The following is a 227,103-nucleotide window of genomic DNA, read 5'->3' as shown; positions in this document are numbered from 1 at the left end:
TCGACGGCGTGCCCGACCTCGACGTCACGGACTGCCACGTCGACGGCCTGGCCCGGTTCGTCCAACCCGGCCTCGTGGTGGTGCACCAGCCCGTCCCCGGCAGCGACCCGGCCTGGGAGCGGGTCACCCACCAGGCGCTGGAGGTCCTGGCCGGGGCCACCGACGCGCGCGGCCGGCGTCTGCGGGTGGTGACGCTGCCCGAGCCCACCTCGGTCCGGGTGACCGATCCCGCGCTGTTGGCGCACTTCGTCGCCGGCTACGTCAACTACTACGTCGCCAACGACGCGGTGGTCATGCCGCGCTTCGGCGACCGGGCGAGCGATGACCGGGCCGCCGGCATCCTCGGAGACCTCTACCCCGGCCGGCGGGTCGTCGCCGTGGACCTCGACACCCTGCTGTCCGGTGGCGGCGGCATCCACTGCGTGACCCGGGACCAGCCACGGCCCGCACCCCCGGCACCGCGCTGACGCCCGCGGTCGGATAGCACGCCTCCGCCATACGCGCCAGCGCTTTTTGCTGTTTCCGCTCGCTTTGTTCTGGGCTCCCGGCACTCCCCCGTATGGTTGCCGCTGCAAGATCCACTCTGGGGAGAAGTGCATGAGATTGTTCAGACGGTCACGGCTGGCCGCGGTGTCGTTGGCGGCCGCGTTCACCGTGCTCGGGGGGACCGCCGTGGCGACCGGCGCCACCAGCGCCGACAGCGGTGACGCGGCCAGCCGCCGGCTCGCCGAGCAGATCAGACAGGCGATCGTCGCCCAGAACTTCAAGGACGTGTTGGACACGACGCCGCCGGACCTGGCGGCGTCGTCCCGCGCGTTCCGCGCCGGGGCGCCGGAGAAGTACGACTCGCCGCCCGCCGAGCTGTCGACGCGGGCGCGGGTGAACGCCGCGGCCGCGCCGAAGCCGCTGCACCAGACGCCCAACATGGACGTCGCGGTCATCGAGCTCGACTCGATGGGCCGCCCCACGGCGATGGCCGACGTGCTGCTCAGCCCGCAGCACCCCGAGGGCGTCGTCGTGCCGCTGAAGCGGAAGGGCCTGTCCACCGACCAGGTGCGCTACCGGTGGTGGGACGACACCGAGTGGGACGTCAACGGCGGCCGGGGCAGCCGGGACGTGCTCGCCGGCCGGGAGAAGGCGCCCATCGACTTCTCCTCGCCCTACCCGGCCTCGGTGCTCAAGCTCATGGTCGGCTTCGGTGTCCTGCGGCTGGTCGACCAGGGCCGGGTGTCGCTGGACGCCGAGTACGCCTACCAGCCGGTGACGCCCAACGTGGCCTGCGGCGGCCCGTCCACCAAGCCGGTGCGGCAGTACTTCGACGAGATGATCACCATGTCGGCGAACGAGTCCACCTGCGCGGTGATCAAGATGGTGCACGACCTCAACGCGTGGGACGAGGTCAACCGCACGTTCGTCGACCTGGGGATGCCCACCCTCATGGTGACCGGCACCAACCCGGGCAACGGCGGTCGCTGGATCGGCTCGAACATGAGCGGCGTCGACACCGCCAAGCTGCTGTTGCTGCTCAACGGCGGCCCCGGCACGCTGTGGACCACCGACGCCGGCCGGCGGATCACCAGGGACGAGCTCAGCGGCGGCTCGCGGCGCCTGTTCCTCAAGGCGCTGGGCGAGCAGGGCCACAACGAGATGCTGTCCACCACCAACTGGTGCGGCCGGGCCTACCCGGCGCCGGGCATCCCCCAGGTCACCCCGCAGCGCTGGATCAACCCCGCCGACGGCACCGTGACCGTCGGCGGCGCGGTCTACGGCCAGGACGTCCGGCCGTGCAACGCCCGCGCCGAGGTGACCTACGCCCACAAGAACGGCTGGGTCGACACCACCGGCAGTGACGCGGGCATCGTCCACTCGCTGCCCGGCAAGGCCAAGCGCAACTACGTCGTCGCGGTGTTCAGCAACCTGGGCACCGACTACATCGACGTCAACCGCCCGGCGGACCCGGCCGGCGTCTACCCGGTGCCCTACACCGAGAAGTACGGCAAGCTCGGCCTGGCCATCGACAAGATCGTCACCAGCCTGCGCCGCTGAGCCGTCGCCGGCCGCGCCCGCGTCGGCCAGCGAGGTCGAGGCGTCCCCGGCGCCGACGCGATCTCCAATCCTGACCCGGCCCGGTTCCCGGGTGGCAGAGCAGCTGCCACCCGGGAACCGGGCCTCGCGCTGTGCGGCGCCGGGGGAACCGGAACCGCACCTGGTCGCTAGTCCTCATCCGCCATGCGGAAGGCGCCCTCCTCCAGGCGTCGGATCAGCCGGTGGGTCCACTCCGCGCGGCTCCGCGCGGTGTGCAGCCACAGCTCGACGACCTCGCCGATCGGCCCCCACGTCGACAGGTCGGCGCCCGGCGGCAGGTGTTCGACGATGCTCGCGGTCCACTGGTCCATCGCCTCCGCGCGCCGCCGCAGCAGGTCGGTCGCCTGGTCGCGGGGCAGGTCCTCGATCAGGCCCACCGCGGCGGCGAGCAGGTCCAGCCGGGGGTCGCGGCTCGACAACGCCTCCCGCAGGAGGGCGAGGTACGCCCGCTCGCCCTCCCGCGTGAGCTCGTACTCCATGCGCGGCGGCCCGCCCGCCGCACTCGGCGTGGTCTCGTGCACGAGCAACAGGCCCTGTCCGGTCATGGCCTTCAGCGCGTGGTAGACCGAGCCCGAGGTGGCGCTGGACCACTCGTGGGCGGCCCAGGACTCCAGGTCGGCCCGCACCTGGTAACCGTGTGCCCGTCCGCGCCGTCGCACCGCGCCGAGGACGAGCAGGCGTACCGCCGACATGCTCCCCGCCCCGCTCAGGCCGCGGCCGCGCCGCGGGGCCGCTCGGTGCTCAGCCACCACAGCGTGCCGAACGGGTCGACGAAGCCGCCCATCCGGCTGCCGTCCTCCTGGGTGGTGATCTCCTGGACCGGCGTGGCGCCGGCGGAGACCGCCCGCGCGAGCACCGCGGCCGGGTCCGGCACGGTGGCCCACAGCTGGACGTGGACCGGCTCCGAGGGTGAGCGCAGGCACCGCTTACCGTGCGCGCCGGAGTCGGCGAAGAACACGACCCCGGTCCCGATGCGCGCCTCGGCGTGCATCCTCCGCTCCGGGTCCGAGGGCAGCGGAAGCACGTTGGACACCTCCGCGTCGAAGGTGCTCCGGAGGAAATCCTCGTAGGCGCGGGCGTTGTCCACCATCACGTAGGGCGTCACCGACGACATTCCTGCCTCCTCACTAGCCAAATTCGGCTACCGGGACCGAGGGTATCGCCGGCTAGCCAAATTCGGCTAGTGGTTTCCCGGGGCGCGGGCCCCGCCTCGTCCGAACCTCTCCTGGCCCGCCGCCGGCTCAGGCCGGGAGAACGGGCTCGGGACCGCGGTCGCGCCAGACGACGCCCCGACGCTCGTAGTCGAACAGCCGCTCCACGGAGTGGGCGACCTTCGGGCCGACCTCCCGCTCCAGCAGGTGCAGGGCCACGTCCAGGCCGGAGGTGACCGCCCCGCCGGTGACCAGGTCCCCGTCGTCGACGACGCGCGCGGCGACCACGTGGGCTCCGGACTCCGCCAGCGCGCGCAGGCCCAGGTGGTGGGTTGTCGCGTGTCGCCCGGTGATCAGCCCGGCGGCCGCGAGCAGGAGGGAGCCGCCGCAGACGGTGGCCACCGTCAACCCCGGCCGCTGGCACGCCTCGCGCAACAGCGGCGACAGGTTGGTGGCCAACGCCTTCTCGAAGACCGCGGGGATGTTCGCGATCCCGTCCTCGGGGGTGCCGGCCGCGCCCGGCACGACCACCAGGTCGGCGCGCTGCGGCTCCAGCCGCGCCGTCGCGCGCAACGACAGCGCGCCGACGCCGCTGGGCACCTCGCGCTCCCCCTCGGCGGAGACCAGCTCGACGGTCATCACCCCCGATGCGGCCAGCACCTCGTAGGGGGCGACGACGTCCAGCGGATCGAAACCATCGAACAGCACCAACTGGGCAAGCATCCGAAACCCGTTCCCTTCCCTGCGCGGGCCGCTCCGCAGCAGCCCCACCGCCGACGCTAGGCACGCGGCGCCCGCACAGGAATCGGCTGGAACGCCAGCTTCCAACGGATTCTCGCCAACCGACTCCGACTGACCCTCACCTGCGAGGAAAGCCGCGACGGCAGCCCTGCCGAGGCGGTGGCGTCGTTGGCCGGAATCCGGTCCCTGTCTACGGTATGGCCATGCACACCGTGGCCGTCCTCGCGCTGGACAAGGTCATCGCCTTCGACCTGTCCACCCCGATCGAGGTGTTCACCCGCACCCGGCTGCCCGACGGCCGGCCCGCCTACCGGGTCCGGATCTGCGCCCCGACCCCCGAGGTCGACGCCGGGATGTTCACGCTGCGCGCGCCCTGGGGGCTGGACGCGCTCGCCGAGGCCGACACGGTCATCGTGCCCGGCTGCGCCGAGACCGACACCCCGGTCCCGGCCGAGGTCGTCGAGGCGATCCGCGGCGCGGCCGCGCGGGGCACGCGCATCGCGTCGATCTGCAGCGGCGCGTTCGTCCTCGCGGCCACCGGGCTCCTGGACGGGCTGCGCGCCACCACCCACTGGCTCGCCGCCCCGCTGCTCGCCGCCCGCCACCCCGAGATCCGGGTGGACCCCGACGTCCTCTACGTGGACAACGGCCAGATCCTGACCTCGGCGGGCGCGGCGGCCGGGCTCGACCTGTGCCTGCACCTGATCCGCCGGGACCACGGCTCCGCCGTGGCCGCCGACGCCGCCCGGCTGTCGGTGATGCCCCTGGAACGCGAGGGCGGCCAGGCCCAGTTCATCGTGCATGACCACCCGCCCGCTCCCCGCGGCGCGACCCTGGAGCCGCTGCTGGAGTGGCTGGAGGACAACGCCGACCAGAACCTCACGCTGGAGGACATCGCCCGCCGCGCCGGCATGAGCACCAGGACGTTGAGCCGGCGTTTCCGGGAGCAGACCGGCACCAGCCCGGTGCAGTGGCTGCACCGCGCCCGCATCCGGCAGGCCCAGTACCTGCTGGAGGCCACCAGCCACCCGGTGGACCGGATCGCGTTCCAGGTCGGCTTCGGCTCGCCCACCGCGTTCCGCGACCGGTTCCGCCGCGTCGTCGGCACCAGCCCCCACGCCTACCGCAGCGCCTTCCGCCGCCCGGACGTCGACTGAGCCGGGCCCGACCACCTCCGGCGCGCACTCGGCGAGCCAGAACCGCCGCCGCGGACCGGGATCTCAGGCGGGGTTGACGACCGGACCGCAGGTCACCGGCGGACCTCGCGGAGCCTGGCGCGGCCGAGCCACGGTGACCAACACCGCTGGGACGGCCCTCGCGACTGGGCGTCGCGGCCGCACCCGCGAGGTAGCGTCGGCCGGGTGCTGGAACGGCTGGAGATCGAGAGTTTCCTGATCCTCGCGGACGAGTTGCACTTCGGGCGCACCGCCGAGCGGTTGCGGGTCTCCCGGGCCCGGATCAGCCAGACGATCCAGCGCCTGGAGCGGCGCATCGGCGCACCGCTGTTCGACCGCACCAGCCGCCGGGTGCGCCTCACCCCGCTGGGGCGACGACTCTACGAGGACGTGGAACCGGGCTACCGCCGCATCGAGCAGGGCGTGGCACGGGCGCGGTCGGCGGCCAGGGGCGTGGAGGGCGTGCTGCCGGTCGGCTACCTGGGCACCTCGGCGGGCGAGTTCGTCATGGACGTGCTCCGCGCGTTCGCCCGCCGGCACCCCGCCACCGAGGTGCGCATCCACGAGACCCAGGTCAGGGACATGTTCGGGCCGCTGCGCTCCGGCCAGGTCGACCTGCTGGTCACCCAGTTCCCCGTGGTCGAGCCCGACCTCGTGTGCGGCCCGGTCGTGCTGCGGGCTCCTCGCGTGCTCGCCGTGCCCGCCAACCACGCCCTCGCCCGGCAGGAGACGGCGTCGGTGGAGGACCTGGCGCGGCACCGGGTCTTCGCCTGCGCCGGCGACGTGCCGGTGTACTGGCAGGAGCACATGACTCCCTCGCGCACCCCGGGCGGTCGGGCGGTCACCCGGGGGCCCGCGGCGGGCACGCTGCAGGAGACCCTCGCCCTGGTCGGCGCCGGTCACGGCATCTCTCCGGTGGGGGCGGACGTCGCGCGGTACTACACGCCCCGAGGCGTCGTCTACGTGCCCTTCCGCGACGCCGAGCCGCTGGAGCACGGGCTGGTCTGGCGCTGCGACAACGAGACCGCCCGGGTCCGGGCGTTCGTCGCGGTCGCCACGGAGATCGCCGAGGCCGGGGCCGGGGCCGGGGCCGGGGCCGGGGCCGATCGGTAAGCCGGGCTTACCGATCGTTGCGGAGACAGCGGCTGACCAGGGCGTGCCCGGACGCGAACCTGGACGGCGTGATCCACGATGTTTCGGCTCCGCACGAACAACCGCGCGAACTCCACCACCCACCGGCTCCGCCACGTCGCGGCGGGGTCGCCGCCCTGGTCGCCCTCGCCCTGGGGACCTTCGCCGTCGGCACCACCGAGGTCGTCATCGCCGGGCTGCTGCCCGAGGTGGCCGCCGACTTCGCCGTGTCCCTGCCCACCGCCGGCCTGCTGGTGTCGGGCTTCGCGCTGGGCATCGTGGTCGGCGCCCCGCTGCTGACCATCCTGGGCGCCCGGGTGCCGCGCAAGCGGATGCTGCTGGCGCTGGTGGCGCTGTTCGTCGTGGCCAGCCTGCTCACCGCGGTCGCCACGAGCTACGCCGTGCTGCTGGTGGGCCGGGTGCTCTCGGCGTTGGTCGGCGGCGCCTACGCCGGCATCGCCACGGTGGTCGCCGCCGGGATCGTCGCCCCGGAGCGGAAGGCCAGCGCGATCGCGACGGTGTTCATGGGGTTGAGCCTGGCCAACGTGCTCGGCGTTCCGGCGGGCACCGCGCTGGGGCAGGCGTTCGGCTGGCGGGCGACGTTCTGGGCCGTGACCGCGGTCGGGGTCGTGCTGCTGCTGGCCGTCGCCGCGCTCGTCCCGGAGGTGCCCCGCGAGGAGGGGACGAACCTGCGGCGCGAGCTGGCGGTGTTCCGCCGCGGCCGGGTGTGGTTGGCGTTGGCGGCCACGGCCCTGGGCTGGGCCCCGTTCCTGACCGTCGTCACCTACATCGCGCCCCTGCTCACCGAGGTCACCGGGTTCGACCCGGGCACCGTCCCCCTCGTGCTGGTGCTGGTCGGTGTCGGGATGGTCGTGGGCACGCCCCTGGCGGGACGGCTCGCCGACCGGGCGCTGCTGCCGACCCTGTACGGGGCGCTGGCCGCCTTCGCCGCCGTGTTGGCGTTGCTGCTGGCCGTGGTGCACAGCAAGCCCGGCGTCGTCGTCGGCTTCCTGCTGTTCGGCATGATCGGCGCCGCGGTCATCCCCCCGATGCAGACCCGGGTGCTGGCCACCGCCGAGGGGGCCGACAACCTCGCCTCGTCGGCCAACATCTCCGCCTTCAACATCGGCAACGCCGGGGGACCGCTGCTCGGGGGTCTCGCGCTGTCGCTGGGCAGCGCCTACTCGGACCTGCTGTGGATCGCCCTCCTGCTGTCCGTGGCCGGGCTGCTCCTGGTCCTCGCCGGGCGCGACCGCCGCACCACCTGATCGGGGGAGGGGGGACGGAGGGACGGTGTGGTCGGGTCGGGAGGATGCCCGACCACACCGTCCGCTGTGGAGCGTGCCGGGCGTCGACCCGGGTCAGCTCGCCTCCAACAGGGCGGCGATCTCCTCGTGCAGGTCCAGCGGCAGCGTGACGCGCCACCGGTCGGCGGCCTCGGCCGCCAGGTCCCGGCTCCACCGCCAGCTCTGCTGCGCCGCCACCCGCACCTCCCACTCCCGGGCGGTGGCGGTGGTCGCGACGTAGCGGCCGCGGTCGGCCACCGACAGGTCCTGCTCCAGGGCCCGGCTGGGCGTCAGCCAGTGCGCGGTGGAGCCCCGCAGGAGCCGGCACAGCTGGAGCTGCTGCGGCGCGACGACGGTGTGCAGCAGGGCGTGGCCGCGGGCGATCTCACCCCGGGCCAGCACGTGCGCGAGCATGAGCGTCCAGTTGGCCAGCTCGTCGGTGAGCTGCTGGGCGGTGGCGGCCGGGTCCGGCGGGCGGAACTCGGCGAGCTGGCGGGCCGCCGGGGTCAGCCGGCCGGAGCGGTCGAGCAGGACGGCGGCCTCGGGGTCGGGCAGGTGCACCGCGCCCCGCCAGGACGCGATCGCCGCGATGCCCGGCCCGGCCGCCTCGACGTGGAACTCGCCGCGCATCAGGTCGTCGAAGATCACGGCGAGGATGCCGAACATGTTGGTGTAGGCCAGCTTCAGCGGGGCCAGCCGTTCGACGAACTCCCGGCCGTCGAAGCCGTCGACGTCGGCGTCCCGCACGTAGAGGTAGGCCTCGATGTCGGAGTGGGCGTCGGCCTCGCCGACGGTCCACGACCCGTACAGCAACACGCCCTCCAGCCGGGGATCGGCCTCGGCGAGGGCGCGCAGCGCCTGGACGCGGCGGTCGAGAGCGTGGGCGGACGTGCGGAGGTACATGGGCGGTTCCTCGGGCGTGGGACAGGGACGGGGAGAACCCGAGGGCGGACCGTCGGGTCGGGGTCCCGGGGGATCAGGTCCGCCTGCTCAGGAGGTCACGCACATGCCCGACATGGTACGGATCTCGGCCCATGGCCGGCTCCGGCGGAAAGTCGGGTCGCGGCGCGGCTCAGCGGCCCCGTGCCGTCACCCGGCCTGCCGTACTGAGGAGTGACGGCACGGCACGCGTGCCCGGGCGGAACGAGTGACGCCCTCGGCGGCCGGGTGGTGGCGCGTCCCGAACCGTGGGAGTTCCGCGTGCGGTGGACGCGGTGGACCACCCTGGTGGAATACCGGTGCGCGGTTCCGAGTTGCCAGCGGACGTGAAAGATCAACTCGTGGTGGTGATCGGCGGCAGCTCGGGGATCGGCTTCGAGGTGGCGCGCCGGGTGGTGGCGGACGGCGGTGAGGTCGTCCTCGGCGGCCGCGACCGCGAGCGGTTGGACCAGGCCGTGGCCGCGCTCGGCCCGGCGGCCAGCAGCCGGGTCGTGGACGTGACCGACAAGTCCTCGATCGCCGCGTTCTTCGACCCGCTGACCCGCGTCGACCACCTGTTCACCCCGGGCTCGTCCTACGGGCGCGGCCGGCTCACCGAGATCAGCGACGAGCTGGCCGAGAGCCCCTTCCGGTCGAAGTTCTGGGGCCAGTACTACGCGGTCAAGAACGCCGTGCCCAAGCTCGCCGACACCGGCTCCGTCGTGCTGATGGCCGGCGCCTACAGCGTGCGCCCACCGGTCGACGGCGCGGCGTACGCGGCGTGCAACGGCGCGCTGGAGAGCCTGGGCCGCGCGCTGGCCCTGGAGCTGAGCCCGATCCGGGTCAACGTGGTCTCGCCCGGCATGATCGACAGCGACCTGTGGGCCCGGCTGCCCCAGGACGTGCGGGAGCGCAACGCCGCCGCCTTCAGCCGCGACACGCTGGTGGGCCGGCCGGGCACGGTCGCCGAGGCGGCGCAGGCCGTGCTGTACCTGATGACCAACACCTACACGACGGGGTCGGTGCTCTACCCCGACGGTGGCTTCTCCCTGCGCTGAGTATGGAGCAGGGGTGGCCCCGGTCTCCCCGGGGCCACCCCTCGGGGGTCAGCAGCAGCCCGCCGCCCGCGACAGGTCCGGCTGCGGCATGCCGGCCGCGGCGGCCTCCACCTCGGCCAGCATCTCCGCCCGCCGCTCCGGGGTGATCAGGTGGCCGGCGACGACGACCGCGTGGATCCGGCTGGTGTTGCGGATGTCGGCCAGCGGGTCGGCCTCCAGCACCACCAGGTCGGCGTGCTTGCCCTCCTCGACGGTGCCCGCGACGTCCGCCACGCCGAGGAACCGGGCCGGCTCCAGGGTGGCGGTCTGCAGCGCCCGCATCGGGGAGAGCCCGGCGGTGACGAACAGGTCCAGCTCGGTGTGCAGGTCGAAACCGTGGTAGCCGAACAGGGTGGGGGCGTCGGTGCCGGCCAGCAGCCGCACCCCGGCCTCGTCCATCGCCCTGGTGACCTGGAGTCGCCGCTGGAACAGCACCGCGCGCTGGGCGGCCTCCTCCACCGTGCGCCCCCGGGTGTACATCTCGTCGTGCACCCACTCCCAGACGCCTCGCACCGACGCCGGCAGGTACCGGAGCCGGTCGTCGACCAACGAGCCCAGGTAGGGCATGTCGAGCATCCGGTGCATGGTCAACGTCGGGGTGAAGGCGGTGCCGTGGGCGACCAGGCGCTCGAACACCGCGGCCGCCCGGAACGGGCTGTAGGCGTGCGCCGACTCCCACTCCACCTGGTTGATCTGGTGGAACCAGCTGCTGTAGGCGTCCGCGCCGCGGACGTCGATGCCCGCCAGCGCCCGCAGGTGCTCGGTGTCGTGCCGGGAGGTGGCCGGGAACAACGCGTGCACGTGCTCGAAGCTGGCCTGCCCCGCGGCGGCGGCCTCGGTGACCGGCACCTCGTCGGGGATGTGGCCGGCGAAGGGGATGCCCAGCCGGTCGGCCTCGTCGGCCAGCGCGAGGTAGACCTCCCGCGGCAACCGCGAGTAGACCTTGACGAAGTCGGCGCCCTCCGCCGCGGCCTCCCGCACGGCCCGCCGGGCCTCGGCCTCGTCGGCGACCTTGACCACCGGCGAGCCCTGCACCGGGTCCCAGTTGGCGTCGGGGAAGGAGTCCCACAGGGACGGCCGGCCGTCGACGATCCGGCTGCCGATCACCAGGCGCGGCCCGAGCAACTCGCCGTCGACGATCCGCCGCCGCCACTCGTGGTGGTGCCGCTGCCCCGACATCTGGCGCAGCGTCGTGACGCCGTTGGCCAGGTACAGCGGCAGGTAGACCTGCTCGACCGCGTCGGTGTGGATGTGCATGTCGGCCAGGCCGGGGATGAGGAACCGGCCGGTCAGGTCCACCACGGTCGCGTCCTCGGGGACGGGGACCTCGCTGGAGCGGCCGACGACCGCGATGGTCCCGTCCCGGACGACCACGGTGGAGTCCGGTCGGGCCGGAGCGCCGGTGGCGTCGATGACGGTGACGTGGGTGAGCGCGAGAGGTGTTGACACGATTGCACTTCTTCCTGGTCGGTGACGAACACGATCTGTGACGGACGCTGCCGTCGGTGAACCCCGACTGGGGGCTGGGCGAGGTTCAGGGGCGCGGGGAGTCGCCGGGGACGCGCCGGAGCAGCACGGTGGCCACGACCGCGGTGGCGGCGAAGGCGACCAGGCAGGCGAGCATCACCACGCGCATGCCGGAGACGAACGCCGTGGTGGCGGCCTCCCGCAGCGCGGGGCCGGCTCCCCCGGACAGCCGCGCGGCCACCGCGAGCGCGGAGCCGAGGGTTTCCCGCGCGGCGGCCACGGCGTCGGCGGGGGCCTCCGGGGGCGCGGCGGCGTCGACGCCCGCCCGGTACAGCACGGCGTGCAGGGCGCCCAGGACCGCCGCCCCCGAGGCGGACCCGAGCTTCTCGCTGGTCTCGACCACGCCGCCGGCCGCTCCGGCGTGCCGGGGCGGCGCGCTGGCGATGATCAGTCCCGCGGTGACCGACAGCGTCATCGTCAGCCCCACGCCCAGCAGCGCGGTGCCGAGCACGACCGGCCACACCGCGGCGTCGACGGACACCAGCGCCAGCGCCCCGAACCCCGCCGCGGCCAGCGCGAGTCCCGACCCGATCGCCACCGCCGGGCGCGACCGCCGCGCCAGGACCGAGGCCAACGCCGCCCCGGACACGGCCGCGACCGCGCCCGGCAGCAGCCACAGCCCGGCTGCCAACGGGCTCTCCCCCGCCACCAACTGCAGGTACTGGCCGGCGAACAACGCGGAGCCGACCATGCCGAAGGAGGCGAGCACGTTCGTGCCGACCGAGACCCGCGATGCCGGCGCCGCGACCACCGCGGGATCGATCATCGGCTCGGCGAGTCGTCGTTGCCTGAGTGCGAACGACACGCCGAACGCCGCACCGGCCGTCAGCGTCAGGAACGGGTGCCACGCCTCGCCGCCACCGGTGGCCAGGGCCTTGATCGCGGAGATCGCCAGGAGCACCGCGGCCAGGGACAACCCCGCGCTGAGCAGGTCGATCCGGCGGGCCCCCTCGCCCCGGTCACCCGGCAGCAGCCGCCCCAACACCAGGAACAGGGCCATCAGCGGCACGTTCACCAGGAACACCGAGCCCCACCAGAAGCGCGCCAGCAGCGCCCCGCCCACCAGCGGGCCCAGCGCCGCGCCCACGGCGAACCCCGCCGTGACGACCGCGATCGCGCTGGCCCGCTGCCGGGCGTCGGGGAACAGGTGGCGGACCAGGGCCAACGCGGACGGCATCAGGGTCGCGCCCGCGATCCCCAGCAGGGCCCTGGCCGCGATCAGCATCCCGGGCGTGGTCGAGCACGCGGCCAGCAGCGAGGCGGCCCCGAACCCGGCCGCCCCGACCAGCAGCAGCCGGCGTCGCCCGATCCGGTCGCCGACCGCGCCCATCGTGATCAGCAGGCCGGCGAGCAGGAACGGGTAGACGTCGACGATCCACAGCAGCTCGGTGGCACTGGGGCGCAGGGCCGCGCTCACCGCCGGCAGGGCGAGGTACAGCACCGTCACGTCCAGGGAGATCACCAGGACGGGGAGCACGAGCACGGCCAGGCCGGCCCACGCGCGGCGTCGTGCCGTGGCGCCGCCGGTGTTCGCGATCATGAAGTCGACGCTAACAGCCGTTTCAAACAGCTGTTAGAAACAGTGGTTTGAAACACACGTCAGCCCGCGTGCTACGGTGATCACGTGGGTATCCGGGAACAGCTGCTCGACGGCGCGAAGCGCTGCCTGGCCGAACGGGGCTACGCGCGCACCACGGTGCGCGACATCGTCGCGGTGACGGGCACCAACCTGGCGGCCATCAACTACCACTTCGGCACCAAGGACGCGCTGCTCAACCAGGCGTTGATGGAGACAGCGGCCGAAGCCGTCGACGAGATCCTGCGGCGGGTGGGCCCGGTCGGCGACCCCGCCCAGCGCCTCCACGACTTCCTCGCCTCGCTGACCAGCTCGTTCACCGACAACCGGGCGACGTGGGTCACCAACGTCGAGGCGTTCACCCAGGCCACGCACGCGCCGGAGCTCCGAGCCCAGCTCGCCGCCGGCCAGGTCGAGGCCCGCACCGAGCTCTCGAACATGCTGCCCACCAGCGACCAGGACTCCGCCGCCACCCGCGAGGCCCTCGGCGCGCTCCACATGACCCTGCTGTGCGGCCTGCTCGTGCAGTGGATGATCGACCCGGACCGCGCGCCCGGCGCCGACCAGATCATGGCCGGCCTGCGCGCCGTCGCCGACACCGTCCAGCCACCCCAGGGCTGACGCGCCGGCCGGCTGTCCCGCCCCACGCCCCCGCCCTGGCCAGCGGGCGTCCTGTGATCAGGCGTGGTCCAGCAGCGAGGCCAGGGGAAACGCGGTCACGTCCGGCGCGGGGCGGGACAGGTGCAGCGCGGCGTGGAAGTACCCGTCGGACTCCCTGCCCTCGGGGTCCTCGCCGACGGCCGTGACCGCCTCCACGGCGTACTGCCGCTCCTGGTCGTCCGTGAAACGCCGCTGCGGAAAAGTGCGGTTCCTGTCGACCTCGGTGACCAGGCCGAAGGACGCCAGGGCCTCGGCGAGGGACTGGTAGGAGCCGCTGCGCAGGACGAACGCGGCGACCCACACGGGCCCGCGGACGGCGGCGAGCAGCGGTTGGAAGGTGCGGGGCGACAGGAAACTGATCCCGCCGGTGACCGTGATCAGGCACGCGTCCCGCACCGCGCGCAGCAACGCCTCGCTCGGCGGCGCGGTCTCCAGGTTCTCGGCGAACCCCTGCTCCAGCAGACCGACGGCGCGGGCGTAGCCGACGGCGTTCCGGGCCGCGTCCAGCCCCACGACGCGGACCGCGTCGGGGCGCCGACGGGTGGCGTAGAAGGCGCGGTCCCGTTCGACCAGCTCAGCGGTGGAGAGCGCGGCCACCTCCGCGGACCCGTAGTGCTCGTACAGGTCGGCCATGGTCAGGTCGTGGTTGAGCAGGGCCGCGTTGATGCCGTAGGAGCAGCAGAGATCCACGACGGTGACGGGCTCAGCGGCGTGAGCGGCCTGCTCGCGCGCCGCCACCATCCGCCGGAAGATCGCCTGGGCGTGGTGGGGAGTCTGGTACTCCCAGGCTCCCAAGGTCCGGAAGAAGGCGCGCGGGTCGGGTTGGTCGTAGATCTCGTCGAAGTCGGTTCTGGCCCTGCCGCCGGAGCTCGCCGTGGCCGGCGCCTCCGGCGACGTCTCCTCCGTGGCCCGTCGAGATCGAGGCGTCACGGCCTCCCCTTCCCACTCCGCGTGAGCCAACGTCCAGCCGTCGTCGGGGGATTCTCCACCAGCGCGCGACGTGACGGCGTCGGACAACGGAACCGGGACGGATCTCTGCGGGATCGGGTGAGCGCGTTCACCTGGTCGGCGGGGGTGCGGATCGCCCAGGAGGTCCTCGCGGGGCACGAAGCGGTCCACCAGGAGCGCGAGGCGATCGGCGACCCGCTCGGCGGAGAGGCGCCGGGCGCGGGTGAGGGTGACCAGTCCGTGCAACGCGGCCCAGAACGTCTCGGCGGTCTCCTCGGCGCAGGGGAAACCGTTGTCGAGGCTGAACATCGCGTCGTACAAGGCGGGACTGCGCGCGGCGAACTCCCGGCCGGTGGGCCCTCGCGCGGCCGCGGCGCGCGATGCGTCCGTCAGCTCGGCGAACCCTCCAGCGCGACCACGCCCACGATGGCGCTCTTGCCGCGGAAGTGGCTGGAGAGCACGGGCTGGCTGTACTCGATCTGCTCGGCGAGTTCGCGGGCCGTGGCGACGATCAGCCGGTGGCGGGCGGCCCGCTCGCGTTCCTGGGTCGCACTGGCGTGGTGCTGCTCGTGCTGAGCGTGGTGATGTCGGCCCTGCTCCTCGTGCCGATCAACTCGCGGGTCGCGACCTGGTCGCGTGAGGGGGCGCCCGCGGACTGGAAGCGGCAGGTGCGGCGGTGAGACCCGGTTCCGCCATGTCCGCGTGGGTGTCATCACGCTCGCCTGACCAGGTCGACGGGAGTTGTTGTTCGTGCGTCCGCCGAGATCCTTCGCGGCACCCGAAAACGACGTGAACGGGAGACCTCGCACCTGAAAGGGTGACCTGTTCCAGGTCGGACCCGAAGGGAGCACCCATGACGCGTGCCGTCACGCTGATCCGTTCCACCCGCCTGTCCACCGTCGCCGAGTACGCCTACGCCGCCACGGCGCCGGCCGACGCCCGGCTGATCTTCCTGGCCGGGGCCTGCCCGCTGAACGAGGACGGGACCACGGCGGCGGTCGGGGACTACGCCGGGCAGGCGGCCAAGGCCGTCGAGAACATGCGCATCGCCCTCGACGATGCCGGCGCGACCCTGCGGGACGTCATCAGCACCCGGGTGCTGGTCGCGTCCACCCGGCAGGAGGACCTGGTGACGGCGTGGGAGGTGGTGCGGGACGCCTTCGGCGATCACGACGTGCCGAGCACGTTGATGGGCGTGACCGTGCTCGGCTACGACGACCAGCTGGTGGAGATCGAGGCTGTGGCCGCCGTGCTCGACTCCTGACGCACGATGGACGCGCGATCAGGAAATCCCGTGGTGGTCGTGCCGCCAGCTTCTCCGGTGGCGCGACCACCACGGGTGGCTCGGCGCTCGACGACCCCAGCCGAACCTGGTCGCCGAGCTCGTCCTCAGCGTCAGCGCGTCTCGCCCGGCGCCGCGCCGCGAACCTCGCCGTTGTCGGGTCGCGTCGCGCGAAGGCGTTCCAGGTCCGCCAGGAGGCGGTCCCACTCCCGTTCGGCGCGCTCCGCCCGCGCCAGGGTCTGGGCCCTGGCCTCGTCCAGCGCGGCGATCCGCTCGGCGGCCACCTGCTTGGCCTCCGCGAGCGCCTCCGCCGCGCCCTCCCGCTGTCGCGCCAGGTCCTCCCGCAGTCGCGTCGTCTCCGTCGAGCTGACCCGGCGGAACTCCGCGAACTCCGTCCGGAGCTGCCGCAGCTCCTCCCGGGCCTGGTCGAGCTCGCCCCGGGCGTCGACCCTGAGCCGCTCGGCCTGCTGCGCCGCCAACTCGGCTCGCTCCGCGCGCCGCAGCGCCTCGTCGCGCTCGGTCCGCGCGGCCTCGACGTCCCTGGCCGCCTGGCGGCGGGTCTGTTCGACCTGGGCGACCGCGTCGTCCTCGGCCTGCCGCACCCGCGTGTCGGCCTGTCGTTGGGCGGCGAGGACCGCGACCTCGGCCTCGTTCCGGGCGGCTTCGGCCTCCTCCCGAGCCTGTCGCATCACCTGTTCGGCTTCGGCGAGGGCGGCGTCGCGCGCCTCGGTGGCCGCCGTCGCCTCCCGCTCGGCCGTCTCGGCGGCAGCCACCGCGTCGGTCGCGGCCTCCTCCGCCGCGCGCCGGGCGGCCTCGGCGTCCCTGCTCTGGTGCTCGGCGGCGACCGCGCGGGCCTCCGCCTCGGCCACCCGCCGGGCCGCGTCCGCCTGAACCGCCTGGACCTGGGCCTCGGCGACGCTGGGGTCGGCCAACGTGGACAGCTCGCCGACGGCGGCGGCGAGCGTGTCGCCGAGCTGGGCCGCCAGCGACCGGAACTGGCCGAGGAGGTCGTCCGCCCTGGTCCGCGCGCTTGTCACCGGCCCGTCCAGTTTCGTCACCGTGACAGAATCGCCCTGGGGTGACTGGATCTCCTGTTGGAGTCGCTGTCGCTCCTTCCAGGCGCGCCACCGGGTGTGGTCGGGGTGGTCGCAGTACTCCGGCGGGCGGCCCGGCTTCGTGCTTCGGGCCACCGGTCGGGAGCAGCCAGGGAACTTGCAGGCCGTCCCGGCGCTCCCCGACAGCTCCCCCGCGTCGGCCACGCCACCATTCTCAAGATCATCCACCCGGCCACCGTAACACGTTTCGTTGCAAACGTTTCCAACGCAACGCAATACCCTCGGCAGGGATCTACCACCCTGCGTGAGATTCCCGGCTAACCCGTGATAAGTGAACCTTATCGCGGGTCAGAACTGACGCCCGCCGCTCCGCCCTATCCCCCAATTCCGTTTCGTTTAGTTTCAAGTGACGAAACGAAACTAGGGAACGGCAACGAGACAAAAGTGGGCCGGTCGCCTGAGCACCGCCTGACAGGCCCTTCCCCCAGGCCTTCTCGTCATTCGTCACGTGACACAAGCAAGCCGGGGTTCCTGGCCTGGGCATGCGCAAGCCGGGAGCTCTGTCCGCCGGCCTCCTCCGGGCGGATCCCGGGCCGTCGGTCAGGGCGGGGCGTGCAGGGCGATGCCGGCGAGGCGGAGGTTGCCGGGCAGGCCGGGCGGTACGACCAGTCGGATCTCGGCCGCGGTGACCTGTCGTCCCCCGGGGAGCGGGTAGGTGCGGGCGGCGGCGTGGGAGACGAGCCTGGCGACTGGTTTCCAGACGTCGCCGGGTGTGGCGCGGATGTCCAGCCGGAGGTCGCGGAGCCAGGACTCCGGGTGCGCGGGGTCGTCCCACAGGGTGAGGCTGCCGAAGGTGACCGTCGCCTTGGGTTCCCGCAGGAGGACGTGGAGATAGCCGAGGGGAAACGCCTCCGAGAGGAACTCGACCAGGGGATCCGACAGGTGGGGCCGATCCGGTGGCTCCGGGTGCGGGGCGAACTGTTTCTCGGCTGGCAGGGCGACCGGTCGTTTGCTGTCGAACCCGACGAAGCTGAGTCCGGCTGTGTCCGGGGTGAGCAGATTGGCTTGTCCGGTGGGTGGCACTCCGTTGCCGGTGACGGTGATCCTCGCTGTTGGGGCTTTTTCGGGCGCGAGCAGGGTGCTTCGCATGTTCTGCGCGGTCGACCGCAGGGTTGTGGACCACAGGGGTTGGTAGGTGGCGCCGTGCAGTCGGGTGGCCTGCCCGAGCCAGGTCGCCACCAGGAGGTCGCCTCCGGGGAGCCAGCGTGGTACCGGGATGCCGGTGACGTCGGTGACGAGGGCTGGTTCGAGGTCGGCGGTCAGCACGACCAGGTTGCCCTGTTCGTCGCCGCAGGCGATCCGGCCGTCGGCGGCCACCGCGAGGTGGTGCAGCACGTCGGCGCCCGGATAGGAGGCGTGCGGCGCCCACGTCGCCCCGCTGAGCCGGTGTTGGTCCAGTCGAGTGTCGTGCAGCGTGACCAGGGACGTGCCGTCGGGGCCCCATGCCACCTCGTCGGCTCTGATCGGCAGCTTCGCCTTGACGGCGCCGTCGGTGCTGGCCAGCAGGAACACGCGACCGGAGTCGGCTGTGGAGCTGACCGCCACGGTGGCGCCGTCCGGGCTGAGGGTCGCGGCCGTGGCCTGGCCGCCGACGGCTGTGACCAGCGCGTCCAGGTCCTGACGCCACTTCGGGGTCAGGGTGTTCACCTGGTACGCCGTCGCGATCCCGCGCGTGATGACCAGCAGGGTGTTCTCGTCCAACGCGGCCAGCAGCGCGTCGCTGGCAGCGCCGGGCCGGTCCGACAGCGGCGCCTGCTCCCACCAGTCCCGGCGTCCCAGCAGTGTGCCGTCCCGTCGCCAGAGGGCCAGGCCGAGGTTGCCCGCGGTGGCCACCCACGCGCCGCTGGGCGAGGTGGCGAACGCCGGGGGCTGTCCGTCCGGCATGGCGGCGCTGAACCGGTAGAACCAGCTGGGCTGGGTGCCGTGCAGGTCGAAGCGGCGTTCGACGGCGCCGTTGGCGGTGTTCACCAGGTGCAGCCCGTAGCCGTGGGGAGCGTCCAGGACCATGCCCTGCACCGCGACGCCGCCGAAGAATCGTCGCAGGCCGTGGGTGAACTGGTGGCCGATCCTGGTCTGCCAGCGCTGGGCGCCGGTGGCCAGGTCGAGGGCGAACAGGTTGGTGTCCCAGTTCGCGGCCGCGAGCACCGCGCCGCCGTCGTCGGTCAGCACGATGTCCCGCACGTGCGCGCCGAGCCGTTCCACGGCGGGACGCCAGTCGGCGACCGGCGCGGAGGCTGGTGCGGAGGCCGTGGGTTCGGCGGCCGGGCGTTGCCCGACTCCACCGCCCGCGCCGGTGAGCAGGTCCAGCGGGCCGTCGTCGGCGCGGACGCCGGAATCGGTGGTCGCGGACTGTCCGGTGAGCAGTTCGAGCGCCTCGACCCGGATCGAGCCGTGCGCGTTGACCGGCACCTGGTAGCGCCCGGAGGCCGGCGCGGTCGTGTACTGCTGCCACAGCAGGGCGCCGGCGGCGTCACGGATCCGGACCCGCACCGGCAACGGCAGGTCCGGGTCGGCGCCCGATCCGCCGGACACCCGGATCCACCACCCGACCTCACCGGGTTGGCTGGCGGACGCTGTCACGGTGACGCCGGTGACCGGAGCGGGCAGCAGCGCGTAGATCGCCACCGGCCAGTGCCGGAAGTCGACCGGCAGCCGGCCCTGCGGGGTCGGCGTGACCCGCCTGCCCGCCAGCACGTCGTACACCACCGGGGCGGCGGGCAGCGTCAGCGTCGTGGTCAGCGGCGCGGTGACCGCCGCGAAGTTCCCTGCCCGCCGGAAGAACACGTTGTCCACAGCGAACAGGGAGTTGTTCACCGCCACCACGATGCGTGCCGCGCCCTTGCGGCGCTCGCTCACCAGCACCTGCGGATCGTCCGCGGTCGCCCGATCGCCGCCGACGACGGGGCCCAGGGCTGCCCGCATGGCCGCGGCGTTGCTGAGCGAGATCTGGTGCCAGCTCTTCGGCCCCACCTTCGTGTTCGGGTCCTCCACGGACACGTTCGGGTTGGAGCTCTGGAAACTGCAGTCGTGGCCGACCGCGGGGAACTTCTCGTACTCGGACTGGTCGAACCGGTGGCCCAGCGACGTGCTCCCCGCCGCCGCGGTCACGATGTCCGCGCAGGTGTCGGTGTGGAACACCCGCCTGGCCGTTCTCAGCGCCGCCAGCACCGCCGGCTCGGGTTCCACCCGCTCGTCCACGAGCAACACCGCGGCGTAGTCGGAGAGGGGGCGCACGCCGGGAACCGCGAGGTCCTCGACGAACACCAGGCTCGCCGGGATCTGCGCGTAGAGCAACGCGAGGTAGGCCTCGTGGAGCAGTCTGAAGTGGACTGTCATGTCACCGCGGTAGCGGTCGACGCCGAACTGGCGGCGGGACACCAGGATCGCGACCCGGTCGGCGTTGTCGAACGTGCCGATCCACTCGCCGTACTCGTGCAGCAGGTCGGCCAGCACCCGGAACACCGAGGGCGTCCCCGCGACGAGGGACCGGGGATCCGGCAGCAGGGTGCGTTGCCGGAACCGGGGCACCGTGTCGGCGTGCCCGCTGGTCTTCGCGCCGCGCAGCAGCGCGGCGAACGCCTGGCCGAGGATCTGGTCACCGGTGCCGCTGTCGTTCAGGTTCTCCTGGTGCAGGGTGCTCGGCTTGCCCGGCCGCGGGTAGAAGTCGACACCGAAGGCCGTGTGCAGCATCAGCGGGAACTGCTCCCACTGCGCCTGCAGGTCGACCTCGTCGACGTCGGTGAAGGTCTCGGGCGGATAGCACAGGATGTGGCGGAACGGGCCGGTGAACGACGTGACCAGATCGCCGCGGCCCATGCCGGCCGCGGCGCCGATGGCCAGGGCGCGCCGCAGGTGCCGTTGTGCCTCCGGTCCGTGGCTGAGGCCGTACTCCTGCATCGCGGCCAGCAACGGACGCCACTTGCCGTCCTTCCTCGTCGCTTCCAACTCGACGACGTACGGGCCGGTGTGCGGCTTCATCGGTCCGTACGGGAGGTCGTCCGGGGAGCCCTCGTTGGCCCACCAGTTGCCGGCCCACTGCCAGCCCTCGAACGCGCGGTAGGCCGAGAACACGGCGTTCGTCCGGAACAGGTTGAAGTACCGGTCGATGGGCCTGGTGCTGTCGTTGTTGGTCTCGGCCGAGGTGTCGATCTGGTTGAGCCAGGGCAGCGTGGCGTCGTTGTCCAACAGGGTCGCGCGTTGTCGGATGCCGAGCATGCCGAAACCGCTGACGGCCTCCAGCAGCGTGGACAGCCGCCGGAGCTTGATCGAGTCGACGGCTGTCGGGTCGGCGTCCAGGCGCGACTTGGTGGGGCCGATCACCGGCAGGCCCGCGTCCCAGTCGGGGTGTCCGAGCGCGAAGGAGGCGCTCTGGCGGGCCAGCCGGTCGACGACGATCGTCCAGCCCTGGCGGCGCACCCGCTCCAGGTACGCGGCGGCGATGTCGGCGTCATCCCAGTGGGTGCCGCTGAACGGCGAGTTCACCGGCTCGTCCGCGGTCGGCCACAGCTCCGTGTGGTCGCCGAACCAGACCCGGCGGTAGCCGCTGATCGGGTGCCCCGTTCCGATCGCGATCGGCTGGGTGGCGACGGTCATCCCCGGCGCGTCCGCGGTGAGCAGGTAGTCCCCGGGGCGCAGTCGCCGGGTCACCGCGGCCGGCACCGTGACCGTCACCTGGGGCGGCTTGTCCGTCGGGACGCGCACGGTGGCCCGTGCCGCGGTCGTCCCGGTCGCGTCGGCCAGCCGCACCACGAGGTCCCGCGCGGTCGAGGGGGTCGGCCGCACCGACACGCTGAAGGTGATGGGCTCGCCGGCCGCGTACCGGGCGCGGTTCAGCGTCCCCCGGTAACCGCTGGCGTGCTCGTTGTTGGGGCCGATCACCGCGCCGGTGATGGTGGCCAGGCTCACCGAGCCCGTGGCGCCGGCCGGGCGCACTTCCACGATGCGCCGCAGCCGGTGATGGGGAGCGGCCCCGATCCGGTACGGGCCTGTGGTCGGCGCCAGCGTGAGTTGCCGCAGTCCGCTGATGTCGGCCGGGACCGTGAGCCGGAACAGGGTGGGGTCGCCGCTGTCGGGCACGAGGTCGATCCTGCGGTGGTCCTGGCCGCCGACGGAGCGCAGCCACGCTCGCCAGCCCGCCACAGGGAGGCGCTCGCGCTGACCGTCGAGAACGCGGTCGACGGTCAGCGCGATCCGCACGGTGCTCCCCGCCGTCCACGCGGTTTCGGTGGGCTCATCCAGGAACCGCGCCCGCACGTGGTCGTGCTGGGCGGAGACACTCCGCCGGAACACCACGTTCCTGTCCGAAGTGGAGGGATCGGGGAGGTCGAACACCGAGTACAGCTCGCGGTCCTGCCGGCGCTGCAGGAGCACCTGGTTCTGCCGCACCCGGAGCTCCCGGTAGGGCGCTCCGACCGGCGGGGGGAAATCGCCGGTGAGGGTCAGCCGGGTGGGTTCGAGGGTCGCGTTGTCGGGGTGGTAGCGGTGCACCAGGTAGCTGTCCCGGACGGCGTGCTGCGGCTCGACGACGTACACGTGGCCGGCGGCGTCGACGTCGAACCCGCACCCTCCCTCGGTCCTTGCCGGCGAGAGCTGTTGGATGACCGGGTCGGTGCGCTTCCACAGGACGGTCCCGGTCTGGTCGATCTTCGCCAGGTACCGGGTCCGCTCCTGCCTGAGCTGGTACAGCACGTAGAAGACCGGGGCGAAGTCCGGTGCGGCGCCGGTCTCGCGCACCCGGAAGTCCACCAGGATCCGCGGATCGGCCGGCGGGAACGACAACGGGTACCTGGCCAGGGCGGTGATCGGCTCCGGCGGGCTGCCGACGGCGACGATGTGCGGTGTCGGGTCGGCCAGCTTGCCGGGCTCCCCCGGCGCCGACAGCCCGTCCTGGGCCAACGCGTAGAACCGGCCGCTGACCGCTCCCGCCTCCACCCGTCGCGGCGCATCGTAGTTCACGGCGTTGTAGCAGCCCACCCACCGCCCGAGCGGCTCGGGGTCGAGGTCCGGGCCCAACACCCGGACCGCCCCGGCGAAGTGCGCGTCGGACGTGGCCACGTAGCCGGCCTTGTTCGCGGTGGCCGACGTCAGCGTGTCCGCCCCGGCCAGGTACCCCAGACCGCGCCGGGCGCTCCCGTCGGGCGCCATGCGGAGGAGGTAGTTGACCCTGTTCTGCCCGTTCGACTGGGAATCGACCAGGTAGACCCGGCCGTCCGCGCCGACGCTCATCAGGGCCGCCGAAGGCACGAACACCCGGTCTTCCCAGTTGACGGTTTGCTCGAGCGTGAACACAGGACCCCCAGGTCGGCACGCGACGATCCAGCGCATCAGTCGATCAGGGGCCGAACAGCGCCAACAACGACCAATGGGACGCACTTGTGGTTGAGCCGGGCAGCGGTGTCCTCCACCGTTGCCCGGCTCGCTCAGCGCGTGGTCCTCCCCTGTGCGGTCCCGGTTCTCTCAGCGGCCGGTGGGGTTTCCTGCCCAGACGGTGGGGGTTCGGGTCGACCATGGGCTTGCCTGTTCGAGTTGTCCGGCGAGGCGGAAGAGGCGGTCTTCGAGGCCGTAGCCGGCGGCGAAGTGCATGCCGATCGGGAGTCCGGTCTCGGGGTCGGCCGTCACGGGCACGGACATGGCGGGGGTGCCCGCCACGTTGAACACCGCGGTGAACGGCGAGTGGTCGAAGAGGCGGCGGAGCCAGCCCAGGCCGTCCAGCGTCTCCGCGCCCTCGGCGTGGGTGCCCAGGGGCACGGGAAGGTCCGGCACGGTCGGGGTGAGCAGCATGTCGTGCGCGTCGAAGTAGCGGGCCAGGCTGCGCGCGACCCGGTTCCGGATCGCGAGCGCGGTGACGAACTCGGCGCCGCTGACCCGCTGCCCGTAGTGGTAGCTGGCGAGGGTGGGCGGTTCGAGGGTGGAGGAGTCGACGGGCCGGCCGAGGGCGGCGGCCAGCTCGTCGACCGAGGCCGTGAGGTTGGCCGTCCACTGGCGGGCGTTGGCCAGGACGAACTCCTCCCAGTCGACGCCGAGGTCGACCTCGACCTCCGCCACCCGGTGGCCGAGGGATTCGAGCAGGCGCACGGTGCGGGAGAGGGCCTCGGCCACGGGTGGGGTGGGGCGGTGTCCGCCCCACGACTGGGCGAGGACACCGATCCGCAGCGAGCCCGGGTGGCGGGCGACTTCCTCCAGGTACGGGCGGGGCGGCTCCGGGGCGACGTAGGGGTCACCCGGTTCCGGGCCGCGGATCGCGTCGAGCAGTGCCGCGCTGTCGCGCACGGTGCGGCTGACGCTGCCGTGCACGGCCAGGCCGTTGAAGATCTCGTCGAAGTGGGGGCCCACGGAGACCCGGCCGCGGGTGGGTTTCAGACCAAAGAGGCCGTTGTAGGCGGCGGGGACGCGGATGGAGCCGGCGGCGTCGGTGGCGTGGGCGATCGGGACCACCCCGGCCGCGACGGCCGCGCCGGCGCCGCCACTGGATCCGCCCGCGCTCCGCTCCAGGTCCCACGGGTTGCGGGTGGCGCCGTACAGCACGGGTTCCGTCGTGTTGCTGTAGGCCATCTCCGGTGTCGTGGTGCGGCCGAAGGTCACGAGGCCGGCTCGGCGGAAGCGGCGCATCAGGGAGGAGTCGGCGCCGGCGACGTGGCCGGCCGCGAGCCGGCTGCCCAGCTCCATCCGCTTCCCCGCCATCGCGACCGCGATGTCCTTGATCAGGAACGGGACCCCGGCCAGCGGTGCGCTGCCCGGGGTGGGCTCGTCGTCGGCCGGCCACGTCTCGACGATGGCGTTGATCCGCGGGTTGACCGCCCGCGCCGCCTCGCGTGCGGCCGTCTCCAGTTCGGCGGGGGTCACCTCGCCGTGGGCCACCAGCTCCGCGAGTCCGACCGCGTCGAACCCCACGTACTCGCTCACTCTCACTGCCACTCCCGGAGGACGAAGCGATACCACCGAGTATCGGACGATACCGAGCGGTATCACATGGGACGGGCTGGTACCATAGCAGCGGGCAAGGGGCCCCACAACCGACCGGACGTCACGGAGCAGTCATGGCATCGACCGCCAGCAGGCCGAGCAGGGTGGCGACACTGCCGCCCCGTGAGCGCATCCTCGACGCGGCGGAGGAGCTCTTCCACCACGAGGGGATCCGGCGGGTCGGCCTCCAGGCGATCGCCGAGCGGGCCGGGACCACCAAGATGGCGATCTACCGGCACTTCGAGACCAAGGACGCGCTGGTGGCGGAGTGGCTGCGGATCGTCGCCGCCGACTACCAGGCGGCCTTCGACCGGGTCGAGGCCGAACACCCCGGCCGGCCCGCGGAGCAGATCCTGGGCCTGGCCCGCTTCATCGCCGAGGGCCTACCCAGGCTCTCGCACCGGGGCTGCCCGTTCATCAACTCCCTCGCCGAGCTGCCCGACCGGTCCCACCCCGCCCGCCAGGTGATCGAGCAGCACAAGGCCCGCCAGACCCGCCGGCTGGTCGGTATGTGCGCGCAGGCCGGGCTGCCCGACCCCGAGCAGGCCGCCGCCGAGATCACCTTCGCGCTCGAGGGCGCGCAGGTCAGCACGCAGAACGGAAGCATCGACCAGGTGGGAGATCGACTGATGAGGGTCGTCGAGGGAATCCTGGATCGGCACCGCTCCCCCTCCGGCGCGTCCCGGTCGACCACCGACTGACCCGTCGGGTTCAGTCCTCGGACGGCTCGTCGAGCTCGCCTGCGAGGGCCGAGGCGATGAGGGCGACAGCCCGGTCGTCGTCGTGGGCCAACCGCCGCAGGACGCCCCGTGCGAGGGGCGCCGGCATCTCGGCGAGGGCCTGGGTCAGGCGTATCCGCACCGCGGAGTCCGCGGTGTGCGCGGCGAGCTCGTCGACCAGCGCACTCATGATCCGGTCCGCGCACGCGGGGTCCAGCGCCAGTGTTCCCAGGACCTCGGCCGCCTCGACGTCGTTCGTGCCCTCGACCACCATGCCGACGAGGGCCGGCACGGCGGCGGTCGCGCCGCGCCGGCCCAGGGTCAGAGCGGCGTGCCCGCGCACCGTCGGGTCCGAGTCCCCGAGGGCGTCCGCGAGCACCGCGTTCGCCTCGTCGCCGGGCATCTCGGCGATCGCCAGGACGGCCCGCCGCCGGATGGCGGGGTCCGCCGAGTGCACGCCGGGCGCCACGCTCGCCACACCGTCGCCGCCCGCCCGCGCGAGGGCCCACCGCAGGGCGCCGGCGACGTGGGGATCGGACTCGGCGAGGACCGCCCTGGCCAGCACCTCGGTGGGGACCGGCGCGTCGTCGGCCGGGGCCAGGACGGCCTGCTGGCGGTGCGCGGCGCTGGGCGAGTTGAGCCCGTGCAGGAGTTCGACGATGCGCAGGACGTCCTGCCAGCCGGAGGGCGCCGAGGCGTCGACCGCGCGGAGCCGCTCCAGAAGCTCCCGCTCCCGCCTCAGCCGGTCCTCGGTCCGTCGGATGAGGTCGCCGACCAGGGCGGACGGCGCGAAGGCGGGGTCCGCCAGCGCGCGTCCGACCTGGCGCAGCGACAGGCCCAGGGACCGCAGGATCTCCACGTGGAAGATCCGGCGGATGTCCTCGGCGGAGTACTCGCGGTAGCCGCCCACGGTGCGGCCGGTCGGCCGCACCAGCCCGAGGGAGTCGTAGTGCCGGAGCATCCGGGTGCTCACCCCCGAGCGGCGCGCCACCTCGCCGATCAGCACGCTGTTCCCTCGACCCGCTCCGGGCCGAGCGCGACGATGCGCTTCGCCTCCTCGATGACCGAGTCGACGTTGGCCTCGGGGTTGCGGAGGAGCAGCTCCGTGGCGTGGGCGTGCGTGCGCACCGTCGGGTCGGCGTTGGCCATCGCCGTCCGCAGGGCCGGCTCGATCAGGTCGCCGAGCGCGACGAGCGCCCGGCTGAGGCTCAGTCGCACGTGCCGGTCGCCGCGACCGAGTTGCGCGGCCAGGTCCGCGGCCAGCCCCTTCTTCTCCCCGGCCGGCACGAGGATGACCGCGGCACGCCACGCGCTTCGCGCGACCTCGTCGTCGGCGTCGTGCAGCAACGACCGGGTGATCGCGGGCCACACACTTCCGTCGCCGATCTTGGACAGCGTGTGCAACGCCTGGCTTCGGGCCTGGGCGCGCTCGGAACCGAGCTCCGCGCGGAGCCGGGGCACCGTGATCTCCGCCGGCAGGCGGGTCAACGCCCAGGTGAGCATGTCGCGCACGAAGAAGTCCGGCTCGACCGCGCACCGCTCCACGAGCGCCTCAAGCAGGGCGGGGTCGGGGCTCGTGCCCGCCGCCAGGGCCGCCTGGAGCCGCGTCGACGAGTTGTCGGCGCCCAGCGCGTCGAGCAGGCGCGGGTTGGGGGAATCGCTCGGGGTCGAGTTGATGGGAACCACCTCCGGCACCCAGTGAAGACCTTGTCACAGTGTCAACGTCAAGCGGGTTAACGCGGGTTGACGCCGGGCGAGCGGAAGCTCGGCCCGGAACGCCCCGGTGGGACACGTCCCGTCCGTCCGGTTCTTCGGCGAGCACCGCAGGCCCCCTCCTGGCGGCCCGCCACGGGCCGAACACGCTGTGTTAGGCTGCGCCCCGACTTCTCACCGTTGGGCTTTCCGCCTCGCCAACCAGCTTCACCCGGGTCCCGATGACGTGGGGAAGGTGGAAGTCGCTCACCACATCCTGGAAAAGGGTGTTCTGTGGTGGTGGCGACGCGCGTCCAGCCCTCCGCTTCCTTCCGCGTTCCCGGGCACCTGCCGGGGGCCGTGTTCCGGCGTGAGCGCCGTTCTGGCGGCGACGGCCCGGTCGGTGTTGACCTGGTCGGTGCTGGCCTGGTCAAGGTCGCCTCCCCGCGGAACCGGTTTCCCTGGGAGGTCTCCGGAGTGCCGGAAGTCAACACCGCCGAGCGACCGGTCACGCGGCGTCCGTGGCTGGTCCTCGCGATCATGTGCATGGGTTTCTTCATGGCGTTGCTCGACGGGTCCGTCGTCAACGTCGCCATCCCGACGCTGATCCACAGCGTCCACGCCTCCTACGACCAGGTGCTGTGGATCGTCGACGGCTACCTGCTCGTCTTCTCGGTGCTGCTGGTCACCACCGGGCGGCTGGGGGACGTCTTCGGCCACCGCCGGCTCTACGTGGTCGGCGTCGGCGCCTTCACCGTCGCCTCGGCGCTGTGCGGGCTGGCCGACTCGCCGGGCCAGTTGCTGGTCGCCCGTCTGCTACAGGGGCTGGGCGGGGCGTTGCTGTTCCCGCAGGTCATCTCGACGATCCTGACGATCTTCCCGCCGCGGTTGCGCGGCCGCGCGTTCGGCCTGTTCGGCGCGATCGTCGGCTTCGCCCCGATCCTCGGCCCGGTCGTCGGCGGCGTCCTGCTCGCCCACCTCGGCTGGCGCTGGATCTTCTTCGTCAACGTCCCGGTCGGGATCGTCACCGTCGGGCTCGCGCTGGCCTTCGTGCCGCCCCTCCGCTCGGGCCGCGCCCACCGGCTCGACCTGGTCGGCGTCGCGCTGGCCACCGCCGGGTTGAGCGGCGTCGTGTTCGGACTGATCGAGGGCGAACGCTACGGCTGGGGCGCGATCGCCGGGCCGGTCAGCATCCCCTCGGTCATCGTGGCGGGCCTCGCGCTGCTGGTGGTGTTCGTCCTGTGGCAGCACCGGCAACGGGGCGAGCCCCTGATGCCGCTCTCCCTGTTCCGCGCCCGCGACTTCGCGGTCGGCAACTGGGTCGGGTTCGTCTTCCAGCTCGGCATGATCGGCATCATGTTCGTGCTGGTGCTGTACCTGCAGATGGCGCGCGGGTACTCGGCGCTGGAGACCGCCATGGTGGTGCTGCCCAACGCCGTGCTCACCGCGGTCGGCTCGGCCTACGCCGGGCGGCTGTCGGACAGGTTCGGCGGCAAGCGCGTCCTCATGGTCGGGCTGACGTTGCTGGCTGTCGGCCTGCTGGTGCTCGTGGCCACGACCGGCCCCACCAGCAGCGCGTGGAGCCTGCTGCCCGGCCTGACCGTCATCGGGATCGCCAGCGGCGCCACGTTCGCACCGCTGCAGCAGGCCACCATGGACGGTGTCGACCCACGACTGGCCGGGGCGGCCTCCGGCGTCTCCAGCACCGTTCGGCAGGTCGGCGGCGTCCTCGGCACCGCGGTGGTGGGCGCCCTGCTGTCGGCCCGCCTCTCCTCGGCCCTGCACAGCGAGGCGGAGAAACGCGCCGGGCAGCTACCGGAGAACCTGCGCGCGCAGTTCGTCGACAACAGCACCGCCGCCGCGCGGCACTACAGTCCGCCCACGCCGCCCGGTGACCTGAACCCCGCCACGACCAGCCTGTACGAACGCGTCGCCACCGACACGTTCGCCGCCGGCTTCGTCAACGCCATGCAGACCACCCTCGTGGCGTGCGCGGTGGTGCTGGTGGCCGCCGCCCTGTTCTGTCTCCTGTTCAGCCAGGGACAGCGGGCGAGGACCGCGCCGGTTCCGAAGGAACAAGCCGAAACGCGGGCCTGACGCGGAAAGGACGGTGGTCGCGGCCGGCCGGTCAGCCGGCCGCGACCACTCAGGTCGACGTGATGCGGCGGAGGTTGCGCCGGCCGAGCAGCGCGAGGGCCGGTTTGGCCAGGAGCCACTCCCCGGGGCGGTAGTCCCGCGCCCGGACGAGGCGGGCGGCGAGATCGGGGCGCTGTCGCCACAGGTAGGCGCGTGCCTTCTCGGCGTGCAGCGAATGCGAAACGATCTTGATGCGGTCCGCGTCCTCGATCAGCGGAATGACGTTCCTGATGTTCTCCCAGGTGGTGGTGCTCTCGGTTTCGACGCACAGCCGGCCGCGGTATCCGCGTCGCCGCCGCGCGTAGTCCGCCATCAGCTCGGCTTCCGGCCGCGCGCCGCCCACCGGTCCCCCGCTCAGGACGAGACGGGCCTGCGCGCCGTCGAGTGAGCGCAACCCGGCGCGGACGCGCCACCGGTTCACCGCGTTGATCCGGTTTCCCCGGTTGCGGTACCCGAGCACGACAACCACTTCGCTCGTCCCGTGCCCGCTCGCGGTGGTACCGAGTCGACGGCGGGAGGCGCGCCAGTGCTCCACTTCGCCCCACCCCAGTAACGCCAGAACCAGAGAGCCGGCGCTTGTCACGATCGTCCTCACGAGGAGCCACGCTAACGACCGTCCGGATCTCGAAGGTCAGCGCACTGTCCAAACCGGACAGTGCGGGTTCCGCGGCGGCGCTCCGCTGACGGACACGCGGTGTCGGGGATGCGGTGTCGGGGACGCGTTCGGCCCCTGCGGACAAGAGTGGGTGTGATGTCATCAACCAAGGGGTTGGCCGGCGCCGTCGCCGAGGTCGCCGACGGCAGGCCACCCGACGACGGGCGGCCACGGCTATCCGGGCGGGACCCGAAGGTCGTCTTCGCCGAGTTGTTCGACGCGCACGCCGGGGGACTGCGCGGGTACCTGGCAGGGCGGGTCGGGGAGCACCTGGCCGACGACCTGGTGTCGGAGACCTTCCTGATCGCCTTCCGCCGCCGCGACAGCTACGACCCGGAGCGGGAGCCGATCCGCGGGTGGCTGTACGGCATCGCCACCAACGTGCTGCGCAACCACCGGCGACAGGAGATCCGCGGGTTCCAGGCCACGGCGCGGGCCGCGACGCTCGGCCTGCCCGAGGAGCCGCACGAGACGCGGGTGGTGGCGCGGGTCGACGCCGAGCACCGGATGCGACAGCTGGCCGGCGCGGTGGCCGAGCTGACCGACGAGGAACGGGACGTGCTGTTCCTGACGTCGTGGGCCGGGTTGGAGCCGACAGAGGTGGCGGCGGCCCTGGATGTTCCGCCCAGCACGGTGCGCTCCCGGCTGCACCGGCTTCGCCGGAAGCTGCGTGCGGGCGGGCCCGCGGGGACGACAAGTGGAGGTGAGGGGCACGATGCGTGAGAACGACAACGACGCGGTGCGGCCGGCCGTGGACGGGGCCGAGGCCCGGACGTTGTGGAGCGAGGCGGAGCTGGACGAGGCGATCGGCCTGCTGCACGCCGAGGCGCGAGGTGCGGACCCGTCGGCGGATCTCCGTCGCCGGGTCCTCGCCGAGATCGGGCGTGCGGAGGCCGACCAGGCCGCGATCGCGGAGCCGGCGAGGCTCCCGCGTTCCGGCAAGCGGCGGTTTCGCCTGCCGTGGGTGTCGGTCGCGGCCGCGGCTGCGGCGGTGCTGACCATCGGGATCGCCGTCCTCCCGAACGACTCCTCGCCCGGTTCCGCGTCCCAGGCCGACTCGACGGCGGACGGGTCGGCGAAGCCGGGCGGGGTGGAGCTGGCGTCGGCCCAGCGGGCGCTGAGCTCGGCGGCGGACCTGCTGATCCGGACCGAGGACCAGCCGCTGCGCGCCGGCCAGTTCCGCTACATCAGCAAGCACGCGTGGTGGGCCTCCACCCACGGGCCCGGACAGGGCAAGGGGTACACCTACCTGCGGGAGCAGTTGATCGAGCGGTGGGCGCCGGCGGACTACCGCGACGAGTGGGTGGAGCGCCGCGCGCTCACGGGCCGCAAGAAGTGGGTCGGCGGCACCGAGCCGGAGTCGGTGATGGACCGGCCGGAGAGGGACGCCGACATCCAGAACGGCGAGCGCCGCGGTCGGTGCGCGGACTTCTTCCCCGAGGCCAAGCCCAAGAAGGTCTGCGGGAACCCGGACGATCCGGACTTCCCCGAGTACTACGCCAAACTGCCGCGGGACCCGGACCAGTTGCTGGCGTGGTGGCGGCAGCAGGCCGACGTGCGGGTCGACGTGAAGGGTGACTCCCCGCGCACGATCATGGGCCTGGCGCAGGAGGTGCTGGGCACCGGCCAGGCGCCGGCCGAGGTCCGCGCGGTGATCTACCGCGCGCTGGCCAAGCTCCCGGGCATCCAGATCACCGACCGGGCGGCGAACCTCGACGGCGTCGTCGGGGTCGCCATCGGTGTGGAGGACGGGAAGGGCCGTTACGAGTTGATCTTTGACCGGGAGACCGGGCAGTACATCGGCGACCGTGAGGTGGTGACCCGGCCCGACGAGCCGTGGGTCAAGCCCGGAACGGTCGTGGCCTACACCTCGCAGGAGATCAAGGTGGTTGACAGCCTCGGCGCGAAGTAGCGGCTGTCCGGGGAGGAGCGGCTCTCGGGGGGCCGCTCCTCCCCTCCTTGGCTGGTCCCGGCCCTTACCCGGCCGGTCCGGCCACTGGCCACCTGCCGCGATCACGGTCGTGATCAGTGGCCTTCCCCGGGAACTTCGAGTGATCTACGGCGACCCGACAGCCCGCCCGCCCTGGACCAGGTGAGCCGGTGACGGGTCGATCTCCCCGGCTTCGGTGGTCATCGCCACCGCTGCCGGCCAGGAGCAGCCGCCCACACCTCGGCAGAGGCAGAGCCGCTCGGCGCCCCGCCGAGAAGCCGCGCTCCTCATCGATTCGCCCGGTGTGGAGCGGAGCGTTCGCCCGGCGCGCCCACCAGCACCACTCCGCGGACCCGCCGCCCTGTCGGCAGTGCGACCTCGCGGTAGCCGAGGAAAGTGAAGTGCTCGTCGAACGGCCATCGCGGTCCCCTTCACCTCGGATCAGTCCGATCGGGCGGGGGCAGCGCGCCTCGGCGAGGCCGATTTCGAGGAGGATCGACGACTCCACGCGCGCCTCGTGCTCAACGCACCTCGCCTGGGGCACGCCGCGGCTGGCGCAGGCGAGGACAACGGCAGAGTTGGCCTGGAACGGCATGTCGTCGGTGACCACCTGGAGCACCGCGCCCGGTCCCCACTCGAAACCGGCGGCTTCAAACTCCAACTACACCCCCGATTGTGAAGAGCCTCCACAGCCCGTTCGTCCGCCTCGCTCAGACGGTCGATTCCGAGTCACCGGAGTGCAAGTCGGGGAGATTCCGCAGCGACCAGAAGGGCCCGGTCACCACGAAGGCGGCCGCGCACAGCTCGAAGAGGGCACCGATCCACAGCGTGGGAACGACACCGATCGAGGTGCCGAGCGTTCCGGCGACGAGCGCGGCGATCGGCATCACGCCCCACACCGCCCAGCGCACCGACGCGTTCATCCGGCCGAGCAGGCGCGCAGGTGTGATCCGCTGGCGAAACGTCACCTGCGTGATGTTGTAAAGAATCCCGGTGAACGCACCGACGAAGAACTGAGCCGCCAGCAGCGGGAACGCCATCCACGGCACGACTGCGGCGAACGGCATCAGCAGAGCGACGAAGCTGAAGCAGATCGCACTCACCGGGATCGTCCTCGCCTCGCCGATCCGGCTGACGATGTGTGGCGTCGCCACGGCACCGAGCAGTCCGCCGACCGCGCCCAGCGAGAGCACCAGCCCCATGGCCTGCGGTGTGAAGCCCAGTTCCCGAAGGAGGAACAGTGGCAGCAGCGTCATCGAGATCGTGCTCGCGAAGTTGGAGATGGCTGTAGTGCCGGCGATGCGGCGCAACAGCTTTTCGGTGAAGACGAACCGCAGCCCCTCCGCGATCTCGCGCAGGATCGGCCCGTGGTCCTCGTGCGGTCGCTTCTCTTCGTGATCGCGCGTGAAGATCAGAGCAACGGCTGACAGCAGATAGGTGCCGACAGTAGCGAGCACGGCGAGTGGCGCTGTGATCAAGCCGATGAGCCAGCCAGCGACCCCAGGACCCGCGATGTTCGCCACCTCGTAGGTCGACTGCAGCTTCCCGTTGGCCTGAGCGATCTGGCCGGGTCGTACGAGCGAGGGGACGATGCTCTGGTACGACACGTCGAAGCACACCGAAGCAATACCTATGACCGCGGCGACAACGATCAGGTGCCAGATCTGCAGGGCATCCAGCATCCAGAGGAGCGGGACGCACGCGAGCGCGGCGGCGCGCACGAGGTCGGCCGCGATCATCACGTGGCGTTTGCGCAGGCGATCGATCCATGCCCCGGCCGGCAACCCGATCAGCAGGAAGGCCGCCACGTTCGCCGCGTTCAGCACGCCCACCTCGAACTCACCGGCGCCGAGCAGGAGCACCGCGAGGACGGGAACCGCGAGTTCCGAGATCTGCACACCGAACTGCGCGAACGCCTGGCCGGTCCACATGGTGAGGAAGTTGCGGTCACGCCACAGCGACTCACTGGGTACCGCGGAGGGTTCGGCAGCGCCGGCCGGAGCGGACAAGTCGACCGCGGCCGTGCTGGCGCCCTGGTCGGGAGGACCGGGATCTGCTGATTGAGGCATGCCGACCATTGTGGGGCTTGGCGCGTGCATTTAAAGCCTAACGGCTACCAGGGCCGAGTGCGTCCGATACGCTGCCCGGTCCCGAACCACCAGTTTGCCGAGTGGGACTTTCGGTCAGGCGCCGAGACCAGGACCTCGTGCACGCGGTCGAGTTCGAGGCCGGTCAACTCCCCGAGGGGACTGGCGGCCGGCGCGCCGACCCAGCGGATCGGCGACGACGGCCACGGCGGGCCTGCCTCCGAGAACGTCTCCCCCGATCCGGCACCGGTGAAATCGCTGTTGCTCGTTGTCGGGTCCACGACGCGTACAGCCGGATCGTTCCGGTAGGGGTGTCGCTTCGGGGTCGGGCTCAGAAGATGACGCGGTCGGAGCTCGACAGCCGAGCCTCACGCGAGTTGCGGAGGTTGCGAGTGACGCAGATTCGCTTGAGCCAGCGGTCGTTGCCGTCGTAGCGGGCTGTGAACGGGTTGCGGCCGTGCACCGCCTTGTAGTTGTCCACGAAGCAGCAGTCACCCGGCTCGAGCACGACCGGCTCGAGCACCCGGTCGATGACGTCGATGAGGCCCCGAAGCGCTCCCCTGGCCGGCTCCTCGAGCTTGTCGACGTCCATGAAGTAGGGGTCGAGGCACATGTAGGGGGATCGGGCTGATCCCGAGAGGATCGGGCGCTTCTCGGCCTGGGTGTTCATCTCGATGATCCGGGCGTAGGCGGCGTCGAGGAGTTCCTGGGTCTCCGGAGGCACGTCGCGGACGGCCTGGTTCTTGGGCAGGTGGGACTCGTCAGGTCGGATGTGGAACAGCGGCTGGAAGAGGTGGTCGACGTCGACCTCGTTCCACGGGATCTTGTCCGCCATGGCGACCGTCGTCTCGACGCCATCGGGGTTGCGCAGACACAGAAGCCCGACGTAGTCGCCTCGGAACGGGTGGAAGGCGTCCTCGGTGTGCCACCAGAGCAGCTGTTTGCTGCCCGAGCCGAGCTGGTCGTCCTCATCGCCCTTGATCGGGAGCACGTCGTGCATGAGGTGGCCGTCCTGCTGCGTCGACCAGCCGAACACGTCCCCGAGGAGCGTGCCGCACAGGAAGAAGAAGACCTCCTCGAGCAGCGCGGATGAGACCGCTTCGCGGTCCCGCCAGTGGGCGGGCGTGCTGCCGATGCGCTCCTGGTCGATGGGGAGGCCGGAGATCACGGCGACGCCGCTCGGCTCGGTGAGGCGGAAGTCGTTGAGGAAGCTTCGAACGCGCCGGGGAAGCTCGTGCGCGAGGACGGGTGCATTGCGCAGAAACTCGGCGTTCTCGACGGTCGTGTACTTCTCGGTGATCTCACCGACCAGTCGATGGATGTCATCGATTTCCCGACCGTTCAACGTCATCCGGTACATACTTCTCCTCGCATTGGTTCCCGTGATGGTCTGCAGGCATTGAGACCCGGATGACTTAGGCCTCGGTGAGTTCGGCCCTAGGTGCAAAGCGGTTGGGTGATGCGTCAGACGTCGTCTGCGCACGGAGGCGGGTGACGATCAACATCGTCTTCCGGGCGTCGTCACCCGGCAACGATAAGCCGGGTCGAACAGACCTCGTGGCTGGCACTTGTCAGGGCGCAAGGGCCCGCTGGAAGACGCCGAGCCGGCACCGCCGACCCTTGCATCTGTCAGTGTTCGGCCACGTCGTGGCACACGATCCTGATGGTGAGAGAACTCGTCGGACCCTGAGAGCACCGACTCGATCCAGGGTATCCGGCTCCAGCGCGTGAAGGGGCCGGACGAGCACTAGACCAGGAGGCGCTGTGGCCCGGCAATTCGCATTTCTGTGCGACCGCACAGAAATGGACCGATGACAATGCTGGGTCAGGTTGCCGCGGCCGCGCTCGAGGACTGGTTCCGTGTGCGCTACTTCGACGCACACGTGGACATCAGCAGCAGCGGCGTCCACCCCTACACGCTGGGCGAAGTTCGTGACCTGACCGGGATGACCGCCGAGGAACTCGACGAGCTCACCTTCCGCGACTCCCCCTCGTCGGGACAGGACAGGCTGCGCGCGGCGCTGAGCGAGCGGTTCAAGCCCGGTCCGGGACACGAACCGCTGGTGTGCAACGGCTCCACGGAAGCCATCCTGCTCGCGGTGGCCGCCCTGGTCGGCGCCGGCGACGAGGTCGTGGTCACGACTGCGAGCTACCACGCGCTCACCGCCCTGGCCGCGTCAGCCGGCGCGACGCTGGTCAGGTGGCAGCTCGACCTGACGGGCGGCCGGCCTGACCTCGACGCGCTCCGCTCGCTGGTCGGTCCCCGCACCCGCGCGGTCATCGTCAACTTCCCGCACAACCCCACCGGGATCACCCTGACTCCCGCCGAGTACGACGAACTCCTCTCGATCGTCGACCGCAGCGACGCCTACCTGCTGTGGGACGCCGCCTTCGCCGAGCTGGTCCACGACGGCGAGCCCTTGCCGGATCCATCTCGCACCATCGAGCGGTGCGTCTCGTTCGGGACGTTCTCCAAGGCGTACGGCCTGCCCGGGCTGAGAGTGGGGTGGAGTTTCGCGCCGTCCGCGCTCGTCCCGGAGCTCATCCGGATGCGCGACTACGTCACCCTGAACACCTCACCCCTGCTGGAGGAGATCGCCGCCTGGGTGATCGAGAACGCGGATGCCGTGCTCGCGCCTCGGCTTGCGGAGGCCCGAGCGAACCGTGCCACCGTCGTGGACTGGTTGGAGACCAACCAAGACGTCGTGGCCGGCGTCGCCCCCGGCGGCGGTGTGACCGTCTTCCCGCAGATCCTCGGGGTCGAGGACACCAGGCCCTTGTGCGAGTTCCTCGCCGACGAGCACGGCATCCTCACCGTCCCCGGCGACTGCTTCGACCAACCGGAGCGCATCCGGCTGGGCTTCGGTGCCCCACCGCCCGACGTCACCACCGGGTTGGACGTACTTGCAAGCGTGGCAAAACAATGGAGACGGCGCTGATGCTGACGGACGACGGCCGCAAGGCCACACCCTCGCGGCCGGGCCCCTTCGCGCGGTCCGGAGACGCCGACGTCGACGAGGCCGTGCGCGCTGCGTGGCTCAAGTTCAACCAGGCCCCTGAGTCGTCCTGCGACCATCCACAGAGACTGCTGCAGTGGCTGGCGCAGACCGCCCAGGACCATCAAGACCGTCCCGCCGTGTCGGCCGATGGCCAGGTGCTCACCTAACGAAAAACGCCGCATCCGACACGCTCCTTCCGTGTCCTCCCCAGCGGGCCCTGTCCTGCTGAGGAGCTCCGTCAGCAGGGTCGGTTCCCCGGTGCGGCACGGCGTGTGCCCGAAACCCTGGCCCTGGCGCGAGCCCGCGCCGGGGGACAACGACGACGCCGTCGACGCGGACCCGAGCCCGCGTCGCCGGGCCGCTTCGGCATCGACCGGCGAACCGCCGGTCGCCGTCCGCAGAGCAGCGTCAGTGGCGGGCTGGGCCGCCGTGTCCGCGGACGGCGTGCTCGACGGCGTCGACGAAGGCCCGCGTGCGCGCGGTGGCGCCCGCGGTGCGCCACACCACCGCCACATCCGTGGGCGGAGCGTCGTCGAAGGGCACGAACACGACGTCGGGCCGCGGGTAGTAGCGGGTGACCGAGGCGGCCACCGGGGAGATCCCCTGCCCGGCGGCGACCAGCGCGAGCAGCTCCTGGAAGGTCGCCACGCCCTGTCCCCTGGGCACGGGTTTGCCGGAGGGGGTGGTCGGCGGCACGTGGAAGTCCCACCAGTAGTCGGGAGCCGGGCCGACGACCCCGAAGACGGTGTGGCGGGCCAGGTCCTCCAGCGAGACGCTCCGGCGGCGGGCGAGCGGGTGCCGGGCGGGCACGGCGAGCACGCGGGGCTCGGACAGCACCACCGGCCCCACCGTCAGGTCCGGCTCCTCGACCGGGAGCCGGGTGAGCAGGAGGTCGACCTCGCCCGCGCGCAGCGGTCCCAGCGGGTCGGCGAAGTGGGTCTCGCGCATCTGGATCTCGCAGCCGGGGTGCCGGGCGCGGAACGTCTCCAGGATCGTCGGGGTCAGCTCGCCCGCCCCGGCGCCCAGGAATCCCAGTCGCAGCACGCCGTCCACGCCGCGCGCGGCGGCCGTGGCCCGACCGATCGCCTCGCCCATCGCCCGGTGGAGCGGCGCGAGGTCCTCGCGCAGGCGCGCGCCGATCGGGGTGAGCGCCACGCGCCGGCTGGTGCGCTCGAACAGCGGCGCGCCGATGGCCCGCTCCAGCTTCCTGATCGTCTGGCTGACCCGGGCCTGGGACAGGCGCAGCCGCTCGGCGGTGCGCCCGAAGTGCAGTTCCTCGGCCAGCACGAGGAACGCCTCCAGTTCGTGCCGCTCCGGCAGCCGTGAATCCATAAGTTTGGATTATTGGTCCTTTGCCGCTTCGGCGTTGTTCCGGCCCCCGCGTTGATCGATCGTTTCTGCTGTTCCCCCCGCGATGACCTGGGAGTTGAGCAGCATGAGCGTGTCCGTCGAGACCCCGACCCGACGCCCGGCGCGGCCGGTGCCAGCGCCGCCGTCGGACTCCGCGCCGCCGGTCGGTGTGGAGCGGTTCTCCGGTCGGGGCCTGTGGACCCTCGTCGTGGTGCTGGCCGGCACGTTCATGGCGATCATGGACTCGTTCGTGGTGAACGTGGCGGTGCCCTCCATCCGCGAGGACCTGCGCGCGAGCTTCGCCCAGGTGGAGCTGTCGATCAGCGGTTACGTCCTGGTCTACGGGCTGCTGCTGGTGACCGGCGGCCGCCTCGGCGACCTGTTCGGCGCGCGCCGGCTGTTCCTGGCGGGCACCGCGGTCTTCACCCTCGCCTCGCTGGCCGCCGGTCTCGCCCCGGACCCCGTGTCGCTCGTGGTCTTCCGCGTGGCCCAGGCCGTGGGGGCCGCGTTGTTCTACCCGCAGGTGTTGGCCGTGTTGCAGACCGCGTTCACCGGGGCCGCCCGGGCCAGGGCGTACGCGGCGTTCGGCGCGACGATCGGGTTGGCGTCGGTCGCCGGGCAGGTGCTGGGCGGGCTGTTGATCCACCTCGACCTGTTCGGCCTGGGCTGGCGCACGGTGTTCCTGGTCAACGTTCCGGTCGGCCTGCTGACTTTGCTCGGCGCCCGCCGCACGCTGTCCCCGACCCGCGCCACCACGGCGGGGCGCGGCCTGGACGTGACCGGTGTCGGGCTGCTCAGCGGCGCGCTCCTGCTGCTGAGCGTGCCGCTGGTGGTCGGCCAGCAGGCCGGGTGGCCGACGTGGACGTGGATCTCGTTGGCCGCCTCGGTCCCGACCCTGGTCGCGTTCCTGGTCTGGGAGCGTCGACTGGCCGCGCGGGGCGGCAGCCCCCTGGTCGACCCGGCCCTGTTCCGGTCGCGGGTCTTCGCCGGGGGCAACGCGATCGCCCTGACCTTCTTCGCCGGCAACGCGGGGCTGTTCTTCGTCCTCACCCTCCAGCTGCAGAACGGCATGGGCTACTCGCCGCTGGCGGCCGGCCTCACCTTCGCCCCGCTCGCGGTGACCTTCTCGGTCGCCTCGCTGCTGGCGCCGCGGCTCCAGGCCCGCCTCGGCCGGCACACCCTCACCCTCGGCTACGCGGTCAACGCCCTGGGCACCCTCGCGCTGCTGGGCACCGCCTGGGCCGCCGGCGACGGCCTGACCGGCTGGCTGCTGATGCCCGCCCTGGCCGTCATCGGCCTCGGCGAGGGGCTCGGGGTGAGCCCGCTGATCAGCACCGCCCTGTCCGGGGTGCCGGCGCGCGTCGCCGGAGCGGCCGCCGGCGTGGTGGAGACGGCGGGTCAGGTGGGCATGTCGCTGGGCGTCACCGTCCTCGGGCTGGTCTTCTCCGCCGCCGTCGGCGGCGCCCAGCACACGGCGGAGCCGGCGGCGGTCAGCCAGGCCTTCACGATCACGCTGGTCGGCAACCTCGTGCTGGCACTGGCCGCCCTGGCGCTGCTCCCCCTGTTCCGCGCCGCGCCCACCGCGCCCACCGCGTCCACTGTGGACCGGAACTGAGCCACCCCCACGTCAACAGGTCGCGACCCCCTCCGAACGAGAGGGGGTCGCGACCACACGTCGTTCGAGGTCTGCGCGGGGGCCGCGGAGAGTGGCGAGGCCGGACTTGACCTTACCCTTAGGGGCAAGGTTTAGCGTTCTTCGAGGTGAGAGACATGCGGATCGGCGAGCTGGCCCGTCGGGCGGGCGTGACGACCAAAGCGGTGCGCTACTACGAGTCGCTGGGGTTGCTCACGCCCGAGCGGCTGGGCAACGGCTACCGGGACTACGACGAGCACGACGTGCGGCTGGCGCGGGAGATCCGGGCGCTCAACGCCCTCGGCATCCCCGTCGAGCGCACCAGGCCGTTCCTGGACTGCCTCGCGGCCGGTCATCGCCACGCCGACGACTGCCCGGCCTCGCTGGCCGGGTACCGGGACGCGATCGACGAGCTCACGCAGCGGATCGAGGGGCTCGCCGCCCGCCGGGCGGTGCTGCTCGCGCACCTGCGCGACGCCGCCCACCGCAACAGCGGTGTCTCACCCGCCGACGAGGAAGAGGACCTGATGACCGACTACACGACGCTGCCCGCCGACCTGCCCGTCCCCGAGGACGACGGCGAGGCCGCTCATCTGCCCGGCGCCACCCTGCCGCCGCTGGAACTCCACGACACCAGCGGCGCGCCGGTCCGCCTCGACGCGCTCGGCGCCGGCCGGACGGTGATCTACGTCTACCCGCTCACCGGCCGGCCGGGCACGGACCTGCCCGATGGCTGGGACGCGATCCCCGGGGCGCGCGGCTGCACCGCCCAGGCGTGCGGCTTCCGCGATCACCACCAGGAGCTGCTCGCGGCCGGCGCGGTCAGCGTGTTCGGCCTGTCCAGCCAGGACACCGACTACCAGCGCGAGGTCGTCGAGCGGCTCCACCTGCCGTTCCCGATGCTCTCCGACCCCGAGCGGAGCCTGGCCGGGGCGCTCGGCCTGCCCACGTTCGAGGCCGGCGGGCTGACGCTGTACAAGCGGCTGACCCTGATCGTCCGCGCCGGCGTGGTCGAGCACGTCTTCTACCCGATCTTCCCGCCGAACGAGCACGCCGAGCAGGTCCTCACCTGGCTCCGCGACAACCCGCTGTGAGGTCCTTGAGGTCCTGACCGGACTGTCGGGACCAGCGCGGGGTCTGCGCGAGGTCAGCGCGGAGGCGGCGTCCCGCTCGCGGCGTTCACTCCCAGGTCGCGGTCTCCGGATCGACGCCGTGGGCCCGCGCGTTCGCGAAGATCACGTCGCGCAGCCACCCGGTGAGCCCCGACTCAAGGCTGTCGTAGTACTGCGCGAAACCCGGATCCTCGACGAACATCCGCGCCATGCACGCGTGCATCGAGTGCGTGCAGTCGAAGTGCTGCGAGATCGAGGCGCGGTGCCGCTCGGCGAGCGCGTTCGCCTCGTCGGAGCCGGGCGCGACGCCGGCGCGCTTCGTGGCGGCCAGGGCGGCCTGCAACGCCTCCGCCTCCGCCGCGACCTCCTTCCAGTCCTCGGGCGTCCGGTCGGCGGCCCGCTCGGCGTACTGGGCCCACTGCGCGCTGTCGCCCCAGCGCTCCTCCGCCTCCCCGACCCAGGCGGGCTGCCAGTCGCTGCCGAAGATCTCGACCTGCTCCTCCGGGGTGAGCCGCATCCCGGTGCTCGACGCCTCCATCATGCGGTCGACCGCCTGGACCATCCCCTGGAGCCGGGTGATGCGGTCGACCAGGAGGGACCGCTGCCGGCGCAGGTGCTCCCGGGCGTTGACGTCCGGGTCGTCGAGCAGCCGGCCGATCCTGGCCAGCGGGAACCCCAGCTCCCGGTAGACGAGCACCCGGTGGACCCGGGCGATGTCCTGGGCCGAGTACACCCGGTACCCGGCCCAGGTGCGCCCGCTCGGGCGGACCAGGCCGATCTCGTCCCAGTGGTGCAGCGTCCGCACGCTGATCCCGACGAGCGCGGCCGCGCGGCCGACGGTGAGGCCGTCGGGTCCGACCGGTCCGACCGGATCGGCGGCCGTGCCGTCGACGACGCCGGCGGCACGGCCGTGCTCGTGGGAATCCGTGGTCATGGCCCCAGTCTCGCTCACCCCGGCCAGCCGCCCGCTGCCCGGGCGGGCGGGAACCCGCGGCCCGGGGGTCAGGTCAGGAGCCATCGCGCGGCCATGTCGTGGACCTCCGCGCGGGTCCGCGTCCCGTGGTCGGCGGCCAGGACGTGCTTGCCGACGGCGAGGGAGAAGGCGAGCATGCTGCGGATCTCCACCTCGTCCTCGTCGGCGCAGAAGGTGCGGAACAGCGAGCGCGCGTAGTCCATGCGGCGGTTGTCGACGCGGCGGAGGCGTTCGGCGACCGCCGCGTCGCGGCGGGCCCAGTCGCGGACGGCGAGGTCGACCGGCAGCAGCTCCGCGGAGAGGGTGAGCGCGCCCGCCCGGCGGACCTTGGTCCTGGCGTCCCCGCCCTCGGTCTCGACGCGCTCGATCACCTCGTCGGTGCTCGCGCGTTCCCAGGCGTCGAGCATCGCGTCGAGCAGGGCGCGTCGGTCCTGGAAGTGCCAGTAGAAACCGCCCCGGGTCACGCCGAGCGCCTTGGCCAGCGGCTCGACCCGGACGGCGTCGGGGCCGCCCGCGGCGAGGGCGCGCAACCCCTCCTCGATCCACTTCTCGCGCGGGGTGCGCGTCGGGGGCGCCATCGCGGTCTCCTCTCGTTTGGGTCCGGCTGCGTGGTTGACCCCATGATCGGCCACGGCTACCCTCACCATCCATACAGTCCTGTATGGATGGTGAGGGTCCGCCGACGAGACGCCCCGGGACCGCGCGCATCGCCCGTCCGGCGCGGCAGCTCACCGGCGACACCCGACACTCGTGAGGAGTGCTCATGGCTGATTCCGCCTCCCCCGCTCCGGCGTCGGACCGGGCGCGTGAGATCGCGGTGCCACCGGCGTTGCGGGAGCTCAGCCAGCTCCCGCGGATCGACTACGAGAACGCGGTCCTCGCCGACACCGACCTGGCGGGCGACCTGACCGCCGAGCAGTGGATGCGGGCCGTCCTGGACGACGCGCCCGCCGAGTACCGCGCCCTGCTCACCCGGGGCTGGACCAGCCTCGGCCTGCGGCTGGCCCCGGAGCCGTCCGACCAGGTCGTGCTCGGCTGGACCGTGCGCCACAGCACCCCGGACCACGTCGTGCTGGCCGTCCACTCCGACGACGGGCTGGCCGCCGAGCTGGTGATCGAACGCCGGCAGAACGCCGTGCTCTACGCCAGCTTCATCCACCACGGCAGCGACGAGGCGCGTGCGAGGTGGGCCGCCGTCGAGCACCAGCACACGCCCGCCATGTGCCAACTCCTCGACGAGGCCCTCGGCCGGGTGGCGAAGGCCTGAGAAGGGGGCTTCCGGCCTCGGGTGGAACCTGTGGTGGGGCTGCTGGCGGTGACGATCACCCGTGCAGCGGCACTCGGCGAGTTGGATGGCCGTTGCCGACCACGCCAGCGCTGGCCGCCACCGGAACAGCCGCACCCGCGACACGCCGCCGCCGTCGGTGACTTGTCAACGCGCGATGCGCGGCCGAGGCGGGGAGGTCCAGCGTCGAGCCCGAACGACGTGTGGTCGGGCAGGGCGACCGCCTGCCGGCCGCCGGGGACGACCGTGAACGGGGCGGGCGTGCCCCACGCCCGTCGCCAGGCCCCCTCCCAGATCCACAGCCGCTGCCCGACCCGGTCCGGGCGCACGTCCGGGTCGGCAGCGTCGACGACCTGGAAGACCGCGGGGCCACCAACCGGGGTCCGGACAGCGGCCTTCCTCTCCCACCGTTGCTCGGCTGGTCCATCGCCGCATCGCAGGCACGCACGGCCACTGTCTGGTGCATCAGTTCGATGCTCGACCAGCGCACGTCGACCGGACGCGCCGGTACCGCGCCCGCGTCGTGGACAGACGAGTTCCCCGTGGCCGCCGCCCTTCCGCACGTGCTGACCCCCGGCGGCGAGATCCACGAGTACCGGTGGCAGGAGAACGACGTGTCTGGCTGTCCGGGCGCCTCGGTCCGCCCGGACAGCCAGCCGCGTTCCCCTACCGGCTGGCGCTTCGCGCGAGTGCCGGCACCGCGACGCAGGTCAGCACCGCCAGTGCGGCCCCGGCGATCATCAGGGTGGACACCGCGAACGCGCCGGACAGCAACGTGACGGCGTACGGGGCGAACATGCCCAGGTAGGCGGCGGTCCAGAACAGGGACGTGACACGGGCCAGGTGGTGCGGCGGGGCGACCGCCGCGACCTCGGTCAGGCAGAACGCCAGGAGCAGGCCGTACCCGGCGCCGAACACCGCGGCCGCGACGAGCGAGAGCACCGGTCCGCCGTCCGCTGCGGCGGGGGCGGCCAGCAGGAACCCCAGTGCCACCACCGCGGGTCCGCTGGCCGCGGCGGTCAGCCGGTACCGGGTGGCCAGGTGGCGGGCCAGCGGCTGGATGAGTAGACCGGCGGCGGGCACGACGGCGGTGGCCACCCCCGCGTAGACGGTCCGCAGGTCACCGATCCCCCGCACCAGGCCCGGCAGCGTGACGAAACCGATGCTGGGCGCGGCGAAGACCCACGGCGCCAGCGGCAGCACCGCGCGGCGGAAGCGACGCCAGTCGGTGACGTGGGCCGGCCGCGCCGGGCCGGTGGGCCGGGCGGAGCGGGTCTCGGGCGCGGGGCGGGCCAGCACCAACGCCGCCCCCGCCAGCAGCAGGTGCGGCAGGTAGCCCGTCACCAGCGGGGACGGGGTCCACTGGGCGATCAGGGAGGCCACCAGACCGCCGGAGGCGAAGCCCGCCGAGACGAACAGCCCGGCCCGGCGCGCCGCGGTGCCCGGCCTGGCCTCCTCGGCGAACGGCGGCGCGGACAGCTCCTTGACCCAGGCGCTGCCGGCGGCCAGCAACGCGCCCGCGCCGATCCCGGTGAGCAGCCGCCCCGGCAGCAGCAACCAGGCCGCCGAGGACCCGAGCATCAGCACCGCGGTCGAGGCCAGGTTGATCGCCAGGGCGGCCAGCGCGACGGGGCGTCGACCGACGCGGTCCGCCAGCGGGCCACCGGCCAGCAGCCCCGGAACCAGCCCGAGGACGTACACCGCCACCAGGCCGGTGACCGTGGACTCGGTCAGGCCCAGCCCGGAGCGGTAGGTGTCGAGCAGGGCGGAGAACTGGTTCGCGCTCCACCCCGAGGCGGTCATCATCCAGGCCGCGCGCAGTCCGTGGCGGGCCGCTGGCGGTGCGACGGGAGGCGGGGCGTGGTGGACGGGTGTGCTCACGGCGGCCAGTTGTACGAGCCGGCAGGGCGTCGCCGCCTCCCCCGTTCACGAATCGTGAACGGGCCGCCGGCTCGCCCGCGCCGCGCCCGTAGGGTCGGCGGCATGGACCTCCGTCTGCTGTCCTCCTTCCTGGCCGTGGCCGAGGAGGGGCACTTCGGGCGGGCCGCCGCACGGCTCTTCCTCTCCCCGCCCGCCGTCACCCAGCACGTCCGCCGGCTGGAGACCGACCTCGGGACGCCGTTGTTCCACCGCAACCCCGTCTCCCTCACCCCGGCCGGGGAACGACTGGCCGTGCACGCGCGGATGTTGCTCGCCGCGGCCAACGCCGCGCTGGAGGACGTGACCCAGGCGGCCGAGGCGGCACGGGCGGTCACGCGGCCGTTGCGGGTGGGCATCATGGGGCACGGCTCGGCGGAGCTGACCCCGGCCGCGATCAACGCCTACCGGCGGGCCCGCCCCGAGGTGCCCGTGGAGATCCGGCAACTGGACTACACCGAGCACGTCAGCGCGCTGGTCGGCGACCGGGTCGACGTGGCGTTCGTCCGCCCGGCCCCGGACGACGAGCGGATCGTCAGCGACGTCCTGACCACCGAGCAGCGCATCGTCGTCGTCCCGGCCCGCTCCCCGCTGGCCGACGCGCGCCACACCGGCGCCTCGCTGAGCGACGTCGCCGACCTGCCGTTCTTCCAGCTCCCCGAGCACACGCCCCGCGTCTTCACCGAGTACCTGTACTTCGGCGGGCCGCCGCGGCGCGGAACGCCCACGGCGCTGACCCCGCAGGAGGTGCTCACCGGGGTCGTCACCGGTGGCGCGGCGGGCAGCGGGATCAAGTCCTTCGCCCGCTACTACGGCTGGCCCGGCGCGGTGTTCGTCCCGGTGCTGGACGCGCCGTGGGAGAGCACGCACCTCGCCGTCCGCGCCGACGACGCCAACCCCGAGATCCGCATCTTCCGCGCCCTCACCCAGGCCCTGGCCCGCAATCCCGTTTCCCGACCGGCCAACTGAGTGCGGAAAACGAAGTTCGGCAACGGCACGGGTCGTGGCGAGAATGGCCGGCATGACGACCAGAAAGGGCCATGCCGCGTAGGCGACCGACAGAATTCGGGGTCTGGTTCATATCCGGCCGGAAATTCCCGCTGAGCAGTGAGGCGCCGGTCAGCGGGGCTCGCCCCTGCGTGGTAGGTGGTGTGCCACCCCTCGGCGGCGGCCGAGCCGGTTGGGCTGCTGTCCCGACCTTGCGGAATGGTGTGGTCCGGGTGGACGCTCAGTCGTCTTTCTGCTGGTCATCCACCCGGTCCCGGGGTTTCAGCAACAACCCCTAACATGACTGCCCATGGCAAATCCGGACCTTCTCGCCGCCACCCGCGCGGCGTACGACGCCGTCGCCCCTCGCTATGCCGAGAAAATCCCCGAGCGCTACCACGCCAACCCGTTCAACCACGCGATGGTCCCCGTTTTCGCCGAACTGATCCAAGCCCACGGCGGCGGCTTGGTGTTGGACGTGGGATGCGGCCCCGGCCACGTCACCGCTCATCTGCACGCCCTCGGCGTGACCGCCTTCGGTGTGGACCTGTCGCCGGAGATGATCGGGCTCGCTCGGAGCCTGCATCCAGAACTGCGCTTCGAGGTCGGGGTGATGGATGCTCTCAAGGTCGAGGACGCCGCTCTGGCCGGTGTCCTCGCCAACCACTCCATCATCCACACCCCGCCCGAACGGCTCTCCGAAACGTTCGCCGAGTTCCACCGCGTGCTCGCGCCCGGGGGTTGTCTGCTGCTCGGCTTCCCGGCCTACGACGACGCCTCCAGGCTGGCCGAGCCATTCGACCACGTTGTGTCACTCGCTTACCGGTATTCGCCTGACCGCGTTGCCGAGCTGCTCCTGGGCACCGGGTTCACCGAGGTGGCAAGGCTCGTCATCTCCCCGAACGAGGATCCCAAGCGGGGCTTCCCGCAGGCACACCTTCTGGTCCGCCGGGCGATCGCGGCACACGGGGAATGACCAACATCCTGATCAACATCGTGTCGCGCGGCAGGAGCCGCCGACCAGCAGGCCGGTCCAGGACTGGCGTCACCCCCAAGCCGTGGCCCCTCTCCGGCAGCAGCCCCATGGGGGGTCTTGGCGGTGATGGTGGTCAGCGCGGCGGTGCACAGCATCGCCCTGCCGGCCGCCGCTCTGCTCGTTCCTCGCTCCAGACGCGGTCCAGGAAACCGGCGAGGAGCGGGGCGATTTCCGACAGGTGGGTTTCGAGGGCGAAGTGGCCGGTGTCGAACAGGTGCAGCTCGGCCTCGGGCAGGTCGCGCAGATAAGCGCGGGCGCCCGGCTCGGGGAAGAACGGGTCGTGCCTGCCCCAGGTGATGAGCGTGGGCGGGGTGTGCTCTCTCAGCCAGGACTGCCAGAGCGTGTAGCGCGCCACGTTGCTGTGGTAGTCGAAGGCCAGCGCGAGCTGGGCCCGGTCGCGGCCGGGCAGGTCGAGGAAGTGCTGGTCGAGCGTCCAGCCGTCCGGTGCGATCAGCGAGGTGTCGGCGACGCCGGTCTCGTACTGGCTCCGCGTGCCCTCCGGGGTGAGCAGTTCGCGGATCGTCTCCTCGGCGCCGGGGGTGTCCGGGCGTAGCGCGATGAAGTCGCGTGCGCCGTCCGAGAGTCCCTCGGCGTAGGCGTTGCCGTTCTGCACGACCAGGCCGGCGATCCGCTCGGGGTGCCGTCGCGCGAGGCGGAAGCCCACCGGGGCGCCGAAGTCGAAGACGTACAGGACGAAACGGGTCAGACCGAGCCCCCGCACGAAGCCCTCGATGACGTCGGCGAGAGCGTCGAAGGAGTAGGTGAAGCCGTCCGGCGCGTGGGTGTGGCCGAAGCCCGGGTAGTCGGGCGCGATGAGCCGGTACTGCCCGCCGAGCACGTCGATGAGACGGCGGAACTGGTGGGAAGCCGACGGAAAGCCGTGCAGCAGCAGCAGGACGGGCGCGTCCCGCCGCTCCGGGAGGGACTCGCGGTAGAAGACGCGGACCCCCTCGACGTCGACGTGCCGGTGAGCGGTGCGGGCGATCGGGAGGATGGTCATCACTGGCGCCCTTCAGCGGTGGACCGGGAAGTTGCTGCGGAAGAGGTTGTTCGGATCGTGGCGACGCTTGATGGCGCGCAGGCGATCCATGACGGCCGGGGTGAAGGCGTCGGCCGCGCTCTCGCCCGGGTTGAGGTAGGTGAAGGGCTTGCGGCCGCTGACGGGCAGGGCGCCGGCGAGAGCGGCCTGCTTGTCCTGGACGGCCTCGGCCGTGGCGGGGTCGGTGGGGATGCCGAACAGGTAGAGGGCGTACGGCTCCGTGAGGGGGCCGTGCGGGCTGTCGGACGGGCGGGTGAACGCGCCTCCCAGATGCCGGATCTGCAGGCTGAGCAGCGGGGCGATCGGGTCGGCCAGCAAGGTCTTGACCACGGTGTCACCGAGGTCGCTCAGCAGTTCGCCGCGGGAGAGGCCCGCGCCGGGATCGGTGGGTTCGGCCGTGATGCCGCCGACGTCGGAGACCGGCATGCTCCGCCTGCTGTCGGACAGGGGAACGGGCAGGCGGTCCAGGAGGCCGAGCAGGTCACGCGCCTCGCTCTCAGCGCCCAGGTAGGTGGTGTCGATGGCCACCACGGGGTCGGCGCCCGGGAAGTGCAGCAGGTCCAGCCAGACCGTCAGCTCGGGCGGGGCGTCGGCGGTGATCTGCCGGTAGGCGTCCATCACGTCCGGCGCGTGCTCGGCCGCCCACAGCATCCGGCCGCCGTAGAGGCGCGGGGCGGGATGCAGGGCCAGTTCGAGGGCGGTGACGACGGCGAAGTCGCCGCCTCCGCCGCGCAGCGCCCAGAACAGATCGGGGTCGGTGCCCGCGGTGACGTGCCGCTGGCGGCCCTCGCTGTCGACGATGTCGAAGGCGGTGACGCTGTCGGCGACCCAGCCGTACGCGCGGCCGAACCAGCTCAACCCGCCGCCGAGGGCGACGCCGGCGACGCTGACCACCGGAGAGCTGCCGGGCAGCCCGGTCAGCGCGTACGGCGCGGCGGCGGCCTGCACCCGGCCGGAAGGCACGCCGGCGCCGACGCGGGCCCGCCGCGCCGCCGGATCGACCTCCAGGGTCTCCAGACGGCCGGTGCGCAGCAGGACCGTCCCGTCGGTGCGGCCGGTCGCCCCGTGTCCGTTGGGCTGGGTCGCGATGGCCAGCCCGGCGGAACGGGCGTGCCGGACCAACACGGCGACGTCGTCGGCGTCGGCGGCCTCCACCACGGCCGCCACCGGCTGCTCGATCGCCAGGTTCCAGGGGCGGCGGGCGGCGTCGAAGCCGGGATCGCCGGGCAGCCAGACCCGGCCGCGGAGGAGGGAGTGCAGGGGGTTCAGCGCGTTCATGAATCTTCCTCGGGTGATGGGGGTGGCAGGCGGTCTGCGGCGCCTGCGGGAGGACCGATAACGGGACGCGACGTCCAGTATGGCTTGGCAGGAGGATGCGGGAGAGGTCCCGTCATTGTCAAACCAAACGTCTCGTCCCGGTATGCTGGCGGCATGAACGCCCGCCGCCGCTCCGACGACCGGACCGAAACGATCATGCGGACCGCGCTCGACCTGGCTCTCGAGGTCGGCTACGCCAAGCTGAGCATGGAGGCGGTCGCCGCCAGGGCCGGCGTCGGCAAGGACACCATCTACCGCCGGTGGCCTTCCAAGGCCCTGCTGTTCCTCGACGCGGTGCTCAGCTCAAGGAACACCGGCCTGGAGCACCCCGACACCGGCGACATCGTGGCCGATCTGCGCGAGGTCATGAGCCGGGCCGCCGACCTGCTGGCCCGGCCGCCGTGGGGACCGCTGTACCAGGACCTCATCGGCGAGGCGCAGCACAACCCCGATGTCGCCGCCGCGCTCAACCAGCGCTTCATCCAGCCGCAGACGGCCGACACCCTCGCTCGCCTCAAGGTCGCCAAGGAGCAGGGGCAACTCGCACCCGACTTCGACCTGGACCTGGCCTTCGAGATCCTGTCGGGCCCGTTGTACTTCCGATTGCTGATCACCCAGCAGCCGATCACACAGGCCTACATCGACCGCTTGCTCCGAGCGCTCTTCGCCGGGATGGCGCCCGAACCCCATCCCCGATAAGCGCGGCCCTGGCCACGTGCCGTCGCCAGGCCGGCGTGGCCAACGAAGCCGGAGGCCAGGACGAGGTCAACGTCGGGCTCAGCAGACGTGTGAGGACACGCGCCGACGATCAGTCGTAGGGCTGCGACGTCGCGACGGGTTGCGGACAGCGTCGCGGCGAACGTCCGCGCCGGGGACTGCCCACGTGCCGCAGGCCGGGCAGGGCCGCCCGGTCTCGTCCTTCCGCCGGCCACCACCGGCGGAACGCCCGCGAGCACGGGGACGTGCCCAATCCGCCGGTAGGCCTTCAACCACACCAGCAGCGCCAGCAGATGCTGATCGTCCTGCGGTGCGCCCCGCGCCCACTCCACCTCAGTCAGTTCCGGAGCGGGCACCGCCCGCTGACGCACCCACAGCCGTTCCTCGATCAGCCGGGCCTGCGGGTTGCCCCACTTGTCGGTGCCAACCGCGTAGACGTCGCGCCGCCGCAAGCCGTGTGCGGGGCCTCAGGATGCGGAAGGTGTCAGCGGGCCTGTCGATCAGGGGTGGGTCCAGCTTCGGGCCACCGAGCACCAGCCGCGGTCAGGAGCGGGCCACCAAGCCCCCGAACCCCTTGATGCGCGCGCGGCCCGGCTTGCGCGCGGCCATCAACCGGGCATGCGCCGCAGCGCGGCCAGGATCGGTGAGCCCGCTGCGGTGCATCCCCGCTGCGGCGACCGGGCGGTCAGCGTTCGCTGGCGGCGGCCCGCCACTCCGGGGCGAGCACCGACCAGACCTCGATGTCGTACCGCTCGCCGCGGTGCACGTAGCTTCCCCGCAGCACGCCGTCCCTGGTCATCCCGAGTCGGCGGGCCACGGCGACGCTGGCCGTGTTCGGGGCCGCCACCTGCCACTCGATTCGGTGCAGGCCCCGCTCCTCGAAGGCCCAGTCGATGATCACGCGCGCGGCCCTGGTCACCAGGCCCCTGCCCGCCGCCGCGGGCTCCAGCCAGCAGCCCGCCTCGGCGGTGCCGTGCGCGACGTCCATCGTCCGGAAGAGGACGCCGCCGACCAGCGTGCCCTCGGACCAGATGCCGTAGATCCGCCCGGTGTCCGTGGCGGCCTTGTCGGCGTAGGACTGGAGGTACGCACGGCTGGACATCAGGTTCGTGACCGCGTCCGGCAGCCCGATGTAGCGCCCGATGAACTCCCGCCCGCGTTCGATGTTGGCCAGGAACTCCTCGGCCTGCCACGGTTCGAGCGGGCGCAGCTCCGCGCCGTCGTCGCCCAGCGATACCCGGTACATAGTCACCCACCGTGATCAAAATCGGCTCAATGGACGGAAGGATCATCGCATGTGGGGGACGTTGCCCCGGTGAGAATTACCTTTCGTAACTGCGCTTCGCCGGTGTCGCGCCGGTCACGACCGCCGCGTCAGGGTTCGGGCGCGAGCACGCGCAACGCCAGGAACAGGTCGGTGCGGTCTCCGGTGTCGCTCAGGTCCCGGTCGGTGAGCTGCTCCAGCTTCGCCAGTCGGTTGCGCAGGGTGTTGACGTGCACGTGCAGGCGGGTCGCCGCCTCCGACCACCGACCCCCGCAGGCCAGGAAGGTCGCCAGGCTGTCCACCAGGCCGCTGCGGTGCTCCCGGTCGTAGTCCAGCGCCGGGCCGAGCACGGTCCGCGCGAAGTCCTGCCGCGCGCGCTCGTCCAGCGACGCCAGCACCATCCGGTAGGACCCGACCTCGTCGAAGGTCACCGCTCGGCGCTCGTGGCCCCGCACCCGCGCCATCCGGCACGCCTCGCGCGCCTGCACCAGGCTCTGCCGCAACACCTGGTGGTCGCGCGCGATCCGGCCGGCGCCCACGCACCAGTCCGCGCCGGGAACACGCCTGCGCAACGCCTCCACGAGCTGGGCGGCCAGGTCGGGCAGCCGTGCCGGCGCGGTGTGCAGGCCCACGATCGCGACGATCTCCTCCGCCGTCGTGGGCGCCACCGCCGGGAGGCCCCGCGAGACGAAGTGCTCCGCGACCACGTCGGCCGCCACCTCGGGTGGGCGCGCGTCGGTCGCGTCCCGCACCACGAACACCGCCATGGCGGCCTCGGCGGCCAGGCCGAACGAACGCAGGCGGGCGGCCAGCTCCTCGTCCCGCCGCGGTCCGGCCAGCACCAGGTCGACGATCTCGGTGGCGAACCGGGCCTCGATGGCGCGCACGGCCTGCCGTCGCCCCAGCTCCACGGTCACGAACCGGACCGTCTGGGTCAGCGCCGCCCGCTCGGACTCGGTGAGCGCGGCCGGGGCTCGTCCGTAGAGCAGCGCGAGGTCACCGCTGCCGAACCCGGTCACCGTGACGACCGTCGCCGGTTCGCCGCTGGCCAGCTCGACCTCGCCCTCGGACTGGCCGGCGTTGAGCACCGCGGCCGTCCGCGCGGCCTCGACGTTCGCGGGGACGGGGCCGACGTGGTCGAGGACCTGCCCGAGCCGGTCCACCACGGCTACCGCCACCGGCGTCTGTCGCGTCCCGGCCAGCACCCGCAGCACGCCCCGCAGGCCGTCGCCGCTCGACACCGCCGCGGTGAGCGCGTCGGTGCGCCGCACGGTGTCGAGCAGCATGCGTTGGCGTTCGGTGGCCGTGGCCGCCGCGACGGCCCGGGTGACGGCGGTGAACGGCACCTCGACCGGCAGGCTCGCCAGCGGCAGGCCCTGACGCCGACACGCCTCGACGACCGGGGGCGGCACCTCCGGCACCGTCGTGCGGAGCCCGAACACCAGCCCCACCGCGCCGGCCGCCGCGAGACGGCCGACGAACGCCTCGGCGTCCTCCTGCGCCAGCCACAACCCGTTGGTGAGCACCAGCTCCTCCGCGCCCACGTACGGCGTCGGGTCGGGTAACTCGGTGACGTGCGCCCACCGGATCTCCCGGTCCAGCCCGTCGCCGCCCACCAACACCACCAAGTCCAGGTCGGGGTCGTCGAGGAGCTGGCGCAGCCGCGGCACGATCAACAACCTATACAAGGAAACCGGTCGTCTACTGGAGTTTCGTCCACTGGTTGCCGACGGCCGTGGCCGTTCTGATGGGACGGTGCCCCGCTCCCCCGTCTCCACCGCCCGCGCCGGCTCCGTGTTCAGCCCCGCCATGGTGTTCCTGTTGCTGTGCACCTTCGGTGGCTTCGCCGGCTTCTACCTGCTGCTCTCGGTCGTCCCCCTCGCCGTGGCCTCCGGCAGCGCCGGCGCGGCGGGTGCGGGTCTGGTCACCGGCGCCCTGATGGTGGCCACCGTCGCCGTGCAGCCGCCGCTGCCCCGACTGCTGGCCCGGTTCGGGTACCGGACCGCGCTGCTGGCCGGCACCGTGGCGCTGGGCGCGCCCAGCGCGCTGCTCGTCCTGTCCACCGACCTGGGTCCGGTCGTCGGCGTCAGCCTGCTGCGCGGCGCGGGCTTCGGGATCTTCGTCGTCGCGTCCAGCGCGGCGGCGGCCGAACTGGTCCCCGACCACCTGCGCGGTCGCGGCACCGGCTGGTACGGGGTCGCCAACGGCGTCGGCGCGGTCCTGGGCCTGCCCTTCGGGGTGTTGTTGGGCGATGTTCTCGGCCGCGGGTGGGTGTTCGTCCTCGCCGCCGCGCTGCCGTTGGCCGGCGCGCTGGCCGCGATCGGGGTGCGCGCGCCCCGTCCCGCCCCGGTGCGGCGCGCCCGCGTTCTGTCCGGGCTGGCCGATCCGCCGACCCTGCGGCCGTTCGTGCTGCAGGCGGCGAGCACCGTGGCGTCCGGGGTGATCGTCACCTTCCTGCCCCTGGTCGTTCCGCACGCCCTGGCGTGGGTGGTGCCGGTCGCGCTGGCCCTGCAACAACTCGGCGTCACGGTGGCGCGCGGAGCCGCCGGAGCGCTCGGCGACCGGTACGGGCACGAGCGGCTGCTGGCGCCCGCCGTCCTGGCCACCGGCCTGGGCGTGCTGAGCGGGGTGTGGGCCGATCGCCCCTGGGCGGTGCTCGCCGGGTCCGTCCTGTTCGGCCTCGGACTCGGGGCGGTGCAGAACGCCACGCTCACCCTGATGCTCCAGCGCGCCGGCCGGGCCGGCTACGGCACCGCGAGCACCCAGTGGAACCTGGCTTTCGACGCGGGCACGGGACTGGGCGGCGCCGGCGTCGGACTGGTCGTCGAGCACCTGGGCCACGACGCCGGGTTCGTCACCGCCGCCGTCCTGCTGTTCGGACTCCTCGTGGTCGCCCGGCGCGACGCCGCCGCCAGTACCGGCGACACGGGGCCACTGTGCGAACCCACCGTCCACGCGGGCGGAACTGGAGAGCTGTCCACTGTGGGCGATCCGCCCCGACGTCCATGATCGAGACGTGTCTTCCGCGCCCTTCACCGTGAACGAAAGGCCCGCGATGAGCGCACCCACCCACACCGTCCCGGCCCGCTCCGGTCGCGCCGTCCCCCTGCCCGCCGGCGCGACCCTGGAGATCATCAACCCGACCGGGGACCAGGTGGTCGACACCTGGGCGCTGTGCCCGCCCGACCTCGACGAGCACCTGTCGATGGAGCACACCCGCACCGCCCTGGGCCGCCTGGTCCCCCGCGTGGGCGACACCCTGGTCAGCGACCGCCGCCGCCCCCTGCTGACCCTGGCGGCCGACACCAGCCCCGGCGTGCACGACACCCTCATCGCGGCCTGCGACGTCGCCCGCTACCGCCTCCTGGGCTGCGTCGACCACCACGACAACTGCCACGACAACTTCCACCACGCCCTGCGCGAGATCGACCTGGCGCCCCCGCCCGTGCTCCCCGCGCCGCTGAACCTGTTCATGAACGTGCCCTGGAGCGCCGACGGCGAACTGACGTTCGCGGCGCCCCCGGCCCGGCCGGGCGACCACGTCCAGCTCCGGGCCGAGGTGGACCTCGTCGTCGTGCTGTCCGCCTGCCCCCAGGACATCCTCCCGGTCAACGGCCGACACCTGACCCCCACCGAAATCCACTACCGCGTCACGACACCCTGACCCTGGTTCTGGAGATCACCGGCCGCCAGCTCGTGTGTCCGCTGTGGGATCTCCCGCTATGCCTGCCTCAGCCTCAGTCCCTGCCGGAGTTCGCCGAGGCGGCGGTGCACCCGGCGCGATGTCGTCGTCCGCGCCGCTGTCTCGGCGCGGTGGGCGAAGTGCCTCGCCGCGTCCAGATCTCCGCCGCGCAGGTGTGCCTCAGCCAGGGAAACCACGTCCAGAGTGGCATTGCGCGCGTATTCGGGGCCGCGTGACCCCAGGGCCATCACCAGACGACGCGCGGCTTCCCGCGCATGACGGGGCTCCCGCCGCGCCAACTCCACATAGGACGCCCCGGTCAGCGAGAACAACTCGGCGGGCGAGACGTGTCGCCGCTCCCGTTCCACCACGTCGTCACGCTGGTCGCCGACACGCGACATCTCCTCCTCCGCACGTCCGACGGCGCGGTGCACCTCCTGTGCCTCGCCGGACTGGGCCAGAGCCCACGCGCGCAGCATCAGCAGGTTCGACTTCTCGGCATGTGTGGGAGTGCCGACCCGCTCGGCGCTGTCCAGACACGTCAGCACCTCGCGCGGTTGCGTCAGTTCCAGGTACAGGCCCGCCAACCGGACCAGGAGGTACCGCGCGAGCACCGGGTCCTCCGCGCTGCGCGAGGCCTGCAACCCCAGCACGTAGAAGTGGTGTGCCCGCTCGACCTGGCCGCGGTCGCGGCTCGCGTACCCCGCGACACCAGCCGTATCGGCCAGCACGTCCAGCAACTCCGACCGCTGCCCCGGCCCGTTCACCTCGGACAGCAGCGCTGTGGTCCGGTCCAGCAACGCGGTCAGGCCGCGCTGCAGCTCCACAGTCGCCCCGTGCTGGTAGATCGCGGCGCGGTAGAGCTGGGCCGCTCGCCGGACGTGCTCGACCTCATCCAGCGTCACACGCCGGGTCTCTGCCAGCGCGCTCGGCGCCAGTGGCCACCCGGCGACCACGATGCCGGCCGTCCTCAGACACTTGAGCAGGTCACGCCGGTCCGTCTCGTCCTCCTCGGCCGCAGGGACAGCGAACGTGTCGAACGGAGGTCTTCGTCGCTCGGCACGCGACGACAGGTGTTGTCGGTAGGCGGCGAGCAGCTGTCCCTCGGCGCGGCACACGACGTCCGCCCGTGACCAGAACTCCTCGGGCGGGCGCTGGTCCCCACGCTCGACGTGGGCGATCGACGACCGCTCATAGCCCAGCCGCGCCGCCAGCGCCTTCTGTGACAGCCCTGCCCGAGTTCGCGCCGCACGGAGGGCAGCGCCCAGCCGCAGCGACCTCATGTCGGCCAAGGTAGACCGAGCGCGCTCTGACGCACGATCAGTCAAGCGAGCGTTTCCCGGCCCCGATCGGCTCATCGCCGTACTGGCCTCACCACGACACGGTGGTGAGAACGGGCGGCCGGTCAGGTTGTGACGCCCTCATCCTGGCGAACCAGGTCACGGTAGGGCAGAGCCACGACGGGATAGCCAGTGATCCCCAGGGCGGCCTCCACCTCCGCCAGCAGCACGGCCGCCTGGTCGGAGTCGGTGGCGGTGATCTCGACCTCGACGAATGTCCCCAGATTGGTGATGGTGTCCAGGGCGACGGTGATCTGATCCCGTTGGGGGTTCGTGTAGGCGGTCCGCGTCTTCTCCACGACGGCGACTTCGATCATGCCGACAGCGGCGAGGAGCTGGCGAGCTGCGTTGGCCTGGCGGGCGTCCGCCAGCAGGACGTTGGTCTCCTGTTTGACGATCATGTCACCGGCACGGTGGGTGTCGGTTGTGCTGGCCGGCTTGTAGGTGATCTCGGCAAAGCTGCCCCGCTGTCGGACCCGTAGGCATTCGACTGTGGTCAGGTAGTCCACGTCGGGCCGGGAGTAGTAGGTGTCGGTTTCGGTGTGCTGGGCGCGCTGGTGGTGGCCCAGTTCGAGCAGGCGGTCAGTCAGTGCCGCGGCCTCGGTCACGGAGGGAAGCCGGCGTTTGCGTTCGACCTCGAAGAGCGCCATGACGCGATCATCCTCGCGTGCACACCGCGGTGTGGATCCGGGCGAGGTTCGGCTTGCTGCACCAGGGCCGCACCGTTGCGAGGGCTTGGCGCAACGTGGTCGTGTCGGCACGCGGAACGTTGGCGAACAGCACCAGCTGTTTGGCGTCGAGCAGGGGGCTGATGAGACGTCGGCTGAGGAACCGGTTGTAGTGGTGCCGCTCCCGTCGTTCGATGTCGCTGGACTGAATGGGCATCAGCACGGTTTCGGCTTGGGCTTCGGCGGAGAGCACCGTGAAGGCCGTGAGCAGCTCGTCGAGACTGAAGTACGTGTAGGTTTCGTGTCCCTCTCGCGACATCCACGCCGACCACACCTCGGCGCACGCCCGGTCACCGCGCTCGACAGCGTTGAGGAACGCGTCGAGCACGACGTCGGTGACCTCGTCGAACAGATCCCCGTCAACGGTGAGGTGGTCGGCGTACGGTTCGCTGATCGAGCGCAGCATCGCCTTCTGGGAGAGGGGCAACCAGTCCAGGTCAGTCAGGGCGTAGTGCACACGCTTGTGGCCCGCGCCAAAGTCGATCCAGTCAGCGGCGAGCTGGCCGTCCAGGATCGGGGTGAAGCCGAGAGCTCCGGAGCGCCAGACGTGATCACGGGCGGTGAGGTAGTGGCGCTGCGTCTCGCGGAGCAGTCCGATCGGCGCGGTCACGAGCGCGCATGTGCTGGTGTCCAGTTCTGGGATCGTGATCGGGCGGGAGTTCTGGCGCACGAGGATCTGGTCGTCAGCGCGGTGGTAGGGATGCCGCCCCTCGGACAGGTACCGCGGCAGGAACAGCCGCAGGAACCGCAGCCACGACGGAATGTCGTAGCTGTGCGTGACCCGTTGGTGCAAGCAGGAGGCGTTGACGGCGTAGACGTCGCGATAGGCGAAGAAGCCACCCGAGGTCAACATCGCGGGCAGGGCCCGGATCAGCGAGTACAGCCCGGGATAGCCTCCGCTGTAGGAGTACACCTCGTGGAGCAGCGCCGAAGCGCTGATCACGTCTACTGGCCCGGGTAGCACGGCGTCCAACTCGGTGGCCAGCCCGGTCACCAGCCGGCAGGCGCCGACCTGGCCGAACTTCTCCATGGCCTGGACCAGGGACGCCGAGGTGACCCCGGGCGCCTCGACCAGGGTGAGCTCCACCCTCGGGGTGTCGGCTGGCTGGTCAGCGAGTGTGGCGGCCAACCACGCCACCGCGGCTCCACCTCCGGGACCGACCTCGACCACCTGCCGGCGCGTTCCGCCCAAGCGGTCCAGGGCCTGGCGCATCAGATGACCTTTCTCCGCGCCGTGGGCGTTCGCTGCCACATCGAGATAGCTGGGCGCGGACTTGGCCGCCGTCGCGAAGTTCCGCGGCGCGTAGCTGTTCATCGCGGTGACCACTTTCATCGCGTTCTCCTCCTCGTCGAAGGCCGTGGCACCAGAGACGGTCGGGGACCCGGGACGACCGCCGGGTTGGCTGTTCGCGTCTGTCACCCCTCACAGGGGTGTCTGCCGCCAAGTGCGCGTTCAGCACACGACATGTGGGCACGGGTGGGGCAGGGGTGTTCGGCGAACACTCACTCGGCCACCGCGAGGGTTGTGCAACACTTGATGTACAACGGGTGTTGCAGCTTCGGGGGGTGGGAATGGCTCGGTGGGATGTCGTTGTTGTCGGGGCGGGCTACGCGGGGCTGTCCGCCGCGTGCGCGCTCCAGGAGGCCGGGGCGAGCGTCACGGTGTTGGAGGCGCGGGACCGCGTCGGGGGTCGGGCGCACACCGAGCGGTCGGAGGGGCACCCGCTCGACCTGGGCGGGCAGTGGATCGGCCCCGGGCAGCACCGCATCCTGGGGCTCGCGGAGCGCCACGGGCTCGCCCGGTACGCGTCGCACACCGACGGGACGCACCTGTTGGCCGAGGACGACCGCGTCCACGAGATCGGCGGCGTTCCCCCGTGGTCGCTGGTTCCCGCGGCGCTCACGCTCGCGCCCGCCCTGCTGCGGCTCGCGTGGAGCGGGCGGGGGATCGACCCGGAGCGGCCCTGGCGCTCGCCGAGGGCGGCGGCGCTGGACGAGATCACCGTTGCCGCGTGGTTGCGCCGCACCGTGTTGTCGCGGCGGGCACGCCGGTGGGCGGACCTGGTGCTGCGGGAGCTGGTCTGCGTCGACCTGGCGGCGGTGTCGCTGTTGTCGCTGGTCAGCGGCGTGGCTGCCGCCGGAGGGCTGCGGTCGGTGCTCGGGTTCGACGGCGGCGCGCAGCAGGACCTCTTCGTCGAGGGGGCCGACCGGCTGGCCACGGTCATGGCGGCTGCGCTGGGCGTGCGGCTGGGCGCCCCGGTCCGGTCCGTCACGAGGGCGGGCGCCGGGTACGTCGTCGCCGCCGACGCCCAGGTGGTCCGGGCCCAGCACGTCGTGATCGCCGTTCCGCCCCCGCTGGCCGCGCGGATCGCGTTCGAGCCCCCGCTCCCGACCGTCTGCGAGGAGATCTTCCAGCGGATGCCGATGGGCCGGGTCGTGAAGATGTTCGCGGTGTACGACCAGCCGTTCTGGCGTGCGGACGGCAGGTCCGGGACCGCGCTGCTGCCGGACGGGCCGGCGTCCGTGGTCGCCGACGTGTCCCCACCGGACGGGCCCGGGCACCTGTGCGTGCTCGCCTGCGGCCAGGACGCGAGCGCGCTGGCCGCGCTCAACCCCGACACCCGCCGGGCTCGCGTGCTGGGCGCGCTCGAACGGCTCTTCGGGCCACGCGCGCGGCGGCCGCGCCGGTGGGTGGAGAAGGTTTGGGCGGACGATCCCTGGGCGTTGGGCGGGTACAGCGCCGTGCCCGTCCCCGGGGCGCTGACCGCGCTGGGCGACTCGGCGCGCGCCCCGGTCGACGGCGTCCACTGGGCCGGCACCGAGTTCGCGTCGTGTTGGCAGGGGTACTTCGAAGGCGCGCTGGAGTCTGGCGAGCGCGCCGCCCGTGAGATCACCACTCCGCCGCGCTGAATGCGACGCGTGTTGCGCAACGTCAGTTGTACAACGTGGCGAGGTGGTGTCAGGCTGGCCGCGTGCCCCGGGAGATCGACCATGCCGCGCGACGCGAGGCCCTCTGCGACGCCGTGGTGGAGATCGCGTGCCGCGAGGGCTTCCCCGCCGTGACCATCCGCGCGGTCGCGGCGGCGATGACCGCCTCGACCACGACGGTGACCCACTACTTCCGCAGCCGCGACGAGCTCGTCAGCGCGGCCGTGCGACGCGAGCTCGACCGGTTCCAGGGGTTCGTGGCCGCCGACGTCGGCGACCGCAGGGGCGCGGACGCGCTGCTCGCGCTCGTGGAGGCCGCGGTCGTGCGCGCCCCCGCCCGGACCAGGAACCTGTGGCTGAGCGTGATCGAGGGGGCGCGCAGGGACCCGGTGCTCGCCGGCGAACTCGCGGTGTTCAACCGGTTCTGGGACGAGCGGATCGCCCGGCACAGCGCCGAGCTGACCAGGGGACGACGGCGGCGGGCCGCGATCGCGGACACCGTCGACGTGGTCACCTCCGGGCTCGTCAGCCTCTCCTTCGAGGACGCGGAATGGGACGAGGACCGCCGGCGCGCCCTGATCGCCGGCCTACTGCGTCCGCTGCTGCGCACCCCGGCCGGGACGGGCGCGGGCGGCTGACCAGCGAAGTTCACGTTGCGGCACAAGAACTTTCAGATGATCTTGTCGTGCCGGGCCATTGTCGGCGACCACCGCGCCCGGCGACGCTGCCTCCCGTGACGACACTCCTGGACACCCTGGTCGACAAGGCGCTGCGTCGTGAGCACCCCACGCGCGAGGAGGCGCTGGCGGTGCTCTCCGGCGACGACGAACTGCTCGACATCGTCGCCGCCGGCTCCCGGGTCCGGCGGCACTTCTTCGGGCGTCGGGTCAAGCTCAACACGATCATCAACATGAAGAGCGGCATGTGCCCCGAGGACTGCACGTACTGCTCGCAACGCCTCGGCTCCGGCTCGGAGATCCTCAAGTACTCCTGGATCTCCCCCGAGGACGCCGCGCGCACCGCCGACCAGGCGGTGCGCGCCGGGGCGAAACGGGTGTGCCTGGTGGCCAGCGGCCGCGGCCCCGGCGAGCGCGACATCACCCGGATCGAGAACACCATCGCCGCCATCAGGGAGGACAACCCGCAGGTGGAGGTGTGCGTCTGCCTCGGCCTGCTGGGCGCCGGCCATGCCGAGCGGCTGGCCTCGGCGGGCGCGCACGCCTACAGCCACAACCTCAACACCAGCGAGGCCCGCTACTCCGAGATCTGCTCCACCCACACCTTCGCCGACCGGGTCGACACCCTGCGCCGCGCCACCGAGGCCGGCCTGTCGCCCTGCTCCGGCGCGATCTTCGGCATGGGCGAGTCCGACGAGGACGTCGTCGACCTCGCCCTCGCGCTGCGGGAGCTGGACCCGGACTCGGTGCCGGTCAACTTCCTCATCCCGTTCCAGGGCACCCCGCTGGAGGGCCGCTGGGAGCTGACTCCCGACCGCTGCCTGCGCATCCTCGCGGTGTTCCGGTTCTTCTTCCCCGACGTCGAGGTCCGGCTGGCCGGCGGCCGGGAGATCCACCTGCGCGGCATGCAGCCGCTGGCGCTGCACCTGGCCAACTCGATCTTCCTGGGCGACTACCTGACCAGCGAGGGCCAGCCGGGCGCGGACGACCGGCAGATGATCGCCGACGCCGGCTTCACCATCGAGGGCGTCGACGAGCCGACCCTGCCCGAGGCCCGCCACGACCTGGTGGCCATCCGGCGCCGTGGGGCGGGTACCGACCTGCCGGCCAACGCCTGACGGCGCCCGCGACGAGGAGCCCTCCCCCGTGACACGCGCCGACCTCACCCCCGAGCGACTGCTCGACCTGGACCGCGAGCACGTGTGGCACCCCTACGCCCCCATGCCCGGCACGGCCCGGCCGCTGCTGGTCGAGTCGGCCTCCGGCGTCCGGCTCCGGCTGGCCGAACCGGCGCACGGCCGGCGCGAGCTGGTCGACGGGATGTCGTCGTGGTGGGCGGCGATCCACGGCTACGCCCACCCGGTGCTCGACGCCGCGGTGCGCGAGCAGTTGGGGCGGATGAGCCACGTCATGTTCGGCGGGATCACGCACGAGCCCGCGATCCGGCTCGCGCGCACGCTCGTGGAGATCACGCCCGAGCCGCTGCGGCACGTCTTCCTCGCCGACTCCGGGTCGGTGTCGGTGGAGGTGGCGACGAAGATGTGCCTGCAGTACTGGCGGTCCCGCGGCCGGCCGGGGAAGCGGCGGCTGATGACCTGGCGCGGCGGGTACCACGGCGACACCTGGCAGCCGATGTCGGTGTGCGACCCGGAGGGCGGGATGCACCACCTGTGGCGCGGCGCGTTGCCCGAGCAGGTCTTCGCGGACGCGCCGCCGGCCGAGTTCGACCCCGGCTACGTCGACCACCTCGACGGCGTGCTGGCCCGGCACGCCGACGAGGTGGCGGCGGTGATCGTCGAACCCGTGGTGCAGAACGCCGGCGGCATGCGCTTCCACTCGCCGCGCTACCTGGCGGCGCTGCGGGAGCTCACCACGGCCCACGACGTGCTGCTGGTCTTCGACGAGATCGCCACCGGGTTCGGGCGCACCGGCGAGCTGTTCGCCGCCGACCACGCCGGTGTGAGCCCGGACGTGCTGTGCGTGGGCAAGGCGTTGACCGGCGGCTACCTCACGATGGCCGCGACGCTGTGCACCGGGCGGGTCGCCGCCGGGATCTCCTCCGGCGAGGTCCCCGTGCTCGCCCACGGCCCCACGTTCATGGGCAACCCGCTGGCGGCCGCCGTGGCGAACGCCTCGGTGGGGCTGCTGCTGGACGGCGCGTGGCGGCGGGACGTGCGGCGGATCGAGTCCCGACTCGCCGAGGGGCTCGCCCCGGCCCGGGATCTGCCGGGCGTGCGGGATGTCCGGGTGCTGGGCGCGATCGGCGTGGTCCAGCTCGACCACGAGGTCGACCTGGCGGCGGCGACCCGCGCGGCCGTGGCGCACGGGGTGTGGCTGCGCCCCTTCCGCGATCTCGTCTACACCATGCCGCCCTACGTGACCGGCGACGACGACCTCGCCCAGATCACCACCGCCGTGCTGGCCGCCGCGACAGCGGGCTGATCGCCGAATGTTCCGCTGGCGACGGCGGTTACGCTGACCGGCGATCAGCGAACGCACGATCAGCGAACGGAGCCAGCCACGCGAACCGTGGCCGCGACGAGGAGGGCTGACGGGTGGCGTATTTCCTGTTGGAGTACGTGGTGGTCGAGGACTACGTGCAGCGGAGGGCGGAGTACCGCGCCGAGCACCTGGCGCTGGCTCGCCGGGCCCACGAGCGCGACGGGCTGGTGCTCGCCGGCGCCCTCACCGATCCGGTCGACCGCGGGGTGCTCGTGTGGTCGGTCGAGGACCCGGCGGTGATCGAACGGTTCGTGGAGCAGGACCCGTACGTCCGCAACGGGCTGGTGACGTCGTGGGCGATCCGGCCCTGGACGGTCGTGGTGGGCGGCGACGCGACGACCTGACCAGCGTCAGCCCACTCGCTGTCGAGGGGTTGACGCGGTGATCGCGTGGTTTGGAGGTGGGGCCGCGAGTCGTCTCGACCCGCGGCCCCACCTACCCCCAGCGCAACGCACGTCTGGGATTTGAATACGCCGCGCGGACAACAGGTTTTTCGCCACGACCGCCGGACGGCCAGCGCCGTACGAGCTCGGGACGGCGAACGGCGACACAACCCGCCGCCGCCCTGCCGGCAGCGAGGACCGCCTTGATCACTCGCTGAACTGCCTCGTCGCCGGTGATCCCTGCGTCACCAGGAGGACCCGCGCCGCCCTCCTGGTGTCCCGGCTCCCTGTCGACCCACCGTCGGCCCCGTCGGTGGGCACCAGCTCCGACCCCCTGCACGAGTCGGCGGCGCCGCGGCCATCACCACGACGGTCTTCTCCACCCCGCGGGCCCCGCCCTGGTCGCGGAGTGGGCGCGCCGGCTCAGACCCCGTGGCTCTGGTCGCCGCGGACGGCCGCGGCGACCTGCTGCTCCATCGCGTTCGAGAACACCTCGCCCGCCTGGCGGTAGTCCTCGACCGCGCGGTCGACGTCCTGCTCCAGCAGGTACCCGTTGATCGCAATGGCGGAGACCGAGGCGGCGCCGGCCGCGGTGATCACCTGGGCGCGGGGGTCCACGACGTTGCCGGCCGCCCACACCCCGGGGACGCTGGTGCGGCCGGACGGGTCGGCCACGACCCAGCCGTTGTCGCCGACCTGGCAGCCCAGGCCGGTCAGCAGCTCGTGCCGGGGCACGAAGCGCGGGGCGACGAACACCGCCGACCTCGGCACGGCCTGGCCGTTGGCGAGCTCGACCGCGCGCAGCCGGTCCTCAGCGACGATCAGCCGCGCCACCTCGCCGTCGGCGATCCGGACGCCCCGGGCGACCAGCCGCTCCCGGTCCCGCGGCGCGAGGTCGATCCGGTTCGGGAAGAACACCACGTCGTCCGACCACTGCCGCAGCAGCAACGCCTGGTGCAGCGACATCTCCGGCACCTGCCCGCCCAGCACGCCGATCGGGGTGTCCCGGACCTCGTAGCCGTGGCAGTACGGGCAGTGCAGCACGTCCCGGGCCCACCGCTCGCGCACGCCGGGGATCTCCGGCAGCTCGTCGCGCAGCCCGGTGGCCACGAACACCGCGCGCGTGGTCAGCGCCCGGTCGGCCAGGCGCACGACGAAGCCGCCCTCGACGCGGTCGACGCCCCGCACCTGGTCCCGGACCACCTCGCCGCCGTACCCGAACACCTCGGCCCGGCCGGCCGCGAGCAGGTGCGTCGGGGACATCCCGTCCCGGGACAGGAAGCCGTGCATGTGCGCCGCCGGGGCGTTACGCGGCTCCTGGCCGTCGACCACCGCCACCCGGCGCCGGGCCCGGCCCAGCACCAGCGCGGCGGTCAGCCCCGCCGCCCCGCCGCCGACCACCACCACGTCGTACTCCATCGCGTTCATCGCGATCACCTCCTGCCACGAGACTGCGCCCGCCCCGGACAAACCAGCAACATTTGTTGCCGATTCCGGGAAAGGCGCGGGGGTGGTCCGGGCTGGAGGGGACCCGGGCTCGTGGCTGGGGACACGACCTGCCGCCGAGGGCGGGACCGGCGCGCGGCGCCCGTCATCCGGCGTCGCCGGACTCGCCCGATCGGCCCGGGGCCGGACTCCGGTCGGCCCCGCCATTCTGTCAGCCAGCCGACCCGGTGATCGTGGGGGTCGTGGCGACGGCGCCGCCACGACCCCCACCCGCCCGTGGCCTCGCTCAGGAGGTCGCGGTGAAGAGCTTGCGCGTCTTCCGCGCCATCCACTCCCCGGCGGTGACGCCCTCGATCTCGTCATCGGACCCCGGGGCGATCGGCGGCAGGACCGGCTCGGCCGGAGCGTCGTGGTTGGGCTGGTAGAAGAAGGGGATGGACAACCGGGAGGAGGTGTCGCCCTGTTCCGGGTTGACCACCCGGTGCATGGTCGACACCCACCGCCGCCCGGTCCACAACGACATCAGGTCGCCGATGTTGACCACGAAACTGCCCGGGATGGCCCGCACGTCCCGCCAGTCGTCCTCGCCCTGGAGGACCTGGAGGCCGCCGAGGTGGTCCTGCTGGTAGAGGACGGTCAGGCCGCCGAAGTCGGTGTGGGCGCCCCGCCGCAGTTGGCCGGGCAGGGGTTTCTCGACCTGTGGGTAGTAGTAGTTGGCCACCAGGGACGACACGTGCCGGTCGAACCGGTCGTCGAAGGCGGTCTCGGCCAACCCGAGCGCGAGCGCGAACAGGCGCATGACGTCGGCGGACAGCTCCGCCATGACGGCCATGTACCCGTGCCAGGTGTCGCGGAAGTCGGCGGGCTCGTCGGGCCAGATGTTGGCTAACTTCCAGGTCGCCCAGTAGTCGCCGAGCCCGTCCCGCTCCTGGTCGTCGAGTTCTCCGGTCACGTGCGCGCCGAAGGACTCGCAGAGGTCGGGCGGGGTCCGCTGGTCCAGGCTGCGCGCGGTGGTTCCCCCGGACCTGCGGAACCCGGAGACGCCGGGGCGGTGGGCGACCCGCTCCTTCTCCGCCTCGGGCAGCGTGAAGAAGCCGTTGGTCACCGTGTGCATGCGGTCGACGAGCTCCTGGGGCACTCCGTGGCCCACGATGACGAAGAAGCCCGAGGTTCGGCACGCGTGACCGATCACCTCCGCCAGCGCGGCGCGGCCCTTCGGGGTGTCCCGGGACGAGATGTCGATGACGGGCACGTAGCCGTCGACCAGGGTGATGGCGTTGCGGTTCATAACTCCCTTTCTTGTGCGACTTCTTGTGGACGGGCTCGGGTCAGCCGCGCGGCGACTGCGCCGAGGTCACCGAGGTGAGGGCGCCCGGCTCGGCGTGCGTGTCCGGGTCGGGGGTTCCGCGCTGGGCGCGGCGGACGGTCAGCGGCGCGGTGAGGCACGCGGCGGCGAGCAGGATGCAGAAGGCGACGGTCAGGGCCGTGGTGTAGCCGTGCACCGAGGCCGCGGTCGGCGTGGGGCGCTCGGCGCTGGCCAGGTGCGCGGCGGCGGCGCTGGTGGCGACGGTGTTGAGCAGCGCGGTGCCGAGCGCGGCCCCCAGTTGCTGGGCGGCGTTGTAGGCCGCCGACGCCGCTCCGACGTCCTGCGGCCGCACGCCCGCCGTCGCCAGGCTGGCGGTCGGCGACATGACGCAGCCGAGGCCGAGTCCGGTGAGCACCAGCGCGGGCACCAGGTAGAGCGGCAGGACGTCGGTGCTCTGGGGCGTCAGTCGGGTCAGGACGAGCATCCCGGCGGCCGCGGCGACCAGGCCCGGCACGATCAGCGCCGCCGGGGAGACCCGCCCGTGCAGCCGCCCGGCGAGGAACGTCGAGCCGAGCAGGGTGGCCACGGCGTTGACGATCAGCGTCAGCCCGGCCTGCACCGGCGTGTAGCCCAGGACGGTCTGCGTGTAGTAGCTCATGAACAGGTAGAAGCCGAACATCGCGACGAACATCAGGGCGATCGCCGTGATCGCGCCGCCCCGCCCGCGGTGCAGGAGCACGCGCATCGGCAGCAGCGGGTGCGCCGACCGCGTCTCCACGGCGACGAACGCCCCCAGCAGCAGAACACCGCCGCCCAGCAGGCCCAGCACCCGCGGCGCGGTCCACCCCAGCGACTCGGCCTCGTTGAAGGCGTAGACCACGGCGGCGAAGCCCGCCGCGCTGAGCAGCGCGCCCGCGACGTCGAGCCGTCCCCTGCCGGGGGCGCCCGGGCGGTCCCGGGGCACGAACACCGTGCCGGCCAGGGCGAGCGCCGCGACCGGGACGTTGATGTGGAGGCACCACCGCCAGTCGGCGTACTCGGTGAGCAGTCCGCCCACGACCAGGCCGACGGCCGAGCCGGCGGCGCCGACCGCCGCGAACACCCCGAACGCCCGGCCGCGCTCGCGGGGCTCGGTGAACGTGGTGGTCAACAACGACAGGCCCGCCGGCGCGAGCGCGGCCGCGAACACCCCCTGCAGGGCCCGGGCGGCGAACAACACCGCGGGGCTGGCGGCGATCCCGCCCAGGGCGGACGCGGCGGCGAAGCCGGCCAGGCCGACCGCGAAGGCGCGCCGGTGGCCGACCGCGCCGCTGATCCGGCCGCCGATCAGCAGCAGGCCGCCGAAGGCCAGCGCGTACGCGGTGACCACCCACTGCCGGCTCGCGTCGGACATGCCCAGCGCCTGCTGGGCCGACGGCAACGCGATGTTCACGATCGTGCCGTCCAGGACCACCAGGAGCTGGGCCGCGCTCACCACCGGCAACGTCCACCACCGCTGCCGACGGGAGGCCGGTCCCCCCGTGCTGTCCACCATCACTCCACCACCTGACTAACGTAGTTAGTTACTCTCGAACGCTGTTAGTTGCGGCGAACACGCTACTACACTGATCGCGACGGTCAGGGCGGTCGGGATCAGACGGGGTGGGAACGGCGACGTGGGCGAGGGACGCGACCAGCGCGACGGCACCGGAGTGCGCAGCATCTGGCTGCGGCCTCGCCGCGCGACCAAAGGGGAGCCGCCGCTGACCCGCGCGCGGATCGTCGAGGCCGCCGTCGCCCTGCTCGACGAGGAGGGCATCGACCGGCTCACCATGCGCCGGCTGGCCGAGCGGCTCGCCGTCGCCGCCCCCTCGCTGTACTGGCACGTGGACACCAAGGACGACGTGATCGACCTCGCCGTGGACGCGATCTTCGGAGAGATCTCCCCCGACCTGGTGCCCAGCTCACACTGGCGCGAGGACGTCACCTCGGTGCTGTCGGCGTGGCGGGCCACGTTGCTGCGCCACCCCTGGGCCGCGACCGTGCCGGCGCGGCGCCGCCCCACGATCGGCCCGAACTTCCTGGCGTGGATGGAGATCCTGCAGGCGACCCTGCTCGGCGCCGGGTTCACCGGGCGTCGCCTGGCCGCGGCGACCTGGGCGCTCTACAACCACGTCATGGGGTCGACGGCCTCGGAGACGGCCCTGCACATCACCGACGAGGAACGCCAGGTGGGTCAGGCGCAGCTGCGGGCCGAGCGGGACCGGTACCCGACGCTGGCCGCCAACGGCTATCTCTACGACGACGACTGGGACGGCAGCTACCGGGCGGGACTGGCCTACCTGCTCGACGGGCTGCAGGCGCAGCCCGACCGGCGCGAGTCGGGCGAGGCCTGAGCGTCAGCGGCGAGGCTCCAACGCCCGCCTTCTAACGTCGCGACCGCGATGACGAGCCGGCGCGGCCGCTCCTCCCCCGCGAGCGACGATCGCACCGCGCCGCCCGAGTTTCGTCACCGTGACGCTACGGCCCCGCCGTGTGGCCGCCTAGGAATTCGGCCGGGAATCGCGTTCCTCCGCCTCGGCTGACTCCAGCTCGGCGATCGTCTGCCGCAGCCACGCCCGGTCGGCCCGGCTGGTCGCCCCGGCGAGCGTGAGCATCCCCCTGCGGAACCGGTCGGTCATGTCGGCCGCGCGCAGGGGCCGCCCCCGGTCGTAGAAGTAGCTCGCGGGCTGCTCCATGAACTCCAGCCTGCGCCGCAGCACCCGAGCCTGGTCGGCCGGGTCGGGCAGGTGCCCCAGGAAGGCCAGCAGGATCAGGAACGAGTTCCGGTCGGTGACCTCGACCTCGGCCGGCTCCCGGAGGCGGCGCAGCAACTCGGCCCGGCCGCTGTCGGTCAGCCGCAGCACGTTCCTCGGCGTGGCCCCAGAACCCGCCTCGGCGTGCTTGGTGAGGTGCCCGGCGGCCTGGAGCCGGTTGAGCGCCGGGTACAGCGCCCCGTCGCTGACCGGGCGGATGTGCCCGCTCAGCCCGGAGATGCGCTGCCTGAGGTCGTAGGCGTGCAGCGGCTCCTCGTAGAGGAACCCGAGGATGCACAACGTCAGCACGGTCCCACCCTTCCTGTGTCTGCCGCCATAGTAGTGACTCGATTAGAGAGCCCTCGAATAGAGTGGCCGGCGCCGACGACGAGGGGAGCACGAGATGACCGCCGCCCAGAGCGCGAGGACCGGGTACCTGCGCATGCCGGAAGGCCACCAACTGGCCTATGTGGACACCGGCGGAAGCGGTCGTCCGGTCCTGGCGCTGCACGGCGCCTACGGCAGGGGACGGGTGTTCCTCGGCCTCGCCGAACGCCTCGGGCCGGACTACCGGGTGATCGCGGTGGACCAGCGGGGGCACGGCCGCTCCGACCACCCGGCGGACTACGGCCGGGAGGGGTTCCTGCGCGACGCCGCCTCGGTGATCGAGCAACTCGGTCTCGCACCGGCCGTCGTCCTCGGCCACTCCCTCGGCGGGATCAACGCCTACCAGTTGGCCGCGCGGCGGCCGGAGCTGGTGTCGGCGGCCGTCGTGGTGGACATCGGCGCGGAGATCTCGGTGCCCCAGGACACCGAGATCCTCGGCCTCCCGCGCCACTTCCCCACCCTGGCCGCGCTGCTCGCCGCGATCGGCCAGGCCGTACGGCTCGGGGTCGTCGAGCACTTCACCGAGAGCGCGGCCGAGGACGAGCACGGCTGGCACTTCCTGTGGGACGCCGAGGAGGTGGACCAGGTGAAGCGGAACGTCCGCGGCGCGTGGTGGGACGACTGGGCGGGCGGCGCGCAGCCGGTGCTGCTGGTGCGCGGCGGGGACAGTCCCCTGATCTCCCCGCAGCACGGCGCGGAGATGGTGCGCCGCCGGCCCGGCGCCGAACTGGTCACCGTCGAGGGCGCGGGGCACGACCTGTACCTCAGCCACGGCGACCAGTTCGCCGCGCTGGTCAGGACGTTCCTCGACCGCCTCCCCCGCCGGGCCGACCGGTAGCCCCGACGCTCGTGACGAGCACGGGACCGCGCCCCTCGGGCGTCGGCCCGAAAATGGAGTTGAGTCTCCAGTCGCTGGAAGGTCGAGGCTGAACCCGTGATCGACGACCACAGCGAGCTGTTCACCATCGGGCAGCTCGCCGAGCGCACCGGGCTTCCGGTGCGCACCATCCGCTTCTGGTCCGACAGCGACATCCTCCCGCCGACCGCCCGGTCGGCGGGCGGCTACCGGCTCTACGACACCGAGGCCGTCGCCCGTCTGGACCTGGCGCGCACGCTGCGCGAGCTGGGGTTGGGCCTGGACACCGTCCAGAAGGTCCTGGACGGGCAGCTCACGCTGGCCGACGTCGCCAGGGCGCACGTGCGCGCCCTCGACGCCGAGATCCGGACCCTCCAGTTGCGTCGCGCGGTGCTGCGGTCGGTCGCCGCACGGAAAAGCACCACCGAGGAGATGAGACTTATGCACAAACTGGCCCAGCTCTCCGCCCGGGAGCGGCAGCGCATCATCGACGAGTTCGTCGACCGCACCTTCGAGGGCGTCGACCCGGACGCTCCGGGCGCGCACATCGCGCACGCCATGCGCCAACTGCCCACCGAGCTTCCCGAGGACCCGACGCCCGAGCAGGTCGACGCGTGGGTGGAACTGGCCGAACTGGTCGACGATCCCGACTTCCAGCAGCGGGTTCGGCAGATGGCGGTGACCGGCGCGCGGAGCGAGGAACCTCAGCGCGCCGTCGACCCGGGGCCCGTGATGGAGCACGCGGGTGGCGCGGTGACCGCCGGCATCACGCCGGATTCGGCTGAGGGCAAGGAGATCCTCGACCGGATCGTCCCCGCCGACACCCCCGCCGAGGAGCGTCTCCGCATGGCCGACGACGTGGAGACCTTCACCGACCGGCGGGTGGAGCGGTACTGGCAGCTGCTGGGCGTGATCAACAACCGGCCGCCGTTCCCGCCCAGCGTCCCGGCGTTCGAGTGGCTCGTCGCCGCGCTGCGCGCCCACGCGTAGCCCGTCGAGGGTCGATCAACGCAGCACATCGAGGTCACCGGCGACGAGCGCGACTCCCACTGGCGCCACGGCCGACCAGCGCGGAGGACCGCAGAGGACACGTCGGAGCTGTTTTCCAGAACATGAGGTGCGGGGCTCGTCGCCACGCGACGAGCCCCGCACCTCATGGTTCCGCTCGGGGTCGCTCGCGGTAGAGGTCGGCGAGCAGCGCGACGGCGGCGTGGGTCGCCGGGTGCGGGTCGTGGCGACGCCAGACGAGCTGGACCGGGACCGGGGCGGCGTCGCGCAGGGGCCGGTAGGCGATGCCGTCCCGGCGGTACTGGGTGACGGTGGCGTGCGGGGTGATCCCCACGCAGCGGCCGGTGGCGATGGCGGCGAGGCAGTCGTCGATGTCCTGGGTGAACTCCAGGGCGGGGCGGGCGTCGGCGGGCCACAGGTCGACGGTGGTGGTGCCCGTGCGGCGGTCCACGATGAGGACGCGGTCGCGGATCTCCCCCAGGGTGAGGGACCGGCGGCGGGTCCAGGGGTCGTCGGCGGCCATGATGACGTAACGGCGTTCGTGGCCGACGACGGCGTGGGCGTAGCGGCGGGTGTCGACGGCGGTGCGCACCACGGCCAGGTCGCACCGCCCCTCGGCCAGCCCGCCGGTGGCGGTGTTGGTGCGGACCAGGTGGAGCTCGATGTCGGGATACCGGTCGGCCCAGCGGCGCAGGAACTCCGCGGTGTGGCGGCCCATCGCGGACCAGGCGTGGCCGATGCGCAGTCGGGTGTGGCCCGTGGTGGCCTCCCGGACCAGGTTCTCGGCCTCGGCCAGCAGGTGGCGGGCCCGGGCGAGGACCTGCACGCCGGCGGTGGTGGGGGTGACGGCGCGGCTGGTGCGGTGCAGCAGTCGCACGCCCAGCACCTGTTCCAGGGACCGCAGGGTGCGGGAGACCGCGGCCTGGGAGACGCCCAGCTCGACGGCGGCGTCGGTGAAGCCGCCGGTGTCCACGATCGCCACCAGGCAGCGCAGATGCCGCAACTCCAGATCCATGCGTTCACCGTATCGATGACGTGTCGGATGCATTTTGCGTATGCGCGGGGGCTGTCGAGCCTGGCCGCATGGCGACGCAGAGTCAGGAAACGCCGGCACCGTCCCCTGACGGGAACGCGGCCGGGAGCTCCGGTCGATGGGTGGGGACGGCGATGATGGTGGGCAGCGGACTGTCCAACCAGGTCGGCGCGGCCGTCGCGGCGCTGGCCTTCCCGGTGATCGGACCCGTGGGCGTGGTGGCGGTGCGCCAGTGGGTGGCCGGGGTGGTGCTGTTGGCGGTGGGACGGCCCCGCTGGCGCTCCTTCACCGCGCGTCAGTGGTGGCCGGTGCTGGCACTGGCCGCGGTGTTCGCCACCATGAACCTGTCGCTGTACTCGGCGATCCAGCGCATCGGGCTCGGTCTGGCCGTCACGCTGGAGTTCCTCGGCCCGCTCGCGGTGGCACTGGCCGGCTCCCGCCGGGGCGCCGACCTGGTGCGCGCGCTCGCCGCCGCCGGCGCGGTCGCGGTCCTCACCCGGCCCCAGCCCAGCACCGACTACCTCGGGATCGGCCTGGCCCTGCTGGCCGCGGTCTGCTGGGGGAGCTACATCCTGCTCAACCGCACCGTCGGCGCCCGGCTGCCCGGCGCCCAGGGTTCGGCGGCCGCCGCCGCGGTGTCGGCGGCGCTCTACCTGCCCGTCGGCGCGGTGGTGCTGTGGCACCACCCGCCGAGCGCCGGCGCCCTCGGCTGCGCGCTCGCCGCCGGCGTGCTGTCCTCCGCGGTCCCGTTCCTGGCCGACCTGCTCGCCCTGCGCCGGGTGCCGGCTGCCGCCTTCGGGATCTTCATGAGTGTGAACCCGGTGCTGGCCGCCCTGGTCGGCATGGTCGTGCTGGACCAGCGACTGGACTGGGCGGCGTGGGCGGCGATCGCGGTCATCGTCTCCGCCAACGCCACGGCCGTGGCCTCCACCGCGCGCCGCGCCCGTCGCCGGAAGAACGCCTGAACCCGGACGTGCGGGCGGCGCAGCCGGACTGGCGAACGCCCTCCCGGCGGCATGAGCGGACGTCGAGGAACGTGACGACAATTGCCCGTCGACAAACGATGTTCTGGGCAGGACCCAATGACGATCAGAAACACCAACGGTCAGCGGACAGGAATTGAGACGTCCGTCCTGTTGCACGACGCGGCCCCTCATGGCCTGCGCCGGTGGAATGTGCCCGCCATCGACGCTCTGACCTGCGATGGAGCACCTTCGATGGCGGAACGAGAGCGCGACTGCGCCGCTGGAGGTGGCCCGTTCGGCCTCCCTGTTGCACGACGCGGAATTTTATGGCCTCCGCGGCAGGCCCATAGCGTCGAATTCATGGAGTGGAGTTTTCGGTCGGCCGAAGAGATGATGGCCGCGTTGCGTGCCGGTGACGTGACCTCGGTGGAATTGACCGACGAGGCGATCGCCCGTGTCGAGCGGGACGACAAGGTGATCAACGCGATCTGTGTTCCGGACTTCGACCGCGCTCGGGCCGCCGCGCGCCGTGCCGACCAGGCGCGCGCCCGCGGAGAGGATCGGCCGCTGCTCGGTGTTCCGGTGACGGTCAAGGAGTCCTACAACATGGCCGGGCTGCCCACGACCTGGGGCATGCCGCCGCACCGGGACTACGTGCCGGCCGAGGACGCGGTGCAGGTGTCACGGCTCAGGGCCGCCGGCGCGGTGGTGCTCGGTAAGACCAATGTGCCCTTGGGGCTGCAGGACATCCAGAGCTTCAACGAGATCTACGGCACCACCAACAACCCGTGGGATCACGGTCGCACCTCGGGCGGATCCTCCGGCGGATCAGCCGCGGCCCTGGCGTGCGGATTCGGCGCGTTGTCCCTCGGCTCCGACATCGCCGGCTCGCTGCGCACCCCCGCGCACTTCTGCGGTGTCTACGCGCACAAGCCGACGCTCGGACTGGCGGCACCCCGGGGCATGGTCGCGCCGCCGGCACCAGCGTTGCCGGTCGACCTCGACCTCGCCGTCGTCGGTCCGATGGCGCGCACCGCCCGCGACCTCACGCTCCTGCTCGACGTCATGGCCGGACCGGACCCGCTGACGTTCGGCAAGGCGCACGACGTGACGCTGCCGCCCGCGCGCCACGAGCGGCTCGGCGACTTCCGGGTCCTGGTCCTCGACGAGCACCCGCTCATCCCGACCGGGTCCGCCGTGCGGGCGGGCGTGAACCGGGTGGCCGACGCGCTGGTCGACGGCGGCGCCCGCGTCGAACGGCACAGTCGGCTGCTGCCCGATCTGACCGAAGCCGCGACGCTCTACATGCAGTTGCTGATTTCGGGCTCCGTCGCGCGTTTTCCCATGGAGTCGTACGAGCGGCTGCGAACCCGCGTCGCCGGCCTGAGCGCGGACGACCAGAGCCTTGACGCCGTGCGGTTGCGCGCCATGGTGTTCAGCCACCGCGACTGGATGGAGGCGAACAACCGCCGCGAGCTCCACCGCCACGGCTGGCGGGAGCTGTTCGCCGAGTTCGACGTGGTGGTGTGCCCGATCACGCCGACGCCCGCGTTCCCGCACGACCACACGCCCAATCCGCTGGAACGCCGGATCGACATCGACGGCGTCGAGTACCCGTACTTCGACCAGCTCGTGTGGGCTGGTCTGGCCACCATGCCCGGCCTGCCCGCCACCGCCGTGCCAGCGGGCCGGTCCCCCGAGGGCCTGCCGGTCGGAGTGCAGCTCATCGGCCCGGCGTTCGAGGACCGCACCCCGCTGCGGCTGGCCGAACTGCTGGAACAGAGGATCGGCGGCTTCCAGGCGCCGAAGTAGGGCGCGCGCCTCCCATCGCGTGAGCCCCCGCCCGGTCACCCCCCTGCCGAACCCGGACGCGGGTTCGGCAGGGGGTCGGTTGCCGGTGCGCGGGCCTCAGTCGCGGTAGCGCTCGGTCAGGGCGGCGAGCTCGTCGAGTTTCCGCAGGGCGTCGGCCTCCGTCAGCCATCCGGAGTGGAAGGTCACGCGGTCCACCCCGGCCTCGATGTGGGCCTCCAGCGCCGCCGGGTCGTTCTGGGGGACGACGACGTTGAGCACGACGTCGGTGCGGCCGCGCTCGGCCAGCCACTCCCGCACCCCGGGGATCTTCTCCGGCGCGAGCTCGGTCGGGAACCAGCCGTCGCCGTGCGCGGCCACGCGCTCCCGCGCCGCGGCGCTGTTCCCACCGATGTAGATCGGCGGGTGCGGCCGCTGGACCGGCTTGGGCCACATGTGGATCGGGTCGAACCGCACGTGCTCGCCGTGGAACTCGGCCTCGTCCTGGGTCCAGATCACCTTCAGCGCCGCCAACTGCTCGTCCATCCGGCGGCCGCGGGTGTGGGGGTCGACGCCGTGGTTGCGAATCTCCCCCAGGTTCCAGCCCACGCCGACGGCGAAGATCACGCGGCCGCCGGAGAGCAGGTCGAGGGTGGCGACCTCCTTGGCGGTGTGGATGACGTCGCGCTGGGGCAGCAGCGCGATTCCGGTGCCCAGCAACAGGTTCGTGGTGCTGGTCGCGGCCGCGGTCAGGGCGACGAACGGGTCGAGCGTCCGGTAGTAGTCGCGCGTGAGCTCCTCGCCGCCGGGGAACGTCGACCCCCGGGGGATGTGGGAGTGCTCAGCCAGGAACACGGCGTCGAACCCGCGCTCCTCCAGCGCGCGGCCCAGCACGTCGGGGCGGATTCCCTCGTCGGTCACGAAAGTTGAGAAGCCGAACTTCATGTGCGGATCAACCCCGTCCGTCGTCCGCGCTATTCCGGCCGCGCCCGGGATGACTCGACCTGGCGGACAGCCCTGGTCCGGTCGGCGCGGGGCCGCCCGCTTCCTGTCCGTGCTGTTTTCCGGGTAACCCGGGCATTTCCGCGCCTGTCGGGTTCGCCGGCCCGGCGTGGGGGTTCAGGCGTCGGGGCTGGTGGCCGCCCACCCGCGTTCGAGCATGGTGAAGATCACCTCGACCGCCTCGGTCGGGTCGGGGTGCCGGTGCGCCAGCTCGACGGCCTCCAGCGCGAACCGGGCCAGGGCGGCGCAGGCCACGTCGCCCTCGGGGGCGTCGAGCTCGGCGGCGATGGCTTGGGCCAGCGCGGTCTCGTGGCGGAGCCACATGCGGCGGGCGTACTCGCGCAGCGCCGGGGTGTTCTCGATCATGCGGGTGAAGGCCGGGGCGTGGGGGTACCCGGCGACCACGGTCACCCGGTGCAGGATGTGCTCGCGCAGCGCCCCCAGGACGGGCTGGCCGGGGGCGCGGTCGCGCACGGCGGCCACGAGCGCCGCCTCGACCTCCTGGTCGATGTCGAAGACCAGCGCCTCCTTGCTCGGGAAGTACTTGAACAGGGTGGTCACCGACACGTCCGCCGCCTCGGCCACCTCCCTGACCCCGACGTCGTCGTAGCCGCGTTCGAGGAACAGCGCGAGCGCGGCGTCGGCCAGGGCCTTGCGGGTCTGGGCCTTCTTGCGTTCGCGCCGCCCGGTCGGCTCCGTCATGCCGCCACCCTACCCAGCAAAGGTGTAACGAACAAAAAGTTGAACCGTTGCACTTTTGGTCGATGGTGTGTTCTCCTGGGGACGCGCCCCGATCACCTCCGGCGCGATCCCATCCCCCTCGTCACGAAGGACCTCGCTGCCGTGAACGCTGTCCCCAGCCCTCGTATCGCGGTCGTCGGCGCCGGTATCGGCGGCCTCGCCTGCGCCCGCATCCTCCACCGGCACGGCCGCCGGGTGACCGTGTTCGAGCGCGAGGCCTCCGCGCACGCCCGTTGGCAGGGCGGCATGCTGGACCTGCACGTCGACACCGGCCAGGCCGCGCTGCGCGCCGCGGGCCTGTTCGAGGAGTTCCGCGCCCTGGCCCGCCCCGAAGGCCAGGAACTGCGGGGCCTGGACCCGATCACCGGCGCGCTGGTGCACCACGAGCGCCCCGCCGACGGCGCGAGCGGCGCGCCCGAGATCGACCGCGGCCAGCTCCGCGGCCTGTTGCTGGGCTCCCTGCCCCCTGGCACCGTCCACTGGGGACAGTCGGTTCGCGGGGTCGCCCCGCTCGACGACGGCACCGCGCGCCTGCGCTTCGGCGACGGCACGACCCAGGACTTCGACCTCGTCGTCGGCGCCGACGGCGCCTGGTCGCGGACCCGCCCCGCGCTGTCCGACGCGACCCCCACCTACACGGGCGACACCATCGTCGAAACCTTCCTCGACGACGTCGACACCCGCCACCCCGCGCTGGCGCGCCTGGTCGGCAACGGCACCCTGGCGGCGAAGTCCGGCCGCACCATGCTGTCGGCCCAACGCAACAGCGGTGGCCACCTCCGCGTCTACGCCGGACTCCACGTGCCGGCCGACTGGCACGTCGCCGCCGGCCTGGACCTCGACGACACCGCGGCCGTGCGCGAGCACCTCCTCGCGGTGTTCGACGGCTGGCACGACAGCCTGCTCGACCTGCTCCGCGAGTCCGACGGCGGGTTCGTCAACCGGCCCCTGCACGTCCTGCCCGTCGGGCACACCTGGGACCACGTCCCCGGCATCACCCTGCTCGGCGACGCGGCCCACCTCATGCCCCCGTACGGCATCGGCGCCAACCTCGCCCTGCTCGACGGCGCCGACCTGGCCACCGCGCTCGCCGCCCACGACGACCTCGACCAGGCCGTCCGCGCCTACGAGAACCTGATGCTGCCCCGCGCGGCGGCCGCCGCCCGTGCCTGCGCAGAGCTGACCGACACCCTCACCGCGGACACGGTCATCAACGTGGACGCCGCGCGCCACCACCTCAACGAACGGCTGCTCCACCACCAGACCGCGCGCTGAGCCCACCGCTCCAGTCGGCAGCGGGGTCGACTCCGGCGTTCGATTGGCCAACCGCACCCGGTCAACGGGAGGGCTCAGGCATCGGCGGCCGTACGGAGCAGTCGCCGATCGCTTGCGGCGAACGCCAGCATGCCCTGAGCGAACACCGCCCGGAACACCGGTGGCGGGCTCCTACCGTCGGTCGCGTTCGGCGTCAGACAACCAAGGCAGGCAACATGTCTCTTCACCTGGTGCCCGTGATGCGGGCCGCCGTCGCACCGTCGGCCAACGACTCGATCTACGAGCATCTCCTGCGGGACCGCATCGTCTTCCTCGGCTCGGAGGTCACCGACGAGGTGGCCAACCGGATCGTCGCGCAGCTGTTGCTGCTGGCCGCCGAGGACCCGGACAAGGACATCACCTTCTACATCAACTCGCCGGGCGGCTCGGTCACCGCGGGCATGGCCATCTACGACACGATGCGGCTCATCCAGCCGGACGTCTCGACCTGGGGCATGGGTTTCGTGGCCTCGATGGGCCAGTTCCTGCTGTCCTCCGGCACCCCGGGCAAGCGCTACCTGCTGCCCAACACGCGGATCGTGATGCACCAGCCCTCGGCCGGCATCAGCGGGGTGGCCAGCGACATCCGCATCCAGGCCGAGGTGTTCGGCAAGATGAAGCGGCGGATCGCCGAGATCACCGCGCAGCAGACCGGGCAGACCGTGGAGCGGATCACCGCCGACGCCGACCGGGACCGCTGGTTCGACGCCGAGGAGGCGCTGGCCTACGGCTTCGTCGACCACATCGTCGCCGGTGACCAGCGGGCCGCCACCGCCTGACCCCGTTGGTCGGCGCGGAGATTCCGGTCCGCGCCGACCAACCAACCTCGGCATCTGCCCGTTTCTGGTGCGTGGCATGGGTTTCCGCCGTGTTCGTGCGGGTTCTCCCAGACTCCGTGGCCTGTTCTAGGCTCGACGGGTGTCGGGGAAGATTCGGGTGGCAGTGGCGCAGAGCACGGTGCCGGAGGACCCTTCCGACTCCGGGGCCCTGCGGGCCAGCGGGCGGGAGATCCGCGCGCTGATGCGTCGGGCCAGCGCCGCCGGGGCGCGGCTGGTGCAGTTCCCCGAGGGCGCCATCACCTACCCCAGCAAGTACGCGCTGTCCTCCGCCGGCCCGGACCAGGTCGGCCCGGCGGACTGGAGCCGCGCGGCGTGGCCGGTGATGCGCGAGGAGGCCGAAGCGATCGCCGAGCTGGCGGGCGAACTGGGCATCTGGACCGTTTTCGGTTCCCCGCACCAGCTTTCCGGTGCGCGCCGGCCGCACAACAGCCTCTACGTCGTCTCCGACCAGGGCCAGCTCGTCGACCGCTACGACAAGCGTTTCCTGTCCCACACCGAACTCCAGTTCCTGTACACCCCGGGAACCCGGCCCCTGGTCTTCGAGGTCGACGGGTTCCGGTTCGGCTGCGCGGTGTGCGTCGAGGTCAGCTTCCCCGAGCTGTTCGCCGAGTACGAACGGCTGGACGTGGACTGCGTGCTGGTCTCGGTGATGGTCGACGACGCCGCCCGCGCGACGGTCGCCCAGGCGTACGCGACCCTCTACTGCTACTGGGTGGGCTACTCCCTTCCCGCCCAGTTCAGCGCGACCGTGCCCGCCGGCCTCGTCGCCCCGGGCGGCCAGTGGGCGGCCCGCTGCGCCGGCGACGGACAGCCCGGCGTCGTGGTGGCCGATCTCGACCGGCACACCGCCGACCCGACCATCGACGTCGCCCTCCGCCTCGCCCGCCCGTGGCGGCGCTCAGCCCGGTCCGGTCTGTACGACGCCCACGTCGCGCACGGCGACCCCCGAAGCGAGACCCACACCGCCTTCTGAGAGCACCCAATGTCCGTCCCAGCTGGCCACATCGTGAAGATTGGTGGTGTTGACGACCAGAAGGCCTAGGTTTTGCGGAGGTCGACCGGGCTGCAAGCCAGTGGACGGGAGGCTCCACCGCGGACCCGCGGGCCCCGTGCTCACTTCCCCGCAGTAGTGTCCATCGATCAGGCGGGCAAGCTGTTCATTGAGTTATAAGACAGTGCCTACTTGCCGGGTTTCGATGCTTCGAGGTTCGCCGCCTTGGTTCAGAGGCTTCCCCATCATCCTCGGCCCCTGGCCCGAATGGACGAGCGCCTCGCTGGTGTAGCCACTTGGCGCTAGTCATGGTGGGCCTACGAAGAGTTCTGCTCGCCAGCGGACATGCACTAGTAAACTACTCCGAATAGCTCAACATACATGAGCCTGAAAGAGGGCCAACCCAAGGCGGCACACCGCGAACTGAGTCTCGGCTGGTTCACGACTCGCCCAGATCTAGAACTTATCCGACCTGGCTGTTGACTGTCTGCTACCGTAGCGCCTTGATCGGGAGGTTTAAGAGTTACTGACCCGACAGGGGGCTTACCATCAGCATCAACGTCGACCCGTTGCGTCTGTCCAAGCCGCAGGACTCCAGCACGTACTTGGCCATCAAGACTGTGCAAGGCGGCCGGGCTGTCTACACCACCCGTGTCCCTCTCCTCGACCTTCCCACGATCTTGCCGATCCCTGACCCCAACAACGTTGACAAGGACAACCGCAAGGTTGACCGGCTGCACGCCAAGCAGTTCGGCCAGTACCTCGACAGCAAGCAGGACTGGGTCGCCCCCGCCCTTCTGGCGCGAGATAGCGGTGGCTGTTTGTTCGAGAAAGTTGACGAGCACGGGGCAGTCGGGTATCTCACCGTTCCGTGGGCGATCGGCGGCATCTCCTCCCTCCGAACGATCGACGGGCAGCACCGCGTCCTCGGAGTCTCCATCGAGAAGCAGCGCATTACCGATGCTATCGCGAATGTTGACCGCGAGATGGCGCGCAAGGTCAGCCCCGAGAAGGCCGCCAAGCTGCAGGCCGAGCGCGAGAAGCTCATCGGCCAGATGAATCGACTGAAGAACGAGTACGTCGGCCTGGACATCTACGTGGAGCCAGATCCGATCAAGGCTCAGCAGATGTTCGTCGATGTTGCAGACAATGCTAAAGGCATCAGCAGTGCCGTCCGTGCTCGATTCGATAACTACAAGGTTGCCAATCGGACCCTGTCCGACGTGATCGACCACCCCCTGCTCAAGGGGCGCGTCGACCCGGAACAGGACCGCATGACGACGAAGAACCCGAATCTCATGGGCGCAAAGCACGTCGCCGACATCACTCGGGCTGTCATTGCTGGAGCCGGTGGACGAATCAGCAAGAAGGCGGAGCAAACCCTTTCCGACGGGGAGGTGATCGAGCAGGTCAAGGACTTCCTCGACGTCATCTCCAACGCCTTCGCCAGCCTGGCTGCTATCACTGAGGATGATCCTGACGCGGTACGAAAGCCAGGAGAGTTGACTCTGGCCCAGGAACTGCGCCGCACTTCGCTGCTCGGCTCGGTTGGCATGTTGCGCGTCCTCGGGGGTGTGTTCCGCGAGCTGCGCGCGGGCGAGAACCCAGTGGAGCTTGATGATATCACTGCGTTTTTCAAGCGCTTGGACCCGCATATGACCGCGCCAGTTACGGAAACTAGCATCTGGCGCACGAGTGACGCGAGCGCCGATTTTGAGCCGAACGCCGCGGCGCCAATCATGCGCACCCAGAACATCGTGCATCTGGTTAGCGTGATTGCAGGCTGGTACAAGAAGGCTCCGGCTTCCTTGTAACAAGGGGAGCAACGGTGCGAACGGCGCGCCTCCTGTCGGAACGGCGCGCCGTTCGTCATAGACCCGTTGCAGTTGAGGCGGGATCTGGAAAGTCGTCTCGCTTCCGTCACTGTGACGGAAGCGAGACGACTGTGAGAAAAGGTGCCGGGGCGCCGGCGGTCACGCCGAGGGCGCGGTGGTGGTCCTGGCGTAGTGCTCGGCGATCTCGTCGCTGGTCGTCAGCCACACCCCGGGGTGGTTCACGACGTACTCCAGCGCCTGGTCCAGGTACTTGTGCCGGAACGGCTGGTTGATCACGAAGGGGTGCACGGCCAGCGCCATGACCCGGCCGCTGTCGGCGGAGTCGGCGTAGAGCTGGTCGAGCTGGTCCTTGACGATCTGGACGAAGTCCGGGCCGCTGAGGCTCTTGCCCACGAACAGGCTGATGTCGTTGAGCTCGATGCCGTAGGGCACGCTGAGCATGCCGGGCACGTTGAGCCGGTAGGGCTGGTCGTCGTTGCACCAGTCCAGAACGTAGTTCAGGCCGAGTTCGGCCAGCAGCGCCGGGGTCTGGAACGTCTCGGTGAGCGCCGGGCCCATCCAGCCCCGGGGTCGCCGGCCGGTGGCCTTCTCGATGGTCTCCACGACGTCGGTCAGGTAGGCGCGCTCCTCCTCGACGGTCATGTCCGCCTGGAAGGTGGAGTTGTCCCGGCCGTGGGCGATCCACGCCCAGTCCCTGGCCGTGCCCGCCTCGATGATCTGCGGGTTGTGGCGGGTCACCTCGGAGTTGAGCAGCACGCTGGCGCGCAGGCCGTGCCGGTCCAGGGTGTCGATCAGCCGCCAGATGCCCACCCGGGGGCCGTAGTCGCGCCAGCCGTAGTTGAGCGGGTCGGGCGCCAGCCCGGCGGTTCCGGCGAAGATGCTGGTCGAGGGCTGGTCCACCTGGTAGTGCTCGACGTTGACGCCGAGGTAGAAGGCGACCCGGGCGCCACCGGGCCACTGGATCGGCGCGCGCTCGGTGATCGGGCTGTAGTCGAAGAGCTGGTTGTCCATCACGGTCCTCCTCGTGTCCTCTGTGGACTCGCTGGTACGACCATGCTCAAACATTCACATATGTGGGAAGGTCAAAGTGGACCGAGTATGAGGACGACCACACCCGCGTCCCGGGCCCCCAGTCCTGCCCGGGTCGCGGCGTGTGGTCACCGCGACCCGGGCGGGAGCACCGCTACCGGACCGCGTGGAGATCCGTGGCCGAGTCGGTGTTCTCGCTGGCCACAGCGTTGTCGGTCCGCCCGGCTCGCTTCTGCCCGCCCGTGCCCGCCGGGTCGCGGTCGAGGCGGATGCGCACGGCGACGCCGGCGCAGACGATGACGGCGAGGCCGCCGAGGACGGTCGGCCAGGTCAGCTCCTCGCGCAGCAGCAGCGCCGCCCAGGCGATGTTCAGCACGGGCTGGACCAGTTGCACCTGGCTGACCTGCGCCATCGGGCCGATGGCCAGCCCGCGGTACCAGGCGAAGAAGCCGAGGAACATGCTCACCACCGCGAGGTAGGCGAACGCCGCCCACTGCGCCGGCGTGCCCGACGGCGGCTGCTGGACCACCGACACCACCGTCAGGGCGATCATGAGGGGTGCGGACAGCACGAGCGCCCAGGACACCGTCTGCCAGGAGCCGAGCTCGCGGGCGAGCAGTCCGCCCTCGGCGTAGCCGACCGCCGCGGCGGCGACCGCGGCGAACAGCAGCAGGTCCGACCAGTTCAGCCGGCCGAACCCGTCGCCCTGCAGGGACGCGAATCCCAGCGCGGCGAGGGCGCCGGCCACCGCCATGACCCAGAACGACGCGGGCGGGCGTTCCTTGCCGCGAGCCACCGCCATCGCCGCGGTGGTCGCCGGGAGCAGCGCGATCACCACGGCGCCGTGGCCGGCCGACGCGGTGGTGAGCGCGTAGGAGGTCAACAGCGGGAAACCGACGACGACCCCGCCGCCGACCACGGCCAGCCGCCCCCACTGCCACCCCCTCGGCAGGGGCTGCCGGGTCAGGACGAGCGCGGCGGCGGCCAACAGCGCCGCGACGACGGCGCGCGCCGAGCCGATGAACAACGGCGACAGGCCCCCGACGGCGACGCGGGTGAAGGGGACGGTGAACGAGAACGCCACCACGCCCAGCAGACCCCACCACAGGCCGGCCCGCGAGGGCGATAGCACCGCCACGCGATTTCCAGTAACGCTATCGTCTCCTGACATGTCCAACGATAACACCGCGCGGATCGTGGCTGATCTACGCGCGTGGATCGCGCAGGCGCCCCCCGGCGCGCGGGTGCCGTCCAACCGGGCGCTGATGGCGAAGTACGGCGCCGGCCCGGTCACGGTCCAGAAGGCGATGCACGCGCTCGGCGCGCTCGGGCTCGTCGAGGCCCGCCCCGGCGTGGGGACGTTCGTCCGGGCCACGCGGACCGTTCGCCCGCCCGACTACGGGTGGCAGACCGGCGCGCTGCGCGCCCCGCAGGCCCGCATCCCGGTCCTGTCCACGGCGATGCGCGGCGGCTCGCCCGACGCGATCGTGCTGCACGCCGGCTACCCCGACCGCGACCTGCTCCCGGAGCGGCTGGTGCGCGCCGCGCTCGCGCGGGCCGCCCGCGGCGACGCGGCGCTGGCCCGGTCCGACGTCGCCGGGCTGCCGGAGTTGCGGGCCTGGTTCGCCCACGAGCTGGCCGAGGCCACCCCGGTCGGCGTGACCCCGCCGGCCCCGCGCGACGTCGTGGTCCTGCCCGGCAGCCAGAGCGGCCTGAGTTCGATCTTCCGGTCCCTGGTGGGTTTCGGGCAGCCGCTGCTGATGGAGTCGCCCAGCTACTGGGGCGCCATCCTCGCCGCGGCGCAGGCCGGCGTGCGGGTGGTCCCCGTGCCCAGCGGCGCGGCGGGCCCGGACCCCGACGAGCTCGCGCGCGCCTTCGAGGAGACCGGGGCGCGCATGTTCTACGCGCAGCCCAACTACGCCAACCCCACCGGCGCGCAGTGGTCCCCGGAGCTGGTCGAACGGGTCCTCGACGTCGTCCGCGCCCACGGCGCCTTCCTCGTGGAGGACGACTGGGCTCACGACTTCGGGATCGACACCACCGCGCGGCCGGTCGCGGCGCTGGATGACTCCGGCCACGTCGTCTACCTGCGCTCGCTGACCAAGAGCGTGTCGCCGGCCCTGCGGGTCGCCGCCGTCGTCGCCCGCGGCCCCGCGCGCGACCGCGTCCTGGCCGACCGCGGGGCGGAAGGGATGTACGTCAGCAGCCTGCTGCAGGCCGCCGCACTCGACGTCGTCACCCAGCCTGGGTGGCGCACGCACCTGCGCGCCCTGCGCGACCAGTTGCGGGCCCGCCGCGATCTGCTCGTCGCCAGCCTGGCCGAGCACGTCCCGCAGGCACACCTGGACCACGTTCCCCCCGGCGGCCTGAACCTCTGGGCCCGGCTGCCCGACGCGACCGACCTCGACCGGCTCACCGACGACTGCGAGGCCGAGGGCGTGATGATCGCGCCCGGCGGCGGGTGGTTCCCCGCCGAGCCCTCCGGCTCGTTCGTCCGCCTCAACTACGCCGGCCCGAACCCCGACCGCTTCCCGGACGGCGCCCGGCTGATCGGCCGCGTGCTGGCCCGCTGCGGGGATCGGCGAGCCGACGGGTGATCCCACCGTGGGTCCACAGTGGACGCTCGGAGCGAGGCGGGCGGTAAACGTCTGGACGAGACGAACGCGGCGCGGCTAGCCTGCGCTCGTGTCCAGCCCCGAGGCGTCAAGACGCTAGCCACCGGTCATCCGGTGGCTCTTCCGCGTTCTCGCCCCGCCACGCCCTGAGGAAGGTCGTGGGCGTCGCTGGCTGAGGACCGCCACCGGATCACCGTCGTACGGGCTGTTTCCGCCGTGGTGACGTCACTTCCCTGACCTCGCCCGGCTTCTCCCCCGCGGTGCTCGTGTGTCCACACGCGACACTTCCGTTCGTGCGCGCGCTCACCGCGGCCTGCCCTGTCGACCTCTCGATGGTTGCGGAGTCCTCATCGTGCCGTTCGCTCTCTACGTCCTCGGACTGGCGATCTTCGCCCAGGGAACGTCCGAGTTCATGCTGTCCGGGTTGCTGCCCGACATCGCCACCGACCTGAATGTCTCCCTCTCGGCCGCCGGGGCGCTCACCTCGGCCTTCGCCGTCGGAATGGTCCTCGGCGCGCCGCTGGTGGCGGCGCTGAGCCTGCGCTGGCCGCCGCGCCGCGCGCTGCTGGCCTTCCTGGTCGTCTTCCTGCTCGTCCACGTCCTCGGCGCGCTCACCTCCAGCTACGAGGTGCTGCTGGCCACGCGGATCGTCGCCGCCCTGGCCAATGCCGGGTTCCTGGCCGTGGCCCTGGCGGCCGCGGCGGGCATGGTCCCGCCCGACGCCAAGGGCCGGGCCACCTCGGTCCTGATCGGCGGCATCACCCTGGCCTGCGTGGCGGGTGTTCCCGCCGGCGCGCTGCTGGGCCAGCTGTGGGGGTGGCGCTCGGCGTTCTGGGCGATCGCCCTGGTCTCGGCGCCGGCGGTCGTGGCGATCCTGCGCTCGGTCCCGGACCGCGCTTCCGACACCACGACCCCGTCCACGCGCGCCGAACTGCGGGCGCTGGGCAACCCCCGGCTGGTGGTGACCCTGCTGCTGGGCGCCCTGGTCAACGGCGCGACGTTCTGCGCCTCCACCTACCTCGCGCTGCTGGTGACCACGGTCGCCGGCCTCGACTCCCTGTGGGTGCCGGCCCTGTTGGCGCTGTTCGGCGTGGGGTCGTTCGTCGGCGTGGCGGTCAGCGGCCGGGTGGCCGACAGTCGCCCGGTTCCGCTGCTGGTGGTCGGCGGGGTGGCGCTGGGGCTCGGCTGGGTCGTCTTCGCGCTCACCGCCGGCAGCCCGGTGGCGATGGTGGTGCTCGTGTGCGTTCAGGGCGCGTTGGCGTTCGGGGTCGGCTCGACGTTGATCTCGCAGGCGCTCTACGCGGCGCCGGGGGCGCCGACCCTGGCGGGCGGGTTCGCCACCGCCGCGTTCAACGTGGGCGCGGCCCTGGGCCCCTGGCTGGGCGGGATCACGATCAGCGCGGGCCTGGGCCACCGCTCCCCGCTCTGGGTCAGCGCCGCGCTGGTGGTCCTGGCGCTGGTTCTCGGCGCCGCCGCGCACCTGGTCCGCCGGCGCACGACGAGGTCGCTGGCTTCGACCGCGTGACCGGAGGGGGTGGGTGGCCGGATCGCTTGTGGCGACCGGCCATCCACCCCCTGCGCCGTGCACCGCCGCCTCCCCTTCGGACGGACGCGCCCGCGCGGGCGCTACCGCGTGGTCGGAAGCGGCTCCGGGCCGGGCGTGGGCACGAACGAGGGCAGCGCGCGCAGGCTGTGGGCGACCGCCTCGGCGCCGTAGTCGATCATCTGTCGTTCGTAGTCGTCGACCGCGTCGAGCAGGTTTCCCCGGTGGGCGGCGACGGCGATCAGGTTGCGGCGCAACAGGTCCGCGTCGCGCAGCGCGGTGTTGGCTCCGTTGCCGCCGCTGGGTGAGGTGGCGTGGATCGCGTCGCCGAGCAGGGTCACCGGCCCCAGCGGCCAGCGCGCGCCCGGCCGCACGACCCTGATCGACAGCTGCGCGCTGTGCGCGGTGTCGGTGGCCTCGACCACCGCGCGCAGGTCCGGGTGCCAGTCCCGCATCAGCTCCGCCAACGGGGCCGGCGAGGTGGGCATCCCCACCCACCGCACGTAGTCGGGGGTGTCCGGCAGCCACGGGGCCGCCTGGCGGGGCGGGACCCGGAACCGCATCAGGCCCAGCATCAGGGTCAGCCCCGATCCCTTGGCCACGGTGCCGAAACCGGGCACCAGCCGGGCGAACCGGTCGGTCAGCGGGGTGCGGCCGAGCACGAACCGGACCCCGGTGTCCTCGGGCCGGATCTCCGGGGCGAGCTGGGCCCGCACGGCCGAGCCGATGCCGTCCGCGCCGACCAGCAGGTCGGCGGTGGTGGTCTGGCCGTGGGCGAAGTGGACGCGCACCCGGCCGTCCTCCCCGACCTGGTGGTCGGTGAGCTGGTGGCCGAAGCGCACGTCGAGGCCGTCGAGCAGCAGGTGCCGCAGGACGTGCCGGTCCACGGCGGTCCCGGTCGTCGGCCCGAGGTCGCCGACGGGCTCCAGGCGCGGGTCCACCACCGGGCGGTCGCCGGCCAGCTCGCCGGTGATCGCCGTCAGCACCGGGTGCAGGTGGTGGGGCAGGCAGCCGCGCAGCGCCTCGGCCCCGACCTCGGACAGCCCGAGCCGGTAGCCCTGGAACCGGGCGTGCACGCCGGGGTCCCGCTCGTAGACGTCCACCTCGATCCCGGCCTGCCGAAGCCCCTGGGCCAGGCACAGCCCGCCCAGTCCCGCGCCGATCACCACGACTCGCACGCCGCACTCCTTGAACGCCGCTCAATTGAACAGTGCTCAAGCTACTTGAGCGGTGTTCAACCAGCAAGGCGTGTGATGGACTTGACCCCATGCCCCTGACCCAGGCCGTGGTGCTGGACGCCGCGCTGACCCTGCTCGACGAGGTCGGACTGGACGAGCTGTCCACCCGCCGGCTGGCCACCAGCCTCGGCGTCCGCGTCGGCGCCCTGTACTGGCACTACCCCAGCAAGCAGGCGCTGCTGGACGCGATGGCGGACCGGATCATCGCCGAGGCGGCCACCATGCCGCTGCCCGACGCCGACTGGGACGACAAACTCCGGGCACTCGCCGGGGCGCACCGCGACGCCATGCTCGCCCACCCCGACGGCGCGCGGATCATCGCCACCATGAGCACCCCGGGACCCAACGGCCGGAGCTTCTTCGAGCGGACGGTCGCGGTGCTGCGCGAGACCGGCCTGTCCACCGACGAGGCCAACGTCGGCGCGGACGCGATCACCAGCTACGTCAACGGTTTCACCATCGAGGAGCAGGCCCGCAAGATCGACAGAATCGCGAGGTCCGACCGCGACCACGCCTTCGCCGCCGGGCTCGCCATCGTCCTCAATGGACTGCGGCCCCGCTGACCCAGCTCCGTTGACCGCGCCCCGGCGCGCCCCGCGCCGCCTCAGGCGCGCCGCGCCTCCCGGCCAGTGCCCGTCAGGAACTCCAGCTCCTCGGTGGCCTGGAAGGGAACGAAGTGGCCGACGTCCGGCAGCAGTCGCACCGTCGCGTGCGGCACAGCGGCTTCGATCCGCCGCTGGGTCTCCCGGGAGTCCAGCATGACGTCGCACTGACCGGCGATGACGTGGACCGGCATGGTCAGCCGCCGCAACGCGTCGTCGCCGAACACGGGCACCTTCTCGGTGCGGTGCCGGAAGTTCCTCGTCACGAGCAGCACCTGGTCGACCACCATCTCCGCCGTCGCCGGCGGCAGGGTCGACAGCGCGGGGCCGAGGGCCAGCGCCACCGACCTGCGCTGGCCGGCGGAGCCGAGCAGGTTCAGCAGGATCGCCTTGGGCAGGAAGCCCTTCTTCTGCCTGCCGACGCCCACCGGGCACACCAGCGCCAGGCGCTCCACCCTGCCGGGCCACCGGGTGGCGAAGCCCAGCGCCACCCAGCCGCCCAACGACATGCCCATGAGCCGAACCCGCTCCAGGCCGAGGAAGTCCAGCACGGCCGCCACCCACTCCGGGTACCGGCCGGACGCCAGCGGCGGACGGGACGGCGCGCTGAGGCCGGGCTCGCCGATCAGGTCGACCGAGTGGACCCGGAAGTGCCGCGCGAGGTCGGCGACCCGGCTCATCCACTCGGTGGAGTTGCTCCCCGAGCCGTGCAGCAGCACCAGGGGCGGAGCGGTGGCGGGGCCGCAGACGATCACGGAGGTCTCCCCCTCGGGGGTGGGCACGCGGAGACGCTCGTGGTCGACCGGCCAGTGCTCCAGCGCCGCGAGGTAGCTCTCGCGCAGCAGACGGGCTCCGGCCTCGGACCGGTAGATCTCACTCATGTTCCGACTCCTTCCTCGGGGTGCGGGGCCAGACCCGAACAGGGACCGTAACACCCCCATAAATACCTAACTATCTCATTTGTAGGGACTCTTAGGTAAGGATAGACGGTCGGCGGGTCTGCGCTAGGTTGCCTGCCATGCCTGATCTCGGACCCGTTGCCTGGCCACCAGCGCCGATCAGAACCGACCGGCTCGTGCTGCGCGAGTCCGAGGCCCGGGACCGCGCGGCGCTCATCGAGTTGTTCGCCTCGCCGGAGGTGGGCGCCTACGTCGGCGGCGCTCGGCCGCGTGCGGAGCTCGAACGCGTGGTGCCCGAGGTGCCGGGGCGGCGCCCCGGCTTCTTCGTGGTCGAACTCGACGGCGCGATGATCGGCATGGTCACGCTCGACCGGCGCGCCCCGGAGCGTCGGGGTCACCTCCGCCCGGACGGCGGGGAGGCCGAGCTCGGCTACCTGTTCCTGCCCACGGCGTGGGGACAGGGGTACGCCGCCGAGGCCTGCGTGGCGGCACTGGGCTGGTTCGCCGACGCGTTTCCCGGCGAGCCGGTGGTGCTGTGCACCCAGAGCGCCAACGACCGCGGCATGCGCCTCGCCGCGAAGCTGGGGTTCACCGAGGTGGAGCGGTTCGAGGAGTACGGCGCCGAGCAGTGGTTCGGCGTGTGGTCCCCGGCCATGCCTTCCAGTACCGCGAGCTGACGTCCCGATCTTCTGTCGGTGTCGGTCGCTAGCGTGCGCGCAACCGGGCCGGGCCAGGAGCGGCCCGCCCGCGAACCCCCGAGAGGAAACACCTCGTGCGCACGTTCAAGCTCCAGGTCCACACCAGCGCCGACGGCTACATGGGCGGCCCGAACGGCGAGCTGGACTGGCTGACCTTCCCCTGGAGCGACGACCTCAACGCCTACGTCACGGCCCTCACCGACCCGGTCGACCGCATCGTGCTGGGCCGCAAGCTCGCCGAGGACTTCATCCCGCACTGGGCGTCGCAGCCGGAGGGCGAGCCCCAGGAGGGCGTCGAGAAGATCAACAACACGCCCAAGGTCGTGATCTCCCGGACCCTCACCGAGTCGCCGTGGGAGAACACCGTCGTCGCCGCCGACCTCGTCGAGACCGTGACCCGCCTCAAGTCCCAGCCCGGCGGCGACCTGATCGCCTACGGCGGCGGGGAGCTGGTCTCCAGCCTGATCGCCGAGAACCTGGTCGACGAGCTCCACCTGTTCGTCAACCCGACCGCGATCGGCTCCGGAATCCCCGTCTTCCCCGACACCGGCGCCCACCAGCGGCTCCGTCTGGTCGCCACCCGCGCCTTCGAGTGCGGGATCGCCCTGCTGCACTTCGAACCCCGACGCTCCTGACCGCGTTCGCGGACACCGACGACGGTCGCCGACCGCTACTGCGCGGCCGGCGACCGAACCGGGTTTTCTGGTTCCGGCGTTCGGGTCTGGTGTCCGAGCCGGACTCTCAGCTGTTGGTCAGGGCACGGCCGAGGAGAGGGAGCAGGCGGTCCCAGTGGCGTCGCAACGCCGCCGGGTCGAAGGCGTCGGTGTCGGACATGGTGAAGCCGTGGACGGTGCCGGGGTAGATCTCGGAGGTGTAGTCGACACCCGCGGCATCGAGGGCCTGGTTGAGCCCGTCGAGGGCCTCGGGCGTGATGTCGGTTTCGGCGTGGCCGAAGTGGACCTGGGCGGTGAGCTTGGCGAGGCTCTCGGGTCCGTCAGCGCCCACCGGGCCGTGGAACGCGGCGATCGCGGCTACCTGGTCGGGGTGGGCCACCGCGGTGCGCACCGCCAGGAGACCGCCGATGCAGTAGCCGGTCACCGCGACCGGCCCGGCGCTGACCTCGGGCTGGGCGGTGAGGAACCTGAGATATGCCTTGGCGTCGCTCAGGGCGCGTTCAGTGGTGTGCGCCTCGATCAACGGCATCAGCTGGGCGAAGACCGCGGGCCGGATCTCTTCTCCGATGTGCTCGGGAAGCTCGATCACCGGCGCCGGGCCGTGACGGTAGAAGAAGTTGGGGACGAGCACGTAGTACCCGTGCCCGGCCAGTTCGAGGGCCATCTCCCGCAGCACGGGCCGGATGCCGAAGCCGTCCGCGTACATCAGCACCCCGGGGTGCCGCTCGCCGTGGTCGGGGAAGGCGGCGAAGGCATCGGCCTCGCCATCGGTGGTGGGAATCCGCAGAGCCTTGATGGGCATGACTTCTCCTGTCGTGGTTGACCTGTCGAACCTGAGATCAACACGACGGAGGTGGAGCCCGCGCCGCGGCGCGAGACCCTCGACCGAGCAACGGGCCCACCCCGGCCCGCACGGCGCTCAGGAGGGCACCGGGTCACCAATCCGTGTGTGGCGCAATGCCGTCCCGGTGATCATCGCCGCCCAGCGTAGCCCACCCCTGCACCACTCCCGCACCACGACGGGTTCATCGATCGTGCTCACCGAGGAGTGTTTCGGTGGCCACGGCGGCGAACTCTCGCCACTGCTGTGTCTCCTCCAGAAGGCGGAACACCCGCCGTTCAGGCTGAGCTTGGTGCGGGTCGACGGTGAGGACCTGAAAGGTCTCGTTCGGCTCAACCTGAGCACGTCAGTCGTCGGCACGCGTGGAAGCGGGAAGAAACGCCATCGCTGTTCAGTGGCGCGGTACCAGGGAAGCCCCACGACGCAGAGTTCGTCGCTGACGGCGAGCGTGCGGCGGAAGCCGGCGACAAGGCAGGCCAGAACGGCCATGTCGGCGTCGAGCATGACGATGTTGTCTCCAGACGCCAGCAGACAGCCGGTGTTGAGGGCAGCAGCCCCGCCGTAGTGGGCGCGATGGCGAACCAGGACCACCTCTTGAGCTGCGTCGCGCCACAGATTCGGATCAACCGGCGCTGGCGGGGCAGAACCGTCGTCGGACGAGCACACGTTGAAAGTCGCGATCAGTCTGGGTAAGACGCACGGAACGTGCCGGCTACGCTTACTCTTCGTGGCCAGGCGTGCCGGGCCAGTCAAGCTCACTGGCTGCTCGCCGATGCCCACAACCGCTGAACGAGTGCGATCTGCTGGATGAGGTGGCGAAAGACGTGTCCTCCGAGATCACGCCGAATGTGCCCGAGCGGCCTTCACTGGAAGGCTTGGAGGCCAAGTGGGCCGATCGGTGGGAACGTGAGGGTGTATACCGCTTTCGCGCCCCGGGACAGCGGGCTGCGGTCTTCTCGATCGACACCCCACCGCCCACGGTGAGTGGCTCGCTCCACGTGGGGCACGTCTTCTCCTACACCCACACCGACATCGTCGCGCGCTTCCAACGCATGCGCGGCAAGCACGTCTTCTACCCGATGGGCTGGGACGACAACGGTCTACCCACCGAGCGCCGGGTCCAGAACTACTTCGGGGTGCGCTGCGAGCCGTCGCTGCCGTACGACTCGACCTTCGAAGTGCCCGAACCTGTGGCGAAGAAGGGCGAGCGGCCGGTCCTGGACGTGTCGCGCCGCAACTTCGTGGAGCTGTGCGAGCGGCTCACCGCCGAGGACGAGAAGGCGTTCGAGTCGCTCTGGCGTCGTCTGGGGCTCTCGGTGGACTGGTCCATGACCTACACGACCATCGGTCGGCGCGCGCAGCGCGTCTCCCAGCTGTCGTTCCTCCGTCTGCTCCGAGCTGGCGAGGTGTACCAGGCGGAGGCCCCCACGTTGTGGGACGTCGGTTTTCGCACCGCGGTCGCACAAGCCGAGTTGGAGGACCGGGAACACCCCGGGGCGTGGCATCGGATCAGGTTCCACCGCGGCGATGGAGCCCCGGCTGTGTTCGTGGAGACCACGCGTCCCGAGTTGCTGCCCGCGTGCGTGGCGCTCATCGCCCATCCCGAGGACGAGCGCTACCAGGCTCTGTTCGGCACCACTGTGGTCTCCCCGGTGTTCGGTGTCGAAGTGCCCGTTCTGCCCCATCCAGCTGCCGAACCCGACCGGGGCGCGGGTATCGCGATGTGCTGCACCTTCGGTGACCTCACGGACGTGCAGTGGTGGCGCGAACTACGGCTTGCCACACGCTCGGTCATCGGGCGGGACGGGCGCCTCCTGGCCGACCCGCCCAACGGACTGACCAGCGCGCGTGGCCGCGAGGCGTATGCGGAAATCGCGGGCACGACCGTGCACACTGCCCGGGAGCGCGTCGTCGCGATGCTACGCGAGTCCGGCGATCTCGACGGCGAGCCACGCAGGACCGTCCGACCGGTCAAGTTCTACGAGAAGGGCGACAAGCCGCTGGAGATCGTCTCCAGTCGGCAGTGGTTCGTCCGCTCGGTCGAACACCAGGAGGCGCTGCTTGAGCGGGGTGAGCAGTTGCGGTGGCACCCCGCCTACATGAAGGCCCGCTACGACGACTGGGTGCGGGGTCTCAACAGCGACTGGTTGATCAGCCGCCAACGGTTCTTCGGTGTCCCCTTCCCCGTGTGGTACCCGCTCGACGAGAACGGGGAGCCGAACTACGAGGCGCCCATCCTGCCCAACGAGGACGCGCTTCCGGTCGACCCCTCCTCCGACACTCCCGTGGGATACAGCGCGGACCAACGGGGGAAGCCAGGGGGATTCGTCGGGGAGACCGATGTCATGGACACCTGGGCGACCTCCTCCCTCACTCCGCAGATCGTGTGCGGCTGGGAGCACGATCCCGACCTGTACGCGCAGACCTTCCCCATGGACCTGCGGCCCCAGGCCCACGACATCATTCGCACCTGGCTGTTCGCCACAGTCCTGCGCGCGGAGCTGGACGCCCACACGCTGCCGTGGCGTCACACCGCCCTCTCCGGCTGGATTCTCGATCCCGACCGGAAGAAGATGAGCAAGTCCAAGGGCAACGTCGTCACTCCCGTCGGCCTGCTCGACCAGTTCAGCTCCGATGCGGTCCGGTACTGGGCGGCCAACGGACGGCCCGGCACCGACACCGCCTTCGACCAGGGCCAGATGAAGATCGGACGGCGGCTGGCGACCAAGGTCCTCAACGCCAGCAAGTTCGTGCTCGGCTTCCCCGCCCCGGCTGACGACGCCGAGGTGAGCGCACCACTGGACCGCGCCATGCTGGGCCTGCTCAACGACGTGATCACGCAGGCCACCGTCGCCCTGGAGAACTTCGAGTACACGACCGCCCTCGAACGCGCCGAGCGCTTCTTCTGGTTCTTCTGCGACGACTACCTGGAACTGGTCAAGCAACGCGCCTACGGCGATGACACCGCCGACCCCACCCAGTCGGCGCGCCTCGCGCTCCGCACCGCCTTGTCCGCCTTGCTGCGCCTGTTCGCACCGTTCCTTCCCTACAGCACCGAAGAGGCGTGGTCCTGGTGGCACGACCACTCGATCCACACCGCACCCTGGCCGTCGAAGGACGACAGGATCTCCGCCGACCACGCGTCCACGGCCTCCCTGGCCAGCGCTGTGATTGGCGCGGTCCGCAAGGCCAAGTCCGAGGCCAGGCGCTCGATGCGCACTCCTGTCAGCAAGGTCGTGATCGCGGGAGAACCCAGCGCCCTCAACGTGATCAGTGCCCTCACGGCTGATCTGGTGGCCGCTGGCAACATCGAGAACCTCAGTCTGTCGCCAGTCCCCGAGCAGGAGCTCCGCGTCGAGGTTGTGCTCGCGCCCGAACAGAAGCCACCAGGACGCGGGATCTGACGAGAAGACCGTGATGGGAAGCCACTGACACCTTGACGGACACCTCCCCGCCGCCAGCGCAGCCGTGTGCCGGGCCGCGTGTGCTCACCCACGTGATGCCGTCACTTCTGGCTGCGCTGGCGGTCCCCGGTTTCGACAACCCTCTCGGGGTTCGGGACGTCCGCGCCGCCTGCGTGCTTCTGGTCGACGGCCTGGGGTGGGCCCAGCTGCGGGAGCACGCGGTTGACGCTCCGTTCCTCTCGTCACTGGCCGAGGACAGCGAGCCCCTGGTCGCCGGGTTTCCCGCCACGACCGCCACGAGCTTGGCTTCGCTGGCGACCGGGCAGCCCGCCGGCGTGCACGGCATCGTCAGCTACAGCTTCGCGCTGCCAGGAATCGGTCTCCTCGACACGCTGACCTGGACCGCATCCGACGACGACACCCAGATTGACCTCCGCGAACGTGTTCTCCCCGAACAGGTTCAGCCCACAGTCACCATGCTGGAACGCGCCACGCACGCCGGTGTCGACGTCACCTGCGTCGTTCCGCCACGGCATGAGCACTCAGGCCTGAGCCGGGCCGTCCTGCGTGGCGGCGACTTCCGTGCCGCCCGTGCCCTGGGAGAACTCGCCGCTGCCGTCCTCGCCACCCTCGCGAAACCTCATCCGGCCCTCTGCTACGCCTACCTTGGTGATCTCGACGGCCTTGGCCACGCTCACGGGCCGGGATCGCTGGAGTGGCGGCTGCATCTGTCCACTGTCGACCATCTGGTCTCGACGCTCGCGGAGCGAATGCCGCCTGGATCGGTCCTCACGATTACCTCCGACCACGGCATGATCGACGTGCCTGGTGACTGCCGTGTCGACGTCGACACCCATCCCGTGCTTCGCGAGGGCGTCCGCTACCTCGCTGGAGACGTCCGAGCCCGCCACGTCTACACCCAGCCAGGCGCGGCAGCCGACGTCCTGGCCGCCTGGCAGGAGGTTCTCGGCCCGCGGGCATGGGTTCTCTCCCGAGACCAAGCCACTGAGGCAGGTTGGTTCGGCCCCGTCACCGGGCGGGTTCGGCCGCGGATCGGTGACGTCGTCACCGCGTCTTGTGGCCACCACGGCATCGTTCGCAGTCACGCGGAACCGAATGTCACCGCGATGGTCGCTCACCATGGTTCCTTCGCGCCTGCCGAGCAACACGTCCTGTTCCTCACCTCCTACCGGTGATCTCGTCGAGCCAGATACGGACGACGAACGCCGCCGCCTCCGCGCGCGCCGTGCACCTCCACCATCCACTCTCAGTGTCCAACATCCTTCGTGCCGTCTCGGTCCAAAGTGGACTAAGCCGGACCGCAGGGTTGGGGATTGTGTGAGCTGGATGCCGAAGGAGTACCGTGCCCCAGCGCCTGTCTGCCCGCTCCTGTGGAGGAACGAGCCCATGGCCCAGACCCCTGCGGCATCGCCCCGTCTGTCCTGGGCGGATCTGCCTGACAGTCTCCGTGCGGCCCTGGGCGGCGCGCTGGGCCCGGTTGAGGGCGAGTACCGCCACTCCGGCGGGTTCTCCCCCGGTCTGGCGTCCTCGTTCGAGGTGGAGGGCGGGCGCAGGGTGTTCGTCAAGGCGATCAACGCCGCGAGGAACCCGGACGCGCCGGGACTGTACCGCCGGGAGATCGAGGTGGCTTCGGCGTTGCCGGCGGATGTGTCGGCACCGCGTCTGTTGTGGACCTATGACGACGGTGACTGGGTGGCGCTGGCGTTCGAGCATGTGCGGGGCCGCCATCCTGCCGAGCCCTGGCACGAGCCCGAACTGCGTCGCGTCATCGCCGCGATCGACGTGCTGGCCACTCACCTGACGCCAAGCCCCCTGTCCTCGGTGCCTTCCGCGGCAGTCGACTTGGGGGACGCGTTCGGGGCGTGGGCGCGGATCGCTGCCGACCCCGCCCTGGTGCACCGGCTGGATGTGTGGGCGCGGGCGCACCTGGACCGACTGGTGGAGTGGGAGTCCGGCTGGGCCGAGGCCGTCGCGGGCACCACGTTGTGCCACACCGATCTGCGGGGCGACAACATCCTCATCGCCGACGACGGCCAGGTCGTGTTCCTCGACTGGCCCTACGCCGTCACCGGACCACCCTGGCTGGACCTGGTGTTCCTGACGCCGTCGGTGGCGCTCAGCGGCATCGACCCGCACCAGGTGTGGTCCAGCTCGACGGTGGGGCGCGCGGCGGACCCCGACGCGGTCACCACCACCATCGCCGCGCTCGCCGGCGACTACGTCCACAGCTCCCTGCAACCGGCGCCCACCAACATCCCGGGACTGCGGTCGGCGCAGGCAGCCAAGGGCGAGGCCACGCTCCGGTGGCTTCAGGCCCGCATCGCCTGAGAAACCAGGCGAAACCCTCCGGCCGTGGTGCGCACGACACCCTCGCGGACCAGGTGGGCCACACCGCACCGAAGGAGATTGCGCGCTGGCACACATCGCGCCACGCGGTTGACGGCTGCGATGGCCGGGGACGCCGCCTGCGAGGCGGACAGTGCTGCGGTCGATCGGTGTGCTCCTCACTTGTCGGGGTTGTGCGGAGCACCCTGACCAGCTACGGCACCCGCCGCCGGCGGCCAGGGATCGTGACCAGGTCATTGCGTCGTGGCGATCCGTTCACAGCCTGCTGACACGCAGCGCCGTGCTCTCCCCGCAATGCCAGGAGTGGCCGTGACCTCGGCTTAGGCTGGGCCAGGTGATCGACCAGTTGACCGTGGAAGCGGCGGTCGCCGATGCTCGCCTTGCTGCGATGGAGTTCGATGACGCCCAGGCGTGGCTGCGCGCCCATCAGACGCTGATGGAGCCGCTCGCGGCCGAGGTCTGGGTCACCGACCCGACCTACAGCCGCGTCCTGCTCGTACGGCATCGCGTGCGTGGATGGGTGCCGCCTGGTGGCAAGGTCGAGCCGGGCGAGACGCCGCGGGCAGCCGCGGCCCGTGAACTCGTGGAGGAGGCCGGTGTCGTGGGCGAGTTACTGCCTGCGCCGGCCGCGGTGGCTGTCCGCTCCTTCCGTGCCGACTGGGCGCCGACGCTGAGCCTGTCCTACGGCGCCGTCGTCGACCATGACGTGCCGCTGGGCGGGGAGACGGGACAGCCGTCGAGGTGGGTTGACCTGGACGAGACGTGGGAGAGCGTGTTCCCCGAGGATCGCGACCGCATCCGCGCCTACGTGCGCCGATTGGCAGCGGGCAACGTCGTCGGGGCGTACTGAGGCCCGTCGCCGGTGTACGAGCCAGAGGACCTTGTCGATCAGACTCAAGGTGCCGTCGGGCAGCCTGACCAGCGGAAGCTCGGCAAGGAACCGAACCCACACCCGCTCCCAAGCCGGACACCGCCGAGTGGTGCCCCGCGTGGACGCGGCGACCGGACAAGCGGCCCTTCCGGTGAGGAGATGAGCACGCCGACGGCCGCGTGGTCGCAGTACTTTGGTCCCGCTGCCACAGCTTCCTGCCGGTGGCAGGGTCAATGTTGTTCTCTGGGGCGCTGTGCGACGACCACGAGCCAACTCGTCACGGTCGGCGTGTCGGGTGTGGTCAGCGAGTACGCCTTGTTGAGGATGTCCATCCGTTGAGCGTGGGTGAACTCGCCGTCGGGTCGAGCGAAGACCGGAATCGACAGCCACGCCTTCTTCTCGGCCATCGTGCTGTGCTGGGCGACGATCTCGCTGTCGAGCACGGTCAGCCCGGCGACCGCGAGGTGGTCGGCGACCATGTCCAGCGGCAGCGTGGGAGCTGCCTCGGCGGCTGGAGGCGGCGGGACGTAGCCGTAGTCACGAGCTGCGACTTGACGGACCAGGGTGTTCAACGATGGTCCGGTGCGCACGCTGGTCTCGTCGGGGTGGCGGACGCCGGCGAAGCCGCCGCCGACGTTGAACACGAACCGTCCGCCTGGCCGTAGGACCTGGTGGACGGCGGCGAACACCTGGAGCACGTCGGTCTTCCAGATCGCGGAGTTGCACACCACGGCGTCCGCCATGCCGGGAACGTGGTCGGCCATGTTCTCGGCCGGGGCCGTGATCCAGGTCAGCCGCGGGTCGGTCAGCATCCGGATGCCCACGCGTTGCATGGCCGCGGCGTTGTCCAGGGAGATGACCTGGGCCTGGGATGGGACGAGATCGAGGATCGCCTCCGCGGTCGCGCCGGCTCCGCCGCACAGGTCGATCACCAGGCGGCTGCCGGCGAGATCGGCGCGGCGGGCGAGGTCTCGGCTGGTGGCTCCGTACATAGGGAAGTCACGGGTGAAGGCGGCGTACGCCTCCGCGGTCGTGTCCTCGTCCCAGCCGAGAACGGCGTCCACGGGTGCCATGGGGGTACCTCGCGTGCAGGATGCGGGGTTGGGTTCTTGGTGGACGGGACGTTGGCGAGTCAGGCGCGGGTTAGAAGAGAGAGCTCTGGAAGGCGGCGGCGGGCGACACGAACGGGCCGAGCGTGATGCGGCGCCCCCTGAGGGCGCCGAGGTCGAGCACGTAGCCCACCTCGTCGTCACCGTCCAGGACGGCCAGCACCTGGGTGCCGACGCACGAGACGACGGCGAAGCCGTGCTCACCGTCGCGCAGATCGTGCGGATACGGCATCCGTACGCCGTTGGCGACGCGCATCCGCTCGCCTTCGGCAGGAGGAGTCCACTTCTCCGGCATTGCCGGGGTGCCCATGTCGGCAAGCGTGTCAGCGGCACGGGCGACGTGGCGGTCGTGGGTCGCGCTCGCGGTGGACAGGTCGGTCAGGTTGGCCAGCGCCCTGAGCTTGGTCACGGCCCGGACGGTCTGGGGTATCTGCAGGCCGCGGGTGATGGCGTCCTCGAGGTGGCGTACGGCCCGGCCGTCGGGACTCCTGGTCAGGTAGGTGGCGATCAGGGCGCCCTGCTCGTCGAGGCGGGATTGCTTGCGTGGTTCGGCTGCGGTGCCGACCTTGGTGGCGCCGTCGGCGAAGGTGGCGAGGTAGAGCCAGTGTGGCTGGTCCATGTACTGGCGCAGGGCCTCAGGGACGTTGCCGTGCTGGTGGAACTGGTGGGCGAAGCGGAACTCGTCCTGGCGCAGGCACCGGGCGCACTGGTCGCCCTGCTCGGTCGGCGCGCGGTCGGGGCATGCGAGGGCTTCGACGCGCACCGTGTCGGTGAACTGGTACCGGCCGGTGCACCAGCGGCCAGCGCCAACCGCGAAGCCGAGTCGCTGGTTCATGATCTCGGCGTAGACCAGGGGCCCGTCGGGCAGCGGGGCCAGCAACAGCCGGGGATCTCCTGTCGCCCAGGTGATGCCGTGGCACACGTACTCGCTGTCAGCCGGCCGGGTTGCTGGCATAACGCGTTCCTCGTGGTGGCTGCGGGCGGGGTCAGATGGAGAGTTGGAGGCGGTCGGCGAGCGCACCAGCGGCGGTCTTGAAGACCGCGTCGCGGTCCATGTCGGTCACGTCCACCGACAGCCATCCGCCGCGCTGCTCGTGCTCACGTAGCTTCGCGAGGACGATGTCCTGGTAGCGGATGAAGTCCTCGTCCGCACCGCCGGAGTGGCCGGTTTCCAGGGAGCTGAATTCGCCCTTGCGGGCGAGCGCGTCGCGGGCGCTGATGCACAGGAAGAACACCAGGTCGGCTTTGGTGAGGTGGGCGAAGACCTGCTCGGCCAGGCTGGTGGGGACGTCGGGATTCACCGCGTAGCGAGCGAGGATCTTGTGGTGGGCGTTGTCGAGGATCACGTGGGTTCCGGCGGCGAGAGCGGGCTGGATGACGAGTTTGTCCTGGAGGGTGTACCAGGCGGCCAACGCCAGCAGCCAGTAGTGATCGCCGCACGCCTGGGCGACGCGCGCGTCGCGGCGATAGACCAGGGCGTTGAGCCGATCGACGTAGGCGGACAACTCCGGGTCCATCGGGACTTCGGTGCTGTGCTTGCCAATCAGGATCGCTTCGTGGCCGGCCTCGTTGAGCGCGTGGTGCAGGCGGATGGCGAGAGTGGACTTGCCCGCGCCGTCAATGCCGACGACCGTGATCTCCCGTCCCCGCGCGGGGTTGACGAGGGGTGCGGTGTTCGTCATGTGGTGCTCCTCCAGGGGGTTCAGATCGGCCGGGCGACCAGTCGGTCGGCGATGATGTTCTGGATCTGTCTGATGAGGACGGTGCGCTGTCGGACAACTTCGCTGTGCCGCTCGTTGGACAAGTCCGCGGGGTAACGGCGAGCGAGGTTGTTGGAAATGACGTGTAGATAGCCGAAACCGATCCCGGCATCGCGGGCTGCGACCCCCATGGGGCCGATCTCCGGATCGACGAAGGCGTACTCGGTGTGCTCGGTCAGCCAGTCCTGGTTCTCCAGCAGGATCGACGGCGAGGTGACATGGACGCCGGTGTGCACGCCCGGTTGGGCGGTAGCGAAGCCACCGAAGAAGTCGGGCCACGTGGCGAGGCTGCCGCCCACGAGGCTCGTGTTTCCGGTGGCCAGCCACGTGTTGGGCTCGATGTCGGGGTTCAGTGCGCCGACTTTGCCGACGTAGACGACGTCGCGGGCGCCGAGCTCCGCCAGGCGCGTGACGACTCGTCCGGCGACGTCACCCCAGATGCTGTGCAGGAAACCGAGGTAGACCACCCGGCGGCCGTTGACCTCGGTGCGCTGCCATGCGTAGCCGTGCCCGTAGTTCCACACACCGTCCGGCGGGGCGAGGTGCGCAAGGCCCCAGCCGACGATCACGAGGTCGCCGTCGAGGTCGAGGGCGAGTTGCTGTGCTGCCGCACGGGCTACCGCGGGTTCGGGAAGCTCGTAGGTGACGGTATCGGCCGCCTTGCCCGTCATGGCGAGGTACGTGGCGATGATCAGCGCGTAGTGGTGGACGTAGTCACCGCCGGGGAATGCCTTGACCACCAGGGCTCGGCCGTTGATCTGGGCGGTGGGACGCTCGAAGTTGAACAGCTTGCCGTTCTTCTCGTGGGCGGAGATCACCGCTTGGCGGTCGTAGCTGCCGACGACGTGGATGCTGTCCCAGTCGTGGTCCTGGATGAGGTGGTGCACCTTGATCTGTAGGTAGCGCAGAAGGCGGTCCGGAGCCATCGTGTGTCCGTCCACCGCGATGGGAGATGCGCGCAACGTCCGACTCGGACGTGCGGGCAGGACCGCGTTGGCGAGGAGGTTCATCATGCGGCCTCCGGGATCCGCACGCTGCTGCCCGCCGCCGCGCGGACGACGGCGATGTTCCGTCGGATCAAGTCGAACCGCTCCTCGGGGATCCGGCCCAGGTTCTCGATACGAGGAGTCGGTGGCTTCTCGTAGGGGCCGTCGGGCAGCATCGCGATGCCCATCGCGCCGAGGATGACCGGGGCGGCGCCGTCGACCGAGGCGATCCATTCGTGCTCGCGCTGTTCGACGAGTTCCAGGTGCCCGGTGCGGCCGAGGCCAAGCAGCCGATAAACGATGCCGCCCTCGATCATGCCGTGGTCTTCCAGGTACCGGGTGGCTGCCCAGCGGGTGCGGCAGAGCTCGTCTTCGGGCGCTCGACGCCGGGAGGCGGGCAGCGCGATCGCTCCGACGTAGTCGCTGGACGCGAAGTAGTCGTAGCAGCGCAGCCACTCTTGATCGTCTGCCGCGTGCAGCACGACGCACAGCCGGAACTCGTCGCTCAGGTCGAGGATCTCGCGGGCGGCTTCGTCGCTGGCCCTGAGGGTGGCGAGCCCGTCACGCATGACGTCCGGGAGGATGATCTCGCGGGCATCGACGAGGCGGGCCGCCGCGATCAGGTCGGCGGCTGGCAGGGCGTGGCCGAGATCGAAGACCCCGTTGTCGACAACGATCTCAGCACCGCGCCGGGCCTCACGGTGGAAGAACGCGCGGTAGGCGGCGTCGGTCAGAACACGCTGGGCAGCCACGTGGTGGACGCTGGCGGGCTCCTGTGCGACGAAGGCGTTGAGGTAGTTGGGCGGCGCGATCGCGGAGAAGGGGATGCTCTTGGCCATCAGGCGGCCCTCCACCTGGCGGTGGCGAGGGTGAGGAACTGTTGGGAGAGCACAGGATCGCTCTTGAATCGGCCGCCCGCCTTCAGTGTGGTGGTACGAGCCGCCTCCATCCGCACGCCCCGCGCGCTCATGCACAGGTGCGTGCCGCGGACCGCGACGGCCAGGTCCGTACTGCCGATCACGACGGCGATCTCGTCGGCTACCTGCTGGGTGAAGCGCTCCTGCACCTGAAGGCGACCCGCACACCGCTGTGCGATGCGGCCGAACTTCGACAGGCCCATCACTTCGTCGTCCGGTACGTAACCGACGGCGACGTCCAGGTTCATGGGCAGCAGGTGGTGCTCACACAGGGACCAGACGCTCATGCCGCCGATCACGACCAGCTGGTCGCTCAGGTGCTGCTCGGTGAAGCAGGTCGGTGTGGCTGACGGCTCCGGGGAGAAGAAACTGCGCCACCACGCGGCGACCCTGACTGGCGTCTCCGACAGGCCCTCCCGTCCGGGGTCCTCACCGATCGCGGCGAGGAGCTGGCCGACAAGATCGGCGACGCGCTCGATGTCGACTGGACCCGACGACATCAGGTCCTGGCTTCCACGGGGAGGAGCCAGCCTGTCGAGGGTGTTGGTCACGGACTTCGCCTCGCTTCCGGGTGTGGTGAACGGGTCAAGGACGTCAGCAGCAGCAGCGGCCCGTAGTAGCGCCACTGCGCGCAGGCAGGGGGTGCCAGGCCAGCGCGGCGACGGCGACGGCGAGCATTCAGGGTGGTTTTGGTCAGGCATTCGGAAGCCGTGACTCACAGGAGGTCGTCGAGGTTTTGGTGCTGGCGCGGAAAGTCCCGTGATCCGGTGCTCGGGCGGGGAGCCGGTGTCACCGCGCTCCGGTCAGGATGTGCAGGCGGGTGGAGACGTTCCATCCGCGTTCAGTGGCCCGGCTGTAGAGCGCGTCCATGCCGGCCAGAATCTTCTCCCGGGTGGTGCCTTCCGGCATCACCCACACCGGAGCTAGCTGGTGCTCCTCGACGAGCTGGGCGATCTCGTCGAGGTCGCGGTCGGGCTCGGTGACCACGAACTTGAACACCGCACGGTCTGTCACGGCGAACGCCGAGAGGGCAGCGGGCTTGATGCGGGTGGAGTAGGTCATGCCGGAGTTCGCGAGTTTCGGACTCACCACCCAGAGGTCGACCAGGGAGGCCAGCTCCGGTGTGGGCGCGATCGTGCCGTTGGTTTCGACCTGCACCCGAACGTTGGCCAGGCCGCGGGCGAGGGCGGTCATGGCGGGCTGCTGCAACATCGGCTCCCCGCCGGTGATCACCATCATGTCCACGCCGCGCTCACGCACCCACGACACCAGCTCGGCGACGGGGGCTCTTTCGCTGACCTCGGCTGGGTTGTACCTGCTCCAGTCCCAGCTCTCCGGGGTGTCACAGAAGCCGCACCGGAGGTTGCAGCGGGAGAACCGGACGAACACGCAGCGCTGCCCGGTCCAGGGACCTTCGCCCTGGAACGACTCGAACTTCTCGGTGAGAATCGCGGAACCCTCTACCCGTTCGGGAGCCACAGTCAGCGTGTTCACGAGGCATCGCCTCGTTCCCACAGGCCGGTGGTGGTACCCGAGTCGACCCGTACGGATACGAGTCGACCGCGGGTCTCCGGCTCGACGTTGTCGACGAACCAGCCAGCCAGGTGGGCGACCAGCGCAGGGCCGGCAGCACGTAACCCCGCGTCGGCGTCAGGCGCCTGGAGATACGTCCCGAACGGCTTCAGGTCACCGAAATCGGTGATGAACCCAACCTCGTTGAGCCCGTCCGCCCCCAGCACCAGCGTGACGTCGCCGTGACTGGTCTTGAAGGTCTTCGAGATCGTGACCTCGCCGGTGACGCCGTCACAGCGCGCTGATGTGGTCGTGGTCTCCGAAACCTCCATGGTGACAAGCGTGATTGGCGTCGACGATGCGACGTTGTCTCGGAACCACTCGGCGAGGTAGGCCGCGAGAAGTTCGCTCGTCGGGTGGAAGATGACCTGCTCGTTGAGTAACCGGTGGTCGAACGTCGTGGCCAGATAGTCCCCAAGGGGCGACAGGTCTCCGGGGGCGGCGTCATCGCGCACGAGCGCCGAGGCGGTCACCACGTAGTTGTGGCCGTGGTTGCGGCGACACTTGTGACTGGCTGGTAGCAGCCTCAGTTCGTGGCTGGCGCTGAAGGCGAAGGACTGCGAGATGGTGATCTGGCCGTTCGCCACGCACTTCTCGTCAGCGGCCTTCATGTAGCCCTCCTTCCTCGGTCATGTCGAACAGCACTCGGACGACGTGCGCTGGCGACGGAACTGGTGCGCAGGCCGTCTCGTTGTCGGCGTTTCGTGATCTTGTCCGGGACGGGGTGAGGTTCACGGCAGGATGGTGAATTCCGCCTGGTCCCAGGCTGTCGCGCCATGCCGTGGTCGACCAGGCCCTTCGTCACCCGTGTTGCTGGTCACTGGTCGAGCAGCTGGACATATCCTGGACAGGGTGTCCAGCTCCTCGCTCTCCGTCGATGAGGTCAAGGACGGCCTCAAGCGCTTACGTCAAGGCCATGGCCTCGCCCGACCAACGGCGCTACTCACCACGCTGACTGCCTCCGTGCGGGCATATCTCGCCAACGGTGCGGTCCGCGAGCCTGGTTCAGTCGAGGAAGTGAACCAGCTTGTGGTGGTACTTCGCCGGGCGATGGAGTGCCTTGCCGACGACGAGCGGCTGTACGTCGAGGTGGACTTCAACCTCGTCGCCGAGCACCGGTATCCAACGCTGACCGAACGGCAGGAGTCACTCGCGCGGCTGCGGAGGTGCGCGGCGAAGACCGTACGGCGTCGCGCCGACCGCGCCCTGGACACCCTCGCCTACCTGCTCTTGAGCAATAACGGGGTATCGGCACCTCCCCGACCGTCGCCCTCCGGCAACGGCATGGTTTCCGCCCAACGCCAACCCGCGGCCAGCCAGCCCGCACACTGGGAGGAAGACCTCCGCGCCTTCTGGCGGCTGTCGAACGGGCCACGGGTCGACATCGTGTGCTCGGAGATCCCAGAAGACGAGCTCCCCGAATACGCCTCGCCGACCGACCGGAACTACCTCCGATACGCCAAGTTCGCTGACCTGGACACGCTCATCTACCTGCGAACTCGATTCGCGCAACTGGCTCCGACGGTGACAATCCGGGACTTCGCGCCCTCCGAGTACTACGACACCCAGGCAGATGTCCTGGTAGTCGTCGGCGGCCCACCGTGGAACGCGAAGTACCGAGAGTTCCTACCCCAGCTGCCGTTCCACTTCGAACCTCACCCGCTCGGCGAGGACGACCCCCTGGTCATCCCCGATCTGGGCGGGCTCACCCTGGGACCACGGTGGACGCAACGCCAGGAACTCCTCGAAGACCTCGCCGTGTTCACTCGCCTCACGCTCGCCCAGGGCACCACGGTCTTCTTGCTCGGCGGGTGTTTGACCCTCGGCGTGCTCGGTTCTGCTCGCTGTCTACTCGAAGCCGAGCGCGGCGCACGAAGCGTCCGTTACGTCACCGAACAAGTCGGCGACGCGGACTTCGTCCTGGTAACCGAGGCCAGGCGGATCGGCGGTATCACCGACGTCACGGATCTGACCATGGTCAATCCGCTACTACTGCTGGCTCGCCGACACAACGAACCGTTCACCGCGGTCGCTGACAACTCCGACCGCTACCTCGATCATCGAGCCGGGAGAGGAATCCGTCGCATTGATCACGCCCGCTGACCTCCGCACCTACGTGATCAACCTGCCTCGACGCCCAGATCGGCGCACGTGGATGACCACGGTCCTGCCTCCCGGCATGCCGGTCACCTTCACGTCAGACTGGACCGGACCCTTCGACGGCCACGAGCTAACCCGGAACCAGCTGGAAGCCGCCGGCTACAAGCTCTTCCCGTGGAAGATCGAGTCGGACAATCCGTGGTGGAGCAGGCCCCTGAAGTACGGCGAGATTGGCTGCACGCTGGCGCATCTCGCCTGCTGGCGGCATGCCGCCGAGACCGGCGACGAGAAGTTCGTCGTCATCCTCGAAGACGATGCGATCGTCAGATCCACGTTCCTTGATGACTTACTCGTCGGACTACGTCGCGTCGTCTCCGGCAACACATTCGATGTGCTCTACCTAGGACGTTGTCCCCTCGATCCTGAACAAGACCAGGCAGTGACAACCGGTTTCGTGTCGCCCGCCTACAGCCACTGCACCTTTGGCTACCTGCTCACCCGGTCCGCGCTCAACGTCCTGCTCGCAACGCACTTGGAGCACGCGATCGTGCCGATCGACGAGTTCCTACCCTCCCTCTACATCGACCATCCGCGGCCCGACGTACGGGCACGCTTCCCCAAGCAGCTCAAAGCAATGGCCTTTGATCCACCACTGGTTCGTCAGCGCTCCAAGGACGAAGCTGGCAGTGACACGGAGGACTCCGACTTCGTCGAGCCGTAGGCGAAAGCGAACGATCTCGGCTCACGTTCGCAGGCGGGCCTGAGACAGCGACTGCCAGTGCTCAATCAGGTTCTGCAGTCGGCGTCCCTTCCATTGCCCAGCCGGGGTCTGGACGTTGACGCCGGTCACGACGCACTCAGGCGGTACGTCCTTGGTGACTACTGCGCCTGCTGCGACATAGCTGCGCGGGCCGATGTGGACTCCGCCCACCACCCGTGCTCCGTAGCCAACCACGGAGTCGGCCTCGATCACCGGGGGTTCCTCATCAACGTCCCACCACCCTTCGTGGGGGCGGGTGTACTCGTGCACCAGTTCGCCCATCACAGTGGATCGATCGCCGATAGTCGTGCCGTCACAGATGAATCCCGCCACGGTCGCGTCGACGCCGATCGTGACCCGATCACACAGGTACGCTCCATAGACGATGCGGGTTCGATCGCCGATCACGCTGTTGTAACCAATCCGCACCCGGTCCTCGATCACGCACTCCGCACCGATCCGAACCCCTTCGTAGACCACGACATGGTGGGCCAGCAAACACTTCGGCCCAACCGTGACCTGCTCACCCGTCAGCGAGGAGCCGGGGTTCTGCTGCTCGGCCCGCAGGCGGGCCTCCTGGGGACAGCCCAGCACGCAGTGCTCACCCACAACGCTGCCGCTGCCGAGGCTCACGGGTGCGTAGAGGAAGGCGCTGTTCACACCGTCTCCCGGCCGTTGACCAGCCATTCCACGGTGACCGCCACAGCCTCGTCCTCTCGTTCCCGCGTGTCGAACCCGTGGTCTGCACCGCGGACCGTGTGGAACTCGGTGTTCGGCCTGGCAGCAGCCGCCTGCCGCGCGATCTCGTAGGAGACCGCGGTGTCCTGGTCACCGTGTACCACGAGCGCGGGGACCGTGTTCGCCGTCAGGCACTGCAGCGGCTCGTAGCGATGGAACTCCTCGAACAGGACTCTGCCAACCTCGAACTCGCCGTCCAGCGTCAGGAAACCCTGGGTGGCCAGCAGCTTCTGCTGCTCCGCGTTGAAGTTCTCCTTACCCCACGGCAGTTCCGGGGTGACGAAGGTGCGTTGGAGGTCCAGCACGGGGTTCCAGAGAACGAGCCGACCGAGGCGGTCCCCCAGCCACGGCAGGGACAGCGAGGTGGGTACCGCGCCGAAGCTCGACGCCACGATCACCAACCGACCGGGAAAGCGTCCAACCACGTGCTCGACGGCGGCCTGCAGGTCGAGCATCTCGCCCGCGATCGTCACACCCCGCTGTGTTCCCTGGCTGTCACCGTGTCCCCGGAACGAGAACCGCAACACGGTGAAGCCCGCTTCCGCCAGCTGCTCGGCGAGACGAACGAACATCCCTCCTTCGGTCATGGTGGCGTTGATCCCATGGGCCTGGATGACCACGCCTCGTTGTCCTTGTGCTCGGGCGGGATGCCACGAGGCGTCGAGCCGCGTCCCGTCGATAGACGTCAACTCCACCTGTCGCATTCCCGCTGCTCCCCTTGTCACCAGAGGTGACTGTCTGCGCTTGAGCAGTGTGCCCGAGGAGATCGACCGAACCCAGCGAACTGCGACGCTTCAGGCCAGCCCGTCAGCGAGAACCACCCAGGAGGAAGCACTTCGTCGTGGACTCTGCCGCAGACACGGGAGGTTGCCGTCATGGCCGAGGCGCTGGGCGGCAGGCTGGTCACCATCAACGAACGTGCCGTGGTGGTCGACGGACTGGATGAGCAACTACGGGCGAGCCGACCTGGGTTGGCCTGCGGTGGTGAAGGAGACGACGCTGTGAACGGTTCCCTGCCAGCGGCTCTGAGGGGCCAGAAGCTCGCCGTGGTCGATGTGGAGGGCAACGGCCAGCAGCCACCCGAGATCATCGACATCGCGGTGCTGCCCGTGCACGGCGAGGCAACGGCTGAACACCTGCGGGCATGGATGATCCGTCCTGAACGGCCCATCAACCCCCTGGTGACGCGCAAGGTACACGGCATCAGCGACAAGGACGTGGCGCACTGCCCACCGTGGTCCACGGTCGCGGCCGAGGTCGAGCAGCTGTTGACCGGCCGCACGCTGATCGCGCACAACGCCTCGGTGGAACTGAACGTCCTGTCCGCCCACCTCCCGCGCTGGAAGCCGCCGATGGTGCTCGACACCCTGCGGCTGGCCAAACGGGTCCTGCCCAACCTCGCCGGTGGCTACGGGCTCGACAACCTTCTGCGGGTGGCGAAGGTGGACACCAGCGGCGTCACCGAGCAGCGCCGCCACCGCGCCAGTCACGACACCTGGTGTGCGTGGACGCTGCTGCTCACCCTGATCGAGATCGGCGGGCTGGACTGGGAGAGGCTGGTCCAGGCGTCCCTGCTTCGCCGCCCGTACGCAAGACTGCCACTCGGCCCGTTCGAAGGCGAGCGACGCTCCCTTTGGGTAGGGGAAGAGCCTGGGCATCAGGTCTACAGATCAAGCGAAGCCCAGGAAGGCGCTGGCCGGCCTGACATGGCTGAGCCCCGGCGATGAGATTGCCGGGGCCCAGCCATGTTCTGTGGTTAGTGCGGGTCGAGCTTGCCGAGCTTGGCTGCCGCGACGAACGCGGTCAGCGTCTCGGCCGGCACGACCAGCGCGGGCCCCTCCGGGTTCTTGCTGTCCCGGAGCGCACCCACGTGCCTGTCGCAGTCGAACGCCATCTCGACACACTGTCCGTTGCCCGTGCTACGAGAGGACTTACGCCAGGCCCAGCGGGACGTCTTGGGGGTAGACATCCGGCACACCCCTTTTCGTTAGCTGTGACCCTGCGCGATCTGCGCGATGAGATCGACAGACTCCTGTGGTTCCAGCGCCAGTTCCGTCAGGCGCTGGAAGGTGAGCCTACACCGCTCAACATCATCTTCTTCCTCCACGAACACGCCTCGTGTAAGGGCGTCCGTATAGGCGACCGGTGCTGTGTGCTCGCCGAGGTGGAGGAGACAGAAGGATACGCCCATCGCGGGATGCGCACCGATCGCGCGCAACACCTGGATCGTGACGTTGGGCAGTTCCGCCATCTCCACCAAGTGCAGAAGCTGTGCCCGCATCGTCTCCGTCCCGCCAACCGGCGCACGGAGGCCGGGCTCGTAGATCACTGCGTGGAGGCGCAGCGGACGCTCCGCTTGGAGCCGGGCCTGTCGCTGCACTCGAAGGGCGGTTCTGTCCTCCACCACATCGTCGCTCGGGCGCAGTTCCCAGCCACGCGCGATCGCTTTTGCGTAGCGTTCGGTCTGGAGGAGGCCGGGGACGATGGTCGTTTCGAAGTTGTCGAGCTGTGTCGCCTCAGCCTCCAGCTCGATGTAGTCCTTCAAGGTGCCGGGAACGAGATCCGCGGGGAACCGGCGGAGCCAGTCCACCCGGTCACCGTTCTGCGCCAGCGCCACGTACTCGTCTCGTTCGGCTTCGCTGATGCCGTAGATCGTTGCGAGCACGATGACTTCGGCCGGGCCGGCGATGGTCACGGCGTTCTCGAGTCGGCTGATCTTCGCGTCGGACCAGCCGATGCGAGCCGAGACCTCCTTCAGCTTCAGGTCGCGTGCGTTGCGCCAGGCGCGCAGCGCTCTGGCCACCTTGCGTTGCCGGATCGTGGGCGTCGGTTCGCGCACCCTGCCTCCACCTCAGAACTCGTCGGTCCCTATGGTCTTCGCTGCAAGCCTAGGGCTTACACCGGCATGAACCCGGGGTCCAACAGGGTGAATCTGCAAGTTTTCATCTTGTGTTCTCTGCTCTTGCAGAAGATCCTGTCTGCACTGCGCCAACTCTGGAGGTGACAGTGCCAGCACCACAGGAAGACAGCCACCACTCCCACCAACAGCCCCTCGAAATCCCGTGCACGGACATCCGCGGACACCAGGCCACGTTGAGGCTCTGGCCTGGCGCGGGCGGGTCCCTGGTGCTTCTGGCTCCGCCACAGGGGTTGGTTCGCCTGGACAAGGACGGCCTCATGCAACTCCTCGCCCGCAGCGTCGATCTCCTCGACAACTCGGGCACCCGCCAGAGCGTCGAGCGCCTGAGGTGAGGCGTGCGCGCCCCCTGGGTCCGTGATCCGGACCGAGCCGGCGTGCGGCACCGCGGCGGACTCCCCTGGTGGAAGGCGCCGCTTCCTCGAAGATGGCACCTCTGCAGGCCACAGACCGTCGAGCTGTGGCGAAAGCTCGATCGGACAACTCGGAGATACCAGATCGACGGGCGCTGCTGGTGTGCGTGCGGAGCCGTACTCGACGACTCCGGAACATGGCGCGGGAAGAACCACCGTCGCACGCGTGCGACGGGCAAAGCACCGCCGGTTGATCGCTCACGCACGGCATGAACCCGACCACCGTCGGGGGGCCGAAAGCCTGAGGCTTCCCCACCGCGATTCTCCCCCGCCTCAGATCGAGAGAGGGAAACCCAGATCTGCCCGGCGTCGACGCCGCTCTGTTTCATCCGGCGCGGAGCGCGCGGCGACCGGGCGCCCGGGCCGCAGGCGGCCCCACCGTGTGTCGCCTGCGGCCCACCCCACTCGACATCGCCACCTCGGTCGATATCGGAGACATCTATGGACAATCTGGCCTCTCCACACGTCGGGCTTCCCGACCTGCTGGACCCGGCTCTCCGCCAGCGACAGCTCGGAACACCAGCCCTGGCCGACCCGGGACACCGGCACGGCGACGAACAGGGCGAGTTGCGTGACGCTGCTGTCTCCTACGCTTCCCATGGCTGGCCGATCGTTCCCGGCGGCCCGGACTGTTTGCCGGTCGCGCAACCCTGTGGGAGTCCGCCGGGTTTGTCCGCGCCGCAGGCGCTGGAGACCTGGACCCACGCCCCGTACCCGATCCTGCTGGCCTGCGGGCGCGGCATCGACGCCGTGGACATCCCGGCGGCAGAAGGGGAACACACCCTGGCCGCGCTGCGGGAGTCCGGGGCGATCGGGCCGGTCGTCGTGACCTCACACGGACGTTGGCTGCTGCTGGTCACCTCCGGCCTTCCCCTGCACCCCACACTCGGGGTGCGGGTGCTGGGCTCCGGATCGTGGGCGGTGCTGCCACCCACCGAACAGCACGACCGGCCGCACCGCTGGCGGATTCCCCCGGAGGCGGCGGGATGGACCCTGCCATGCCGGAACCTCGTGCAGGACGCCCTGTTCCAGGCGTTGCGCACCACGAAGACGACAAGACCCGACCAGCATTGAGCCTTCGTCACCGTGACCCGGTGATGTTCCTGTCGTGCGGCTTCGGCCGGCGCGGACTGTCCACCTCCTCCAGACCGCGACCGCGCCGCCGGGCGGCGGCGTAGCAGACACCCCCGCACCCTGCCCGTTCCCGTGTGCCGCGCCGCTCCGGGAACGGCGAGGAGTGGCTCCGTCGCCGCCCGGCCCCAGGGCGTACACCCCCACACCCGGCGGGTGGCCCGGCCGCGCCTGGACTTCCTTGAGACCGGTTGCCCCCTGCCTGGGCGCTTCCCCATGCCGAGGAGCGCACAGTCCCCCGTCAGGCAGGGGGCAACCACCCCACCCCGCAATCTCCTGCCGGAGTTGGTCGAACACCGCTGGACGCCGTCCGCTCCCCCACCGAGACGGCGAACAGCGGACAGTCCCCTGGCCCCGGCGGGCGGGCCCGCGCAACGGCGCGCCGGGTCCACGGGTCGCGGCACCCCGGGCGGAAGCACACGCCCCAGGTGGCTCCGCCGTGTCGGGTGCCGCGACCCGCCTCCACCGTCCACCACGTCTTTCCCCTGGGATTTCCCCCCACGGTCTGTCCACACGCGACAACCAGAACTGTCTGTCCAGAAAGGACACACGTCATGCCTGTGCGGAACCTGGATCTCTGCCCCAGCATGGAGGAGGCCGTGCGCCTGGTGATGGCCACCGAGCACATCGGCTACGCCGAGGCGGTCCGCCGCCTGGTCGCGATCGGGGTGCGCGTCTACCGGTCGGTGTTGCTGGACGGCGTCCCCATCACCCTCCACGCCCCCGCGCCCCGGCGGCGGTGACCACCCGTGCCACGACCGCCCGCCACCCCCGGCGCCGACGACGACAACCGCGACTGGCCCAGCGCCATCGACGGAGGGCTCGGCCGGCTGGAACACCTGCCGCCGTCCCCCACCGTGCCCCCGTGGCATCCCGAAGCCTCGCCACCCGCGTCGTCGCGGCCACGGCTCCGGGACATGCGGTTCACGATGAGCCTGGGCGCCCTGTTCGTCCTGGCCTGCGTCGCCGCCGCACTGCCCCTGGTCGAGTGCGCGCTGAACGACCAGCCCTGGGACTGGCGGCACATCCTGATCTCCTGGGCGACGCTGCTGCTGACCACCGTGCTGATTCCGGCCTCGCTGCTGTTCCTGGTCGCCGCGTTCGCCCTCCTGGCCCGCCGCCGATCCCGCTGAAGCCCCGTCCTGTCAGGTTCCGGCGGCGCGGCCCCCGACGCCGCCACGCCCACCACCAGATCTGTCCACACAGGACGGACACCGCACCTGTTGAGGAGGTGCACCATCCCATGCCCGCCGAACTCGCACCCCGCGCCACATCACCGACCAAACCGGCCCGCACGCACTGGGACATGTTGCGGGAACGGCGCAGCATCCCGGAGCTGGAACAGCTTCTCGCCGAACGCCTCGCCCTGCTGGGGGCCGGCCGCGTTCACCACCCGCAGCTCGGGGGCTCCCATGTCGATCACGCCTGAGACCACCGGGGGCGACGAGCCGGTGTTCCCGGTCGAGGCGCTGCCCCCGCTGCCCTACGCCCCGCACCCCGGCCTGCTGATCCTCGCCGCACCCCACTGCCTCCTGGGCTCGATCCCCGCCTGCCAACGCCTCGCGACCTGGCCCGAGCACACCCAGGTGCTGCTGTTGCGCACCCGCAGGGCGTTGGCCGACGCCGAACACGCCCGCCACGCCCCCGGGGTTCACGCCGTCACCGTGATCCCCTCCGGCCCGATCACCGTGGAAGCCCGCCTCGCCGTGACCTACAGCCGCCACCTCCACCACGTCCGCCGCCGGCCCGCGCACTCCTACCTCCTCGCCGGCGCCCCGATCACCGGCACCACCCCGACGATCCAGGCCACGGCCCGGCCCCCGGAGATGACGCTCGTCCCCCACCTGGTCACCCTCACCGCGCGGGGCGGAGCCCGGGAAACGGTGGTGTGGGAGTGGATGTGGCAGCCCGAGGCCCACCTCCACCTCGGCCCCGACCTCCTCGACGAAACCCTGCTGCGCTCGATGTTGCCCGGCCTGCTGTGGTTGCGGCACGCCAGCCGACACCACCAGATCCCCCACACCGCTGCTGGCCGCGCCCTCGCCCGGATCCTGGCCGGCCGCGCGCTGTCCATTCAGGACGTACACCGGAACTTCCTCCTGGTGCACGAACTTCTGGCCACCCACACCCACGCGGCCCCGGACCAGGGGCGGGCCTCGTGAGCCACGACCAGCCCCGACCGCCCGTCAACCAGGTCACCGCGCACACCATCGGCCTGTCGATCCAGGCCGGGGACATCCACGGCGGCCTCCACCTCCACAGCCCCGCACCCCACCAGCCGCATCCCGTGCCGAGGCAACTTCCCCTCCCGCCACCGGTTCTCCTGGGCCGCGACCGGGAACTCACCCAACTCGACACCTGGGCCGGCCAGCGGTCCGACCCGATGCTGGTGGTGATCACCGGGCCCGCCGGGATCGGCAAGACCGCCCTGGCCGTGCACTGGCTCACCCGCCGCGCCAAGGAGTCGTTCCCCGACGGGCAACTGTACGTCGATCTCGCCGGCACCGACCCCGTGCAGGACCCGTTACCGCCCAGCGACGTCCTCGGCGCGTTCCTCCGCGCCCTGGGCCACCCACCCCAACACCTGCCGGTGGGACTGGAGGGCCGCGCGGCCCTCTACCGCGCCCTCACCGCCGACAAGGCCCTCGCGGTGCTGCTGGACCGGCCGCTGTCCGCCGCCCAGGTCCGGCCGCTGCTGCCCGGCTCGCCCCGTTCGGCGGTGCTGGTCGCCAGCCGCGCCACGCTGTCCGGGCTCACCCTCGACGGGGCACGCAAGATCGCCCTGTCCCCACTCGCACCCGATGCCGCGCACCAGGTTCTGCGTCGCGGCGCCGGCCCCCGCGCCGACGCCGAACCCGAGGCGCTGCGTCAGATCGTCGGCTGGTGCGCCGGCCTCCCCCACACCCTGGCCCTGCTCGCCGCCCACCTGACCGTGCGGCGCCACCTCACCCTGGGCCAACTCGCCACGACCCTGTCCGCCACCGACCCCACCTCGGGGGTGATCCCCGTGATGTACGAGGAACTGTCGTTCGAGGCGCAACAGGCCCACCGGCTGCTGGCCCTGCACCCCGGACCCGCCTACCACCCCGACGCCGCGGCCGCGCTGCTGGGCATCGGCCGGGACCGGGCCGGGCAGGTCCTGGCCGAACTCACCCACGTCCGACTGCTGGACCAGCACCACGGCCGGCTCCGCCAACCCGAACCGGTCCGCGTCGACGCCCTGGACCGCGTCCGCGCGCAGGACACCGTCCACACGCGACTGCTCGCCGTGCGCCGGGTCGTCGAGTGGTATCTCGACCACGCCGTGGCCGCCGCGTACCGGCTGCGGCCCACCCGGGCCTGGATCGGTGACCGGTTCCAGAACCTCCCGACCACGCAGGCCGGTGCGGCCGAGACGGTGGCGTGGCTGGAGGCAGAACGGGTCAACCTCACCACCGCGACGTTGGTGGCCGCCGGCCACGGCTGGCACACCCTCACCTGGCAGCTGTGCGAGGCGTTGTGGCCGCTGTGGCTGCACACCCGCCACCACCTCGACTGGGCGCGCACCCACCTCGTCGGCATCGCCGCCGCCCGGCACGACGCCCACCCGGCCGCCGAGGCGCGGCTGCGCACCCAACTCGCCCACGCCTACCTCGACCAACACCGCCACACCGAAGCCCACGAGCACATCACCCCCGCGTTGGAACTGGCCCGACAGGCCGGACACCAGGCAGTCGAGGCCACCGCCCTGGAACAGCTCGGCGCCCTCGCCCACGCCCGTGGCCAGCACACCCGCGCCCTCACGCTGATGCGCCAGGCGCTGGCCATGGCCGAACACCACGGCCACCCCCGGGCCGCCGCCCTGCGCCGCGCCCACGTCGGGCGGATCCTCCTCGACCTGGGCCAACACCGCGACGCGATCGGCGAACTCACCACCGCGCGGCGCGACCTGGAGGCGTTGGCGGACGGCACGGCGGTCGCCCGCGTGCTGCGCCCGCTCGCCCTGGCCCACCACCACGCCGGCGACACCACCCACGCGGTGCTCCTGCTCCACCGGGCACGAGACCTCCTGGGGTCCATCGGCGCGCACCACGACCTCGGCGCGGTGTACCACCTGCTCGGTGATCTCGCCGAGGGCGCCGGCGATGCCGCCGCCGCCCGCGCCCACTGGCGACAGGCCCTCCACCACTACCAGGCGATCGCGCACCGCGACGCCGCCGTCCTCAAAGCCCGCCTCGGCGTCCAGCGCCACGTTCCGAAGAACAGCGACCCGAGGGACAGCGACCCGAGGGACAGCGACGAACCCGGGGGCGACCGATGAGTCGACGGGCAGCGCTCAGGCGGCCCACCGCTGGAGGACAGCGGCCGCGACGACCACGGTCACAGCCCGAGTTGTGCGGCGGCGAGCGCGGTGCCCTCGACCCGCGCGCGGATCTTGGCGAAGGCGGTGTCGCGGGAGGTGGAGGTGTCGTCGGCGAACGGGGAGAAACCGCAGTCGTCGCAGGTGCCGAGCCGGTCGACGGGCAGGTACCCGGCGGCCGCCAGGACCCGGTCGCGGACCTGCTCGGCCGTCTCCACCGCCGGGTCGATCGGGTCGATCACCCCGACGAACACGCGCGCCGCGGGCGGCAGGTGGTCCGCGACGACGGCCAGGACCCTGTCCGGGTCGGGCTCGCTGGCCAACTGGAGGTAGAAGTTGCCCGCCTTCATCCGCAACAGCTTCGGCAGCAGGCCGGCGTAGTCGACGTCGAGGCTGTGGGTGGAGTCCTGGTCGGCGCCCGGGCAGGTGTGCACCCCGATCCGGGCCCGCTCGTCGTCGGAGAACCGCTCCAGCACCCGGTTGTTCAGGGCGACGAAGTCGTCCAGGACGCCCCCCGACGGGTCGAGCTTGAGCGACAGCCGGCCCTCGGTGAAGTCCAGTTGGACGACGTGCGCGCCGGCGTCCAGGCAGCGACGGATGTCGGCCTCGGCCTCGTTGACCAGGTCGTCGAGGAACGACTCGCGCGAGTAGCCGTCGATACCGCCCGCCGGGTACAGCAGGCTCAACGCCGAGGGCGCGATCACCGCCTGCTTGACCGGCGCGCTCGCGTGCTTCTGGGCGGCGCGGAGGTACTGCTCGGCATGGGCGCCGTAGCGGAACGGCCCGGCGGTCAAGGTGGGTAGCTGCCGGGTGTGCCCGTCGGCGAACGGGATCACCACGCCGCCCGGCGCCAGGTTCGGCAGGTCCGCGACCGGGTAGGTGAGGAAGCTGGGTTTGGCCTGCTCGCCGTCGGTGACGACCGGACTGCCGGCCTGCTCCATCCGCGTGATCGTGTCGCGCACCGCCGCTTCTTGCGCGGCGGCCAGCGCGGTGGCGTCGCCCGACTGCATCGCGGCCAACAGCTCGGGGGGACGGGGGATGCTGCCGATCGGTTCGGTGGGAATCGTCATCGGGCACGCCCTCTCACAGTCGCAGCGCCGTGCTGGCCACCAACGCTGGAAGAACTACCCGACAGGCGCGGGCACCCGACACTGCCGACCCCAGCGATCACACGATGTGATGAGGAACCCTGCCCCTCCGTTTCAGCTCGCCCCTCGGGTGGACGCGCGGAGAACGGCCGCGTCGCGGGAGGCCATCGCGTCGAGGAGGGCGGTACCGCGCCGCTGGAGCAGACGCAGGGTGAGGACGGGGGTGACCGCCAGGACCGCGGCGGACAGGCCCACGGCGATCAGGACGCCCACCCACCGCGGTCCACCGGCCACCCCGCCGAGCACACCGGGGAGGACGGCGGCCAGCAGCACGACCGGGAAGATCGTCATCTGCCCGCCGGTGGGATCGCCCGCCCGCTGGCCCGGGTGGATCCGATCGCGGGCGTCGGCGCCCACGGCCGGCATCACGACCGCGAGCAGCGGCGCCCCGGCGCAGCCCACCGCGGCCGCGGCGAGCGCCCCGCCGACGGCCGCGCCCCCCACGGGCGAGCCGGTCGCCGCCCACAACGCGGCCGCCAGCGCGAGGGAGGGCAGCCCGAACAGCACCGCCCACGCCGCCATCCGCCCCCGCACATCGGCTTTGAGCGCGCCCGGCGTGGTGAGCGGCTGCCACAGCGCCGTGCCGTCCAGGGCGTAGGTGTTGGTCGCGACCATCGCGCCGAACACCGCCGCCGCGGGCCCCACCAGGGGCAACGCCCACCACCACTCGGAGAAGGCGATGATCAGCGCCATCAGCGGCGGTGTCAGCCAGGCGCTGCGCAGCTCCACGCCGCGCGCCGGGTCACGCAGCCAGGTGGCCAGTTCCCGGGCGACGACCGCGGACACCGGCGTCATCGTCAACGGCGACACCGGAGGGCGTCCTGGTGCGGCGGGCCGTCGTGGCCGCGGCGGGCGAGGCGGCCGGCGCAGGGCGCGGGCGGTCAGCGCGATCCAGCCCAACTGCAACAGGGCGCCCACGGCCAGCAGCGCCACCAGCGGCGGCACGACGGCACCCGGCCCGGCGCCGTCGCGGGCGGCGAGGGCCGCGGCGTAGCCCCATCCCGTGGGCAGGGTGGCGAGCAGGTCGGTCACCGACGCGGGCAGCCGCCCGAGCGCGGGGGTGACCAGGGCGGTGTCGCCCTCCCCCAGCTGCGGCAGCAGCCAGGCCGCGACCGGCACCCATCCGGCGAACGACAGCGCGAGCATGACCGCGGTCTGGACGGCCGCCAGCGTCATCCCCGCCCGCGTCCGCAACAGCCAGGCCGCCAGCGCCGCCACCGTCTTGCCCGCCCACACCAGCAGGTACAGCTGGGCCAACGCCGCCACCGCGGCGATCGCGCCCGCCGCGGGGCCGCCGGGCGCGGCCAGCACCACCAGGGACGACAGGCACGCCACCGTGATCAGCGGCCCGACGCCCAGCAGTTCGGTCCACGACAGGGCGCGCGCCAGCCGCCACGGCCGCAGCGGGTAGCCACGCAGCCACTCGCGCGAGATGACCGACGGATCGTGGCGGGGCTGGGCCAGCGGCCCGAACACCCACATGCCGCCCCAGACGGTGACCGCCACCGCGACCCAGCCCTCGTGCATCGCGCCGCGTGCGGCCAGGCGGGCCCCCACGACCACCAGTGCGGCCAGGACCAGCCCGGCGACCAGGCTGAACCCGCGTTCGTTGTGCGGGCCGTTGCGGAACAGGCGCAGCTTGAGCGCGAACAGCGTCCGGGTCATGCCAGCCACTCCAGCGGGCGCACGGGGTCGGCGCCCACCAGGTCGACGAACCGCTCGTTGAGGGTGGCCCCCGCGGCCACCTCCTCCACCGGCCCCTCGACCAGCACCCGCCCGCCGGCCACCACCGCCACCCGCCGGCAGTTGCGTTCGACGAAGTCCATGATGTGGCTGGACATCACCACCGTGCCGCCGCCGTCGACGTACTGCCGCAACACCTGCTCGATGGCGTGGGCCGAGACCGGGTCGATCGCCTCGAACGGCTCGTCCAACACCAGCACCCGGGGCCGGTGCAGCAGCGCCAACGCCAGGTTGATCTTCTTGCGCATGCCCGTGGAGTACTCCACGACCAGCGTGCGCGGGACCGCGTCCAGCCCCAGGATCTCCAGCAGGTCACCCGCGCGCTTCCGCCAGCCGTCGTCCAGGCCGCGCAGGCCGGCGCTGTAGCGCAGGACCTCGGTGGCGGTCAGCCGCTCGGGCAGGGACAACCCGTCCATCATGACGCCGAGCTGGGCGAGGGCGGCTTCCCGGGCGGTGCGCAGGTCGTGGCCGGCGATCGTGATCGAGCCCGAGGTGGGCTCCCGCAGCCCGCACACGGCCGTCAGGGTGGTGGTCTTGCCGGCGCCGTTGGGGCCGACGATGCCGTAGAACGTCCCCGGCGGGATGCTCAGGCTGATCCGGTCGACGGCGAGCACGGAGCCGAAGCGCTGGGTGAGGTCCACGACCTCGACGGCGGGGACGGAGGGAGCACGCACTCGCGGTGTCTTCCTTCACGTGGTTCATGCCGGGGAGGGCCGGCGGGGAACGCGACCGCGAGTTCGGTTCAGCTCACTGCTCGTCGGACCAGGGTGGCGATGCGTTCCTCGACCTCGGTGGTCATCTCGGTCAGGGCGAAGTGGGTGGGCCACATCGCGCCGTCGTCCAGTGCCGCCAGGTCGTTGAAGCCGAGGGTGGAGTAGCGGGTCTTGAACTTGTCCGCGTTCTGCAGGAAGCACACGACCTTGCCGTCCCGGGCGTAGGCGGGCATGCCGTACCACAGCTTCGGCGCCAGCATGGGGGCGTTGGCCGTGACGAGGGCGTGGACGCGTTCGGCGATGGCGCGGTCGGCCTCGGGCATGGTGGCGATCTTGGCGAGGAGGTCCTTCAGGGCTTCGGCGGCCTTGTCGGCGCGGGAGCTGCGGCGGGCGGCCTTCTTCACCTCCTGGGCGTGTTCCTTCATCGCGGCGCGTTCCTCGGCGGTGAAGCCCTCGTAGTTGCTGGTCTTGGTGCGGCTCATGGGGGTGTCTCCTTTCAGGGGGTGGTGCGCGGGACCGTAACCCGACCCGCCGTACTGACCTGGTGTTTTTCGGAGGCCGGACATGTGATGTCGTCAACACCAGATGGGTGATCGGCCGGGTGGTCGGCGCCGGCGGCGCTGACGGTGCTTTCCTCGGCGAGCGCGGCGGCCATACCGAGCAGGTGGAAGTGGCACATCAGGACAGCACCGCCACCGCGGTGTTCTCCCACGCGAACCCGTCCGGGTCGGTGAACGGCTCGACAGCCCCACCGAGCGCGATGCGGTGCGACCCGGTGCCCTCCGGGGAGACGCCGACGTCCTTGGCCAGGGCACGACGCCGGTACAGCGCCAGCTTGACCGACGCCGACGTGACCGGGGCCAGCCCGACGGGGCTGGGGCTGGGGCCGGTGGCGAACTCGACGTACATGCGGCCGAAGCTCCTGGCCACGGTGAGGCCCCGGTCGAGGTAGAACCGCCTGCTCGCGGCCACGTCCGCGACTCCCAGCAGGAGCACGACGTCGTCGACGCGCCGGGTGGCGGGTCCGGTGTCCTTCTTCGCCGAGGTCGCGACCTTCCAGATCGTGCCGTCGGGGGCCTGGACGACTCCGCCGTAGCCCCACAACGACTTCGCGGCGGGCTTGAGCGCCGTCGCGCCGGCCTCCAGGGCCGCGGTGACCAGCGCGTTGACATCGGCGGGCTGGGACACCGTCAGCGACAGGACGAACCCCCGGAAGCCGGTGGTCGGTTCCCGCGCGGCCCGCAGGCGCAGCTGCGTGTCGAGCCCGAAGGCGCTGGTGTAGAAGCGTTCGGCGGCGGCGGGGTCGGCCACCTCAAGGGTGACGCTGTCGATCGAGGTCATGGCAGGAACGCTAGGCGCGGCCCCGTGACCGGTGCTTCTTGATTCCTGACCGGTCTCGGAGCCGCGCCGCTGGCCGCACTACGCCCGCGAAGGCGGGCTCAACCTCCGGCCGCGCTCAGCGGCGGCCCAGGATGTCGACGATCCGGATGAACCCGTCCGTGCCGTGGCCCAGTCCGATGACCCGGCGGGCCAGGCCCTCGGCCGCGCGCATCACACCCGCGTCGATGCCGTGGGCCTCGGAGGCGTGCACGATGTGCGCCATCGACGAGGCCGCCGAGGTGATCGGGTTGCCCTCGCCGGAGTAGCGGCCGCTGTCCACCTCCTTCGCGTCCTGCTCGATGGACAGGGACAGGACAGCGCCGATGCCCTTGGCGAACGGCGCGAGCTCCTGCGCGGAGATGCCCTCCGCCCGGGCCACGGCCAGGGCGTGCGCGTAACCCGTCATCGCGGTCCAGAAGATGTCGAGCAGCGCGATGTCGTACGCCGCCGCCCGGCCGATGTCCTCACCGAGGTGGGTGTGGGTGCCGCCCAGCGCGTCCAGCACGGGCCGGTGCTCCTGGAAGAGCGCTTCCGGTCCACTGTGGATGAACACCGCGTTCGGCGTTCCGATGGTGATGGTCGGCGTCATGATCGCGCCGTCCAGGTAGCGGATGCCGTGCTCGGCCGCCCAGGCCGCGGTGTCCCGGGCCCGGTCCGGGGTGTCGGCGGTCAGGTTCACCACCGTGCGCCCCTGGAGCGCCTCGGTGACCGCGTCCCGCCGCAGGATGGCGTCCGACGCGTCGTAGTTCACCACGCAGACCACGACCAGCTCGCTCGCGGCGACGGCCTCCTCCGCCGACTGGGCGCTGATCGCCCCGCGCGCGGTCAGCGCGCCGTCCTTGCCCGGCGTCCGGTTCCAGACCGTGGTGCGCACCCCCGCGTTCAGGAAGGCGCTGGCCAGGGCCTGGCCCATCGGTCCCAGACCGAGCACGGTGACGGCGGACTGTTCGGAAAGCGAAGACATGCTATGACTCCTGTAGAGGACAAAGGCAACAAACGGGGTGACCATGACGCGCAGTCGTGCGCAGAACACGAATGTCTGCGGAGTGACCGCCGCGATCGCCGTGATCGACGGCAAGTGGAAGACGGCGCTGCTCTGGCTGCTCGAATCCGGTCCGCACCGGCCCGGGGAGATGCTCCGGCGGCTGCCGGGCATCAGGGAGAAGGTGCTGACTCAGGCACTCCGGGAGATGGAGGCGGACGGGTTGGTGCACCGGGAGGTGCACGACGTGCTGCCGCTGAAGACCGAGTACTCGCTGACCGCGTTCGGCCGCGAGCTCTCCGAGGCGCTGGCGCCCCTGTCCGACTGGGGCCATCGCCGCCTGGCGAGGCTCATCGAGGCCCAGTCGGCCTCCTGACGCGACACCACCTCCCCCGCCGTCTCCGGACACAGCGGCCTTCGACCACCCACCACCAGGTTCTCCCGGCCGTCACGCGTTGCCAAGTACCCACAAAAAAGTGGGTACCGCGCAGCGCCGCATCCGCCTGCCTGACGGTGCCGACCAGCCGACGGCGAGGGGCGACGCGCCCTGGATCTGTGTGCTGGTCCCGAAAACGCGAGGCCCGCGGGGTGGTGTGGGGGCCGGTGGCCTCAAACTCCGGCCCCCACGCGGACATTCGGTCCTCCACCGAGGGAACCGACTCGGACGTCATGGCCGCCGCTGCGCCACGACCAACCGGATCACCGGATCTCCACCATCACGGCGTTGTCGGGAAACGCGCGTCCCGCGTGTTCTCGCCGTCCCTCATGCGCTCCTTCTTCCGCGCGGCCGCCTCCTCGATCGCGGTCAGGGTTTCCGCGCCCACCCGCGCACCGGCCACGTCGCGCCGCGCCCGTGTTTCCAGCAGGGCCTGGAAAACTCCCCCGTCCCGCCATCGCCGGAAGCGGTTGTAGACCGTCTGCCACGGGCCGAAGCGCTCGGGCATCTCCCGCCACCGGCCGCCGGTGCGGAACCGCCAGATCACGCCCTCGAACTGCTCGCGCAGTCGCTCGGGATACGGGCCGAACCGGCCGATCGGCAGGAACGGCTCGACGAACTCCCACTCCTCATCGGTGAGTCGCGCACGCGTCACACCCGCGTCCTCTCGCCCGTCGCGCGCCGATCAGCACGCGCCCCGCTGTGCCGCCGCCGAGATCGATGACGGGGCGGTCCTCAGGCAGGAGGCGGGTTGTCCAGGAGCACCACTCCATATCGCGCGAGGTCGTCGAGGTGCTCGTCGTCGCGGCGCGCGTCGGCGCTTCCGACCGACCGGAAGTAGCCCTCGATGGCTCCGGGGTTGTTGATGACCAGAACCTCCGCGGTCGAGGTGATGGGTTGGAGCGTGTGGGGGACGAACCGGGGCGCGAAGACGTAGGCGCCGGGTCCGGCGTCGCGCACCTCGCACTCCTCCAGGGAGTTCGCCCCCACCCAGAAGCGGACGCGGCCGGACAAGACGACCCAGCTCTCGTCCTCGCGGCTGTGGCTGTGCAGGGGTGGCGCGTCGCCGCGGCGCATGCTCAGGCGCGCGACGGTGACCGCTCCGTTGGTCTCGACGGTCGACACGACCTGTTCCTGCAGCGCGTCGTAGTACCGGTAGGGCTCGCCGTCGCCTCGGTTCCGTATCAGGGCGATGCTCATGTCAGGTCCTTCCCGGTCACGCACAAGGGTTGTCTGTGCGTCGGCTTCTGCGAGGTCAGGCGGAGCGGTGCGGTCCTTCTCCCGACGCGACCGTCGCGCCCGGCCGGTTTCGTTGAAAATTCAACCAACCGCGTCCGATGATCACAACCGCAGACAGGCTCCGCCGCCAGGACAACCGGAATCCAGCCCCGGCACGGCTGGGTGTCTCCCTGTCGGGATCTTTCGCTACGTTCTGTGCATGATCGGCTCTTCGCGTTCGTGGGCGGACGGTCCCCTGTTGGCGTTCGACATGGAGTCCACCGGGGTGGACCCGACGACGGACCGGCTGGTCACCGCGTCGCTGGTGGTGATCTCACCGGGCCAGCAGCCACGGGTGCGGACCTGGCTGGCCGATCCCGGGGTGGAGATCCCGGCCGAGGCCAGCGCCGTGCACGGGATCAGCACCGAACACGCCCGCGCCCACGGTCAGCCGGCCGCCGTCGTGGTGGCCGAGGTCGCCGAGGCGTTGACGACGGCCTGGAACCCGGACGTGCCGCTGTGCGTGTTCAACGCCCCGTTCGACCTGTCGCTGCTGGCCGCGGAGCTGTGGCGGCACCACCGACGGGAGTTCGCCGTCACCGGGCCGGTGGTCGACCCGATGTGCCTGGACCGGCACCTGGACCGCTACCGCAAGGGCAAGCGCCACCTGGAGGCGCTGTGCGCGCACTACCAGGTGCGGCTGGACCAGGCCCACACCTCGGCCGGCGACGCCCTGGCCTGCGCGCGACTGGCCTGGCGACTGGCCCAGCGCTTCCCCACCGAGGTCGGGCAGGTCCCGCTGGCCGAGCTGCACCAGAGCCAGGCCGAGTGGCACCGGGAGCAGACGCACAGCTTCGCCGGTTACCTCGACCGGCTCGCCGCCCGCGCCGACGACCCGGCCGAAGCGCAGAAGTTGCGGGACCGGGCGGCCGGCGAGCGCGCCGACGCCGACCAGTGGCCCGCCAGGCTCCCGGCGGTGGCCGGCACGACGACGCACGGGAATCCCTGATGCCGCAACGAGTCTGGCTCGACGTGCCGTTCGAAGCGGGCTGGGCGACGAGAACCGGTGCCACCGCCAGGAAGAATGGCGACATGGCGCAGCCCGCTGGACGCAAGCACCTGGCCTCCAGCACTGTGAATCACAGCGCAGCGCTCCTTAGCGGCCAGGCGGCGGCACGCACGGTCCGCTCGTCCGGCAACTGGTCCCAGACCAGGACGGCGAACATGCCTCCAGGTCCCACAGGAACGCGTCGGCGGTGGGATGTGAACGGACGAAGAGATGCCAGCCATGGACCGCACGAACCAACAGGGCGCTGAGCACCCGGCGGCCCAGTGGCGTCAGCCACGAGCGGTCCGCGCGAGCACCTCGTCGCGCGCCGCTGAAGCTGCCGTTGTTGGCACGGACTCAGGTTCTAGTACGGAGCGTCAACGACGGCGGTTGATCAGTGATCTTTCACCTGTTCGTCGCAGCGAAGAAAGTAGTCAGATCGTCAGATGGAAGGGCGGGTAGCCTGGCCAGCCGCGATCGCGCTAACGGCAGACTCGGGTGCTGAATTAACCCGATGAGGCGCGTGTCAGACAAACACAGACGTGGTTGCATGGTTGCGCATTCGATGCGCTGAAGCGGCTAAGAGGAGAGCGGTGCGGGAGCCTCGGCGGTGGTGGCAGGAGGTCGAGGCGAGCGACTGGTCCGTTTTCGCCTTGCCCGAGGACCTCGTGCGCGAGCGGTACACGGCGCTGTTGGCCGCGTTGGAGGAGTTGTCCACTCGCGGCCCGATGTCCACCCTGAGCGACATCGCCGAACAGGCGAAGGCGGTCGGCTATCACGATCCGCTGCCCGAGGGTGAGTTGCGTTCGGCACTCGACCAACTCGCGAAATGGGGTTTTGCCGAGCCTTTTCGCGATTACGCGGCACCGATCCGAAGCTTTCAGGGGGTGATCGTTCGACAGGAGTCGTGGGCATTAACCCGCAAGGGCAGGGCTATCGTCGCAGCGGTCCGCCTTGCGGTGGTTGATGCGCGCCGGGCGCTGCAACTGCCCAGCAGGCTTCTCGACGGTGTCGAGAGCACGGTTCGCGGGCTGCTTGCGCACGCTGGAAGCGATCCGGGTTTGCTGCCGGTCGACCTGGACGATGTGCGAACGCGGCTGGACGAACTTCAGAAGGTGACCGCTGACTTCTACGCCGCACTTGCGCAGATGGTGCAGTCCGACGTCACCGATGACGATGTGTTCGGAGACAACCGGGACCGGGTCGTCGAGGCGTTACGTCAGTTCCCCCGCGAGTACGAACGGGCGCTGCAACGGGTGGAGGCGGCTCTGGAGGATGTGCGGGCAGCGGGCCACCACGCCTTGGCGGAGGCAGCGGTCGCTCACGCCGGCTTGATCGACGCCGCCGACCAGCAGAGCTGGGTGGAGGACAGGGTGCGGCGGCTGGCCGACCTGGAGGCGTGGTTTCACCCCGACGGCACAGTGCACCGGCTGATCGCTTCGGCGACGGGAGCGGTGCACACGCTGCTCGTGGCGATCGACCGTCGCTACACGGCTCGGCGCAGAGGTTCGGACCTGGGGCATGACTTCCGGATACTGGCGCGGAGCCTGCACGCCCAGTCGACCGACGCCGCAGCACGGCAAGTGTACGCCGCCGCGTTCGGCGACTGGCCGGCGTGGCACGCCGTGACAAGGGCCGCCGAGGAAGACGTAGCCCACGGGACACTGGCGGTGGGCAGCCGCACCAGGCACCACGTCGAGGTGACGCTACGGGAGCACGAGCGGCACGGGCCGCCCAGCGGGCGGCCCCGCAAGGTGGCCGACACGAGCAGGGAACGTGAGGCCGCGTTGATCGACGCGGCGGCGCAGGCGGCGCGACGGCGACGGCTCACCGCGCTGCTGGAGACCGACGGCGAGGTCGCACTGGACCACTTCGCTGGGCTGCCAACGGATGCAGCCGACGTGCTGATGCGCGCCGTCGAAGTCGCGCTGGCCCAGTTGGACCCGGTCAGCGGCCTTGGACGGGCCTACGCGGACGGGGCGAACCTCCAGGTCCTGGTCAGGCTCGGCATCATGGGAAGGGTGGCGCGTGTGCGGTTCACAGATGGAGTGCTGACCGCTCCTGACATCCGGGTGAGCGTGCTGCGCTCCGCCGACGTCGAGGTTGGCGCTGACATGGCGGAGCAGGGCGGGGCGGCGTGAGCGGCGGGCGCTCTCTGGCCCCGGAGCTGCAAGAGCCCGCCCGCAAGCTGATCGCCACCGGCCGTATCCGGGCTGAGCTGGATGTCGAGCTGTACCGGGCGGCGGTTCAGGGACGCCGGGAGCTGACCGACTTCTTCCGGGTGGAACTCGGCTGGGCGGTGGAGGTCGTGGAGTCAGCCGAGCTGGTCCGCCTCCACAAGCGCCGCAGCGACGTGCCGGCCGATCGGGGACCGTGGCTGCGACGGGACGGCCGCGACGTTCATCTGGCGTCGAAGGAGATTCTGGCACTGGTCGCGCTGGTGTGCGAACAGCTCTGGCGCCGGCCGAGGATGAGCCTCCGGGAGCTGATGCAGGCTATCGCCCAGGTGTGCGCCGCCGAAGCGCCGGCCGATCAGCTGCCCCAGTTCAAGATCGTCGCCTCGGACGGCACGGGCAAGAAGGAGGCGCAAACGAGCCGGGCCAACCTCGTCGACGCGCTCAAGCTCCTGGTGGACGAGGGGTCGATCGCCGTCGACGCCGATCTCGACCGCGCGATCGGCGAGGATGAGAGCGACCTGGTCGTCAGTGCCTCACGGGAGAGGTTGGCGCAGAAGTTCTCGTCGTTGTCCCCCGCGCTCCTCGGCTTGGCGGACCTGCCAGCAGCCCGGCACGTCGACGCCCTGTCGTCGAGCGCCCTGTCGTTGGCTGCGTTGGGTGACGAGACCGGGCGGGTAGAGGAACTGAACGCGAGCGAACCGAGCGTGGACGAACGCCGGCTGCGGGCGGTTCGCCGCCTGGTCGATGACCCAGCCACTGACCCTCTGGATGACCGTGCCGCGATGCCGTACCTGCACACGCCGGCTGGTCGTGATCGAGCTCTGGAGGTCACCGCGTCCCTGGGCTTCACCACAACGGCACGGCGCGACTGGTGGGAGGTCACCGACGCCAGCGGCATCGGCACGCTGATCGATTTCCCGAACGGGCGGCGAAACGAGCGGCAGGCGGCGCTCGCGCTGCTGGACGCGGTGACCCAGCGGCCCGACCCACGAGGTGAGCTGGACATCTTCGAGGTGATCGAGCTGTTCACGCGGGTGCGGTCGAGGGTGCCGCGCTGGGCTGCAGCCTACGACCAGCGGCTGCCCGCACTGGCCAGGGCCGCGGCTGCAGAACTCGTCGCCGTCGGGCTGTTGGTGCCGATGGGTCCGGACGCCTGGCAACCCACACCTGGTGTCCACTTCTGGCGGGTCGCAGTCCGGCACGGTGCCCAGACAAGCGGCACCACGTCGAACGGCGGGAAGGGCGTCGCCCCATGAGCAGCGTGGAACACCCGGCGGAGCGGTGGGGGCCGGTGCGCGACCTACCCTCGGTGGGGGTGCCTGGGGCTGACGGCCGCTGGCAGCCCACCCGTGCCGGAGCGGTCAACTCCTGGGCTTGGTCCGACGAGGTCCTGGTGTTCGCCGACGGCTGGATGACCTTGACCGGCCCGAACGGATCGGGCAAGTCGTTGACGGCGTCAATGCTGGTCACGCTTCTCCTGGACGCCGACACCTCGCAGACCGCCCTTTCCGTGACGGGCAAGGCTGCGGGCACGCTGACCAGCAGGCACACCGACCGCAACGAACGCGAGGACCGCACTGGCACGTGGTGGGTCGAGTACGGGATGCGAGACGCGGTCAGCAAATCGACGTCCTACCTGACCACTGGGTTATGGCTGCGTTCGGTCAGTGGAAACCTGCAGCGCGCCTTTTTCCTGACGCCTGGTCGGATTGGTGACCAGCTCGTACTGACGCGGGCGGGAGATCCCGTGCGCATCGACGATCTCGCCAGCCAGCTGGCCGAGACTGGTGGGGAGCTGTTCACCTCGGCAGCCCCACTGAGGTCGAAGGCCGCCAGGCACCTGGCGGCGGTCGGCGATGAGCCCGGTTACCGGCACGCGGTGCGCCAGCGCCTGTTCGCCCCGTTGGACGAGGTCCAGTTCGAGGCGCTGATGGGTGTGCTGCGCAGCCTGCGGAGCCTGCGCACCGCAGAGGCCATCCCGCCGGCGCAGATGCGCGCGGTCCTCACCGAGGCCCTGCCCGCGCTCGATCCGGACCGCCTGATCGTTATCGGTGAGGCGATGGAGCGCATCTCTGAGCTGGAGACGCAACTGGCGGACATGCGCGACGAGGCCAAGCAGCTCGCCACCGTCGACAAGCGGTACCAGCGCTACGTCTCGGCGCTGGTCGAGGTGGAGGCGGCGCGGCTCACGGCAGCCAACACGGACTTCGACGCTCAGGCTCGCCAGACCCGGGATGCAACCGAAAAGCTTGAGGCGGCTCGACGGGCGCAGGACGATGCGGCAGAGCGGCTCAGGGCGCTGGACGCCGAGATCTCCGTGCTCGAAGGCCGCAGGGACGCCACTGACGCCGCGCTGCGTGATCACGCGGGAGCCGAGCTGCCGCAGCGGGAACAGCGAGCGGCGGAGCTCGCGCAGGATGCCAAGAGGGCTGAAGGCCGGGCCGACGAGGCCGCGGTCGATGCTCAGATCGCGGCAGAACGGTCCACCGAGGCCGCGGTGAGCGCCGAGGAGAGCATGGACCACCTCACGCAGTTGCTGGACGAACTGCGTGCGGCGTCCCGCGAGGTGGGGGCTGGCGCCGCACTCGAACGGATCGTCGAGGTCACGGGACTGCTGACCGCTGCCGGCGAACGCGACACGCCGACTGTCGACCTCCAGCACGTGTGTGCGACTCCACTGGCGTGGGTGGCCTCCCGTGTCGAGCAGGTCGATCTCGTCGCGGAGGCGCTGCACGCGCACGCCGACGCCCAGCGCGACGAGCAATCGGCCGCGGACGAGCTGCGTCGCGCCGAACGAGACGAAATCGAGGCGCGGCAGCGAGCGGAGAACACCACCCGGGCACGCCAGGAGGCCGAGGCAGACCTGGTTGAGCAGATCAGCCGGTGGGCGACACAGGCCCGGCACTTCGACGACCTACCCGCCGAGCTGGTCGAGTACCGCGATTCGGCGGACGAACACCTGGAGCCGGACCTGATCGAGGCGTGGATGTCGGCGGCGGTGGATCTGGTGCGTGGCCGGATCAACGTGACGGGGCATCACCGCGCCGCCGATACCGCCGCAGCTCTTCGGGACCAGGCCGAGCGAGCGCGCGACGATGCGAGCAAGGAGCAGCGGGAGGCCGAGGCAGCGGCCGCGGAGGCCGCCGCGGCACTGGCGGCGGCGCGTGCGGCGGCACTCGCCGAGGCAGCGGCGGACCAACGCCGGCGTGCCTCGGCGGAGGAGGCCTGCACACGGGAGATCGACGCCGCACGGCACCAGTTCGATGCCACCGAGCGCGCCGCCGTCGACGCCGCCGCGACAGCCGACCGGACCGCGATCAACTGGGCGAGGGAAACCCATCGGTGGCGTGCCGCCAACCGATTCCTGACCACCGTCGCGCTGCCCGACCCCGCCGCGGACGTGGACCCCGCCGCGGTCCGCCTGGCTGTGGAACAGGCGCACGCCCAGGTCAAGGTCGATCTGGAGCTGCTCCTGAACGAGTCCCGGCGGGCGCTGGCAGACGCGCGGGCCGCGGCCGACGAGGTCGAGGGCAAGCTGCTCGACGCCCGCCGTGCGGCGCCGGTGCCGACAGCGCCGCCCTGGCGTGATCGCCATCCAGGTCAGGGTGTGCCGCTGTGGGCCTTGGTGGACTTCGCCGAGGGCCTGCCACCTGAGCAGGCGAATCTGGTGGAGGGCGCCCTTCTGGTCTCCGGCCTGCTGGACGCGTTGGTGACGTCGGACGGCGCAGCGCTGGCCGGTGACCTGGTCATCACCGCTGGCACGCCGGTCCCGGGCCGTACGCTCGCGGACCTGCTGCGCCCGGAGCCCTCGCCCGCCGTTCCCCCGGATCGCGTGGAGGCGTTGCTCCGTTCAGTACCAGTGCCCCGCACCGCCGAGCACGGGCAGCTCACGACCGGTCCTCTGACCGCTGCCGCACCCGAGGGGTACCGCGCGGAGTTCATCGGCCGTACCACCCGCGAACGTCGACGGTTGAGACTCGTCGCTGAACTGGAAGCGGCACTGGCCCGCGCGACCTCCGCCGTCGACGCGGCTGGGTCCGAGGTCTCGACGCGGAAGTCCAACGTGCTCGCGGCCGCAGCGGAACGCGACTCACTCCCCGACCCCACCGAGCTCGTCGACGCCCGCCGGGACGCAGCGCGGCTGCGGGCCGACGCCGAGGAGGCGCGGCACCGTGCAGCGGAGCGCACCGCCGAAGCGCAGCGCGAACGCGACAGAGTGCTCGCCCTGCTGACGGCCGCGGCGGAACGTCGGACCTCTGGAGTCGCCGCCGTCAAGCAGCGGCTTTCCCACGCCGAGGGCGTTGCCCGTGCGACCAGCCACCGAACCGACGAGGCGACTCGGACAGCAGAACAACGCCGGGTTGCGGCGGCCCAGGCGGCTGACGCGCTGAGCAGGGCTACCGAAGCGCAGCGCGAGGCTGACGCCGAACGCGCCTCGTTCCCCGACCTGGGTCACGTGCGGCGCGTCCATCTCGACGAGGACCGTGAAGAGGGCGTACTGCGCCGGGCAGCCAGGCAGGTGCTTGACGTCGCCGAACGCCATCGGCAGGCGGGTGCGGCGGTGCACGAGGCGCTTCGCCGACTGAACCAAGCGGCCACACTGCCGGACGGGCGGTTGCTGCCCGCAGAGCGGACGCTTCTCCAGGCACACCGCGTCACCGCCACTCGCCTGGGGCACCAGGTCGAGCTGTGGGAACACGCCGCAACCCGGGCCACCGAACTGGCCCGTCACGCCCGCGCCACCGCCGCCTCAGCCAGAAACCGCGCTGCGGTTGCCGCCAGAGATCGGGCCGAAGCGGACGCTGCCAAGCTCAAGGCGATCCGCGAAGCCTCCACCGTCGCCGAGGCACGGGAACTGTACGGCGCCGAGTACCAACAACTTACGTCCGCCAGGACGGGGATCGTCGACGATCTCAACCGCGCGAAGAAGGAGCACGGCGAGGTGCTGGACCGCGGTCAGCAGGCCAGCAACGCCGCCGCGGCCGCGCAGGCCACGCTCGACGGAATCGCCCCCCAACGCGAGGCGGCGGAACGACGCCGGGACGCGTGCGTGCGGCAGATCGGCCGGCTCGTGGAGGAGCGGTTCACGTCCATACCGGACGAGCTCAGCAACGAATCAGGCAAGCCCGCGCACCTCACGGCAGCGCTGACCTGGGCCCGGCGACTGCTGTCTGACCACACGGGTGGCACCGACCGGCTGGAGACGCTTCGTCAGGCACGCGGCCGCGCGCTCTCCCAGGTGGAGTCCAGCGCGCGCACGACCAGCACCGCGTTGGCGCGGTTTGACCGCCAGGTCGTGCTGGCGAGCATCGAGGGCACCGAGTGGCGCCGCGCCGTGGTCGCCGATCCCGGCGCGAGCCGGGGCGAGGACCTGCCCGCCGCGGTCGAGAAGTTGACCGCGACGGCGGCACAGTTGGAAGACGACCTCCGGGATGACGTGAAGCGCACGCTGAAGACGGGCCTGTTCACCCAACTCCGGCGCGACATCCTGGTTCGCCGGGAAGCCGCGCAGGAGCTGGTTCGCCAGATCCGCAGGACTCTCGCCGAGGTGCGCACCGGGGTGGCGAACGTCGGCGTCCAGGTCGAGTGGACCGTCCGGGAGGACGAGGACGCCCGACGCATGGTCGAGTTGATCTCGCAGCCGCAGTCCGACGAGATCTTCGAGGACATGTACACCGTGCTCCGTCAGCGGATGAACGAGCGAGCAGGCGACTCGTGGAAGGAACGTGTCGCACACACCTTCGACTACCGCTCGTGGCACGACTGGACGATCTCCGTGACACACTCATCCTTCAGCGACCAGAACGAGGGGAAGTTCCGCGAGGTCACGGCACGCTCCAACCCCCTGGAGTCACTGTCCACCGGTGAGCGACGGCTGGCCACGATGCTCCCCCTGCTCGCAGCGGCGTGGTCGATGTACTCGGGCCCGGACTATCGAGGACCACGCTGGGTCTCGATCGACGAGATCGACGCCGCCTTCGACGAACCCAACCTCAGGCAGGTGCTCGCACTCCTCCGCTCCTGGGCTTTCGACGTGCTGGCCACCGCCCCGTTCATCACCCCGATGATCAAGAAGGAAACCGGCCGGGTTGTGGTCCACCAGCTCGTCACCGCGGGCAAGCGTCGAGTGACAGTGCCGTGGTTGTGGGAGGGACACGGTGAACCGGAGGTCCTGACGCTCGACCTGTCCGCGGGCGGAGGTGAGGGTTGATGCCCACGCGACGGGATGTCCTGGCACGCGACCCGGACCTGGCACCGCTCTGGGCGGCCGTGCACCGAAGGTTGTGCTCGGGCGCCCAACCGACGACCATCGCGGCGATTCGGGTCGAGGGCTTGTCCCCCAACGGGATCGCCGTGCTCAGGTCGTGGTTGGACACCACCGCACGCCGTCGGCGCGACCGTTCGGCGGTGGAGAGCCGCGGCGCGGTCACAGTGGTGCCCATTCGTCAGGTGCTGGACGTCCTCGGGGTACCAGCCGACGAGCTCATCCCCTTGGTGGAACTGGCTGTGGGCCGGCCCGTGGTCGACGTGGCGGCCCAACGAAGGGAAGCCCTCGCCCAACGGCGCGACCTGTGGGCCGACGTCGAGGCGAAGCTGCCCGCCCTGCCCACTCTGGTCGCGCGAATGCGCGCGGCCGGGACGGACAACGAGGAGTCCGTGCTAGGTCTCGTCGACAGCCTTGTGAAAGTGATGTCCAGGCTGCCGTTCGATCCACCGGCCAGCCTCGCGAAGCTGTCCCACGACCACGCCGGCGACCCGCACTACTTCGACCTCGACCGTCTTGCCGGCGCGCGACTGGTGAGCGCGGTCGCTGAGTGGACCAGCACGCCCGAACCGACACGCCCCGACCTGATCCGCGCGATGCTGACCAGAGTGGGCATCCTCGCGGACCGGCTGTCGGCCACGGTCCTGCTGCACCAGGTCCAGGTGGCAGGCGACGGGCCGGTCGACCGCCGCCTGCGGGACGCGACCACACCGGTGCCGGTCACGCTGCTGGACCTGACCGTTCACCCACCCGCGCTAGCCTCTCAGGTGCTCACCGTCGTAGAGAACCCCTCAGTCCTGGAAGCCGCGATGCGCCGCCAAAGCCCGATCGCCCTCGCGTGCACCAGCGGTCACCTCGGCAGCGTCGACCACGCCCTGCTGCAGCTCGCCGTCGACCACGGCGTCGACCTCCGCTATGCCGGCGACCTGGACGGCCCTGGTCTGCGCATCGCCAGCCAAGTCGCCGCGACCTACGGGGCCACCCTGATCGCGATGTCGCCCGATGTCGTCCGCCGTGCGGGAGCGGCGCCGTCTGCCGTGGCGTTCGGAGACCCTGCCGAGTGGGTCGACCCCGACCTGCGAGACGCCATCGCCTCCTCCGGGCGCGTCGTATACCAGGAACACGACGCCGCGCTGGAGGCCCTCTTCGGATCCGATCAACCGCAAGGCAGTGATCCCCAACCGCCTGCAGGCCGCGCTCTCGCCTGAGCACCGCGATGTCCTGCGCTCGCGAACGCCTCCGTCACGCGTTCGCGGTGTGGCAGCAGCGGTCACTGGTCACGTGGGAGTTGGACCTGAGCGCCCTCGCGCCGCCTCCGGCAGGGCTGCCGGAGGCGGCGCGGTCGCGTCACGCGACGGCGGTCGCCTCAAGCTCGACCATCAGGGCGGGGATCGCCAGCCGCGTCACCCCGAGCATCGTGGTGGGCGGCGCCACCCGGGCGGCACCCAACCTCGACGCCAGCACGCCGTAGTGCTGGAAGAGCAGATCGACGTCGGTGGTGTAGACGGTGAGCCGGACGAGGTTGGCCAGCGACATGTCGGCCTTGGCGAGAACGGCCTCCAGGTTGTCCAGGCTCAGCGCCAGCTGTGCCGCCATGTCCCCCTCGTGCCGGGGCGTGCCGTCGTCGCCCGTCGCGGCCTGCCCGGAGCAGTACAGGGTCCGGGTGTGCCCGGAGACGATCTCACCCTGGTTGAACCCCACCCCCACCGACCACGTCACCGGGTTGACGGCCGTGCGCTCCACTGCCACTTCGGCTCCATTCGCTTGATCGAGAGTACGGGCGTCCGTCGGCTCGGCAGCCGCGTCGTTGACGTCCCGGTGGGAAGCCTTGCAGCCAATACGCGACATCCTGTGTCGTGTATTCCGGCTAGGGTTTTCGCCATGCGCGCTGACCGGTTGGTGTCGCTGGTGCTGCTGCTGCGCCAGCACGGTCGGCTGTCCGCGACCGCGCTGGCCCGCGAGCTGGAGGTGTCCACCCGCACCGTTCTGCGCGACATCGAGGCGTTGTCGGCGGCCGGTGTCCCCGTGTACGCCGAACGCGGCCGGCACGGCGGTTTCGCGTTGCTGCCCGGTTTCCAGACCGAACTCACCGGGCTGAACCACGACGAGGCGCTGGCGCTGTTGGTGGCCGGATCACGGCGCGGCGCGCAGGCGTTCGGCCTCGGCGCGGCGCTCGCCTCGGCCATGCGCAAGGTGGTGGACGCGCTGCCCGAGAGCTCTCGGGCCACCGCGGCCGGCGCGGCCCGTCGACTGCTCGTCGACCCGGAGACCGACCTGTTGTCGCGCCGGCAGGTCGCCGAGGAGGTGCCCGAGGCCGTCATGACCGAGGTCCGGCGCGCGGTGCTCGCCGGGCACAAGCTGCGCATCCGCTACGCGGCGACGGACCAGACCCCGCAGTGGCGGACGGTCGATCCGATCGGCCTGGTCACCGCCGGCGGCCACGGCTACCTGTTGGCCACGAGGTCCGGTGCGGACCGCACCTACCGGCTCTCCCGCGTCCTGGCCGCCGAGGAGCTCGCCGAACCCGCGCAGCGACCGGAGCGGGTCGATCTGGGCCGGGCCTGGCAGGAACGCGGCACGCGGTTCCGGACCGGCGGCGACCAGCAGGTCACCGTGCTGGCACGGGTGAACCCGGCGCGGCGCGAGGACCTGGTGGGCACCGCGCTGGCCGTCCACGCCGAGGAAGTCGACGCGGACGGCTGGCTGCGGCTGGAGGTGACCTTCCAGGACTCGCGCCACGCCGAGTGGGCGCTGTGGCAGCTCGCCACGGACGCGCACGCCCTGACCCCGCGGTGGTTGCGCGTCACCCTGCGCGACCGCGCCGCCGCGATCGCCGCCTCCTACGGAGGGTAGGTGGGCGGGATTCGGCCACGGGCCAAGGAGTTCCGCCCAGCCGTGTCCACTGTGGACACCCTGGCGCCGCCGCGTCGACGACACGGCGGCGCCCGGTGTCAGGTGTCAGGTGCGGGTGTCAGGTGCGGGTGTCAGGTGCGGGTGTCAGGGGGTGCGGGGAGCCACCGCCGCGAGGTCGTCGACGCTGCCGGACATGATCGTGCGGACGTGCTCGGTGATGTGCGGCAGCGGCCAGTCCCACCAGGCCAGCTCCAGCAGGCGCGCGATGTCGTCCTCGTCGTAGCGGCGGCGGATCAGGCGGGCGGGGTTGCCGCCGACGATCCCGTAGTCGGGGACGTCGTCGACGACCACGGAGCCGGAGGCGACGATCGCGCCGTGTCCGATGCGGACTCCCGGCATCACCGTGACCCCGTAGCCGAGCCAGACGTCGTGGCCGACCACGGTGTCGCCCCGCGCGGGCAGCCCGGCGATCAGGTCGAAGTGCTCCGACCAGGAGCCGCCCATGATGGGGAACGGGAAGGTCGAGGGGCCGTCCATGCGGTGGTTGGCGCCGTTCATGATGAACCGCACGCCGGTGGCCAGCGCGCAGAACTTCCCGATGACCAGCCGGTCCGGCCCGTAGTGGTAGAGCACGTTGCGGGTCTGGAAGGCGGTCGGGTCGTCGGGGTCGTCGTAGTAGGAGAACTCCCCGACCTCGATCAGCGGCGAGGTGATCAGCGGTTTGAGCAGCACCACGCGGGGCTGTTCCGGCATGGGGTGCAGCACCGTGGGGTCGGGGAGAAGCGGCATCGCAGGTCGTCGTCCTTCCGCGTGGTGGATCGGCGCGTGATCCTAGGTCAGGGTGGCGGCCGGGACGCCAGCCGGTTTGAGCGCGCGCGGGGCCCGCGCGCGAGGATGATCACGAGATGACAGGCTGGGGGCCGCGAGGTCGACAGTCGGGCAGCGCCGGGGAGGGCAACGTGGGGGTTTCGCCGTCGACGCCGCGGGCGCTGCCCGAGCCGGTGCGGGCCGCGCTCGAACGCCGCACCGGCAGCGTGCTGGTCGACACCGAGCACCTCGCGGCCGTGCGCGCCCGGTTCGACGACGACCAGGCCGCCGCCCTGACCCGCTACCTGCGGGCATCCCAGTCCCCCAACACGCTGCGGGCCTACCGGTCGGACTGGATCGCGTGGTCGGCGTGGTGCGCGGCCGAGGGCCGCCAGGCGCTGCCCGCCGACCCGCTCGACGTGGCCGTGTACCTCGCCGCCGCCGCCGAGGAGCGCCGGCCCGCCCGCGCCGGCGAGACCGGGCCCACCCGGTGGGCGTTCAGCCCGGCGACCCTGGAACGCAAGGCCGCCGCGCTCGCCGCGGTGCACGCGGCCAACGGCCTGCCCTCCCCCACCCGCGCCGACGTCGTGCGCCTGACCCTGCGCGGCATCCGCCGCACCCGCAGGAGCCGCCCGCACCGCAAGCGGCCGGTCCTGCTGCACACGCTGGAGGAGTTGCTGGCGCAGCGGCCCGAGGCGGGCTGGCCCGGGGAACCCGCGCGCCGCCGCGACGCCCTGCTGTTGTTGGTGGGCTTCGCCGGGGCGTTGCGGCGCAGCGAGGTCGCCGGCCTGACCCTCGACGACGTCGTCGTGCACGTCGACCCGAGCACGAACGAGCCGGTGCTGCTGGTGGATCTGGCCGTGACCAAGACCGATCCCAGCGGCGTGCGGCAGCAGCGGGTGGTGCTGCCGCGGGGCGCGCGCCCGCACACCTGCCCGGTCTGCGCGTTCGCCGCGTGGGTGGAGCTGCTGGAGATCCACACCGAGCGCGGTGGCCCCGGACTGCGCGAGCACGTCGCGCAGGGGGCGGGCGCGGAGCGGTCGGTGCACCGCTGCCACGGCTTCGAGGGCACCTGGTTGGCCGACGGCCAGGCCCGCCCGCTGTTCCCGGTGATCAACCGGCACGGCGGGGTCGGCGCGCGGGCGATGTCGGGTCCGGCGGTGGCTGAGCTGGTCAAGCGCTACGCCCAGCGCGCCGGCCTGGACCCCGACCTGTTCGGCGGGCACTCGCTGCGCGCCGGGTTCGCCACCCAGGCCGCGCTGGGCGGGGCCAGCGACCGCGAGATCATGCGGCAGGGCCGGTGGAGCAACCCGCGCACCGTCCACCGCTACATCCGGGTGGCCAACCCGTTGGACGACAACGCCGTCACCAAACTCGGCCTGTGAGAACGCCGGGCCTGGCGTTCCCGGTGCGCCGCCACCGGAGCCGGCACCGGGGCGCGGCGACCGGGCTGTCCACAGTGGACAGTGCTCAGGCGATGGTGGGCAGGTAGTCGCTCAGGAGGTCGAAGCTGCGCGACGCGCCGTCCTTCATCCCCGTCCGCAGCGCGGCGTCCCGCGCCTCCGGCGTCGGGAAGAGCACGATGGTCGTCATCGTGGTGCGCCCCCCGGTCTCGGTGAAGGTGACCGTGTTGACCGTCTCCGGCCAGCCCTCGCCCCAGGACTCGGTGTTGACCAGCCGCTCCGGCGGCGCGACCTCCCGGTACTGCCCGGTCATCTCCATCTCCGAGCCGTCCTCCCGCCGCCAGACGTAGCGCCAGGCCCCGCCGGGGCGCAGGTCGATCTCGCAGACCGGCATCGTCCACCCGTCCGGCCCCAGCAGCCAGTTCGGCACGTGGCGGGGGTTGGTGTAGGCGTCGAACACCAGTCGGCGCGGCGCGGCGAAGACCCGGGTCATGACGATCTCCCGGTCCGAGGGCGTGGTGAAGGTGGTGGTGCCGAGCTCATCGGTCGTGGCCATCGTCGCTCTCCTCGTCCTTCATCTGCTGCAGGTAGCTGTCCAGGCGGGCGTAGCTGGCGTCCCAGAAGCGGCGGTAGTGCTCGGCCCAGTCGGCGACCTCCTTCAGCGGCGCCGCCGACAGGTGGCAGGGCCGCCACTGCGCGTCCCTGCCCCGCGTGATCAGCCCGGCCCGCTCCAGCACGCGCAGGTGCTTGGAGATGGCCGGACCGCTCATCGCGAACGGCGCCGAGAGCTCCTTGACCGTGGCCGGCCCCTCGGCGAGCCGGGCCAGGATCGCCCGGCGCGTGGGGTCGGCCAGCGCGGCGAAGATGACGCTCAGGGGGTCCGTTGCCATCGCTACCTAACCACTCGGTTATCTAACCTTGCGGTTAAGTGCACACCTCGGACGGGCCGCTGTCAACCCCCGGATTCGCGCGACCGGCGCCGTCCGGCGGCGCGTCCGGAGCGCTCCGAGAACCGTCCTCAGTGGACACACTGGACTCGGCGGTGGTCACGGGAGGGCTCAGTGACCAGGCCAGGAAACCGGTTCCGGGCGCACGCCCGGAGGACTAGGGTCCTTGTGCGCGCAACCGTGCCCGGGTCCGGGCGCATCGGCGGGATGTGTCGACACCGCCCCTCCGGCCCGGCCGGTACGGGCGCGATCAGAAAGGGGAGCCCTTGCCACAGGTGACGCCGTCCTCCGAGCCCGGCGAGCAGCAGACACCAGACCCCTCCCCCGCCGGCTACGGGTTCGTGGGCACGGGCGAGATCACCGCCGCCATCGTGGAGGGCCTCAGCGCGGGGGTCGCCGACCCTCCCGCCGTCTTCCTGTCGCCCCGCGGCCGCGAGGTCGGACGCGCGTTGGCCGACCGCTTCCCGAACGTGCGGGTGTGCCCGAGCAACCAGGACGTGCTCGACAACGCGACGTCGATCGTGCTCGCGGTACGCCCGCAGATCGCGCACGAGGTCGTGGAGGAGCTGACGTTCCGCCCGCACCACGTGGTGATCAGCGCCGTGGCCGGTGTCCCGTTGGAGCGGCTGCGCGACTGGACCGCGCCGGCCGGTCGCGTCGTCCGGTCCATCCCGCTGCCGCAGGCGGCGCGGCGCCAGAGCCTGACTGTGCTGTACCCGGACGACACCGTCGCCCGTGGACTGTTCGAGCGGGTGGGCGGGATCCTCGTACCCGGCGAGGAAGCGACCCTGGAGGCGTTCAGCGCGGCGACCGGCACCTTCGCCGCGCACCTGGACTACCTCGCCACCATCGTGAGCTGGCTGGCCGACCAGGGCGTGGACTCCGAGGTCGCGGCCGCCTACGTCACGCACATCTTCGGACAGTTGGGCCAGTCCCTGACGCGGCGGACCGACTCCCTGGCGACGATGACCGCCAAGCACATGACTCCGGGCGGGCTCAACGAGCAGTTCATGGCCGACCTGCGCCGCGAGGGCACACCCGAGGCGGCGCGCCGCGCCCTGGACCGGCTGCTGGCCCGTCTGCGCGGGTAGCCCACCTCACCCGTCTGTCCACAGTGGACGAGCCGTCGTAGTGGCCGACCAGCACCGGTGAGCGCGGTTCGGGCGACGGATGATCGCGTCCAACGACCATCGAGGCTGTCGGGCCACCCGCGCGGGGGTGGCCCGACGCCCTGACGTCAGAAGTTCCACTGCTGGTTCTTCCCGCCGTTGCAGTCCCACATCCAGACCAGCTCACCGTTGCCCGGCCGGTTGTCGATGATGTCCAGGCACTTGCCGTTCATGCGGCTGCGGATCTGGTCGCCCTCGCGGTACCACCTCTGGTTGTTGCCACCGTCGCAGCGCCACGTGCTGACCGGGGCCCCGTTGCCCTGGTGGAACGCGTAGATCTCCAGGCACTTGCCGTTGAGGCGGGTGCGGATCTGCTCGCCGTCCCAGTACCACTGCTCGCTGGGGCCGCCGTGGCAGTCCCACATGACCACGCTGGCCCCGTCCTCCTGGTGGCCGGCGTAGATCTCCAGACACCTGTCGTTGAGCTGGGACCGGATCAACGGCATCGGCAGCGGGCTGGCGGGCTGGGCGGAGTGGGCCGGCGCGACCTCCGCCACCGCCGACGAGGTGACGGCCCCACCGCCGAGCACCAGGCCCAGGGCCGCCAACAGGGCCACCGCACGTGACTTGTTCATGGGATTCCCCCTCCTGGCCGCGCCTTCCGCGACTTCTCCGCGGTTTCTCCTCCACCAGACGCGGTCCGGGATGAAGGGTCGGGCAGCGCGACGTCCGCGGGCCACCCCCGCGTTTTGGGGATGGCGCTGACCGCCCGGACGGCTCCGTTGGTGGGAGGTGCCCGCGCACCGCGGGGACGGGGCTGGTCACGGGGGTTTCCCGGGTCCACGAGACGATCGGGGTGACCGTGTCGGGCGGCCGGGTCCGCCGCCCGACACGGTCGGGCCTGGCTCAGTTCAGGCCGGGCACCAGGTTGAACTCCACCGGGTGGCCCATGGTGGCGATGCGCCAGGCGACCAGGTCCTGGTAGGCCGGGGAGGCGTACCAGCCGCGCGCCTGCTCCTCGGTCGGGAACGACAGCACGGCCGTCTTGGTGTAGTCCACCGTGCCCTCCAGGCGCTCCGGCCGGGCGAAGGCCAGCAGCTGCCCCTCGAACGGCTCCAGGGTCGCGCCGACGTGGGCGAGGTAGTGCCCCAGATCGCTGTCGGGGGTGTCGTCGGTGCGGACGATGACCACGTAGTGCATGCGCTACTCCTCATTTCAACTTCGAACACTTCGACATCGAAACTTCGTGTCGACGGCGACCCTAGTTCCGCGCTCTCCGCGCTGTCAAACACTTCGACGTCGAAAGGTTGCTAGGGTGCTGGCATGGGCGACGCCGTCGACGAGATCACCGAGCAGTGGGCGCGGGTCCGGCCCGACCTGGACACCACCCCGGTCGGGGTGGTGCTGCGGATCTTCCGCGCCGCCCGCCTGCTGGAGCAGGGGCTCAAGGGGTACTTCGACGAGCACGGCCTGGAGACCTGGGAGTACGACGTCCTGTCGACGCTGCTGCGCGCCGAGGGCGAGGGCCCGCTGCGGATGGGCGACCTGGCCGGCGCGGCCATGGTCTCTCCCGGCGCGTTGACCAACCGGATCGACCGCCTCGTCGCCAAGGGCCTGGTCACCCGCGCCACCGACCCGGCGAGCCGGCGGACGGTGCGCACCGCCCTCACCGAGGAGGGGCGCCAACTGGCGGACGGGCTGATCGAGGGCCACATCGCCAACGAACGCGACCTGATCGACGGACTGACCCCCGACGAGCAGCGGCAACTCGCCGCGCTCCTGCGCAAGTTGCTGCGCTCCCTCGAAGGCTGACCCGGCGGGCTGCCGGGCTGCCCCCTCACGGTGAGCCCCTGCCGCCGGGCGCCACCGGTCGGTCGGGAATGTCAGAGGGGCGGTGTATCCCTACGGCATGAGCACTGTGACCTCGGCCGACGGCACGACCATCGACTACGACCGCGACGGGCAGGGCCCCGCCGTCGTCTTCGTCGGCGGCGCCACGCAGTACCGCGCCCTGGACGAGGACACCAGCAAGGCGGCCCACCAGCTCGCGGCGGAGGGGTTCACCACCGTCGTCTACGACCGGCGGGGCCGGGGCCGCTCCGACGACACCGCCCCGTGGTCGCTGGAGCGGGAGGTCGATGACCTCGCGGCGCTGATCAAAGCGGTGGGCGGCGCGGCGACCCTGTACTCCAGCTCCTCCGGCGCCGCCATCGCGTTGGCCGCCGCGACCGCCGGGATCGGGGTGACCGGGCTGGCGCTGTACGAGCCGCCGTTCTTCGCCGGCGCCGACCACACCGAGCACCTGGCCGCGCTGCGGTCGCTGCTCGCCCGCGGTCAGCACGACGAGGCGATGCGCTACAACCTGACCACCGTGATCGGGATTCCGCGGGAGGCCGTCGAGGGGATGGCGCAGTCGCCCGTCTGGCCCGCGATGGTCGCGGTGGCGCCCACCCTGGTCTACGACCTCGCCGCCGTCCACGAGATCAACGTCGACCCGGACTGGCGGGCCCGCTGGGCCGCGGTCACCGTGCCGGCGGTGGTGTGCTCGGGCGACCAGTCGTTCCCGGGCATGGCGGAGGCCGCGGACGCGGTGGCCGCCGCGCTGCCCACCGCGCGCCGCCAAACCCTGGCGGGGCAGGGCCACGGCCCCACGCCGGAGGTGATGGTGTCGGTGCTGCGGGAGTTCCTCCGCCCCTGACCCACCTCCCCACCGCCAGGGGGGATGCTGGCTGGACCGCTCCCCGCGGGGGGGGGACGCTGAGGCGGGGAGCGGTCCAGCCGGGTCAGGACAGGCAGGCGTAGACAGCTCGCGCCAGGCGCAGCGAGCGGGGGTCGACCAACTGCGGCGCACCCAGGTGGTTGGCGACGAAACCGAAACCGAGGCCGTGCTCGGGGTCGGCGAAGCCGAGCGAGCCGCCGTAGCCGGGGTGGCCGAAGGACCGGGGACCCACCAGCGGGCTGGGCTGTCCGTTCTCCGGAGGCAACAGGAACCCCAGCCCGTAGCGGATGTCGAACCCGTGGATCCGCTCCACGCCGCTGGTGTGCACCGTGCTGGCCTCGGCGACGGTGCGCTCGTCCAGGACGCGCACGCCGTCGACCTCGCTGACGAGCGCGGCGTAGAGGCGGGCCAGGGAGTGGGCGGTGCCCAGCCCGTTGACCGAGGGCATCTCCGCCGCCCACACGCGCGGGTCCCGGTGGTCGAACTGGGGCTCGGTGACGTGGTGCGTCCGCATCGCCAGCGAGGTGGGGTCGAACATGACCTCCGGGGCGTCGACCGATGCCTTCAGATCCTCCATTTCCCAGGAGATCGCGCGGCTGACCCGGTGGTGTTCGGCGGCTGGCAGGCCGATCCAGAAGTCCAGGTCCAGCGGCGCGGCGATCTCCTCCCGGAGGAAGGAGCCCAGGCTCCGCCCGGTGATCCGGCGGACGACCTCGCCCACCAGCCAGCCGTAGGTCAGGGCGTGGTAGCCGTGCGCCGTGCCCGGCTCCCACACCGGGCGTTGCGCGGCCAGCGCCTCGACCACCGGGTCCCAGCGCAGGGCCTCGGCCAGGGGAACCCGCTCGTCGAGCACCGGCAGGCCGGCCTGGTGGGTGAGCAGCCACCGCACCGGAATCCGCCCCTTGCCCTCGGCCGCGAACTCCGGCCAGTAGTCCGCCACCGGGGCGTCCAGGTCCAACGCCCCGCGCTGGGCCAGCACCAGGGCGCAGATCGCCGTGACGCCCTTGGTGGCGGAGAAGACGAACTGGAGCGTGTCGCTCGTCCAGGCCCGGCCGGTGTCGGCGTCGGCCTGGCCCGCCCACAGGTCGACCACGGGCCGGCCGTGCTGGTACACCGTCACCGCCGCGCCGATCTCCTGTTCCCGCGCGAAGTTCTCCGCGAAGGCGTCCCGCACCGGCTCGAAACCCCGCGCGATCTCACCCTGGATCTCGGTCATCCCGCCCGTCCCCCCTGGTCACCCGTCCCGATTTGATCATGAAGACAGTTGTACCAGTCCCTGTCATCTCCCGGCGTCGGGTTATCGCCGCGCCGAGGCGGTGCGGGCCCGGTCCGGCCCCCTCGGGGGAGGTCGTGAGATCGGGTGGTCCCCCGCCCTCGCCACGCGTGTCGACCCGCCCCGGGGCGGTGGGGCGAACACCCTGTCCCCCGCCACGGTTCGTGGACTTCGTGGACGCCGAGAGGACAGGGCCGATGCGTCGTCGCCACACCTGCCTGCGCGTGCTGGGAGCAGCCGTGATCGCGTTCTCGGCGCTGGTGGCCCCACCGGCCCACGCCCAGACCCCACCACCGGCGGAACCGCGGTGGCAGGACTGCCCCGAGACCACCGGCATGCAGTGCGCGAGCATCGCGGTGCCCGTCGACTGGCGACATCCCGACGGCGAAACCCTCACCCTGGCCCTGGGGCGACGCCCCGCCACCGACCCCGCCCGCCGCCGGGGCGTGCTGATCGTCAACCCGGGCGGCCCCGGCGACTCCGGGGTGGGCTGGGTCCGCGACGAGCTGCCGTTCACCTCGACACTGCGGGAACGCTTCGACATCGTCGGCATCGACACCCGCGACACCCACCTGCGGTGCGACCAGGGCCTGCGCATCCAGCGCGACAACCTCCCCCTGCTGCCCGGCGCCACCGACCACCAGCACCGGGTCGCGGTGAACCAGGCGCTGGCGCGCAGCTGCCGGCACTTCAGCGGCGCGCTCTACGACCACGTCAGCTCCGCCGACCTGGCCCGCGACATGGACCACGTGCGCGCGGCGCTGGGCGAGGCCCGGCTGAACTACTACGGCATCTCCTACGGCACGCTGGTCGGCCAGACCTACGCCGAGCTGTTCCCCTCCCGCATCCGCGCGATGGTCCTGGACAGCGTCGTGGACCACAGCCTCGACCCGCGCGCGTACGTGACCAGCTCGGCGTGGGGTCTGGAGGACGCCTTCGCCGCGTTCGCCCGCTGGTGCCGCACCGCGCAGACCTGCGACTTGAGCGACCGCGACCCGCAACGCCACCTGGGCGAGCTGTGGCACGCGGCCGCGCGGGGCCGGCTCCGGGACAGCCGCGACCAGCCGGTCAGCCCCGACGCGCTGTCGGCCTCCGTCGACGGCGCCCTGCGCTCCGGCGAACTGCGGTGGCACGACCTGGGTGCCAGCCTGGCCGACCTGCGCGTCGCGCCCGACACCGCGTCTGCGGCCGACCCCGCGACCTCGGCCCAGCCGCACCAGCCCGACCGGCAGACCACCCCCACCGACATCCCGGACGTCGAACACCGCCCCACGCCCCTGCTGTGCGCCGACTGGCGGTTCGACGCCGCCGACCCCGCCCGCCTGGACCAGTACTGGGAGCTGAGCGTCCGCGCCGCCCCGCACACCCGGGTCAACCGGTGGAGCTGGGAGTGGATCACGCGGTGCGCGGGCTGGCCCGACGCGACGACCAACCCGCCGCACCGCCTGCGCGTCCCGCACCTCGCGCCGGTCCTGGTGGCCAACGCCCGGCACGACGTCGCCACCCCGCACCCGTGGGCCCGGTCGGTGGCCGAGCAGCTCCCGGGCTCGACCCTGCTCACCTACGACGGCGCCCGCCACGAGGTCTACCTGCCGGCCAGCCCGTGCATGACCGGGGCGATCGACCGCTACCTGGTCGACCGGCTCTCCCCCGCGCCCGACACCCACTGCCCGGCGGTGGAGCAACCCGCCTGACCCGGGCCGGCGGCCCGTCCGGTGTGGTCATCCAGCGCGGCCCCCGCCGCTGGGCGACAGTGGGACGGCCAGGTCCGCCAGGACCTCTCCGGGGATCGGCACGGCGGAGCCGGCCCCCCGAGCGGCCGCCCTCGTCAGGAAGGAAGACCCGTGAACACGATCATGGAGCTGTCGGATCTGGACCAGCTCATCGAGGATCTCGCGGCGCGGATCGTCGAGGTGCGGCTGCCCGAGCCCTCGGCGCGGGCGCAGAGCGACCTGCCGCTCGTGTGCGACCTGAGTCTTCCGTTCGCCTGCGTGTGATCCGCTGAGGACGACGGCGCCCCCTGTGCCCGCGCGCCTCGCGTCGTCGCCCCGACACCGCGCCCCGTGGTGATTCCGACGTGGGAGTGGTGCAGCCGATCAGGGTGACCGCGGGTCCTGGCGGCGACACTGAGCCCTTGCGCTCAGTGTCGCGCCAGGCTAATACTTAGCCTCATGGCTCAGTATTCGGATGAGCTCGACGGCGTGTTCACGGCGCTCGCCGACCCGACCAGGCGCGCGGTGGTCCGGCGGCTCGGACGCGGGCCGGCGAGCATCGGCGACCTGGCCGGGGACGCCCCCATGACGTTGCCGTCCTTCATGAAGCACGTGCGGGTGCTGGAGTCCAACGGCCTGATCCGCACGGCGAAGTCCGGCCGGGTGCGCGTCTGCGAGCTCAACCGGGAGCGCTTCGCGCTCGTCGAGGACTGGCTCGCCGAGCAGCGCCGCGTCTGGACCGACCGCACCGACCGCCTGGAGCGGCACGTCACCACCCCGAAGGAGAAGCAGTGAACCCCGAACTCGACCTCGGCATCGACCGGGTCATCCGCGCGCCCCGCAAGCAGGTCTGGGACGCGTGGACCGATCCGACGCACCTGGAGCAGTGGTGGGTGCCCGCCCCGACCCGGTGCCGCGTCCAGCGCCTCGACGTCCGCCCCGGCGGCGCGTTCGTCACGCTGATCAGCGACGACGGCGACGCGTTCACCCCGCACCTGGACGCGTGCTTCCTCGTGGTGGACGAGTACGAGCGGATCGTGTTCACCAACGCGATCGACAGCGGATGGCGCCCCGCGAACCCCGCGCCGGTCCCGATGACCGCCGAGGTCGTGCTGCGCGACCACCCCGACGGCACCGACTACCGGATCGTCGTGCGCCACGCCGACCCCGCCGCCCGCGCCCGGCACACCGAGCTGGGCTTCACCCAGGGCTGGCGCACCACCACCGACCAGCTCGCCCGACTGGTCCAACGTGAGGTCGGACGGTGAGGATCGCCGTCACGGCCTCCGTCACCCTCGACGGGGTCAGCCGAAGACCGGCACCCGGTCGATGGGGTGGTCGGTGCCGCGAGGTCGACTTCGGAAACTGACAACGCCGGTCAGTACCCTTCGGTCGCCTCGGTGTGCCGGGCGCTGGCCGACCACGACGCCGCGATTCTCCAGCAGAGCCTCGACCGGTTGTCCGCGTGGAAAAACACCAACACCCCTGGCCTGGCCTTCGACTGCTGCGCCGGATGCCGGGCCACCATCATCGCCCACCTGCCCGGGAAGCGACCGCACCCGCCACCTGTTCTCCGGCCGACACGGCGCGAGCACCGACTTATGCGCGGAGATCAGCAAAGAGCAGGTCGTGCTGACCATCCACGGACCCTCCACCGATCCGAACATCACCGGCCCGTGAACTCGGCCGCGTGGGGCTGGGTCGAAGTCGCCCGCTTCGCGCATCAGCCCGGCTCGGACTGCTGGAGCGAACCGGAAGGTCCCACCCACCGGGCCAAGCGGGTCCTGGCCGAATGGTTCCGCGACGAGGGCTACCGGGTCCGGCTGGAAGAAGTCCACCGGCAACAAGGGCGCGGGGTCGATGTCGCGGTCACCATCCGAACTCTTCGCGGGCAGCGGTTCCGTGTCACCGTCGAGGTCCAGGGTTCACCGAGCACTGTCCACAGTGGACATACAGGGACGTCCTGCCGCCCACCGGTGGTGGCGCGAGCGCCGTGGTGCGGCGGGGGGAACACCCCACCGCCGCACCACGTGGTGATCAGACGCCGTCGAACGCCGCGGCGTAGCGGATCACGCCCGAGGGCACCGGGCGGGACTCCTCCAGCGGCAGCGCCATCATCGCCTCGTCCGGCACCTCGAAGGGCGCCCGGATGCCGTACCGGGAGGCCGGGACGAACCCGAACCTCGGGTAGTACTCGGGGTGGCCCAGCACCAGCACCAGGCCCTCACCCCGCTCGCGGGCGGCCGTCAGCGCGGCGCGGATCGCGGCCGAGCCGGCCCCCGACCGCTGGTGGGCGGGCAGGACCGCGCACGGCGCGAGCGCGAGCGCGGGGTGGCCGTCGACGTGGCAGCGGGTGAGCAGGGCGTGCCCGGCCAGCGTGCCGTCCGGGGCCTGGGCCACCACCGACAGCTCGGGGATCCAGGCCAGCGGGTCGGCGCGCAGCGCGTCGACCAGGTCGGCCTCCAGCGGGGTGGGGAAGGCGGCGGTGACGATCGCGCGGATCGCGGGGATGTCGGCCGGGGTCTCCGGGCGGGTGGTCCAGGTGGTCATCGCGGTTCCGTTCTGGGGTGCGGAGGTCAGGCAGGTGCGCGGGGCGGCGCCGTGCGCGCCCCTGGGGGTGTTCTCGTGTCGTGACACGGCGCCAACCGGGGACGACCCGGGGTGCGCCGGAGGGAGGGTGGCGTTCCGCTCGGACAGCGGTGGAGCGTGCTCCTGCCACCGGGAAGGTGGAGACAACGCAGAGTCCCTTGACGACAGGGGCCCCGACAGCGGCCTCCCCGACACGGCCCACCCCAAGGTAGGGGCGGGCGAAGGGGTTCAGGTCAGGCCGGGACCCGGAGGGTGAGGACGCTTCGCGTGCCGCGGAAGGCGGCGACGATGGCAGACATCAACTCATCCCCTACCAGAGTCCGGCGGCCGATCTCGATGATCTCCGCTGACGCCACGCTAGCACCCCCCGACCACGGCGCGCCGCCGCCCCCGGAACCTGTTTCCCCGACGCCGCCGCGCCGGGTGGGGTTGGCCGCGCAAGCACGTCGGCGCCGGGTGGACGTCCCGCTGTCCACCCGGCGCCGACGGCACGCGCGTCCGAGGTCTCAGTCGCGGTGGGGCTGCTCCAGCTCCCGCGCCTGGCGCAGCCAGGACCCGAACAGCTCGGCGTCGATGTCGGCCGCCGCGCGCAGCTTCACGCTGGTCATCGTCCGCGCGTTGGGTTCGAGCCGGCCGGAGGGGTCGGTGATCTCCTGTCCCCGCCACACCCCGAAGGTCACGTGCTGGGCGTGCGCCTTGACGTAGCAGACCGGGGACTTGCCGGGGGCCACGCCCAGGCTCCACACCGGGTGCCCGTGCCAGACCGCGCCGGCCCCGGGCAGCACCGCCTCGATGAGCGGCACGAGCTCGTCGGCGATCTGACGCTGGGTCGCGGGGCGGGCGGCGAAGTAGTCCTGCACGGCGGTGGACGTGGTCATGTCACTCAATCCTTCGGGAGCGTGAGGTGGATGGTCGGTGGGGGCGGGTCAGGCGGGTGGGAAGGTCACGAGGTCACAGGGCGTGGCGGAACCCGGCGGCGACCACCGAGACCCACAGCATCGCGGTGATCGCCCCGCCGGCCAGGGTCAGCGAGCCGCCGGCGGCGCCGCTCATCGCCCAGCCGTTGCCCAGCAGCAGCGCGGTGCCGGCCACCCGGGAGGCCGCGGCCCGACCCCGACGCCCGTCGCGGGCGAAGTGGCGGCCCAGCACGAGGCAGGCGGCGATCAGGGCGGTGAAGGCGATCGAACCGGCGGCCATGTGGCCGTAGCTGTGCCAGGTCAGCTCCCCCGGCGCGCCGGCGGGCGTGCCCAGCGGGAAACCGTCGGCCGGGTCCATGACCATCAGCCCCGCCGCGATCATGCCCAGACCGTTGACCAGGACCAGCCTCGGCGCCCACCGGCCGCCCGCCGCGCCCCGCATGACCCGGCGCAGACCCACCGACCCCGCCACGGTCAGCGCGCCGGCGACCACGAAGTTGGCGATCTGCAGCCAGCCCGGCGAACCGGTGCTCAACGCGCTGAGCGGGTGCCGGGTCAGGTCGAAGCCCGCACGGGTGGCGGCCTGGGCCAGGGAGACCACCGACCACAGGGGCGCGGACACCGCCCCGGCGGCCAGCAGGGCGCGGGTGCCGGCCGAACCGGAGACGGCGATGGTGGCGGTAGTGGTGGCGGTGGCGGGCGTCGCGACGGCGGTCATGGTCGGGTCCTTCCTCGCAGGGTGTTCTCGGTGGGGCTCGCTCACACGTCGCTCCACCGATGTGACAGGGAACGCCGCCGCGCCCTGACGTGGGTCGTCTGACGTCGGACCGTGATGGCACTGGGCTGTCGCCGGTTCTCGGCGTGCGCCGGAGGGCGTTGCGGTAGATCGTTCCTCCAGGCGTCAACGTGTGCGTTGACAAGATCTATTGTCAACGCATACGTTGACGCCATGAAGTACGTCGACCCCGCCACCGCGGGAGAGCCGCCCGCGATCGTCCAGTCAGTCGCCGCCCTGCGCATGATGGCCAGGGCGCACGAGACCGTGAACCACGCCGAGCTCACCCTCATCGAGTCGATCATCGACAACGGCTGGACGTGGGAACGTCTGGGCTCGGTCTACGGCGACCGCTCCAAGCAGGCCATGCAGCAGCACTACAAGCGGCGCGGCGGGGAGCGGAACTGGCGGGAGCGGCCGTCCGGGCCGGACAGCCGGGCCGCGGTGCGCGAGGCGATGGAGCGGGTGATCCTGAACTTCCGCGCCACCGACGAAGCCCTCACGAACACGATGAGTGACGCGGTGTGGAACGAACGCGACCCCGAGCAGGAGGCGCAGCGCCGCCGATCGCCGATCGCGCGCCTCACCGACAGCGCGGAGGAACTCGTCCAGCTCGTCACCAACCGCGTGCACACCGAGGTTGACGCGACGACCGTCGAGGGCAAGCGCACCCTGATCGACAAGATGATCGCGGGGATCGAGCAGCACCGCGACACGCTCGACGAGACCATCGCCGAACTGCGGCGCCGCCGGGCCGAACTGGACGGCCCGCCGGAATGACCAGCCACAAGAGACGTCGACTCATAAGAGACGTCGACGATGCGCGTCGGGCCTTCTGCTCGCGTGCTGTCCCTCAACGTCGAACACCTGGACCTGGCCGGCCGGCACGCCCGCCTGGGCCAGACCTCGATCCGGTGGCGCACCGCGACCGCCCAGCTCCTGCCCCACCTGATCGCCGGCCGCACCCGGGGACCGCTGTTCCTGTCCGACCGCCGACCCGCACCCGCCCGCCGGCCCGCCGAGACCGACCTGTGCCCGGAGACCGGCCGGCGCCGCCTGTCCTACGAACGCGCCGAGTACCTCTTCAAACAGGCCACCACCACCCTGGACCCCACCGGCGCCGGCTACACCCTCCGCCAGCTGCGACCCCGCGCCTGACGCCTGACCAGGCCGGACGTGCGTGGGGGCCAGACCGGACACACCCGGCCTGGCCCCCCACGAGCGCGGCGGATCACAGCGACAGCGCGTGCCCCGTCGTCACGTCGACGTGGTCCGGGACCTCCTCGTGCCGATCCCCCACCGACAACGTCCCACTGCGCTCGAACATCAGGATCTGCGCCCCCGACGGCGCGAACGGCCGGTGCTCCACACCGCGCGGCACCGTGAAGACCGAACCCCGCTCCAGCCGCACCGTCCGCTCCACACCGGACTCCCGCAGCGAGATGAACAGCTCGCCCTCCACCACCAGGAAGAACTCGTCGGTGTTGTCATGGGCGTGCCAGACGTGCTCGCCCGCCACCTTGGCCACCCGCACGTCGTAGTCGTTGACCCGCGTGACCACCCGCGGGCTCCACAGCGCGTCGAACGACGCCAAAGCCCTGCTCAGGGCGATCGGTTCGTTGCTCATGACCCCGATCGTTCCCCGCGCACGCACCCCACCGCGAGTGCTAGGAATCGCACATGACGCAAGAATCCTCGCACCCCGCGCCCGGGCCGCACCGGGTCGTCGTCCTCGTCGACGAGAACTCCAACCCCTTCGAACTCGGCTGCGCCACCGAGGTCTTCGGCCTGCGCCGCCCCGAGATCGGCCGCGACCTCTACGACTTCCGGCTCTGCTCCCCCGAACCCCGCACCCTCATGCGCGACGGCTTCTTCACCCTCACCGGCGTCGCCCCCCTCACCGCCGCCGACACCGCCGACACCCTCATCGTCCCCAACCGACCCGACGTCGAGGTCCCCCGCCGCCCCGCCGTCCTCGACACCATCCGCCGCGCCCACGCCCGCGGCGCCCGCCTCGTCGGCTTCTGCAGCGGCGCCTTCACCCTCGCCGAGGCCGGCGTCCTGCACGGCCGCCGCGCCACCGCCCACTGGCAGTGGGCCGACGAGTTCCGCGCCCGCTTCCCCACCGTCCACCTCGAACCCGACGTCCTGTTCGTCGACGACGGCGACATCCTCACCGCCGCCGGCAGCGCCGCCGCCCTCGACCTCGGCCTGCACATCGTCCGCCGCGACCACGGCGCCGAGATCGCCAACGCGGTCAGCCGACGCCTCGTCTTCGCCGCCCACCGCGACGGCGGCCAACGCCAGTTCGTCGAACGCCCCGTGCCCCACATCCCCGACGAGTCCCTCGCCCCCGTCCTCGCCTGGGCCCAGGAACACCTCGACGCGCCCCTCACCGTCGCCGACCTCGCCACCCGCGCCGCGGTCAGCCCCGCCACCCTGCACCGCCGCTTCCAGGCCCAACTCGGCACCACACCCCTGGCCTGGCTCACCGGAGAACGCCTCACCCTGGCCCGCCGCCTCATCGAACGCGGCGAGTCCCGCCTCGACGTCGTCGCCCGCCGCAGCGGCCTGGGCACCGCGGCCAACCTCCGCGCCGTGATGCGACGAGAAACCGGGCTCACCCCCTCGGCCTACCGCCGCCGCTTCGGCCCCGGCACCCAGCAACAACGACCCGCGGCCGCCGCGAAATCCCATGCCGGCCTTCCCGCGCCCCAGTAGCCTCGCGAGGCCGTCTTCCCCGCAGTGACAAGGAGAAACCACCGTGGCCGAGGCCTTCCCCGACATCGAACCCCACGCCCACGGCCTCCTCGACGTCGGCGACGGCAACCACATCTACTGGGAGACCAGCGGCAACCCCGACGGAAAACCCGTCCTGTGCGTCCACGGTGGACCCGGCAGCGGCGGAAAACGCGGCAGCCGCAAGGCTTTCGACCCCGACGCCTACCGGATCATCCTGTTCGACCAGCGCGGCTGCGGCCAGAGCCGCCCCCACGCCTCGGACCCGGCCGTCAGCCTCGACCACAACACCACCGAGCACCTGATCGCCGACATGGAACGCCTCCGCGAACACCTCGGCGTGCGACGCTGGCTGCTCTTCGGCGGCTCCTGGGGCTCCACCCTCATCCTCGCCTACGCCCAACGCCACCCCGAACGGGTCTCCGAGATCATCCTCGTCGGCGTCACCACGACCAGCCCCGACGAGATCGACTGGCTCTACCGCGGCGTCGGCCGCCTCCTGCCCGGCCCCTGGGAGACCTTCCGCGACGCCCTGCCCGAAACCGACCGCGACGGCGACCTCGTCGCCGCCTACCACCGGCTCCTCAACAGCCCCGACGCCGCCGTGCGCACCCGCGCGGCCCGCGCCTGGTGCGCCTGGGAGGACGCCGTCATCGCCCACGAGACCCTGGGCAAACCCGGCCAGTACAGCGCCAAGTCCGACGACGACCTGATGGCCTTCACCCGGATCTGCGCCCACTACTTCGCCCACCACGCCTGGCTGGAGGACGGACAGCTACTCCGCGAGGCCCACCGCCTGGCCGGAATCCCCGCCGTGCTGATCCACGGCCGACTCGACCTCGGCAGCCCCCTCGCCACCGCGTGGGAGCTGGCCAAGGCGTGGCCGGACGCCGACCTGCAGATCATCGACGACTCCGGCCACACCGGAAGCCCCGCCATGCGCGACGCCGTCCTGGCGGCCACCGCCCGCTTCGCCAGAACCGGCCAATCCCGCTAAGCCCCGCCCCCGCACTCGGCTGAGTCGCTGTCCTCTGGGCTGGATGCGCCGAAGGCGCATGCCTGTGCGGACTGAGTCTCCTCGTGTGTTGGAAGTGACTAAATTTAGTTAGCACTGAAATAATAGGGCCTACGATCCCGGAAGCGGTGATCCTCCGAGCCACCTGCGGGCTGGCCCGACTGGCCGAAGCCGCAGACCTCGCTCGTCCCCTCGCCCGGTCCTGTGGTGCCCCGGAAGACGAAACCCCGGGGCACCACAGGAGGTGTCAGACCCCGAACGGGGCGTTGGGCCCGTTCTCCGGTGGGCTGTCGTGGAGGTGGAAGAGGTAGGCGGCGTAGTTGTAGTCGCCGCCGTGATCACGCCGCATGGCGATCTCCGCCCGTAGCGCGGCAAGCGCCTCCGGCATCCCGGGCCGCTGCGGGTCGGATTGGGCGAGCCGCTGTGTCAGCGGGGTGTAGTACTCGTCCCACCAGTCGCTTTCCGGTAGCGGCCAGTGCGCGAGCAGCCGGTAGCCGGCCGCCCGCGCGGCATCGACGTTCTCGGCACAGGTGCGCAGTGGGTAGATCGCGTCCCAGTAGGCGCGGGCGGCCGCGGCGGGACTCGGCCTGGTCCACTCGATCTCGGTGACGGCAAGGACGCCGCCGGGGGCGAGCAGGCGACGCCAGGCCCGCAGGGCGACGTCGAAGCCGACGGTGTAGACCGAACTCTCCGCCCAGATCACGTCGAAACTGTGATCAGGAAAGGGAACTCGGTCCATCGAGCGGTTCAGCACCGTGATCCGCTCGCCCAGCCCCCGACGAGCCGCGGCGGCCGCGAGGTCGTCCAAAAACGGCTGGTGCAGATCGACCGCGGTCACCTGTGCGCCGGCCTCTTCGGCCAGCAGCAGGGCGGAGCGGCCGGGACCGCAGCCCGCGTCCAGCACCCGCGGGTGCTCGGGCAGCGGCCCGGCCATCTCCAGCATGCGACGCGTGGTGGCGTCCGAGCCGGGGCCCTGCCGGGGCAGGCCGTGGTGCAGGGCGAAGAACGCCTCCACCACCGCGTCGGCGTCCGGAGTGCGGTCTGGGGTGTCGGTGTCGCTCACCGCTGGCGCTCCCGGAACTGGTAGGTGGCGCGCAGTTTCCGCGCGATGTCCTTCTTGACGGCCTCACGGTCGGCCCGCAGCCGCGCGTCGGTGCGGGAGGCGGCATAGGCGTTCTCCCTCAGCAGCCGGTGGTAGCTGTCCAGTCGGCGCTGGGAGATCTCCCCCGCCTCGACGGCGGCCAGGACCGCGCAGCCCGGTTCGCTCCCGTGCGCGCAGTCCGCGAACCGGCACTCACCCGCGAGGTGCTCGATCTCGGCGAAGGTCTGCTCCAGCCCGTCCTGGGCGTCGTGCAGGCCGACCGCACGCAGACCGGGGGTGTCGAGCAGAACCCCGCCACCGGGCAGCGGAAGCAGCTCCCGCCACGCGGTGGTGTGCCGGCCCTTGCCGTCGGTGTCGCGCACCGCACCGGTGGCCAGCCGGTCCTCGCCCAGCAACTGGTTGCCCAGGGTGGACTTGCCCGCCCCGGACGGGCCGAACAACACGACGGTCCCGGTCAGGACAGCGGACAGAACGTCCAGACCCTGCCCGGTCACGGCGCTGGTCACCAGCACGTCCACACCGGGGGCCACCTCGGACACCTGGGCGTGGGCCGAGGACACGTCGGCGCACGCGTCGGCCTTGGTGAGGACCACGACGGGCTGGGCGCCGCTCTCCCAGGCCAGGGCGAGCATGCGTTCGGTCCGTCCGTGCTTCAGCGGCGCGGCCAGCGACACCGTGACCACGACCGTGTCGACGTTGGCGGCCAGGACCTGCCCGTGCGAGGTCCGCGACGCGGTGGAGCGCACCAGGGCGGTGCGCCGCTCCAGCACCGCGTGCAGCACCGGCGCGTGGCCGGCGGTGGCGGGACGCAGGGCCGCCCAGTCACCCGTGCACGGCGCGGACAGCGGATCGGCGTGATCGGCGACGCCGGGGATCTCCGCACGGACGATCCCGGCATCGGTGACAACCTCGCACGAGCCGCGTTCGGCTCGCACGACACGCGCCGGGACCAACCCGGCGGCGCGATGAGGCGCGAAGGCGTGCTCCCACGCCTCGCCCCAGCCGTAGTCGGCCAGGGAGTACGACGGAACATGACGAGAGGAAGAGTGAGACAACGAAGAGACCCTTTGAACAGGGGCCCCGATGAGCACCCAGACTGCCACCCGCGAGCCGTCAGGGCTCTGCCAGGGGCGCGAACGTCAGGTCAGACCGGGGCCCGGGACGTGAGGATGGTCCGGCGGGCGCTGCGCACGGCAGCGGCCTTCGCGGCAGACATCAACTCACCCCCCACTTCTGGTCCCGCAGTCGACCCGGTCGTCTCTGCCCCGCCGATGCTACCGGGCCGGGAGTTCGGGGTTTCAGCCGGTTGGCCGATGACCTTGCGCGGGGGGCGGGTCAACGATGACTGGAGGAGATCCTCTGGGCGTTCGACGACGTCGACCCGTGGGAGGCTGGACATGCGTTCTCGCCGTGTGATGGCCGTGATCGCCACGGCGTTGGCCGTGGGGGCGGGCACCGTGGTGACCGGAGCGGGGGCGGCGTCGGCCTCCCCGTCGCCCACGCCCCACCCGGCCACGGCCAGCGCGTCGGAGCAGGCGGATGTCCAGTTGGCACGCGGATACCAGGGGCCGTTCGGCACGCGCGAGCAGTGCGACGGGGAGAACCGGCGCTGGGCGCAGACCCACCGGGTGAACGAGTGCTTCTACTGGGGCGGCTCCGGCTCGCCGCGCGGCTGGTACTTCTACGTCTTCGGCCCCCGCTGAGACACATCCAGCGCAGGGACGACACCGCGCGGGCTCCGTCCACTTCGGACGGTCCGGCACACGGCTCCCGCAACCGCCGTCGGCTTTCACATCCACGCGCCTGACGGGTGCGGCGCGCTCCCCTGTCACCAGCCGATGTCCCACAGCACGTCGACGGTGAGGTTTGTCCACTGAGGACTGACCTCCCGCTTTGCCGTGCCATCGCGCGGAGGCCAGCGGCGCCGACCCACGCGCATGCTTGATCCAAATCGATCGTTCTGGTTAGCTTGCCGTTGGCGGCTCCGCCAGGGGGTCAGGACATCCGCGGCTCGGCAACCGCGGGCTCGACACCGCCTCAACAGGAGAGGCACCGGCACGAAGGACCTCCTCTCCTCGCCGTGAACCACGCTCGACCGGAGCCGCCGATCGCTTTTCCGCGCACTCCACGCCGCCGTGATCGATATTCTCAGGATTGGACCCGAATGCGTGTCATCATCATCGGCGCGGGGCTCGGCGGCCTCGCGCTCGCCCGATTTCTGCGCCGCGCGGATATCGACGTGTCCGTCCACGAGCGCGACGAGGCCCTCGAACAACGCCCGCAGGGCGCGCGAATCCACCTCGACGAGCGGGGAATCGGCGCGTTACACGCCTGCCTCACCGCGTCCGAGAGCGAATTCCTCGACGCCACCCTGGGCCAGCCCGACGAGCACGTCACCGTCCTCGACCAAACCGACCTCGCGATCGTGAAGCGCCGGAAGTCCACCGGCCGGGAGGGACATCCCGACGCGATACGCCCCGGAGCGTCGGCGAGCCGCCGCATCGTGCGGCGGCTTCTCGCCCATGGCGTGCGCGACACGATCCGATTCGGCTCGACGTTGACCGACTACACCGAACACACGGCAGGAGTCACCGTCCGATTCGCTGACGGAACCGTGGACGAAGCCGACCTTCTCGTCGGAGCGGACGGCATCGGATCCGCCGTGCGCCGGCTCCGACTGCCCGACGCCACGGTCAACGACAGCGGATTGCGACTGCTGCAGGCGAAAACGCCGATCACGCCCGAGCTGGTCGCCACCGGTGTGCTCGACCGGATCGGAGGAAGCTTCACCCTGACCGCGATCGGCGACGTGCAGGTGATCATGGGCGCGGTCCGTTTCGGAGAACAACCCGCCACCGCCGCAGAACGGCTCGTACCCGGTTTCGACCCGGGCGACCGACAGGACTACGTCATGTGGGGACTCCTGTTGCGGCGACGCCAGCTCGGGGACCTCGGCCGCGACTTCACCCGCCGATCACCCGCCAGCTTGTCCGCCCACCTGCGGAACGTCACCGCGACAGCCCACCCGGTGTTCAGGCTCCTGCTCGACCAGGCGTTTCCCGACCAGTTCCACGGCCTGGCCATGGGAACCTCCCGCGAAATCCCCGCCTGGACACCAAGCCGCGTCACCCTGCTCGGAGACGCCATCCACGCGATGCTGCCCACCCGGGCCTCAGGGGCCAACTCCGCCCTCCAGGACGCGCGCCGGCTCGCCGACGCGATTCTGTCCACGCACACCGGCGCCCAGACATGGGAACACGCGATCGGCGACTACGAGAACCTGCTCCGACGCGACGGTTTCCAGGCGGTGCGGGCCTCACTGAACGGTGTCCACGAGCTCGACGAACACCTCACCACCGCCACGGCCTCAGCCGTCTCCTAGGTCCCCACTCGATCCCCGCGCACGTCCGCGTCGCCACCTCGTGATCGCTAGGCTGACGCGGTGACACCCCGGGAACGGCCCCGTCGAGGCCCTGTCCGCAGAGAGCAGATCGCGGCCGCGGCCTTGGCCGTTCTCCTCGACCGCGGCTACGCGGGCACCTCGATCCGAGCCATCGCCGAGCACGCCGGCTGCTCCCTGGAAACGCTGTACCGGCACTTCGAGAACAAGGAAGCCCTGTTCCTCGAACTGGTCAACTCCTTCCGGAAACGCATCGTCGAGCCCCTGCGCGACGTGGCCGCCGCACCCTCCACCGACCGCGAGCTCAAAGAGGCGCTCACGCGCGCCGGAACACTGCTCTTCGACGTTCTCACCAGCGACGAGGGCCTCAAGATGCAACGCCTGACCTTCGCCGAGTCGGGCCGGTTCCCCGAACTGGGGCGGCTCGTCTACGACGAGGGGATCAAACCCTTCGACAACGCCGTCGCCGCCATCCTCAGTGACGCCGCCGCGCGCGGGCTCCTGCGGTGCCCGGACCCGCTGGAGGCGGCGCGCGTGTTCAGCGGAATGGTCCTGTTCGACCCACGGGAACGACTGCTCCTGGGGATCGAACAGCCACCGTCGTTCGGCGACCGTTCTGACTACATAGAACGCGTCGTGACACTGTTCCTCGCGGGGGTTCGCGGCTCCGTGGGAACTCGACGGTAGATCACCCCGGGCCGGGACGGCTCTCACCACCACCCACTCCGCTCTACTGAGCGCGGACGCCCCGCCCTGTGACCAGGGAGTCCGGGCGCTCACTGCCCCGTTCGCACGTATCCCGAGGGGTCTCTTTCGTAGCTGTATGCGCCGTGAGGCGCATGCGTTTTTGGGTTTGATCCCAGCGGGCCGCTGAGTTTGGTTGATTTTGGTCGGCACTGAAATCACAGGCTTCGCGACTCGGTCAGTTGTCGCGCGACCAGAGGGGAGACCCGGCGGAACCAGTCGCCGAGTTGCTCCGAACGGCCCTGTGACACCGGTGGGGCTGCGGCGCATGAGCGGGGTGACAGGGAGGAGAAACTTTGTGGCCCCACAGGACCGTTTCGATGCGCTCCACCAGCAGCACTACGACCCCATAGCCCGCTACCTCGTCGCCTGGCGTCGCCGCGACCACCTCCCCCACGACCGCGAGGTGCTGCCGTGGTTGTACGAGGTGGCGCGGCGGGTCGCGGCGAACGAGCGTCGCCGCCAGGACCGCTACACCCAGCTCGCCCAACGGCTCGCCGCCCACCGCGACTACCCCACCACCGGCCTCGAACCCGAGCAGCTCGACGTCGCCGCCGCGTTCGACCACCTCACCGCCGACGACCAGGAGCTCCTGCTGCTGTCCGCGTGGGACGGGCTGGGCGTGGGTCAGATCGCCGCGCTGCGGCCCACCCCGCCACGGACTGTCCGTCAACCGAAAGGGGTGCTGTGATGCGTTCCGCCCGCCGAACCCAGGCCCCGTTCGACCCCGAACGGGACCGCCCGCGCCGTGAGCCTCCGCCCTTCACCCGCGTTCCGGTCGCCGAGGGCGTGGACGAGCACTCGCGGGCGCCCGTCGGCCGGGGTTGTCCCGTCGCCGGGCGCTGACCGCCGCCATGGTGGCTGCCGTGGGGATGGCCTCGATCGCCGGATACCAGTGGTGGACGGCCCCGCCCGGGATCGCCGCCACCCCGCCGTTGCTGACGATCCAGCCCCCGGTCACCGGGCGGCCCGCTCCCCTGGTGCTCGCCGAGATCGCCGACCGCGCCGCCGCGCTACCGGCCCCGGTCACGGCGGGGCGCACCGAGAAGGTCACCATCCGCGCCTGGTACCTGCACGGCCAGGTCAGCGGCGGCACGACGATCTCGGCGCTCCAAGCCGAGCGACGCGAACTGGTTCGCCGCCCCGACGGCAGCGGCACGATCGTCGGGAGCAAGGAGCCGCCCGAGTTCCAGTCCGAGGCCGACCGCCGCGAGTGGGCCTCCGACCACGGCGGCCAACGCACCACAACCTGGGCGGCCGGTGGGCGGTCGTTCTTCAACCAGCACCGGCCACCGTCCACTGTGGAGCAACTTCGCCAGTACCTGTGGCGGCCCAATCCCCCGGACAGCAACGGGTCGGTCAAGACGCTCCAGGCGATGCGGGAGGTCCTGCGGGAGCGGGCGCTGCCGCCGGGCGAACGCGCCGCGTTCCTGCGGTTGATGGCCGAGAGGCCGGAACTGCGGCACGAGGGCCGCGCCCAGGACCGCGCCGGGCGGTGGGGCGAGGTGTTCTCCGTCGACTCCGCCTACGCGGGCCTGCCTGCCCGCTACAGCTTCCTCCTCGACGCCGACACCGGAGCCTTCCTCGGCTACGAACACATGCTCACCACCACGCCCGGTGCCCTCAACGTCCGCGTTCCGGCCGTGACCACCTACGAGACCTTCCTCGACGGAACGTTCGTCGACTGACCCACGCGGTCGGCGACGCCGCGTGCCACGTCGCCCTGTCCAGCAACGGTTCCCGCCGCCACCACGGGTCCGATCACGGCGTCAGCGGTGGTTACGATGGGCTGTGACCAGCGAATCCTCCCTTGCGAAACGACGTCGCCGCGAGCAGTTGCGTGACTTCCTGCGCACCCGCAGGGCGCGGATCACGCCCGGCGAGGTCGGCATGGCGGCGGGCGGCCGGCGTCGGACGCCGGGGCTGCGGCGGGAGGAGGTCGCCGCGCTGGCCGGGGTCGGCGTGTCCTGGTACACGTGGCTGGAGCAGGGCCGCGACATCAACGTCTCGGCCGAGGTGCTCGACGCGATCAGCGGGGCGCTGCGCCTGACCGAGTCCGAACGCGCGCACCTGTACGTGCTGGCCGGTCTCAACCCGCCGCCCGGCGGCGTGGCGCGGGACGTCGAGGTCGCCCCGGAGCTGCGGCGCCTCCTCGACGAGTGGGCGCCCCGGCCCGCGGTCCTGCAGGACCGGTACTGGAACCTGATCGCGGTCAACGACGCCGCGCGGGCCGTGTTCGGCTACGACGACGCCGACCACAACTGCCTGATCGCGTTCTTCACCAGCGCCCGGAACCGCCGCATGCACGCCCACTGGGAGTTGGTCGCGCCGACCGTGGTCGCCGCCTTCCGCGCCGACGCGGCACGCTCCCCCGGCGACCCGGAGTTCGACCGGGTGGTCGACGAGCTGAGCGCCCTCAGCCCCGAGTTCGTCGCGCTGTGGGAACGCCACGACGTCGGCGTCCACCTCTCGGCGGTGCGGGCGGTGCGCCACCCCGAGGCCGGCGACCTGGTCTTCGACAAGACGTCGCTGGCCGTGGCCGACCACCCCGGCTGGCACCTGCTGCTGTACGCGCCGCACCCCGGCACCGGAACCGAGGACCGGCTCGCCCGACTGGCGCGCGTGCGGCTCGCCGCCCCCGCCTGATCCTGGTGGTGCCAGACCCCTGATCAGCTCGCCCTGGTCGGGTCGCCGACCCGCGGGCAGGCTCGAACCCGTGACACGAACCCTTTCTCGATTCGACGGCAAGATCGCGCTGGTCACCGGCGGCACCAGCGGCATGGGGCTGGCCACCGCGCGGCGGCTGCTCGCCGAGGGCGCGCAGGTGGTCATCACCGGGCGCGACCAGGCCCGGCTGGACGCCGCCGTCGCCGACCTGGCCGGCGGGGACCGCGTCCTCGCGGTGCGCGGCGACGTGGGGAACCTGGCCGACCTCGACGCGCTGACCGAGGCGATCCGGGAGCGCCACGGGCGGCTGGACCTGGTCTTCGCCAACGCGGGCATCGCGTCGTTCCACCCAGTCGAGCAGGTCACCGAGGCCGAGTTCGACCGGGTCGTGGACATCAACTTCAAGGGGCTGTTCTTCACGGTCCAGAAGACCGTGCCGCTGCTGGCCGACCACGCGTCGGTCGTGATCAACGCCTCGTGGACGCTGCACCGCGGGATGCCCGGCGCCTCCCTCTACGCGGCGACCAAGGCGGCCGTGCACAACCTGGCGCGCACCTTCGCCGCCGAGCTGGGCCACCGGGGGATCCGGGTCAACTCGGTGAGCCCCGGCTACATCACGACCCCGATGTTCCACGAGGTGCTCCAGCCGCACGAGCACGCGGCCGTCGCCGCCAAGGTCGTGATCGGACGGCTCGGCACCGCCGAGGACGTCGCCGACGTGGTCGCCTTCCTCGGCTCCGACGAGGCGTCCTACGTCAACGGGCAGGACCTGGCGATCGACGGCGGCCTGGTGGCGACCATCTCCGGCCACTCCGGCTGATCCCGCCCCACCGCCACCGCCCCTCCCCCACCCCGCCCTCCCGGCGTCCCGGACCTCGACGGTCGGACGCCGGGAGGGCGGCGGGGCGCCCGCGCCCTTCCGAATCCTCCCGCCGGGAAGTCGCGCGATCGGTACGATCGCGTGTTTCCACTGTGGAGGGTGGCGGCGTGCGCGTACACGATCTGCCAGTGCGGGTTGGTCGCCGCCCGGCAGGCCCTGTTAGTGGGGTTGGTGGACAGCGCTGGCCGAACCCGGGCGCGGGCGTTCGCGCTGGACGTGGCGAGTTTCCTGGCCGCCGCAGTGTTGTTGGCGCGGCTTCCCGCCGTCGCGCCGACCACCCGCGAGGCCGACGACGGCCAGCCCGCGTTGGCGGTACTGCGTGATCGACCGTACGCGTTGGTCACCGCGTTGAACGCGGTGATGGTGCTGTACATGCCGTTGCTGAGCGTGGTGCTTCCACTGTGGATCGTGGAGCGCACCGACGCGCACCGGTGGCGACATCGGTGCGGTGGGCGCGGTACTGGGAGATCAGCTTCGGGCTCGCCCCGGACGGCCGTCACGGGCAGTACCAGGGGTTCTTCGGCAGCGGGGTCTCGGTCGCGAGAATGGCCGGGCCGGTGCTGCTGACCTCGCCGCTGCTCGTCGGGGGCACCCCGGGTTGGCTCGTGCTCGGCGGGCTGTTCCTGGTGGCGGCGTTGGCGACCGGGCCGGCCGTCCGCTGGGCGCGACGCACCCGGCAGGACACCGCCTCCCCGCTCCCCCGGTAGCCCCCCGGTAGCCGTGGGCCCGGCGGAGGCGATGTCCGCTTTCCTGTGTCCTCTGTGGACGGTCGGCGTCGCCGCCGTCGGTGTGCGCGGATGTCGTTGCGGTGAGCCGGTTGTCGCGCCGTGGTCGGGGCGGCTCGCCCAGCGCGGCCAGCCGCCCCAACCAGCTCGTCACGTCAGGCCGTGGCCCTCGCCGAGCAGGTGCGCCACCTCCGGGTAGCTGCCGACGGCCTCGACGCGGCCGTGGTCCAGCACGACGATGCGGTCGGCGGCGCGGATGGTGGAGGGCCGGTGCGCGATCACCAGCAGGGTGCACTCGGCGCTGATGTGCTCGATGGTGCGGGTCAGCACCGCCTCGTTGGCCGCGTCCAGGTGCGAGGTCGGCTCGTCCATCAACAGCAGGCGCGGGCGCGGCAGCAGGGCGCGGGCGATGGCGACCCGCTGCTGCTCACCGCCGGACAGCGCGCTGCCGTGCTCCCCCACCGGGGTGTCCAGGCCCTCGGGCAGCCGCTGGACCAGGCCTTCCAGGCTGGCCAGCTCCACCGCCCTGGCGATCTCGGCGTCGGTGGCCTCGGGCTTGGCGTAGGTGATGTTCTCCCGCAACGTCCCGTGCATCACCGGGGCGCTCTGCTCCACCAGGCTGATCGAGGCCCGGCACTCCTCCACGGTCATCTCGTGCGCGGTGTCGCGCCCGTCGAGCAGGATGTGGCCGGTCCGCGGGTCGTAGAAGCGGGCGATCAACGCGAAGATCGTGGACTTGCCCGCGCCGGAGGGGCCGACCAGGGCGACGTGGCTGTTGCGGGGGATGCTGAACGAGACGTCCCGCAGCACCGGGCGCTCGGGCTCGTAGGCGAACCCCACGCCGCGGAACTCGATGGCGGGGGTGTCGGCGGTCACGGGGCGCTCGGGCGCGCGGGGGCTGGTCGTCACCGGCCGCGTGATCTCCTCGTCCTCCACGGGGATCCGCGCGACGTCCTCCACCCGCTGGAGCGCGGCCAGTCCACGTTGGAGGGTGGCGAAGACGTCGAAGAGGTTCGACAGGGGCGTGGCGATGTAGGTGACGTAGAGCAGGAACCCGACCAGCTCGGCGAGCGAGGTTCCCCCGCTGGCGACGCGCATCCCGCCCACCACCAGCACGGTGATCATCGCGCCGTGGGTGGCCAGGGTCATGGCCGGGTTGATCACGGCGTTGCGCTTGGCCGCCTGGAGGCTGTTCGCGTACGCCTCGCGGGCCAGGCGGCCGATGCGGTCGCGCTCCCGGCCCTCGGCGCGCATGACCCGCACGGTGCGGATGGCCGACAGGGCGCGCTCCAGCTCGGCGCTCATGGCGCCGAGGCTGTCCTGGGCGTCCTCCACGGAGCTGCGGATTCCCTTGAGCAGCAACGTGGTCAGGCCGCCGATGGTGCCGACGATCGCGGCGACGATGAGGAACATCGTGGCGTCCAACCAGATCATCGTGGCGATGCCGCCGATGATGATGAACACGCCGACGCTGGCCTCCACCAGGTCGTAGGCCAGGGAGTCGCGCAGCAGCGTGGTGTCGCTGGTGGTGCGGGTGAGCAGGTCGCCGAGCCGGTGCTGCTGGTAGCGGCGCATCGGCCAGCGCAGCAGGCGGTCCACGACGCGCAGCCGCACGCCCAGCACGACCCCCTCGCCGGTGCGCTCCAACAGGTAGTGGCCGACGGCGGTGATGAGGGCCTCGGCCACGAACACCGCGGCCAGCAGGCTCACCAGCATCTGGTAGGGCCGGTTGTGGGAGAACTCGTCGATGGTTCTGGTCGCCAGCAGCGGCTGCGCCAGGCCCATCGCGCCGCCCACCAACGTCAGTCCCAGCGCCGCGCTGATCGCGCCCCGGTGGCCCCGGGTGACCCGCACCAGGTCACGCCAGTTCACCCGCTGCTTCGGCTCGTCCTCGGGGGTCGACTCCTGCGGGTCCTCGACGTCCTCCCGGGCCCTGGCGGGGCTGACAGTGTTCAACACACGGGCTCCCTAGCGGTGGCGTGGTTCGATCGTCATGACGGGACGGAAGGCCAGCACGTTCTCGCCCTCGTCCACGGCGCGGCCCTCCGCCTCGACCCAGGCGTGCGCTCCGAACGGCGAGGTCCGCGCACCCACCCGCCACGTCGGCCAACAGCCGCGCAGCCGGCACAGTAGCGCGGTCGCGATCGAGCGCGGCAGACATCCCTTGCCGGCACAGGTGACGCTGACCGCGATGGCGGCCGAGCGGGCCGCGCGCGCCTGCTCGTAGCTGGCCGGGACCGCGCCGATCCGGGCCACGGACAGGATCTGGCGGATGCGCCGGGGCGGCAGGTGCGCCATCGCGACCGCGACCGCCACCACCACCCGCGCCGCCGCCCGCAGCCACCACGGGGGCCGGTCGGCGACGAACAACGTCTCCGGCGTGCTCATCCCCGCACCACCAGTCCCGACGCGACGAGCTGCTCCACGAGCTCGCGGACGTCGAGCACCGCCCGCCCGAGGCTGACCCGCTCGCCCGCCGGGTCCTCGGGCACCAGGGCGCCGGCGATGTCCTGCTCGGCGGCCCCGGCCAGGCTCATCCGCAGCGTGGTCAGGCCGCTGGCGTTGAGCTGCCAGTACTCGCCGGAGCGCTCGTCGAGCAGCACACCGCTGCCGTCGTCGGTCTCGGTCAGCGACACGTCGTCGCGCAGGCGGATCGTCACGACCTGACCTCCATCGTGGTCGAGCCCGACTCGGCGGGCGCGGGGTGCTCCAGATCGCGCAGCCACCGCTCGCAGCTCAGCGTCATGGAGATGGCGTAGGGGGTGAACAGCCGGATGCGGAAGCTGGTGCAGATCTCGCGCAGCACGGCCGGGTCGACCAGCCCGAGCCGACCGAGCCGCGAGTCCTCGCACAACGCCACCAGTCTGTCCACATTGGACCGCAGTCCGTCGTACTCGACGTTGGAGCCCTCGGCCTTGGTCGCCCGCGCCAGGCACCGCTCCGGCACGATGCCGCGCATGGCCTCGGCCAGCAGGGGTTTGTACGTCCACGGCGTGCGGCGTTCGTGGGCCCGCGCGGACATGCACGCCCGCACCACCGCGTCGTCCAGGTACGGCGTGGTCACCCGGATCCCCTCGGCCGCGTACAGCGGCACGGTCGCCCGCGCCACGCTCGCGCCCATCCGGATGCCCCAGATCGTGTGGTGGGCCGTCCAGTTGTGCCCGTGGTGGCGGGTCCTCTCCGCCTCCGCCAGCAACAGCTCCCTGGCCAGCTCGACCGCCTCGGGCGTGGCCCACGGCGGCATCTGCACGAGGTTGGTGGCGCCCTCGTCCTCCAGCGGGGAGGCGATGATGCTCCGCGCCCGCCGGGCCAGCCACCCCGGGTAGCGGTCGCGCCGCTCCAGGGCGTTGCTGACGACGTCGCGCCACCGCCAGTGCTCGAACGCCCGGTAGGCCCGCAGGTACCGCAGCCCGGTCAGGGGCCGGGACCGCAGCAGTTCGAACACGCCGGCCGCGCCCCCGGTCAGGGTCTCGTCGCCGCCGTCGCCGGTCATGTGGACCTGGGAGCCCGCCGCGCCGACCCGGGCGGCCAGCGCCCGGTACATGGGGCGGTCCTCCACCCCGGGGAAGGGCTCCTCGGTGGGCGGCGAGGGCTCCAGGACGTCGCTGTAGTGCGAGGGGATCTCGGCGCGCGGCACCACGATGCGCCGCAGGTTCGGCAGGTGCTCGGCGGCCAGGTCCGCCCACCACTCGTCGTCGTCGCCGACGTCGCCGGCGGAGCGGGTGATCGTGGTCAGCGGTCGGCCGTCCCGGGAGGCCAGGAAGCACAGGGTGGTGGAGTCCAGGCCGCCGGACAGATCGGCGGTCAGCGTCAGACCCGAGTCCCGCCGGGCCCGCACCGCATCGGACAACGCCTCGCGCAGGGCCGCGGCCGCCACCGGCAGCGGCTGGTCGTCCACCGGCGGCTCCCAGCGCCGCCGGGTCCTGGCCCGCCCGTCCGGGGAGACCACCAGGCAGGAGTCCTCCTCCACCGCCTCGATCCCCGCCCACAGCGGCGTGTTCATGACGTGCAGGGGGATCTCGGAGAGCAGGAACCGCAGGGTCACCCGCCCCCGGTCGATCCTGGCGCCGGTCAGCGCCGCGAGCACGTCGGCGCGGGTCGCCGCGACGCTCACCCCGCCGACGACGCCGTGGAACACCCGGCGCAGCCCGGAGACCGTCCCCTGGGCCCGGGTGGTTCCGTCCACAGTGGCCAGGAGGTGGAAGCTGCCCGGCAACGCCAGGTCGTCCAGCGCGGCCACGTCCCTGGTGCGGGCGGCGATCTCCGCCAGCCGCTCGGGGGTGGCCGAGCAGATCCCGAGCGCCGCGACCGACGTCGGGCCGGCGGAGCCGACCCGCAGGTCCACCGGGTCCCACCGGCCGACCAGCCAGGGCCGGCCCGACGGGTGGTCGGCCCGCCGCGGCGTCGGCCCGAGCGCGGCGAGGACGGCGGCGGCGTTCGGGGTGTCGGGCAGCGCGACCAGCCACTCGCCCGCATGGCTCGTGTGGTTCATCGTCAGGCAAGCCCCCTTCGGGCGCGGCAGGCGACGGCACGGGCGGGGTGGGGGTGGTGCGGGGCGGAGGGAGCCCCGCACCACCACACCGCACATCACGCTCGTCAGAGCAGGATGTGCCGGGGACGACGGCGGCCGTCCTTGTCCTTCTTGGCCGGCCGGCTGTGCATCGTCAGCCGCTCGAACGAACCGAGCTTCAGCAGGGTGGGCTTCGAGTACATGTGCGCACCTCCTTTCCCGTCGGAGAGGAACCGAAAGGCGCCTGTGCACAGGGCCGCACGATGACCGTGCGGAAGCAACGCTAACGGCCCGCCGACCGCGGAACCACCCGTTGCCACATTTTTGCACTTCTTGGCCGAAAGAAGTGGGACAACAGCGCGAATCACAATGGCGGTTGACAACCCAAAAGCGATTCAGCGAACTTGGTTAAACTGAAAGATACCGGAAGTATATGGTTCGGAGATATAAGTCCGAAGCACGAATCAGGACGCCCCGACGCGTCAGGAGAAAATCCGCCGGGCGGACGCGGCCGAACAGCCGACACCCCGGCGGACCGAAGACGGCTGACCCTACCGCGAGTCGGACCCGCGAAGCTACGAACCCGGTGTTCGTCCAGGCAGGCCACCCGGGCCGGCCCCACTCGGCCCAGACCTCAGCGCCCCTCGCCCTTCCGCACACGGCCCTTCGCCGGGCGCGTCCGCCTACTCCATCGGAGTTGCCCGGCGGCAAGTCGCCGGCCGCCGCGCGGCGGTCCCGTGCTGACCGCGCGTTGGTCCAGATGGCGCAGAGGACCGCTCGGGGCCCGTCGCGAACAGGCCCGACCGGGAAACGCCCGGCCGCAGCCAGCGACCTCGACAGGTGGCTGGCGGCGGCCGGGCGGCTGCCCTCACAGCGGCGGTCAGGCGACCTGGATGACGGTCTTGCCCACCGTGCCGGCCTTGGTGACGAACGCCTCGCGGGCCTCGGCCAACGGCCGGACCGCGCCCACCGACGGGCGCAGCCGGCCGTCGGCCACGCGGCGGGCGAGCTCGACGAGCTGCTGCCGGTTGGGCTCCACGACGAAGAAGACCGCCCGCCCGTTGTCGGGCCGCACCGAGGGCGGCGCGGCGATGGTCACCAGCGTGCCGCCGGACCGGACCGCCGCCGCCGACCGCTCCAGGATCTCGCCGCCGATCACGTCGAACACCACGTCGACCTGGCCGGCGTCCTCGAACCGCTCCTTCTCCAGGTCCACGAACACCTCGGCGCCCAACTCCAGCGCCGTCGCCCGGTCCCGCTCCCGGCCGGTGGCGATCACCCGGGCTCCGGCCTGCGTGGCGAGCTGGACGGCCACCCCGCCGACGCCGCCGCCCGCCCCGTGGACCAGCACGCTCTGCCCGGGCTCCAGCCGCCCGTGGTCGAACAACGCCTGCCACGCGGTGAGACCGCCCATGGGCAGCGCCGCCGCGGTGACGTGGTCGATCGAGGCGGGCAGCGGCGCCAGGTTGCGGGCCTCCACCGCCACGTACTCGGCGAGCGTGCCGTCCCGGGTCCAGTCGGTCAGGCCGAACACCCGCTGGCCGACGGTCAGGCCCGTGGTGCCCAGCCCCAGCTCCGCGACCTCGCCGGACACCTCGTGCCCGGGGATCGTCGGCGTGCGGTCGCGGCCCGCCCGGTCGGTCCAGGTGCCCGGCCAGTCCAGCTCGCCGGGGGTGAAGCTGGCCGCCCGCACCCGGACGATCACGTCGTTCTCGCCGGCGTGCGGGTACGGCGCGTCCTCCAGGACCAGCCCGTCCAGCCCCGCGTCGCGCTGGTGCGCCCGAATGGCTCGCATGGTCGCTCCCTCGTGCTTACTTGATCATCGCACACCGTACGAACCCGCTCCGGCATTCGCTGATTCCCCGACGGCGGAATGCCCATCGTCACGTTGACAAAAGGGGGGCAGGACGTGTCCTCAATGCCGAACGGCGATCGAAGGCAACCGTGCCGCCGCGATACGTGATCCCCGCCCGCGGGCCGGAAACGGGGTCAGGAAGATTGCTTCTGGCATTGGATGCCATATGCCTGGAGCACGCGACGAGTCCCCACGGAGTGCTCCGACCGGGTGCCCAGAGCACGCCGCCCGTGCAGAACCGTCAGATTCGAGAAGACCGCGAGTTGCCCGCGCTGGAGCAGCACCGCGTCCGCGCACGCGTTCACCGTCGACTCCACGAACGCGAAGGACTCCCGCTCGGCGGCGGAGAACTGCCCCCGGTCGGCCTTTCCGGTGAAACGCAGTCTCGGCTCCGCGTCCGACAACAGGGGAATCCGCGCCATCGCCTCCCCCACCGCGCTGTAGCCGGAAAAACGCCCCTCCGCGTAGGACAAACCGGACAGGTCACGTCCCGACGCGCCGGCGGACAACTCGGCCAACACGTCCTCGACGTCCACGAAAAGCGATTCGCCGCCCCCGCCGGGATCGGGCTCCAGGCACAGGAACGCGATGACCCGCGGCGGGAGCGTGCAGTTCACCATGTCCAGGTGGATGTCGTTGTAGCCCACGCCGCCGTACCGGTTGGCCGGCCGGTCCGGGTCCACCGGAATCCGGTGCCAGAACGGCCACCCGTCCACGACCGGGTGCGCGTGGGCCCCCAGGCGGAACACCACGTCGGCGCACCGCTCCAGGTGCTCGTCAGCACGCTCCGCCGGCATCCGGATCACGGTGAGCCGCCGCGCCGCCCACCCCCCGCACCCGGCGAAACGGGACAGCCGCGGCACAGCCCGGCACACCCGCTCCCGCAACGCGCCGAGTTCCCCGTGCCCGTCCGCCCCGGAGACCGGCCCCACCGCCAGGAGCGCGTCCACCTCGTCGTCGTCGAAGTCCAACCACAGCAACGGTTTCACGGCGACGGCTCCCCGGAGACCGACTCCGACAGCATTCGCGACGCCTCCCCGACGCCCACCCGGGCCAGAAGGTCCACACAGGACAGCGCGTCGACGAACCGGCTCGACTCCCGCTGCGGGTAGGTCGGGTGCCGGAACCGGCTCACCGCGATCGCCACCCCGTCCACCACGGCCGGCAGCTCCCCCAGGTACCGCCGCGACCCCTCTCCCACCACCACCCGCGCGGCCCCGAGCTGCCGGGCCGCGGCGACGAGCATCCCCGCCGCGCGCGTACCGCCCAGCTCCAGCGCGGAACTGCGCACCACCCGGCACGAGATCCCCAACGCCCGCAGGCAGTTCTCGAAGAACACCTGCGTGATGTCCACCAGCAGGTCCGACTCCAGCGCCAACATCGGCCGGACCAGCTCGTCGCGGACCTGCTCCCAGTGCCGCCCCCTGCCCAGCGCCGCGTCCAACGTGCGCAGGTGCCGACGCCGCCAGCCCTCCGCGTCCACCACCCGCACCTCGTTGAGGGCCTGGGGAAACCGGCCGGCGCGGTGGACGGGGACGGTCAGGTACCGCGGCCGGCCCCCGATCAGCAGCCGGTTGCGGTTCTGCCACCCGCGTTCGCAGAACTGGACGTGGTCCAGCAGCAGGAACACGTCGGCCTCCACCGCGCGGGCCAGATACCCCAGCCACGGCAGGTAGGCCGGCTGGTGCGGCGCGACCACCGTCATCGCGGTCCCCCGCCGGTCACGCCCCCTGGGGCGACGGCGGACCGCCCGCACGGCGGTGTGGCCGTCACCCGCCTCACGCAGGGCCACACCACGCAGGACCGCGTCACGCAGGGCCGCATCGAACCCCCCGGTTCCCACCGAGCCGACACCCAGCCCGGTTCGCCCCCCGAACGAGTCTGCGCGGCCACCGCCGGGACCAGCCACCCCCGCCCGCACCCGCCACCTGGACGGGTGGCACACCGCCAGGGGATCACGACCCCGTCAGCCGGTCAGAACAAGCACAACTGGACGCCGTCGGAAGCGCTCCGGGACGGCCGACACCCCGGCAGCCGGCAGCTCACCGGGTCGTTGGTGGAGGTGTAGACCCGCCACCACTCCCACACGCCGAAGGCCCCGACGTGGCAGGCCGGCACCGGGATCTCCACCCCGCGCGAGTCCAGAACCCAGGTGATCGCGTGCACCACGCGCTGGTCGTGGATCCGCAGCCCCGACCGCTCCCGGAACTGGTCCGCCTGCCAGCTCTCCCCCGGCACACCGGTCGGCGTCGACGACCCGCGCTTCGGCGACGGCACACCGGGCAGCGGTAGCGGGACCACGTTCACCCCACCGATCGTCGCAGGCCACGATGCCGATCTCCTGACCAGAACGGGTGGTCCTCCCCGGCGAACGGGGATCACCACCCCAGGACGCACACCGTGCCCACCAGATCCCCGGGCCACCGCTTCCGTCTCGATCTGTCGACAACCTTTCCGAGGTGCGACGTTCCACCTCGCGACGTCGGCATCCTGGGGTGTGGCGTGCGGACTGGCTCGGGTCGCCGCCCCAGAGGTGGCTCAGGTGTCGGCGAGACGAACCCGTCGGCGACGCCCCGACACCTGATCGTGTTCTCCAGCGACACCGTCAGGTCCTCTTCCGGCACCGAGTCGAGGAAGGTCCTCATGCTCAGGATGATCAAGCGCGTCGCCGTGGCCGCCGCCGTGGTCACGGGAGCGACCCTCGTGCTGGCCGCGCCCGCCTCGGCCGCCCAGGACCCCGCGTTGGCACTGCCCGCACAGGCGTGCACGACGTTGACGGGGCCGGCGGGCGGCAAGCTGCCCCTGTGCAAGAGCTGGGTCCGCAACGGCGACGCCTACGACGGCAGGTGGTGGGGGAACGGCCCCTCGACTCTGCCGACGAAGACCTATCTGCAGCGCTCCGAGGACGGGCACATCACCAGCTCCGATTTCTCCGGCAGCTACTACAAACGCAAGAAGGTGCTCTTCCGGTTGTGCGACCGGCTGGCCGGCCGCTGCAGCGGTTGGTGGTAACCACTTCCACCAGATCCGACGCGGTGGGTCACGCCGTTGCGGCGCGACCCACCGCCCACCGCCGAACCCGCCGAAGCGCCCTTCAGGCCAGCCTCACCGGGAAGCCAGGAACTCACGGAACGAGGGGACCGTCTCGGGCGCCTCGTCCTCCGGCAGGAAGTGGTCCAGCCCCTCCAGGCACGCCCGCGCGATCTCGGCCGAGCGCGGGGCCATGACGCTCTCGTAGGCGCGGACGGCGGCGTCGACGTCGGGTTCGGTCACGAGGGCGGTGGCCAGGTCGACGCCGTCGAGCAGGGCGAGGTTGGCCCCCACGCCCAGCGGCGGCATCAGATGCGCGGCATCGCCCAGCAGCGTGACCCCGGGAACGTGGTCCCACGCGTGCGGCGCGGGCAGCACGAACAGCGGCCGGTTGACGAACCCGCCGTCGTTGCGGCGGAAGAAGTCCAGCAGCGGCTCGGCCCAACCCTCGTACGTGGCCAGGAGATACCTCCGCACCGCCGGGGTGTCCGCCAGGCTCAGACCGGCGGCCCGGTGCCAGTCCTCCGGCACCCGCACCATCGCGTAGCCGCGGATGTGGCCGTTGCTGTTGCGCTGCGCGGCGATCCCCTTGCCGCCGGTCTTCGCCATCATCGTGCCGTCGCCGACCAGCGCGGCGAGGTCGGCGTGGCGGGTGTCGCAGTCGTCGAAACCGAACTCGACGAAGGTCACGCCGGTGTAGCAGGGCTCGGCGGCGGAGACGGCGGGCCGGACGCGGGACCAGGCGCCGTCGGCGCCCACGACCAGGTCGACGTCCTCGGTGGTCCCGTCGGCGAACCGCAGCCGGCGCGTGCCGTCGTCCAGCAGGTCGACCCCGCTGACCGCGCGTCCCCACCGCACCGTGCCGGCGTCGAGGGAATCCAGCAGCAGTCCGCGGAGCTGGCCCCGGTCGATCTCCGGCCGGACCTCCTCGCCCTCGGCCGGCCGCTGGTGGCCGACCAGGGCGGCGGTGACGGGGTCGACCACCCGCTGCTCCTGCCCCTCGGGGCGGGCGAGGGCGCGGAACCGGTCGAGCAGGCCGGCCGCGCGCAGGGCGACCTGCCCGGTGTCGGCGTGCAGGTCGAGGGCGCCGCCCTGCGGTCGGTCCCCGGGCGAGGCCTCGCGCTCGAAGACGGTGACGGAGCGGCCGTGGTTCTGCAGGACACGCGCGCAGACCAGACCGCCGAGACCGCCGCCGACCACGGCGACGCGGGGTGCACGGGCGGAGTTGTTCACGGTGGTGCCTCCGGGAGTGGGTGGGGCGCCGCGAGGCGCGACGCCACCCTAGAAAAGCACAGTCACTAAGAACGTGCAATGACTCAACTTTTGAACTGACTACACCCCTGCGGTACCGTGGCGGGGTGACCGAACCCCTCGGACGCCGCGAGCGCAAGAAGGCCCAGACCCGCCAAGCCCTGGCCGACGCGGCCCTCCGGCTCTTCCTCGAACGCGGCTACGACCAGGTCGGCGTCAAGGACGTCGCCGACGCCGCCGACGTGTCGGTGACCACCCTGTTCAAGCACTTCCCCAGCAAGGAAGCCCTGGTCTTCGACCAGGAGGACGACATCGAGGCCGCGCTCGTCGCGGCGGTGCGCGACCGCCCCGCCGGGCAGACGATCCTCGACGCCCTGCGCCAGCACGTCCTGCCGGCAGGGGGTCGACCCCGCGACCCGGAGATGGCCACCTTCGTCGAGCTCGTCGAGAACACACCAGCTCTGCGCGACTACGCCCACCGGATGTGGATGCGGCACGAGGCCGCCCTGGCCCGGGTGATCGCCGAGGAGATCGGCGCCCCGGAGGACGACCTCACCTGCGCCGCCCTGGCCCGCTTCGCCCTGGAGATCCGCAACCTCACCCGCGGGCACCCCGACCCGCGCCGAGCCGGGGACGCGCTCTTCACCCTGCTCGATCGCGGCTGGTCAGCCCTGCACCCCAACACCTGACCGCTCCAGCTCGGCGCGGGTGAACCCGCTAAGGAACCGAACACGGCCGACGCCTGCTCGTCGGTCAGGAACTCAACCGGCAACGCTGGGCGTCAGCGCGGTGGGGCAAGGTCCTTGGTGGGGGGCGTGCGGCGGGAGAACCGGGTTCGGAGCAGGTCGATGAGGGAGGGGCCGCCGGCGAAGCACCAGATGGCGATGACGGGGTCGCAGATCGCGCAGCCCAGCGAGGAGTGCTCGGCGAAGGGGACGATCGGGTTGCCGTACAGGTGGTGCACCGCGTCCCAGGCTGTGTGCAGGAGCCAGGCGATTCCGACGAACGTCCACGACTGCAGACCGCGGTAGGCGCAGTAGGTGGCGACGATGGTGAAGGCGAACTCCCACCCGCCGAGTCCTCCGCCGCTGAGGTAGGCGGCGCCGGCGCCGGCGACCATGACGGCGTTGACCTTGAGCCGGTAGGGCTCGCGGATGAGGGAACTGAGCAGTACGTACACAACGCCGATCAGCACTGGGGCGATGACGGTCATGGTCGGCCTCTGCCATCTCTGTCTCAAGTGGAGGGTGCGGGAATTCGCGTCGCCGACGCTATTCGCCGGCTCTCCCCCGCAGGAGTGGCTGGAGCGACAAACACCAACGGATTCTCGCCAACAACGCCGTCGACCCAACAGCGCCGTCGACGGTGGCGCTGCGGACCCGACGGTGGCGCCGCGGACCCGAACCAGGTCCGCGGCGCCACCGCGATCGTCAACGGCGAACGGCTACCACGCCGTGAGGTCGCGGGCCTGCGTGGTCGTGGAGACGGTGTCGAACCGACGGACGCGCCGGCCTTCGCGGAACCGCGGCCAGCCCGGGTTTCCGCTGCGGGCGAAGGAAACCCATGCCGTGTGCATCTCCCGGGCCAGGGACGCGGGCGGCTCGGCCGGGCCCAGCAGAGCGTGTGGGCCGCGCAGCGCCGGGAGGTCGAGGCAGTCGAACACGAAGGGCAGCTCCACCGCGTGCGCGGCGCCGAGCTGACCGTCCACAGCGGACGATCGCCACGTGAACTCGTAGACGTGGGCGGCGCCGTGCGCCTCGGCCAGTCGGCGGGAGCCGACGCCGAACACCGCGTCCCCGAGGATCGCCGAGCGCAGTTCGCCGTGGCCGGCCCCGGGCCGCTGGGCCCGGTACGCCGCGACGAGCCGGTCCGGATCGGGGTGTGCGCGCGCCGCGGTCTCCCGCACGTCCTCGGCGGTCGAGGTCGTCAGGTTTCCCTGCGGCGCCAGGTAGAGGTTGCCCTCCTCGGCGTTGGTCCCGACGAGCAGGTCGACGTCGGCGAGGGGGCTCTCGGCGGGTTGTTGGTCCAGCACGGGACCGCACGGGGTGAGCCGGATCGCCGGGGCGGACCGTTCCGCGCGCGGGTCCAGCCCGCCGAGTTCGGGCACGAGCCGGACGAGCCGGTCATCGGGAACGGCGGCGAAGCCGGCCGCGGTCGGTGCGACGCCGAGCGCGGTCGCGGCCGCCCTGGTCACGCGGGCGGCCTCGTCGGGGAGGATCGCGCCGAAACCGTTGCCGCTCTGCGTGATCGCGCGGTGGAACAGCCCCCTCGCCTCGGGCGTGGCGAGGATCGCGCCGACGACCGTGGCGCCCGCGGACTGGCCGAACAGCGTGACGTTGTCGGGATCACCGCCGAAGGCCGCGATGTTGCGGCGGACCCACCCCAGCGCGGCGATGACGTCGAGCACTCCGCGGTTGCGCGGCGCCCCGGGCAGGTCGAGGAACCCGGCGACGCCGAGTCGGTAGTTCAGCGTCACCAGGACCACGCCGTCCCGGGCGAAGGCGTCGCCGTCGTACAGCGGGGACAGGTTCGAGCCGGACACGAAACCGCCGCCGTGCACGAACACCATCACCGGGCAGTCCCCGGCGTCCCGGGGCGCCCAGACGTTGACCGTGAGGTAGTCGTCACCGCGAACCCACCCGGGGCCGAAGAACGGTGCCATGTCGAGCGCTCCGAAGCCGTCCCGGGTCGCCTGGGGCGCGCTCGGCCCGGGCCGCGTGGCGTCGCGGACACCCGCCCATGGGGCGTGGGGCTTCGGCGCGGCGAACCGACCGGGGCCCTGTGGCGCCGCGGCGTAGGGGATGGCCAGGAAGCGACGCGCGTTGCCGACGACGCTGCCGCGCACGTCGCCCTCGGTGGTGGTCACGGTGGTGGCCACAGTGGAGTCAGACACTTGGGTTGTCCTGTTCTCGTCTTCAGATCCGGGAGAAGGCGGCCCACGCCCTGATGGCGAACGCGTCGCCCTTGCGCACGACCTCCGCGGCGCCGTGGCCGGCGAGGTGCGCCGGCAGCACGAGGGCGTTGGTGTCGCTCGCGCGGCCGAGCAGCCGGCGGCGGGTGGCCCTGGCCTCGGCGGGGTCCTCGCAGAAGCAGCTGTTCGTGTCGGGGGCGACGATCTGCACCGGGTTGTGCAGCACGTCGCCGACGAACAGCGCCCTGTCGCCGCCCGATTCCAGTGTCAGCACCGAGGATCCCGGCGTGTGCCCGGGCGCGAGGTCGAGCCGGAGGTTCGCGTCGATCGCGTGGCTGTTGTCCCACAACAACGTCTGACCGGCCTCGTGCACCGGTGCCACGCTGTCCTCGAAGACGTTCCGCCAGCCGTCGACCTTGCCCGGCTTGTGGCCGTTCGCCGGGTTCCAGAAGTCGAAGTCGGCTCGGGGGATCAGGTAGGTGGCGTTGGGGAAGGTGGGCACCCAGGTGTCGCCGTCGAGCCGGGTGTTCCAGCCGACGTGGTCGACGTGCAGATGTGTGTTGACCACCAGGTCGACGTCCTCGGGTCGGACCCCGGCTCGCGCGAGGTTGTCGAGGAAGTCGGTGTTCAGGTGGTGCCAGCGCGGCGTTTCCGACCGCTCCTTGTGGTTGCCGGCCCCGGTGTCCACCAGGATCGTCTTCCCCTGGCTGCGCAGCACCCAGGTCTGCAGCGCCGAGACGCATCCGTTCGCGGTGGGGTCGAGGAAGTCCGGGGCCAGCCAGGACTCGTTGTCCCGCCAGGCTTTCTCCGGCGAGTCGGGGAAGAAGGTCTGGGGCGACATCCCGACAGGTCCGTGGTACTCGACGACGCGGGTGACGGCGACGTCACCCAGCACGATTTCCTGCATGGCCCCAGCCTGCGGGCGCGTCGGCGCCGGCAACCAGCCTCGGTCGTGCCTACCACTGGCGGGGTCAGGCTGGCGGCCCGGCGCTGCGGCATAGTGAGGTCGTGACGGTTTCCGGACAGCTCGGCGAGTTCCTGCGGGCGCGGCGGGCGCGCCTGCGCCCCGAGGACGTCGGCCTGGCCGCGCTGCCCGGTCGGCGGCGCGTGACCGGTCTGCGCCGCGAGGAGCTGGCGCACCTGGCCGGCGTCAGCGTCTCCTACTACACGCGGCTGGAACAGGGGCAGTCGGTCAACGCCTCCGACGCCGTGCTCGACGCGCTCGCCGGCGCCCTGCGGCTGGACGGCCACGAGCGCGCGCACCTGCGGGACCTCGCGTCGCAGCGTCCCCGCCCGCTGCGGCGCCCGCCGGTGGAGCGCGTCAACGCGCTGACCCGTGGTCTGGTGCGGTCGTTGGGGACCGTGCCCGCGCTGGTCCTGGGCCGCCGCACCGACGTGCTGGCCTGGAACGCGCTGGGCCACGCCCTGCTGGCCGGGCACCTGGACCGCACGGCGCCCGAGCGCCCCGCCGACCGGCCCAACATCGCGCGGATGTTGTTCCTCGACCCGCACTGTCGCGAGCTCTACGTGGACTGGGAGCGCAAGGCGCGCGGGGTGGTGGCGAACCTGCGGCTGGTCGCGGGCCGGCACCCCGAGGACGCGCTCCTGGCCTCGCTGGTCGGCGAGCTCTCGGTGAAGTGCCCCGAGTTCGTGGCGATGTGGCGCGACCACCGGGTCAACCCCTGCGCGGGGGCGACCTACCGGCTGCGCCATCCCCTGGTCGGTGAGCTCACCGTCACCCAGCAGGCCCTCCTGCCTCCCCACTCGCCCGAGCAGTCCGTGCTCGTGGTCACCACCGAGGAGGGCTCCAGCTCCGAGGACACCCTCACGCTCCTGGGCCGGTTCACGGCCACCGACTGACACCCCCGACGATCGCGACGGCGAACCCGGGCCGGGCGGGGTCAGGCGGAGGCGGTGTCGGAGTAGTAGGAGTTCACCGCCGGTTGGCCGGTGTAGTTGGGGCCGGCCTGGTCGTCCGCGCCGAGGTACCGGAACGGCAGCCGAACCTGCTGGCGTCCCTCGCACCTGATCCGACGCCGACGCGCGTCGTAGTCGAATCCGGCCGTGCGCAACGCTTTGGTCAGCCTCCGCCGCCCGGAGTCGCCCTGCTCCGAGACGACCGAGGCGAGATCCAGGTTGGCCACCAGAAGACCGTCAGCGGTGAGCCAGGACGCCGCCCGGGCCAGGGCGTCGAGTTTGTCGCCCACGTAGTGCAGGCCGTGCACGCAGGTCACCAGGTCGTAGGAGCGGGGCGGAGTCCACGAGGTCACCGACGCCGTCACGAAGTCCACCGCGGGGTGCGGCGGTCCCGCGAAGAAGTCCACGAGGTCGACGCCGGTGATCCGCAGCCTCGGGTCGTCCACCAGCTCGGCGCACTCCAGCAGTGCCGTGCCGGTGCCGCAACACAGGTCGAGCCACGCGAAACTCTCGGCCCCCTGGGACAACCGGCCCCGGATCAGCTCGGCCACGTCGATGCCGAGCTCACGTCCGTACCCGTTCGACCCGGACAGCCGGCGCTCCCGGTTCATGGCGCAGTTCGCGACCACGGACGAACGTTCCAACGCCTCGTTGTCCAACAACCGAGCCATGATCGATTCTATCGCCACGAGCATCCCGGGTTCTGGCGGGTCGCCTCGCGGTAGCGGGCGATGAGAGCGGAGTGGAAGGGGTTGACGGGGGCCTGGTACTCGTACTGGATCTCGTCGGGCACCGGGGTGCAGCCGCCGGGTCGGAACTGGGACGGGGAGTCGTCCCTGCCGGTGTGGAAGTCCCGGACGGTGCGGCCGCAGCACGGGAACTGGAAGACCAGGGAGTACCCCTGGACGGCCCCGGTGGACTCCACGTGGACCGCCGGCTCCGGGTGCCACGTGTTCTCCAGGTGCAGGAGGCCGCGCAGCAACGCGATCTCGGTCTGTTGCTCCAGCGCGACGCCGTAGTGGTCGGACAGGGGGATCGACTCGCGCACCTTGAGCTCCTCTTCGAGGAAGACCCGCATGAGGCCGACCAGTTCGAGGTAGCGGGCCTTCTCGATCTCGCCGATGGTCCGGCGGCGGGCCTCGGCGGAGCGGCCGGCGGCGAGGAAGTCCAGCACCAGGTCGGAGTGCTCCGGGGCCGAGGTCGGTCGGCGGGCGGCCCAGTCCTCGGCGTCGCTCTGCTCGCTCCCCCGCGGCAACCCGTCGTCGAGACGGCCGGAGGCGTCCCAGCGGCGGGCGGCGGACAGCAGGCGCGCTCCGGTGCGCAGCCAGGTGACGTCGAGCTGGATGGCGGAGTGCAGCCGGGCCAGGTGGTCCGCCGTGTTGTCGCTGTCGACGAACGAGATCTTGATGTTCAGCGCGGACAGCCGTGGTGGCGCCGTGGCGAAGTCGATCGGCCGGCACAGCACGGGGATGATCCGCTTGCCCAGGTTCTGGGCGAAGGCGATCTCCTCGTCACAGATCGGGGACCGGGCGGAGTCGGGTGAGACGACGAAGACGACGACGTCCGCGAGGGTGATCATCTCCTCCAGGCGCGCCCACCACGCGTCCTCGGCGGAGATACCGGTGTCCACATTGGACGGGTCCGCTGTGGACTGGTCGAAGTCCGCCACGCAGCCGCGCCCGGTGAGCTCGGCCGCGAGCCAGTGGACGAAGTCGGAGTCCTTGCGCGAGTAGGACAGGAACACTCTGGTGCGGCCGTCCGGTGTCGCGGTGTCCATGCGCCCTTCCCCGAATCTCGGATGGGAGCATCCTCGTCAACGGGGCGCGACCTGGCCAGCGGCACATCGGGACGAAGTCCGGTCCCGGTCGTCGCGATCCACCGCCAAGGCCGCGACGACCGGGGCGGAGGTCAGGCCGACGTCGTCACCTCCGCGAGGTGGCGGGTGACCTCGGCCAGGTAGTCGGACGGGCGGGTGAGCAGCAGGGAGTGCCCGCCGTCGGGGAAGACGCGGAGCTCGCAGCCGGGGTGGAGGTCGAGCAGGCGCTGACGGTGGGTCGGGGTGATCAGCGGGTCGTCGGCCGCGGCGAGCAGGAGCGCGGGCCCCTCCCAGCCGGGGCGCAGCTCGTGGGAGTGCTGGGCGAGGTCCAGCAGCATGGCGCAGGAGTTCGCCAGGCCCTCGGGTCCGGCCCGGTGGTAGGCGGCCTCGACCTGGCCGATCCAGAAGTCGGCGTCGGCGGAGTCCCGCCAGGCGGCGCGCAGCGCCGACCGCGCGGCGTCGAGGGTCTGCTCCCACGGGGTGGCCCGCACGCCGGCGAGCTTGCCCGCCAGCCGGTCGACGTCCTCGGGGCCGTAGAGCCCGGTGCCGCTGAACACGAGCGAGGCGACCCGGTCGGGCGCCCGCTGGGTGAGCACCTCGGCGAGCATGCCGCCCGCCGACTGCCCCACCACGTGCGCCCTGTCGATCCCCTCGGCGTCCAGGACGCCCAGCACGCCGTCGGCGAGGTCGGCCAGCGTGGCGGGGGTGGGCGGGTAGTCGACGGTGATCGTCCGGTGGGTGGGCGCCAGCGCGAGGGCGAGATCCACCCAGCTGATGCCGATACCCGCGCCGCCGGGCAGGAGGAGCACAACGTCGCCCTGGCCAGCGGTGTAGTACCGCCACCCGTCGTGCTCCCCGCTCCGGTAGATCCGCTCGAACTCCGCCGCGCGCTGCTCGATGGTTCGCATGTGCCCTCTCATAGTTACATCGCAATGCGTGCATGTATATCGGAGAGTGGATCACCCCCACAACCGACCCCACCGATGACCGAGGACACACACCCTCCGGAGGAGCCCGCCACGATCACCCCGCGCCGGGCCAGTTGCGCAGCACGACGTCGAGGGCGTCCAGGGACCGGGACCACGAGACGTCCGACTCGCGGGGGTGGTGCCCGAACCCACCCATCGCCTCCAGGCTCACGTACCCGTAGAAGGCGCTGTGCAGCAGCCGCACCGCGTCCGTCTGGTCGGGCTCCGGAAGCTGGTAGCCGCGCAGGATCGCCCGCGTCAGCTCGGAGTGACGACGCGCCGCGCTGGCCTCCGCCGTCTCCGGATCAAGCGGGAACTGCATCGCCGCGTAGCGCCCCGGGTGCTCCCGCGCGTAGTCCCGGTAGGCGTTGGCGAAGGCCACCAGGGCGTCCTTGCCCGCCCGGCCGGCCAGCGCGGAGGCGGCCCGGTCGGCGACCTCCGCCAGCGCCAGCACCGCTACCCGCTCCTTCAGCTCCCGCAGGTTCCTGACGTGGGAGTACAGGCTCGCGTCCTTGACGCCGAACCGACGGGCCAGCGCCGAGACGGTCAGGTTGGCGAAGCCGACCTCGTCGGCCAGCTCCGCCGCCGCCCGGGTCAGCCGCTCCGCGGTCACTCCAGCACGTGCCACAGGCACCCCTTCCCTCTACCTAGGGCTCCTAGGGTAATGCTTAATACAGAGCAGCACTCATCTAGGGTGCGTAAGGTGTTCCCTATGAGACCCGTGACCGAGCGCGACATCCGCGACTCCTTCGTCAACTGCACCAAGGGCGAGGCGCGACGGCTGGCCGTGCCCCGGGATCTCGCCACCCGACCGTGGGACGACCTGGACTTCCTCGGCTGGCGCGACCCCGCCTCCCCCGAACGGGCGTACCTCGTCACCGAGTCCGGCGAACGACTCGTCGGCGTGGCGCTCCGCCTGGCCACCCACGCCGGACGCACCCGGCGCGGCATGTGCTCGCTGTGCCTGACCACCCACCCCGGAGACGGCGTCTCGCTGATGACCGCCCGCAAGGCCGGACGCGACGGCCAGCAGGGCAACTCGGTCGGCGTCTACGTCTGCACCGACCTGGCCTGCTCGCTCTACCTCCGCGGCAGGAGGCAGGTCGAGATCGGCGGACGCCTGCGCGAGTCGCTCACCCTGGAGCAACAGGTCGAGCGGACCACGGCCAACGTGGCCGCGTTCCTCCACAAGATCACCGGGTGAGGCCGGCGCCCACCAGCGCGCGCCGCCCCCACCTCCGCGACGAAGAAGCCACCATGACCGACTGGATCACCGCCCGCATCGAGCCCCACCTGCTGCGCGGCGCCCTCGACGTGGAGCGCACCGCGCGCGGCGTGCTGCCCCACCGGCTGCCCGCCCGGGCCCGCGCCCAGTTCCCCGACGACTACCTGGCCATGGTCGAGACGCAGCCCTCCGGCGTGCGGCTCGTCTTCCGCACCCGGGCCACCGCCGTCGAGCTCGACGCGCTGCCCACCAGGATGGTCTACCGGGGCGCGCCGCCCCTCCCCCACGGCGTGTTCGACCTGCTCGTCGACGGCCGCCTCACCCGACAGTCCACTGTGGACGGAGGAAACGTCCGAACCCTCGACCTGGCCACCGGGACGTCGGTCACCCAGCCCGGCCCCGTCGGCACCGCCCGGTTCCCCGACCTGCCCGCCGGCCCCAAGGACGTCGAGATCTGGCTACCGCACCGGGAGACCACCGAACTGGTCGCCCTGCGGACCAACGCCCCCGTCGAGGCCGCACCGGACCACGGCCGCCGGACGTGGCTGCACCACGGCAGCTCGATCAGCCACGGCTCCAACGCCGACAGCCCCAGCACGACCTGGCCCGCGCTGGCCGCGGCCCGGGGCGGCGTGGAGCTGACCAACCTGGGACTGGGCGGCAACGCCCTGCTCGACCCGTTCACCGCCCGCGCCATGCGCGACACCCCCGCCGACCTGATCAGCCTCAAGATCGGCATCAACCTGGTCGGCAGCGACCTCATGCGGCTGCGCGCCTTCTCCCCCGCGGTCCACGGCTTCCTCGACACCCTCCGCGAGGGACACCCCACCACGCCGCTGCTGGTGGTCTCCCCCGTCCTCTGCCCGATCTTCGAGGACACCCCGGGCCCCGGCGCGCTGGTCCTGGACGGCCCGCGGCCGAGTTACCGGGCGCTGGGCGACCCGGCCGACCGCGCCGGCGGACGGCTGACGCTCAACGTCATCCGGACGAGCTCTCCCGCATCGTCGCGCGCCGGGCGACCGAGGACCCGAACCTGCACTACCTCGACGGCCGTGCCCTCTACGGCGAAGCGGACTTCGCCGAGCTGCCCCTGCCCGACCAGCTCCACCCCGACGCCGCCGGCCACCGGCGCATCGGCGAACGCTTCGCCGAGTGGGCCTTCGGCGCGGACGGCCCGTTCGCCCTCCCCTCGGCCCGCGCCTGAACTCAGGCGTCGGCGGGCGAGCCGGCGGGTGAGTCGGAGAGAAGCGCGTGGAGCGCGTCGGCGAGCGCGCTGGCCGCGACCCACCCGCCCTTGCCCACCGCCTTCCCGCTCACGGTGATCGTCGCGACCGCCTCCGCCTCGATGGGCGTTCGCGGCGCCGGGCGCGGGTACAGCCGCAGGGCGGGCTGCCCCGGCAGCACCGGGACGACCACGTCCTGCCCCGACCAGGACGCGGCCAGGGCCATGACCTCGCCCGAAGGGACGACCGGGTCGACGCGCACCTGGTCCACCACGGCGCGGACGCCGCGCTCGTCGAGCAACGCGGCCACGGCCTCCGCGAGGGCGTCGCTGCACACGATCAGCGCGGCCCGGCCGCGGTAGTCGGCGGGCGCCAACGGGGACTCGGCGGGAAGGCGCTCCCACCAGGCCTTGGCCGCAGCCTCTGACGCCTGCGCCGTGTGGACCGCCATCCCCCGCACCTCCCGAACCGGACCTCCACCCGGGCGGACACTCTAGTCGCAGCTTCACCCGTTCAGCGCAATCGACGCCATCGGACGCATGCCTCTACCCGGCGGTATGTCGCTTCTGGTGACACTCGGGGAAATGGAGGCGATTTCAGTTCGCACTGAAATCGCAAAGCGACCAGTTCGGGTTCTCTCCGTCGGCTCGGACCCTCACCCCCACCCATCGACGTTCCCGCTCGACATCCGCCGCGGCGGGCGGTTCAGCCCAGGGAGGTCACCAGCTCCCGGCACGCCTGCTCGCACCGGCGGCAGGCCTGGGCGCACACGCGGCAGTGGCTGTGCCGGTCGGCGTGGCGTTCGCACTCGTCACCGCAGGAGCGGCACACGGTCGCGCACGCCGCCAACACCGCCCGCGTGATGTTGGCGTCATAGCCGGTGTGGCGGGACAGGATGCGGCCGGTGGTGTCGCAGACGTCCGCGCAGTCCTCGCACGAGCGAATGCACTTGCGCAGCATCGGAAGCATCTCGTCGGCCTCCGACATGCACGCGTCAGCGCAGGCGGTACACGTCTGCGCGCAGGAGTAGCACTCCTCGATGCAGCGGGTCAGCGCCTCGCGGTCGACCCGGCCCAGATCCGCCGGATAGCTTCGGAGCATCTCCGCGACCTGTGTCATCGCGGCCACCACCCTCGACGGCACCCCGCCCCGTGGCCCCGCGCCACAGGTGAGCACGGGCTGCCTCCGGGCCCGGCTACCCGCTTGATGCGGTCGGCACGCGCGGGAGAGCTGGCGAGCGCCGAGGGGTGGCGAGGCCGGAGGACGGCCGCGCCGGGACATCCAGATCGGAGGAAGATCGACAGGGATGACCGGATTGGAGACGCCACGCGCGGAACACGTGTCCTGACCCGCTACGTCCCGACCGTCGTGCTCGCCAGACAGGCCGACGAAGGAGCACGCGTCGCACTCGTGCTGCTGGCCATCGAACGCGCCGACAGCGCCGTGCTCGGCGGCACCCTCGTCGCCGCGTTGCTCGTGCCGCACGTCGTGGCGGCACCCGTCGTCGGCGCGCTCGCCGACCGGGTGCGCCACCGCCGACTCTTCTACGCGACCACACTCGCCGCCTACGGCGTGGCGCTGCTCGTCCTCGGCCTGGGCACCGGAACCCTGCCCCCACCGGTCCTGCTCGCCCTCGCCGCCCTCGGCGGCCGCGCCGGCCCCATGATCACCGGCGGCCTCACCGGCCTGCTCCGCGAACTCGTCCCCGACACCGCACGCACCCGCGCCTACAGCCTCGACTCCATGACCTACAACCTCAGCCAGATCGGCGCCAGATCGGCGGACCCGCCCTCACCGGAGTGCTCGGCGGCCTCGCCGGCGCCCAGACCGCCACCCTCGCCCTCGGCGCGTGCGGCCTGGCCGCCGGCCTCCTCTCGCTGACCCTGCCCATCCAGCCCCGCCCGCACGACGGCCAACCACTCCTGGCCGCGATCCGCTCGGGCATGACCCGCGGTGTCTCCGCGCTGTGGACAAACCACACCCTCCGCGCGATCACCCTGGCCACCACCCTGGGCGAGGCCGGCATCGGCGCGCTGCCCGTCGCCGCCGCGCTGCTCGCCCAGAACTACGGCTCGGCCTCCCTGGCCGGGATGCTGGTCGCCCTCTTCGCGGTCGGCGCGCTGGTGGGATCACTGGCCTACGCCCGCTACCCGGTGGCCGACCACCTCCCGGAACTCCGGGTCGTCGTCCTCCTCGCCGGGGTCGGGATTCCGCTGCTCCTCCTGCCCGCCACCACCGGAGCGCTCACCGGCTCGGCGCTGTTCGTCGTCTCCGGCCTGTCCTACGGACCGCTCCTCATCGCGCTGCTGACCAACCGGGAACGGCAGTCCCCCGCCGACGCGCACATCCAGGTCTTCGCCCTGGCCGCCGGCCTGCGACTGACCGGGGCCGCCGCGGGCGCCGCCGTCGCCGGCTGGTTCACCACACACGGCGCCGGATGGGTCGCCGACGGGGTCGCCCTGTCCCAGATCCTCGCGGCCCTGCTCGGAATCGCCCTGATGGGCGGAATCCGACCACTCCTCGTCCAACGCTGACCCACGAGTACTCCCCGGCGGTCGGAGCCGATTTGTGGTCGCACAGCTCGGGAATCGCGGCCGACGCACAACAACAGTCCACTGTGGACGATTCCTGGGGAGGACGAGAACAGGCGGGTCAGCACACCGGAGCCGAACAGGATGGCCGACCCGATTCCCAGGTAGACCACGGGAACGAGCCAGGGGCCGGCCCTGTCCAGCGCGCTGACGACCCGCCCGTGCCGTCCCAGCACGAGCGAGAGCCAGCACCACAGGGCGAGCAGGAGCGTGAACAACGCGACGAGGACCGGGCTGCGGGAGAGGGTGTGCAGGCGGAAGGCGGCGGTGTAGGCGCCGATGCTGTCGCTGCCGTTGGCGAGGGTCACGACCAGAACCCGCCAGGTGGTCGCGACGTCCGGCTCCGGCGTGGAGTCCGCGCGCCGGCGGAGTTGGCAGAGCTTGTGGCCGCCGAGGGCGAGGGGGACCAGCCCCAGCAGGCCCTCCCAGTGGTCGGGGACGACGAGGAGGCCGGCCGCGATCACCCCGCTGGCGGCGACCACGACGAGGAAGCCGAGGACCTGCCCCAGGATGATCTTCCAGGGCGGTGGTCGGCCGGACCGGGCGGAGGTAGCGAAGAGCACCGACAGCAGGATGAGGTTGTCCAGGTTGGTGCCGACGTAGAGACCGACCGCTTCCCCGATGGTGTCCAGCGTTCCACCCATAGTTCGGAACGTAGGGTAGTCACTAAGTCACGGAAAGTACGCGATTCTGGGACGTTGTCAGCCACCGCAGGATCTCCTCCCCCGCGAGGACGCCCCGGGTCCGGGTGACGGCGACGTGCGGCCGCCGCCAGCCCCGCGCCGCCAGTTCCCCGTGCGCCGGCCGGATCGCGGCGTCCGCGCTCTCCAGGAGCTCCGCGTCCAGGAGGGAGTCGCCGGCCGCCAGGAGGGTGGTCGTTCCCGCGCGCCGGGCGACCTCGGCGACGGCGGCGGACTTCGTCAGCCGCGCCGGAACGAGGTGGATCTTGTGGTCCAGGACCGAGACGCGCCACCCGCGCGCGGTCGCCCAGTGGTCGAGGTCGGACAGCCAACCCGCCGGCAGCGCCTCGCGATCGGTGAGGACGACGTAGGTGAAGAGGCCCTCGACGCATCGTCGCGATCGCACCCAGGCCGGGGCGAGCACCTGGTCCAGATGGGCCCGCACCACCGACAACGGAACGGAGTCGAGAAGTCGGGCGCGCACACTGGTCCGCCATCCCCGGTCGACGATCCCGTCGACCAGGAGCGTTCCGCCGTTGGCGCAGACGGCGAACCGAGAAGGGCGTCCGGGCAACCGAACCCGGGCGTACTGGTCGGCGGTTCGGGTGGTGGCGGGCACGAGGACCGCGGTGGCGGCGAGTTCGGCCAGCAGATCGGCGGCCGTGCGGGTCAGGTACGACAGGGGAGCCCCGTTCCGGTGCTCCACGCACACGATCTCCGGCGCCCCGTGCGCGGAAAGTCCACAGTGGCGGGTGGTGTAGATCAGGGTGCGGTCGAGGTCGGCGGCGACCAGGATGCGCGGGCTGGTCATCGGCGTCCCTCCCGCCGCGGCGCGGGACTCTCGAAACTGCCGGAGCCGTGAGGACTCTGGGCGCCACCCTGGGCGTCACTGGGGGCGTCACCCTGGGCGAACCGGGGACGGACCACGCCGACGCTCCGGTACGGCAGCAGACCGGGCACCTCGACGACGTCGACACCGCGTTGCCGGGCGAGCAGGAGGATGTGGGCCACCTCGGGATCGCGCAGGGAACGCACGAACACCTTCCAGGGAACCCGGCGCAACAGGACGCGGGTGGTCTCGCCGAGGCCGGGTTTGACCAGGTTCAGATCCGCGATCCCGCAGGACCTGGCGACGCGTCGCGCGGTGGCCCAGCCCACGGGGCCGGCCGACGTGGAGGCCGCCGGTTCGGGGCGGAACGGTGGCGTGAGCGCGGGGAACGCGGCGGTGACGGTGTCCAGGAAGCGCGCGGAGACGTCGGCGGCGGTGAGGTGGGCGTAGAACTTCGCGCCGTGGAAGGTGTTCGGCCCCACGAGGTCGGCGCGCAGGACGGTGCGCGAGACCAGGCCGGTGACCGTCGCGTTGAGCATCGCCGACGGGACCAGCAGATCCTCGCGGGTGCCGCACCACCGCCCGCAGTGCGCGGGGTCGGCGAGGACCGCCAGGTCCGACGCGAACCGCACGTCCGATGCCCGGTCCAGCGCCAGGTTCAGCTCGCGGGCGATGGCGCCCTTGCCGGTCCAGCCGTCGACGAACACGACCGTCGAGGGATCGTGGTGCGCGGCCAGGTAGCGCAGGGCGACCGGGTCGATGCCCCGGTCCCGCACGATGGAGATCGTGTAGTGGGGCAGGGCGAGACCGTGGGCGTGCGCGGCCCAGCGCCGCATGAGGATTCCGACCGGTGTGCCCGCGCGGGCGAGGGAGACCAGGACCACGCGCCGTCCCCTGGCGGCGAGGACCGACTCCGTGACCACGGCGACGGCCCGGGCCACGGCCGGGGCGGTGCGGGCGAGCATCTGGTGGAACAGCGCCACATAAGCCAAACCGGGTTGGTACTCCACCGGCAGCATCTCCGCGTAGTGGGTTCCGGACCGGACGCGCCGCTCGCGGTCGGCCAACCCCAACTCCAGGTCCACAGTGGACAGATCAGTGAGCAGCCAGGTGACCTCCTCCGCCCGGTAGGTCGAGAACGCCGGGCCGTGCAACGGGGTTGGCAGCCTCATGCGCCTCACCGCGCCCGGTAGCAGGGAAGGACGACGAGCGTCACGCGGCCGCACAGACCACGCAGTTGCCCCAACAACCCGCCGGGCGCGTGGAGGGCGGGCGTGTCGGCGTCCTCGTCGACCACGACGACGATGTCGTCGAACGTGTTGTCCGCTGGCGAGGCGGCGACGTTGTAGACGTACCGCTCCCCCACGGCGTCGGTCGAGCCGCCGTGCGCCGGGAACGCCAGCCCGCTGCGCACCGGGTAGCCGGGTTCGTCCACGACCAGGATGGGCGAGCGGGCGGTCGCCGCCGTCAGCACCGCGCTTCCCCGGGGCAGCAGGGGCGGCAACGCCATCGCCAGGCGCAACGGCAGGTACATCAGCTCCTCGCAGCCGAGCACCAGCACCCGGGGGCCGGTGACGGTGCGGGACACGCGCTCGGCCAGGGCCGGCAGCGCCGCGGCCAGTCGACGGCGGTGTTCGGGCAGGAAGCCGTGCCGGCCGCTCTCCGGCACCCCGACGGGCCAGGCGAGCTCGACCCGGTGCAGCGCGTCGCGGGGATGCCGGGCGGCGGGGACGCGCACCCGCTCCTCGGACCGGGCCACCAGGGCCGCGGCGCGCGCCAGGACGTCGTCGGGCAGCTCGATCGCACCACGGGCCAGCGCGACGACGTCCAACCGCGCGCCCAGGGCCGCCACCCGCTGGCAGAGCCGCTGCTGGTCGAGGGCGGAGCGCACGTCGACCAGGACCGCCACGAGGTAGTGGGCGCGGGGGCACCGCTCGTGGAGCGCGGTGATGGTGTTCATCACCGTGGTCCCCGTGCTCAGCTCGTCGTCGACGAGGACGAGCGGCGCGTCGGTGGCCAGGACGTCCGACGCCGCGGGCAGCAGGTGGTGTGCGGGCGCGTGGGAGTGCGGCTCGTCGAAACACGCCCACGGGGCCGCGCCGGACAGCGACCGACGGGTCGAGTGCGCGTAGGGAGCGTCCAACACGTCGGCGACGACGTGCCCGAGGGCGGTGGCCGTCTCGGCGTAGCCCAGAACAGTCGTGGACCGGGCGCCGAGGTGTTCTCGCACCCGTCGCGCCAGCGCCACCGCCGCGCCGTGCACCACCCGGGGTGGCGCCGGCAGGTACTTGCCCAGCACCGTGGACACCAACAGGTGCGCGCGGCGCGGATTGCGGCGGACGGCCAGGCCCACCAGCGTCCGGGGGTCCACTCCCCCTGTCGGTTCCAGCGCGATGCCCAGGTGGCGGGACACCCAGCGCCCGCCCCACCATCCCCGCTCGGGATCTCCCGGAACCCGCCGATCGGCCTGCCGCAACATGTCGTCTCCACCCGTCCGGCCGGCGGTCGCCGGCGCCCCGATCCACCGTTGATCATGGTGTGATCGCCGCCACAGTCCAGGGCTGAGCGGGACAGAACGAGGTCGGCGGGTGGTCGACCCCGTCCCCGGCCGATCAGCCGACCCTGACCGGGTGAACAGCCCCGGAGAAGGGACAGCGGACGGGTCTCAGGCCGCGACGAGCGCGTGACAGGCGGTGGCCACGAAGAGGCCGGGCCGGGCCCCCGTCGGGGAGGCCCGGCCCGGCTCTGGTGGCACGTGCGGCGCGGCTAGTGGCGTTGCGCGTAGGCGCGGGCGGCGATGGAGACCCCGATGGCGGCCAGACCGACCTGGATGAAGATCTCGATCCAGTCGATGCCCTTGGTGTGGGCCACCCCCAGCGCGCGGGCCACGATGGTGCCCAGCAGGGCGGCGGCGACGCCGATGGCGATGGTCAGCCACAGCGGGATGGACTGCCGTCCGGGGACGACGAGCCTGCCGAGGGCGCCGATGATCAGGCCGATGATCAGGGCGCTGATGATGCCGGTCACGGCCACCAGGGGCCTCCTTGTGCTTGAGGGTGACAGGTGTTGCTCAGATCAGGATTCCGTGTTCGCGGCGGGGGCACCTCGTCCACTCGTCCATGTCCTGGCCGGCGTCCGCGCCGCCGAGGGGGCCCGGCGCGGGCCCGACGACCGCGCCGCCCACGCCCCTCTCCAGGCCGGATTACTCGCCGTGACCACGGGCGGAGGGGTGGGCCGCCGACGTGGACCGCCGCGAGCGGGAGCGGCGTGGCGAACCGGGCGGATACCAGGAGCGCCGTCGCCGCGCAGTCGGCCGAACGGCCGGAGTTGGCGGCACCCGCCGGCGGCGTTGGTCCTAGCGGAGCCAGCCCTTGCGCTTGATGTACCACAGCGGGATGAGCGCGGCGACGAAGGTGAGCGTGGTGGTGACCAGGAACCCGTGTTCCCAGGCCAACTCCGGCATCTTCGTGAAGTTCATGCCGTAGAAGGTGGCGATCAGCGTGGGCGGCAGGAAGACCGCGGTGATGATGGTGAAGACCTTCACGATCTGGTTCTGCTTCACGTCCAGCGAGGTCATGATCGACTGCTGCAGGTAGCGGACCTTGTCGTGCTCGTAGCTGGCGTGCTCCTTCACGCCGTCGACGTCGGCGATGAGGATGTCGACCAGACCGGCCAGGCGGGGGTGCTCGGGGGTGATCTCGGCGCGCAGGTGGCGGGCGGCGCGGGCCAGCAGCAACTGCGTCTCCTGCGAGCGGGACACGATCTCCTCGGCCTCGTTCATCCGCTCGATGGTGTCCTGCATGTCGGTGACGCCGATCTCCCTGCCCTGCGCGTCGTAGCCGTTGGTGGCCATGGTGATCTCGTCGGTCATGCTCTCCAACGTGTCGCTGGCCGAGTCGATGACGCGTTCGGAGACCTCGTTGAGCGCGTACAGCAACGCGTACATGATCCCGTGCGGGGTCTCGGTGAGCTCCGGTGTGCGCCGGATGCGGGCGATGGCCTTGTCGAACGCGGCGAAGGGTGTGCGGGGTTGCAGGGTGACCAGCACGTCCTCGCCCAGGGCGAAGACGACGGCCTCGCGCACGAGGACGTCGCCCCGGCGGACGTTGACGACCACCGGCAGGTAGACGAAGTCGTCGGTCTCCCAGACCCGGCCCGCCGCGGCCGCGAAGTCCACACCGGTGGACCGACTGGCCTGGGTCAGCGCGGCGGGGTCGTCGGCGGCGACCTGGATCCAACGGCGGCGCAGGGTGGTGGAGGCCATCGTGGCCTCCAGAGCGGCCTGGGACGTCATGGGGCAACTCCTTCCGAGCGGTTCTCGGGCAGCTTTCGAACAGCGCGGGGCGCGCCTGGTTCCCCCGCGCGGGGCGGAAAACCAGGCGGTGTCAGGGAAAAAAGGGGGATCCGGCGGATCAGGGGTTGAACGGCGAGCCGGACGAGCTCTTGTTCTCCTTGGCCGGCGGCGAGGCCGGCGCCGGCGCCGCGTAGTGCACGGCGAGCAACGCCGCGCAGATGAACAGGTACAGACCGATGGTGAACAGCAGCGCCTGGCGTTCCAGGTTCGGTCGCCTGGCCTTGCGCGTCGACGCGTTCGTGGTCGACAGGGTCATGACACCACCTCCGTTTTCCGGCCGGCGGGGTGGTGAACCCCACACAGCTCGACTATCCACAGTGGACAGGGTTCAGCGGGAGAAAGAGACCTGGCTGGTCATGGCACGCAGCACGGTGCCGCTCGCGGGCAGGTGCGTGCCCGTGAGCCTGATCGCGCGCGGGACGCGAATCGCCGTCACCGCGCGGAATTCGTCGTTCGACGGGGCGGTCGGATCGGCCGTGCGCCAGGCGCAGACCAGTTTTCCCCGTCGCGTGCGGTCGGGAACCCACCGCGCGCTCAGCCGACACCGCGGCATTGTGCGGCCAGGCGTTCCGAACAACATGTCGTCGCTCCTTCGATCAAGGAGCGCGCACAACCAGACCAACCGATCCCGCGCAGAAGCACCCGAGCCCGGACCGACGACGGCCCAGGTCGTTTCCTGGTCAGGGAAACTCAGTGTCGTGCGACCTCGACGGGCGAGGTGAGGGTGCTATCACCGCAGGCACCGGTACTGTCGCCTGGCATGTGCCGCTCACCTCGCTTTCCGTCTCCGGGTTCGCGCAAACCCCGGTGATGATATCGGTCGGCCACGCCGGCGGTAACCCTACCGAGCGAACTCGGCCAGTGGGGCGTCTCACCCGAAACCCCGGCGGCACGGGATGACGGAGGCCGCACCGGAACTGTTGCGTTACCTCGACTGCGAATCCGGACCAGATCCGCGCCGACGGCGGCGCACATCGTCACGGGTGCGCGAGCTTGTTGCGCCGAGTTGTTGTGCGGCAACGAAAAGGCCGTGGTCAGCTCGATCGGTGGACCTGACCGGGTTCGACGAGGCCGTGGTGGTAGCCGGTGATGACGAGCTGAACCCGGTCGCGGGCGCGGAGTTTGCGGAACAGGTGGGCGATGTGGGTCTTCACCGTCGCCGAACTCAGGTGCAGCTCCGCCGCGATCTCCGCGTTGGTGCGGCCGAGGGTCACCAGGGTCAGCACCTCCTGCTCGCGGGCGGTGAGCCCGGTGATGCGCGGCGGCGGCTCCTGGGGCGGGCCCGAGGGGGTCCGGCAGAACTCGGCGATCAGGCGGCGGGTCACCGAGGGCGCGAGGAGGCTCTCGCCCTCCGCGACGACGTGGATGGCGCGGAGCAGGTCGTTCGGGGTGACGTCCTTGAGCAGGAACCCGCTGGCGCCCGCCCGCAACGCCGCGAAGACGTACGAGTCGTGGTCGAACATCGTGAGCATGATGATCCGCGTCCCCGCGGTGGCCGGATCGCCGAGGATGACGGAGGCCGCCTCCACACCGTCCATCCTGGGCATCCGGATGTCCATGAGCACCACGTCCGGGCGGTGGGTGCGGGCGAGGTCGACGGCGGTGAGCCCGTCCTCCGCCTCGCCGACGGCGGTGAGCCCGGGATCGCTGTCCACGAGCATGCGGAAGCTGCCGCGCAACAGGGCTTGGTCGTCCGCGATGAGCACGCGGATGGGATCGCTCATGGCCGCGACGCGCTCCGCCGGTCGGTTTCTGGTTCCTGGCGGCCGTTCGGGGCGTAGGGCAGGGTCGCGGTGACGGCGAACCCGCCGCCGGGCCCGGCGCCCGCGTGGAACTCGCCGCCGTAGAGCGCGACTCGCTCGCGCATCCCGACCAGGCCGTGCCCCTCCCCCGCCGTCCCGGGGCCGGGGCCGTCGTCGACGACCTCGATCCGCAGGCTCGTGGCCGAGGCGACCAGGCTGACCCGGCAACGCGCCGGCGCGGCGTGCTTGACCACGTTGGTGAGCGCCTCCTGCACGATGCGGTACGCGGAGAAACCCGCGCTCTCCGGCACGAGGTCGAGTTTCTCGGCGCGCAGGTCGACGTCGACCTCCGCGGCGGCGACCCGGTCGAGCAGCTCGGGCAGACCGGACAGGCCGGTCGACGGCCGCAGCGCGGGCGCGCCGTCGCCCTCGACGCCTCCGGTGCGCAGGACGCTGAGCATGTGCCGCATCTCCGACAGGGCCGACCGGCTCGACGTCTCGATGGCGTGCAACGCCTCCCGGGCCGTGGGCGGCAGGTCGGGCAGGACGTGGTTGGCGACCCCGGCCTTGACCACGATGACGCCGAGGTGGTGGGCGACGATGTCGTGGAGTTCCCTGGCGATCCGCAGGCGCTCGTCGGTGACGGTCCGGGCGGCGAACTGGCGCATCACCTGTTCCGCGTGTTCGCGTCGCTCGCGCACGGCCCAGCCCGCCGACCACGCGATGACCACCAGCGCCACGCCCATCAGGAACAGCACCGGGCTCCAGGGCTGGTAGGGCGTGCCCGCGACCAGCCCGCCCAGGAACACCGTGGCGCCGGCGATTCCGACGACGGGGTTGGGCGCGAGTCGCCGCGGCGACGTCGTGACGGCGACGGTGTAGGCGGCGAACGCGGTGGCCAGCAACGGTTCCCGGACCACGCCGAGGATCGCGCACAGCAACGACAGCGCCGTGACCACACCGAGCACGGGGACGGGCCAGAGCCTGCGCACCGCGAGCGGCAGGCTCATGCCGGCCAGCAACAGCACCACCGGTCCCCACGCCTGCTCGGTCCGCGACGCGATGACGAGGTAGGTGGCCAGGAGTCCGAGCGCGACGGCGGAGTCGGCCACCAGCAGCCCACGAATTCCCGTGCGCCGCACGGGAACGTCACGTCCTGCCAGGTCAGCCCCCACCGGCCCACCCTACGGCAGCCCGCGGGCGGCGGACCTCAGCCCGCGGAATGACAGCCCACGGGCGGAGATCGACCCCCGGTCCGGCGTCCGCCTCGGCCGGCGGGGTGAGAACAGGTCCAGATCACGGGCGGACGCGCCGGGGCCGCGCGCCCAGCACGATCGACGGCATGATCGAGATCGCCGGACTGACCAAGCGCTACGGTGCCGTCACGGCCGTGGACGACCTGACCTTCGCGGTCGGACCCGGCCTGGTGACGGGTTTCCTCGGCCCGAACGGCGCCGGCAAGTCGACGACGATGCGGATGCTCCTCGGGCTCGGCCGGCCCACCTCCGGCCGCGCCCTCGTGCACGGCCGGCCCTACCCCGAGCTGCCGGACCCGCTGCGCTGGGTCGGCGCGCTGGTCGACGCCCGGTCCGTCCACAAGGGACGGACGGTGGCCAGCCACCTGCTGTGGTTGGCCAGGACCAACGGGATCGGGCGCCGCCGGGTCGCGGAGGTGCTGGAGCTGGTCGGGTTGGCCGGGGTGGGCCGGCGCCGGGCGGGTGCGCTGTCGCTGGGCACATGGCGCAACGACTCGGCCTGGCCGCCGCGCTGCTGGGCGATCCGCCCGTGCTGGTGCTGGACGAGCCGTTCAACGGCCTGGACCCCGAGGGCGTGCGGTGGATGCGCACGATGACCCGCACGTGGGCGCGGGAGGGGCGCGCCGTCCTGGTCTCCAGCCACCTCATGGCGGAGATGGCCGTGACCGCCGACCACCTCGTCCTCATCGCCCGCGGCCGGCTGGTGGAGGACATGGCCACCGACGAGTTCGTGGCCCGGCACTGCGCCCCGACCGTGGTGGCCCGCACCCCCGCGCCCGCCCAGCTCGTCGCGCTCCTCACCGCGCGGGGCCTGACCGCGCGGCAGGAACCCGGAACGCCGGTCGTGCTGGTGTCCAACGCCGACACCAGCACGGTGGGGCGTCTGGCCGCGACCCACCACATCGGACTCGACGAGTTGAGCACGCGGACCGCCCCGTTGGAGGAGGCCTTCCTCCGGTTGACCGCGGAGGGCACCCAGTTCCGGGGCCGCACGGAGGGGTTGTCGTGAACGTGAACGTCAGGGATTTCGTCGGGGAGCGCGCGATGCCGGGGGTCTCCGGGGGAAGCGGCCTGGGCGCGCAGATCCGGGCGGAGTGGACGAAGATGGCGTCCCTGCGCGCGGTTCCGCTCCTGCTGGCCCTCACCTGCGTGCTGCCCGTCGTGCTGGGGGCGGTCAGCGGCTGGTCGGTGCGCAACGCCTTCGACAAGAAGCTCAACATCGTCCGGGCGGACTTCAGCCCGGTGAACTCCGGGCACTACCCGCTGCTCTACGCGCAGGTTCTCGTGATCGCGTTCGCCGTGCTGGTCGTCGGGTCCGAGTACGGCTCCGGGACGATCCGGGCCTCGCTCGCCGCCGTGCCCCGGCGTGGCGTGTTCTACCTCGGAAAGGTCGTGGCGGGCGCGGTTCCGGCCGCGGTGGTCGCCGTGATCGCCGCGGTCGGCGGTTTCCTCGCCACGCAGTGGGGCCTGGGCGACTACGCCGTCGCCGCCGACGACCCGGACATCCTGCCCACGACGGCGGGCGCCGCCGTCTACCTGGTGCTGATGTACGCCGTGTCGGTCGGCGTGGCCACCGTCCTGCGCGGCACCGCGCTCGCGTCCGCCGTGCTGATCGTCCTGGTCATGGTCCTGTCCCCGCTGCTCAACAGGTTCCCGACGCTGCGTCCCGTCGCCCGGTACCTCCCCGACCACGCGGGCACCCAGCTCATGACCGTCGGGGAGAGCGCCGACCCGGGCCTTTCTCCCCTGGCTGGCCTGGTCGTCCTCGTGGCGTGGGCGGCGGTCGCCCTGCTCGGCGGGTACCTGGCCCTGCGGGCGCGGGAGGTGTAGCGGGGCGCGGCTTCTGGCCCAGTGCCCACCCTGTCCACTGTGTCCACTGCGGATGGTCGGGTCGCCGGGGACTCCTGGCGACCCGACGCTCGGGAAACCCACGGGTGGCGTGCTGTTTCCGCAACTCATGTCGCCGCGAGATCTCCCGGCATGTTCGGATCGAACACCTGAATGCGCGTCCTCCTCCGTTCCCCGCACCCGCGGCCCAACTCGGTCCCTAGCCTGGCGCTGATGGTTCGAACTGGTGGGGACGAGCGCGGCCCCTGACGGAGGAGTCCGCCCATGGCGACGAACGACGTGGTGGTGGTTGGCGCCGGCGTGGTGGGGGCCTCGGTGGCCCACCACCTCACGCGGCTGGGACAGGACCGGGTGACGGTGGTGGACGCCCGCGCGCGCGACGTGCTGCCCGGATCGACCGGGCTGGCCCCGGGCTTCGTCGGTCAGCTCAACGCGGCCCCGGAGCTGGCCGCGCTGGCGGTGGACAGCGTGGCCACCTACCGCGCGCTCCCCCACGCCGCGGCGGAGCCGGTCTTCTGGCGGGTCGGCTGCCTGGAGGTCGCCACCACCCCGGCCCGGCTGGACCGGGCCCACCAGGACGTCGAGCACGGCCGCGGCCTGGGCATCGCCGCGCGGGTGCTCGACGGGGCGGACGCCGTCGCGCTGGCCCCGGCGCTGGTCGACGCCGAACGGGCGCTGGGCGCCCTGTACATCCCGGCCGACGGCGCGGTCGACCCGGTCGCGCTGACCCACGTCCTGGTGGACGCCGCCGAGCGGGCCGGCGCCGTGTTCCGCTGGAACACCCCCGTGGTCGCGCTGGAAACCTCGCGGGGCCGGGTGGTCGGCGTCCGCACGGGCAGGGACGGCGCGCTGCTGCGCGCGGACCAGGTCGTGCTGGCGACGGGCGTCTGGGGCCCGGTCCTGGCGGCCAGCGCCGGAGTGCGCCTGCCCGTGGTCGCTGTCCAGCACCCCTACGTGTTCACCGCGGACCTGCCCGACCTCGACGACACCCCCATCGACGCGCCGGTCGTGCGCTATCCCGACCACGCGGTCTACACCCGGCGGCACGGTCGCCGCTACGGGCTGGGCACCTACTCGCACGCCCCGATCCCGTGGACGCCGTCCCCGGCGCTCACGTCGGCCGAGAGCCCCTTTCCCGAGGCGCGGTTCGGCGCCGCCGTCGCCGAGGCGACCCGGTTGGTGCCGGCGTTCCGCGACGCCCCCCTGGGCCGCCGGTACAACGGCGCGTTCGCCCTCACCCCCGACGAGCTGCCCCTGGTGGGTCCGGCGGCCGGTGTCCCGGGGCTGTGGTTCGCGGCGGCCTCCTGGATCACCCACGCCGGCGGCGTGGGCCGCCAGCTCGCGAACCTGGTCCTGGGGACCGGCGACGTCCTGGTCGACCCCGACCGCCTCGCGCCGGACCGGTTCGACTCCTGGTCGGACGAGAAGATCCGCGAGGTGTCGCTCGGCCACTACCAGGGCATCGACGACGCGCACTGACGAGCCCGGGGCGCGGCGTGAGGGCGCGAGGGGCGCGACGGTCGCGTGAGGACTGTCGCACTGGGACTTCCCGCAACGGGACTGCCCGCAGTAGGACTGTCCGCAGTGGATGGTTCACAGTGGATGGTTCATAGTGGACGGTCAGAGCCGGAGCGCGTCGAGGTCGACCGACTCGGCCATGGCCCGGGCTCCGGCGTCGTTGAGGTGCATGCCGTCCCCGCAGTCGAACTCGGGGCGGATGTGGTCCGGCCGCGCCGGGTCCGCCACGGCGCGCGCGACGTCGAAGACCGCGTCGAAGGCGTCGCCGGTGCGGATCCACTCGTTGACCTCGCGCCGCCTGGCGAGCCCCTCGGGGGTGTTGTGGCCGGGGTAGATCGCACCGGCGAACGGGCCGATCGTCGCGGCGTGGATCGCCATGCCGGCCTCGCGCGCCCGGCGGGCCAGCTCGGTGAACCCGGCCACCAGCTCGTCGGCCGTGGCGGGCGGCAGGCCGAACATGCCGGGCAGGGCCAGGTCGTTGATGCCGAAGTGCACCAGCACGTGGGTGGCGCCCGGCACGGACAGCACGTCCCGGTCGAAACGCGCCAGGGCGCGTTCCCCGATCTCGTCGGTCAGCAGCCGGTTTCCGGCGATGCCCTGGTTGACGACCCAGCCACGCCCCAGCCGCTCGTTGAGCACGTCGACGGACCGCCGGTTGGCGCCGACGGTGGTGCCCACGCCCCCGAACCAGGAGTCGCCGAACGCGACGGCCACGGCGGTGCCCTCGGGCGCGAGCACGTCCACCCCGGTCACGAGGAACCGGGCCTCGACCCGCTCCGCCCCGGGGAGATCCGCCGCCCCGGCCCGGTTCCCGCGCGCGACGTAGGTCGGTTCGCCGGACTGGTGCGACCAGGTCGCCAGGCCGGTCTCCTCCGGCAGGTGAAGGCTGAGGACGAGGTCGGCGCCCGCCGCGACGGGCAGGGCGACCGGGTCGCTGACCACCTCCTCGCCGGCCGGGACGACCACGTCGCTGGCGCCGTCGAAACGCAGCGCGGTGTCGGTCTCGGGGATGATCCCGCCGGCGACGCCGCGCTCGGCGACCCGGGCCTCACCGATGACCAGGGCGGACCGGCCGTGGCGGTTGGAGAGCCGCACCCGCAGTTCGTCGCCGCCGCCCGCCATGCGCAGCACCTGGCGCACTGTCTGGTCGCGGAAGCCGCGCGGCTCGACGAACTGGATCGCCTCGTACGGGCTGACCACCGCGCTGCGGAATCCCGCCACCCACTGCCTGGCCATGATCCCCCTCGTTCCGGGTTACTCCGATCGGTCTCCCGCATCCGCCCAACCGAGGGAGTGCGGATCTTCTTCCCGGGCTCGTGCGGTTGGTGGTGTGGTCGTGGTCTCCTGGCGGCGCGGCCGGGTGTCCGTCCCTCTCCCGGGCTGACGAGTCGTGCGAAGTCGCGGGTCGGGGCATTCTCGTAGTGGCCCCTTCGCCGTGGCGCCGAGCAGGCCTTCGCGACGCCCGGCGTGGCCCCGATGGGTCGCCCGAGCCGGTGAACCCGGCTGCTGATGCGCGTCGTGGCGGCGGTGGAGCGCCTCAACGTCGCCTGCGCGAAGCTGGGCAACCGGACCGTGTACGACACCGCGTGCTTCCCCTGGGCGCGGGACCTGGAGCGGGAGTGGCCGGCCATCCGCGCCGAGCTGGACGCCGTCCTCGCCGACCGCGCCCGGCTCCCCACGTTCCAGGACATCGTCACCGACGTCCGCACCATCACCCAGGACGACCGCCTGGAAGGTGTTCCTCCTGGGCGGTTACGGCGTCGTCTCGGCCCGCAACACCGCCCGCATCGTCGTCGACGACGCCTACGAACACGAGGCGTGGAACCACTCCCGCCACACGCGGGTGGTGTTGTTCGTCGACTTCGTCAAACCGCCGCGCTTCCCCGCCAACCTCGTCAACCGCTGCCTGCTGGGCCTCGCCGTGTTCACCCCCTTCGTCCGCGAAGGCGTCGACAACCTCCGGGAGTGGGAAAAGCGCTTCTACCCGCGCCCCTGACGCCTGCCCCGGCGAACAACGAGCAGATGACGTATCGATCACATGCGAGTTGACCAACCTCGTCTCACCGGCGGCGCGTTCGGGCGCGACGTTGATTCGTTGTCCCGTGACTTGACTGTCCGGGGGTCTGTTCGGCCGCGCTCGACCGGCGGTTCCACCGCGGAAGGGGAAATGGTCGGATAACCGCGCGCCTTGTCCGATTCTGTGACGAAGGAGCGCGCTGATGCGCAGACGCACCTGGTTATCCGCGTTCGCGTTGACGGCCCTGGCTGTGGTGGCCGCGGCACCACAGGGCGCGGCAGTCGGTGACGAGCGGGAAAGACAGTTCTCCTATGCGGGTCTGACCACCGATCCCCGATGGGTCAACGACACCGAGGGGCTCAACCGCGAGTTGCTGAAGGACGGCGTGCGGCCGGCGACGATGGGGCTGGAGTCCCCGCGGGGCGCGGACTCCCCGCCCACGGTCAGCGATCCCACTCGGGAACAGGAACTGGCCCAGCGGCACGGCGCCACCTACGCGGCGCCGAGCGAGCAGCACACCGCCCCGGCCCCGGCCAACCGCTACGACTACATCACTCCGCAGGAGTGCCGGAACAACTGGCGGGTGTCCTCCCGCGACCAGGGGTGGATCAAGAACCACTTCGCCTACTGCCAGCTCTTCGTCCTCTACAACAAGACCGAACGGTGTTTCGTCATCTGTTTCACGACCGGCGCGTTCACCGCGAAGGTGACCGTCGTCGGGTACGGGAAGAGGGAGGTGATGCCCGGCAGCGCGGCCCACCGGTTCACCGACTACGCGCTGGACATGACCGAGGTGCGGGCCAGCGGCCGCTTCCGCGAAGCCACCACGATGCTGGACGTGCAGGCGCACTGCCAGGGGTGGCCCAACGCCAACGCCTGCCAGATGGCCGGGCCGAACGGCAAGTACACCAACCTGCCGACGTGGATCGCGCAGCCGACGACGTCGTTCCGGGCGTACTCCCCGGCCCAGCCCGCCGACCAGGCGCACGGTGAGCAGAAGGCGACCGGCGTCATGCGCATCACCTACAGGTTCACCGTCCCCGGGACGGTGTCGATCCCGGACCGGGTCGTCGGCTCGGAGATGGGCATGCGCTTCGACTCCGCGTGGTACCTGCCCGCCAGGCAGGGGTCGATCTTCGACCGGGTCACGCCGTACATCACGTTCCGGCTGTCCGACGAGCCGGTGAAGATGAGCGCCCGCCACCTGTCGGACGCGATCAACCACCCGGAGGCCACCGAGCCGAAGGTCCCGGGCAAGCTGCTGCCCGGCGGCTCGGCGGAGAACCCGCTGCGGCGGCTGTACCACGACTCGGCGCGCCGGACGGCCAACCGGGCGGAGGCGACGTCCTTCTGCCACCGGCGGTGGCCCGGCTACCCCGAACTCGGCCAGGACTGCGACGAGTTCCCCTTCGCCTCCACCTACGAGGGGGCGGCGCGGTACAAGTACGACGGCGACCGGTGGCGCGACCACTTCTCGGCGCGTCCGATCAACGCGCCCGACAACCAGGAGGCGGGCAGCCGTCTCGGCGCCTGGTACGGCAACGACCGCATCCTCGACGGCGACCGGTTCTTCGTGCGCGTCGTGAACTAGCGGCGCGGTCTCGCGCGGCCGAAGGCGGGTGACCGGCCGGTCACCCGCCTTCGGCGTGTCCGCGCGGTCAGTCGGCGGGTCGCACCGGCCAGAACTGGAGGAGGTGCCGCTCGGTCCCGTTCGGCACCACGCCACCCTGCCAGTGCTGGGTGGCCGCGTCGTCCCGACCCTGGCTGCTGACCCGGAGCCGGTAGACCCAGCGGGGCCGCCCCAGCGCGAACGTGCGGGGTGATCCGCCGCCGGTCAGCGCCCACAGTTGGACCACGCCGCTGCTGAGGCCGACCTCGACCTCGTCGTCCTGTTCCCACTCCCCGCCCCGCGCCGGTGGCGGCCCGTCCCACAGCTCCATGCGGACGTCGGCCCAGTGGAACGACGCCGAGCTGCGGAAGTCGACCCGGTTGGGGCGGACGAGGACGAGGTCAGCGTCGGGCAGGACGCCCTGCGGCCACGGCTCGGGGCAGCCGGCGACATCCACGTCCATGAGGCCGAAAACCGAGCTCTCGACCTCGACCACGTCGTCCAGGGAGTCGCGTAAGGATGACATGAGCGCTTCGTCGGCCTTCCCTGATCACAGGTGTTCCTGGTCTCGGGCGCGGGTCCGATCCGACGAGAGGCGGACCGGAACTCGTGCCACACCAGGTGATTCCGGTCAGGTCAGCCATCGTGCCAGGGAACGGTTGCCGCGACCAGCTCCGGCGTGGCGCCGACGGGTCCGGTCAGGATGTCTCGCGCAGGTAGGTGAGCACGGCCAGCACCCTGCGGTGGATGTCGGGCGCGACGGCGAGGTCGAGCTTGTCGAACACGTTGCCGATGTGCTTGGCCACGGCCGCCTCGCTGACCGAGAGGTTCGCGGCGATCGCCGCGTTGCTCTGGCCCTGCGCCATCAGGTCCAGCACCTGCCGCTCGCGGGCGGTGAGCCGCGCCAGGGTGGGCCGTTCCCGGTTGCGGGCGAGCAGCTGCCGCACCACCTGCGGATCGATGACGGTGCCGCCGAGGGCGACCTGCCGCACCGCGGCCGCCAGCACCTCGATGTCGCCGACCCGGTCCTTGAGCAGGTAGCCGACGCTGGCGGAGTCCGAGCTGAGCAGCTCCGCCGCGTAGGTCTGCTCGACGTACTGGCTGAGCACCAGCACCGGCAGGTCGGCGTGTTCCGCGCGCAGCTCCAGCGCCGCGCGCAGGCCCTCGTCGCTGTTGCCCGGCGGCATCCGGACGTCGGTGATCACCAGGTCCGGCGTCAGCTCCCGCGCGGCGGCGAGCAGCTCCACGGCCGTGCCGACCTGACCGACCACCTCGTGGCCGTGGAACTCCAGGATCCGCACCAGCCCCTCGCGCAGCAGCACGGAGTCCTCGGCCACCACGATCCGCAGCCGGGTCACGGCGCGGGCTCGCACGGGATGGTCGCCCGCAGCCGCGTGGGCCCACCCTCCGGGCTGGCCAGCGCGAGGGTACCGCCGACGGCCGCCGCCCGGTCCGCGAGGCCGGTCAACCCACCGCCCCTCGACGGGTCGGCTCCGCCCCTGCCGTCGTCGCGGACCTCCACCCGCAGCACACCGCCCTCGTACCGGGCGCGGACCTCGGCTCGCCGCGCACCGCTGTGCTTCACCACGTTCGTCAACGCCTCGCTCACCCCGTAGTACGCCGCGCTCTCCACCGAGTCCGGCAGCCTGCCGCCGACGGTGGCGTCCACCCGCACCGGCACGGCGCACCGGTCGGCCAACTCGCCCAGCGCCGCGTCCAGGCCCCGGTCGGCCAGGATTCTGGGGTGGATGCCGTGGATCAGGTCGCGGAGCTCGGCCAACGCGGCGCTGACCTCCGTGTGCGCCTTGCCGACCAGCCCGGTCACCGGGTGCTGCGGACCGAGTTGTGCCCTGGCGAGGCCCAGCAGCATCGCGACCGAGGTCAGCCGCTGCTGCGCGCCGTCGTGGAGGTCGCGTTCGATCCGTCGGCGTTCGGCCTCGTGGCGATCCACCATGCGCGCTCGTGAGCGCCGCACCTCCACCAGCTCGGTGGTGTCGGTGGCGCGGTGGGTGGACAGCAACGCCCTGGCGAGCCGCGCCCTGCCGAGCCCGACGAGGGTGACGACGGGGACCGCGGCCACCAGCGCGACCAGCCCGACGGGGACGGTCATCCACAGCAACCCGTTGTCGGCCAACACCTTTCCGGCGGGCACGGCGTCGGCCGGCAGCACCGCCACCAGCAGGGGCGCGAGCAGCGCCACGACCGGCAGCACCGCCGTCGCCACCACGAGCAGGTCGACCGGCCACAGCACGGTCGCCAGCAGCAGCGCGTGGGCGAACTCCCGCCAGGTCGCCGGCTCCCGCAGCCGCGCCCGCGCGCGGCGGAGCGCGTCGGAGGCCGGGGCCCGGTCGCCCGCCACCACCGGCGCCGGGTCCACCCAGCGCAGCCGAGCCCGTTCCACCCGGGCCACCGGGGCGCCGAGCAGGCACAGCAGCACGAGTGGCACCACGCCGACCAGCACCGGCAGCAGCAGCACCCCCGCGCCGCCCAGGACGGCGATGACGACCAGGCACAGCACCCCGACCGGGACGCCGGAGGCGAGGTAGGCGAGGCAGCGCCACGGGCGGGCCGAGGCCAGCGATCTCAGGGGGCGCCATGTCTGTTCCGCGTGCAAGTCCCAACTCCCTCCCGTGGCCACGGTAGAGGCCGTCGGCGCGGCGGGGCACGGGAGCTGGCTCCCGGTCGGGGGTGGAGCAGCTCTACCCCGCGAGTCGAACGAGGGCCAGTGCGCTGATCGCGTGCTGACGGTTTTCTCGTTCCATGGCAAAGGAAACAGCCGTACCGCACGAGGCGGTCGCGGTGGTGGGGCTCACCAAGGTCCACGGGCAGCGTCCCCACCAGGTGGTCGCGCTCGACGCGGTCGACCTGGTGTTCCCGCGCGGCTCGTTCACGGTGATCACGGGTCCGTCGGGGTCGGGCAAGACGACGTTGCTGCAGTGCGCGGCGGGGCTCGACCGCCCCACGCGGGGGCGGGTCCTGCTGGGCGGCGTCGAGATCAGCGGCTCCGCACCTGGCCGGCCGCCCGGCCCGCATGCCCTGCTTCCTGGCCCTTCCCCCCGCCGAACCCTTCGCCCTGGAGCGGTGACGCCAGGGTCTCCTGGTGCGGGTCTGGCGCGCCTCGCCGGGCTGCTCCTGTGCGGTGGCGGGCGTGGCGCCCGCCACCGCTCCCGCGGTCACCAGGTGACGGGCAGCTCGTAGACGCCGTAGACCGAGCCGTCGTGCTTGAACGGGATCTGGTCCAGCGTCGTGGCCAGCCGCAGCGTGGGGATGCGCCGGTAGAGCGTGCCGTAGACGACCTGCAGCTCCATCCGGGCCAGTTGTTGGCCGAGGCACTGGTGCACGCCGAACCCGAACGCCAGGTGCCGGCGGGTGTCGCGCCGGAGGTCCAGCCGGTCGGGGTCCGGGAAGACGTCGGGGTCCCGGTCGGCGATGTCGTTGGCGAGAACGACGCCCTCGCCGGCGCGGATGACCTGGCCGGCGATCTCGATGTCGGCCAGCGCCACGCGGCGCCGTCCGTTGTGCGTGATGTCCAGGTACCGCAACAGTTCCTCGACGGCCGAGGCGACCAGGCCCGGGTCGTCGGACTGCTGCAGCAGGGCGAGCTGGTCGGGGTGTTCGAGCAGGGCGAGCGTGCCCAGGGCGATCATGTTCGCGGTGGTCTCGTGCCCGGCGACCAGCATGAGCACCCCGATCTGGGCCGCCTCCTCCCTGGTCAGCTCGCCGTCGCTGACCCGTACGGCGAGCCCGGACAGCAGGTCGTCGCCGGGGTGGTCGAGCTTGTCGCCCACCAGCCGCTCCAGGTAGCCGAACAGCCGGTCGCTGGCCTCCCTCCGCTCCTCCAGCGTGGTCTCCCGGTTGATGAGGACCGCGCTGTGGACCTGGAAGAAGTCGTGGTCGGCGTAGGGCACGCCGAGGAGTTCGCAGATCACCAGGGAGGGCACCGGGAGCGCGAACGCCTGCACGAGGTCCACCGGCCGCGGCCCGGCCAGCAGCTCGTCGACGAGGTCGTCCACGATCTTCTGGACGGCCGGGCGCAGGGCCGCCACCCGGCGGAGCGTGAACGGCGCGGTCACCATCCGCCGGAGCCGGGCGTGCTCGGGGTCGTCCATGAAGATGAAGCCGATACGCGCCTGTTGGACGGGCACGGAGCTGGGAAAGCCTGGCCGGGTGATGTCGGAGCTGATCCTCGGGTCGGCCAACAGCGCCCGCTGGTCGGCGTGGCGGGTCACCAGCCAGGGGGTGCTGCCGTCGAACAGCCGGACCCGCGCCAGCCGGGTCCGCTCCCCCAGTGCGCGCAGGGCGGGCGGCGGGTCGAAGGGGCATCCCGCGGCCCTGGCGGCGGGAATCGCCAGCGGCTGCTCCTGGTCCGTTGCCGACTCGGTCGTGTTGGTCATGGTTTTCCCTCCACGAGTGCCGAATTCGCGACGAGCTCCCGTCGGCGCAGACGGGCTTGCTTGGGCATGTTCCAGCCGAGCACCCCGACGACCGCGCCGTCCCGGTGGTAGGTGGCGACGAAGCGGCGGTCGGCCGTCGAACCCTCCACAATGGACACTTCGGCGTCCGCGCGCGGGATCCCGTGCACGTGGACCTTGGCGTCGAACTGGTCGGTCCAGAAGTACGGGACGGGCGTGTAGGGCCGGTCCTCGCCGAGGATGTTGCCGGCGACAACGCCCGCCTGTTCGACGGCGTTGGTCCGGTTCTCCAGTCGCAGCACGGTGTCCAGCGTCTCGTGGTGCCAGCGGGCGACGTCGCCGACGCCGTAGACCCCCTCCGCCGCGCGGCAGCGGGAGTCGCAGACCAGTCCGTTGTCGAGGGTGAGCCCGCTGTCCGCGAGCCACTCCGTCACCGGTGCCGCGCCCAGCGCCACGACGACGAGGTCGGCCGGCAGCGTCTCGCCGTCCGCCAGGCACACCCCGGTGACGTCGCCGTCCCGCTCGGTCAGCCCGGTGACGGCCGCGCCGAGCCGCAGGTCCACTCCGTTCTCGGCGTGCAGTTCGCCCAGCAGACCCGCTGCCAGCGGGCCGAGCTGCGCGGCCAACGGCGCCGGTTGCGGCCCGGCCAGCGTGACCGCCACACCCATCCCGCGCGCGGTCGCGGCGATCTCCGCGCCGAGCACACCGTCCCCGACCACCACGAGCCGCGAGCAAGACAGCAGCGCCGAGCGAAGCGCCAGCGCGTCGTCGAGCGTGCGGAGCACGTGCACACCGCGAAGACCAGCCTGCCCGGGCAGAACCCGAGGCCGCAGCCCGGTGGCCACCACCACGACGTCCGCGGTCAGGACCCGCCCGGACGCGGTGTGGACGGCGCGTTCCGCGACGTCCAGGCGCGTCGCCGGGTCGTCGAGGAGGAACTCGGCGTCCAGTGTGGACAGCGCGGCCGGCTGGCGGAGTTGGACGCGCTCCGGCGACCACAGGCCCGCAAGGACCTGTTTGGACAGCGGCGGCCGGTCGTAGGGCAGGTGCGGTTCGGCGCCCAACACGGTCAGCCGGTTCTGGTATCCCTTGCGGCGCAACGCTTCCGCGGTGGACAGACCGGAGGCCGACGCGCCGACCACCAGAACGTGGCCCGGCGCGCTCACGCGGTCCCGCCCAGCGAGATCGCCGCACCCGGGCACGCGGCCGCGGCCTCCCCCACGAGCGCGTGGAGTTCCTCGGGTGGCTGCCCGTCGAGCAGGACCACGACCCCGTCGTCGTCCCGCTGGTCGAACACGTCCGGGGCGAGCAGCACGCAGGCGCCTGCGCCGCAGCACCGGTCCTGGTCCACCGCGACCTTCATGGTTGTCGCTCCTCTAGTCGTGCGGGGTGGAGACAGGCGCCAGCCACATTCCGACGAGCGCGTCGACCAGTCCGGTCGCGGCGTCGTGCCAGCTGGCCCTGGGCGTGGGGGCGCCCTCGGCGAGGGCGCGTTCCCGCTCGGCGACCATGTGCACCAGCAGTTGCCGAGCCATCGCGGCCCGCTCGGCGCGCACCTCGGCCGGCAGGTCGGGAAGGCAGCGCTGCAGCCCGTCCACGATCCGCATCAGCGACGGGGACGACAACGCCTCCTCGACCATGATCGGGCGCAGCGCGGGGTCGGTCAGCAGCTGCGCGCCGAACCGGGCGAACCAGGTCGGGCTGCCCAGCGCGGCCAGGTGCTCGGCGAGGGGCCGCACCAGGCAGGCCACCCAGTCCCGCAGCTCCGCGCCGTCGCCGATCTCGGCGACCATCCGCTGCCGGATCTCCTCGATCCGCCCGGAGTGCCGGCGGATGATCGCCCGCACCAGGTCGGCCTTGGTGCCGAAGTGGTAGCCGACGGCTGTGTTGTTGCCCTGTCCGGCGGCCTCGCTGACCTGCCGGTTGGACACCGCGAACACGCCGTGCTCGGCGAACATCCGCTCCGCCGCGGTCAGGATCAGCTCCCGGGTGAGCTCCGCCCGCTCCGCCCGTGCGGTCCGGTTCGCGGTCCCGTCCACCGTTCTCACCATCGCACCTGTGCACCGGCGGGAACCGGGTGGCGCGACTGGTGGTCCGCGTCGCCCTGGATCACCGGAACCTCCCTCGCCGTGCGGGTTCCATGATCACTCTGCCCGGGCGCTCCCCAACAAGTCAATCGCGTGACTTAAGTCTTCCCCCGACCCGACGACGCCGGGGAAGCCGACCGGCTCCGCGCTCAGGGCAGGAGGAGGTGGGCGAGTTCGTCGAGGAGCGCGGCCACGCGCCGCGCCTTGTCGGGATCGCCCACCACCGCACCGAGCACGCCGTCGACGCCGTGGTCGCCGCGCTGCGAGACCGCCACGATGGTGCCGTCGCTGGCGCGAACCCGGGTGCGCCGCCGATCGGCCGGATCGGTGGCGGTGGTGACCAGCTGGCGGTCCCTGAGCCGGGCGACGCAGGTGGAGACGTGGCTCTGCGCGAAACCGGTGCGGTCGCCGATCTCGCTGACCGAGCTCTCCGGGTGTGAGATCACGTCCTGCAGGACGGCCGCCTCGCCGGTGGTCAGGGACAGTTCGCCGGAGTCGCAGGATGCCTGGTGGGACAGTTCGACCAGTCGCCTGCCCAGTCGGTGCAGTTGTCCGACGTCCACGCGCCCACGCTACAGCGCGGACGGACCATCACAGGGAACACCGCAGCCGGAAACCGCAGCCGAGATGACTCCGGCGACGCGGATACGGGTGCTCGTGGGAGCAACCGCCCGCCCTGCGGGGTGACCACGTGTCCCGATCACCCCGGGAGCCGGTCGCGGCGCGACCACCGTTCCCCCACCCGGACCGGGACGGCAGACCGACCTCGGACCGAACCGCACACCACCGCGAGGGACAGCAACTGTCCACACTAGACAGTCCTCTGCCCACTCACGCCCCGGCGGCACGGGCAGCTGGACAGGAACGCAACCAGCTCGCATTACTGTCGTCGGCTCAGGACAGCGACGGGCGGCCATCTGAGTGGGGGCGTTGTGGGCGTGCGGGAAAGCGGGCGGGGCGCGGCCGAGGACCGGACGGCGGAGGCGATCCGGGCCGGGGACGAAGCGGTGTTCACCGAACTGGCCGAGACCCACCGGCACGAGCTGCGGGTGCACTGCTACCGGATGCTCGGGTCGTTCACCGACGCGGAGGACCTGGTGCAGGAGACACTCCTGCGCGCCTGGCGCAGGCGGGCGGACTTCCAGGGCAGGGCGACCTTCCGCGCCTGGCTCTACAAGATCGCCACCAACGCCTGCCTGGACACCCTGGCCAGCCCGGCCCGCGCGCGCGAGCTCGCGGTGCCGGTGGACACCTCCGGCGGCGCGGCCCACTCCTCGCTGGCCGAGGTCACCTGGCTCCAGCCCTATCCGGACGTCCTGCTGGACAGGGCGGCGCCGGCCGGCGACGAACCGGACGCGGCGGCGATCACCCGGGAGACCGTCGAACTCGCCTACCTGGCGGCGATCCAGCACCTCCCGCCCCGGCAACGGGCGGTCCTCATCCTGCGGGACGTCGCCGGCTGGCCCGCCCAGGAGACGGCCGAGGCGTTGGAGCTGAGCGTCGCCTCCGTCAAGAGCGCCCTCCAGCGCGCCCGCGCGACCCTCCGGGAGCACCTGCCGCAACGGCGCGCGGACTGGGCGGCGGCGACCACCCCCACCGACGACGAGCGCGCCCTCCTGCGGCGCTACCTCGACGCCTCGCGCCAGGCGGACCTGACGGCGCTGGCCGCGCTGCTGCGCGAGGACGCCCGCCAGACCATGCCGCCCGCCCACCTGGTCTTCGAGGGCCGCGCGGCGATCCTGGACATGTGGCGCCCGGTCCTGCTGGGCGAGCAGGCGTGGGGCGACTGGCACGCCGTCCCGCTCGCGGTCAACCGGCAGCCCGCCGTGGCCAACTACCTGCGCCGCCCGGGCGAGCCGGACCACACGGCGATCAACATCGACGTCCTGCGCGTCGAGGACGGCCTGATCGCCGAGATCACCACCTTCGACCCGGGAGTGCTGCCCGCGGCCGGCCTGAGCCGGACCCTGACGCCGTCGGACATCGAGGCGTGACGCAGGAGGCGTGACGCAGGGCACAGTCGCCCGACCGATTCCTCCTCGCGGACCAGCCCGTCACACGAGCGACACCAACGACGTCGCTCCTCCCGGTGCGGCGCGGCAGAAGGGAAACAGCCATGACGGAGACCACTGACAGCGTGCCGAACGTCGAGCCGGACGAGCGGATCAGGGCGCTCGACCGCCTCGTCGGCACGTGGCGCGTGACCGGTGGAGCGGAGGGCACGGTCAGCTACCGGTGGCTGGCGGGCGGCTTCTTCCTGGTCCAGGACATCGACCTCCAGCAGTACGGGCAGGCCGTCGTCGGCGTCGAGATGATCGGGCGCGAGAAGCCCTTCGGCGCGGAGAAGCCGGGCGAGCACATCAGGTCCCGCTACTACGACAGCCAGGGCAACACCTTCGACTACGTCTACGAGCTCGACGGCGACACCCTCGTCATCTGGGCCGGCGAGCCGGGTTCCCCCGCCTACTACAAGGGAACGTTCAGCGCGGACGGCAACACCCTCACGGGCGCGTGGGTCTACCCGGGCGGGGGCGGCTACGACTCGGTCATGACCCGGCTCAGCTGACCCGGTTTCCCCGCAGCAGTCTGATCGTCACCACCGGAGCTGGGCCCGCCACCACGGACAGTCGCCAGCGGTGTGCGGGCCCAGCTCAGTGAGCAGGCCAGTTTTCGTTGCCCCACAAGGTTCTCTGCCGCCGGTCGGTGGCGTGATCGCTGTCGAGGACAGTAGTTTCATTCACCCCTGAAATGACAGGAAGAGCAGGAAGCACGAACGCGCGGGGCGGCCGGTCAACGAGCCCGGTGAACCACCTCACCAGAACCCCGGAGAAGACGGTTGTCCGACCTCGACTTCTACGCCAACACCATCGTCACTCGCCAGACGCGACTACGGCCTCGTGGAGATCGGGTTCGAACGAGACGCGGGCGTGTGGCTGTGCCGCTCTGTCGCCCTCCAGGTGCACAGGCTGACCACCGGGAACACGCCCACGCCTCCCCCGCTCCAAGCGACCTACAGCGCGTTCGGCCGACGACTGCGGTTCGAGCCGTTGCGCCACGCGCTCGCGACGCACGGCCGCGCCCTCCAGCTCGCCGAGCGGCACTCGGACACCGACGTGCACCGACTGCCGGAGGGCGGGGTGAGCGTGCACGTCTTCTCCCAGGACATCTGGGAGCACCAGGCCGGCGATGTCTGCAAGGTCGGTTTTTGGCGCCAGGGAACGGAAGCGTGATCCGCACGTGCCGGACCGCGGCTCAGTCGCGCCCCGAACGAGCGCGCGGAGACTTGCGCTTGTCCGCGTCGAGCGCCGGGGCGATGACAGCGAAGGCGCGGTCGATGAGCTCCATGAGGTCCTCGGCCCCCTCGCTGTCGCTCCAGCGTTGCAGCACGGTGTTGATGACGGTGAGCGCCATCCCGGCGGCGAGCCGCGGGTACAGGTCGGTGTCGGGGTCGAGATCCAGTCGGCGCGCCAACTCCACCGTCAGCTCGTCGCGCCAGTGCTCCTGGCGTTCCAGGAAGCGGGCGAGCAGGGCGGGGGTGCGCAGGATGAGCTGGACCACGCGCAGTGCCCGCTCGGACTGGTCCCCGCACGCGGCGATGGGGACCGAGACGGCGTGGAGCAGCGCCTGGGACGGACGTTCCTCGGCGGGGCGCTCCGCCAGCTCCTCGCGCATGCCGGCGCCCATGTCGGCCAGGAACTGGACGACCACGTCCTCTTTGGACGCGAAGTACCGGAAGAACGTCCGCCGGGACACCCCGGCGGCGGCGACGATCTCGTCGATGGTGACGACGTCGAACCCCTTGAGCACCAGCAGCTGCAGCGCCGCGCTGGTCAGCTCGTCGCAGACGAGCTGACGTTTCCGCTGGGCCATGCTCATTTCCGGGCTGGTTCCGGGGCTGGGGTCGGGGCGGGAGCTCACCGGGCAAGCGTAACGCGATGCTGGAATTGGCACTCAGACGCAAGTTGACACTCAGTGCCACACAGGGCAACCTGTGCCACATGAAGCAGCAGCAACGCTGGACCGCAGCGCAGATCCCGGACCAGCACGGGCGGGTGTTCGTCGTCACCGGGGCCAACAGCGGCCTCGGCCTGGAGACCACCCGGGCGCTCGCCCGCCGCGGCGGACACGTGATCCTCGCGGTGCGCGACGAGCGGAGGGGCCGGCAGGCGGTCGCGCAGATCACCGCCCAGCAGCCGGGCGCGAACCTTGAGGTGCGCCGCGTCGACATGTCCGACCTCAACTCGGTCCGGGCCTTCGCCGACCGGCTGCGTGCCGATCTCCCCCGTGTGGACGTGCTCGTCAACAACGCCGGTGTCCTGGCCCCGCCCCGAACCCTGAGCCCGCAGGGGCACGAGTTGCAGTTCGCCTGCAACCACCTCGGCCACTTCGCGCTCACCGGGCTGCTGCTCGATCTCCTGGCCGTCGGGCGCGACCCGCGCGTGGTCACGGTGAGCTCGGTCAACCACCGTCAGGCGCGCATGCGCTTCGACGACATCACCGGCGAGCGCGGCTACTCGCCCATGGCCTTCTACAACCAGTCCAAGCTCGCCAACGCGTTGTTCGGACTGGAGCTCCACCGGAGGCTGACCAGGGCCGGCAGTCCGGTGCGCAGCGTGCTGGCCCACCCGGGCTACACGGCCACCACCCTGCCGCAGAGCGGGTCGGTCGGGCTGTGGCGGGTGGTGCTCGGCCGCATCGGCAATCCCCTGTTCGCCCAGGCCCCGGCGCAGGGCGCGCTGCCGCAGCTGTACGCGGCGACCCACCCGGGCGTGGAGGGCGGGGAGTTCATCGGGCCGGACGGTCTGGCCGAGCTGCGCGGTGCGCCGAAGCGGGTGCGGCCCTCCTCCACGGCGTCCGACCCGGAGATCGCCCGCCGGCTGTGGGAGTTGTCGGAACGTCTCACCGACGTGCGGTTCGCGTTCCCCACTCCCGTCGAGTCCTGACCCCCGAACAGCATCGAGAGGTCACGGCGGAAACCCAGCACCGGAAACGAGGTGTGGTCCAGCCAGGAACCACAGCGTTGGCTGACCTGACGAACAGAGCTGGTTGGATCCGACTCGGCTCGGAGCCGTCGGGCTTTCTCGCCCGTGGTTCGCGCGCCTCCGCCCGCGCCCCGAGATCCTGTTCCGGCTTCCCGAGTTCCTCCGGTCACGAGACCAACTCCGCCTCCCGTTTGTCCAGTGTGGACCGCGCTCGTCGTGCTCACGTGCGCATCGGGGGCGGAGTTCTCTCGGTTTCGCGGCTCGCCGCGGTTTCTCGGACCGCTGCCTCCTGGCCGTCGGAGGGCCGCTACCCAGGAGACCGTTCTGCTGCTGCGGTTCCCGCACGATCTTGGCCCTGCGCGGCGACCACTTCGAACGATGATCACGGTCCGGCGTTGGGACAGCAGGTCTCTGCCGCCCGCTGTGCGAGCGTTCCCTGTCACCGATGCGCTCACGGGACTCGGCTACCCCACCCCTCCGCGGTACCCCCGCCTTCTCACGGTCAGCGCCGGAGTTGTCGTGTGATTTCGCCCAGTTGGCGCAGTTCACTCCCGATGGTCATTTCCGCGGGTCCGCACATGTGTCGCCCCGTGGACGCCCCATCGTCGCCACCCGGTCGCTCTGGTTCGCTCCGCATGGGAACCGCTTAGCTGCGCTGGCGGGCTCACAGCGGCTCCGTCAGCACCGACGCCGTCGACCCGCCACTCGGCCGATTTGGCCGAGCGAGCAACTCGGCGCTCCTCCCTCCGGGAGGAGCGAAGTTCGGGACGCGGGTAGATCGGGACTCGCCGAGCATCCGGAGTAGACGATGTCACTCTCCCAGCGATTCGCGGAGCCGCTGGTTTCGCGACGCCTCCAGACGTGGCGACCACGGTGATCGTCCACTTCGGACACCGGGGTCCACACCACACCGTCGTCGTCGCCTCCGGGGGCCTGGACTCCACCGTCCTGGCCTACTGGCTGGCAGCCCGACACAGCCGCCTGACCCTGGTGTCCTTCGACTACGGGCAGCGACACCGCGTCGAACTCGACTACGCCACTGAGATCGCGAGGCTGCTCGACAGCTCGCACCGGGTCATCGACCTGACGAGCCTCGGGGCACTGCTGACCGGCTCCGCGCTGACCAACACCTCGGTGCCGGTGCCGGACGGGCACTACACCGATGAGTCGCTGGCCTCCACCGTGGTGCCCAACCGCAACGCGATCATGCTTGACGTCGCTGTCTCGGTTGCCATCGCGGTGCACGCCGACGCCGTGGCGTTCGGCGCACACGCCGGAGACCACACCGTCTACCCCGACTGCAGACCAGAGTTCGTGGAGCGGTTCGCCCGCAGTGTTGAGGCGGCCAACGAGGGCCTGCTGACACCGGGGTTCCAGGTGCTCGCCCCGTTCCTGACGTTGACCAAGACCGACATCGTGCGGGTCGGTGAGGCCCTGTCGGTGCCGTTCGCGCTCACGTGGTCCTGCTACCGGGGACAGCACGTGCACTGCGGTCGCTGCAGCACCTGCGTCGAGCGGCGGCGAGCCTTTCGCGACAACAACATCCCCGATCCCACCGCGTACGAGACCGGGTAGAGAGGCCATGACGATCGTGAATGCGGAGACCTTCGTCTCGGGGCCTGAGCGGGGCCGTCTTTCCCAAGGGCACAGCTCGCGCGTGTTGGGTTGCGAGCCTGCAGTTGGTGACCAAGGGATCGTGCCTACCGCTCAAGCGGTCCCGACGCTAGCGCACCCACGTGGCATGCCGCCACTCCCGTGTCCGCAGTCGCACTCGTTGATGCCGCTGTTGGACGAGAAGCGGCTTCGGATCGCGCTGCGGCAGTGCGGCCGGCGCGCCTCGGCACCTGGTGTGGACCGGATGACGTTGGCGGAGTTGCGCCGACGCCCCAAGGAACTGCTGCCACGCCTGGCCGATCAACTGGTCGAAGGGACATGGCAGCCAGGGCCACTGCGGGAAGTACGTTTCCCGACCTACACCGGCAAGCCGATGGCGGCGTGCGTTCCCACGGTGATCGACCGGCTCGTGCATCGCGCGCTCCGCAACGCCATCGAGCCAATCCTGGAAGACCGCGTGCTGCGGTGCTGGGTGTCCGGCTACCGACCTCGCCGCAATCGACTTACCGCGTTGCGGCACGCAGCGGCCCACAGCGAAGCTGGCTTCCACGCGGTGGCGGACGTGGACGTGGCCTCGGTGTCCGAGGGCGCGACAGTCGACGAAGTCGTTGGCTGGTGCGCCGAACACGTCCACGACGGCACCTTCCTCGCCCGTGTCCGTACCGCTCTCGCCGCGATGCCACATCCCATCGCGCCCGGTTCGGGGCTCGCGCCACTGCTGATCAACCTGCGTCTGTCGAGACCGGACGCACTGCTGGACGGGTTGCGGATGGTGCGGTTCGCCGACAACTACGTCGCCTTCGCCCCCGACGAGTCCGAAGCCGAGGACGCCTTCGGGACTATCGGCGCCGCGCTCGCCCGGTTCGGGCTGGGTCCCAACGAGGCGAAGAGCCGCGTGCGACCACACGTGAACGTCGAAGACCTTTTCCTGATCGGGGGCTGAGCAAGGTGAACGTCGAGTGGGTCGAGGTGCCCGGCGGAACCTGCGTGTTCGGCGACAAGGCTCGTCAGATCAAGGTCAGCACCCTGTTGTGGACACGTACGCCGATCACCCACGCCCAACTGCGTGGTGAACGTGGTGGTGAACGCGCTCTGCACCCGGTTACGTCGCTGAGCCACGCCCAGGCCGCGGAAATCGCGGAAACGCTGGGTGGGCGCCTGCCGACCTCGGTGGAATGGGAGTGGATGGCGGGTGGGTCCGCCCGGCGACGTTGGCCGTGGGGTGATCAGGAGTGGACCCCGGAGCGGGCGAACCTGCGTGGCTCCGGTGTCGACACCACCAGCCCGGTGGACGCGCATCCGGCCGGAGCGACCCCTGAGGGGCTGCTGGACGTGGCGGGCAACGTGTGGGAGTGGACTGCCCGCTCGACGATGGGCAACGGCGCCGTCCTGCGGGGCGGCTCCTACGCCTCGCCCCCGCTGTACGCGCGCACGACGTTCCTCAACGCCGCGCCGGCCGAGCTGGCCTCGCCGGGCATTGGACTGCGGGTGGTGCGGCGCCCATGAGCCCGACCACCAAAAGCCCACTCGAACCGCATCAGGGTCTGCTCGTCGTCTCCTGCAGCCGGAAGAAGCTCGTCACCACCGCCCCAATCCCAGCGCTGGAGCTGTACCAGGGCGCGCTCGTACCCCACCTGCGGGAACACCTCGCCCCCGCAAAGCGCGCACGGATCCGCATCCTGTCCGCCGAACACGGCCTGCTCCACGCTGGGGATCCGATCGACACCTACGACCGCAAGCTGCGCAACCGCAGTGAGGCGGAGGCCCTCCAAAACCGCGTGACCGCGCGCTTGACCGCCGACCTGCGCACCCCCGCGCTGCGACACGTCCTGGTGGTGTTGGAGCCGCTCTACCTGACCGCCGCCGCGTGCCTGTTCAACCATGCGCCGCCGATCGAGCTGACCCTCCTGCCGAACCCAGCCGACTGGGCTGGCGCGAAGGCGGTGCTGTCCCAATGGGGTTGGTTATGACCGACGACTGCCTGCCGTTGCGGGAGGAGCTGCCGCGGCACGGCAATGACCACCGCTTCAGCACTCGTGCCTGGGAGGCGACCGCGGACGGGATCGGCTGGCACGACCCCACGCCCTCGGACTGCTGGCTCGCCTCCTCCCGCACCGTGTCGGTGGTCATCCCCGCCCACCAGGTCGGGTACTGCCTGCCCACCGTCCTCGACGCCGTGGACTCGCAACATCACCAGCACCGCGTCGAAGTGATCGTCGTGGATGACGCCAGCACGGACGACACCGCCGAGGTCGCCATGCGGCACCCGGTGGTGGACCGGCTCGTGCGGTTGCCCGAACGAATGGGCGCGGCGACCGCCCGCAACGTCGGCACAGCGCTCGCGAGCGGGCAGACCGTCCTCTACCTCGACGGCGACATGGTGATCCCACCCCATGTGATCACCAACATCGCCACGCGTGCCACCGACACCAGCGTGTTGGTGGGGTTCCGCCACAACCTGCGCTACGAGGCCCATTTCCAGGACCCCCACGTCCTCACGCGCGTCCCCGACCTCGCGGCCGACCACCGGGTGACGTGGCGACCACCCACGAACATGGTCCTGCCCTACAGCGGGATCACGCTGCTCGAACCACTGGACGGCCGCCCGCTCGCACACACCCGAGACTTCATCGACCTCGGCTACGGACAGCGCTACCACGACTGGGACCTACCCCGCATGGTCGTCACCGCCCTGGTCGCCGTGCCTCGCGCCGCCGTTCTGCACGTCGGCGGGTTCGACCCCGAGTTCGGACGACTGGGCTGGGGCATGGAGGACACCTACCTCGGCGCGTGCCTCATCGCGGCCGGGCTGCTGGTCATCCCCCTGCGCCAGGTCGTCGGGTTCCACCTCGACCCGCCCGACGCCGCCGAGCAGTGGCGCCACAAGCTCGCCGGCTGGCCTCGAACCCTCGCCCGCTATCGAGCCCTGCTGGAGCTGCCTGCCCCGCAAGGCCGGGCTGAGCACTTGAAGCGGGGCCGCCGCCACATCGGCCCCGACGACGTCCGCAGCCGCTATCACGTCACCCCGGCCCAGTGGGCGGACTTCCGCGCCCTCACCGGCGATCCCGCCGACAACATCCCCGGCGTCAGGGGTGTCGGCGTCGGCACCGCGGCCACACTCCTGGCCGGCGGTCTCACCCTCGACGAGCTCCCTGCCTCGGGGCGGCTGACCGGAGCCAAGGGCGCGGCCATCAGGGGCGCGTGGGAGCAGATTCTGGCTTGGCGGGACCTCATCCGGATGCGCACCGACCTCGACCTCCCCCTGCTGCCCACCGGCCGACCCAGCCTGGCCCTGCCCACACCGGCCAAGGTCATCGACGCGCTCGGGCTCTGGTGACCCAGATGAGCGTGCCTGACTTCATCCCGCCCGACTCCGTGCTGACCGTCATGGCCCACCCCGACGACGCCGAACTCTGGGCGGGAGGCACGCTTGCCCGCTGCAGCGCCGCCGGAGCCGTCGTCACCATCGCCGTTCCACACCACCCGGAGCCCCGCGCCAGCGAGGCCGCCGCCGGGGCCACCGCGCTCAACGCCGGGCTGCACCAGATCGAGCGGCCGGGTGCGGCGGCCGTGCGGGAACTGCTGCTGGAGACCCGTCCTGAGGTCGTTCTCACCCATCCACTGCGCGATGTGCATCCCGACCACCGACGCATCGCCGAAGCCCTGCTGGAGGCGCTGCCCGAGGTGGTCATCACCACCGGACGCCCTCGGCGGGTCTATACCGTCGACACCTACAACGGCCTCACCCTCGACGGTCCGATCCCCGCCCACACCATCGTCGACGTCAGCCGCACCTGGGCCACCAAGCAAGGCGCCCTGGCCGCGCACGTCTCCCAGCCCATCGCCACGCACTTCGGGCCGATGGCCCAGACGCTCGCCCGCCTGTGGGGCGCCCGCGTCGGCGTCACCCACGCCGAGAACTTCGTACCGCTGCCCGTCCTCGGACGCCTCACTGCCGCGAACTTCCTGTGACACGTCCCAGAACGCCCACAACCCTCTTCGCCACCGACTGAGGGCGCAGTGCGTCGCGGTGCTCAGGAGTGGAGAAGAAGTTCCCGGTCGCACCAGACGAGGTGGAGCAGGGTCAGCGCGCTGGCCGACAGCCGCGGTTCGAGCCGCTCGATCGCATCACCGAGGAACGGCAGGTCCCGACGTCCACCGCGTCCGACCACCCGCCCCTCGTCGTTCGTCTCGACCATGTCCGCGAACAACCGGTCAAAAACCACGTCGTCGATCACGGCGACCGTCAACTGGACCACCCCCAACTCCAGGGGTTCGATCACCAAGCCGTAGTACCAGAGGCGAAGAGCGCCATCGGCCCGCGCCTGCTGGAACGAGCGGAACGGCTCCGCCCTCCTGTAGTCGATCAACTGCCCGGGGCCGGCGCCGTCATGTTCCGGGTTTCCCAGGAACTCCTCGGAGAACTCGCGCATGATGTTGTGCCACAGAGAGAAGTCGTGCCGGAGAACAGCCGGGTCAACCGACGATGGCTGGAACTCCCCGGCCGGCATCACGTGGCACAGGCCGCCTCCGTCGGCGACCTTGTCTCCGTCGCGCTCGTGCAGCACGAACCGGTGGTCGCCACAACTGGAGCGCCGAATCGTCAGGGTGCTGATCCCGGGAGACATCAACAGCCGGCGGGGGTCGAACGGGTCCCCGATCGCCCGACGCAGCGGTAGCGCGTCCCAGTCCGGAACAGCACGGCAGGACGCGAGCCACGCGGCTTTGAACTCGTGCGCGAGGGCCTGCTTGACGTCGAACACTTCGAAGAACGTGGTCGGCGCGAACTTCAGGGTCAGCCCGGGGTCCGTGTCGAGGTCGACCAGTTGGTAGCTGGGCCTGTTCTCCAACAGCCGGGGTCGCACGAGGTCCCGCACCGCACGGCTGTAGCTGACGTAGCGTTCACCCCGGTCGGTCAACGGCAGCACGTGCTCCAGCGGCCCTGGCGGGGCTACCGGGTGCTGGGCGTTGGACCACTCCAACCGAATCGCGTCGAGGTCCACAGGCTCCCGCAGAAGCCATCCCGGTCCCGTGAGCACATGGCCACCCGGCGCACGCTGGGACCGGGGATACAGCCATGCGGCCAACTCCGACAACTCCCGACCACGCACGCCGGGTGCCTGTCGCACCCTCAACCACTCCTGCTGGCTCCACGCCGCCGCCGCGGATCGTCGCTCCGCCAGTGCGGCCAACGATTCCCGACCTGGGAGAAGCTCGGGAGTCCCCGTGACGCCCCCGACGTTCGGGGAAGTCGACGCTGTGCCCGGAGTCAGGATCTCGTCGAGTTCGAGCAGGGAGACGTGGAGCGCTGACGCGAGAGCGGGGCGCTGCCACGGCTGTGGGATCTGCACACCTCGTTCCCACCGGCCCACGGTCCCGCGGTCGACCCCGAGCTCCTCAGCCAATCTCTCCTGGGTGTACCCGGCAGCGAGCCGTCGCTCAGCCAGTGGGCTCGCGAGTTCGCTCACCAGTCGACCGCTCCCACGCGCCTGCCGGCCATTCGCGATCTCACTTTCCCTTCCAGCTCACACCACTGGGGCTGCCTCCCAGCCCTGTGAACAGCCCCAACGTACTCCGTGATCCTGCCAGGTGGCGGTTGGTCACCGCAGTCAGAACCTGGTGGAACCGCCCCACCACCGGCTCGCAGCCCGCCCGCTCCACGACTGGCCCACCTGTCACTTCGCTCCCGCCACCGGCTGCATGAGGGACGTGGACGCCGACGCCCCGTGAACGCCTGGTCGTCGCCGCATGTCCGCTCTGGTCGGGCAGGACGAGTCGGCGTTGTACTGACTCGGACACAAGCAGTCGGAAGCCCACGTCGGCCCGCACCCGCCCTCACTGCTCGGGGCGTGGCTCGACCGAAGGCGAAGACCCCCACGAACAGAACACGCGGAGGAAGAGCACCTTGATGTTCCGCCGGACCGCGCCCGCCGAGCAGGCAGATCGCCTACCGCTCACCGTCCACAATGAACACCCGGTTCAGCACAGCATCGCCATCGAACACGCCTTCGACACCGCGCACCGGCTACCCGAACTCGGCGGCAAATGCGCCAGCCTGCACGGACATTCATGGCGGGTCCGCGTTGTCGTGTCCGCGATCTCCCTCAGCTCCGACTTCACCGTGGTCGAGTTCGGCGCGGTGAAGGCCGGCGTGCGGCAGTGGATCGACACCCACCTCGACCACGGCACCATGCTGGGTCACCGCGACCCGCTCACCGCGCCACTTGCCGCGGCCGGATGCAAGGTGTTCCGGTTCGGATCCGACCAACCCTCCACGGGGCCCGAGTCACTGGCCGGTGATCTGGCCTGGCCCACCGTCGAAGCCGTCGCCGTGTTGCTACGACGCGTGAGCCACAACGTTCTGCGTGATCTGCCGGGTGCGCCACCCCACGTCCGTATCGGACAAGTTGTCGTGCGCGAGACCCGTACCAACTCCGCGGCCTATGGACCGGAGGAACCGGCATGAGGCCGCACACCGATCAGGAGTTGGTGATCAACGAGCTGTTCGGTCCCACGTTTCAGGGTGAGGGAACCAGCATCGGCCGCTGTGCCCGCTTCGTCCGACTGTTCGGATGCCACTTGTCCTGCGTTTGGTGCGACAGCGGGCACACCCACGATGCCAGCCGCTTCGACCTGGCCGCCGAACGGCACGTCCTCCCGCTCGGAGAGGTCCTCGCATGGCTCGGCTCCGGGCCTCCAGGACTCGTCGTGATCACCGGCGGTGAACCCCTGCTGCAACCCCAGGCCCTCGGCAAGCTCGTGCGGGCCGTGCGAGGTGGCCAGTTGGCTACTGACATCGAGATCGAGACATCGGGGACCATCCCACCCACACCTGAGATCACCGCCAACGTCTCACAGTTCAACGTCTCGCCCAAGCTCGCCCACGCCGGCCTGCGTTCCCACACATCTGGAAGTTCGTCGTGCGGGACGTCGGGGACCTCGCCGAGATCCAGGAGCTTGTCAGCGCTTATCACCTCAACCCGGTGTGGGTCATGCCCGAGGGGACCGACAGCACCACGGTTCTCACCCGAGCCCGGCATCTTGCCGACCCCGTGCTTGAGCGCGGCTGGAACCTTTCCACCCGGTTGCACACTCTGCTGTGGGACAACGTTCGGGCGCGGTAACAGACACATGCGGAACTGACGGTTTTGCGGGCCGCCTCACGACCGTCGTGACGTGGGCCGGGCGACCCGGAAGGGCGGGTCGGGGCGACAGGTGGTGGTCGCGCGTCCTGGTGTCGATCCAGGCGCCCCGGAGATATGAGCTCCGGGTGGCCGCCGGGCCACGCGCGTGTCCGCCCACGCCGCGCCGGGGCCTGGCGCGGGAGTTGGGGTGACCGACCGGACTCGCACCGGCTAGTGCCCGGAACCACAATCCGGGGCCTCGTCTCCTTCGGCTTCGGTCACAGCCGTCCCGCCAGGACTCGAACCTGGGATCTTCCGCCTTCTCCGGCGGACGCTCTGCCGACTGAGCTGCGGGACGTCATCCGCCGTGGCGGCGGAACAGGTCGCACGGGAGGACAGGGGTGTCCTGCCTGGGATGTGCGTGCCTCTGGCAGGAGTCGAACCTGCATGCCCGTCCACGGGCGCGCGGGTTTGAGCCGCGTGCGTCTGCCGTTCCGCCACAGAGGCATTGCTGAAGAGCATTGCTGGGGGGCATCTCGTGGAGCCCCGGGGCGTGGTGGTGGAGGGTGGAGTCGAACCACCGGTGTCGCGGGGACGCCCGGTTTACAGTCGGGTTGGGCTCCGAGCCCGTCTCCACCTCGGTGTGGTGCGGCCGGGCCGCGTGTGGGCGCGGCCCGGCCGCACCCGCTCGCCGGGGCCGGGAACGGCCGAGGCGAGCAGTGGGGAAATGTCTGCTCCGCTGTGGATTTGTCAACGGCCGCGCCGAACCGGGAAATGGACGGCGTCGAGCGCCGGCGGAGGGAGTCGAACCCCCGGACAGGCGGATTTGGAAGCCGCCCCGCTTTCCGAAGCTCGCCGACAGTAAAAACTGTTCAGGGCACGCCGAACAGCGAAAAGCCGCCCGAATCGGTGCTCCCGATGGGCGGCTCTCCCTGACAGGGTCTACCTGCCTGTCACGGCGGGGAGCCGCAGGTCAGATGCTGGTGAGCACACCACGAACAACGCCAGGAGAGATGGTGGCGCGAGGCACCGGCGACAGCGAGCGCCGCGACCGCGCCGAGGCACCGCGCACCCCGCTTTCGCATGTCCCGCATCATGTCCGCTCCTTCGTTCTGGTGGGCACGCTCAGCATGTCCGGTCCGCGCCGGAGAGTCAATCGCATTATGCGAAAAAGGGAGACGAGTTCTCGCCCCGCAGCGGAGCCGGAAGCGTTTCAGGCCGCGGGGGCCGCTTGCGGGGTGGTGATCTCCTGGCTGGGCATCTCGCGCAGACGCGGGATGCGGGACAGCGCGACCGGCACCGCGGCGAGCAGGAAGCCGAGCGCGGCCACCCACAGTCCGGGGCGCAGGCCGAGGTAGCCGCCCACCGCGCCGCCCGCGATCGCGCCGGTGGTGCCGATGCCCCACATGAGGGTGCGCATGCCGGCGGTCATGCGGCCCATCAGCTCCCTGGGGGTGACCGCCTGCCGCAGGCTGGTGCCCGCGACGCTGAAGACCGCCAGCCCGCCGCGCATGAGGAAGAAGCCGGCGATCACGAGGGCAACCGTGCTGATCGTCGAGCCCGAGGCGGCCGGGATGAGCAGCGGGCCGCCGTGCCCGACGATCACCGCCAGCAGGTAGACCCGGCCGAACGGGAACCGCCGCACCAACGTCGAGGCCAGCGCGGCGCCGAGCAGGCCGCCCACGGCGCCCAGCGCGACGATCACGCCGATCAGGCCGGCGTCGAAGTGGAGGTCGCGGACCGCGTAGAGCACGAACAACGCCTCGACGAACATGTAGCAGAAGTTGAACGCGGCGCCGGTCACCGCGAGCACGCGCAGGTGGCGCTGCTGGACGATGAACCGGATGCCTTCGGCGATCTCCTTGCCCACGTGGCGTTTCGCGGGCGGGCGGACCTCCTCGGGCACGCGGACGAACCAGAGGGACACGACCGAGACGAGGTAGGAGAACGCGTTGACGACGAGCGCGAACGGCGCGGTGAAGACCTGCACGAACAGGCCGCCGAGGCCGGGGCCGGCGAACTCGGCGGCCGACGAGCTCGCCGCCACCCTGCCGTTCGCCGTCACCAGGTGTTCCTGGCCGACGATGACCGGCACGTAGGACAGCCAGCACACCTCGAACAGGACGGTGCACACCCCGATGCCGAGCACGATGGCGGCCAGGCCGGGCAGCGTGAGCGCGTCCAGGACCGCGAGGAGCGGCACCAGGCCGACGAGCACCGCCCGGACGAGGTTCGCGTAGATCATCAGCGGTCGCTTGGCCCGGCGGTCGACGAGCACGCCGAACGGCAGCGCCAGGAACAGGAACGGCAGGAAGGCGAACGACCGCAGCACCCCGAGCTCCTCGGGGGAGACCTGCAGCGTGAGGACCGCGGTGAGCGGCAACGCCAGGTTGGTCACCTGCACGCCGAACAGTGAGACGGTCTCACCGAACCAGAACCGGGTGAAGTCCTTGTTATGCCTTAAAAACCGCGCTGTCGTCACAAGCACCTCGCACCAGGTCCGGCCCGCTGCGGGCCGGTCGTCGACTCGTCGGGGACCGCGGCGGACGAGCATACGTAATGAAAATCGTTATCGTCAAGATCATGATCCCGACCTGCCCGGAACGATGCTCCGATCACCCGATCGTGGTTGGAAATGAAAACGCTTTGCGCTACGGTCACGCCGCGTCCAGGAAGATTCGGTCTGGCATGCGCCGGG

At 71.7% G+C, this 227,103-nt stretch carries 215 protein-coding genes, 3 tRNA genes and 6 pseudogenes (1 of these 224 cut by a window edge); 107 read left to right on the top strand and 117 right to left on the bottom strand.

Annotated features, from left to right (window positions below; genetic code table 11):
* Both BUE43_RS15195 and BUE43_RS15190 read left to right on the top strand, forming a co-directional pair.
* Positions 1-467: the 3' end of an agmatine deiminase family protein gene (locus tag BUE43_RS15195; protein WP_073483528.1), read on the top strand. Its footprint begins 571 nt before the window's first position; 467 of the gene's 1,038 nt are visible here — the last part of the coding sequence; its start codon lies off the left edge, out of view; its stop codon occupies positions 465-467.
* A 130-nt stretch (positions 468-597) separates the two neighbouring features.
* The gene (locus BUE43_RS15190; RefSeq protein WP_073483526.1) at positions 598-2,046 is read left to right on the top strand and encodes a serine hydrolase; all 1,449 of its coding nucleotides are present in this window, start codon (positions 598-600) and stop codon (positions 2,044-2,046) included.
* A 167-nt stretch (positions 2,047-2,213) separates the two neighbouring features.
* On the opposite strand, the gene BUE43_RS15185 is transcribed toward BUE43_RS15190, so the two are convergent.
* The 3 genes from BUE43_RS15185 to BUE43_RS15175 form a co-directional block, all read right to left on the bottom strand.
* Positions 2,214-2,777, bottom strand: a complete 564-nt coding sequence (locus BUE43_RS15185; protein WP_073483909.1) for a PadR family transcriptional regulator — start codon at positions 2,775-2,777, stop codon at positions 2,214-2,216.
* A 14-nt stretch (positions 2,778-2,791) separates the two neighbouring features.
* The gene (locus BUE43_RS15180) at positions 2,792-3,199 is read right to left on the bottom strand and encodes a VOC family protein (RefSeq protein ID WP_073483523.1); all 408 of its coding nucleotides are present in this window, start codon (positions 3,197-3,199) and stop codon (positions 2,792-2,794) included.
* Between the two features lie 127 nt (positions 3,200-3,326).
* Positions 3,327-3,959 (bottom strand): DJ-1/PfpI family protein, encoded by a 633-nt coding sequence (locus tag BUE43_RS15175; RefSeq protein WP_073483521.1) that lies wholly within the window; start codon positions 3,957-3,959, stop codon positions 3,327-3,329.
* A 221-nt stretch (positions 3,960-4,180) separates the two neighbouring features.
* Here BUE43_RS15175 and BUE43_RS15170 point away from each other — a divergent pair, with 221 nt between their 5' ends.
* From BUE43_RS15170 to BUE43_RS15160, 3 genes are all read left to right on the top strand, one after another.
* Positions 4,181-5,134, top strand: coding sequence for a GlxA family transcriptional regulator (locus BUE43_RS15170; RefSeq protein WP_073483907.1), 954 nt, complete (start codon positions 4,181-4,183; stop codon positions 5,132-5,134).
* 204 nt (positions 5,135-5,338) lie between these two features.
* Positions 5,339-6,265, top strand: coding sequence for a LysR family transcriptional regulator (locus BUE43_RS15165; RefSeq protein ID WP_234995733.1), 927 nt, complete (start codon positions 5,339-5,341; stop codon positions 6,263-6,265).
* Between the two features lie 68 nt (positions 6,266-6,333).
* Positions 6,334-7,551 carry an MFS transporter gene (locus tag BUE43_RS15160; protein WP_234995732.1) on the top strand — a complete coding sequence of 406 codons (1,218 nt, stop codon included), beginning with the start codon at positions 6,334-6,336 and terminating at the stop codon, positions 7,549-7,551.
* Between the two features lie 93 nt (positions 7,552-7,644).
* On the opposite strand, the gene BUE43_RS15155 is transcribed toward BUE43_RS15160, so the two are convergent.
* Complete coding sequence (locus BUE43_RS15155) at positions 7,645-8,472, bottom strand: DNA polymerase subunit beta (protein WP_073483519.1); 828 nt, start codon at positions 8,470-8,472, stop codon at positions 7,645-7,647.
* Positions 8,473-8,834: 362 nt separating this feature from the next.
* On the opposite strand from BUE43_RS15155, the gene BUE43_RS15150 reads away from it, so the two are divergent.
* Positions 8,835-9,545: an SDR family oxidoreductase gene (locus BUE43_RS15150; RefSeq protein ID WP_200797522.1), complete on the top strand. Its 711-nt coding sequence runs from the start codon at positions 8,835-8,837 to the stop codon at positions 9,543-9,545.
* 48 nt (positions 9,546-9,593) lie between these two features.
* On the opposite strand, the gene BUE43_RS15145 is transcribed toward BUE43_RS15150, so the two are convergent.
* Together BUE43_RS15145 and BUE43_RS15140 are read right to left on the bottom strand one after the other, a co-directional pair.
* On the bottom strand, positions 9,594-11,033 hold the full coding sequence (locus BUE43_RS15145; RefSeq protein ID WP_073483517.1) for an amidohydrolase family protein: 1,440 nt from the start codon (positions 11,031-11,033) through the stop codon (positions 9,594-9,596).
* 85 nt (positions 11,034-11,118) lie between these two features.
* The gene (locus BUE43_RS15140) at positions 11,119-12,651 is read right to left on the bottom strand and encodes an MFS transporter (RefSeq protein ID WP_073483515.1); all 1,533 of its coding nucleotides are present in this window, start codon (positions 12,649-12,651) and stop codon (positions 11,119-11,121) included.
* Between the two features lie 84 nt (positions 12,652-12,735).
* Between BUE43_RS15140 and BUE43_RS15135 the strand changes: the two genes are divergently transcribed.
* Positions 12,736-13,308, top strand: a complete 573-nt coding sequence (locus BUE43_RS15135; RefSeq protein WP_073483513.1) for a TetR/AcrR family transcriptional regulator — start codon at positions 12,736-12,738, stop codon at positions 13,306-13,308.
* A gap of 1,146 nt (positions 13,309-14,454) precedes the next feature.
* Here BUE43_RS15135 and BUE43_RS32755 read toward each other — a convergent pair.
* Positions 14,455-14,810 (bottom strand): annotated as a pseudogene (locus BUE43_RS32755) (TetR family transcriptional regulator); the annotation flags it as partial.
* On the opposite strand from BUE43_RS32755, the gene BUE43_RS33495 reads away from it, so the two are divergent.
* Together BUE43_RS33495 and BUE43_RS15120 are read left to right on the top strand one after the other, a co-directional pair.
* Positions 14,742-14,975 (top strand): hypothetical protein, encoded by a 234-nt coding sequence (locus BUE43_RS33495; protein WP_073483511.1) that lies wholly within the window; start codon positions 14,742-14,744, stop codon positions 14,973-14,975. The pseudogene BUE43_RS32755 and the gene BUE43_RS33495 sit on opposite strands and share 69 nt — an antisense overlap.
* 173 nt (positions 14,976-15,148) lie before the next feature.
* Entirely contained in the window at positions 15,149-15,559 is a 411-nt protein-coding gene (locus tag BUE43_RS15120) for a RidA family protein (RefSeq protein ID WP_073483509.1), read from the top strand.
* 131 nt (positions 15,560-15,690) lie between these two features.
* Here the strand turns inward: BUE43_RS15120 and BUE43_RS15115 are convergent, their stop codons facing one another.
* The 3 genes from BUE43_RS15115 to BUE43_RS15105 form a co-directional block, all read right to left on the bottom strand.
* The gene (locus tag BUE43_RS15115) at positions 15,691-16,860 is read right to left on the bottom strand and encodes a hypothetical protein (RefSeq protein WP_200797521.1); all 1,170 of its coding nucleotides are present in this window, start codon (positions 16,858-16,860) and stop codon (positions 15,691-15,693) included.
* Positions 16,861-17,232: 372 nt separating this feature from the next.
* On the bottom strand, positions 17,233-22,941 hold the full coding sequence (locus BUE43_RS15110; protein WP_143174174.1) for a WD40 repeat domain-containing protein: 5,709 nt from the start codon (positions 22,939-22,941) through the stop codon (positions 17,233-17,235).
* A 207-nt stretch (positions 22,942-23,148) separates the two neighbouring features.
* A complete protein-coding gene (locus BUE43_RS15105) occupies positions 23,149-24,594 on the bottom strand; it encodes an amidase (RefSeq protein WP_200797520.1) in 1,446 nt (481 codons plus the stop codon).
* 134 nt (positions 24,595-24,728) lie between these two features.
* On the opposite strand from BUE43_RS15105, the gene BUE43_RS15100 reads away from it, so the two are divergent.
* A complete protein-coding gene (locus tag BUE43_RS15100) occupies positions 24,729-25,355 on the top strand; it encodes a TetR/AcrR family transcriptional regulator (protein WP_073483502.1) in 627 nt (208 codons plus the stop codon).
* Positions 25,356-25,365: 10 nt separating this feature from the next.
* Here the strand turns inward: BUE43_RS15100 and BUE43_RS15095 are convergent, their stop codons facing one another.
* Entirely contained in the window at positions 25,366-26,379 is a 1,014-nt protein-coding gene (locus BUE43_RS15095; RefSeq protein ID WP_073483500.1) for a HEAT repeat domain-containing protein, read from the bottom strand.
* Positions 26,373-27,059 carry a HEAT repeat domain-containing protein gene (locus BUE43_RS15090; RefSeq protein WP_407697124.1) on the bottom strand — a complete coding sequence of 229 codons (687 nt, stop codon included), beginning with the start codon at positions 27,057-27,059 and terminating at the stop codon, positions 26,373-26,375. The genes BUE43_RS15095 and BUE43_RS15090 overlap by 7 nt, the downstream gene beginning before the upstream one ends.
* A 303-nt stretch (positions 27,060-27,362) precedes the next feature.
* Here BUE43_RS15090 and BUE43_RS15085 point away from each other — a divergent pair, with 303 nt between their 5' ends.
* Positions 27,363-29,162, top strand: coding sequence for a DHA2 family efflux MFS transporter permease subunit (locus BUE43_RS15085; RefSeq protein ID WP_143174173.1), 1,800 nt, complete (start codon positions 27,363-27,365; stop codon positions 29,160-29,162).
* A gap of 49 nt (positions 29,163-29,211) precedes the next feature.
* Here the strand turns inward: BUE43_RS15085 and BUE43_RS15080 are convergent, their stop codons facing one another.
* Entirely contained in the window at positions 29,212-29,670 is a 459-nt protein-coding gene (locus BUE43_RS15080; RefSeq protein ID WP_234995731.1) for a YdcF family protein, read from the bottom strand.
* 282 nt (positions 29,671-29,952) lie between these two features.
* Between BUE43_RS15080 and BUE43_RS15075 the strand changes: the two genes are divergently transcribed.
* Positions 29,953-30,579, top strand: coding sequence for an RNA polymerase sigma factor (locus BUE43_RS15075; RefSeq protein ID WP_073483892.1), 627 nt, complete (start codon positions 29,953-29,955; stop codon positions 30,577-30,579).
* Complete coding sequence (locus BUE43_RS15070; RefSeq protein WP_143174172.1) at positions 30,572-31,768, top strand: CU044_5270 family protein; 1,197 nt, start codon at positions 30,572-30,574, stop codon at positions 31,766-31,768. The genes BUE43_RS15075 and BUE43_RS15070 overlap by 8 nt, the downstream gene beginning before the upstream one ends.
* A gap of 728 nt (positions 31,769-32,496) precedes the next feature.
* Here the strand turns inward: BUE43_RS15070 and BUE43_RS15065 are convergent.
* Together BUE43_RS15065 and gntD are read right to left on the bottom strand one after the other, a co-directional pair.
* Complete coding sequence (locus BUE43_RS15065; protein ID WP_200797519.1) at positions 32,497-33,855, bottom strand: MFS transporter; 1,359 nt, start codon at positions 33,853-33,855, stop codon at positions 32,497-32,499.
* A gap of 349 nt (positions 33,856-34,204) precedes the next feature.
* The gene (gntD, locus tag BUE43_RS15060) at positions 34,205-35,224 is read right to left on the bottom strand and encodes a guanitoxin biosynthesis L-enduracididine beta-hydroxylase GntD (protein WP_200797518.1); all 1,020 of its coding nucleotides are present in this window, start codon (positions 35,222-35,224) and stop codon (positions 34,205-34,207) included.
* Between the two features lie 460 nt (positions 35,225-35,684).
* Between gntD and vioD the strand changes: the two genes are divergently transcribed.
* Together vioD and BUE43_RS15050 are read left to right on the top strand one after the other, a co-directional pair.
* Positions 35,685-36,812 (top strand): capreomycidine synthase, encoded by a 1,128-nt coding sequence (gene vioD / locus BUE43_RS15055; protein ID WP_083959701.1) that lies wholly within the window; start codon positions 35,685-35,687, stop codon positions 36,810-36,812.
* Positions 36,812-37,039 carry a hypothetical protein gene (locus BUE43_RS15050; RefSeq protein WP_143174171.1) on the top strand — a complete coding sequence of 76 codons (228 nt, stop codon included), beginning with the start codon at positions 36,812-36,814 and terminating at the stop codon, positions 37,037-37,039. Before vioD ends, BUE43_RS15050 begins: the two co-directional genes overlap by 1 nt.
* Before the next feature lie 241 nt (positions 37,040-37,280).
* Here the strand turns inward: BUE43_RS15050 and BUE43_RS15045 are convergent, their stop codons facing one another.
* Positions 37,281-38,204 carry a LysR family transcriptional regulator gene (locus tag BUE43_RS15045; protein ID WP_200797517.1) on the bottom strand — a complete coding sequence of 308 codons (924 nt, stop codon included), beginning with the start codon at positions 38,202-38,204 and terminating at the stop codon, positions 37,281-37,283.
* A gap of 103 nt (positions 38,205-38,307) precedes the next feature.
* Between BUE43_RS15045 and BUE43_RS15040 the strand changes: the two genes are divergently transcribed.
* Positions 38,308-39,837: an MFS transporter gene (locus BUE43_RS15040; RefSeq protein ID WP_083959700.1), complete on the top strand. Its 1,530-nt coding sequence runs from the start codon at positions 38,308-38,310 to the stop codon at positions 39,835-39,837.
* 155 nt (positions 39,838-39,992) lie between these two features.
* Positions 39,993-40,949, top strand: a complete 957-nt coding sequence (locus tag BUE43_RS15035) for a redoxin family protein (RefSeq protein ID WP_073483483.1) — start codon at positions 39,993-39,995, stop codon at positions 40,947-40,949.
* Between the two features lie 85 nt (positions 40,950-41,034).
* On the opposite strand, the gene BUE43_RS15030 is transcribed toward BUE43_RS15035, so the two are convergent.
* Both BUE43_RS15030 and BUE43_RS15025 read right to left on the bottom strand, forming a co-directional pair.
* On the bottom strand, positions 41,035-41,901 hold the full coding sequence (locus BUE43_RS15030; RefSeq protein ID WP_073483480.1) for a MerR family transcriptional regulator: 867 nt from the start codon (positions 41,899-41,901) through the stop codon (positions 41,035-41,037).
* Positions 41,902-41,969: 68 nt separating this feature from the next.
* On the bottom strand, positions 41,970-42,518 hold the full coding sequence (locus tag BUE43_RS15025; RefSeq protein WP_073483478.1) for a TetR/AcrR family transcriptional regulator: 549 nt from the start codon (positions 42,516-42,518) through the stop codon (positions 41,970-41,972).
* 185 nt (positions 42,519-42,703) lie between these two features.
* Between BUE43_RS15025 and BUE43_RS15020 the strand changes: the two genes are divergently transcribed.
* On the top strand, positions 42,704-43,207 hold the full coding sequence (locus BUE43_RS15020) for a hypothetical protein (RefSeq protein WP_073483476.1): 504 nt from the start codon (positions 42,704-42,706) through the stop codon (positions 43,205-43,207).
* 684 nt (positions 43,208-43,891) lie between these two features.
* Here the strand turns inward: BUE43_RS15020 and BUE43_RS15015 are convergent.
* On the bottom strand, positions 43,892-45,106 hold the full coding sequence (locus BUE43_RS15015) for an MFS transporter (RefSeq protein ID WP_200797516.1): 1,215 nt from the start codon (positions 45,104-45,106) through the stop codon (positions 43,892-43,894).
* 102 nt (positions 45,107-45,208) lie between these two features.
* Here BUE43_RS15015 and BUE43_RS15010 point away from each other — a divergent pair, with 102 nt between their 5' ends.
* Both BUE43_RS15010 and BUE43_RS15005 read left to right on the top strand, forming a co-directional pair.
* The gene (locus BUE43_RS15010; protein ID WP_073483472.1) at positions 45,209-46,111 is read left to right on the top strand and encodes a LysR family transcriptional regulator; all 903 of its coding nucleotides are present in this window, start codon (positions 45,209-45,211) and stop codon (positions 46,109-46,111) included.
* A 328-nt stretch (positions 46,112-46,439) separates the two neighbouring features.
* The gene (locus tag BUE43_RS15005; RefSeq protein ID WP_073483470.1) at positions 46,440-47,105 is read left to right on the top strand and encodes a class I SAM-dependent DNA methyltransferase; all 666 of its coding nucleotides are present in this window, start codon (positions 46,440-46,442) and stop codon (positions 47,103-47,105) included.
* Between the two features lie 133 nt (positions 47,106-47,238).
* Here the strand turns inward: BUE43_RS15005 and BUE43_RS15000 are convergent, their stop codons facing one another.
* Both BUE43_RS15000 and BUE43_RS14995 read right to left on the bottom strand, forming a co-directional pair.
* Entirely contained in the window at positions 47,239-48,165 is a 927-nt protein-coding gene (locus BUE43_RS15000; RefSeq protein ID WP_073483468.1) for an alpha/beta fold hydrolase, read from the bottom strand.
* A gap of 12 nt (positions 48,166-48,177) precedes the next feature.
* Positions 48,178-49,482 carry an FAD-binding oxidoreductase gene (locus BUE43_RS14995; protein WP_073483466.1) on the bottom strand — a complete coding sequence of 435 codons (1,305 nt, stop codon included), beginning with the start codon at positions 49,480-49,482 and terminating at the stop codon, positions 48,178-48,180.
* Between the two features lie 153 nt (positions 49,483-49,635).
* On the opposite strand from BUE43_RS14995, the gene BUE43_RS14990 reads away from it, so the two are divergent.
* The gene (locus tag BUE43_RS14990; RefSeq protein WP_073483464.1) at positions 49,636-50,220 is read left to right on the top strand and encodes a TetR/AcrR family transcriptional regulator; all 585 of its coding nucleotides are present in this window, start codon (positions 49,636-49,638) and stop codon (positions 50,218-50,220) included.
* Between the two features lie 703 nt (positions 50,221-50,923).
* Here BUE43_RS14990 and BUE43_RS14985 read toward each other — a convergent pair.
* Both BUE43_RS14985 and BUE43_RS14980 read right to left on the bottom strand, forming a co-directional pair.
* Positions 50,924-51,484 carry a GNAT family N-acetyltransferase gene (locus BUE43_RS14985; protein WP_073483462.1) on the bottom strand — a complete coding sequence of 187 codons (561 nt, stop codon included), beginning with the start codon at positions 51,482-51,484 and terminating at the stop codon, positions 50,924-50,926.
* 128 nt (positions 51,485-51,612) lie between these two features.
* A complete protein-coding gene (locus BUE43_RS14980; protein ID WP_073483886.1) occupies positions 51,613-53,172 on the bottom strand; it encodes a PucR family transcriptional regulator in 1,560 nt (519 codons plus the stop codon).
* Positions 53,173-53,257: 85 nt separating this feature from the next.
* Between BUE43_RS14980 and BUE43_RS14975 the strand changes: the two genes are divergently transcribed.
* Both BUE43_RS14975 and BUE43_RS14970 read left to right on the top strand, forming a co-directional pair.
* Complete coding sequence (locus tag BUE43_RS14975; protein ID WP_073483460.1) at positions 53,258-54,511, top strand: MFS transporter; 1,254 nt, start codon at positions 53,258-53,260, stop codon at positions 54,509-54,511.
* 46 nt (positions 54,512-54,557) lie between these two features.
* Entirely contained in the window at positions 54,558-55,166 is a 609-nt protein-coding gene (locus BUE43_RS14970; RefSeq protein ID WP_073483458.1) for a DUF1989 domain-containing protein, read from the top strand.
* A gap of 56 nt (positions 55,167-55,222) precedes the next feature.
* Here the strand turns inward: BUE43_RS14970 and BUE43_RS14965 are convergent, their stop codons facing one another.
* The 3 genes from BUE43_RS14965 to BUE43_RS14955 form a co-directional block, all read right to left on the bottom strand.
* Positions 55,223-56,467: an NsdA family TPR-like regulatory protein gene (locus BUE43_RS14965; protein WP_073483456.1), complete on the bottom strand. Its 1,245-nt coding sequence runs from the start codon at positions 56,465-56,467 to the stop codon at positions 55,223-55,225.
* A 122-nt stretch (positions 56,468-56,589) separates the two neighbouring features.
* Positions 56,590-57,174 carry a class IV adenylate cyclase gene (cyaB, locus tag BUE43_RS14960; protein WP_073483454.1) on the bottom strand — a complete coding sequence of 195 codons (585 nt, stop codon included), beginning with the start codon at positions 57,172-57,174 and terminating at the stop codon, positions 56,590-56,592.
* A gap of 7 nt (positions 57,175-57,181) precedes the next feature.
* Positions 57,182-58,585: a class I SAM-dependent methyltransferase gene (locus tag BUE43_RS14955; protein WP_073483452.1), complete on the bottom strand. Its 1,404-nt coding sequence runs from the start codon at positions 58,583-58,585 to the stop codon at positions 57,182-57,184.
* Between the two features lie 98 nt (positions 58,586-58,683).
* Here BUE43_RS14955 and BUE43_RS14950 point away from each other — a divergent pair, with 98 nt between their 5' ends.
* From BUE43_RS14950 to BUE43_RS14930, 5 genes are all read left to right on the top strand, one after another.
* Entirely contained in the window at positions 58,684-60,162 is a 1,479-nt protein-coding gene (locus BUE43_RS14950) for a flavin monoamine oxidase family protein (protein WP_327083453.1), read from the top strand.
* Between the two features lie 62 nt (positions 60,163-60,224).
* Entirely contained in the window at positions 60,225-60,818 is a 594-nt protein-coding gene (locus BUE43_RS14945; RefSeq protein WP_073483448.1) for a TetR/AcrR family transcriptional regulator, read from the top strand.
* Positions 60,819-60,913: 95 nt separating this feature from the next.
* Positions 60,914-61,975, top strand: a complete 1,062-nt coding sequence (gene bioB, locus BUE43_RS14940) for a biotin synthase BioB (protein ID WP_073483446.1) — start codon at positions 60,914-60,916, stop codon at positions 61,973-61,975.
* A 28-nt stretch (positions 61,976-62,003) separates the two neighbouring features.
* Entirely contained in the window at positions 62,004-63,299 is a 1,296-nt protein-coding gene (locus BUE43_RS14935; protein ID WP_073483444.1) for an adenosylmethionine--8-amino-7-oxononanoate transaminase, read from the top strand.
* 113 nt (positions 63,300-63,412) lie between these two features.
* The gene (locus BUE43_RS14930) at positions 63,413-63,703 is read left to right on the top strand and encodes a YciI-like protein (RefSeq protein WP_073483442.1); all 291 of its coding nucleotides are present in this window, start codon (positions 63,413-63,415) and stop codon (positions 63,701-63,703) included.
* 462 nt (positions 63,704-64,165) lie between these two features.
* Here BUE43_RS14930 and BUE43_RS14925 read toward each other — a convergent pair whose 3' ends face one another.
* From BUE43_RS14925 to BUE43_RS14915, 3 genes are all read right to left on the bottom strand, one after another.
* On the bottom strand, positions 64,166-65,170 hold the full coding sequence (locus tag BUE43_RS14925) for an NAD(P)/FAD-dependent oxidoreductase (RefSeq protein ID WP_073483884.1): 1,005 nt from the start codon (positions 65,168-65,170) through the stop codon (positions 64,166-64,168).
* A gap of 304 nt (positions 65,171-65,474) precedes the next feature.
* Complete coding sequence (locus BUE43_RS14920; RefSeq protein ID WP_073483440.1) at positions 65,475-66,476, bottom strand: isopenicillin N synthase family dioxygenase; 1,002 nt, start codon at positions 66,474-66,476, stop codon at positions 65,475-65,477.
* A 40-nt stretch (positions 66,477-66,516) separates the two neighbouring features.
* A complete protein-coding gene (locus BUE43_RS14915; RefSeq protein WP_073483438.1) occupies positions 66,517-68,028 on the bottom strand; it encodes an MFS transporter in 1,512 nt (503 codons plus the stop codon).
* 121 nt (positions 68,029-68,149) lie between these two features.
* Between BUE43_RS14915 and BUE43_RS14910 the strand changes: the two genes are divergently transcribed.
* On the top strand, positions 68,150-68,869 hold the full coding sequence (locus tag BUE43_RS14910; RefSeq protein WP_143174170.1) for a TetR/AcrR family transcriptional regulator C-terminal domain-containing protein: 720 nt from the start codon (positions 68,150-68,152) through the stop codon (positions 68,867-68,869).
* Positions 68,870-69,016: 147 nt separating this feature from the next.
* On the opposite strand, the gene BUE43_RS14905 is transcribed toward BUE43_RS14910, so the two are convergent.
* Entirely contained in the window at positions 69,017-69,577 is a 561-nt protein-coding gene (locus tag BUE43_RS14905) for a PadR family transcriptional regulator (protein WP_073483434.1), read from the bottom strand.
* A 94-nt stretch (positions 69,578-69,671) separates the two neighbouring features.
* Here BUE43_RS14905 and BUE43_RS14900 point away from each other — a divergent pair, with 94 nt between their 5' ends.
* Complete coding sequence (locus BUE43_RS14900; RefSeq protein ID WP_073483432.1) at positions 69,672-70,493, top strand: alpha/beta fold hydrolase; 822 nt, start codon at positions 69,672-69,674, stop codon at positions 70,491-70,493.
* Positions 70,494-70,589: 96 nt separating this feature from the next.
* Positions 70,590-71,501, top strand: a complete 912-nt coding sequence (locus tag BUE43_RS14895; protein WP_327083451.1) for a helix-turn-helix domain-containing protein — start codon at positions 70,590-70,592, stop codon at positions 71,499-71,501.
* Between the two features lie 163 nt (positions 71,502-71,664).
* Here BUE43_RS14895 and BUE43_RS14890 read toward each other — a convergent pair whose 3' ends face one another.
* A complete protein-coding gene (locus BUE43_RS14890) occupies positions 71,665-72,534 on the bottom strand; it encodes a LysR family transcriptional regulator (RefSeq protein WP_073483430.1) in 870 nt (289 codons plus the stop codon).
* A gap of 140 nt (positions 72,535-72,674) precedes the next feature.
* On the opposite strand from BUE43_RS14890, the gene BUE43_RS14885 reads away from it, so the two are divergent.
* Together BUE43_RS14885 and BUE43_RS14880 are read left to right on the top strand one after the other, a co-directional pair.
* The gene (locus tag BUE43_RS14885; RefSeq protein ID WP_234995730.1) at positions 72,675-73,517 is read left to right on the top strand and encodes an EamA family transporter; all 843 of its coding nucleotides are present in this window, start codon (positions 72,675-72,677) and stop codon (positions 73,515-73,517) included.
* 360 nt (positions 73,518-73,877) lie between these two features.
* Positions 73,878-75,329: an amidase gene (locus tag BUE43_RS14880; protein ID WP_073483426.1), complete on the top strand. Its 1,452-nt coding sequence runs from the start codon at positions 73,878-73,880 to the stop codon at positions 75,327-75,329.
* Positions 75,330-75,425: 96 nt separating this feature from the next.
* Here the strand turns inward: BUE43_RS14880 and BUE43_RS14875 are convergent, their stop codons facing one another.
* Positions 75,426-76,250: an LLM class F420-dependent oxidoreductase gene (locus BUE43_RS14875; RefSeq protein WP_073483424.1), complete on the bottom strand. Its 825-nt coding sequence runs from the start codon at positions 76,248-76,250 to the stop codon at positions 75,426-75,428.
* Positions 76,251-76,424: 174 nt separating this feature from the next.
* The gene (locus BUE43_RS14870; protein ID WP_073483422.1) at positions 76,425-77,009 is read right to left on the bottom strand and encodes a TetR/AcrR family transcriptional regulator; all 585 of its coding nucleotides are present in this window, start codon (positions 77,007-77,009) and stop codon (positions 76,425-76,427) included.
* Between the two features lie 141 nt (positions 77,010-77,150).
* On the opposite strand from BUE43_RS14870, the gene BUE43_RS14865 reads away from it, so the two are divergent.
* The 4 genes from BUE43_RS14865 to BUE43_RS14850 all read left to right on the top strand — a co-directional run bounded on the left by BUE43_RS14865 (position 77,151) and on the right by BUE43_RS14850 (position 82,006).
* Complete coding sequence (locus BUE43_RS14865) at positions 77,151-78,323, top strand: FAD-dependent oxidoreductase (RefSeq protein WP_083959695.1); 1,173 nt, start codon at positions 77,151-77,153, stop codon at positions 78,321-78,323.
* 239 nt (positions 78,324-78,562) lie between these two features.
* Complete coding sequence (locus tag BUE43_RS14860) at positions 78,563-79,141, top strand: ClpP family protease (RefSeq protein WP_407697123.1); 579 nt, start codon at positions 78,563-78,565, stop codon at positions 79,139-79,141.
* A gap of 139 nt (positions 79,142-79,280) precedes the next feature.
* Entirely contained in the window at positions 79,281-80,174 is an 894-nt protein-coding gene (locus BUE43_RS14855) for a carbon-nitrogen hydrolase family protein (RefSeq protein WP_073483418.1), read from the top strand.
* Positions 80,175-80,761: 587 nt separating this feature from the next.
* Positions 80,762-82,006: a DNA sulfur modification protein DndB gene (locus BUE43_RS14850; protein WP_234995729.1), complete on the top strand. Its 1,245-nt coding sequence runs from the start codon at positions 80,762-80,764 to the stop codon at positions 82,004-82,006.
* Positions 82,007-82,165: 159 nt separating this feature from the next.
* Here BUE43_RS14850 and BUE43_RS14845 read toward each other — a convergent pair whose 3' ends face one another.
* Positions 82,166-83,038, bottom strand: a complete 873-nt coding sequence (locus BUE43_RS14845; protein ID WP_073483414.1) for a polysaccharide deacetylase family protein — start codon at positions 83,036-83,038, stop codon at positions 82,166-82,168.
* 172 nt (positions 83,039-83,210) lie between these two features.
* Entirely contained in the window at positions 83,211-84,194 is a 984-nt protein-coding gene (locus BUE43_RS14840) for a DMT family transporter (RefSeq protein WP_234995728.1), read from the bottom strand.
* 31 nt (positions 84,195-84,225) lie between these two features.
* Between BUE43_RS14840 and BUE43_RS14835 the strand changes: the two genes are divergently transcribed.
* Complete coding sequence (locus BUE43_RS14835) at positions 84,226-85,653, top strand: aminotransferase-like domain-containing protein (RefSeq protein WP_073483412.1); 1,428 nt, start codon at positions 84,226-84,228, stop codon at positions 85,651-85,653.
* Positions 85,654-86,023: 370 nt separating this feature from the next.
* Positions 86,024-87,196 carry a Cmx/CmrA family chloramphenicol efflux MFS transporter gene (locus BUE43_RS14830; RefSeq protein ID WP_073483409.1) on the top strand — a complete coding sequence of 391 codons (1,173 nt, stop codon included), beginning with the start codon at positions 86,024-86,026 and terminating at the stop codon, positions 87,194-87,196.
* A gap of 101 nt (positions 87,197-87,297) precedes the next feature.
* Here the strand turns inward: BUE43_RS14830 and BUE43_RS14825 are convergent, their stop codons facing one another.
* Entirely contained in the window at positions 87,298-88,392 is a 1,095-nt protein-coding gene (locus BUE43_RS14825; protein ID WP_073483407.1) for an FAD-dependent oxidoreductase, read from the bottom strand.
* Between the two features lie 89 nt (positions 88,393-88,481).
* Between BUE43_RS14825 and BUE43_RS14820 the strand changes: the two genes are divergently transcribed.
* Positions 88,482-89,015 carry a TetR/AcrR family transcriptional regulator C-terminal domain-containing protein gene (locus BUE43_RS14820; protein ID WP_073483405.1) on the top strand — a complete coding sequence of 178 codons (534 nt, stop codon included), beginning with the start codon at positions 88,482-88,484 and terminating at the stop codon, positions 89,013-89,015.
* 41 nt (positions 89,016-89,056) lie between these two features.
* On the opposite strand, the gene BUE43_RS14815 is transcribed toward BUE43_RS14820, so the two are convergent.
* The gene (locus BUE43_RS14815; protein ID WP_073483404.1) at positions 89,057-89,935 is read right to left on the bottom strand and encodes an alpha/beta fold hydrolase; all 879 of its coding nucleotides are present in this window, start codon (positions 89,933-89,935) and stop codon (positions 89,057-89,059) included.
* Positions 89,936-90,072: 137 nt separating this feature from the next.
* On the opposite strand from BUE43_RS14815, the gene BUE43_RS14810 reads away from it, so the two are divergent.
* Together BUE43_RS14810 and BUE43_RS14805 are read left to right on the top strand one after the other, a co-directional pair.
* Positions 90,073-90,630 (top strand): GNAT family N-acetyltransferase, encoded by a 558-nt coding sequence (locus BUE43_RS14810; protein ID WP_073483402.1) that lies wholly within the window; start codon positions 90,073-90,075, stop codon positions 90,628-90,630.
* 95 nt (positions 90,631-90,725) lie between these two features.
* Entirely contained in the window at positions 90,726-91,286 is a 561-nt protein-coding gene (locus BUE43_RS14805) for a dihydrofolate reductase family protein (protein ID WP_073483400.1), read from the top strand.
* Between the two features lie 106 nt (positions 91,287-91,392).
* On the opposite strand, the gene BUE43_RS14800 is transcribed toward BUE43_RS14805, so the two are convergent.
* Both BUE43_RS14800 and BUE43_RS33490 read right to left on the bottom strand, forming a co-directional pair.
* Positions 91,393-92,127 (bottom strand): dienelactone hydrolase family protein, encoded by a 735-nt coding sequence (locus BUE43_RS14800; RefSeq protein WP_073483398.1) that lies wholly within the window; start codon positions 92,125-92,127, stop codon positions 91,393-91,395.
* Positions 92,128-92,244: 117 nt separating this feature from the next.
* The gene (locus BUE43_RS33490; protein WP_073483396.1) at positions 92,245-92,832 is read right to left on the bottom strand and encodes a glycosyltransferase family A protein; all 588 of its coding nucleotides are present in this window, start codon (positions 92,830-92,832) and stop codon (positions 92,245-92,247) included.
* Positions 92,833-92,990: 158 nt separating this feature from the next.
* On the opposite strand from BUE43_RS33490, the gene valS reads away from it, so the two are divergent.
* From valS to BUE43_RS14775, 4 genes are all read left to right on the top strand, one after another.
* Positions 92,991-95,570: a valine--tRNA ligase gene (gene valS / locus BUE43_RS14790; RefSeq protein ID WP_073483394.1), complete on the top strand. Its 2,580-nt coding sequence runs from the start codon at positions 92,991-92,993 to the stop codon at positions 95,568-95,570.
* A gap of 80 nt (positions 95,571-95,650) precedes the next feature.
* Positions 95,651-96,766, top strand: a complete 1,116-nt coding sequence (locus tag BUE43_RS14785) for an alkaline phosphatase family protein (protein ID WP_234995727.1) — start codon at positions 95,651-95,653, stop codon at positions 96,764-96,766.
* Between the two features lie 211 nt (positions 96,767-96,977).
* Positions 96,978-97,919 carry a phosphotransferase family protein gene (locus tag BUE43_RS14780; protein WP_073483392.1) on the top strand — a complete coding sequence of 314 codons (942 nt, stop codon included), beginning with the start codon at positions 96,978-96,980 and terminating at the stop codon, positions 97,917-97,919.
* Between the two features lie 352 nt (positions 97,920-98,271).
* Positions 98,272-98,787: an NUDIX domain-containing protein gene (locus tag BUE43_RS14775; RefSeq protein ID WP_327083449.1), complete on the top strand. Its 516-nt coding sequence runs from the start codon at positions 98,272-98,274 to the stop codon at positions 98,785-98,787.
* A gap of 251 nt (positions 98,788-99,038) precedes the next feature.
* Here BUE43_RS14775 and BUE43_RS14770 read toward each other — a convergent pair whose 3' ends face one another.
* The 8 genes from BUE43_RS14770 to BUE43_RS14735 form a co-directional block, all read right to left on the bottom strand.
* Complete coding sequence (locus BUE43_RS14770; protein WP_073483389.1) at positions 99,039-99,881, bottom strand: class I SAM-dependent methyltransferase; 843 nt, start codon at positions 99,879-99,881, stop codon at positions 99,039-99,041.
* 70 nt (positions 99,882-99,951) lie between these two features.
* Entirely contained in the window at positions 99,952-100,872 is a 921-nt protein-coding gene (locus tag BUE43_RS14765) for a DUF2797 domain-containing protein (RefSeq protein ID WP_073483387.1), read from the bottom strand.
* Positions 100,873-100,903: 31 nt separating this feature from the next.
* Positions 100,904-101,599 carry a dTMP kinase gene (locus tag BUE43_RS14760; protein WP_073483385.1) on the bottom strand — a complete coding sequence of 232 codons (696 nt, stop codon included), beginning with the start codon at positions 101,597-101,599 and terminating at the stop codon, positions 100,904-100,906.
* Between the two features lie 20 nt (positions 101,600-101,619).
* Positions 101,620-102,690: a nucleoside phosphorylase-I family protein gene (locus BUE43_RS14755; RefSeq protein WP_073483384.1), complete on the bottom strand. Its 1,071-nt coding sequence runs from the start codon at positions 102,688-102,690 to the stop codon at positions 101,620-101,622.
* Positions 102,687-103,502, bottom strand: coding sequence for a hypothetical protein (locus BUE43_RS14750; protein WP_073483381.1), 816 nt, complete (start codon positions 103,500-103,502; stop codon positions 102,687-102,689). The genes BUE43_RS14755 and BUE43_RS14750 overlap by 4 nt, the downstream gene beginning before the upstream one ends.
* Positions 103,502-104,131: a GTP cyclohydrolase I gene (gene folE, locus BUE43_RS14745; RefSeq protein WP_200797514.1), complete on the bottom strand. Its 630-nt coding sequence runs from the start codon at positions 104,129-104,131 to the stop codon at positions 103,502-103,504. The genes BUE43_RS14750 and folE overlap by 1 nt, the downstream gene beginning before the upstream one ends.
* Before the next feature lie 238 nt (positions 104,132-104,369).
* Entirely contained in the window at positions 104,370-105,074 is a 705-nt protein-coding gene (locus tag BUE43_RS14740; protein WP_200797513.1) for a 7-carboxy-7-deazaguanine synthase QueE, read from the bottom strand.
* Complete coding sequence (locus BUE43_RS14735; RefSeq protein WP_073483377.1) at positions 105,071-105,763, bottom strand: 6-carboxytetrahydropterin synthase; 693 nt, start codon at positions 105,761-105,763, stop codon at positions 105,071-105,073. The genes BUE43_RS14740 and BUE43_RS14735 overlap by 4 nt, the downstream gene beginning before the upstream one ends.
* 241 nt (positions 105,764-106,004) lie before the next feature.
* Between BUE43_RS14735 and BUE43_RS14730 the strand changes: the two genes are divergently transcribed.
* Both BUE43_RS14730 and BUE43_RS14725 read left to right on the top strand, forming a co-directional pair.
* Positions 106,005-107,255, top strand: coding sequence for a hypothetical protein (locus tag BUE43_RS14730; RefSeq protein ID WP_200797512.1), 1,251 nt, complete (start codon positions 106,005-106,007; stop codon positions 107,253-107,255).
* A 13-nt stretch (positions 107,256-107,268) separates the two neighbouring features.
* Positions 107,269-107,973 carry a glycosyltransferase family 25 protein gene (locus tag BUE43_RS14725; RefSeq protein ID WP_268844431.1) on the top strand — a complete coding sequence of 235 codons (705 nt, stop codon included), beginning with the start codon at positions 107,269-107,271 and terminating at the stop codon, positions 107,971-107,973.
* A 21-nt stretch (positions 107,974-107,994) separates the two neighbouring features.
* Here the strand turns inward: BUE43_RS14725 and BUE43_RS14720 are convergent, their stop codons facing one another.
* Entirely contained in the window at positions 107,995-108,672 is a 678-nt protein-coding gene (locus tag BUE43_RS14720) for a DapH/DapD/GlmU-related protein (RefSeq protein ID WP_073483373.1), read from the bottom strand.
* Positions 108,669-109,454, bottom strand: a complete 786-nt coding sequence (locus BUE43_RS14715) for an alpha/beta hydrolase (protein ID WP_073483371.1) — start codon at positions 109,452-109,454, stop codon at positions 108,669-108,671. The genes BUE43_RS14720 and BUE43_RS14715 overlap by 4 nt, the downstream gene beginning before the upstream one ends.
* Before the next feature lie 171 nt (positions 109,455-109,625).
* Between BUE43_RS14715 and BUE43_RS14710 the strand changes: the two genes are divergently transcribed.
* A complete protein-coding gene (locus BUE43_RS14710; RefSeq protein ID WP_073483370.1) occupies positions 109,626-110,477 on the top strand; it encodes a 3'-5' exonuclease in 852 nt (283 codons plus the stop codon).
* A 29-nt stretch (positions 110,478-110,506) separates the two neighbouring features.
* Here the strand turns inward: BUE43_RS14710 and BUE43_RS14705 are convergent, their stop codons facing one another.
* Both BUE43_RS14705 and BUE43_RS14700 read right to left on the bottom strand, forming a co-directional pair.
* Entirely contained in the window at positions 110,507-110,719 is a 213-nt protein-coding gene (locus BUE43_RS14705) for a DUF397 domain-containing protein (protein ID WP_073483870.1), read from the bottom strand.
* A gap of 18 nt (positions 110,720-110,737) precedes the next feature.
* The gene (locus BUE43_RS14700) at positions 110,738-111,589 is read right to left on the bottom strand and encodes a helix-turn-helix domain-containing protein (protein ID WP_083959690.1); all 852 of its coding nucleotides are present in this window, start codon (positions 111,587-111,589) and stop codon (positions 110,738-110,740) included.
* Positions 111,590-112,521: 932 nt separating this feature from the next.
* Between BUE43_RS14700 and BUE43_RS14690 the strand changes: the two genes are divergently transcribed.
* The 6 genes from BUE43_RS14690 (at position 112,522) to BUE43_RS14665 (ending at position 117,511) form a co-directional block, all read left to right on the top strand.
* The gene (locus BUE43_RS14690; RefSeq protein ID WP_073483367.1) at positions 112,522-113,154 is read left to right on the top strand and encodes a bifunctional DNA primase/polymerase; all 633 of its coding nucleotides are present in this window, start codon (positions 112,522-112,524) and stop codon (positions 113,152-113,154) included.
* 611 nt (positions 113,155-113,765) lie between these two features.
* On the top strand, positions 113,766-113,954 hold the full coding sequence (locus tag BUE43_RS14685) for a hypothetical protein (protein WP_143174168.1): 189 nt from the start codon (positions 113,766-113,768) through the stop codon (positions 113,952-113,954).
* A 6-nt stretch (positions 113,955-113,960) separates the two neighbouring features.
* Positions 113,961-114,344, top strand: a complete 384-nt coding sequence (locus BUE43_RS33485) for a hypothetical protein (protein WP_073483364.1) — start codon at positions 113,961-113,963, stop codon at positions 114,342-114,344.
* 110 nt (positions 114,345-114,454) lie between these two features.
* Positions 114,455-114,640 (top strand): RNA polymerase-binding protein RbpA, encoded by a 186-nt coding sequence (locus BUE43_RS33480; protein ID WP_073483362.1) that lies wholly within the window; start codon positions 114,455-114,457, stop codon positions 114,638-114,640.
* Complete coding sequence (locus tag BUE43_RS14670; RefSeq protein ID WP_143174167.1) at positions 114,624-115,373, top strand: hypothetical protein; 750 nt, start codon at positions 114,624-114,626, stop codon at positions 115,371-115,373. Before BUE43_RS33480 ends, BUE43_RS14670 begins: the two co-directional genes overlap by 17 nt.
* Positions 115,370-117,511 carry a tetratricopeptide repeat protein gene (locus tag BUE43_RS14665; protein ID WP_073483359.1) on the top strand — a complete coding sequence of 714 codons (2,142 nt, stop codon included), beginning with the start codon at positions 115,370-115,372 and terminating at the stop codon, positions 117,509-117,511. The genes BUE43_RS14670 and BUE43_RS14665 overlap by 4 nt, the downstream gene beginning before the upstream one ends.
* 59 nt (positions 117,512-117,570) lie before the next feature.
* Here BUE43_RS14665 and BUE43_RS14660 read toward each other — a convergent pair whose 3' ends face one another.
* From BUE43_RS14660 to BUE43_RS14635, 6 genes are all read right to left on the bottom strand, one after another.
* Complete coding sequence (locus BUE43_RS14660; protein ID WP_073483357.1) at positions 117,571-118,620, bottom strand: cobalamin-independent methionine synthase II family protein; 1,050 nt, start codon at positions 118,618-118,620, stop codon at positions 117,571-117,573.
* Between the two features lie 132 nt (positions 118,621-118,752).
* A complete protein-coding gene (locus tag BUE43_RS14655) occupies positions 118,753-120,363 on the bottom strand; it encodes a hypothetical protein (protein ID WP_073483355.1) in 1,611 nt (536 codons plus the stop codon).
* Positions 120,360-121,115, bottom strand: coding sequence for an ABC transporter ATP-binding protein (locus tag BUE43_RS14650; protein WP_073483353.1), 756 nt, complete (start codon positions 121,113-121,115; stop codon positions 120,360-120,362). Before BUE43_RS14650 ends, BUE43_RS14655 begins: the two co-directional genes overlap by 4 nt.
* Before the next feature lie 68 nt (positions 121,116-121,183).
* A complete protein-coding gene (locus tag BUE43_RS14645; RefSeq protein WP_073483351.1) occupies positions 121,184-121,636 on the bottom strand; it encodes an iron chaperone in 453 nt (150 codons plus the stop codon).
* A gap of 196 nt (positions 121,637-121,832) precedes the next feature.
* Positions 121,833-122,495 (bottom strand): VOC family protein, encoded by a 663-nt coding sequence (locus BUE43_RS14640; RefSeq protein WP_073483349.1) that lies wholly within the window; start codon positions 122,493-122,495, stop codon positions 121,833-121,835.
* A gap of 115 nt (positions 122,496-122,610) precedes the next feature.
* Positions 122,611-123,498, bottom strand: a complete 888-nt coding sequence (locus BUE43_RS14635) for an NAD(P)-dependent oxidoreductase (RefSeq protein ID WP_073483347.1) — start codon at positions 123,496-123,498, stop codon at positions 122,611-122,613.
* Positions 123,499-123,541: 43 nt separating this feature from the next.
* On the opposite strand from BUE43_RS14635, the gene BUE43_RS14630 reads away from it, so the two are divergent.
* The gene (locus BUE43_RS14630; protein WP_073483866.1) at positions 123,542-123,892 is read left to right on the top strand and encodes a winged helix-turn-helix transcriptional regulator; all 351 of its coding nucleotides are present in this window, start codon (positions 123,542-123,544) and stop codon (positions 123,890-123,892) included.
* A 397-nt stretch (positions 123,893-124,289) separates the two neighbouring features.
* On the opposite strand, the pseudogene BUE43_RS35140 reads toward BUE43_RS14630, so the two are convergent.
* Positions 124,290-124,607: pseudogene (locus BUE43_RS35140) on the bottom strand (transposase); the annotation flags it as partial.
* 80 nt (positions 124,608-124,687) lie between these two features.
* The gene (locus tag BUE43_RS14620; protein WP_073483343.1) at positions 124,688-125,152 is read right to left on the bottom strand and encodes a cupin domain-containing protein; all 465 of its coding nucleotides are present in this window, start codon (positions 125,150-125,152) and stop codon (positions 124,688-124,690) included.
* A 238-nt stretch (positions 125,153-125,390) separates the two neighbouring features.
* On the opposite strand from BUE43_RS14620, the gene BUE43_RS14615 reads away from it, so the two are divergent.
* The 5 genes from BUE43_RS14615 (at position 125,391) to BUE43_RS14595 (ending at position 135,868) form a co-directional block, all read left to right on the top strand.
* Positions 125,391-126,179: an exonuclease domain-containing protein gene (locus BUE43_RS14615; RefSeq protein ID WP_073483341.1), complete on the top strand. Its 789-nt coding sequence runs from the start codon at positions 125,391-125,393 to the stop codon at positions 126,177-126,179.
* Between the two features lie 632 nt (positions 126,180-126,811).
* The gene (locus BUE43_RS14610) at positions 126,812-128,359 is read left to right on the top strand and encodes a DUF2397 family protein (RefSeq protein ID WP_073483339.1); all 1,548 of its coding nucleotides are present in this window, start codon (positions 126,812-126,814) and stop codon (positions 128,357-128,359) included.
* The gene (locus BUE43_RS14605) at positions 128,356-129,651 is read left to right on the top strand and encodes a DUF2398 family protein (RefSeq protein WP_073483337.1); all 1,296 of its coding nucleotides are present in this window, start codon (positions 128,356-128,358) and stop codon (positions 129,649-129,651) included. The genes BUE43_RS14610 and BUE43_RS14605 overlap by 4 nt, the downstream gene beginning before the upstream one ends.
* Positions 129,648-134,606: an SbcC/MukB-like Walker B domain-containing protein gene (locus BUE43_RS14600; RefSeq protein ID WP_073483335.1), complete on the top strand. Its 4,959-nt coding sequence runs from the start codon at positions 129,648-129,650 to the stop codon at positions 134,604-134,606. The genes BUE43_RS14605 and BUE43_RS14600 overlap by 4 nt, the downstream gene beginning before the upstream one ends.
* A gap of 197 nt (positions 134,607-134,803) precedes the next feature.
* Complete coding sequence (locus BUE43_RS14595; protein ID WP_200797511.1) at positions 134,804-135,868, top strand: DUF2399 domain-containing protein; 1,065 nt, start codon at positions 134,804-134,806, stop codon at positions 135,866-135,868.
* Positions 135,869-136,007: 139 nt separating this feature from the next.
* Here BUE43_RS14595 and BUE43_RS14590 read toward each other — a convergent pair whose 3' ends face one another.
* Positions 136,008-136,403, bottom strand: a complete 396-nt coding sequence (locus tag BUE43_RS14590) for a RidA family protein (RefSeq protein WP_073483331.1) — start codon at positions 136,401-136,403, stop codon at positions 136,008-136,010.
* Between the two features lie 138 nt (positions 136,404-136,541).
* Between BUE43_RS14590 and BUE43_RS14585 the strand changes: the two genes are divergently transcribed.
* A complete protein-coding gene (locus BUE43_RS14585) occupies positions 136,542-137,513 on the top strand; it encodes a helix-turn-helix transcriptional regulator (protein WP_073483329.1) in 972 nt (323 codons plus the stop codon).
* A 144-nt stretch (positions 137,514-137,657) separates the two neighbouring features.
* Here BUE43_RS14585 and BUE43_RS14580 read toward each other — a convergent pair whose 3' ends face one another.
* The gene (locus tag BUE43_RS14580) at positions 137,658-138,302 is read right to left on the bottom strand and encodes a CatB-related O-acetyltransferase (RefSeq protein ID WP_073483327.1); all 645 of its coding nucleotides are present in this window, start codon (positions 138,300-138,302) and stop codon (positions 137,658-137,660) included.
* A gap of 170 nt (positions 138,303-138,472) precedes the next feature.
* Between BUE43_RS14580 and BUE43_RS14575 the strand changes: the two genes are divergently transcribed.
* The gene (locus tag BUE43_RS14575) at positions 138,473-139,705 is read left to right on the top strand and encodes a site-specific integrase (RefSeq protein WP_073483325.1); all 1,233 of its coding nucleotides are present in this window, start codon (positions 138,473-138,475) and stop codon (positions 139,703-139,705) included.
* Between the two features lie 85 nt (positions 139,706-139,790).
* Here BUE43_RS14575 and BUE43_RS14570 read toward each other — a convergent pair whose 3' ends face one another.
* Positions 139,791-140,279 carry an SRPBCC family protein gene (locus BUE43_RS14570; protein ID WP_073483323.1) on the bottom strand — a complete coding sequence of 163 codons (489 nt, stop codon included), beginning with the start codon at positions 140,277-140,279 and terminating at the stop codon, positions 139,791-139,793.
* The gene (locus BUE43_RS14565; protein WP_073483321.1) at positions 140,263-140,613 is read right to left on the bottom strand and encodes an ArsR/SmtB family transcription factor; all 351 of its coding nucleotides are present in this window, start codon (positions 140,611-140,613) and stop codon (positions 140,263-140,265) included. The genes BUE43_RS14570 and BUE43_RS14565 overlap by 17 nt, the downstream gene beginning before the upstream one ends.
* 332 nt (positions 140,614-140,945) lie before the next feature.
* On the opposite strand from BUE43_RS14565, the gene BUE43_RS14560 reads away from it, so the two are divergent.
* Positions 140,946-141,761, top strand: coding sequence for an NAD(P)-binding domain-containing protein (locus BUE43_RS14560; RefSeq protein WP_073483319.1), 816 nt, complete (start codon positions 140,946-140,948; stop codon positions 141,759-141,761).
* A 146-nt stretch (positions 141,762-141,907) separates the two neighbouring features.
* Here the strand turns inward: BUE43_RS14560 and BUE43_RS14555 are convergent, their stop codons facing one another.
* Complete coding sequence (locus BUE43_RS14555; protein WP_073483317.1) at positions 141,908-142,414, bottom strand: RICIN domain-containing protein; 507 nt, start codon at positions 142,412-142,414, stop codon at positions 141,908-141,910.
* 271 nt (positions 142,415-142,685) lie between these two features.
* Positions 142,686-142,979: a DUF1330 domain-containing protein gene (locus BUE43_RS14550; RefSeq protein WP_073483314.1), complete on the bottom strand. Its 294-nt coding sequence runs from the start codon at positions 142,977-142,979 to the stop codon at positions 142,686-142,688.
* A gap of 123 nt (positions 142,980-143,102) precedes the next feature.
* Between BUE43_RS14550 and BUE43_RS14545 the strand changes: the two genes are divergently transcribed.
* Entirely contained in the window at positions 143,103-143,591 is a 489-nt protein-coding gene (locus tag BUE43_RS14545; protein WP_073483312.1) for a MarR family winged helix-turn-helix transcriptional regulator, read from the top strand.
* Between the two features lie 97 nt (positions 143,592-143,688).
* Positions 143,689-144,477, top strand: coding sequence for an alpha/beta fold hydrolase (locus BUE43_RS14540; protein ID WP_073483310.1), 789 nt, complete (start codon positions 143,689-143,691; stop codon positions 144,475-144,477).
* 85 nt (positions 144,478-144,562) lie between these two features.
* Here the strand turns inward: BUE43_RS14540 and BUE43_RS14535 are convergent, their stop codons facing one another.
* The gene (locus tag BUE43_RS14535) at positions 144,563-145,714 is read right to left on the bottom strand and encodes a serine hydrolase domain-containing protein (RefSeq protein ID WP_073483308.1); all 1,152 of its coding nucleotides are present in this window, start codon (positions 145,712-145,714) and stop codon (positions 144,563-144,565) included.
* Between the two features lie 254 nt (positions 145,715-145,968).
* Between BUE43_RS14535 and BUE43_RS14530 the strand changes: the two genes are divergently transcribed.
* The 4 genes from BUE43_RS14530 (at position 145,969) to BUE43_RS14520 (ending at position 148,751) form a co-directional block, all read left to right on the top strand.
* On the top strand, positions 145,969-147,465 hold the full coding sequence (locus BUE43_RS14530) for an alpha/beta hydrolase (protein WP_073483306.1): 1,497 nt from the start codon (positions 145,969-145,971) through the stop codon (positions 147,463-147,465).
* 150 nt (positions 147,466-147,615) lie between these two features.
* Entirely contained in the window at positions 147,616-147,768 is a 153-nt protein-coding gene (locus BUE43_RS34200) for a hypothetical protein (protein ID WP_159447736.1), read from the top strand.
* A 174-nt stretch (positions 147,769-147,942) separates the two neighbouring features.
* A complete protein-coding gene (locus BUE43_RS14525) occupies positions 147,943-148,278 on the top strand; it encodes an ArsR/SmtB family transcription factor (protein ID WP_073483304.1) in 336 nt (111 codons plus the stop codon).
* Positions 148,275-148,751 (top strand): SRPBCC domain-containing protein, encoded by a 477-nt coding sequence (locus BUE43_RS14520; RefSeq protein ID WP_073483302.1) that lies wholly within the window; start codon positions 148,275-148,277, stop codon positions 148,749-148,751. Before BUE43_RS14525 ends, BUE43_RS14520 begins: the two co-directional genes overlap by 4 nt.
* A gap of 769 nt (positions 148,752-149,520) precedes the next feature.
* Here the strand turns inward: BUE43_RS14520 and BUE43_RS14515 are convergent.
* From BUE43_RS14515 to BUE43_RS14505, 3 genes are all read right to left on the bottom strand, one after another.
* The gene (locus BUE43_RS14515) at positions 149,521-150,120 is read right to left on the bottom strand and encodes a GNAT family N-acetyltransferase (protein WP_327083448.1); all 600 of its coding nucleotides are present in this window, start codon (positions 150,118-150,120) and stop codon (positions 149,521-149,523) included.
* A 458-nt stretch (positions 150,121-150,578) separates the two neighbouring features.
* Positions 150,579-150,950, bottom strand: coding sequence for a DUF1801 domain-containing protein (locus BUE43_RS14510; protein WP_073483299.1), 372 nt, complete (start codon positions 150,948-150,950; stop codon positions 150,579-150,581).
* A 73-nt stretch (positions 150,951-151,023) separates the two neighbouring features.
* A complete protein-coding gene (locus BUE43_RS14505; RefSeq protein WP_073483297.1) occupies positions 151,024-151,707 on the bottom strand; it encodes a DUF998 domain-containing protein in 684 nt (227 codons plus the stop codon).
* Between the two features lie 231 nt (positions 151,708-151,938).
* Here BUE43_RS14505 and BUE43_RS14500 point away from each other — a divergent pair, with 231 nt between their 5' ends.
* Both BUE43_RS14500 and BUE43_RS14495 read left to right on the top strand, forming a co-directional pair.
* Positions 151,939-152,544 (top strand): hypothetical protein, encoded by a 606-nt coding sequence (locus BUE43_RS14500; RefSeq protein WP_073483296.1) that lies wholly within the window; start codon positions 151,939-151,941, stop codon positions 152,542-152,544.
* 63 nt (positions 152,545-152,607) lie between these two features.
* Positions 152,608-152,922 carry a hypothetical protein gene (locus BUE43_RS14495; protein ID WP_073483294.1) on the top strand — a complete coding sequence of 105 codons (315 nt, stop codon included), beginning with the start codon at positions 152,608-152,610 and terminating at the stop codon, positions 152,920-152,922.
* 73 nt (positions 152,923-152,995) lie between these two features.
* Here BUE43_RS14495 and BUE43_RS14490 read toward each other — a convergent pair whose 3' ends face one another.
* A complete protein-coding gene (locus BUE43_RS14490; RefSeq protein ID WP_073483292.1) occupies positions 152,996-153,391 on the bottom strand; it encodes a cupin domain-containing protein in 396 nt (131 codons plus the stop codon).
* Positions 153,392-153,444: 53 nt separating this feature from the next.
* On the opposite strand from BUE43_RS14490, the gene BUE43_RS14485 reads away from it, so the two are divergent.
* Positions 153,445-154,485 (top strand): GlxA family transcriptional regulator, encoded by a 1,041-nt coding sequence (locus tag BUE43_RS14485; protein WP_073483290.1) that lies wholly within the window; start codon positions 153,445-153,447, stop codon positions 154,483-154,485.
* Positions 154,486-154,528: 43 nt separating this feature from the next.
* Positions 154,529-155,500: a prolyl aminopeptidase gene (gene pip, locus BUE43_RS14480; protein WP_073483288.1), complete on the top strand. Its 972-nt coding sequence runs from the start codon at positions 154,529-154,531 to the stop codon at positions 155,498-155,500.
* A gap of 265 nt (positions 155,501-155,765) precedes the next feature.
* Here the strand turns inward: pip and BUE43_RS14475 are convergent, their stop codons facing one another.
* Both BUE43_RS14475 and rsgA read right to left on the bottom strand, forming a co-directional pair.
* Complete coding sequence (locus tag BUE43_RS14475; RefSeq protein WP_073483286.1) at positions 155,766-156,581, bottom strand: class I SAM-dependent methyltransferase; 816 nt, start codon at positions 156,579-156,581, stop codon at positions 155,766-155,768.
* Positions 156,578-157,675 carry a ribosome small subunit-dependent GTPase A gene (rsgA, locus tag BUE43_RS14470; protein WP_073483285.1) on the bottom strand — a complete coding sequence of 366 codons (1,098 nt, stop codon included), beginning with the start codon at positions 157,673-157,675 and terminating at the stop codon, positions 156,578-156,580. The genes BUE43_RS14475 and rsgA overlap by 4 nt, the downstream gene beginning before the upstream one ends.
* A gap of 342 nt (positions 157,676-158,017) precedes the next feature.
* Here rsgA and BUE43_RS14465 point away from each other — a divergent pair, with 342 nt between their 5' ends.
* The 8 genes from BUE43_RS14465 (at position 158,018) to BUE43_RS35765 (ending at position 165,018) form a co-directional block, all read left to right on the top strand.
* Positions 158,018-158,323 (top strand): hypothetical protein, encoded by a 306-nt coding sequence (locus BUE43_RS14465; protein WP_143174166.1) that lies wholly within the window; start codon positions 158,018-158,020, stop codon positions 158,321-158,323.
* 461 nt (positions 158,324-158,784) lie between these two features.
* Positions 158,785-160,002, top strand: coding sequence for an FAD-dependent oxidoreductase (locus BUE43_RS14460; RefSeq protein ID WP_073483281.1), 1,218 nt, complete (start codon positions 158,785-158,787; stop codon positions 160,000-160,002).
* Between the two features lie 60 nt (positions 160,003-160,062).
* Complete coding sequence (locus BUE43_RS14455) at positions 160,063-160,707, top strand: TetR/AcrR family transcriptional regulator (RefSeq protein WP_073483279.1); 645 nt, start codon at positions 160,063-160,065, stop codon at positions 160,705-160,707.
* Between the two features lie 355 nt (positions 160,708-161,062).
* The gene (locus tag BUE43_RS14450; protein ID WP_073483278.1) at positions 161,063-161,455 is read left to right on the top strand and encodes an RNA polymerase sigma factor; all 393 of its coding nucleotides are present in this window, start codon (positions 161,063-161,065) and stop codon (positions 161,453-161,455) included.
* A 175-nt stretch (positions 161,456-161,630) separates the two neighbouring features.
* Entirely contained in the window at positions 161,631-162,452 is an 822-nt protein-coding gene (locus tag BUE43_RS14445) for a hypothetical protein (RefSeq protein ID WP_143174165.1), read from the top strand.
* A gap of 103 nt (positions 162,453-162,555) precedes the next feature.
* On the top strand, positions 162,556-163,410 hold the full coding sequence (locus BUE43_RS14440; protein WP_073483274.1) for a helix-turn-helix transcriptional regulator: 855 nt from the start codon (positions 162,556-162,558) through the stop codon (positions 163,408-163,410).
* 70 nt (positions 163,411-163,480) lie between these two features.
* A complete protein-coding gene (locus BUE43_RS14435; RefSeq protein ID WP_073483272.1) occupies positions 163,481-164,251 on the top strand; it encodes a glucose 1-dehydrogenase in 771 nt (256 codons plus the stop codon).
* A 491-nt stretch (positions 164,252-164,742) separates the two neighbouring features.
* The gene (locus BUE43_RS35765; protein WP_200797510.1) at positions 164,743-165,018 is read left to right on the top strand and encodes a hypothetical protein; all 276 of its coding nucleotides are present in this window, start codon (positions 164,743-164,745) and stop codon (positions 165,016-165,018) included.
* A 168-nt stretch (positions 165,019-165,186) separates the two neighbouring features.
* Here BUE43_RS35765 and BUE43_RS14425 read toward each other — a convergent pair whose 3' ends face one another.
* From BUE43_RS14425 to BUE43_RS14390, 9 genes are all read right to left on the bottom strand, one after another.
* Entirely contained in the window at positions 165,187-166,995 is a 1,809-nt protein-coding gene (locus BUE43_RS14425; protein WP_073483268.1) for an ABC transporter ATP-binding protein, read from the bottom strand.
* Between the two features lie 9 nt (positions 166,996-167,004).
* Complete coding sequence (locus BUE43_RS14420) at positions 167,005-167,424, bottom strand: lasso peptide biosynthesis B2 protein (protein ID WP_073483266.1); 420 nt, start codon at positions 167,422-167,424, stop codon at positions 167,005-167,007.
* Positions 167,421-167,696: a lasso peptide biosynthesis PqqD family chaperone gene (locus BUE43_RS14415; RefSeq protein ID WP_073483264.1), complete on the bottom strand. Its 276-nt coding sequence runs from the start codon at positions 167,694-167,696 to the stop codon at positions 167,421-167,423. Before BUE43_RS14415 ends, BUE43_RS14420 begins: the two co-directional genes overlap by 4 nt.
* Positions 167,693-169,528 carry an asparagine synthase-related protein gene (locus tag BUE43_RS14410; RefSeq protein ID WP_073483262.1) on the bottom strand — a complete coding sequence of 612 codons (1,836 nt, stop codon included), beginning with the start codon at positions 169,526-169,528 and terminating at the stop codon, positions 167,693-167,695. Before BUE43_RS14410 ends, BUE43_RS14415 begins: the two co-directional genes overlap by 4 nt.
* A gap of 104 nt (positions 169,529-169,632) precedes the next feature.
* Entirely contained in the window at positions 169,633-169,749 is a 117-nt protein-coding gene (locus BUE43_RS33475; RefSeq protein ID WP_143174164.1) for a lasso RiPP family leader peptide-containing protein, read from the bottom strand.
* A gap of 677 nt (positions 169,750-170,426) precedes the next feature.
* Positions 170,427-171,341, bottom strand: a complete 915-nt coding sequence (locus BUE43_RS14405; RefSeq protein WP_073483261.1) for an NADP-dependent oxidoreductase — start codon at positions 171,339-171,341, stop codon at positions 170,427-170,429.
* Between the two features lie 194 nt (positions 171,342-171,535).
* Positions 171,536-172,390, bottom strand: coding sequence for a TauD/TfdA family dioxygenase (locus tag BUE43_RS14400; RefSeq protein ID WP_073483259.1), 855 nt, complete (start codon positions 172,388-172,390; stop codon positions 171,536-171,538).
* Positions 172,387-173,106, bottom strand: a complete 720-nt coding sequence (locus BUE43_RS14395) for a WbqC family protein (RefSeq protein ID WP_073483257.1) — start codon at positions 173,104-173,106, stop codon at positions 172,387-172,389. Before BUE43_RS14395 ends, BUE43_RS14400 begins: the two co-directional genes overlap by 4 nt.
* Before the next feature lie 269 nt (positions 173,107-173,375).
* Complete coding sequence (locus BUE43_RS14390; RefSeq protein ID WP_073483256.1) at positions 173,376-173,708, bottom strand: hypothetical protein; 333 nt, start codon at positions 173,706-173,708, stop codon at positions 173,376-173,378.
* Between the two features lie 336 nt (positions 173,709-174,044).
* On the opposite strand from BUE43_RS14390, the gene BUE43_RS14385 reads away from it, so the two are divergent.
* Positions 174,045-174,413, top strand: a complete 369-nt coding sequence (locus BUE43_RS14385; RefSeq protein WP_073483864.1) for a hypothetical protein — start codon at positions 174,045-174,047, stop codon at positions 174,411-174,413.
* A 93-nt stretch (positions 174,414-174,506) separates the two neighbouring features.
* On the opposite strand, the gene BUE43_RS14380 is transcribed toward BUE43_RS14385, so the two are convergent.
* A complete protein-coding gene (locus BUE43_RS14380; protein WP_073483254.1) occupies positions 174,507-175,664 on the bottom strand; it encodes an FAD-dependent oxidoreductase in 1,158 nt (385 codons plus the stop codon).
* 125 nt (positions 175,665-175,789) lie between these two features.
* On the opposite strand from BUE43_RS14380, the gene BUE43_RS14375 reads away from it, so the two are divergent.
* The gene (locus BUE43_RS14375; RefSeq protein ID WP_073483253.1) at positions 175,790-176,371 is read left to right on the top strand and encodes a TetR/AcrR family transcriptional regulator; all 582 of its coding nucleotides are present in this window, start codon (positions 175,790-175,792) and stop codon (positions 176,369-176,371) included.
* Positions 176,372-176,463: 92 nt separating this feature from the next.
* On the opposite strand, the gene BUE43_RS14370 is transcribed toward BUE43_RS14375, so the two are convergent.
* From BUE43_RS14370 to BUE43_RS14360, 3 genes are all read right to left on the bottom strand, one after another.
* Positions 176,464-176,895, bottom strand: coding sequence for a DUF6010 family protein (locus tag BUE43_RS14370; RefSeq protein WP_073483251.1), 432 nt, complete (start codon positions 176,893-176,895; stop codon positions 176,464-176,466).
* 231 nt (positions 176,896-177,126) lie between these two features.
* Complete coding sequence (locus BUE43_RS14365; protein ID WP_200797509.1) at positions 177,127-178,575, bottom strand: carboxylesterase/lipase family protein; 1,449 nt, start codon at positions 178,573-178,575, stop codon at positions 177,127-177,129.
* A gap of 22 nt (positions 178,576-178,597) precedes the next feature.
* Positions 178,598-179,500, bottom strand: coding sequence for an MBL fold metallo-hydrolase (locus BUE43_RS14360; protein WP_073483247.1), 903 nt, complete (start codon positions 179,498-179,500; stop codon positions 178,598-178,600).
* Positions 179,501-179,601: 101 nt separating this feature from the next.
* Between BUE43_RS14360 and BUE43_RS14355 the strand changes: the two genes are divergently transcribed.
* Positions 179,602-180,453 (top strand): helix-turn-helix transcriptional regulator, encoded by an 852-nt coding sequence (locus BUE43_RS14355; protein WP_073483246.1) that lies wholly within the window; start codon positions 179,602-179,604, stop codon positions 180,451-180,453.
* Positions 180,454-180,494: 41 nt separating this feature from the next.
* Here BUE43_RS14355 and BUE43_RS14350 read toward each other — a convergent pair whose 3' ends face one another.
* The 4 genes from BUE43_RS14350 to BUE43_RS14335 form a co-directional block, all read right to left on the bottom strand.
* Positions 180,495-181,181, bottom strand: a complete 687-nt coding sequence (locus BUE43_RS14350) for a class I SAM-dependent methyltransferase (protein WP_234995724.1) — start codon at positions 181,179-181,181, stop codon at positions 180,495-180,497.
* 8 nt (positions 181,182-181,189) lie between these two features.
* Positions 181,190-182,287, bottom strand: a complete 1,098-nt coding sequence (locus tag BUE43_RS14345) for a toll/interleukin-1 receptor domain-containing protein (RefSeq protein ID WP_073483244.1) — start codon at positions 182,285-182,287, stop codon at positions 181,190-181,192.
* Between the two features lie 131 nt (positions 182,288-182,418).
* Positions 182,419-183,234: an alpha/beta fold hydrolase gene (locus tag BUE43_RS14340; protein WP_073483242.1), complete on the bottom strand. Its 816-nt coding sequence runs from the start codon at positions 183,232-183,234 to the stop codon at positions 182,419-182,421.
* 115 nt (positions 183,235-183,349) lie between these two features.
* Positions 183,350-183,922, bottom strand: coding sequence for a TetR/AcrR family transcriptional regulator (locus BUE43_RS14335; protein ID WP_073483240.1), 573 nt, complete (start codon positions 183,920-183,922; stop codon positions 183,350-183,352).
* 84 nt (positions 183,923-184,006) lie between these two features.
* Between BUE43_RS14335 and BUE43_RS14330 the strand changes: the two genes are divergently transcribed.
* Together BUE43_RS14330 and BUE43_RS14325 are read left to right on the top strand one after the other, a co-directional pair.
* Positions 184,007-184,498 (top strand): FBP domain-containing protein, encoded by a 492-nt coding sequence (locus tag BUE43_RS14330; protein ID WP_073483238.1) that lies wholly within the window; start codon positions 184,007-184,009, stop codon positions 184,496-184,498.
* Between the two features lie 53 nt (positions 184,499-184,551).
* Positions 184,552-185,723: pseudogene (locus BUE43_RS14325) on the top strand (GDSL-type esterase/lipase family protein).
* A 2-nt stretch (positions 185,724-185,725) separates the two neighbouring features.
* Here BUE43_RS14325 and BUE43_RS14320 read toward each other — a convergent pair.
* On the bottom strand, positions 185,726-186,193 hold the full coding sequence (locus tag BUE43_RS14320) for a hypothetical protein (protein WP_073483236.1): 468 nt from the start codon (positions 186,191-186,193) through the stop codon (positions 185,726-185,728).
* 254 nt (positions 186,194-186,447) lie between these two features.
* Positions 186,448-186,861, bottom strand: a complete 414-nt coding sequence (locus BUE43_RS14315; protein WP_073483860.1) for a four-helix bundle copper-binding protein — start codon at positions 186,859-186,861, stop codon at positions 186,448-186,450.
* 291 nt (positions 186,862-187,152) lie between these two features.
* Between BUE43_RS14315 and BUE43_RS14310 the strand changes: the two genes are divergently transcribed.
* Together BUE43_RS14310 and BUE43_RS35130 are read left to right on the top strand one after the other, a co-directional pair.
* Positions 187,153-187,623, top strand: a complete 471-nt coding sequence (locus BUE43_RS14310) for an MFS transporter (protein WP_073483235.1) — start codon at positions 187,153-187,155, stop codon at positions 187,621-187,623.
* A complete protein-coding gene (locus BUE43_RS35130) occupies positions 187,542-188,276 on the top strand; it encodes a hypothetical protein (protein WP_234995723.1) in 735 nt (244 codons plus the stop codon). The genes BUE43_RS14310 and BUE43_RS35130 overlap by 82 nt, the downstream gene beginning before the upstream one ends.
* A gap of 119 nt (positions 188,277-188,395) precedes the next feature.
* Here the strand turns inward: BUE43_RS35130 and BUE43_RS35965 are convergent.
* From BUE43_RS35965 to BUE43_RS14265, 10 genes and pseudogenes are all read right to left on the bottom strand, one after another.
* A pseudogene (locus tag BUE43_RS35965) lies at positions 188,396-188,977 on the bottom strand (cadmium resistance transporter); the annotation flags it as partial.
* Between the two features lie 22 nt (positions 188,978-188,999).
* Positions 189,000-189,824, bottom strand: coding sequence for an HAD family hydrolase (locus tag BUE43_RS14300; protein WP_073483231.1), 825 nt, complete (start codon positions 189,822-189,824; stop codon positions 189,000-189,002).
* A complete protein-coding gene (locus BUE43_RS34710) occupies positions 189,821-191,014 on the bottom strand; it encodes a cysteine protease StiP family protein (RefSeq protein WP_073483230.1) in 1,194 nt (397 codons plus the stop codon). The genes BUE43_RS14300 and BUE43_RS34710 overlap by 4 nt, the downstream gene beginning before the upstream one ends.
* Positions 191,015-191,019: 5 nt before the next feature.
* Positions 191,020-192,321 (bottom strand): phosphoribosyltransferase domain-containing protein, encoded by a 1,302-nt coding sequence (locus BUE43_RS34705; RefSeq protein WP_073483228.1) that lies wholly within the window; start codon positions 192,319-192,321, stop codon positions 191,020-191,022.
* Between the two features lie 287 nt (positions 192,322-192,608).
* Complete coding sequence (locus BUE43_RS14285; protein ID WP_073483227.1) at positions 192,609-192,875, bottom strand: GlsB/YeaQ/YmgE family stress response membrane protein; 267 nt, start codon at positions 192,873-192,875, stop codon at positions 192,609-192,611.
* Between the two features lie 322 nt (positions 192,876-193,197).
* Entirely contained in the window at positions 193,198-194,136 is a 939-nt protein-coding gene (locus tag BUE43_RS14280; protein ID WP_073483225.1) for a CorA family divalent cation transporter, read from the bottom strand.
* 118 nt (positions 194,137-194,254) lie between these two features.
* A complete protein-coding gene (locus BUE43_RS14275; RefSeq protein WP_073483224.1) occupies positions 194,255-194,452 on the bottom strand; it encodes a hypothetical protein in 198 nt (65 codons plus the stop codon).
* 72 nt (positions 194,453-194,524) lie between these two features.
* Positions 194,525-194,776: a hypothetical protein gene (locus tag BUE43_RS33470; protein ID WP_143174162.1), complete on the bottom strand. Its 252-nt coding sequence runs from the start codon at positions 194,774-194,776 to the stop codon at positions 194,525-194,527.
* A gap of 454 nt (positions 194,777-195,230) precedes the next feature.
* The gene (locus BUE43_RS14270; protein WP_073483222.1) at positions 195,231-195,920 is read right to left on the bottom strand and encodes a response regulator; all 690 of its coding nucleotides are present in this window, start codon (positions 195,918-195,920) and stop codon (positions 195,231-195,233) included.
* Positions 195,917-197,113, bottom strand: coding sequence for a sensor histidine kinase (locus BUE43_RS14265; protein WP_143174161.1), 1,197 nt, complete (start codon positions 197,111-197,113; stop codon positions 195,917-195,919). The genes BUE43_RS14270 and BUE43_RS14265 overlap by 4 nt, the downstream gene beginning before the upstream one ends.
* A gap of 167 nt (positions 197,114-197,280) precedes the next feature.
* On the opposite strand from BUE43_RS14265, the pseudogene BUE43_RS14260 reads away from it, so the two are divergent.
* The 3 genes and pseudogenes from BUE43_RS14260 (at position 197,281) to BUE43_RS14250 (ending at position 200,521) form a co-directional block, all read left to right on the top strand.
* Positions 197,281-198,203 (top strand): annotated as a pseudogene (locus BUE43_RS14260) (ABC transporter ATP-binding protein).
* Complete coding sequence (locus BUE43_RS14255) at positions 198,200-199,024, top strand: ABC transporter permease subunit (RefSeq protein ID WP_083959682.1); 825 nt, start codon at positions 198,200-198,202, stop codon at positions 199,022-199,024. Before BUE43_RS14260 ends, BUE43_RS14255 begins: the two are co-directional and overlap by 4 nt.
* Before the next feature lie 282 nt (positions 199,025-199,306).
* Positions 199,307-200,521: an NAD(P)/FAD-dependent oxidoreductase gene (locus BUE43_RS14250; RefSeq protein ID WP_073483220.1), complete on the top strand. Its 1,215-nt coding sequence runs from the start codon at positions 199,307-199,309 to the stop codon at positions 200,519-200,521.
* A gap of 141 nt (positions 200,522-200,662) precedes the next feature.
* Here the strand turns inward: BUE43_RS14250 and BUE43_RS14245 are convergent, their stop codons facing one another.
* Positions 200,663-201,796 carry a GDSL-type esterase/lipase family protein gene (locus BUE43_RS14245; protein WP_073483218.1) on the bottom strand — a complete coding sequence of 378 codons (1,134 nt, stop codon included), beginning with the start codon at positions 201,794-201,796 and terminating at the stop codon, positions 200,663-200,665.
* Positions 201,797-202,295: 499 nt separating this feature from the next.
* Here BUE43_RS14245 and BUE43_RS14240 point away from each other — a divergent pair, with 499 nt between their 5' ends.
* Positions 202,296-202,556 carry an aspartyl/asparaginyl beta-hydroxylase domain-containing protein gene (locus BUE43_RS14240; protein ID WP_073483217.1) on the top strand — a complete coding sequence of 87 codons (261 nt, stop codon included), beginning with the start codon at positions 202,296-202,298 and terminating at the stop codon, positions 202,554-202,556.
* 223 nt (positions 202,557-202,779) lie between these two features.
* On the top strand, positions 202,780-204,168 hold the full coding sequence (locus tag BUE43_RS14235; protein ID WP_073483215.1) for a NucA/NucB deoxyribonuclease domain-containing protein: 1,389 nt from the start codon (positions 202,780-202,782) through the stop codon (positions 204,166-204,168).
* Positions 204,169-204,235: 67 nt separating this feature from the next.
* Here the strand turns inward: BUE43_RS14235 and BUE43_RS14230 are convergent, their stop codons facing one another.
* The 3 genes from BUE43_RS14230 to BUE43_RS33460 form a co-directional block, all read right to left on the bottom strand.
* On the bottom strand, positions 204,236-204,712 hold the full coding sequence (locus BUE43_RS14230) for a hypothetical protein (RefSeq protein ID WP_073483214.1): 477 nt from the start codon (positions 204,710-204,712) through the stop codon (positions 204,236-204,238).
* Positions 204,713-204,884: 172 nt separating this feature from the next.
* Positions 204,885-205,535: a response regulator transcription factor gene (locus BUE43_RS33465; protein WP_073483852.1), complete on the bottom strand. Its 651-nt coding sequence runs from the start codon at positions 205,533-205,535 to the stop codon at positions 204,885-204,887.
* A gap of 5 nt (positions 205,536-205,540) precedes the next feature.
* Positions 205,541-206,800 (bottom strand): sensor histidine kinase, encoded by a 1,260-nt coding sequence (locus BUE43_RS33460; protein ID WP_143174160.1) that lies wholly within the window; start codon positions 206,798-206,800, stop codon positions 205,541-205,543.
* Positions 206,801-206,946: 146 nt separating this feature from the next.
* Here BUE43_RS33460 and BUE43_RS14215 point away from each other — a divergent pair, with 146 nt between their 5' ends.
* Complete coding sequence (locus BUE43_RS14215; RefSeq protein ID WP_083959681.1) at positions 206,947-207,384, top strand: ATP-binding cassette domain-containing protein; 438 nt, start codon at positions 206,947-206,949, stop codon at positions 207,382-207,384.
* On the opposite strand, the gene BUE43_RS14210 is transcribed toward BUE43_RS14215, so the two are convergent.
* The 5 genes from BUE43_RS14210 to BUE43_RS14190 all read right to left on the bottom strand — a co-directional run bounded on the left by BUE43_RS14210 (position 207,360) and on the right by BUE43_RS14190 (position 211,248).
* The gene (locus tag BUE43_RS14210) at positions 207,360-208,580 is read right to left on the bottom strand and encodes a cytochrome P450 (protein ID WP_073483211.1); all 1,221 of its coding nucleotides are present in this window, start codon (positions 208,578-208,580) and stop codon (positions 207,360-207,362) included. The two genes, BUE43_RS14215 and BUE43_RS14210, sit on opposite strands and share 25 nt — an antisense overlap.
* Positions 208,577-209,764 carry an NAD(P)/FAD-dependent oxidoreductase gene (locus BUE43_RS14205; protein ID WP_073483209.1) on the bottom strand — a complete coding sequence of 396 codons (1,188 nt, stop codon included), beginning with the start codon at positions 209,762-209,764 and terminating at the stop codon, positions 208,577-208,579. The genes BUE43_RS14210 and BUE43_RS14205 overlap by 4 nt, the downstream gene beginning before the upstream one ends.
* Positions 209,761-209,961, bottom strand: coding sequence for a ferredoxin (locus tag BUE43_RS14200; RefSeq protein ID WP_073483207.1), 201 nt, complete (start codon positions 209,959-209,961; stop codon positions 209,761-209,763). The genes BUE43_RS14205 and BUE43_RS14200 overlap by 4 nt, the downstream gene beginning before the upstream one ends.
* Positions 209,962-209,974: 13 nt before the next feature.
* Complete coding sequence (locus tag BUE43_RS14195) at positions 209,975-210,637, bottom strand: TetR/AcrR family transcriptional regulator (protein WP_407697120.1); 663 nt, start codon at positions 210,635-210,637, stop codon at positions 209,975-209,977.
* A 197-nt stretch (positions 210,638-210,834) separates the two neighbouring features.
* A complete protein-coding gene (locus BUE43_RS14190) occupies positions 210,835-211,248 on the bottom strand; it encodes a MarR family winged helix-turn-helix transcriptional regulator (RefSeq protein ID WP_073483204.1) in 414 nt (137 codons plus the stop codon).
* Between the two features lie 369 nt (positions 211,249-211,617).
* Between BUE43_RS14190 and BUE43_RS14185 the strand changes: the two genes are divergently transcribed.
* The 3 genes from BUE43_RS14185 to BUE43_RS14175 all read left to right on the top strand — a co-directional run bounded on the left by BUE43_RS14185 (position 211,618) and on the right by BUE43_RS14175 (position 213,915).
* A complete protein-coding gene (locus tag BUE43_RS14185; RefSeq protein WP_234995722.1) occupies positions 211,618-212,679 on the top strand; it encodes an RNA polymerase subunit sigma-70 in 1,062 nt (353 codons plus the stop codon).
* A 122-nt stretch (positions 212,680-212,801) separates the two neighbouring features.
* Positions 212,802-213,251, top strand: a complete 450-nt coding sequence (locus BUE43_RS14180) for a hypothetical protein (RefSeq protein ID WP_073483202.1) — start codon at positions 212,802-212,804, stop codon at positions 213,249-213,251.
* 331 nt (positions 213,252-213,582) lie between these two features.
* Positions 213,583-213,915 carry a hypothetical protein gene (locus BUE43_RS14175; RefSeq protein WP_073483201.1) on the top strand — a complete coding sequence of 111 codons (333 nt, stop codon included), beginning with the start codon at positions 213,583-213,585 and terminating at the stop codon, positions 213,913-213,915.
* 22 nt (positions 213,916-213,937) lie between these two features.
* Here BUE43_RS14175 and BUE43_RS14170 read toward each other — a convergent pair whose 3' ends face one another.
* Positions 213,938-214,603: an acyl-CoA-like ligand-binding transcription factor gene (locus BUE43_RS14170; protein WP_234995721.1), complete on the bottom strand. Its 666-nt coding sequence runs from the start codon at positions 214,601-214,603 to the stop codon at positions 213,938-213,940.
* An 80-nt stretch (positions 214,604-214,683) separates the two neighbouring features.
* Here BUE43_RS14170 and BUE43_RS14165 point away from each other — a divergent pair, with 80 nt between their 5' ends.
* The 7 genes from BUE43_RS14165 (at position 214,684) to BUE43_RS14130 (ending at position 221,253) form a co-directional block, all read left to right on the top strand.
* On the top strand, positions 214,684-215,628 hold the full coding sequence (locus tag BUE43_RS14165; protein ID WP_073483198.1) for an oxidoreductase: 945 nt from the start codon (positions 214,684-214,686) through the stop codon (positions 215,626-215,628).
* 900 nt (positions 215,629-216,528) lie between these two features.
* Entirely contained in the window at positions 216,529-217,242 is a 714-nt protein-coding gene (queC, locus tag BUE43_RS14160; protein WP_234995720.1) for a 7-cyano-7-deazaguanine synthase QueC, read from the top strand.
* A gap of 202 nt (positions 217,243-217,444) precedes the next feature.
* Positions 217,445-218,224, top strand: coding sequence for a reverse transcriptase family protein (locus BUE43_RS14155; protein WP_073483196.1), 780 nt, complete (start codon positions 217,445-217,447; stop codon positions 218,222-218,224).
* A 5-nt stretch (positions 218,225-218,229) separates the two neighbouring features.
* Positions 218,230-218,787 carry a formylglycine-generating enzyme family protein gene (locus BUE43_RS14150; RefSeq protein WP_073483195.1) on the top strand — a complete coding sequence of 186 codons (558 nt, stop codon included), beginning with the start codon at positions 218,230-218,232 and terminating at the stop codon, positions 218,785-218,787.
* A complete protein-coding gene (locus BUE43_RS14145; protein ID WP_073483193.1) occupies positions 218,784-219,251 on the top strand; it encodes a DUF6884 domain-containing protein in 468 nt (155 codons plus the stop codon). Before BUE43_RS14150 ends, BUE43_RS14145 begins: the two co-directional genes overlap by 4 nt.
* Positions 219,248-220,618 carry a glycosyltransferase gene (locus BUE43_RS14140; RefSeq protein WP_143174159.1) on the top strand — a complete coding sequence of 457 codons (1,371 nt, stop codon included), beginning with the start codon at positions 219,248-219,250 and terminating at the stop codon, positions 220,616-220,618. The genes BUE43_RS14145 and BUE43_RS14140 overlap by 4 nt, the downstream gene beginning before the upstream one ends.
* 5 nt (positions 220,619-220,623) lie before the next feature.
* Positions 220,624-221,253, top strand: a complete 630-nt coding sequence (locus BUE43_RS14130; RefSeq protein ID WP_073483845.1) for a PIG-L deacetylase family protein — start codon at positions 220,624-220,626, stop codon at positions 221,251-221,253.
* A 62-nt stretch (positions 221,254-221,315) separates the two neighbouring features.
* Here BUE43_RS14130 and BUE43_RS14125 read toward each other — a convergent pair whose 3' ends face one another.
* On the bottom strand, positions 221,316-222,284 hold the full coding sequence (locus tag BUE43_RS14125) for a hypothetical protein (protein ID WP_234995752.1): 969 nt from the start codon (positions 222,282-222,284) through the stop codon (positions 221,316-221,318).
* A 285-nt stretch (positions 222,285-222,569) separates the two neighbouring features.
* A pseudogene (locus BUE43_RS35125) lies at positions 222,570-222,749 on the bottom strand (helix-turn-helix transcriptional regulator); the annotation flags it as partial.
* A gap of 440 nt (positions 222,750-223,189) precedes the next feature.
* Here BUE43_RS35125 and BUE43_RS14120 point away from each other — a divergent pair.
* Positions 223,190-223,747, top strand: a complete 558-nt coding sequence (locus tag BUE43_RS14120) for a 6-pyruvoyl trahydropterin synthase family protein (protein WP_083959679.1) — start codon at positions 223,190-223,192, stop codon at positions 223,745-223,747.
* A complete protein-coding gene (locus BUE43_RS14115; protein WP_234995719.1) occupies positions 223,744-224,424 on the top strand; it encodes a 7-carboxy-7-deazaguanine synthase QueE in 681 nt (226 codons plus the stop codon). The genes BUE43_RS14120 and BUE43_RS14115 overlap by 4 nt, the downstream gene beginning before the upstream one ends.
* 265 nt (positions 224,425-224,689) lie before the next feature.
* Here the strand turns inward: BUE43_RS14115 and BUE43_RS14110 are convergent.
* From BUE43_RS14110 to BUE43_RS14100, 4 genes are all read right to left on the bottom strand, one after another.
* Positions 224,690-224,763, bottom strand: a tRNA-Leu gene (locus BUE43_RS14110).
* Positions 224,764-224,827: 64 nt separating this feature from the next.
* A tRNA-Leu gene (locus BUE43_RS14105) sits at positions 224,828-224,912 on the bottom strand.
* 47 nt (positions 224,913-224,959) lie between these two features.
* Positions 224,960-225,043: transfer RNA gene (locus tag BUE43_RS34195), tRNA-OTHER, on the bottom strand.
* Positions 225,044-225,618: 575 nt separating this feature from the next.
* Positions 225,619-226,887 carry an MFS transporter gene (locus tag BUE43_RS14100; protein WP_159447735.1) on the bottom strand — a complete coding sequence of 423 codons (1,269 nt, stop codon included), beginning with the start codon at positions 226,885-226,887 and terminating at the stop codon, positions 225,619-225,621.
* Between the last annotated feature and the right edge of the window lie 216 nt (positions 226,888-227,103).

It is taken from the genome of Streptoalloteichus hindustanus (assembly GCF_900129375.1).
Lineage (GTDB): Bacteria > Actinomycetota > Actinomycetes > Mycobacteriales > Pseudonocardiaceae > Streptoalloteichus > Streptoalloteichus hindustanus.
The sequence above is the reverse complement of the archived record's forward strand: the minus strand, read 5'-3'. Positions and strand labels throughout refer to the sequence as shown.

Coding starts and splice junctions, on each gene's coding strand:
- BUE43_RS14370 (WP_073483251.1), bottom strand. CDS start 176,895: ATGACCGTCATCGCCCCAGTGCTGATCGGCGTTGTGTACGTACTGCTC.
- BUE43_RS15025 (WP_073483478.1), bottom strand. CDS start 42,518: ATGGCGCCCCCGACGCGCACCCCGCGCGAGAAGTGGATCGAGGAGGGG.
- BUE43_RS14635 (WP_073483347.1), bottom strand. CDS start 123,498: ATGTCTTCGCTTTCCGAACAGTCCGCCGTCACCGTGCTCGGTCTGGGA.
- BUE43_RS14965 (WP_073483456.1), bottom strand. CDS start 56,467: ATGAGGTCGCTGCGGCTGGGCGCTGCCCTCCGTGCGGCGCGAACTCGG.
- cyaB (WP_073483454.1), bottom strand. CDS start 57,174: ATGGCGCTCTTCGAGGTCGAACGCAAACGCCGGCTTCCCTCCGTGACC.
- BUE43_RS14990 (WP_073483464.1), top strand. CDS start 49,636: ATGAACGCCCGCCGCCGCTCCGACGACCGGACCGAAACGATCATGCGG.
- BUE43_RS14245 (WP_073483218.1), bottom strand. CDS start 201,796: ATGGCCAGGCAGTGGGTGGCGGGATTCCGCAGCGCGGTGGTCAGCCCG.
- BUE43_RS14620 (WP_073483343.1), bottom strand. CDS start 125,152: ATGAGCATCGCCCTGATACGGAACCGAGGCGACGGCGAGCCCTACCGG.
- BUE43_RS14555 (WP_073483317.1), bottom strand. CDS start 142,414: ATGAACAAGTCACGTGCGGTGGCCCTGTTGGCGGCCCTGGGCCTGGTG.
- BUE43_RS14640 (WP_073483349.1), bottom strand. CDS start 122,495: ATGACCTCGATCGACAGCGTCACCCTTGAGGTGGCCGACCCCGCCGCC.
- BUE43_RS15045 (WP_200797517.1), bottom strand. CDS start 38,204: ATGGATTCACGGCTGCCGGAGCGGCACGAACTGGAGGCGTTCCTCGTG.
- BUE43_RS14955 (WP_073483452.1), bottom strand. CDS start 58,585: ATGAAAGTGGTCACCGCGATGAACAGCTACGCGCCGCGGAACTTCGCG.
- BUE43_RS14210 (WP_073483211.1), bottom strand. CDS start 208,580: ATGACCAACACGACCGAGTCGGCAACGGACCAGGAGCAGCCGCTGGCG.
- BUE43_RS14200 (WP_073483207.1), bottom strand. CDS start 209,961: ATGAAGGTCGCGGTGGACCAGGACCGGTGCTGCGGCGCAGGCGCCTGC.
- BUE43_RS14525 (WP_073483304.1), top strand. CDS start 147,943: ATGGCTCAGTATTCGGATGAGCTCGACGGCGTGTTCACGGCGCTCGCC.
- BUE43_RS14145 (WP_073483193.1), top strand. CDS start 218,784: ATGAGCCCGACCACCAAAAGCCCACTCGAACCGCATCAGGGTCTGCTC.
- BUE43_RS14755 (WP_073483384.1), bottom strand. CDS start 102,690: ATGATGAACCTCCTCGCCAACGCGGTCCTGCCCGCACGTCCGAGTCGG.
- BUE43_RS33470 (WP_143174162.1), bottom strand. CDS start 194,776: ATGTTGTTCGGAACGCCTGGCCGCACAATGCCGCGGTGTCGGCTGAGC.
- BUE43_RS14995 (WP_073483466.1), bottom strand. CDS start 49,482: ATGAACGCGCTGAACCCCCTGCACTCCCTCCTCCGCGGCCGGGTCTGG.
- BUE43_RS14165 (WP_073483198.1), top strand. CDS start 214,684: ATGAAGCAGCAGCAACGCTGGACCGCAGCGCAGATCCCGGACCAGCAC.
- BUE43_RS15140 (WP_073483515.1), bottom strand. CDS start 12,651: ATGATCGCGAACACCGGCGGCGCCACGGCACGACGCCGCGCGTGGGCC.
- BUE43_RS15010 (WP_073483472.1), top strand. CDS start 45,209: ATGGACCTCCGTCTGCTGTCCTCCTTCCTGGCCGTGGCCGAGGAGGGG.
- BUE43_RS14585 (WP_073483329.1), top strand. CDS start 136,542: ATGCGCGCTGACCGGTTGGTGTCGCTGGTGCTGCTGCTGCGCCAGCAC.
- BUE43_RS14870 (WP_073483422.1), bottom strand. CDS start 77,009: ATGACGGAGCCGACCGGGCGGCGCGAACGCAAGAAGGCCCAGACCCGC.
- BUE43_RS14875 (WP_073483424.1), bottom strand. CDS start 76,250: ATGAAGTTCGGCTTCTCAACTTTCGTGACCGACGAGGGAATCCGCCCC.
- BUE43_RS14140 (WP_143174159.1), top strand. CDS start 219,248: ATGACCGACGACTGCCTGCCGTTGCGGGAGGAGCTGCCGCGGCACGGC.
- BUE43_RS14420 (WP_073483266.1), bottom strand. CDS start 167,424: ATGAGCACGCCGGAGACGTTGTTCGTCGCCGACCGGCCCCCGTGGTGG.
- BUE43_RS34705 (WP_073483228.1), bottom strand. CDS start 192,321: ATGTTGCGGCAGGCCGATCGGCGGGTTCCGGGAGATCCCGAGCGGGGA.
- gntD (WP_200797518.1), bottom strand. CDS start 35,224: ATGACGTTGAACGGTCGGGAAATCGATGACATCCATCGACTGGTCGGT.
- BUE43_RS14115 (WP_234995719.1), top strand. CDS start 223,744: ATGAGGCCGCACACCGATCAGGAGTTGGTGATCAACGAGCTGTTCGGT.
- BUE43_RS14645 (WP_073483351.1), bottom strand. CDS start 121,636: ATGAGCCGCACCAAGACCAGCAACTACGAGGGCTTCACCGCCGAGGAA.
- vioD (WP_083959701.1), top strand. CDS start 35,685: ATGACAATGCTGGGTCAGGTTGCCGCGGCCGCGCTCGAGGACTGGTTC.
- BUE43_RS33480 (WP_073483362.1), top strand. CDS start 114,455: ATGCCCGCCGAACTCGCACCCCGCGCCACATCACCGACCAAACCGGCC.
- BUE43_RS14900 (WP_073483432.1), top strand. CDS start 69,672: ATGACCGCCGCCCAGAGCGCGAGGACCGGGTACCTGCGCATGCCGGAA.
- BUE43_RS14660 (WP_073483357.1), bottom strand. CDS start 118,620: ATGACGATTCCCACCGAACCGATCGGCAGCATCCCCCGTCCCCCCGAG.
- BUE43_RS15100 (WP_073483502.1), top strand. CDS start 24,729: ATGGCATCGACCGCCAGCAGGCCGAGCAGGGTGGCGACACTGCCGCCC.
- BUE43_RS14405 (WP_073483261.1), bottom strand. CDS start 171,341: ATGCGAGCCATTCGGGCGCACCAGCGCGACGCGGGGCTGGACGGGCTG.
- BUE43_RS14235 (WP_073483215.1), top strand. CDS start 202,780: ATGCGCAGACGCACCTGGTTATCCGCGTTCGCGTTGACGGCCCTGGCT.
- BUE43_RS14750 (WP_073483381.1), bottom strand. CDS start 103,502: ATGGCCAAGAGCATCCCCTTCTCCGCGATCGCGCCGCCCAACTACCTC.
- BUE43_RS14130 (WP_073483845.1), top strand. CDS start 220,624: ATGAGCGTGCCTGACTTCATCCCGCCCGACTCCGTGCTGACCGTCATG.
- BUE43_RS14485 (WP_073483290.1), top strand. CDS start 153,445: ATGACGCAAGAATCCTCGCACCCCGCGCCCGGGCCGCACCGGGTCGTC.
- BUE43_RS14985 (WP_073483462.1), bottom strand. CDS start 51,484: ATGTACCGGGTATCGCTGGGCGACGACGGCGCGGAGCTGCGCCCGCTC.
- BUE43_RS15030 (WP_073483480.1), bottom strand. CDS start 41,901: ATGACCACGGATTCCCACGAGCACGGCCGTGCCGCCGGCGTCGTCGAC.
- BUE43_RS14535 (WP_073483308.1), bottom strand. CDS start 145,714: ATGACCGAGATCCAGGGTGAGATCGCGCGGGGTTTCGAGCCGGTGCGG.
- BUE43_RS14880 (WP_073483426.1), top strand. CDS start 73,878: ATGGAGTGGAGTTTTCGGTCGGCCGAAGAGATGATGGCCGCGTTGCGT.
- BUE43_RS14570 (WP_073483323.1), bottom strand. CDS start 140,279: ATGGCCACGACCGATGAGCTCGGCACCACCACCTTCACCACGCCCTCG.
- BUE43_RS15005 (WP_073483470.1), top strand. CDS start 46,440: ATGGCAAATCCGGACCTTCTCGCCGCCACCCGCGCGGCGTACGACGCC.
- BUE43_RS14395 (WP_073483257.1), bottom strand. CDS start 173,106: ATGACGGTGGTCGCGCCGCACCAGCCGGCCTACCTGCCGTGGCTGGGG.
- BUE43_RS14765 (WP_073483387.1), bottom strand. CDS start 100,872: ATGCCAGCAACCCGGCCGGCTGACAGCGAGTACGTGTGCCACGGCATC.
- BUE43_RS14180 (WP_073483202.1), top strand. CDS start 212,802: ATGACGGAGACCACTGACAGCGTGCCGAACGTCGAGCCGGACGAGCGG.
- BUE43_RS14215 (WP_083959681.1), top strand. CDS start 206,947: ATGGCAAAGGAAACAGCCGTACCGCACGAGGCGGTCGCGGTGGTGGGG.
- BUE43_RS14920 (WP_073483440.1), bottom strand. CDS start 66,476: ATGAACCGCAACGCCATCACCCTGGTCGACGGCTACGTGCCCGTCATC.
- BUE43_RS14655 (WP_073483355.1), bottom strand. CDS start 120,363: ATGACCCGGACGCTGTTCGCGCTCAAGCTGCGCCTGTTCCGCAACGGC.
- BUE43_RS14970 (WP_073483458.1), top strand. CDS start 54,558: ATGAGCGCACCCACCCACACCGTCCCGGCCCGCTCCGGTCGCGCCGTC.
- BUE43_RS15180 (WP_073483523.1), bottom strand. CDS start 3,199: ATGTCGTCGGTGACGCCCTACGTGATGGTGGACAACGCCCGCGCCTAC.
- BUE43_RS14340 (WP_073483242.1), bottom strand. CDS start 183,234: ATGCGAACCATCGAGCAGCGCGCGGCGGAGTTCGAGCGGATCTACCGG.
- BUE43_RS14705 (WP_073483870.1), bottom strand. CDS start 110,719: ATGTCTACCCCCAAGACGTCCCGCTGGGCCTGGCGTAAGTCCTCTCGT.
- BUE43_RS14230 (WP_073483214.1), bottom strand. CDS start 204,712: ATGTCATCCTTACGCGACTCCCTGGACGACGTGGTCGAGGTCGAGAGC.
- BUE43_RS15065 (WP_200797519.1), bottom strand. CDS start 33,855: ATGCCTCAATCAGCAGATCCCGGTCCTCCCGACCAGGGCGCCAGCACG.
- BUE43_RS14545 (WP_073483312.1), top strand. CDS start 143,103: ATGGGCGACGCCGTCGACGAGATCACCGAGCAGTGGGCGCGGGTCCGG.
- BUE43_RS14320 (WP_073483236.1), bottom strand. CDS start 186,193: ATGGCGGTCCACACGGCGCAGGCGTCAGAGGCTGCGGCCAAGGCCTGG.
- BUE43_RS14350 (WP_234995724.1), bottom strand. CDS start 181,181: ATGGCTCGGTTGTTGGACAACGAGGCGTTGGAACGTTCGTCCGTGGTC.
- BUE43_RS14500 (WP_073483296.1), top strand. CDS start 151,939: ATGAAGTACGTCGACCCCGCCACCGCGGGAGAGCCGCCCGCGATCGTC.
- BUE43_RS14275 (WP_073483224.1), bottom strand. CDS start 194,452: ATGACCCTGTCGACCACGAACGCGTCGACGCGCAAGGCCAGGCGACCG.
- BUE43_RS15155 (WP_073483519.1), bottom strand. CDS start 8,472: ATGTACCTCCGCACGTCCGCCCACGCTCTCGACCGCCGCGTCCAGGCG.
- BUE43_RS14410 (WP_073483262.1), bottom strand. CDS start 169,528: ATGAACCACACGAGCCATGCGGGCGAGTGGCTGGTCGCGCTGCCCGAC.
- BUE43_RS14600 (WP_073483335.1), top strand. CDS start 129,648: ATGAGCAGCGTGGAACACCCGGCGGAGCGGTGGGGGCCGGTGCGCGAC.
- BUE43_RS15000 (WP_073483468.1), bottom strand. CDS start 48,165: ATGACCATCCTCCCGATCGCCCGCACCGCTCACCGGCACGTCGACGTC.
- BUE43_RS14760 (WP_073483385.1), bottom strand. CDS start 101,599: ATGACGAACACCGCACCCCTCGTCAACCCCGCGCGGGGACGGGAGATC.
- BUE43_RS14735 (WP_073483377.1), bottom strand. CDS start 105,763: ATGAAGGCCGCTGACGAGAAGTGCGTGGCGAACGGCCAGATCACCATC.
- BUE43_RS14860 (WP_407697123.1), top strand. CDS start 78,563: ATGCGGGCCGCCGTCGCACCGTCGGCCAACGACTCGATCTACGAGCAT.
- BUE43_RS15035 (WP_073483483.1), top strand. CDS start 39,993: ATGCGGATCGGCGAGCTGGCCCGTCGGGCGGGCGTGACGACCAAAGCG.
- BUE43_RS14360 (WP_073483247.1), bottom strand. CDS start 179,500: ATGCAGGAAATCGTGCTGGGTGACGTCGCCGTCACCCGCGTCGTCGAG.
- BUE43_RS15190 (WP_073483526.1), top strand. CDS start 598: ATGAGATTGTTCAGACGGTCACGGCTGGCCGCGGTGTCGTTGGCGGCC.
- BUE43_RS15075 (WP_073483892.1), top strand. CDS start 29,953: ATGTCATCAACCAAGGGGTTGGCCGGCGCCGTCGCCGAGGTCGCCGAC.
- BUE43_RS14890 (WP_073483430.1), bottom strand. CDS start 72,534: ATGGATCTGGAGTTGCGGCATCTGCGCTGCCTGGTGGCGATCGTGGAC.
- BUE43_RS34710 (WP_073483230.1), bottom strand. CDS start 191,014: ATGAGGCTGCCAACCCCGTTGCACGGCCCGGCGTTCTCGACCTACCGG.
- BUE43_RS14330 (WP_073483238.1), top strand. CDS start 184,007: ATGAGACCCGTGACCGAGCGCGACATCCGCGACTCCTTCGTCAACTGC.
- BUE43_RS14155 (WP_073483196.1), top strand. CDS start 217,445: ATGCCGCTGTTGGACGAGAAGCGGCTTCGGATCGCGCTGCGGCAGTGC.
- BUE43_RS15185 (WP_073483909.1), bottom strand. CDS start 2,777: ATGTCGGCGGTACGCCTGCTCGTCCTCGGCGCGGTGCGACGGCGCGGA.
- BUE43_RS14540 (WP_073483310.1), top strand. CDS start 143,689: ATGAGCACTGTGACCTCGGCCGACGGCACGACCATCGACTACGACCGC.
- BUE43_RS15020 (WP_073483476.1), top strand. CDS start 42,704: ATGGCTGATTCCGCCTCCCCCGCTCCGGCGTCGGACCGGGCGCGTGAG.
- BUE43_RS14815 (WP_073483404.1), bottom strand. CDS start 89,935: ATGAGTGAGATCTACCGGTCCGAGGCCGGAGCCCGTCTGCTGCGCGAG.
- BUE43_RS14915 (WP_073483438.1), bottom strand. CDS start 68,028: ATGGTGGACAGCACGGGGGGACCGGCCTCCCGTCGGCAGCGGTGGTGG.
- BUE43_RS14800 (WP_073483398.1), bottom strand. CDS start 92,127: ATGCCCATCAAGGCTCTGCGGATTCCCACCACCGATGGCGAGGCCGAT.
- BUE43_RS15175 (WP_073483521.1), bottom strand. CDS start 3,959: ATGCTTGCCCAGTTGGTGCTGTTCGATGGTTTCGATCCGCTGGACGTC.
- BUE43_RS14770 (WP_073483389.1), bottom strand. CDS start 99,881: ATGGCACCCGTGGACGCCGTTCTCGGCTGGGACGAGGACACGACCGCG.
- BUE43_RS14670 (WP_143174167.1), top strand. CDS start 114,624: ATGTCGATCACGCCTGAGACCACCGGGGGCGACGAGCCGGTGTTCCCG.
- BUE43_RS15120 (WP_073483509.1), top strand. CDS start 15,149: ATGACGCGTGCCGTCACGCTGATCCGTTCCACCCGCCTGTCCACCGTC.
- BUE43_RS14550 (WP_073483314.1), bottom strand. CDS start 142,979: ATGCACTACGTGGTCATCGTCCGCACCGACGACACCCCCGACAGCGAT.
- BUE43_RS14345 (WP_073483244.1), bottom strand. CDS start 182,287: ATGGACACCGCGACACCGGACGGCCGCACCAGAGTGTTCCTGTCCTAC.
- BUE43_RS14690 (WP_073483367.1), top strand. CDS start 112,522: ATGGACAATCTGGCCTCTCCACACGTCGGGCTTCCCGACCTGCTGGAC.
- BUE43_RS14715 (WP_073483371.1), bottom strand. CDS start 109,454: ATGCGACAGGTGGAGTTGACGTCTATCGACGGGACGCGGCTCGACGCC.
- BUE43_RS14300 (WP_073483231.1), bottom strand. CDS start 189,824: ATGACCAGCCCGCGCATCCTGGTCGCCGCCGACCTCGACCGCACCCTG.
- BUE43_RS14510 (WP_073483299.1), bottom strand. CDS start 150,950: ATGACCACGTCCACCGCCGTGCAGGACTACTTCGCCGCCCGCCCCGCG.
- BUE43_RS14385 (WP_073483864.1), top strand. CDS start 174,045: ATGCTCAGGATGATCAAGCGCGTCGCCGTGGCCGCCGCCGTGGTCACG.
- BUE43_RS14685 (WP_143174168.1), top strand. CDS start 113,766: ATGCCTGTGCGGAACCTGGATCTCTGCCCCAGCATGGAGGAGGCCGTG.
- BUE43_RS14565 (WP_073483321.1), bottom strand. CDS start 140,613: ATGGCAACGGACCCCCTGAGCGTCATCTTCGCCGCGCTGGCCGACCCC.
- BUE43_RS14925 (WP_073483884.1), bottom strand. CDS start 65,170: ATGAACGCGATGGAGTACGACGTGGTGGTGGTCGGCGGCGGGGCGGCG.
- BUE43_RS15050 (WP_143174171.1), top strand. CDS start 36,812: ATGCTGACGGACGACGGCCGCAAGGCCACACCCTCGCGGCCGGGCCCC.
- BUE43_RS14580 (WP_073483327.1), bottom strand. CDS start 138,302: ATGCCGCTTCTCCCCGACCCCACGGTGCTGCACCCCATGCCGGAACAG.
- BUE43_RS14845 (WP_073483414.1), bottom strand. CDS start 83,038: ATGGACAACCAGCTCTTCGACTACAGCCCGATCACCGAGCGCGCGCCG.
- BUE43_RS14835 (WP_073483412.1), top strand. CDS start 84,226: ATGTCCAACGATAACACCGCGCGGATCGTGGCTGATCTACGCGCGTGG.
- BUE43_RS14120 (WP_083959679.1), top strand. CDS start 223,190: ATGTTCCGCCGGACCGCGCCCGCCGAGCAGGCAGATCGCCTACCGCTC.
- BUE43_RS15170 (WP_073483907.1), top strand. CDS start 4,181: ATGCACACCGTGGCCGTCCTCGCGCTGGACAAGGTCATCGCCTTCGAC.
- BUE43_RS14615 (WP_073483341.1), top strand. CDS start 125,391: ATGATCGGCTCTTCGCGTTCGTGGGCGGACGGTCCCCTGTTGGCGTTC.
- BUE43_RS14630 (WP_073483866.1), top strand. CDS start 123,542: ATGACGCGCAGTCGTGCGCAGAACACGAATGTCTGCGGAGTGACCGCC.
- BUE43_RS14465 (WP_143174166.1), top strand. CDS start 158,018: ATGCGTTCTCGCCGTGTGATGGCCGTGATCGCCACGGCGTTGGCCGTG.
- BUE43_RS14710 (WP_073483370.1), top strand. CDS start 109,626: ATGGCCGAGGCGCTGGGCGGCAGGCTGGTCACCATCAACGAACGTGCC.
- BUE43_RS15070 (WP_143174172.1), top strand. CDS start 30,572: ATGCGTGAGAACGACAACGACGCGGTGCGGCCGGCCGTGGACGGGGCC.
- BUE43_RS14530 (WP_073483306.1), top strand. CDS start 145,969: ATGCGTCGTCGCCACACCTGCCTGCGCGTGCTGGGAGCAGCCGTGATC.
- BUE43_RS14505 (WP_073483297.1), bottom strand. CDS start 151,707: ATGACCGCCGTCGCGACGCCCGCCACCGCCACCACTACCGCCACCATC.
- BUE43_RS33475 (WP_143174164.1), bottom strand. CDS start 169,749: ATGTACTCGAAGCCCACCCTGCTGAAGCTCGGTTCGTTCGAGCGGCTG.
- BUE43_RS14810 (WP_073483402.1), top strand. CDS start 90,073: ATGCCTGATCTCGGACCCGTTGCCTGGCCACCAGCGCCGATCAGAACC.
- BUE43_RS14250 (WP_073483220.1), top strand. CDS start 199,307: ATGGCGACGAACGACGTGGTGGTGGTTGGCGCCGGCGTGGTGGGGGCC.
- BUE43_RS14780 (WP_073483392.1), top strand. CDS start 96,978: ATGGCCCAGACCCCTGCGGCATCGCCCCGTCTGTCCTGGGCGGATCTG.
- BUE43_RS14280 (WP_073483225.1), bottom strand. CDS start 194,136: ATGACGTCCCAGGCCGCTCTGGAGGCCACGATGGCCTCCACCACCCTG.
- BUE43_RS15040 (WP_083959700.1), top strand. CDS start 38,308: ATGAGCGTGTCCGTCGAGACCCCGACCCGACGCCCGGCGCGGCCGGTG.
- BUE43_RS14490 (WP_073483292.1), bottom strand. CDS start 153,391: ATGAGCAACGAACCGATCGCCCTGAGCAGGGCTTTGGCGTCGTTCGAC.
- BUE43_RS14820 (WP_073483405.1), top strand. CDS start 88,482: ATGCCCCTGACCCAGGCCGTGGTGCTGGACGCCGCGCTGACCCTGCTC.
- BUE43_RS14315 (WP_073483860.1), bottom strand. CDS start 186,861: ATGACACAGGTCGCGGAGATGCTCCGAAGCTATCCGGCGGATCTGGGC.
- BUE43_RS14270 (WP_073483222.1), bottom strand. CDS start 195,920: ATGAGCGATCCCATCCGCGTGCTCATCGCGGACGACCAAGCCCTGTTG.
- BUE43_RS14460 (WP_073483281.1), top strand. CDS start 158,785: ATGCGTGTCATCATCATCGGCGCGGGGCTCGGCGGCCTCGCGCTCGCC.